The 230686-nt window shown below is 28.0% G+C and carries 217 protein-coding genes, 23 tRNA genes, 6 rRNA genes and 5 pseudogenes (2 of these 251 running past the window's edge); 63 read left to right on the plus strand and 188 right to left on the minus strand.

Annotated elements, in window-relative coordinates; all coding sequences use genetic code 11:
* The 9 genes from ASUIS_RS10325 to ASUIS_RS10365 all read right to left on the minus strand — a co-directional run.
* Positions 1-1072: the 5' portion of a DegT/DnrJ/EryC1/StrS family aminotransferase gene (locus ASUIS_RS10325; RefSeq protein ID WP_118887051.1), read on the minus strand. Its footprint begins 17 nt before the window's first position; only the first 1072 of its 1089 coding nucleotides appear in the window; it begins with the start codon at positions 1070-1072; the stop codon falls past the left edge of the window.
* Positions 1073-1074: 2 nt separating this feature from the next.
* Positions 1075-1653: an acyltransferase gene (locus ASUIS_RS10330; RefSeq protein ID WP_118887052.1), complete on the minus strand. Its 579-nt coding sequence runs from the start codon at positions 1651-1653 to the stop codon at positions 1075-1077.
* Positions 1653-2621: a Gfo/Idh/MocA family protein gene (locus ASUIS_RS10335; protein ID WP_118887053.1), complete on the minus strand. Its 969-nt coding sequence runs from the start codon at positions 2619-2621 to the stop codon at positions 1653-1655. Before ASUIS_RS10335 ends, ASUIS_RS10330 begins: the two co-directional genes overlap by 1 nt.
* Positions 2622-2624: 3 nt before the next feature.
* Positions 2625-3869 carry a nucleotide sugar dehydrogenase gene (locus ASUIS_RS10340; RefSeq protein ID WP_118887054.1) on the minus strand — a complete coding sequence of 415 codons (1245 nt, stop codon included), beginning with the start codon at positions 3867-3869 and terminating at the stop codon, positions 2625-2627.
* 87 nt (positions 3870-3956) lie between these two features.
* Positions 3957-4718, minus strand: coding sequence for a 3'(2'),5'-bisphosphate nucleotidase CysQ (cysQ, locus tag ASUIS_RS10345; RefSeq protein WP_226799901.1), 762 nt, complete (start codon positions 4716-4718; stop codon positions 3957-3959).
* A complete protein-coding gene (gene cysC / locus ASUIS_RS10350; RefSeq protein ID WP_118887055.1) occupies positions 4702-5343 on the minus strand; it encodes an adenylyl-sulfate kinase in 642 nt (213 codons plus the stop codon). The genes cysQ and cysC overlap by 17 nt, the downstream gene beginning before the upstream one ends.
* Positions 5333-6076: a hypothetical protein gene (locus ASUIS_RS10355; protein WP_118887056.1), complete on the minus strand. Its 744-nt coding sequence runs from the start codon at positions 6074-6076 to the stop codon at positions 5333-5335. Before ASUIS_RS10355 ends, cysC begins: the two co-directional genes overlap by 11 nt.
* Before the next feature lie 21 nt (positions 6077-6097).
* A complete protein-coding gene (locus tag ASUIS_RS10360; protein ID WP_118887057.1) occupies positions 6098-7819 on the minus strand; it encodes an SLC13 family permease in 1722 nt (573 codons plus the stop codon).
* 151 nt (positions 7820-7970) lie between these two features.
* Positions 7971-8552 (minus strand): Wzz/FepE/Etk N-terminal domain-containing protein, encoded by a 582-nt coding sequence (locus ASUIS_RS10365; protein WP_118887058.1) that lies wholly within the window; start codon positions 8550-8552, stop codon positions 7971-7973.
* Positions 8553-8818: 266 nt separating this feature from the next.
* Between ASUIS_RS10365 and ASUIS_RS10370 the strand changes: the two genes are divergently transcribed.
* The 5 genes and pseudogenes from ASUIS_RS10370 to ASUIS_RS10390 form a co-directional block, all read left to right on the plus strand.
* The gene (locus tag ASUIS_RS10370) at positions 8819-9571 is read left to right on the plus strand and encodes a nucleotide-binding protein (protein WP_118887059.1); all 753 of its coding nucleotides are present in this window, start codon (positions 8819-8821) and stop codon (positions 9569-9571) included.
* A gap of 1 nt (position 9572) precedes the next feature.
* Entirely contained in the window at positions 9573-10196 is a 624-nt protein-coding gene (locus ASUIS_RS10375) for a hypothetical protein (RefSeq protein WP_118887060.1), read from the plus strand.
* Between the two features lie 101 nt (positions 10197-10297).
* Complete coding sequence (locus tag ASUIS_RS10380) at positions 10298-10534, plus strand: hypothetical protein (protein ID WP_118887061.1); 237 nt, start codon at positions 10298-10300, stop codon at positions 10532-10534.
* A gap of 444 nt (positions 10535-10978) precedes the next feature.
* Positions 10979-11371 carry an IS3 family transposase gene (locus ASUIS_RS10385; RefSeq protein ID WP_118886971.1) on the plus strand — a complete coding sequence of 131 codons (393 nt, stop codon included), beginning with the start codon at positions 10979-10981 and terminating at the stop codon, positions 11369-11371.
* Positions 11372-11378: 7 nt separating this feature from the next.
* A pseudogene (locus ASUIS_RS10390) lies at positions 11379-11855 on the plus strand (IS3 family transposase); the annotation flags it as partial.
* A 44-nt stretch (positions 11856-11899) separates the two neighbouring features.
* Here the strand turns inward: ASUIS_RS10390 and ASUIS_RS10395 are convergent.
* Together ASUIS_RS10395 and ASUIS_RS10400 are read right to left on the minus strand one after the other, a co-directional pair.
* The gene (locus ASUIS_RS10395; RefSeq protein WP_118887062.1) at positions 11900-12280 is read right to left on the minus strand and encodes a hypothetical protein; all 381 of its coding nucleotides are present in this window, start codon (positions 12278-12280) and stop codon (positions 11900-11902) included.
* Between the two features lie 9 nt (positions 12281-12289).
* The gene (locus tag ASUIS_RS10400; protein ID WP_118887063.1) at positions 12290-12604 is read right to left on the minus strand and encodes a hypothetical protein; all 315 of its coding nucleotides are present in this window, start codon (positions 12602-12604) and stop codon (positions 12290-12292) included.
* A gap of 318 nt (positions 12605-12922) precedes the next feature.
* Between ASUIS_RS10400 and ASUIS_RS10405 the strand changes: the two genes are divergently transcribed.
* The 5 genes from ASUIS_RS10405 to ASUIS_RS10425 all read left to right on the plus strand — a co-directional run bounded on the left by ASUIS_RS10405 (position 12923) and on the right by ASUIS_RS10425 (position 17499).
* Positions 12923-13141: an XRE family transcriptional regulator gene (locus tag ASUIS_RS10405; RefSeq protein WP_118887064.1), complete on the plus strand. Its 219-nt coding sequence runs from the start codon at positions 12923-12925 to the stop codon at positions 13139-13141.
* Between the two features lie 8 nt (positions 13142-13149).
* Positions 13150-13905, plus strand: a complete 756-nt coding sequence (gene thiD, locus ASUIS_RS10410; protein ID WP_118887065.1) for a bifunctional hydroxymethylpyrimidine kinase/phosphomethylpyrimidine kinase — start codon at positions 13150-13152, stop codon at positions 13903-13905.
* A gap of 71 nt (positions 13906-13976) precedes the next feature.
* The gene (locus ASUIS_RS10415) at positions 13977-14276 is read left to right on the plus strand and encodes a hypothetical protein (protein ID WP_118887066.1); all 300 of its coding nucleotides are present in this window, start codon (positions 13977-13979) and stop codon (positions 14274-14276) included.
* 29 nt (positions 14277-14305) lie between these two features.
* Positions 14306-15538, plus strand: a complete 1233-nt coding sequence (locus ASUIS_RS10420; RefSeq protein ID WP_118887067.1) for a glutamate-5-semialdehyde dehydrogenase — start codon at positions 14306-14308, stop codon at positions 15536-15538.
* Positions 15539-15564: 26 nt separating this feature from the next.
* Positions 15565-17499: a glycoside hydrolase family 17 protein gene (locus tag ASUIS_RS10425; RefSeq protein WP_118887068.1), complete on the plus strand. Its 1935-nt coding sequence runs from the start codon at positions 15565-15567 to the stop codon at positions 17497-17499.
* A gap of 78 nt (positions 17500-17577) precedes the next feature.
* On the opposite strand, the gene ASUIS_RS10430 is transcribed toward ASUIS_RS10425, so the two are convergent.
* Positions 17578-18231, minus strand: coding sequence for a hypothetical protein (locus tag ASUIS_RS10430; RefSeq protein ID WP_118887069.1), 654 nt, complete (start codon positions 18229-18231; stop codon positions 17578-17580).
* Between the two features lie 119 nt (positions 18232-18350).
* Between ASUIS_RS10430 and ccoG the strand changes: the two genes are divergently transcribed.
* The gene (gene ccoG, locus ASUIS_RS10435) at positions 18351-19676 is read left to right on the plus strand and encodes a cytochrome c oxidase accessory protein CcoG (protein WP_118887070.1); all 1326 of its coding nucleotides are present in this window, start codon (positions 18351-18353) and stop codon (positions 19674-19676) included.
* Here the strand turns inward: ccoG and ASUIS_RS10440 are convergent.
* Together ASUIS_RS10440 and ASUIS_RS10445 are read right to left on the minus strand one after the other, a co-directional pair.
* Positions 19673-20989 (minus strand): sensor histidine kinase, encoded by a 1317-nt coding sequence (locus ASUIS_RS10440; RefSeq protein WP_118887071.1) that lies wholly within the window; start codon positions 20987-20989, stop codon positions 19673-19675. The genes ccoG and ASUIS_RS10440 overlap by 4 nt on opposite strands.
* Positions 20982-21662 (minus strand): response regulator transcription factor, encoded by a 681-nt coding sequence (locus ASUIS_RS10445; protein WP_118887072.1) that lies wholly within the window; start codon positions 21660-21662, stop codon positions 20982-20984. Before ASUIS_RS10445 ends, ASUIS_RS10440 begins: the two co-directional genes overlap by 8 nt.
* 41 nt (positions 21663-21703) lie before the next feature.
* Between ASUIS_RS10445 and ASUIS_RS10450 the strand changes: the two genes are divergently transcribed.
* From ASUIS_RS10450 to ASUIS_RS10460, 3 genes are read left to right on the plus strand one after another with little or no spacing between them, the layout of a single operon-like run.
* Positions 21704-22201, plus strand: a complete 498-nt coding sequence (locus ASUIS_RS10450) for a methylated-DNA--[protein]-cysteine S-methyltransferase (RefSeq protein ID WP_118887073.1) — start codon at positions 21704-21706, stop codon at positions 22199-22201.
* Positions 22191-23600: a phosphomannomutase/phosphoglucomutase gene (locus tag ASUIS_RS10455; protein ID WP_118887074.1), complete on the plus strand. Its 1410-nt coding sequence runs from the start codon at positions 22191-22193 to the stop codon at positions 23598-23600. Before ASUIS_RS10450 ends, ASUIS_RS10455 begins: the two co-directional genes overlap by 11 nt.
* Positions 23575-24294 (plus strand): carbon-nitrogen hydrolase family protein, encoded by a 720-nt coding sequence (locus ASUIS_RS10460; RefSeq protein WP_118887075.1) that lies wholly within the window; start codon positions 23575-23577, stop codon positions 24292-24294. The genes ASUIS_RS10455 and ASUIS_RS10460 overlap by 26 nt, the downstream gene beginning before the upstream one ends.
* A 26-nt stretch (positions 24295-24320) precedes the next feature.
* On the opposite strand, the gene ASUIS_RS10465 is transcribed toward ASUIS_RS10460, so the two are convergent.
* Positions 24321-24530: a hypothetical protein gene (locus ASUIS_RS10465; protein WP_118887076.1), complete on the minus strand. Its 210-nt coding sequence runs from the start codon at positions 24528-24530 to the stop codon at positions 24321-24323.
* Positions 24531-24693: 163 nt separating this feature from the next.
* On the opposite strand from ASUIS_RS10465, the gene ASUIS_RS10470 reads away from it, so the two are divergent.
* The 4 genes from ASUIS_RS10470 to ASUIS_RS10485 all read left to right on the plus strand — a co-directional run bounded on the left by ASUIS_RS10470 (position 24694) and on the right by ASUIS_RS10485 (position 27078).
* Positions 24694-25191 carry a transglycosylase SLT domain-containing protein gene (locus tag ASUIS_RS10470; RefSeq protein WP_118887077.1) on the plus strand — a complete coding sequence of 166 codons (498 nt, stop codon included), beginning with the start codon at positions 24694-24696 and terminating at the stop codon, positions 25189-25191.
* Positions 25192-25464: 273 nt separating this feature from the next.
* The gene (locus ASUIS_RS10475; protein WP_118887078.1) at positions 25465-25800 is read left to right on the plus strand and encodes a DUF2325 domain-containing protein; all 336 of its coding nucleotides are present in this window, start codon (positions 25465-25467) and stop codon (positions 25798-25800) included.
* Positions 25794-26555 carry a hypothetical protein gene (locus ASUIS_RS10480; protein ID WP_118887079.1) on the plus strand — a complete coding sequence of 254 codons (762 nt, stop codon included), beginning with the start codon at positions 25794-25796 and terminating at the stop codon, positions 26553-26555. The genes ASUIS_RS10475 and ASUIS_RS10480 overlap by 7 nt, the downstream gene beginning before the upstream one ends.
* Before the next feature lie 25 nt (positions 26556-26580).
* Positions 26581-27078, plus strand: coding sequence for a flavodoxin (locus ASUIS_RS10485; protein ID WP_118887080.1), 498 nt, complete (start codon positions 26581-26583; stop codon positions 27076-27078).
* A 33-nt stretch (positions 27079-27111) separates the two neighbouring features.
* Here ASUIS_RS10485 and ASUIS_RS10490 read toward each other — a convergent pair whose 3' ends face one another.
* A complete protein-coding gene (locus tag ASUIS_RS10490) occupies positions 27112-27561 on the minus strand; it encodes a Fur family transcriptional regulator (RefSeq protein WP_118887081.1) in 450 nt (149 codons plus the stop codon).
* A 145-nt stretch (positions 27562-27706) separates the two neighbouring features.
* Here ASUIS_RS10490 and ASUIS_RS10495 point away from each other — a divergent pair, with 145 nt between their 5' ends.
* Together ASUIS_RS10495 and feoB are read left to right on the plus strand one after the other, a co-directional pair.
* Positions 27707-27931 (plus strand): FeoA family protein, encoded by a 225-nt coding sequence (locus ASUIS_RS10495; protein ID WP_118887082.1) that lies wholly within the window; start codon positions 27707-27709, stop codon positions 27929-27931.
* 49 nt (positions 27932-27980) lie between these two features.
* Positions 27981-30031, plus strand: a pseudogene (feoB, locus tag ASUIS_RS10500) (ferrous iron transport protein B).
* 64 nt (positions 30032-30095) lie between these two features.
* On the opposite strand, the gene ASUIS_RS10505 reads toward feoB, so the two are convergent.
* The 6 genes from ASUIS_RS10505 to ASUIS_RS10530 form a co-directional block, all read right to left on the minus strand.
* Positions 30096-30171 (minus strand) — tRNA-Thr (locus ASUIS_RS10505).
* A 185-nt stretch (positions 30172-30356) separates the two neighbouring features.
* Positions 30357-30472: ribosomal RNA gene (gene rrf / locus ASUIS_RS10510) — 5S ribosomal RNA — on the minus strand.
* A gap of 165 nt (positions 30473-30637) precedes the next feature.
* Positions 30638-33550, minus strand: a 23S ribosomal RNA gene (locus tag ASUIS_RS10515).
* A gap of 328 nt (positions 33551-33878) precedes the next feature.
* Positions 33879-33954 (minus strand) — tRNA-Ala (locus ASUIS_RS10520).
* 28 nt (positions 33955-33982) lie between these two features.
* Positions 33983-34059: transfer RNA gene (locus tag ASUIS_RS10525), tRNA-Ile, on the minus strand.
* A 95-nt stretch (positions 34060-34154) separates the two neighbouring features.
* Positions 34155-35672 (minus strand): 16S ribosomal RNA (locus ASUIS_RS10530).
* The 16S, 23S and 5S rRNA genes sit together here with 3 tRNA genes alongside, the layout of an rRNA operon.
* Before the next feature lie 534 nt (positions 35673-36206).
* Here ASUIS_RS10530 and ASUIS_RS10535 point away from each other — a divergent pair.
* On the plus strand, positions 36207-38474 hold the full coding sequence (locus ASUIS_RS10535) for a glutamine--tRNA ligase/YqeY domain fusion protein (protein ID WP_118887083.1): 2268 nt from the start codon (positions 36207-36209) through the stop codon (positions 38472-38474).
* 70 nt (positions 38475-38544) lie between these two features.
* Here the strand turns inward: ASUIS_RS10535 and ASUIS_RS10540 are convergent, their stop codons facing one another.
* The 12 genes from ASUIS_RS10540 to ASUIS_RS10590 all read right to left on the minus strand — a co-directional run bounded on the left by ASUIS_RS10540 (position 38545) and on the right by ASUIS_RS10590 (position 46942).
* Positions 38545-38754, minus strand: coding sequence for a hypothetical protein (locus tag ASUIS_RS10540; RefSeq protein ID WP_118887084.1), 210 nt, complete (start codon positions 38752-38754; stop codon positions 38545-38547).
* Complete coding sequence (locus ASUIS_RS10545; protein ID WP_118887085.1) at positions 38747-39022, minus strand: hypothetical protein; 276 nt, start codon at positions 39020-39022, stop codon at positions 38747-38749. The genes ASUIS_RS10540 and ASUIS_RS10545 overlap by 8 nt, the downstream gene beginning before the upstream one ends.
* A gap of 22 nt (positions 39023-39044) precedes the next feature.
* Entirely contained in the window at positions 39045-39206 is a 162-nt protein-coding gene (locus ASUIS_RS13740) for a hypothetical protein (RefSeq protein ID WP_153801680.1), read from the minus strand.
* 216 nt (positions 39207-39422) lie between these two features.
* A tRNA-Asn gene (locus tag ASUIS_RS10550) sits at positions 39423-39497 on the minus strand.
* A gap of 31 nt (positions 39498-39528) precedes the next feature.
* A tRNA-Asn gene (locus ASUIS_RS10555) sits at positions 39529-39603 on the minus strand.
* A gap of 32 nt (positions 39604-39635) precedes the next feature.
* Positions 39636-39710: transfer RNA gene (locus ASUIS_RS10560), tRNA-Asn, on the minus strand.
* A gap of 66 nt (positions 39711-39776) precedes the next feature.
* The gene (locus tag ASUIS_RS10565; protein ID WP_118887086.1) at positions 39777-40700 is read right to left on the minus strand and encodes a radical SAM protein; all 924 of its coding nucleotides are present in this window, start codon (positions 40698-40700) and stop codon (positions 39777-39779) included.
* 49 nt (positions 40701-40749) lie between these two features.
* Positions 40750-41781: a uroporphyrinogen decarboxylase gene (gene hemE, locus ASUIS_RS10570; RefSeq protein ID WP_118887087.1), complete on the minus strand. Its 1032-nt coding sequence runs from the start codon at positions 41779-41781 to the stop codon at positions 40750-40752.
* 74 nt (positions 41782-41855) lie between these two features.
* Positions 41856-42368, minus strand: coding sequence for a YqhA family protein (locus tag ASUIS_RS10575; RefSeq protein ID WP_192894497.1), 513 nt, complete (start codon positions 42366-42368; stop codon positions 41856-41858).
* Positions 42369-43406, minus strand: coding sequence for an aspartate-semialdehyde dehydrogenase (locus ASUIS_RS10580; RefSeq protein ID WP_118887685.1), 1038 nt, complete (start codon positions 43404-43406; stop codon positions 42369-42371).
* 4 nt (positions 43407-43410) lie between these two features.
* Positions 43411-46008, minus strand: a complete 2598-nt coding sequence (gene gyrA, locus ASUIS_RS10585; protein ID WP_118887088.1) for a DNA gyrase subunit A — start codon at positions 46006-46008, stop codon at positions 43411-43413.
* 268 nt (positions 46009-46276) lie between these two features.
* Complete coding sequence (locus ASUIS_RS10590) at positions 46277-46942, minus strand: hypothetical protein (protein ID WP_118887089.1); 666 nt, start codon at positions 46940-46942, stop codon at positions 46277-46279.
* Positions 46943-47063: 121 nt separating this feature from the next.
* Between ASUIS_RS10590 and ASUIS_RS10595 the strand changes: the two genes are divergently transcribed.
* The 5 genes from ASUIS_RS10595 to ASUIS_RS10615 all read left to right on the plus strand — a co-directional run bounded on the left by ASUIS_RS10595 (position 47064) and on the right by ASUIS_RS10615 (position 51580).
* Complete coding sequence (locus ASUIS_RS10595) at positions 47064-48194, plus strand: hypothetical protein (RefSeq protein WP_118887090.1); 1131 nt, start codon at positions 47064-47066, stop codon at positions 48192-48194.
* A gap of 184 nt (positions 48195-48378) precedes the next feature.
* Entirely contained in the window at positions 48379-48639 is a 261-nt protein-coding gene (locus ASUIS_RS10600; protein WP_118886744.1) for a hypothetical protein, read from the plus strand.
* Between the two features lie 107 nt (positions 48640-48746).
* Positions 48747-50093: a hypothetical protein gene (locus ASUIS_RS10605; protein WP_118887091.1), complete on the plus strand. Its 1347-nt coding sequence runs from the start codon at positions 48747-48749 to the stop codon at positions 50091-50093.
* 43 nt (positions 50094-50136) lie between these two features.
* Complete coding sequence (locus ASUIS_RS10610) at positions 50137-50442, plus strand: DNA-binding protein (RefSeq protein ID WP_118887092.1); 306 nt, start codon at positions 50137-50139, stop codon at positions 50440-50442.
* Positions 50443-50506: 64 nt separating this feature from the next.
* A complete protein-coding gene (locus tag ASUIS_RS10615; protein WP_226799903.1) occupies positions 50507-51580 on the plus strand; it encodes a tyrosine-type recombinase/integrase in 1074 nt (357 codons plus the stop codon).
* A gap of 129 nt (positions 51581-51709) precedes the next feature.
* On the opposite strand, the gene ASUIS_RS10620 is transcribed toward ASUIS_RS10615, so the two are convergent.
* From ASUIS_RS10620 to ASUIS_RS10640, 5 genes are all read right to left on the minus strand, one after another.
* Positions 51710-51925: a YdcH family protein gene (locus ASUIS_RS10620; protein WP_118887093.1), complete on the minus strand. Its 216-nt coding sequence runs from the start codon at positions 51923-51925 to the stop codon at positions 51710-51712.
* Between the two features lie 76 nt (positions 51926-52001).
* Positions 52002-53183 carry a bifunctional glutamate N-acetyltransferase/amino-acid acetyltransferase ArgJ gene (argJ, locus tag ASUIS_RS10625; protein WP_118887094.1) on the minus strand — a complete coding sequence of 394 codons (1182 nt, stop codon included), beginning with the start codon at positions 53181-53183 and terminating at the stop codon, positions 52002-52004.
* 4 nt (positions 53184-53187) lie between these two features.
* The gene (locus tag ASUIS_RS10630) at positions 53188-54315 is read right to left on the minus strand and encodes a potassium channel family protein (protein ID WP_118887095.1); all 1128 of its coding nucleotides are present in this window, start codon (positions 54313-54315) and stop codon (positions 53188-53190) included.
* A gap of 25 nt (positions 54316-54340) precedes the next feature.
* Complete coding sequence (rpmB, locus tag ASUIS_RS10635) at positions 54341-54529, minus strand: 50S ribosomal protein L28 (protein ID WP_118887096.1); 189 nt, start codon at positions 54527-54529, stop codon at positions 54341-54343.
* Positions 54530-54590: 61 nt separating this feature from the next.
* Entirely contained in the window at positions 54591-55460 is an 870-nt protein-coding gene (locus tag ASUIS_RS10640; RefSeq protein WP_118887097.1) for a glycosyltransferase, read from the minus strand.
* A gap of 113 nt (positions 55461-55573) precedes the next feature.
* Between ASUIS_RS10640 and gmhB the strand changes: the two genes are divergently transcribed.
* From gmhB to gmhA, 4 genes are read left to right on the plus strand one after another with little or no spacing between them, the layout of a single operon-like run.
* The gene (gmhB, locus tag ASUIS_RS10645; RefSeq protein ID WP_407923314.1) at positions 55574-56074 is read left to right on the plus strand and encodes a D-glycero-beta-D-manno-heptose 1,7-bisphosphate 7-phosphatase; all 501 of its coding nucleotides are present in this window, start codon (positions 55574-55576) and stop codon (positions 56072-56074) included.
* 8 nt (positions 56075-56082) lie between these two features.
* Complete coding sequence (rfaD, locus tag ASUIS_RS10650) at positions 56083-57090, plus strand: ADP-glyceromanno-heptose 6-epimerase (RefSeq protein WP_118887099.1); 1008 nt, start codon at positions 56083-56085, stop codon at positions 57088-57090.
* Positions 57091-58527: a D-glycero-beta-D-manno-heptose-7-phosphate kinase gene (rfaE1, locus tag ASUIS_RS10655; RefSeq protein ID WP_118887100.1), complete on the plus strand. Its 1437-nt coding sequence runs from the start codon at positions 57091-57093 to the stop codon at positions 58525-58527.
* Positions 58511-59077 (plus strand): D-sedoheptulose 7-phosphate isomerase, encoded by a 567-nt coding sequence (gene gmhA / locus ASUIS_RS10660; RefSeq protein WP_118887101.1) that lies wholly within the window; start codon positions 58511-58513, stop codon positions 59075-59077. The genes rfaE1 and gmhA overlap by 17 nt, the downstream gene beginning before the upstream one ends.
* A 17-nt stretch (positions 59078-59094) precedes the next feature.
* Here gmhA and ASUIS_RS10665 read toward each other — a convergent pair whose 3' ends face one another.
* The 27 genes and pseudogenes from ASUIS_RS10665 to ASUIS_RS10795 all read right to left on the minus strand — a co-directional run bounded on the left by ASUIS_RS10665 (position 59095) and on the right by ASUIS_RS10795 (position 86584).
* Entirely contained in the window at positions 59095-59664 is a 570-nt protein-coding gene (locus tag ASUIS_RS10665) for a CatB-related O-acetyltransferase (RefSeq protein ID WP_118887102.1), read from the minus strand.
* Positions 59661-60626 (minus strand): glycosyltransferase family protein, encoded by a 966-nt coding sequence (locus ASUIS_RS10670; protein ID WP_118887103.1) that lies wholly within the window; start codon positions 60624-60626, stop codon positions 59661-59663. Before ASUIS_RS10670 ends, ASUIS_RS10665 begins: the two co-directional genes overlap by 4 nt.
* Positions 60623-61468, minus strand: coding sequence for a glycosyltransferase family 2 protein (locus ASUIS_RS10675; protein ID WP_118887104.1), 846 nt, complete (start codon positions 61466-61468; stop codon positions 60623-60625). Before ASUIS_RS10675 ends, ASUIS_RS10670 begins: the two co-directional genes overlap by 4 nt.
* Complete coding sequence (locus ASUIS_RS10680) at positions 61465-62574, minus strand: DegT/DnrJ/EryC1/StrS family aminotransferase (RefSeq protein WP_118887105.1); 1110 nt, start codon at positions 62572-62574, stop codon at positions 61465-61467. Before ASUIS_RS10680 ends, ASUIS_RS10675 begins: the two co-directional genes overlap by 4 nt.
* 13 nt (positions 62575-62587) lie before the next feature.
* Positions 62588-63175, minus strand: coding sequence for an acyltransferase (locus ASUIS_RS10685; protein WP_118887106.1), 588 nt, complete (start codon positions 63173-63175; stop codon positions 62588-62590).
* The gene (locus ASUIS_RS10690; RefSeq protein WP_118887107.1) at positions 63162-63674 is read right to left on the minus strand and encodes an acyltransferase; all 513 of its coding nucleotides are present in this window, start codon (positions 63672-63674) and stop codon (positions 63162-63164) included. Before ASUIS_RS10690 ends, ASUIS_RS10685 begins: the two co-directional genes overlap by 14 nt.
* Positions 63674-64069, minus strand: a complete 396-nt coding sequence (locus ASUIS_RS10695; RefSeq protein WP_118887108.1) for a sugar 3,4-ketoisomerase — start codon at positions 64067-64069, stop codon at positions 63674-63676. The genes ASUIS_RS10690 and ASUIS_RS10695 overlap by 1 nt, the downstream gene beginning before the upstream one ends.
* A pseudogene (rfbB, locus tag ASUIS_RS10700) lies at positions 64066-65102 on the minus strand (dTDP-glucose 4,6-dehydratase). Before rfbB ends, ASUIS_RS10695 begins: the two are co-directional and overlap by 4 nt.
* Entirely contained in the window at positions 65103-65981 is an 879-nt protein-coding gene (gene rfbD / locus ASUIS_RS10705) for a dTDP-4-dehydrorhamnose reductase (RefSeq protein WP_118887037.1), read from the minus strand.
* Positions 65974-66549, minus strand: coding sequence for a dTDP-4-dehydrorhamnose 3,5-epimerase (gene rfbC, locus ASUIS_RS10710; RefSeq protein WP_118887038.1), 576 nt, complete (start codon positions 66547-66549; stop codon positions 65974-65976). The genes rfbD and rfbC overlap by 8 nt, the downstream gene beginning before the upstream one ends.
* A 1-nt stretch (position 66550) precedes the next feature.
* Complete coding sequence (rfbA, locus tag ASUIS_RS10715) at positions 66551-67441, minus strand: glucose-1-phosphate thymidylyltransferase RfbA (RefSeq protein ID WP_118887039.1); 891 nt, start codon at positions 67439-67441, stop codon at positions 66551-66553.
* Positions 67442-68422: an O-antigen ligase family protein gene (locus ASUIS_RS10720; protein WP_192941177.1), complete on the minus strand. Its 981-nt coding sequence runs from the start codon at positions 68420-68422 to the stop codon at positions 67442-67444. It lies immediately after the preceding gene.
* Between the two features lie 184 nt (positions 68423-68606).
* On the minus strand, positions 68607-69587 hold the full coding sequence (locus ASUIS_RS10725) for a glycosyltransferase family 9 protein (RefSeq protein WP_118887110.1): 981 nt from the start codon (positions 69585-69587) through the stop codon (positions 68607-68609).
* Positions 69588-69590: 3 nt separating this feature from the next.
* A complete protein-coding gene (locus ASUIS_RS10730; RefSeq protein WP_118887111.1) occupies positions 69591-70568 on the minus strand; it encodes a glycosyltransferase in 978 nt (325 codons plus the stop codon).
* Positions 70565-71563 (minus strand): glycosyltransferase family protein, encoded by a 999-nt coding sequence (locus ASUIS_RS10735; RefSeq protein WP_118887112.1) that lies wholly within the window; start codon positions 71561-71563, stop codon positions 70565-70567. The genes ASUIS_RS10730 and ASUIS_RS10735 overlap by 4 nt, the downstream gene beginning before the upstream one ends.
* Positions 71560-72648: a glycosyltransferase family 4 protein gene (locus tag ASUIS_RS10740; protein WP_118887113.1), complete on the minus strand. Its 1089-nt coding sequence runs from the start codon at positions 72646-72648 to the stop codon at positions 71560-71562. The genes ASUIS_RS10735 and ASUIS_RS10740 overlap by 4 nt, the downstream gene beginning before the upstream one ends.
* 3 nt (positions 72649-72651) lie before the next feature.
* Positions 72652-73920 (minus strand): nucleotide sugar dehydrogenase, encoded by a 1269-nt coding sequence (locus ASUIS_RS10745; RefSeq protein WP_118887114.1) that lies wholly within the window; start codon positions 73918-73920, stop codon positions 72652-72654.
* A 31-nt stretch (positions 73921-73951) separates the two neighbouring features.
* The gene (locus ASUIS_RS10750; protein ID WP_118887115.1) at positions 73952-74827 is read right to left on the minus strand and encodes an ELM1/GtrOC1 family putative glycosyltransferase; all 876 of its coding nucleotides are present in this window, start codon (positions 74825-74827) and stop codon (positions 73952-73954) included.
* A complete protein-coding gene (locus ASUIS_RS10755) occupies positions 74802-75710 on the minus strand; it encodes a lipid A biosynthesis lauroyl acyltransferase (RefSeq protein WP_192894493.1) in 909 nt (302 codons plus the stop codon). The genes ASUIS_RS10750 and ASUIS_RS10755 overlap by 26 nt, the downstream gene beginning before the upstream one ends.
* A gap of 2 nt (positions 75711-75712) precedes the next feature.
* Complete coding sequence (locus tag ASUIS_RS10760; protein ID WP_118887117.1) at positions 75713-77179, minus strand: Ppx/GppA phosphatase family protein; 1467 nt, start codon at positions 77177-77179, stop codon at positions 75713-75715.
* Entirely contained in the window at positions 77179-77433 is a 255-nt protein-coding gene (locus tag ASUIS_RS10765) for a YfhL family 4Fe-4S dicluster ferredoxin (protein ID WP_118887118.1), read from the minus strand. The genes ASUIS_RS10760 and ASUIS_RS10765 overlap by 1 nt, the downstream gene beginning before the upstream one ends.
* Positions 77434-77476: 43 nt before the next feature.
* Positions 77477-78229 (minus strand): inositol monophosphatase family protein, encoded by a 753-nt coding sequence (locus ASUIS_RS10770; RefSeq protein WP_118887119.1) that lies wholly within the window; start codon positions 78227-78229, stop codon positions 77477-77479.
* Between the two features lie 3 nt (positions 78230-78232).
* Entirely contained in the window at positions 78233-79609 is a 1377-nt protein-coding gene (locus ASUIS_RS10775) for a glutamate synthase subunit beta (RefSeq protein WP_118887120.1), read from the minus strand.
* A gap of 4 nt (positions 79610-79613) precedes the next feature.
* Positions 79614-84050, minus strand: a complete 4437-nt coding sequence (gene gltB, locus ASUIS_RS10780) for a glutamate synthase large subunit (RefSeq protein WP_118887121.1) — start codon at positions 84048-84050, stop codon at positions 79614-79616.
* 206 nt (positions 84051-84256) lie between these two features.
* The gene (locus tag ASUIS_RS10785) at positions 84257-84949 is read right to left on the minus strand and encodes a glycerophosphodiester phosphodiesterase family protein (RefSeq protein ID WP_118887122.1); all 693 of its coding nucleotides are present in this window, start codon (positions 84947-84949) and stop codon (positions 84257-84259) included.
* Positions 84936-85718, minus strand: coding sequence for an EI24 domain-containing protein (locus tag ASUIS_RS10790; RefSeq protein WP_118887123.1), 783 nt, complete (start codon positions 85716-85718; stop codon positions 84936-84938). The genes ASUIS_RS10785 and ASUIS_RS10790 overlap by 14 nt, the downstream gene beginning before the upstream one ends.
* 8 nt (positions 85719-85726) lie before the next feature.
* Positions 85727-86584, minus strand: coding sequence for a radical SAM/SPASM domain-containing protein (locus tag ASUIS_RS10795; protein ID WP_226799907.1), 858 nt, complete (start codon positions 86582-86584; stop codon positions 85727-85729).
* 126 nt (positions 86585-86710) lie between these two features.
* On the opposite strand from ASUIS_RS10795, the gene ASUIS_RS10800 reads away from it, so the two are divergent.
* Positions 86711-87034, plus strand: coding sequence for a hypothetical protein (locus ASUIS_RS10800; RefSeq protein ID WP_118887125.1), 324 nt, complete (start codon positions 86711-86713; stop codon positions 87032-87034).
* Between the two features lie 20 nt (positions 87035-87054).
* Here ASUIS_RS10800 and ASUIS_RS10805 read toward each other — a convergent pair whose 3' ends face one another.
* Together ASUIS_RS10805 and ASUIS_RS10810 are read right to left on the minus strand one after the other, a co-directional pair.
* Positions 87055-89523, minus strand: a complete 2469-nt coding sequence (locus ASUIS_RS10805) for a methyl-accepting chemotaxis protein (RefSeq protein WP_118887126.1) — start codon at positions 89521-89523, stop codon at positions 87055-87057.
* Between the two features lie 82 nt (positions 89524-89605).
* On the minus strand, positions 89606-90142 hold the full coding sequence (locus ASUIS_RS10810) for a hypothetical protein (RefSeq protein WP_118887127.1): 537 nt from the start codon (positions 90140-90142) through the stop codon (positions 89606-89608).
* Positions 90143-90263: 121 nt separating this feature from the next.
* On the opposite strand from ASUIS_RS10810, the gene ASUIS_RS10815 reads away from it, so the two are divergent.
* Complete coding sequence (locus ASUIS_RS10815; RefSeq protein ID WP_118887128.1) at positions 90264-93653, plus strand: ABC transporter substrate-binding protein; 3390 nt, start codon at positions 90264-90266, stop codon at positions 93651-93653.
* Between the two features lie 4 nt (positions 93654-93657).
* Here the strand turns inward: ASUIS_RS10815 and ASUIS_RS10820 are convergent.
* The 17 genes from ASUIS_RS10820 to ASUIS_RS10900 form a co-directional block, all read right to left on the minus strand.
* Positions 93658-93734: transfer RNA gene (locus ASUIS_RS10820), tRNA-Met, on the minus strand.
* A gap of 59 nt (positions 93735-93793) precedes the next feature.
* Positions 93794-93868 (minus strand) — tRNA-Gln (locus ASUIS_RS10825).
* 19 nt (positions 93869-93887) lie between these two features.
* A tRNA-Thr gene (locus ASUIS_RS10830) sits at positions 93888-93964 on the minus strand.
* 19 nt (positions 93965-93983) lie between these two features.
* Positions 93984-94060: transfer RNA gene (locus ASUIS_RS10835), tRNA-Met, on the minus strand.
* A gap of 10 nt (positions 94061-94070) precedes the next feature.
* Positions 94071-94147: transfer RNA gene (locus ASUIS_RS10840), tRNA-Met, on the minus strand.
* 38 nt (positions 94148-94185) lie between these two features.
* Positions 94186-94262: transfer RNA gene (locus ASUIS_RS10845), tRNA-Gly, on the minus strand.
* A 53-nt stretch (positions 94263-94315) separates the two neighbouring features.
* Positions 94316-94392, minus strand: a tRNA-Gly gene (locus tag ASUIS_RS10850).
* A gap of 62 nt (positions 94393-94454) precedes the next feature.
* Positions 94455-94531: transfer RNA gene (locus ASUIS_RS10855), tRNA-Ile, on the minus strand.
* A gap of 5 nt (positions 94532-94536) precedes the next feature.
* Positions 94537-94627 (minus strand) — tRNA-Ser (locus tag ASUIS_RS10860).
* Between the two features lie 90 nt (positions 94628-94717).
* Positions 94718-95416, minus strand: a complete 699-nt coding sequence (gene pyrF, locus ASUIS_RS10865) for an orotidine-5'-phosphate decarboxylase (RefSeq protein WP_118887129.1) — start codon at positions 95414-95416, stop codon at positions 94718-94720.
* A gap of 3 nt (positions 95417-95419) precedes the next feature.
* Positions 95420-95815, minus strand: a complete 396-nt coding sequence (gene nusB, locus ASUIS_RS10870) for a transcription antitermination factor NusB (protein ID WP_118887130.1) — start codon at positions 95813-95815, stop codon at positions 95420-95422.
* Complete coding sequence (ribH, locus tag ASUIS_RS10875; protein WP_118887131.1) at positions 95816-96286, minus strand: 6,7-dimethyl-8-ribityllumazine synthase; 471 nt, start codon at positions 96284-96286, stop codon at positions 95816-95818.
* 29 nt (positions 96287-96315) lie between these two features.
* On the minus strand, positions 96316-97116 hold the full coding sequence (gene kdsA / locus ASUIS_RS10880; protein ID WP_118887132.1) for a 3-deoxy-8-phosphooctulonate synthase: 801 nt from the start codon (positions 97114-97116) through the stop codon (positions 96316-96318).
* Positions 97117-98802, minus strand: a complete 1686-nt coding sequence (locus tag ASUIS_RS10885; protein WP_118887133.1) for a potassium channel family protein — start codon at positions 98800-98802, stop codon at positions 97117-97119.
* A gap of 12 nt (positions 98803-98814) precedes the next feature.
* Positions 98815-99192 carry a DUF6394 family protein gene (locus ASUIS_RS10890; RefSeq protein WP_118887134.1) on the minus strand — a complete coding sequence of 126 codons (378 nt, stop codon included), beginning with the start codon at positions 99190-99192 and terminating at the stop codon, positions 98815-98817.
* 1 nt (position 99193) lies between these two features.
* A complete protein-coding gene (locus tag ASUIS_RS10895; protein ID WP_118887135.1) occupies positions 99194-100912 on the minus strand; it encodes an FMN-binding glutamate synthase family protein in 1719 nt (572 codons plus the stop codon).
* 1 nt (position 100913) lies between these two features.
* On the minus strand, positions 100914-101798 hold the full coding sequence (locus tag ASUIS_RS10900; RefSeq protein WP_118887136.1) for a DMT family transporter: 885 nt from the start codon (positions 101796-101798) through the stop codon (positions 100914-100916).
* Positions 101799-101901: 103 nt separating this feature from the next.
* Here ASUIS_RS10900 and murA point away from each other — a divergent pair, with 103 nt between their 5' ends.
* From murA to ASUIS_RS10915, 3 genes are all read left to right on the plus strand, one after another.
* Complete coding sequence (gene murA, locus ASUIS_RS10905) at positions 101902-103167, plus strand: UDP-N-acetylglucosamine 1-carboxyvinyltransferase (RefSeq protein WP_118887137.1); 1266 nt, start codon at positions 101902-101904, stop codon at positions 103165-103167.
* Positions 103168-103250: 83 nt separating this feature from the next.
* Positions 103251-104345 (plus strand): hypothetical protein, encoded by a 1095-nt coding sequence (locus ASUIS_RS10910; RefSeq protein WP_118887138.1) that lies wholly within the window; start codon positions 103251-103253, stop codon positions 104343-104345.
* A gap of 8 nt (positions 104346-104353) precedes the next feature.
* Positions 104354-104971 (plus strand): HNH endonuclease, encoded by a 618-nt coding sequence (locus tag ASUIS_RS10915; protein ID WP_118887139.1) that lies wholly within the window; start codon positions 104354-104356, stop codon positions 104969-104971.
* Between the two features lie 4 nt (positions 104972-104975).
* Here the strand turns inward: ASUIS_RS10915 and ASUIS_RS10920 are convergent, their stop codons facing one another.
* From ASUIS_RS10920 to ASUIS_RS10950, 7 genes are all read right to left on the minus strand, one after another.
* Positions 104976-106643: a secretin N-terminal domain-containing protein gene (locus ASUIS_RS10920; RefSeq protein ID WP_118887140.1), complete on the minus strand. Its 1668-nt coding sequence runs from the start codon at positions 106641-106643 to the stop codon at positions 104976-104978.
* A gap of 128 nt (positions 106644-106771) precedes the next feature.
* On the minus strand, positions 106772-107488 hold the full coding sequence (locus tag ASUIS_RS10925; protein WP_118887141.1) for a hypothetical protein: 717 nt from the start codon (positions 107486-107488) through the stop codon (positions 106772-106774).
* Positions 107489-107501: 13 nt separating this feature from the next.
* Entirely contained in the window at positions 107502-108257 is a 756-nt protein-coding gene (locus tag ASUIS_RS10930) for a hypothetical protein (protein ID WP_118887142.1), read from the minus strand.
* Positions 108258-108275: 18 nt separating this feature from the next.
* Positions 108276-108932 carry an MCP four helix bundle domain-containing protein gene (locus ASUIS_RS10935; RefSeq protein WP_118887143.1) on the minus strand — a complete coding sequence of 219 codons (657 nt, stop codon included), beginning with the start codon at positions 108930-108932 and terminating at the stop codon, positions 108276-108278.
* Between the two features lie 87 nt (positions 108933-109019).
* Positions 109020-109592 carry a YigZ family protein gene (locus tag ASUIS_RS10940; RefSeq protein ID WP_118887144.1) on the minus strand — a complete coding sequence of 191 codons (573 nt, stop codon included), beginning with the start codon at positions 109590-109592 and terminating at the stop codon, positions 109020-109022.
* Between the two features lie 39 nt (positions 109593-109631).
* Positions 109632-110987, minus strand: a complete 1356-nt coding sequence (locus tag ASUIS_RS10945) for a DUF4885 family protein (protein ID WP_118887145.1) — start codon at positions 110985-110987, stop codon at positions 109632-109634.
* A gap of 51 nt (positions 110988-111038) precedes the next feature.
* Positions 111039-112373, minus strand: coding sequence for a DUF4885 family protein (locus ASUIS_RS10950; protein WP_118887146.1), 1335 nt, complete (start codon positions 112371-112373; stop codon positions 111039-111041).
* 183 nt (positions 112374-112556) lie between these two features.
* On the opposite strand from ASUIS_RS10950, the gene tlyA reads away from it, so the two are divergent.
* Genes tlyA through ASUIS_RS10985 form a run of 7 tightly spaced genes read left to right on the plus strand, consistent with a single transcriptional unit; the run spans position 112557 to position 118563 of the window.
* On the plus strand, positions 112557-113267 hold the full coding sequence (gene tlyA, locus ASUIS_RS10955; RefSeq protein WP_118887147.1) for a 23S rRNA (cytidine-2'-O)-methyltransferase TlyA: 711 nt from the start codon (positions 112557-112559) through the stop codon (positions 113265-113267).
* Positions 113236-114081 carry a bifunctional riboflavin kinase/FAD synthetase gene (locus tag ASUIS_RS10960; protein WP_118887687.1) on the plus strand — a complete coding sequence of 282 codons (846 nt, stop codon included), beginning with the start codon at positions 113236-113238 and terminating at the stop codon, positions 114079-114081. The genes tlyA and ASUIS_RS10960 overlap by 32 nt, the downstream gene beginning before the upstream one ends.
* A 24-nt stretch (positions 114082-114105) precedes the next feature.
* Positions 114106-114816, plus strand: a complete 711-nt coding sequence (gene cmoA, locus ASUIS_RS10965) for a carboxy-S-adenosyl-L-methionine synthase CmoA (RefSeq protein WP_118887148.1) — start codon at positions 114106-114108, stop codon at positions 114814-114816.
* Positions 114817-114833: 17 nt separating this feature from the next.
* Positions 114834-115340 (plus strand): thioredoxin-dependent thiol peroxidase, encoded by a 507-nt coding sequence (gene bcp, locus ASUIS_RS10970; protein WP_118887149.1) that lies wholly within the window; start codon positions 114834-114836, stop codon positions 115338-115340.
* A gap of 11 nt (positions 115341-115351) precedes the next feature.
* Positions 115352-116371, plus strand: a complete 1020-nt coding sequence (locus tag ASUIS_RS10975; RefSeq protein ID WP_118887150.1) for a plasminogen-binding N-terminal domain-containing protein — start codon at positions 115352-115354, stop codon at positions 116369-116371.
* Positions 116371-117759, plus strand: a complete 1389-nt coding sequence (locus ASUIS_RS10980; protein WP_118887151.1) for an FAD-linked oxidase C-terminal domain-containing protein — start codon at positions 116371-116373, stop codon at positions 117757-117759. The genes ASUIS_RS10975 and ASUIS_RS10980 overlap by 1 nt, the downstream gene beginning before the upstream one ends.
* Positions 117760-117765: 6 nt before the next feature.
* Positions 117766-118563: a YihY family inner membrane protein gene (locus tag ASUIS_RS10985; RefSeq protein WP_118887152.1), complete on the plus strand. Its 798-nt coding sequence runs from the start codon at positions 117766-117768 to the stop codon at positions 118561-118563.
* 39 nt (positions 118564-118602) lie between these two features.
* On the opposite strand, the gene ASUIS_RS10990 is transcribed toward ASUIS_RS10985, so the two are convergent.
* From ASUIS_RS10990 to ASUIS_RS11030, 9 genes are all read right to left on the minus strand, one after another.
* Positions 118603-118678 (minus strand) — tRNA-Thr (locus tag ASUIS_RS10990).
* A gap of 185 nt (positions 118679-118863) precedes the next feature.
* Positions 118864-118979 (minus strand): 5S ribosomal RNA (rrf, locus tag ASUIS_RS10995).
* Between the two features lie 165 nt (positions 118980-119144).
* Positions 119145-122057: ribosomal RNA gene (locus tag ASUIS_RS11000) — 23S ribosomal RNA — on the minus strand.
* 328 nt (positions 122058-122385) lie between these two features.
* Positions 122386-122461, minus strand: a tRNA-Ala gene (locus tag ASUIS_RS11005).
* 28 nt (positions 122462-122489) lie between these two features.
* Positions 122490-122566, minus strand: a tRNA-Ile gene (locus ASUIS_RS11010).
* A gap of 95 nt (positions 122567-122661) precedes the next feature.
* Positions 122662-124179, minus strand: a 16S ribosomal RNA gene (locus tag ASUIS_RS11015).
* Between the two features lie 497 nt (positions 124180-124676).
* Complete coding sequence (locus ASUIS_RS13840) at positions 124677-125216, minus strand: c-type cytochrome (protein ID WP_118887688.1); 540 nt, start codon at positions 125214-125216, stop codon at positions 124677-124679.
* A 94-nt stretch (positions 125217-125310) separates the two neighbouring features.
* Positions 125311-127530, minus strand: coding sequence for an ATP-dependent Clp protease ATP-binding subunit ClpA (clpA, locus tag ASUIS_RS11025; RefSeq protein ID WP_118887153.1), 2220 nt, complete (start codon positions 127528-127530; stop codon positions 125311-125313).
* A gap of 3 nt (positions 127531-127533) precedes the next feature.
* Positions 127534-127833 carry an ATP-dependent Clp protease adaptor ClpS gene (locus ASUIS_RS11030; protein ID WP_118887154.1) on the minus strand — a complete coding sequence of 100 codons (300 nt, stop codon included), beginning with the start codon at positions 127831-127833 and terminating at the stop codon, positions 127534-127536.
* Between the two features lie 70 nt (positions 127834-127903).
* Between ASUIS_RS11030 and bioD the strand changes: the two genes are divergently transcribed.
* The 7 genes from bioD (at position 127904) to ASUIS_RS11065 (ending at position 137281) form a co-directional block, all read left to right on the plus strand.
* Positions 127904-128545 (plus strand): dethiobiotin synthase, encoded by a 642-nt coding sequence (bioD, locus tag ASUIS_RS11035; protein WP_118887155.1) that lies wholly within the window; start codon positions 127904-127906, stop codon positions 128543-128545.
* A 288-nt stretch (positions 128546-128833) separates the two neighbouring features.
* Positions 128834-129964 (plus strand): HpcH/HpaI aldolase/citrate lyase family protein, encoded by a 1131-nt coding sequence (locus tag ASUIS_RS11040; protein ID WP_118887156.1) that lies wholly within the window; start codon positions 128834-128836, stop codon positions 129962-129964.
* Between the two features lie 14 nt (positions 129965-129978).
* Complete coding sequence (locus tag ASUIS_RS11045; RefSeq protein WP_118887157.1) at positions 129979-132498, plus strand: aldolase/citrate lyase family protein; 2520 nt, start codon at positions 129979-129981, stop codon at positions 132496-132498.
* Between the two features lie 9 nt (positions 132499-132507).
* A complete protein-coding gene (locus ASUIS_RS11050; RefSeq protein ID WP_226799909.1) occupies positions 132508-133581 on the plus strand; it encodes a MaoC family dehydratase in 1074 nt (357 codons plus the stop codon).
* Between the two features lie 34 nt (positions 133582-133615).
* Positions 133616-134599 (plus strand): HpcH/HpaI aldolase/citrate lyase family protein, encoded by a 984-nt coding sequence (locus ASUIS_RS11055; protein WP_118887158.1) that lies wholly within the window; start codon positions 133616-133618, stop codon positions 134597-134599.
* Between the two features lie 174 nt (positions 134600-134773).
* A complete protein-coding gene (locus ASUIS_RS11060; RefSeq protein ID WP_118887159.1) occupies positions 134774-136267 on the plus strand; it encodes a fumarate hydratase in 1494 nt (497 codons plus the stop codon).
* Between the two features lie 180 nt (positions 136268-136447).
* On the plus strand, positions 136448-137281 hold the full coding sequence (locus ASUIS_RS11065; RefSeq protein WP_118887160.1) for a DUF5718 family protein: 834 nt from the start codon (positions 136448-136450) through the stop codon (positions 137279-137281).
* Positions 137282-137361: 80 nt separating this feature from the next.
* On the opposite strand, the gene ASUIS_RS11070 is transcribed toward ASUIS_RS11065, so the two are convergent.
* On the minus strand, positions 137362-140301 hold the full coding sequence (locus ASUIS_RS11070; protein WP_118887690.1) for a methyl-accepting chemotaxis protein: 2940 nt from the start codon (positions 140299-140301) through the stop codon (positions 137362-137364).
* 161 nt (positions 140302-140462) lie between these two features.
* On the opposite strand from ASUIS_RS11070, the gene mscL reads away from it, so the two are divergent.
* Positions 140463-140891, plus strand: coding sequence for a large conductance mechanosensitive channel protein MscL (gene mscL, locus ASUIS_RS11075; RefSeq protein ID WP_118887161.1), 429 nt, complete (start codon positions 140463-140465; stop codon positions 140889-140891).
* Between the two features lie 42 nt (positions 140892-140933).
* Here the strand turns inward: mscL and ASUIS_RS11080 are convergent, their stop codons facing one another.
* From ASUIS_RS11080 to ASUIS_RS11245, 34 genes are all read right to left on the minus strand, one after another.
* Positions 140934-141497, minus strand: coding sequence for a flavin reductase family protein (locus tag ASUIS_RS11080; RefSeq protein WP_118887162.1), 564 nt, complete (start codon positions 141495-141497; stop codon positions 140934-140936).
* A 13-nt stretch (positions 141498-141510) separates the two neighbouring features.
* Positions 141511-141735: a hypothetical protein gene (locus ASUIS_RS11085; RefSeq protein ID WP_118887163.1), complete on the minus strand. Its 225-nt coding sequence runs from the start codon at positions 141733-141735 to the stop codon at positions 141511-141513.
* Complete coding sequence (locus tag ASUIS_RS11090) at positions 141726-142907, minus strand: MFS transporter (RefSeq protein WP_118887164.1); 1182 nt, start codon at positions 142905-142907, stop codon at positions 141726-141728. Before ASUIS_RS11090 ends, ASUIS_RS11085 begins: the two co-directional genes overlap by 10 nt.
* Positions 142894-144600, minus strand: coding sequence for a molybdopterin-dependent oxidoreductase (locus tag ASUIS_RS11095; RefSeq protein WP_118887165.1), 1707 nt, complete (start codon positions 144598-144600; stop codon positions 142894-142896). The genes ASUIS_RS11090 and ASUIS_RS11095 overlap by 14 nt, the downstream gene beginning before the upstream one ends.
* Before the next feature lie 91 nt (positions 144601-144691).
* Positions 144692-146803: a flagellar biosynthesis protein FlhA gene (flhA, locus tag ASUIS_RS11100; protein WP_118887166.1), complete on the minus strand. Its 2112-nt coding sequence runs from the start codon at positions 146801-146803 to the stop codon at positions 144692-144694.
* Between the two features lie 23 nt (positions 146804-146826).
* Complete coding sequence (gene flgL / locus ASUIS_RS11105; RefSeq protein ID WP_118887167.1) at positions 146827-147969, minus strand: flagellar hook-associated protein FlgL; 1143 nt, start codon at positions 147967-147969, stop codon at positions 146827-146829.
* Entirely contained in the window at positions 147966-149270 is a 1305-nt protein-coding gene (gene fliI, locus ASUIS_RS11110; protein WP_192894456.1) for a flagellar protein export ATPase FliI, read from the minus strand. The genes flgL and fliI overlap by 4 nt, the downstream gene beginning before the upstream one ends.
* Positions 149270-151237 carry a tetratricopeptide repeat protein gene (locus ASUIS_RS11115; protein WP_118887691.1) on the minus strand — a complete coding sequence of 656 codons (1968 nt, stop codon included), beginning with the start codon at positions 151235-151237 and terminating at the stop codon, positions 149270-149272. The genes fliI and ASUIS_RS11115 overlap by 1 nt, the downstream gene beginning before the upstream one ends.
* Positions 151238-151267: 30 nt before the next feature.
* Positions 151268-152314 (minus strand): flagellar biosynthesis protein FlhB, encoded by a 1047-nt coding sequence (gene flhB / locus ASUIS_RS11120; protein WP_118887169.1) that lies wholly within the window; start codon positions 152312-152314, stop codon positions 151268-151270.
* Positions 152315-152328: 14 nt separating this feature from the next.
* The gene (locus ASUIS_RS11125; RefSeq protein WP_118887170.1) at positions 152329-153078 is read right to left on the minus strand and encodes a flagellar biosynthetic protein FliR; all 750 of its coding nucleotides are present in this window, start codon (positions 153076-153078) and stop codon (positions 152329-152331) included.
* A complete protein-coding gene (locus ASUIS_RS11130; protein ID WP_118887171.1) occupies positions 153078-155036 on the minus strand; it encodes a flagellar hook-length control protein FliK in 1959 nt (652 codons plus the stop codon). The genes ASUIS_RS11125 and ASUIS_RS11130 overlap by 1 nt, the downstream gene beginning before the upstream one ends.
* 5 nt (positions 155037-155041) lie before the next feature.
* Positions 155042-155503 carry a flagellar basal body rod protein FlgC gene (gene flgC, locus ASUIS_RS11135; RefSeq protein ID WP_118887172.1) on the minus strand — a complete coding sequence of 154 codons (462 nt, stop codon included), beginning with the start codon at positions 155501-155503 and terminating at the stop codon, positions 155042-155044.
* A gap of 14 nt (positions 155504-155517) precedes the next feature.
* Positions 155518-155814, minus strand: coding sequence for a flagellar hook-basal body complex protein FliE (gene fliE, locus ASUIS_RS11140; protein WP_118887173.1), 297 nt, complete (start codon positions 155812-155814; stop codon positions 155518-155520).
* Between the two features lie 10 nt (positions 155815-155824).
* The gene (locus ASUIS_RS11145) at positions 155825-156160 is read right to left on the minus strand and encodes a hypothetical protein (protein WP_118887174.1); all 336 of its coding nucleotides are present in this window, start codon (positions 156158-156160) and stop codon (positions 155825-155827) included.
* Between the two features lie 68 nt (positions 156161-156228).
* Positions 156229-157047, minus strand: a complete 819-nt coding sequence (locus ASUIS_RS11150; protein WP_118887175.1) for a P-loop NTPase — start codon at positions 157045-157047, stop codon at positions 156229-156231.
* 2 nt (positions 157048-157049) lie between these two features.
* On the minus strand, positions 157050-158198 hold the full coding sequence (flhF, locus tag ASUIS_RS11155; RefSeq protein ID WP_118887176.1) for a flagellar biosynthesis protein FlhF: 1149 nt from the start codon (positions 158196-158198) through the stop codon (positions 157050-157052).
* A complete protein-coding gene (locus tag ASUIS_RS11160; RefSeq protein WP_118887177.1) occupies positions 158195-158590 on the minus strand; it encodes a hypothetical protein in 396 nt (131 codons plus the stop codon). The genes flhF and ASUIS_RS11160 overlap by 4 nt, the downstream gene beginning before the upstream one ends.
* A complete protein-coding gene (locus ASUIS_RS11165; RefSeq protein WP_118887178.1) occupies positions 158574-158951 on the minus strand; it encodes a hypothetical protein in 378 nt (125 codons plus the stop codon). Before ASUIS_RS11165 ends, ASUIS_RS11160 begins: the two co-directional genes overlap by 17 nt.
* 8 nt (positions 158952-158959) lie before the next feature.
* Positions 158960-159265: a rod-binding protein gene (locus ASUIS_RS11170; protein WP_118887179.1), complete on the minus strand. Its 306-nt coding sequence runs from the start codon at positions 159263-159265 to the stop codon at positions 158960-158962.
* Positions 159266-159378: 113 nt separating this feature from the next.
* On the minus strand, positions 159379-160248 hold the full coding sequence (locus ASUIS_RS11175; protein WP_118887180.1) for a FliM/FliN family flagellar motor switch protein: 870 nt from the start codon (positions 160246-160248) through the stop codon (positions 159379-159381).
* 12 nt (positions 160249-160260) lie between these two features.
* Positions 160261-160572 (minus strand): flagellin, encoded by a 312-nt coding sequence (locus ASUIS_RS11180; RefSeq protein WP_118887181.1) that lies wholly within the window; start codon positions 160570-160572, stop codon positions 160261-160263.
* A gap of 79 nt (positions 160573-160651) precedes the next feature.
* Positions 160652-162649, minus strand: coding sequence for a tetratricopeptide repeat protein (locus tag ASUIS_RS11185; RefSeq protein WP_118887182.1), 1998 nt, complete (start codon positions 162647-162649; stop codon positions 160652-160654).
* 14 nt (positions 162650-162663) lie between these two features.
* The gene (locus ASUIS_RS11190) at positions 162664-162993 is read right to left on the minus strand and encodes a hypothetical protein (RefSeq protein ID WP_118887183.1); all 330 of its coding nucleotides are present in this window, start codon (positions 162991-162993) and stop codon (positions 162664-162666) included.
* A 52-nt stretch (positions 162994-163045) separates the two neighbouring features.
* Positions 163046-165103, minus strand: a complete 2058-nt coding sequence (locus tag ASUIS_RS11195; protein WP_118887184.1) for a flagellar hook-basal body complex protein — start codon at positions 165101-165103, stop codon at positions 163046-163048.
* Between the two features lie 79 nt (positions 165104-165182).
* Positions 165183-166643, minus strand: a complete 1461-nt coding sequence (locus ASUIS_RS11200; protein WP_118887185.1) for a flagellar hook-basal body complex protein — start codon at positions 166641-166643, stop codon at positions 165183-165185.
* A 9-nt stretch (positions 166644-166652) separates the two neighbouring features.
* Positions 166653-167336 (minus strand): flagellar hook assembly protein FlgD, encoded by a 684-nt coding sequence (locus ASUIS_RS11205; protein ID WP_118887186.1) that lies wholly within the window; start codon positions 167334-167336, stop codon positions 166653-166655.
* A gap of 9 nt (positions 167337-167345) precedes the next feature.
* Positions 167346-167633 (minus strand): FliM/FliN family flagellar motor switch protein, encoded by a 288-nt coding sequence (locus ASUIS_RS11210; RefSeq protein WP_118887187.1) that lies wholly within the window; start codon positions 167631-167633, stop codon positions 167346-167348.
* A 72-nt stretch (positions 167634-167705) separates the two neighbouring features.
* On the minus strand, positions 167706-168365 hold the full coding sequence (locus tag ASUIS_RS11215; protein ID WP_118887188.1) for a FliH/SctL family protein: 660 nt from the start codon (positions 168363-168365) through the stop codon (positions 167706-167708).
* On the minus strand, positions 168365-169372 hold the full coding sequence (fliG, locus tag ASUIS_RS11220; RefSeq protein ID WP_118887189.1) for a flagellar motor switch protein FliG: 1008 nt from the start codon (positions 169370-169372) through the stop codon (positions 168365-168367). The genes ASUIS_RS11215 and fliG overlap by 1 nt, the downstream gene beginning before the upstream one ends.
* Before the next feature lie 15 nt (positions 169373-169387).
* Entirely contained in the window at positions 169388-171106 is a 1719-nt protein-coding gene (fliF, locus tag ASUIS_RS11225) for a flagellar basal-body MS-ring/collar protein FliF (RefSeq protein WP_118887190.1), read from the minus strand.
* Positions 171107-171122: 16 nt separating this feature from the next.
* Positions 171123-171527, minus strand: a complete 405-nt coding sequence (flgB, locus tag ASUIS_RS11230; RefSeq protein WP_118887191.1) for a flagellar basal body rod protein FlgB — start codon at positions 171525-171527, stop codon at positions 171123-171125.
* Positions 171527-172246, minus strand: a complete 720-nt coding sequence (locus ASUIS_RS11235) for a flagellar hook-basal body protein (protein ID WP_118887192.1) — start codon at positions 172244-172246, stop codon at positions 171527-171529. Before ASUIS_RS11235 ends, flgB begins: the two co-directional genes overlap by 1 nt.
* 15 nt (positions 172247-172261) lie before the next feature.
* Positions 172262-173233 (minus strand): hypothetical protein, encoded by a 972-nt coding sequence (locus ASUIS_RS11240; protein ID WP_118887193.1) that lies wholly within the window; start codon positions 173231-173233, stop codon positions 172262-172264.
* A 14-nt stretch (positions 173234-173247) separates the two neighbouring features.
* Complete coding sequence (locus ASUIS_RS11245) at positions 173248-173619, minus strand: response regulator (protein WP_118887194.1); 372 nt, start codon at positions 173617-173619, stop codon at positions 173248-173250.
* Positions 173620-173778: 159 nt separating this feature from the next.
* On the opposite strand from ASUIS_RS11245, the gene flgG reads away from it, so the two are divergent.
* Genes flgG through ASUIS_RS11260 form a run of 3 tightly spaced genes read left to right on the plus strand, consistent with a single transcriptional unit; the run spans position 173779 to position 175971 of the window.
* Entirely contained in the window at positions 173779-174567 is a 789-nt protein-coding gene (gene flgG / locus ASUIS_RS11250) for a flagellar basal-body rod protein FlgG (protein WP_118887195.1), read from the plus strand.
* A gap of 18 nt (positions 174568-174585) precedes the next feature.
* Positions 174586-174960: a hypothetical protein gene (locus tag ASUIS_RS11255; protein ID WP_118887196.1), complete on the plus strand. Its 375-nt coding sequence runs from the start codon at positions 174586-174588 to the stop codon at positions 174958-174960.
* A gap of 3 nt (positions 174961-174963) precedes the next feature.
* A complete protein-coding gene (locus ASUIS_RS11260; RefSeq protein ID WP_118887197.1) occupies positions 174964-175971 on the plus strand; it encodes a hypothetical protein in 1008 nt (335 codons plus the stop codon).
* A gap of 2 nt (positions 175972-175973) precedes the next feature.
* Here the strand turns inward: ASUIS_RS11260 and rimM are convergent, their stop codons facing one another.
* The 19 genes from rimM to rpsL form a co-directional block, all read right to left on the minus strand.
* Positions 175974-176507: a ribosome maturation factor RimM gene (gene rimM, locus ASUIS_RS11265; protein ID WP_192894457.1), complete on the minus strand. Its 534-nt coding sequence runs from the start codon at positions 176505-176507 to the stop codon at positions 175974-175976.
* A 6-nt stretch (positions 176508-176513) separates the two neighbouring features.
* Positions 176514-176753, minus strand: a complete 240-nt coding sequence (locus ASUIS_RS11270; RefSeq protein WP_118887199.1) for a KH domain-containing protein — start codon at positions 176751-176753, stop codon at positions 176514-176516.
* Positions 176754-176771: 18 nt separating this feature from the next.
* Positions 176772-176999, minus strand: coding sequence for a 30S ribosomal protein S16 (gene rpsP / locus ASUIS_RS11275; protein ID WP_004511333.1), 228 nt, complete (start codon positions 176997-176999; stop codon positions 176772-176774).
* An 88-nt stretch (positions 177000-177087) separates the two neighbouring features.
* A complete protein-coding gene (gene ffh / locus ASUIS_RS11280; RefSeq protein WP_118887200.1) occupies positions 177088-178440 on the minus strand; it encodes a signal recognition particle protein in 1353 nt (450 codons plus the stop codon).
* A gap of 150 nt (positions 178441-178590) precedes the next feature.
* A complete protein-coding gene (locus ASUIS_RS11285; RefSeq protein WP_118887201.1) occupies positions 178591-179349 on the minus strand; it encodes a pseudouridine synthase family protein in 759 nt (252 codons plus the stop codon).
* Complete coding sequence (waaA, locus tag ASUIS_RS11290; protein WP_226799911.1) at positions 179340-180488, minus strand: lipid IV(A) 3-deoxy-D-manno-octulosonic acid transferase; 1149 nt, start codon at positions 180486-180488, stop codon at positions 179340-179342. Before waaA ends, ASUIS_RS11285 begins: the two co-directional genes overlap by 10 nt.
* A gap of 2 nt (positions 180489-180490) precedes the next feature.
* Entirely contained in the window at positions 180491-181210 is a 720-nt protein-coding gene (locus tag ASUIS_RS11295; RefSeq protein WP_118887203.1) for a zinc ribbon domain-containing protein, read from the minus strand.
* The gene (locus ASUIS_RS11300; RefSeq protein ID WP_118887204.1) at positions 181203-181958 is read right to left on the minus strand and encodes a Nif3-like dinuclear metal center hexameric protein; all 756 of its coding nucleotides are present in this window, start codon (positions 181956-181958) and stop codon (positions 181203-181205) included. Before ASUIS_RS11300 ends, ASUIS_RS11295 begins: the two co-directional genes overlap by 8 nt.
* A 9-nt stretch (positions 181959-181967) precedes the next feature.
* Positions 181968-182906 carry a glycine--tRNA ligase subunit alpha gene (glyQ, locus tag ASUIS_RS11305; protein WP_118887205.1) on the minus strand — a complete coding sequence of 313 codons (939 nt, stop codon included), beginning with the start codon at positions 182904-182906 and terminating at the stop codon, positions 181968-181970.
* Positions 182907-183140 (minus strand): glutaredoxin family protein, encoded by a 234-nt coding sequence (locus ASUIS_RS11310; protein WP_118887206.1) that lies wholly within the window; start codon positions 183138-183140, stop codon positions 182907-182909.
* On the minus strand, positions 183140-183634 hold the full coding sequence (purE, locus tag ASUIS_RS11315; RefSeq protein ID WP_118887207.1) for a 5-(carboxyamino)imidazole ribonucleotide mutase: 495 nt from the start codon (positions 183632-183634) through the stop codon (positions 183140-183142). The genes ASUIS_RS11310 and purE overlap by 1 nt, the downstream gene beginning before the upstream one ends.
* 38 nt (positions 183635-183672) lie before the next feature.
* On the minus strand, positions 183673-184935 hold the full coding sequence (locus tag ASUIS_RS11320) for a glycosyltransferase family 9 protein (RefSeq protein ID WP_118887208.1): 1263 nt from the start codon (positions 184933-184935) through the stop codon (positions 183673-183675).
* Positions 184936-184950: 15 nt separating this feature from the next.
* The gene (locus tag ASUIS_RS11325) at positions 184951-186240 is read right to left on the minus strand and encodes a peptidase U32 family protein (protein ID WP_118887209.1); all 1290 of its coding nucleotides are present in this window, start codon (positions 186238-186240) and stop codon (positions 184951-184953) included.
* A 125-nt stretch (positions 186241-186365) separates the two neighbouring features.
* Positions 186366-189266, minus strand: coding sequence for a cache domain-containing protein (locus ASUIS_RS11330; protein ID WP_118887210.1), 2901 nt, complete (start codon positions 189264-189266; stop codon positions 186366-186368).
* 66 nt (positions 189267-189332) lie between these two features.
* Positions 189333-190865, minus strand: coding sequence for a DNA repair protein RecN (locus ASUIS_RS11335; protein ID WP_118887211.1), 1533 nt, complete (start codon positions 190863-190865; stop codon positions 189333-189335).
* 2 nt (positions 190866-190867) lie between these two features.
* Complete coding sequence (locus ASUIS_RS11340; RefSeq protein WP_118887692.1) at positions 190868-191734, minus strand: NAD(+)/NADH kinase; 867 nt, start codon at positions 191732-191734, stop codon at positions 190868-190870.
* Positions 191735-191859: 125 nt separating this feature from the next.
* A complete protein-coding gene (gene fusA / locus ASUIS_RS11345) occupies positions 191860-193965 on the minus strand; it encodes an elongation factor G (protein WP_118887212.1) in 2106 nt (701 codons plus the stop codon).
* A 9-nt stretch (positions 193966-193974) separates the two neighbouring features.
* The gene (gene rpsG / locus ASUIS_RS11350) at positions 193975-194442 is read right to left on the minus strand and encodes a 30S ribosomal protein S7 (RefSeq protein ID WP_118887213.1); all 468 of its coding nucleotides are present in this window, start codon (positions 194440-194442) and stop codon (positions 193975-193977) included.
* Between the two features lie 11 nt (positions 194443-194453).
* Entirely contained in the window at positions 194454-194837 is a 384-nt protein-coding gene (gene rpsL, locus ASUIS_RS11355; protein ID WP_108559629.1) for a 30S ribosomal protein S12, read from the minus strand.
* A 278-nt stretch (positions 194838-195115) separates the two neighbouring features.
* Between rpsL and ASUIS_RS11360 the strand changes: the two genes are divergently transcribed.
* Together ASUIS_RS11360 and ASUIS_RS11365 are read left to right on the plus strand one after the other, a co-directional pair.
* Positions 195116-196267 (plus strand): MFS transporter, encoded by a 1152-nt coding sequence (locus ASUIS_RS11360; protein WP_118887693.1) that lies wholly within the window; start codon positions 195116-195118, stop codon positions 196265-196267.
* A gap of 4 nt (positions 196268-196271) precedes the next feature.
* Positions 196272-197027 (plus strand): alpha/beta fold hydrolase, encoded by a 756-nt coding sequence (locus ASUIS_RS11365; protein ID WP_118887214.1) that lies wholly within the window; start codon positions 196272-196274, stop codon positions 197025-197027.
* 9 nt (positions 197028-197036) lie between these two features.
* On the opposite strand, the gene ASUIS_RS11370 is transcribed toward ASUIS_RS11365, so the two are convergent.
* From ASUIS_RS11370 to motA, 14 genes and pseudogenes are all read right to left on the minus strand, one after another.
* The gene (locus ASUIS_RS11370) at positions 197037-197693 is read right to left on the minus strand and encodes a class I SAM-dependent methyltransferase (protein WP_118887215.1); all 657 of its coding nucleotides are present in this window, start codon (positions 197691-197693) and stop codon (positions 197037-197039) included.
* Between the two features lie 63 nt (positions 197694-197756).
* Positions 197757-197948, minus strand: coding sequence for a YwbE family protein (locus ASUIS_RS11375; RefSeq protein WP_108559633.1), 192 nt, complete (start codon positions 197946-197948; stop codon positions 197757-197759).
* Positions 197948-198445, minus strand: a complete 498-nt coding sequence (locus ASUIS_RS11380; protein WP_118887216.1) for a hypothetical protein — start codon at positions 198443-198445, stop codon at positions 197948-197950. Before ASUIS_RS11380 ends, ASUIS_RS11375 begins: the two co-directional genes overlap by 1 nt.
* Positions 198446-198495: 50 nt before the next feature.
* The gene (locus tag ASUIS_RS11385; protein ID WP_118887217.1) at positions 198496-200370 is read right to left on the minus strand and encodes a methyl-accepting chemotaxis protein; all 1875 of its coding nucleotides are present in this window, start codon (positions 200368-200370) and stop codon (positions 198496-198498) included.
* Positions 200371-200476: 106 nt separating this feature from the next.
* Positions 200477-200920 carry a cache domain-containing protein gene (locus tag ASUIS_RS11390; protein WP_118887218.1) on the minus strand — a complete coding sequence of 148 codons (444 nt, stop codon included), beginning with the start codon at positions 200918-200920 and terminating at the stop codon, positions 200477-200479.
* 203 nt (positions 200921-201123) lie between these two features.
* Positions 201124-201381: pseudogene (locus ASUIS_RS11395) on the minus strand (polysaccharide biosynthesis protein); the annotation flags it as partial.
* Between the two features lie 91 nt (positions 201382-201472).
* Positions 201473-202231: pseudogene (locus ASUIS_RS11400) on the minus strand (mannose-1-phosphate guanylyltransferase).
* Between the two features lie 153 nt (positions 202232-202384).
* The gene (locus tag ASUIS_RS14030; protein WP_268877110.1) at positions 202385-202837 is read right to left on the minus strand and encodes an NAD-dependent epimerase/dehydratase family protein; all 453 of its coding nucleotides are present in this window, start codon (positions 202835-202837) and stop codon (positions 202385-202387) included.
* A gap of 186 nt (positions 202838-203023) precedes the next feature.
* A complete protein-coding gene (locus ASUIS_RS14035; protein ID WP_268877096.1) occupies positions 203024-203227 on the minus strand; it encodes a GDP-mannose 4,6-dehydratase in 204 nt (67 codons plus the stop codon).
* Entirely contained in the window at positions 203228-203380 is a 153-nt protein-coding gene (locus tag ASUIS_RS14015; RefSeq protein WP_407923315.1) for a GNVR domain-containing protein, read from the minus strand. It lies immediately after the preceding gene.
* Positions 203381-203593 (minus strand): hypothetical protein, encoded by a 213-nt coding sequence (locus ASUIS_RS11410; protein WP_118887219.1) that lies wholly within the window; start codon positions 203591-203593, stop codon positions 203381-203383.
* A gap of 80 nt (positions 203594-203673) precedes the next feature.
* Positions 203674-204072, minus strand: a complete 399-nt coding sequence (locus ASUIS_RS11415; protein WP_118887220.1) for a hypothetical protein — start codon at positions 204070-204072, stop codon at positions 203674-203676.
* Positions 204069-204842 carry a flagellar motor protein MotB gene (motB, locus tag ASUIS_RS11420; protein ID WP_118887221.1) on the minus strand — a complete coding sequence of 258 codons (774 nt, stop codon included), beginning with the start codon at positions 204840-204842 and terminating at the stop codon, positions 204069-204071. The genes ASUIS_RS11415 and motB overlap by 4 nt, the downstream gene beginning before the upstream one ends.
* 3 nt (positions 204843-204845) lie before the next feature.
* Positions 204846-205604 carry a flagellar motor stator protein MotA gene (gene motA / locus ASUIS_RS11425; protein WP_118887222.1) on the minus strand — a complete coding sequence of 253 codons (759 nt, stop codon included), beginning with the start codon at positions 205602-205604 and terminating at the stop codon, positions 204846-204848.
* 292 nt (positions 205605-205896) lie between these two features.
* Here motA and ASUIS_RS11430 point away from each other — a divergent pair, with 292 nt between their 5' ends.
* The 8 genes from ASUIS_RS11430 to ASUIS_RS11465 all read left to right on the plus strand — a co-directional run bounded on the left by ASUIS_RS11430 (position 205897) and on the right by ASUIS_RS11465 (position 214452).
* Positions 205897-207210 (plus strand): ammonium transporter, encoded by a 1314-nt coding sequence (locus ASUIS_RS11430; RefSeq protein WP_118887223.1) that lies wholly within the window; start codon positions 205897-205899, stop codon positions 207208-207210.
* An 18-nt stretch (positions 207211-207228) separates the two neighbouring features.
* Positions 207229-207567 carry a P-II family nitrogen regulator gene (locus ASUIS_RS11435; protein ID WP_118887224.1) on the plus strand — a complete coding sequence of 113 codons (339 nt, stop codon included), beginning with the start codon at positions 207229-207231 and terminating at the stop codon, positions 207565-207567.
* Positions 207568-207830: 263 nt separating this feature from the next.
* Entirely contained in the window at positions 207831-208445 is a 615-nt protein-coding gene (locus ASUIS_RS11440) for a TetR/AcrR family transcriptional regulator (RefSeq protein ID WP_118887225.1), read from the plus strand.
* Positions 208442-209665, plus strand: a complete 1224-nt coding sequence (locus ASUIS_RS11445) for a TolC family protein (RefSeq protein WP_192894454.1) — start codon at positions 208442-208444, stop codon at positions 209663-209665. Before ASUIS_RS11440 ends, ASUIS_RS11445 begins: the two co-directional genes overlap by 4 nt.
* Complete coding sequence (locus ASUIS_RS11450; protein ID WP_118887227.1) at positions 209662-210360, plus strand: efflux RND transporter periplasmic adaptor subunit; 699 nt, start codon at positions 209662-209664, stop codon at positions 210358-210360. The genes ASUIS_RS11445 and ASUIS_RS11450 overlap by 4 nt, the downstream gene beginning before the upstream one ends.
* Positions 210361-210363: 3 nt before the next feature.
* Positions 210364-213396, plus strand: a complete 3033-nt coding sequence (locus ASUIS_RS11455) for an efflux RND transporter permease subunit (protein ID WP_118887228.1) — start codon at positions 210364-210366, stop codon at positions 213394-213396.
* Positions 213397-213581: 185 nt separating this feature from the next.
* On the plus strand, positions 213582-214178 hold the full coding sequence (locus tag ASUIS_RS11460) for a nucleotide-binding protein (RefSeq protein ID WP_118887229.1): 597 nt from the start codon (positions 213582-213584) through the stop codon (positions 214176-214178).
* A gap of 1 nt (position 214179) precedes the next feature.
* On the plus strand, positions 214180-214452 hold the full coding sequence (locus tag ASUIS_RS11465; protein WP_118887230.1) for a hypothetical protein: 273 nt from the start codon (positions 214180-214182) through the stop codon (positions 214450-214452).
* Positions 214453-214501: 49 nt separating this feature from the next.
* Here ASUIS_RS11465 and ASUIS_RS11470 read toward each other — a convergent pair whose 3' ends face one another.
* The 19 genes from ASUIS_RS11470 to mraY all read right to left on the minus strand — a co-directional run.
* A complete protein-coding gene (locus tag ASUIS_RS11470; protein WP_118887231.1) occupies positions 214502-214792 on the minus strand; it encodes a YciI family protein in 291 nt (96 codons plus the stop codon).
* 60 nt (positions 214793-214852) lie between these two features.
* Positions 214853-215254 (minus strand): hypothetical protein, encoded by a 402-nt coding sequence (locus ASUIS_RS11475; RefSeq protein WP_226799913.1) that lies wholly within the window; start codon positions 215252-215254, stop codon positions 214853-214855.
* 25 nt (positions 215255-215279) lie between these two features.
* Positions 215280-219803 carry a DNA-directed RNA polymerase subunit beta' gene (gene rpoC, locus ASUIS_RS11480; protein WP_118887232.1) on the minus strand — a complete coding sequence of 1508 codons (4524 nt, stop codon included), beginning with the start codon at positions 219801-219803 and terminating at the stop codon, positions 215280-215282.
* The gene (rpoB, locus tag ASUIS_RS11485) at positions 219796-223941 is read right to left on the minus strand and encodes a DNA-directed RNA polymerase subunit beta (protein ID WP_118887233.1); all 4146 of its coding nucleotides are present in this window, start codon (positions 223939-223941) and stop codon (positions 219796-219798) included. The genes rpoC and rpoB overlap by 8 nt, the downstream gene beginning before the upstream one ends.
* A gap of 172 nt (positions 223942-224113) precedes the next feature.
* Positions 224114-224485 carry a 50S ribosomal protein L7/L12 gene (rplL, locus tag ASUIS_RS11490; protein WP_118887234.1) on the minus strand — a complete coding sequence of 124 codons (372 nt, stop codon included), beginning with the start codon at positions 224483-224485 and terminating at the stop codon, positions 224114-224116.
* A gap of 44 nt (positions 224486-224529) precedes the next feature.
* A complete protein-coding gene (rplJ, locus tag ASUIS_RS11495) occupies positions 224530-225018 on the minus strand; it encodes a 50S ribosomal protein L10 (protein WP_118887235.1) in 489 nt (162 codons plus the stop codon).
* A gap of 167 nt (positions 225019-225185) precedes the next feature.
* A complete protein-coding gene (gene rplA / locus ASUIS_RS11500) occupies positions 225186-225884 on the minus strand; it encodes a 50S ribosomal protein L1 (RefSeq protein ID WP_118887236.1) in 699 nt (232 codons plus the stop codon).
* Between the two features lie 76 nt (positions 225885-225960).
* Positions 225961-226386, minus strand: coding sequence for a 50S ribosomal protein L11 (gene rplK / locus ASUIS_RS11505; protein ID WP_118887237.1), 426 nt, complete (start codon positions 226384-226386; stop codon positions 225961-225963).
* Positions 226387-226485: 99 nt separating this feature from the next.
* Complete coding sequence (gene nusG / locus ASUIS_RS11510; protein ID WP_118887238.1) at positions 226486-227013, minus strand: transcription termination/antitermination protein NusG; 528 nt, start codon at positions 227011-227013, stop codon at positions 226486-226488.
* 9 nt (positions 227014-227022) lie between these two features.
* On the minus strand, positions 227023-227205 hold the full coding sequence (secE, locus tag ASUIS_RS11515) for a preprotein translocase subunit SecE (RefSeq protein WP_118887239.1): 183 nt from the start codon (positions 227203-227205) through the stop codon (positions 227023-227025).
* Positions 227206-227287: 82 nt separating this feature from the next.
* Positions 227288-227363: transfer RNA gene (locus ASUIS_RS11520), tRNA-Trp, on the minus strand.
* Positions 227364-227407: 44 nt separating this feature from the next.
* Positions 227408-227566, minus strand: coding sequence for a 50S ribosomal protein L33 (rpmG, locus tag ASUIS_RS11525; RefSeq protein ID WP_165790421.1), 159 nt, complete (start codon positions 227564-227566; stop codon positions 227408-227410).
* 18 nt (positions 227567-227584) lie between these two features.
* Positions 227585-228793 carry an elongation factor Tu gene (gene tuf, locus ASUIS_RS11530; RefSeq protein WP_118887240.1) on the minus strand — a complete coding sequence of 403 codons (1209 nt, stop codon included), beginning with the start codon at positions 228791-228793 and terminating at the stop codon, positions 227585-227587.
* Positions 228794-229019: 226 nt separating this feature from the next.
* A tRNA-Gly gene (locus ASUIS_RS11535) sits at positions 229020-229096 on the minus strand.
* A gap of 10 nt (positions 229097-229106) precedes the next feature.
* A tRNA-Tyr gene (locus ASUIS_RS11540) sits at positions 229107-229191 on the minus strand.
* Between the two features lie 62 nt (positions 229192-229253).
* Positions 229254-229330 (minus strand) — tRNA-Thr (locus ASUIS_RS11545).
* A gap of 10 nt (positions 229331-229340) precedes the next feature.
* A tRNA-Phe gene (locus tag ASUIS_RS11550) sits at positions 229341-229416 on the minus strand.
* A gap of 42 nt (positions 229417-229458) precedes the next feature.
* On the minus strand, positions 229459-230631 hold the full coding sequence (gene murD, locus ASUIS_RS11555; protein WP_118887241.1) for a UDP-N-acetylmuramoyl-L-alanine--D-glutamate ligase: 1173 nt from the start codon (positions 230629-230631) through the stop codon (positions 229459-229461).
* A 9-nt stretch (positions 230632-230640) separates the two neighbouring features.
* Positions 230641-230686, minus strand: the final stretch of a protein-coding gene (gene mraY / locus ASUIS_RS11560; RefSeq protein ID WP_118887242.1) for a phospho-N-acetylmuramoyl-pentapeptide-transferase. Its footprint extends 1016 nt past the window's final position; the window shows 46 of its 1062 coding nt (coding positions 1017-1062); its start codon lies beyond the right edge, outside the window; the stop codon is at positions 230641-230643.

Consider the following 230686-nt stretch of genomic DNA (forward strand, 5'->3'; position numbering starts at 1 on the left):
TATAGACGATCTCTTCATCAGTTAAATATGGATTCATCGGTAAACTCATAATCTCTTCTGATACTATTTCAGATATAGGGAAATCACCTTTTTTATATCCAAGATAGCTAAAACATTCTTGTAGATGTAAGGGCATTGGATAATGTACCGCTGTTGGTATTCCTGCAATTTTTAATTTTTCTTGTAATTCATCTCTATTTTGTACCCTTATTGAATATTGAGCCCAAGCTGATGTGGCATTTTCATCTACAAATGGTAAAACTAAATCTATTCTATTTCCTAAAGCTTTTGTATATTTAGAAGCTACTTCTTGTCTTAGAGCTAAATCTTTTGGATAATATTTTAGCTTCACATTTAAAACCGCAGCTTGAAGAGTATCAAGTCTTCCACCCATACCTATATATTTATGATGATATCTTTTTGATTGTCCATGAAGCCTTAAGGATTTCATTTTATTTGCAAGTAGTTCATTATTTGTAAAAACTGCTCCACCATCTCCATAACATCCCAATGGTTTTGCAGGAAAAAAAGAAGTTGTTGAAATATCGGCTAAAGCTGAATCTGTAATGCCATTGTAAGTTGATCCAAAACTTTGGGCACCATCGATAATTATTTTTAGATTGTATTTTTTAGCTATATCACTGATTTTATCCATATCAGCAGGTTGTCCATACAAAGAAACTGGAATAATAACTTTTGTTTTTGAAGTTATTTTTTCTTCAATCAAATCAGGATTTATATTATAAGTTTTTTCATCTATCTCTACAAATACTGGAATGGCTCCTAAAAATGCGATTGTTTCGGCAGTTGCTATAAATGTAAAGGGAGTAGTTATTACTTCATCTCCTGGTTTTATATCTAAAGCCATCATAGCAAGAAGTAAAGCATCTGTACCATTACTACAAGATACTGCATATTTTGCACCAGTAAACTCTTCAAGGCTTTTTTCAAGTTCTTGTACTTCATTTCCCATAATAAAGTTGCAATTTCTTGCCACTTTTAAAATAGCATTTTCTATTTCATCTTTGTATAATTCATGTTGATATTGTAAGTTTGCAAAATCTATCTTCATTTTTACTCTTCTATTAAAATTAAATTATTATTTTGGATTTTATATTTACTATTATCAAAGATATCAATAGCTATTTTGTTTTCATCAAATTTTAGTGTATTTCCAGCTTTTGATACCCAACCTATTTGCTTTGCAGGAACCCCAACCATAAGTGAATATGGTTTTACATCTTTATTTACTACTGTTCCACTTCCAATAAGCGCATATTCCCCAATTGTTACACCACATACTATAGTTGCATTTGCACCTATTGAGCAGCCCTTTTTTAAAACTGTTTTTTTAAACTCTTCACGTCTTATTATAAAAGCTCTTGGATTTGTAACATTTGTAAAAACCATAGAAGGCCCTAGAAAAACATCATCTTCGATTTCCACACCTTCATAAATTGAAATATTGTTTTGAACTTTTACACCATTTCCTATATTTACTTTAGGACCAACAACACAATTTTGACCAAAAGAACAATTTGTTCCAATATTTGAACCACTTAAAATATGAGAAAAATGCCATATTTTAGTATCATCTCCTATATTTACATTATTATCTACATAACAAGATTCATGGGCAAAATAAGAAACCATTAGCTTAATACCTTTTTACAGAAAGGATGATATTCTCCATTTAGTCCAAGAGGAGTAAGTTTTCTAATAACTGAAACAATATTTATAGAATTTCTAGCTTCATCGAGTCCAAATCCACCGCCATTTAATATGTGTTCATAAGATTTAGTATGTAGGTCGGTAAAACCTTCAGAAAATTCGAACTCTTCACCATCGACAGTTATACTTCTAAAAGTAGTTTTTCCAGTGGCTCTTATATCTTCAGGAATATAATCATAATTTACAGATAAAAACCATCTTACATTTGCATTTTTTAATTTCATAAATCCAGCATTTGCATCTGGATGCTTTAAATGAACTAAATTTTCTTCAATAGGACCAAATATCCAAGAAAGCATATCAAAAAAATGAACTCCAATATTTGATGCAATTCCACCAGATTTTGATTCATCGCCTTTCCAAGATACGAAATACCATTTCCCTCTACTAGTTAAATATGTTAAATCAATATCATAAATTTTATTAGGATTTTGTTCTAATTCTTTTGCTATTTTTTCTTTTAAAGCGATAATTGAATCGTGAAGTCTTAATTGTAAAATATTATAAACTTTTTTACCTGTTTCTTCTTCAATTATTTTTAATTGATCAATATTATGAGGATTTAAAACCAAGGGCTTTTCACAAATAGCATGAGCACCATTTTTAAGTGCAAATCTAATATGAGAATCATGTAAATAATTTGGTGTTGTAATCCCAATATACTCAATTTTTTTATTTCCATCTCTATGCCATTTATCAACAAATCTATCAAATCTTTCAAATTCTGTGAAAAAATGAGCTTGTGGGAAATTACTATCCATAATACCAATACCATCATAAGGATCAAGAGCAGCTACTAGGTCATTCCCTGTTTCTTTTATCGCTTTCATATGTCTTGGCGCAATATATCCTGATGCACCGATAAGTGCAAAGTTTTTTTTATTTGGCATTTCTTATAATCTCCCATCTGCATTAACTAAAATAGATTTAATATCAAACACAACTCTATTTTCTGTTGATATTTTTAATCCTCTATATTTTTCATGTCCTACTGCTACTATTATTGCCGTATAATCATTTAGATTATAATTCTCTATTAAATTCAAACCATATTCATGTTTTACTTCATTTTTATCTGCCCAATAATCTGCAACTTCAACTAAGCATCCATACTCTTTCATCTCATTTATTATATCCACCACTTTTGTATTTCTTACATCTGGGCAATTTTCTTTAAATGTGATTCCAAGAACCAATACTTTTGAGTCTTTTATTGGAAGACCTTTTTTTATCATCAATTTTATTGTTTTTTCTGCTATATATTTTGCCATTCCATTATTTATTTGTCTTGCGCCCAAAATCAGGTTTGGTTTATATCCTAATTCTTCTGCTTTATAAGTTAGATAATATGGGTCAACTCCAATACAATGACCACCTACAAGTCCTGGAGTTAATTTTATAAAATTCCATTTGGTTGCTGCTGCTTCAATTACTTCATTAGTATTTATATTCATTGTATTAAAGATTAGTGCCAATTCATTTATTAAAGCAATATTTACATCTCTTTGAGTATTTTCAATAACTTTAGAAGCCTCTGCTACTTTTATAGAGCTTGCCTTATAAGTACCTGCTATTATTATTGATTTATAAAGTTCATCCACTACCTCTGTTATTTTTGGTGTACTTCCCGAGGTTACTTTTAATATTTTAGTTACTGTATGTTCTTTATCTCCTGGGTTTATTCTTTCAGGAGAATAACCACAATAGAAATCCATATTAAATTTTAATCCAGAAGTTTTTTCTAATTCAGGAACACAGACTTCTTCTGTTACACCTGGATATACTGTACTTTCATAAATTACTATATCATCTCTTTTTAAAACTTTTCCTACTGTTTGAGATGATTTAATTAAAGGTCTTAGATCAGGCCTATTATTTTTATCAATAGGAGTTGGAACAGTTACTATAAAAACATTACAATCTTTAATATCATTTATATCCAAAGAAAATTTCATTCCATTTTTAATAGCTTCCTTTACTTGTATTTCATTTAATTCTTCTGTTCTATCAAATCCTGCATTAAGCTCTTCTATTCTTTTTGCATTTATATCAAATCCTACTACTTGATATTTTGAAGAAAAGGCATGAGCTAATGGCAATCCTACATATCCTAATCCTATTACACAAATATTTTTCATTTATCTTTTTCCTTATATATTATTTGTTATAACCTATGACCATCAAATAATTCTTTTTAAAAAGAACTATAAAAGTAACGTATTTTTTCATCTAACTATAAACCAAGGATTCAATAAATCTTCTTTATTGTAAACAATAGGTTTCTCTAATTCAAACTGATAAGTCATTTTACCAGCACATCTTACAATCGCATCAGCAGCTACTATATCCCATTCCATTGTTGGAGCAAGTCTTGGATATATATCTGCCTCCCCCACTGCAACCATACAGAGTTTCAAAGAGCTCCCTTTTGATATTTGTTTTATTTTTTTAGAATCTAATTTATCAATAAATTCTTGAGTTTCAGATGATAAGTGAGATTTGCTAACTACTACTGATATTTTTTCTTTAGGATTTTCATTTATAAAAAGAGGCAATTTTTCATTATTTCTATATGAGTTAATTCCATCTGCCCAATACAATTCATTTAAAGCTGGTGCATAAACAACTCCTAAATAAGGGATATTATTTTTAATTAATGCAATATTTATAGTAAATTCATCATTTTTCTTTATAAATTCTTTTGTTCCATCTATGGGATCTACACAAAAATAGTATTCCCAATCTTTTCTTTCTTCATATGGAATTTCTTTATTTTCTTCACTCATAATTGAAATATTGGGATATAATTTATTCAATTCATTACATATAAACTCATTTGATTTTAAATCAGCTTCTGTTAAAGGTGATTTATCTTCTTTATAATCAACAGAAAAATCTTTTTTATATATTTCCATAATAATTTCACCTGCTTTTAAAGCTATACATTTTAAATCTTCTATATTTATTTCATCAAATTGCATAATCATTCTCATTTCCTTGTATATATCCAAATTTTATTAAATAATAAATTATCTTATCTACACACTCTTGTACAGTATTTTTATTTGTTTTTATGTGAATTTGAGGTTCTAAAGGTTCTTCATAAGGCGAACTAATTCCTGTAAAATTTTTAATTGCTCCATCTCTAGCTTTTTTGTATAATCCTTTAGGATCTCTCTGTTCACAAATTTCTAAAGGTGTATCAATAAATATTTCAATAAATTCATGATAGTTAACTAAGCTTTTTGCTATTTGTCTATCTGATTTAAAAGGAGAAATAAAAGCAGTTAAAACAATCAATCCACTATCTACAAAAAGCTTAGATACTTCACCAATTCTTCTAATATTTTCAATTCTATCACTTTCACTAAAACCTAAATCTTTATTTAATCCATGCCTAACATTATCCCCATCTAATAGATAAGTTTTTCTTCCTCTTTTAAAAAGTTCAGCTTCAACAGCATTCGCAATTGTAGATTTTCCAGAGCCACTAAGTCCTGTAAACCAAAGTATACATGGCTTCTGATTAAGAAGAGTTAATCTTTTGTCTTTTGTCACATTTTGATTATGCCAAATGATGTTTTTATTACTTTCATGTTTTTTATTTTCCAAGTTCTTCCTTCTTTTCTTCAATAAAATGTGTAATTGCTTCTTTTATATTATCAAGTTTATTAGGATTTCCTTGAAGTATTTTAAAATGTTTAGTGATATCTTCATTTTCTTTTATTTTTATATCAGCTATTTTTGAGCAAATTCCCAAAAATACACTATAAGGAACATCATCTCCTCGTTTTAGAAAATGAATTGCTCGCTGTAATGATACAAAAGGATTTACACTTATCTTTTGAAGATTATTTACTCTAGTGTTTATATAATTTACAAACTCCATTTTCATATCACATCTAAGCACTGTAAATAGCCTTTTTTTAGTATTGTAACAACATTCAAAAACAATTTTTGTGGAATCAAAGTCAAAACCATCAATAATTTGCTTCAAGGTAGCATCTTTAAATCTTTCTCTATAAACTAATTGATAAATATCATTTTTATATCTATATGTATACGAATTATTTTCATACTCAAAATAATCTTTATTCATCGCATTATTAATCATTTCCCTATCTTCAGATATCGGAAAAAACATATCTAAATCTCTAAATATATCAGATTTTATACAAGAACCTGCTAAATAAAAAATAATTTCCTCTTTTTCAATATGTTTAACAATCAACCTTTGAAAAAACTCATTCAATTTAATTACAATATTATCTAATCTATAATCAAATGACAAAGCTTGTTCATAAGATAAAAGTTCTTGATAGTTTTTCCAAAAATTGTAAATCATATTAACTCCAAATATAATATATTAAAATTTAAAAAATAGTGGAACAAACATAATAACTGTTAAAGAATAAACAATAGATAAGATACCACCTATTTTTAAGAAATCACTTGTTTTATAAGCTCCTAAGGAGCTCACCATCAAATTTGTTTGATATCCATGAGGAATCATAAAGCTGGCACTAGCCCCAAAAGCAACAGCAAAGACAAATGGATAAATACTCACATTTAAGCCTATAGCTGTTGCATAGCCTATTGGAAATGCTATTGCTGCGGCTGCATTATGTGACATAAATTGTGTTAAGATAAAAGTCACCAAATAAATACCTATAAAACTTCCATATATACCAAAACTACCTAACGAAAATGTAATAATTTGAGCAATATCATTTGCAAGTCCTGAGTTTACTAAAACTTTTGAAATTCCAATTGATGAGCCAATTATCATAAATATTTCATAGGGAAACTTTCTTTTAATATCATTCAAAGATATAAATTTAAAAAATAATAAAATTATCAAAGCAAAAATCAAAGCTTTAAATAAACCTATGTATCCTAAAGCTGAAATTAAAATTATTGAAAAAAATCCAAAGAATATAAAAATACTCTGTGTTGTATTATATTTTTCATTTTGTTTTATATTTGATAATATATAAAAATTTTTTGATATATTATCTTTATTTTTAAAATCATTTCCAACTGCAAGTATAAGCCTATCTCCTGCTTGAATTATTTCTTCTCCAATTTTAAGAATAGATGAACTTCCTCTTTTAAAAGAGACTATAGCAGCATCATAATTTGATCTAAAATTTGTTTCTTTTACTGTTTTTCCTATTAAAGATGACTCTGAAGAAACTATTGTATCAACTAAAGTCAAAGTTTTAATATCGCTATTTTTAATATCATCAACTAAAATTAGACCATCAAATTTCTTTAAAACATCTATATATTTTATATCTCCACTAAAAATCAGTTTATCACTCTCTTCTATTATCTCACTTGGAGTTACCGGAGATATAGTTTTTCCTTTTCTTAAAATCTCCACTAAAAAAAAATATTCCAAATTTCTAAGTCCATTTTCTTTCACAGATTTTTTTATAAGTTTACTATTTGATGATAATTTAAACTCTACTAAATATTCTTCAATATTTTCATTATTTGTTTGATTATCAGGGAGAAGATTTCTGGCGAAATATAAGGTTATTAATCCAAAAAAAGAAATAAAAAATCCAACATAAAAGAAATAAAAAATTTTTAAACTCTCATGCCCATTTGCAACTACAAAACTATTTACTAACATATTTGTAGACGTACCAACTAGAGTTAATGTCCCTCCTAATATGGCAAAATATGATAAAGGTATCAAAAGTTTGGAAGGAGTATGATGTTTATTATTTTTTACTACACTCATTAAACTTGCTACAACTGCCGTATTATTAACAAAAGCTGAGTAACTCAATACTATAAAACCAAATTTAAAAAACGTTTTTTTATAATTTTTAGATATTACAAATTTTGAAAAATAATCAATTAAAATGGTTTTTTCTAAAACTATTGATACTAACAAAAGTAAAACTAAAGTAAGTAATGAATTATTTGTAAAACCTTCGACTAAATCATCAAATTTTATAAAATCTAAAATAAAATAGATTGATGATAATCCTGTAAAAAGAATTGAACCTCTATATTTATTTTGAATTAAAAGAATCAGTAATCCTATTAACGATATTGCTACAAATATTTTCATTATATTTTACATCCTATTGTGACATTATTTTTTGAACATTTTATATAGTCTAGTTTTAAAGAACTTGACAAATTATCATACAGCACAAAATTGTAACCAACTTCACTTAAAGCAACTAAGAGTACGAGAATTAATATGTACAGATTACCATTTAATTAGAATATTCTTTTCTTCTAGAGTTTATAAATTGCATGAAAAATACTATAAAAGTCGATAATATAAACCCACTTATAAATGAAACTAACCCTATTAATGATTTTTTAGGTTTATTTATTGGATTATTATCTATTTGTATATTTCCAATTTGCTTAGTCATTATTACATTTTCATAAAATTTTGCTTTTTCTTTATGTCTATTTATTACAAACTCTACTGTTTTTTCTAAACTATTTTTTATCTCTTCTTTATCTTGATTATTTGAACTAATTTCAAGTAAATTGTAAGTTCCTTTGGGAATATCTGTTGCTATTTTTAATTCTAATTTTAATATTTCAGATAAATTTATAGAAGAATCTAAATAATTAGTACCAAAATTTCGACTTTGAATCTGACCTATTTCTATGTAAGTTTTACCATGGTATATGGGAATGGGATTTTTAAAAGAAACATATATTAAGCTAATAATAGTAACCATACTCGTGAATAATAAAATAAAAATCTTTTTTTCCCAAATTGTTTTAAACAATTCTCTTAAGTCTATTTCATCTTCTATTATTTGTTCTTTCTTTTTCAATGTATTTCCCTAATTAAATTTTTAGTTGGACATTATATCAAATAAAATTACTTTATTTTGACTCTTTTTTAATAAAAAAATAATTCTGATTTAAATCTCAATTAAATTTTATTTATTGTGTAATTTTGTAACTATTATATTCAAATATATTGATAATTTGCTTATTTAGTATATTTAAGTTTATAAACCTTCTATTCACTATTTAAAAAAATAAAATTTTGTGAATACCTATATAGATTAAATAAATTAAACATAGGAGTTATAAAATGAAAACACTAATATCAATACTCTCAGGAAAAGGCGGAGTTGGCAAGTCTCAAATATCTGTTAGTATTGCCCAATCACTAAAGCAAGAATACACATTAAAATGTTTTGACAACGATAGTCAGGTTCCAACATTAAGTAAATATAAATCACTAAATGCTAAACATATAATGATTTATGATATTGATAAAGATGGTGAAATTCTTCCTGAAACACTAGATATCACAAAACTAGATGAAATAGCTTTTGAAATTGAAAATGGTAATAATGAAATAGTTCTTGTTGATAATGGATCATCATCTTTTAATCCATTTTTGAGTGCATTTTCAGTTGAAGCAATTGAAATGCTTTATCAAGAAATCTCAAATTTTAATTTTATAGTTGTTATTCCTGTAACTGCTGATATAACAACCCATAAAAGTGCATTTGAAATTCTAACTAGATATTCAATCCTTGCAAAATATGTTATTGTTGAAAATTATCATTTTGGAACGTTTGATTTTTTTAGTACTGAAATTGGGAAATTATTTGAATCAAATAGAAGTGTAATAATAAATGTAAAACTACAAAGATATACTGATTCATTTTTAAAAATGCATGAAAAGATGAGAGATTTAAATCTAACAAAAGAAGAAGCCTTAGATTCAAAAACTTTTCAACTAATTGAAAAATCAAGAATCAGAAAAATGAAAAAAGATTTCGATGATGTATTTCTAACAATTATTGATAATTTAATTTGTGATAGTGAGAAATAAAATGAATAATGATATTTTAACTTCAAATGAAACTATAGTTAAAAATAAAAACTCAAAAATTTTGCAACTTCAATTAAAATATAAAATTGATGAAACTGATCCTCTATTGGGTTTTTTCTACCTGATAGAAGATGAGATACAAGATATTGTTGAACAAAATAAAAAAGCTTCTATTTTAATAAAAGATTTGGAGTTTCATATTCCAAAAATGAAACAATTAATTTTAAGTGTTGAATCTTATGAAACTAATGTTAGAGATAGAATTTTAGATGATTTGAATTCAAATTTGAAGGAATTAGAACTAAAACATGTAAGAAATCTTACATCTATTTCATCTAAAGCTTCAGAAATGCAAAATAATTTTGAAAGAATATTAGAAAAAGAAGAAGAGTTAAAAGAAGATTTAAAAAATTCAAGGGAAGCTGTTGTTTCTGAACTTGAAAAATTTGCTTTTGAAATCAAACTGCAAAGAAATTCATTTGAAAATAGTAAAAGTAATTTTTATAAAAATATGGAAGAAAATTTAAAGATTTTATTTGAAAAATCCTTTTCAAATCTAAAAATATTAGTAATTTTCAATATAACACTAAGCCTAATAATATTCACATATTTATTACTTAAATAAATTTGTGAATAACTAATAGAAAAAGAGATTTTCTCTTTTTCTTCAAATCCAAAAACAATTTTAAAAGTTAAAAAACAAATAAACCATTCCAAGGATAAAAAATGCAATGGAATCTAAAATCACATATTACAGATCATAGTGCATTAACTATTGATAATCTAAATTTAGATTTCAATGAATCTGATTCAAAAAATATACATTTTACACTATCAATTGATCTATGCCAACTTTTGATAAATCATAATTGTAAATCTCAAGATGATGTAGATAAATTAATGAAATCATTTTTAAAAGATCTATCAAATCATTCCCATACCTTTTTGATTCGGCTACACTAATTCATACTTGGAATTTAAAAACTTCTAAGTTAAAATAATAAGTATGAAAGAAGTAGAAAAAATGAGAAATAGTAAATATACTAAAGAGTTTAGAGATGAGACTGTTCACTTAATTTTGAATAGTAAAAAGTCAGCAATGCAAATTGCAGCATAGAACGTAGCGTTAGCAAGAAAAGATCTTGGAATAAATGATAAAACAATTTATAATTGGATTAAAGTTTATAAAAAAGAAAATAATATAACAACTCCTATTGATGAAACTAAAAATCAATCTAAATCCTCACAACAAGAATTAGTGGCTGAACTAAAACAGCTACGAGCAGAGAATAAATTACTCAAACAAGAAAGAGATATTCTAAAAAAGGCAACAGCATACGCAGCATTTGAAACTCTATAAAGTATGCTTGGATAAAAGAGCATAGAAAGAGTTTCAATATAAAACTTATGTGTAAAGTTTTTAAAGTTGATAAAAGTAGCTATTACAATTGGGTTAAAAATGGTTGTGTAATTCAAAAAGTTGATGAGAAACTTAATGAACTAATTGAAATAATATTTCTTCAATCAAGACAAACATATGGTACAAGAAGGATAAAAGATAAACTTCTTGAAAGATATGGTGTAATAGTTTCAAGAAGACGAATTAGAAATATTCTAAAACAATTAGGATTGTTTGTAAAAATGAAACGAAGATTTAAAGTTATGACAACAGATTCAAATCATAATTTACCAATAGCTCCCAATATTTTAAATAGAGATTTCTATGCTTCAAAAGTTGATGAAAAATATGTAGGCGATAGAAGTATTAATAAAAAGATATTAAATATATCTTTTTATTAATACGCGTTATATTCCAACAAGTGAAGGATGGTTGTATCTTGCAACAGTTATTGATTTATATTCAAGAAAAATAGTTGGTTGGAGTATGGATGAAACAATGAAAGTTTCACTTGTAAATGATGCTTTAAAGATGGCTCTTATTTCAAGAAATCCAGAAAAAGGACTAATTTGGCATACAGATAGAGGAAGTCAATATGCTTCTTATGAACATAAAGATTTACTCAAAAGACATGGAATAATTCAAAGTATGAGTCGAAAAGGGAATTGTCATGATAATGCAGTTGCAGAAAGTTTTTTCCATACATTAAAAACAGAATTAATCCATCATGAAATTTATCATACAAAAGAACAAGCAAAAAGATCAATATTTGAATATATAGAAGTGTTTTATAATAGAGAAAGAAGTCATAGTGCAAATAACAATTTATCACCAGTAGAGTTTGAAGAAAAACAAAAATTGTTACAAAAAGAAATTGCTGCTTAGGGATTATAATTTCTGAGTATGTTTTAGGGTTGACAGATCACTTCTTATTTTTCTACTAATAAATCAGCTTTTGTTTTTAATCTTTTTTTATATAAAAACTCTTTTTCTCTTTGTGTGAATTTTTCTTCTTTAGGAATTTTCTCTTTTTTTACCTCAACATTTTTTTGTTCTTTTTCTTCTTTTTTAAAAATTGTCAAAACAAGATAAATGGAAAAAACAATATTAAATATAATAATTGTCCATTTTAAAATTAGTGCTATTTCTAAAAATTCCAATCTATCTTTTAACTTCAAATATTCAACTACATCACCATAAATAGCATTTGCAAAAAATGCAATTACCAAAAGTAAAATTATTAAGATAACTCTTCTTCTAAATTTAAATAAGTAGTACCAAAAAAGTGCTGATTTAACTTGTTTAAACATTATATTTCCCTAAACAAAAAAGTTCAATCCAAGAGCTGCAAGTGCAACCACTAAAGATTTTGTTTTTAAATCATCAATTATTTTTCTTTCTTCATCGGCAATTATAATTTCTAGTTGCTCATCACTATAATCATCAAAAGTTTTATAATTTTCAACAAGTCTAGCTTTTGTAGCTAATATGGCTTTTTCTCGGATTTTTAGGTTTATTGCGTCTTTTATTTGTTTACTTTTGATTTTTGGATAATCAAAGGCTTTAGTAGCATTTTCACTTGCTATATTTAATAATTTATTAGAGTTTTCTTTTAGTTTGTCTTTTATGCCCATAGTTTTTTTCCATTAATTTTTATTTATTGTAGCACTTATGTATTAATGAAATGATAACTATCTTTTGAGTTAATTATAAAATATATTCCCATCTAGGATATGCAGCAGCAATACTTTTCATATCATCTATTTTAAATACATTAATAATTTTGAATCTGCCACTTGATAAAAATGCTTTTATTTTCATTTTATTTCCCTTGTTTTTTCTAATATAAATTATATGCAATATTAAATAATAATCAACTTAAATATATATATCTATTTATATATTATTTATTAATTTATGATATACTTTTGCATATTATTTGGTGGAGTAAAATGGAAAAAGAAAATTTTAAACAATTATTGAAAAAAGCTGATTTTAATAAACGAACATTTTCCCAATATTTAGGACTAAAATATCAAAGTGTAAATTCATGGGGAAACAATGGACGAAATGTTCCATATTGGGTAGAATCATGGCTAAATTTATATATTGACAATAAAAAATGCAAACAAATAAAAGAGATTTTAAAAGATAGTGGTGTTTGCCAATAAGGAATAAAATGAGAGTTGTATTATCAATTGCAGGAAGTGATAGCGGTGGTGGAGCTGGAATTCAAGCTGATATAAAAAGTGCTTTATACCATGAAGTTTTTATGACAACTGCAATTACAGCTGTAACTGCTCAAAATACAAAAGGAGTACAAGATATTTGTGTTCTTGAACCTGATTTTGTAAAAATACAAATTCTTAGTGTACTAAATGATTTTGAAGTCAATACTATAAAAATAGGAATGTTAGGGTCAAAAAATCTTGTATTAAAAGTAAAAGAAGTCATTAAAAATCTAAATATTCCTATAATTCTTGATCCAGTTGCCATTTCAAGAGCTGGATCTAAACTAATAACAGATGAAGCAATAGAAAGTTTAAAAGAATTATTTGATTATAGTTATTTGATAACTCCAAATAAATACGAAGCTAAACTATTTTTTAATGTAAGTTCTATTGAAGATATTAAAAATTTAAAAACACAAAACTCAAATATATTATTTAAAAATATGGTAGAAAGTAAAAATAAAACCGTAGATATTTTATTAAAAAAAGATGGTTTGATTATTGAATTTGAATCATTAAAAGCAAATGAAGCGAATACTCATGGAACAGGTTGTAGTTATAGTGCATCTATTGCTTCTTTAATTGCAAGGGATTTTTGCCTTGAAGATGCAATAAAAATTTCAAAAGAATATATCTATCAAGCAATTAAAAATGCTCCAAATTTAGGCTTTGGGAATGGTCCAATAAATCACATTTTAAAGTGATTTTTTCATTGAAAAAGCCTTATTTAAGCAGATTATACATAAAATACCCAATTTTATATAAAGGATAAGTGTTGGAATCACAATACGAAAAGATTATTGTACTTCTTATTGTATTAACAGCTACAATTTTAACGTGGAAAATGGTAAAAGATTTTTATATTACAAAAATGCATAAAGTTTTTGCACATTTAATTGCAGTAACAACCTCTTTTTTTATGTTATTTTCCTCTATGTTTTTATTTATGCCCAGAAACTACCAAAGAGGAGTTAGTGCAGAAGTAGAAATAAGTGCTATGAGCATTATAACAATTGTTGTTATGTTGGGTATTTTATATCTATTTTTCAGATTTGTGCCTGATAGTAAAAAATAAATTTATAAATTAATGAAATAGGAATTATTATGCAAGCATTTTTAGAAGAAGCGAAAAGATCTAGCCGAACTATTGCAAACCTAAGTACTGCTGTTAAAAACAAAGTTTTAAATGAAATGGCTGATGCATTAATTAATCATTGTGATTTTATTATTTCTCATAATGAAAAAGATATGATTGATGCAAGAGTTAATAATTTAAGTGAAGCTCTACAAGATAGACTACTTTTAACAGGAACAAGAGTTAAAGAAATGTCAGATGCAATTAGACAAATAGCATCACAAAATGAACCAGTAGGAAGAATTCTAGATGGTTGGGTTACAGAATCTGGATTAAATATTCAAAAAGTATCAATTCCAATAGGTGTAATTGGTATTATTTATGAAAGCAGACCAAATGTTACAAGTGACACAGCAGCATTATGCTTTAAAAGTGGAAATGTATGTGTTTTAAAAGGTGGAAAAGAAGCAGAACATTCAAATAAAGCAATAGCTGTTGTTTTAAGAGAAGTTCTGGCAAAAAATAAACTTCCAGAACAAGCTATTTCTTTATTACCTGATTCAAGTAGAGAAGGTGTAGCAAAACTTATAAAACAAGATAAATATGTTGATTTAATCGTACCTCGAGGAGGAGAAGCTTTAATCAGATATGTAAGTGAAAACTCAGCTATTCCTGTTATTAAACATGATAAAGGAGTTTGTCACATCTATGTGGATAAAGATGCAGCACCAGCAAAAATTATTGATATTGCAATAAATGCAAAATGTCAAAGACCAAGTGCTTGTAACTCAATGGAAACTCTTTTAATCCATGAAGATATTGCACCTTATATTCTAACAGGACTTGAAGATGCTTTTGCAGAGCAAGGAACTATTTTAAAAGGTTGTAGTGAAACTTTAAAATACATAAGAGTTGTTCCAGCAACACTTGAAGATTATGACACAGAATATTTAGCTAATATTCTAAACATTAAAATTGTAAAAAATGTTGATGAAGCAATAATTCATATTCAAAGACATGGTTCAAGCCATTCAGAAGCTATTTTAAGTGAAAACTATTCAACGATAAATAAATTTCTAAATGAAGTTGATGCAGCTTGCGTTTACGCAAATGCAAGTACAAGATTTACGGATGGTGGAGCTTTTGGATTAGGAGCTGAAGTTGGAATTTCAACAAATAAACTTCATTCAAGAGGACCAATGGGAATAAATGATTTAACAACATTTAAATATAAAATTTATGGTTCTGGTCAAATTAGATAATCTTAATATTAGGAAATAACGAAAACATGAAGAAAATATCATTAACACTAGCAAGTCTAGCAGCAGTTGTACTTTTTTGGTACATTTTAGGAACAGGTTTTGTTTTAAAAGATGGGGCAAACTCTTTTTCAAAACTTCAATGTGTATCATATGCTCCCTTTGGAAAAGATGATTCGCCTTTTATGATGGATAAAGGTTTAGTAATTTCTGAAGACTTAGTAAGAAAAGATTTACAATTACTTTCAAAATATACTGATTGTATTAGAACTTATTCAACTGTTGGTTTAGAAATGATTCCTAAAATTGCTAGGGAAAACAATCTAAAAATGCTTATGGGTGCATGGGTAAATGGCGATGAAAAACCAACAAGATTAGAAATCGATACTTTAATCAAACTTGCAAAAGAGAATAAAGATATTGTAAGAGCTGTTATTGTTGGAAATGAAGCTTTATTAAGAGGTGATTTATCCGATGTAAAACTTTATGAATATATAAAAGAAGTAAAAGCAGCACTTCCTGATACTCAAGTTACTTATGCTGATGTTTGGGAATATTGGCTTAAATATCCAAAAATTAAAGAAATTACAGATTTCGTAACTATTCATATATTACCTTATTGGGAAGATGATACTATGAATATAGAAAAAGCAATTGCACATCTTGCTGAGAAAAGAGCAGAAGTTGAAAATGAATTAAAAACTTCAAATATTTTAATTGGTGAAACAGGTTGGCCTTCTGAGGGAAGAATGAGAGAAGATGCACTTCCAAGTAAAACAAATCAAGCTATTTTTGTTAGGGATTTTGTAAAATTAGCTCAAGACAACAATTGGAACTACAATATTATTGAGGCTTTCGATCAACCTTGGAAAAGAGTTAGTGAAGGTGCTGTTGGTGGATTTTGGGGATTATTTGATAAAGATAGAGCAGATAAAAATGTTTTTAAAGGAGATGTTTCTGATTTTCCAAACTATAAATATTTAGGTTTTGGTTCTTTATTACTTATTTTTGTTTTTTCATTTTTATTAAAAAACTCAACTATTTCTACAAATAAATTAGTTTTATTTAGTTTTATAAATACAATTTTTGCAGTTTTATATATGCTTCAAATGGAACAATTTAACATTACAGTAAGATCAAGTGGAGAAGTTGTTTGGGCAACATTGGTTTTATTAACTCATCTTGCTATTTATTATTTAGTACTTTTAAATATTGCAAAAGAATCTAAACCTAAAATTGTGGGTATTAGAGAAATTTTAACAAACAAAGTATTTAATGTTGATACTTTACCAATGATATTATTTTATTCTTCATTTATTTTTGTATTAATTTCAACAATAATTCTTGCATTTGAAGGAAGATATAGAAATTTTGAAATATATGTTTTTGCTATTTCTGCTATCTCTTTTGTTTTACTTTACGGTGGAAGATTTGCAAATATGGAATTTAAAGCATTTGAAAAATTATCATTTATAGTTCTTTTAATAACTTCTATAATTTCGTTTTATAATGAAGGTTCTTTAAATATTTTCTCTAATATTTGGATTATTATTGCTTTAATTTTTACTTATATTTTATTTCAAGGAAGTAAAAATAGCTCATATAGTGAATTAAAAACTATTACTAAATATATTGCTATATTCTTCATTTTCTCTATTTCATTAAGATATGGAATTATTGCAGATAAAGATATTATTGCTCAATGTCATTTAAATGATGATACTTTACTTTGTGGATTTAAAAACCAAGTAGGATATTTAGGATATATTGGAGTATTTGGAATTATTGCAATTTGTATTGCTATTCTTGCTTTATTTATAAATAATAAAAAGTTTGTATTAGTTTCACTATTTGCTTCTGTTTTCTCTATTATGATGTTTAATACTTATGTAGGTTCTATTGCATTCATTTTAACTATCATTGTGTTATGTAAAGAAAAAAACCTAAAAGTTTTAAACTCTTAGGTTATAAGTTGTACTAAATTTATATTTTAAAATATAGATTTAGTACAAAAATCTAAAATCTACTTTAACTATTTTTTCTTAGTTATCCTGTTCCGGAGCTATTTCACCTTCTGGACCAATATTTAACATATCATCAACTGCTTTCACAGGAAAAGGTGGTAGTTTAAATTTATCATCTTTTATATCCACATTAAAAACAGCCAATTTAGCCTCTTGAATTTGAACAACACCCAAAGATTTACTTATAAATTTTAATGGAACAGTATTATAAATCCAAATTTTATCTTCACCTAATTGCCAAATATCACACTTATATCCAAGAACTGATTCTGAACCAATTTTTTTAGCTCCCATTGAAATTAAAGTATCACTATTTTTTAAATTTAAAAATGGATTTTCTTCATCAAAAACCATTTCTTGTTGATAAGTAACTTTATCATTAAAATCAACATTATAGATTTTATTTCCAACTATTTTTGTAATATTATGTTCTTCTTCTTCATCACCATTTGCTGATTGAACTATTTTCTCTTCTGATAATTCAAGTTCACCAAAATTTTTAAAGTATAATTTACTTGTTCCACTTAATGAAGCTTTATTTCCCATTACTTCACCAGAACCTGCAATTTCATACTCAACAATTGCTGATTTCACATCATATCTATTTGTTTGTGCGAATAAACTAGCCATTCCTAAAAACAAAAATCCAAAGATATATTTTGATTTTCCCACGTTTTAATCCTTCTTTAAATTGAGCGAATTATACAGCTTATCTAATTAATCTTTCAAAATAAATACCACCAAATGAACACCTTTTTTACATATTATTAAAAAAACAAAAGGAGTTTTATATGTCTTATTCTAAAAAAAGATATTTTGTATATACTTTATTAACATTATTTATAATGTTAATTCCATTTATAACAATAAATGATAACCATGTATTGTTATTATCTTTTGATAAATTACAATTCCATTTTTTGGGTAGTGTTTATAGTGTTAGTGAACTTTATGTTATGCCATTTTTGCTTATGTTTTTATTCATAGGAATTTTTGCTATGACTTCAATGTTCGGAAGAATTTGGTGTGGTTGGAGCTGTCCTCAAACTATATTTAGAGTTATTTATAGGGATTTAATTGAAGGAACTATTCTTGATTTAAGAAAAATAAACAACAAACAAAAAGATATTGATTATAATAAAAAATCTAATCAAATCAAAAAATATGTTGCACTTATTTTGTGGTTTATTATTACTTTAGTTATATCTTCTAATTTTATGCTTTATTTTATTCCACCTGAAGATTTTTTTGTTTATATTCAAAATCCAGCAGACCATAGTTTTATGATTATATTTATTTTAACTGTTGCTCTATTTTTAGTATATGACATAGTTTTTATGAAAGAAAATTTCTGTGTTTATATCTGTCCATATTCTAGAATTCAATCTGTTTTATATGATGATGATACAAAACAAGTGAGTTATGATTACAACAGAGGTGGGAAAGTTTATGAGAACAATGTTAAATCAATATTTAAAGTAAAACAATGGAGTAATAACGAAGAGTGTACAACTTGTGAAGCTTGTGTAAAAGTTTGCCCTACACATATAGATATTAGAAAAGGATTACAAGTTGAGTGTATAAACTGCCTTGAATGTAGTGATGCTTGCTCAACTGTAATGGGAAAACTAAATAAAGAATCTTTAATAAATTGGGGAAGTACAAATACAGTTATCAATAAAAAGAATGTATCAATTTTTACTAAAAAGAATTTAACTTATTTTGTATCTTTATTTTTATGTATATTTTTAGCTTTCTATTTTTCACTTGAAAAAGAAGATTTTTTAGTAAATGCAAATAAAACTACAGAACTTTATAGTAAAAAAGAAAATGGAATTATTTCAAATAACTATATTTTGACTATTCATAATACTCAAGATAAAGATTATACTTTTGATATTAGATTACTTGAAAACAAAGATTTCAAAATAAAAAGATTTGATAGTTTTGAGTTAAAAGCTGGTGAAAAAACTAAAAAAATTCTTATATTAGAAACTACAGAAGATTTTGAAAAACTAGAGAAAAAACCTTCTAAAATTTCAATTGAAATTTTTACAAAAGAAAATGAAAAAGTAAAAGTTACAAGACAAATCGCATTTTTTTATCCAAAAAATTAAAGAGCCTTTTCAATAAAGAGGGAAAATAAAACTCCCTCTTTTTTATTTTCTACCAAAATTTTTCCAGCAAAACTCTCTTCAATTATCATTTTAGATAAATAAAGCCCTATTCCTGTACCCTCTTCTTTTGTAGAAAAATATGGTTCAAAAATCTTTTTTATGTTTTTTAGTTTTATTCCACCACCATTATCCAAAATACAAATATTAACCTCAGCACTACTTGAAAAAATATTGATTTTTATTTTAGGATTTTTTATATTTTTTAATACATCAATTGAGTTTGAAATAATCGCAATTAATACTTGTGAAAGTTCACTTTTTACACCAAATATTTTAATATCCTCAAAGGTTTCAAAGCTTATTTCTAACTCTATATTATGGGTTTTTAAATCTGCGCTTAAAATTGTAATTGAATTATTTATGGCATCTTTTACCATAAAAATCTCTTTTTCCTTTGATTTTGTATAAAACTCTTTAAAATCATCTATTGTTTTTGATAAAAATAAAACTTGCGAATTTAGCTGTTCTACTTTTTTATCAAAATAAATTTCATCTAAGTTTTTATTTTCAAATTTCTTTTTTAGATTCATTAATATATATGAAATATTATTTAAAGGTTGTCTAAATTGGTGAGTTATATTTGCTATCATTTCCCCTGATTTTACAAACTTTGATTGTTGTATTATCATTTTTTCAAAACTCTCATTTTTATTTTTTAAATCATTATATTTATAAGCTATTGAAGTTGTAAAAAGCATAGCTTCCAGTGCAAAAACAACTAAAACTAAATCAAAATATCCCCTTTGATTGTAAAAATCTTTAAAATTAAAAACAAAAAGTAAAATACAAAATATCGACCAACCAATAACATAAATAAGAGTTGGTTTAAAACCTTGTTTTAGATTAAAAATAATAGAGATAAATAAAATTGCATAAATAATTGTATAAGGCAAATATTCAAATAAAATATAATGATAAAAGGCTGTTAAAATAACCACATTTAATAACAAAGTATTAATTATCAACTCTTTATAATTTGTGATTTTTGGGAAAAATTTACCCTCATAATAATTTATAGCAAACAGTACAGCACTTAAACTGGCAATCACCAAAGCAATTTCTTGAATAAAAGAGCTAATCTCAAAAAGTTTACTATATGAAAGTATATAAATCAAAGAAAAAATCTGCATAAAACAATAACTTATATAAAATATCTCTTTTGAATATACATATCTAATAAAGGTATATACTATTGTCATAATCAATATTCCAAAAGTAATACCATAAAAAAGAATTAAATTTATTTCAGACATCTATTTTATAACCACTATTTGTAAGATTTAAAATCAAATCTTTTGGAATTTTAGATTTTAGATTTTTAACCAAAGTTTTTAAAGCATCCTTTGTCATAACAGAATCGCTCCAAACATAGTTTTCAATCTCTTCATAACTCACATATCTGTTTTTATTTTTTATTAATAACTCTAAAAAAATCAACTCTTTTGTTCTCAGTTTTATAATCTCATCATCTATGACTAAATTTTTATTAAAACTATCAAAATATGAATTAATATCAAGTTTTACGATATTTGTAACATCTTCTTGCAAAGAATTTACACATAAAAACAAAGCCTCTTCAAACTCTTTTTCCTTTACAGGTTTTACAAGATATTTAACAAGTCCTAGTTCAATCGCTTTTAATAAATAATCCTTATCACAAAAAGCTGTGATTATTATGATTTGAGTTTTTTTATCTTTTTGTCTTATTCTTTTTACAAACTCCAAACCATTTAATTTAGGCATTTGAATATCTGTGATTATAATATCTGGTTGATGTTTTTCATATAATTGTAAAGCAATAATGGCATCACTTGCAGCATAAATTTGCTCAAAGAAATTTTGCAAATACTCAACACCGTTTTCCCTTGCTATTTCATCATCTTCAACATACAAAATTTTTATATTTTTATTGATATTTTTTAACATTCAAGATTATATCTTATATATGATTATGATAAAATTCCACAATGAGAGAATACAAAACACAAATAAAAGAGATAATAACTACTACGACATTTTCAACACCATTGGGTGAAATGTTTGCTGCTGCTTCAAAAAAAGGTATTGTAATGCTTACTTTTTTTACGCATTTTCATATCGAAGCAAAAATAGAAATTTTAAAAAATACCTTAAATGCAGATGTAATACCAGCAAATGGAGAAATTTTTGAAGTTTTAAAAATACAATTAGAAGAATATTTTGACAAAAAAAGAACAACTTTTGAAATTCCTTTACAATTAGTTGGTTCACCTTTTCAAGTTAAATGTTGGAAAGAGTTATTAAATATTCCCTACGGAAAAACTATATCTTATAAAGAACATATTGCAAATGCAAATGCTCAAAATATGATAGCCATACTTGTACCTTGTCATAGAGTAATTTCAAGTGATGGAAAACCACTTAATTATAATGGTGGAGTTGAAAAAAAAGAGTTCCTATTAAAGTTAGAACAAAATGATAAATAAAACTATTTTTAGACAATATGACATCAGAGGTGTTGTAAATGAGGATTTAACACAAGAAAACTCTAAACTTATTGGATATTTTTTAGGTTTAACAATAAAAGAAAAAATCAAAACTATTCCATATATAATTGTAGGTTACGATATAAGAACTCACTCAAATATGTTATTTGAAGCTTTAATCTCAGGACTTAATTTATCTGGCTGTAAAGTTCTAAATATTGGACTTGTTGCAACTGGGGTGAACTATTTTGCATCTTTCCAAGAATTTTTAGTAAATAATGAAACTATAAAACCAAATGCTTCAGTTATGATAACGGGAAGCCACAATGCAAAAAAATATAATGGTTTTAAAATCACAATAAATAATGAACCATTTTTTGGAGATGAATTATTAGCCTTATATGAAAGAATTTTAAAAAATCAAAATATAGAGATTCCACTAAACTTAGATTTTATAGAAATTGATACAAAAAAATTATATGTAGATTATATGGTAAATCAATTTTCACACTTAAAAGATTTTAAAATACCATTTGCAGTTGATTGTGGAAATGGTGTAGCAAATACAGTTTTATGTGAAATATTAGATAAATTAAATCTAAATTACCAAGGAATACACCTAACTCCTGATGGAGAATTCCCAAATCATCATCCAGACCCAACAAATGAAAAAAATCTTGAAGATTTAAAAACTCTATTAAAAGATGATTGTAATTTGGGTTTTGCTTATGATGGTGATGCTGATAGAATTGCTGTATTAACTCAAAAGTATAATATTAAAGGTGATATGTTAGCCCTACTTTTTTCAAAAACTATGAAAAATCCAGTGATTATTGGAGAAGTTACCTATTCACAAAATATCTTTGATGAGTTAAATCATGATACAAAAACTATTATGGATAAAACTGGTTATTCAAATTTAAGACTAAAACTAAAAGAGTTAAATGCTGATTTAGCAGCAGAAGTTTCAGGACATATCTTTTTTAATGACAGATATTATGGTTTTGATGATGCTATTTATGCAACTTTTAGAGTTTTAGAGCTTTTATACAAAGGAATAGATTTAGATTTTGAGTTAGATAAACTTCCAAAAGTTTATACAAGTTCAAATATAGAATTAGAAGTTGAGGAAAAAAACAAGTTTTTAATCATAAAAAAAATAGAAGAAAAACTAAATCAAATCCAAAGAGGATTTCCAATAATCAAAGATATTTTAAAAATCGATGGTCTTAGAATAAATTTTGAATATGGTTGGGCATTAATTCGAGCTTCAAATACAAATGCAGTTATTATGACAAAATATGAAGCCACAAGTTATGCAACAGCAATGAGTTATAAAAAAGCAGTAGAAAATATTATAAATGAGGTAATAAATGAAATTAATAGCATTACAAATTAAAACAACATCAAATTTTCAAGAAAATCTAACTCACTTAAAGAATTTAATAAATTTATGTGAAGTAAAGTCTCTTATCTTAGCACCAGAACTAGCTCTGAGCGGATTTTCTTATGATAGAATGGAAGAAGCTGCACAACTTAGTCTAAAAGCCATAGAAGAGATAACAGAGTTAAGTAAAGATAAAACAATAGCTTTAACATTTATTACAAAAAAAGAAAACAGATTTTTTAATACTTTATATATATTTCATCACCAACAAATCATTCACACTCAATCAAAAGTAAAACTTTTCCCACTTGGAAATGAACTTGAATATTTTAGCGCTGGAAAGGAAGAAGATATAAAAATCATAGAAGTAAATGGTTTAAAAATAGCTACTTTAATATGTTTTGAACTAAGATTCCCTCAACTTTGGGAAAAAGTAAAAGGTGCTGATATTATTTTAAATCCAGCAATGTGGGGATTAAAAAGAAAAGACCACTATGAATCAATCTCAAAAGCTCTTGCACTTGTAAGTCAATGTTTCGTAATTGCCTGTAATAGTGCAGATGAAAACATGGCAAAAGGAAGTGCAATAATAAATCCATTTGGAATTGTAAAAAAAGATGATTCAAAAGAGATTATTGAAGATTTTTTTGATTTAAATGAGATAAAAAAAGTAAGAACTTATATAAATATTGGTTTAGATAGATAACTTTTTATAAATTAGAGATTTTTTCTCTAATCTACTTTTAGTGAATTTTTTATTTCTTCCAAACTCACTCCATTTTGTTTTGCTAATAATGCTAATTTTGTAATTCTTCTAATATGTGTTGGAATTACTTTATATGTTGTAAAAGTCGTTGCTTTTACACCTATTTCTTCTGCAAATTTTCCTTGAGAAGAAAATCCAATCTCTTTAATTATTTTTCTAAATTCTTTCTTTTCCAATGTCTTTTTTTCATGTTAAATTTTTTTGGAATTATAATGATTGATAGCTAAATAATATATTAATTTTTTATTAAAAACAAGCAAATTCTAGTAATATTTGACAAATAATCTCTTTTTGGCTAGAATCCCGAACTTAATTTAAGAAAAAACAAAGGAGAAGACTATGAGATTAAAAATTATTTTAATAACTCTAATACTAATATCTAATGTTTTTGCATCAGATTTTGACATTAATAACCTAACACCACAAGAGATAAAAACTCTAAAAGAAATAAAAGCACATGGTAAAGAAAACGGTTTAAGTTACTCTTTAATGGCAATAGCTATTAAAGAATCTGGATTGGGTAAATACCTAGTAAATGTAGATACAAAAGATTATGGTTTATATCAAGCTAATATAAAAACTGTTATTAGCAGAGAAAATGCACCTGACACATCATGGAATAGAAATGTTTTTGCAATGAAATTAATTTCTGATTTTCAGTTTGCAACAAAAAATGCAATAGATGAACTAACTTACTGGCAAAAAGTCCATAATAATAATTGGTCAAGAGTTTGGAGTAGTTACAATGGTGGTTGGAAATATAACAGCGATGCTGCAAAACAATACTCAAAAGACATAGCTTCAATTATACGAGAACTTAAAAAAGTTGAAGTATGATATATAATAACTAGGATTTTCCTAGTTAAATAATTCTCTCTTTTTTATTCAAATTCTTTTCTACAACGTACAAACATCATAAAAAAATTCAATTCATCTTTTTATTAAACTTGATAATCATTCTTAATATTAATTTTAAATTAAGATTACTTATGTATTATTTCAATAATGATTATCAATATAAAGGATTTAAAATGATTAATTGTTTTGAAATAAAAAATAAAAATGACTTAGTAAAACCAACTGGTTGCACTTGTTAATAAAGGATTTAAGATGAGCGTATTAATAATTGGTGGTGATCAAATTTCACAAATATCTTCTATGTTAGAAAGTTTGGGTGCAAAAACAATAAATCATTGGGATGCAAGAAAAAAATCTTCTGCTCCAAAGAAAAAAGTTCCTCAAGATACAGATTGTATTGTAATGATTACTTCATTTTTAAATCATAATACAATGCTTAAATACAAAAGTGAAGCAAAAAAGAAAAATATTCCATTTATCTGTACAAAAAGATCTATTTCTTGTGTATATGATGAATATGTAAAAATAATGGGTATAAAAGATTGTTCAAGCTGTTATGTAAATTGTGCTGGTGATTTAAAGTGTTAAGTAATAATTTCATAGGTTTTGATGAAACAAAAGAGTATTTACCAAAAGATTTTGATGAATTCAATTCTATATTTAGACTACGACAACTATTCTTGAGTTTAAGTAATAATATTTTTAAATGTACTTGTACTTTTACAAAATATGAACAAATTAAGTTTTCCAAATACACTTTAAAAGGTGCTTTTTCATATAAAATAGCAAATTTAATGCCTTTTAGTTTTATTAAAACAAATAAAATAATCAATCAAAGAAGTTTTAAAATATGTATTAATTCAACAAAAATTATTAATAATTATTTAAACCCTAATATAAAAAATCCAGTTTTTATTTCAAACAAAAATCTACTTCCAGTTGCAAAACTTATATCACATTGTTATATAAATAATAAAATGCAACTACTTATTGATAAACATTTGTTATTTCATGAATTTGTCTTGAAAAAGATAAAAAAACTTCATAATGATAAAACTGTTATAGATTTGGGCGATTCAATCTGTATAAAGTCAGAAGATTTTATTGGTTTAAAAATTTATACTTCATGGAAAGAAATAGAAGTTAAAAAACCAAATATCAAAGATGAATTAGAAGATGCAATCAAATCTATAAAAAAAGGTGAATATTTTCAGATATATTTAGCCTATCCAAAAAATAGTGAATTCACAAAACAAATTCCTGTTTTTGTAGATGAATTAAAAAATAAAGAGTATCAAATTAAAGCAATTCCGTACTCATTACGATCAATTATAAAAAAATAATATATTTATTAGGAGAAAAAGATAGATGTCAACAGCAATATTTTTTGCAAGTACTACAGGAAATTCAGATGAAGTGGCAAGTAAAATCTCATCTGCATTAGGTAAAATAGAAGTATTTAATTTAGCAAATACAAAAGTTGAGAGAATCAATGAATATGATAAAATAATTTTAGGTGGTTCAACATGGGGAGATGGTGAATTAAATGATGACTGGGAAGATGCTTGGGGAGATTTTTGTAAATTAAATTTATCAAAAAAAACTGTTGCACTTTTTGGTTTAGGAGATCAAGAAAGTTATAGTGATGAATTTTGTAGTGCTTTAGGTGAAATATACAAACAAGTTGTTAGTTTAGGAGCAACAGTTGTAGGATTTACTTCAACAAACGGTTATCATCATGATAGTTCAAAGGCACAAATTGATAATAAATTTGTTGGATTAGTTATTGATGAAGACAATCAAAGTGAATTAACAGATAAAAGAATTGAAGATTGGGTAAAAGATATAAAAGAAGATATTTTATAATATAAAAAGAATAAATTAAGATTTTATCTTAATTTATTCTTGACAAGTTTCACAAGTCCCATACAACTGCATAGAATGACTTACAATTTTAAATTTATTCTTTTTAGCAATTTTATCTTGTCTTTTTTCTATTTCATCATCCATAAATTCGATAATTTTTCCACAATTAGTACAAATTAAATGATCATGATGAGATTTTGAATTACTTTCATATTTTTTTCCATCCGTACCAAAAGTAATAGAAGTAATTAAATCTACTTCTTCTAAAAAACTAAGAGCTCTATAAACAGTAGCTATTCCGATATTTGAATTAGGATATCTCTTTTTAATTTCATTATATACTTCTTCTGCAGTTAAATGTTCTTTTGCATGTAACAAAATACTAAGAACTATTTCTCTTTGTTCTGTATACTTTAATCCCTTTTGTTTAACAATTTTTTTTAATTCATCAATAATTTCTTCGTTATTATTTTCGCTTAACATTAAAATACACCTTTAAAATTTTTATAGCAAATTAGTATATCTAAAGTTAACAAAAAATTACAAATATTGTTTCTTGATTAATATCAAATATAAGAAAGGATTATTACATTATAATAATAGTTGTTAATCTTACTAAGGCTCATTTATGACATTAAATCAATTAAAAATCAATGAAAGCGCAATGATAACAGCTATTAATTGTGATGAAATATTAAAAAACAGACTCTACTCTTTTGGAATCAGCAAAGGTATAAAGATAAGTATTGTTCAGTTTACACTGACAAAAAGCACAATTGAAATAAAAGTTGATCAATCTAAAATAGCTTTGAGATTAAATGAAGCTTCAAAAATAGAAGTTATACGTGGTTAATAATACTATTAAAATTGCCCTTGTTGGACAGCCAAATGTTGGTAAATCAATGCTTATTAACTCTATTTCAAATGCTCGATTAAAAGTTGGGAATTTTTCTGGAGTTACAGTTACAAAAGAACAAGTATTTTTAAATTATAAAAATTTTAATATTGAAATTATTGATTTACCTGGTGCTTATTCTTTAAATGAATATACAATTGAAGAAAAAGTTACAAAAGATTTTCTAAATAATGAAGAATATGACATTATATTAAATGTTCTTGATTCAACAAATCTCCAAAGAAACCTTCTTTTAACTGCTGAGCTTTTAACACTTGATAAAAAAATGATACTTGCATTAAATATGAGTGATGAAGCACAAAAAGAATCAATTCTTATTGATGAAATACAATTAAGTAAAATTCTTGGTAAACCTTGTATAAAAACAAGTGCTGCAAAAAAAATTGGACTAACAAAACTATTAGATGAAATAATCTTAAAATTCCAAACAGAAAAAGTAGGAAATAAACTATTTTTTTCAGATGTAATAGAAGAGGAAATAAAAAATATTTCTAAAGTTTTAGAAGAAAATAGCTATGAAAGCTATCAAATACATAGACAAATTGCTATAAATCTTTTAAAAGAGGATAAAAATACATATAAAAAATTCCACGATGAACCAATCTGGATAAAAATTCAACCAGTTTTAACTGAAGCTTTCGAACACTTATTTATTCATTTTAATACTAAAAATATAAAAGATATTTTTAATGAAGAAAAGTTTGCTTTTGCAAAAGGTGCCGTTACAGAAACTGTAAAAAAAAAAATATAACAAAAACAACTCTAACAGAAAAGTTTGATTCGATATTAATTCATAAATTCTTTGGATTACCAATTTTTTTATTTTTTATGTGGGGATTATTTCAATTAACTTTTGAAATTGGAAATATTCCTATGGAAATTATTGATTCATTTTTTGCAACTATAATTGATAAAACAAAAGAGATTTTAGGAGATAATGAGTTTTCATCAATTATTGCAGATGGAGCAATTTCAGGAGTTGGTTCAGTAGTTTTATTTTTACCAAATATTGTAATACTTTTTTTTGGAATAGCTTTACTTGAAACAACAGGTTATATGAGTAGAGTTGCATTTTTATTAGATGGTTTTTTCCATAAGTTTGGTTTACATGGAAAATCTTTTATTCCGCTTGTAACTGGTTTTGGATGTTCAGTTCCTGCATATATGGCTGCAAGAACATTAAAAAATGAAAGAGATAGACTTTTAACTTTATTTATCATTGGATTTATGTCTTGTGGTGCAAGATTACCAATATATGTACTATTTGTTGGAGCATTTTTTTCTGAACATAATGCAGGAAATATCTTATTCTTTATTTATATATGTGGCGCAATTTTTGGTTTAATTGCAGCTAAAATTCTAAAAATAATTGTATTTAAAAGTGAAGATGAACCTTTTGTTATGGAAATGCCAAAATATAGATTGCCTTCATTTAGACTAATTTATCATACCGTTTCAAATCAAGCAATAATGTATTTAAGAAAAGCAGGAACTTATATACTTGCTGCTTCATTATTAATTTGGTTTGCAAGTAATTATCCAAAACATTTAGATATTGAAAACTCATTTAGCAATAAAATAGAATTAGCAATAAATAACGATGAAAGAATTATCCTTGAAAATGAATTAGCACAATATAATCTAGAACACTCATACTTAGGATATGTTGGTAAATATTCTATGCCTTTATTTGAACCTTTAGGATTTGATTGGAAAATGACTATTGCCTTAGAAACGGGTTTAGCAGCAAAAGAGATTGTAGTTTCAACGTTATCAATTTTATATGGTCTTGGAAGTGAAAATGATGAATCATCTTCAAGTTTAATGGAAAAAATAAAAAATAATATCCCAATTGAATCTGCAATATCATTTATTGTTTTTGTAATGATTTATTTACCTTGTTTAGCAGCATCAATGGTTTTTGCGAAAGAAGCAGGAAACTGGAAATATTTAGCTTATTTATTTATCTTTACTACTGTTAGTGCATGGTTTTTATCTTTCATTGCTTACAATATATCTAAAATATTACTTACTTAAAAGCCTGAAGAAATAATCCATTAATAAATAAAGATAGAGCATCAAATTAAAGAAGTAAAAAGGGTGGTGCTCACAATCGGAATCGAACCGATAACCTCTTCCTTACCATGGAATTGCTCTACCGTTGGAGCTATGCAAGCAGAATAAAAAGAAACATATATAAATAAAAGTATAAAAAACAATAAGATCAATTATAGCAAGATTAATAGGATAAAAAGCAAGCTAAAAACAAGCCCCAGAAAAAAGCGGAGCTAAAAAAAAAGCTTCTTCCTAAAAGAACTTGGAAAGTTCAGATAGGAAAAAGCTTAGTGTGTAAAAACTCAAGAGCTGGCAGCGGCCTACGTTTCCACCAGGGGACCCGGCAGTATTATCGGCGATGAAGTGCTTGACTTCCAGGTTCGGAATGGGACTGGGTATTTCCACTTCTCTATAGCCACCAGCAAAGTTGAGTGTAAAAAGTAAGAATAGGTACTCTTTACACTCAACTCAAACTAGAGTTAAGAAAAAATAATGTTAAAGTCTTTTGTTCTTTCTAAAAAAAAACACAATGTGTCTTAAAAATATATATAGTATATATTTAATAAGATAGTAAACCAAAGAATTGTTTTAAATAAGCCAAACGTTCTATTAGTACTGGTCAGCTAAACGACTTACATCGCTTACACATCCAGCCTATCAACCAGCTAGTCTTGCTGGGAACTTCAGGGAAAGTTAATCTTAGAGTTGGCTTCGAGCTTAGATGCTTTCAGCTCTTATCACATCCGTACGTAGCTACCCAACGATGCTCTTGGCAGAACAATTGGTACACCAGTGGTACGTTCATCCCGGTCCTCTCGTACTAGGGACAAATCTCTTCAACTTTCCTACGCCCACGGAAGATAGGGACCGAACTGTCTCACGACGTTCTGAACCCAGCTCGCGTACCGCTTTAAATGGCGAACAGCCATACCCTTGGGACCTACTTCAGCCCCAGGATGCGATGAGCCGACATCGAGGTGCCAAACCTCCCCGTCGATGTGAGCTCTTGGGGGAGATCAGCCTGTTATCCCCGGCGTACCTTTTATCCTTTGAGCGATGGCCCTTCCACACAGAACCACCGGATCACTATGACCGACTTTCGTCTCTGTTCGACTTGTATGTCTCACAGTCAAGCTAGTTTATGCCATTATACTCAACTGGCGATTTCCATCCGCCATGAACTAACCTTTGTAAGCCTCCGTTACTTTTTAGGAGGCGACCGCCCCAGTCAAACTACCCACCAGACATTGTCCTGATACAAGATAATTGTACGCAGTTAGTAACTCAAATATTCAAGGGTGGTATCTCAAGGATGGCTCCGACTCTACTTGCGTCTAGTCATCATAGCCTCCCACCTATCCTGCACATGAATATCCAAGCTACAGTGTCAAGCTGTAGTAAAGGTGCACGGGGTCTTTCCGTCTTTCCGCGGGTAGGAGGAATTTTCACCTCCACTACAATTTCACTGGATCCCTGGTTGAGACAGCTCCCATCTCGTTACGCCATTCATGCAGGTCGGTATTTAACCGACAAGGAATTTCGCTACCTTAGGACCGTTATAGTTACGGCCGCCGTTTACTCGGGCTTCAATCAAATGCTTCGCTTGCGCTGACATCATCAGTTAACCTTCGAGCACCGGGCAGGCGTCACACCTTATACATCCACTTACGTGTTAGCAAAGTGCTGTGTTTTTGGTAAACAGTCGGGAGGGACTCTTTGTTGCAACCTCTCTAGCTTTTTGGAGCAAGTCCATATACCAAAGTAGGCACACCTTATACCGAAGATACGGTGCTAGTTTGCAGAGTTCCTTAACCAGGGTTCTTCCACGCGCCTTAGAATACTCATCCCACCCACCTGTGTCGGTTTACGGTACGGGCAACATACAATATACTTAGTGGCTTTTCTTGGCACGACAGTATCATCGATTCTCCATCTCCTCCGAAGAGTGTCAAGAGCCTGTAAGATCTCGGTCTTATGATACCCGGATTTGCCTAAGTATCAACCTACGTCCTTCGACCCACTATTCCATCAGTGAGCTCGATTAACTCTATGCGTCCCCACATCGCGCTTGTATGTTGGTATTGAAATATTAATCAATTTGCCATCGTCTACCCCTTTCGGACTCGACTTAGGACCCGACTAACCCTACGATGACGAGCATCGCGTAGGAAACCTTGGGTTTTCGGCGTTGAGGATTCTCACCTCAATTATCGCTACTCATGCCTGCATGCTCACTTCTATCCGCTCCAACGCTCCTTGCCGGTACATCTTCAACGCTGAATAGAACGCTCTCCTACCACTCGAATAAATTCGAATCTAAAGCTTCGGTGCACATCTTAGCCCCGTTATATTTTCCGCGCAGAATCACTAGACCAGTGAGCTGTTACGCTTTCTTTAAAGGATGGCTGCTTCTAAGCCAACCTCCTGGTTGTCACAGTAACTCCACATCGTTTTCCACTTAGATGTGACTTAGGGACCTTAGCTGTTAGTCTGGGTTGTTCCCCTCTCGACGGTGGATTTTATCACCCATCGCCTGACTCCTGTGATTCCACATATAGTATTCATAGTTTGATAGGGTTTGGTACCGCGGTAAGCAGCCCTAGCCCATTCAGTGCTCTACCCCTATATGCTACAACACAAGGCTATACCTAAATATATTTCGGAGAGAACCAGCTATCACGAAGTTTGATTGGCCTTTCACCCCTATCCACAAGTCATCCGGAGACTTTTCAACGCCTATCGGTTCGGTCCTCCACTGGCTCTTACACCAGCTTCAACCTGCTCATGGATAGATCACTTCGTTTCGGGTCTGCAGCATCTGACTAATTCGCCCTATTAAGACTCGCTTTCGCTACGGCTTCGTACTTGACTTAACCTTGCCAGACACCACAACTCGCAGGCTCATTATGCAAAAGGCAGTCCATCACCCTGATAAATCATAGGGCTCTGAATGATTGTAAGCTAATGGTTTCAGGTTCTATTTCACTCTCCTCGCTGGAGTACTTTTCACCTTTCCCTCACGGTACTTGTTCACTATCGATCTGTAAGTAGTATTTAGGATTGGAGGGTGGTCCCCCCAGTTTCAGTCAAAATATCACGTGTTCCGACCTACTCAGGATACCATTAGAGCTATTGAAAATTTAAATTACAGGAGTTTCACCTTCTATGCTACACTTTTCCAAGTATTTCATCTATCTTCTTTAGTCTCACGTTATGGTCCTACAACCCCCAATGCAAGCATTGGGTTTGTCCTAATCCGCTTTCGCTCGCCGCTACTGACGGAATCTCGTTTGATTTCTCTTCCTCTGGCTACTGAGATGTTTCACTTCACCAGGTTAGCTCCCCGTAGGGTAATATAGCTCTCACTATACTGGGTTGCCCCATTCAGAAATCCCCGGATCAAAGCTCTTTGGCAGCTCCCCGAGGCTTATCGCAGCCTAATACGTCTTTCATCGCCTCTTACAGTCTAGGCATCCACCATTAGCCCTTAATAGCTTATTAATAAACAGAATTAAATTCTGTCGCATTTTTGATAATATTCTTTGGCTACTATCTTATTAAACATATTATTTAAAATATATCAATAAAATAAGTTGTGTTCTATCTATTTCTAGATAATTAAAATTTTTGTTTTTAATTATTAGTTCTACTTTGAATAAATTCTCATAGTTCTTTTAATTAAACGAAAAAATTAAAGACTTTAACATTATATTTTTAAATATCATTTTGATTCGAAAATCAAATATAAATTCAAACTCTATTTGAACTTATATTTAACTTTTTTTCAAGTTTCTTAATTTTAATTATAAACTTCTAAACTATTTAAAGGTGGTGGAGAATAGCGGGATCGAACCGCTGACCTCCTGCGTGCAAAGCAGGCGCTCTCCCAGCTGAGCTAATTCCCCACACTGATTAATCTTTAAGATTATTTAATGGTGGGCCTATCAGGACTTGAACCTGAGACCTCACGATTATCAGTCGAGCGCTCTAGCCAGCTGAGCTATAGGCCCTTAAACCTATTTTAAATAATCTTTATAAACCGAATATAAAATCTCATATATTTTTTAGTTTTAAGTTAAGAAACAAATCTTAACTTAATTCTCTGAAAGGAGGTGATCCAACCGCAGGTTCTCCTACGGTTACCTTGTTACGACTTCACCCCAGTCGCTGAATCCACTGTGGAAGGTAGCTATTTTAGCATCCCCGCTTCGAATGAGTTCAACTCCCATGGTGTGACGGGCGGTGAGTACAAGACCCGGGAACGTATTCACCGTAGCATAGCTGATCTACGATTACTAGCGATTCCAACTTCATGTAGTCGAGTTGCAGACTACAATCCGAACTGGGAGATATTTTTGAGATTTGCTCCACATCACTGTATTGCGGCTCTTTGTATACCCCATTGTAGCACGTGTGTAGCCCTGGACGTAAGGGCCATGATGACTTGACGTCGTCCTCACCTTCCTCCTACTTGCGTAGGCAGTCTCATTAGAGTTCTCAGCCGAACTGTTAGCAACTAATGACGAGGGTTGCGCTCGTTGCGGGACTTAACCCAACATCTCACGACACGAGCTGACGACAGCCGTGCAGCACCTGTATATAAGTTTCTGCAAGCAGACACCAATCTATCTCTAGAAAGTTCTTACTATGTCAAGTCCAGGTAAGGTTCTTCGTGTATCGTCGAATTAAACCACATGCTCCACCGCTTGTGCGGGTCCCCGTCTATTCCTTTGAGTTTTAATCTTGCGACCGTACTCCCCAGGCGGCACACTTAATGTGTTAACTGCATTACTGCAAGGTCTAGCCTCACAACAACTAGTGTGCATCGTTTAGGGCGTGGACTACCAGGGTATCTAATCCTGTTTGCTCCCCACGCTTTCGCGTCTCAGCGTCAATAATGTTCCAGTAGATCGCCTTCGCAATCGGTATTCCTTCTGATCTCTACGGATTTTACCCCTACACCAGAAATTCCATCTACCTCTCCCACATTCTAGATATACAGTTTCAAAAGCAGTTCAATAGTTAAGCTATTGGATTTCACTTCTGACTTATATATCCGCCTACACGCTCTTTACGCCCAGTGATTCCGAGTAACGCTTGCACCCTCCGTATTACCGCGGCTGCTGGCACGGAGTTAGCCGGTGCTTATTCATATGGTACCGTCATTATCTTCCCATATAAAAGGAGTTTACGCACCGAAATGTGTCATCCTCCACGCGGCGTTGCTGCATCAGACTTTCGTCCATTGTGCAATATTCCCCACTGCTGCCTCCCGTAGGAGTCTGGACCGTGTCTCAGTTCCAGTGTGACTGATCATCCTCTCAAACCAGTTAGGCGTCATAGCCTTGGTGAGCCATTACCTCACCAACAAGCTGATACCATACAGACCCATCCTCAAGCACTAAAGCGTTTCCCTTGCATACTTATGTATTAAAGGCATATAGGGCATTAGCAGTCGTTTCCAACTGTTATTCCTTTCTTGAGGGCAGGTTATCTATATATTACTCACCCGTGCGCCACTTAGCTGACAATTATAGCAAGCTATAATCCGTTCTCGTTCGACTTGCATGTGTTAAGCACGCCGCCAGCGTTCACTCTGAGCCAGGATCAAACTCTCCATAAATTGAAGTTTTTGAACTTGACTTTTTCTGTATTATTTTACTAACACAAAATTATCACTCATTGTTATAGACAAGATTTCTATGTTTTACCATTTCTCTCTTGTTATATGTATATATTTTATATTAACATTTATTCTTATTTTACATCTGTAATAAACAACAGATTATATTACAAGAATTCTATATTCGGTTTATAAAGATTACTTCACAAACGTTTATAATTATTTTTAAAGATCATCCTAGCTTCGATTACAACGTCTCTCATCATTCTCTCGTTTGATGCGTTCCAGTCAAATTGGACGGGAATTATAATAGATTCTTTTGGCTTTGTCAATACCTTGCAGCTTAAATTTGGCTTAAATTTTTGGATTCCTCTTACTTACTAGTTTTCTCTTGCCTTTCTTTATCATTTACCTTTTTCTTTTAAACTTTTTGTATACTTATTTAGCTATATCTTAAAGAATTTTTAAACTTAAAGCACTTATTTGATAAAATACAACCCTAATAATAGTTTCACAATCAAAGGTTTAATAATAATGAGTGAGCACAAAGATTTTTTACGTACAATAGTTGACGAGGACTTAAAGTCTGGTAAATATAAAAAAATAATTACAAGATTTCCTCCAGAACCAAATGGTTTCCCACATATAGGACATGCAAAATCTATCTGCATAAATTTTGGTATTGCACGTGATTATAATGGCTATTGTAACCTTAGAATGGATGACACTAATCCAACTACTGAAGACACAAAATATGTTGAAGCCCTAAAAGATGCTGTTAAATGGCTTGGTTTTGACTGGAATGATAATGTATATTTTACATCTGATTATTTTCCTAAAATATATGATTATGCCGTTGAACTTGTTAAAATAGGTAAAGCATATGTTGATAGTCTAAATGAAGAAGAGATCAGAGAATACAGAGGAACTGTTAATGAAGCTGGTCGTAGAAGTATTTATGCTAAGCGTTCTATTGAAGAAAACTTGGACTTACTTGAGCGAATGAAAAATGGTGAGTTCAAAGAGGGAGAACATATTTTAAGAGCTAAAATAGATATGAGTGCAGCGAATATGAAAATGAGAGATCCTCTTTTATATAGAATTAGACATGCTCATCATTTTAGAACACAAGATGAATGGTGTATTTATCCTATGTATGACTTTGCACATTGTTTATCTGATTATATCGAAGGAGTTTCTCACTCTATTTGTACATTAGAATTTGAAAACAATCGTGATATTTATGATTGGCTATTGGATACACTTAATCTTGTTCCTCCAAGACCTTATCAACATGAATTTGCACGTTTAGGTATAAACTATACTGTTATGAGTAAAAGAAAACTTTTAGAGCTTGTAAATGGTAACTATGTAAACGGTTGGGATGACCCTAGACTTCCAACAATTGCTGGATATAAAAGAAGAGGTTATACACCTGAATCAATTCTTAATTTCTGTGACCAAATTGGAATTGCAAAAGCAAACTCGATGGTTGATGTTTCTCAACTTGAATTTTGTATAAGAGATGATTTAAATACAAAAGTTCCAAGAGTTATGTGTGTGCTTGACCCACTTAAAGTAACTATTGAAAATTATGAGGGAAGTGAAGAGATTGAAGCTTCATACTATCCACATGATGTGCCTAAAGAGGGTTCAAGAAAAATACCTTTTTCAAAAGTAATTTATATTGAGCGTGAAGATTTTATGGAAAATCCTCCAAAAGACTACAACCGTCTTTCACCAGAACAATCTGTTCGTCTAAGACATGCATATATTATAACTTGTAAAGAGGTGATAAAAGATGAAAATGGAAATATCATTGAAATAAAAGCAGAATATAACCCTACTTCAAAAAGTGGTTCAGATACAAGTGGGATAAAAGTTAAAAGTGCAATTCAATGGGTTGATGCAGCACAAGCAAAAAAAATTGAAGTAAGACTTTATGATAGATTATACTCTTGCGAAGCTCCGGATGGACTAGAAGATTTAAACCCTGATTCATTACACATTATTAAAAATGCACTTGTTGAGGCAGCTGTTATCACAGATAGAGCAGATGTTAGATTCCAATTTGAAAGACAAGGGTATTTTTATGCCGACCCAATTGATTATACAGATGAAAAACCAGTATTTAATAAAATTGTAGGATTAAAAGACTCTTGGGCTAAAAAAACAAAAGTAATTGAAAATATAGATAATATTGAATCAACGCCTAAACAAGAAACTAAAAATTTACAAATTATTGGTGAAGTTACACCTATGAGTGGAAATCAAAAAGCATTATTTGATAAGTATACAAATGAACTTAATCTAAATAGTGAAGTAGCAAATATTCTTGCACGTGATGAAAAACTTTCATCATTTTATGAAGAAGCATTATCAAAACTTAATAGCCCTGTTCCAATTGCAAATATTGTAGCAAATGAAGTGGCAAAAGAGATAAAAGAAAAACAAGCAAATGAGTTAAAATTCACAGCATCTCAAATAGCTGAACTTATTAAGATGGTAGATGATGAAATCATTTCAAATAAAATCGCAAAACAAATATTTGAAGAGATGAGTCAAACAGGAGTAAATCCTTCAAAAATAGTTGAAGATAAAGGTTTAGTTCAAATAAGTGACCCAAGCATTATTTTACCTATCATAGATGAAATCATTTCAAGAAACCCTGACAACGTAGAAAAATTCAAAGCAGGTAATACAAAACTGTTAGGATTCTTTGTAGGACAAGTTTTAAAGGCTACTGGTGGAAAAGCTAATCCACAAGTTGTTAATGAGCTTGTGGCTGAGAAATTGAAATAACACATTAATATCAAAGACTATTTAATAATAGTCTTTGTTCGATTCAATAAAGAGACTAATCCCGTTTTTATTATTTTATTTCTCTTCCCACTTTTAGATATTCTTCTAAAAATTTTGAGTATTCTTTTTCAAATTTATCTACACCTTTAATCTCTTTATTAAATGCAAATAATATTGAATACACACATTGAGATATACTTAACATTAATGTCATTATAACTCTAAATCCATGTTGAATCATTGCTTCTGCACTAAATGTGTTATCCTTTTTATTAATCATTCCAATGCACAATAGTTCGATGAATAATATCTGGCGAAGTTCTATAAATAGTTATATGAGCTCGTTGTAAAAATCTTGATACAGTATCTCCATATTTTTTATTAATCATCTCTATACGTTTTTCTATATTTATACTTTTATCCTTTTCTTTTTTTCTCCAATCTTTTAGGTCACCTTTCATTTTAAAAGAATTATTTTTACTAAAACCAACAGAATGGTTTTCTCCATCAAAAGTAATAAAAATATCATCCTTGAAATAGCATAACAATCTCTTATTTTATTAATTTTACTTAAAATAGTGTTCCTAGTGAGTCAGAAATACTTAATAAAAGTAAAAATAATTCTTTACTATGTTTTGTATCTGATTTTAATATAAAATCACAAGCTTTTTTATATACATCAATTTTTTTATCTAATATTTCTGCTAATTTATGTACTTTTTCTATATCCATTAAACACCTATTTTTAGTTCAATAGGTATCATATCTTTAATAAAATTAAGTAGATATAATCAATTTAGTAAATAATATTTTGAAAGAGTTTAAGGGAAATTAATTTTTTAGTATAGAAGTTACCATCAGGTAATGAGTACATTAAAAAATTGTTTTAACACTGAGATTTTTTAAAAGTATGTTTAGAAATTTGATTTATTTTTGATAAAAAAGAAGTGGCTCCGGCACCAGGATTCGAACCTGGGACCAAATGATTAACAGTCATCTACTCTACCGCTGAGCTATGCCGGAACTTGTAAGTTTGTTTTTTGAAATTTATAAATGGCTCCGGCACCAGGATTCGAACCTGGGACCAAATGATTAACAGTCATCTACTCTACCGCTGAGCTATGCCGGAATCTATAAATTTAAACATTAAAAAAGAAGTTATGGCTCCGGCACCAGGATTCGAACCTGGGACCAAATGATTAACAGTCATCTACTCTACCGCTGAGCTATGCCGGATTTTGACTTCATCTTTAATGGGTTGGAATTATAGTAAAAAAATACTTAATTGTCAAGTCAGAAAAACTATTTCAATAAATTTTTATAAAATTCAACTCCACTGCTATTTACGATAGTAATTATATTACTTTTAATTAAATCATCTAAAGTCATTTTTGATTGATTATCAAACATATTTACTATATCTTCAGCAGTTAATGGTCTTCTTTTTAACATTTTAATTATTTCACCTTCTGAATATGTTTGCATAGATTTTGGTCTATTTTTGTAAACAATATTTACATTAATATTTTTAAACTCACTAGCAACATTTTCCAAAAATTCATAAGTTACAGGTTTCACCTCATAAGCTGGTGGTCTGTCTATTGTTCCTATATCTACTCGTTTAGGGTTAATCTGAGTTATGGCATGATTTAGCAATGCTATCTCATCTATTTTGTCATTTAAATCTTTTACAAATAAAATTTCTAATACCAAATCATTTTTTGTTTGTTTTGAAAAATTTATCATGGCAGGAACTATTTTTTGTGTTTCAACACTACTATTTACCCTATCAAGTTTTTTAAAACATTTTTCACTTATACAATCAAGAGATAACTTTACAATATCGATTTTTAAAAGTGCATCGTAAATCTCTTTTTTATAAATAGTACTTCCATTTGATAAAATCAGAGTTTTTGTGTTTGTCTTGATTTTATTTATTTCATTAATCAATTCATCTAATTTTGGATATAAAGTAGGTTCACCATTCGCTGTTAGTGTTATAACATCTATTTTGGGATGTATTCCAAAACTATTCTTAATCTCTTTAATTATATCTTCAACACTTGGATATTCATCCATTTTATCAACTGTTTTAGCACCTTCTAATTCACAATATAAACAATCAAAATTACACTGTTTTTTTGCTGGTGATAAATCAATACCTAAAGATATTCCAAATCTTCTTGAAGGGATTGGTCCAAAAATAATAGAGTTTGAATATGACATGATTTTTCTTTCGATAGTTTAAGTGGGAATTCCCACTTAATTGGTTAGATTATTTTTTACTTATTCTTTGACACTCTTTTACAAAGTGAATAGCATTTTCAACTGGAACATCAGGTAATATTCCATGACCTAAATTAAATATATGTCCTTCACCTTGCATAATATTATGTAAAGCTTCAACACATTGTGTAGTTTTTTCTTTTGAATATAATCTACAAGGTTCCATATTTCCTTGTAAAACATATTTTGAACCAAGCTTTTCTTTTGCAAGTGCCATTGGAGTTCCCCAATCAACACCAAATACATCAAAGTTTCCATAAACTTTATCTAAAAATGCAGGTATTCCTTTTGGGAACATGATAACTGGAATGTGAGGATATTTTTCTTTTAAATATTCTGAAATTTCAACCATATATTTCCATGAGAATTCATCATACATTGAAGGTTCAATTGCAGATGCCCAAGAATCAAAGATTTGAACAACATCAATACCTGATTGAATTTGTTTTTCCATATAAAATTTTACAACTTCTGTCACTTTTTTTAATATTTTATGTAAAAGTTCAGGATTTGAATACATCATTTTTTTACAAAGATTATAAGTTTTTGTCCCCTGCCCTTCAATCATATAAGTAGCAAGTGTCCAAGGAGCACCAGTGAAACCAATAAGAGCTTTATCCTCTGGTAATCTTTGTTTTAAAATTTTAATTGTTTCATAAACGTAAGTTAATTTATCAGCAGCAGCTTCTCCACCTAAAAGTGCATCAACATCAGCTTCATTTACTATTGGGTCTTTAAAAATAGGACCTTCACCTTTGATAAAATCAAGGTGCATTCCCATTTCATTTGGAACTACTAAAATATCTGAAAATAAAATTGCAGCATCAACACCTACAATATCAAGTGGTTGAATAGTAACTTCAGCAGCTAATTCTGGATTATGACAAAGATTTAAAAAGTTTCCAGCTTGAGCTCTTACTTTCATATATTCAGGAAGGTATCTTCCTGCTTGTCTCATCATCCAAACTGGTGTATATGGAGTTGGTTTTCTAAAACATGCATCAACAAAAATTTTTGACATTTTTATCCTTAAAATAGTCCCTATTTTAAGGGACCAATATTTATATATTTACTTTTTTAAAAGTAACAAAAAATTTAATGTTTTCCAACTTTACCTAAAAAGTAAAGTCCTACAGATAATATTCCAATTGATAAGGCAAAATATAACATTTGCAATGCACCATCATAATTTGTATGTAATACCTTTTGGAAAAAACTAACAATTAATACCATCACAATAACTTTTGCAATTTTATCTTTTAATTGATCTAAGGAATGAATTGCTAAAATATTATTTCCAGCTGAACTATTATCAGCTGCATCAATTTTTGAAATAAATAATTCATAAATACCAAATGCGAAAATCAACATAACAACAGCAATTAAATATAAATCAACTGCTCCTATAATTCTACTTACTATTTCTTCATGGAAGTTTGCAGGATGTAATCCATTGTAATAGACATCTAAAGTATAAACAAAAACCTTAAAAATATCTATTGATGCAACTACAAAAAGTATTCCTGCACCTATAAGTCCAAAAACAACTGGAAGCAAGACAAGAAGTCTTGTTTTCCACATAGCATTTTCAAATATTTTTTCTATCATTTAAATATTATTCTCCATATCAGCCCATTTAAGAGCAATTCTAACTGCATTTGTAGCAGCTCCAACTCTTACTTGGTCAGCTACATTAAAATAATGAATAATGTTTGGTGCATAAATATCTTTTCTAATTCTTCCAACATAAGTAATATCTGTATCTGTTGAAATAATTGGCATTGGATATTTTTTATTAGGTAAATCATCAATAACTTCTACATTTTCAAAGTTATTTAATACTTCTCTTACTTTATCTAAATCAACATCAACATTATCTTCAAATGTTACAGTTAATGATTCACTATGAGATCTTAAAACTGGAACTCTTACACAAGTTGCTGCAATTTGCATTTGTTTGTGCATAATTTTTTGAGTTTCTTTTACCATTTTCATCTCTTCTTTAGTAAAACCATTATCAGTAGCAACGTCAATTTGTGGAATTACATTTAAAGCAATTTGATGAGGAAATGCTTTGATTTCTGCATCTTCAAGATTAAATGCAAAAAATGCTTGCATTTGTTTTACAAGTTCTTCCATACCAGTTTTTCCAGCACCTGAAACTGCTTGATAAGTTGAAACATCAACTCTTTTGATTCCATATAATTCATCAAGTGGTTTTAATGATAAAACCATTTGAATTGTTGAACAATTTGGATTTGCAATAATTCCTGATTCTCTCCATAATTTAATATCTTCTGGATTTACTTCAGGTACAACTAAAGGAACTTTTGGATCCATTCTAAAGTGACTTGTATTATCAATTACAACAGCTCCCGCTTCAACTGCAAATTTTGCAAATTTTTCAGAAACACTTCCACCTGCACTAAAGAAAGCAATTTCAATATCATTTTCTTCAAAACAAGTTTCAGTTAATTCTAAAACTGTATATTCTTTATTTCTATACTCAATTTTTGAACCAGCACTTCTTGAACTTGCTAATGGAACTAATTTGTTAATAGGAAAATCATATTCTTCTAAAACTCTAAATAACTCTTCTCCAACAGCACCAGTAGCTCCAACAACTGCAACATTAAACTTTCTCATCGTTCTACTCATCCTCACCTTTTTCTAAATTATCTTCTTCACCATCTAATGTATCTAATAAAGTTGGTGTTTTATTTGATTCAGGGTCAATTGAAATTGATTCTAAAACTTCACCATCTTCTGTATATCTAATAATATTTCCATTTTCATCTAGTTCTATCTCTTCATCCTCTTTTGGACATTTTGCAATTGATACAACTTTATCATTTTTATCTACATTTACAATAATTACACCGGCTGTATTTCTTCCAGCTTTTCTAATTGATTGCATATCAACTCTAATCATTTTTCCAATTGAAGTTAATAACATTAAATCTTGTGTATCATCTACTAATACTTCTCCTACAACATTTCCTGTTTTTGGAGATAGTTTCATAGATATAACTCCTGAACCTGCTCTATTTGTAAGTCTATACTCTTCAACAGTTGTTCGTTTTCCTATCCCTTTTTCAGAAACAGTCAATAACTCTTGTTCTTCATTATTTACAACATCTGCATCTACAACGAAGTCAATATCATGTTTAAACTTGATACCTCTAACTCCTCTTGTACTTCTTCCTTGGTCTCTTGTTTTTTCAATTTCGAATCTAATACATTGACCCATGCTTGTAAAAATCATTAAATATTGAGTTTCAACATCTGCAATTTTTGCTGTTACTATTTCATCTAAATCATCTAAAACAATAGCTCTTACACCATTTGATCTGATATTTGAGAATTCACTCAAAGATGTTCTTTTAATAATTCCGTTTCTTGTGAAGAATACTAAAGATTTAGATTCATCAAAATCTGGAGTTGGAATAATTTCCATAATTTTCTCGTCAGGTCTTAAGTTGATTAAGTTAACAACTGCTTTACCTTTTGCAGTTCTACTACCTTCAGGAATTTTGTAAACTTTTAACCAATATAATTGTCCCATATTTGTAACAAACATTAAAGTATCATGAGTATTACTTACAAAGAATTTCTCAATAAAGTCATCATCGTGAGTAGTCACGGCAACTTTACCTTTTCCACCTCGTCTTTGTTTTTCATAAGATTTGATTGGAACTCTTTTTACATAACCATTATGAGTGATTGTAACAACCATTGGTTCATTTGGAATTAAATCTTCAATATCAATTTCATCGTAAGAATCTTCAATATCTGTTCTTCTATCACTTGAAAATCTTTCTTGAATATCAGTTAATTCTTCTTTAATGATTTCATTTAATTTTTCTTCAGATTTTAGAATAGCTTCTAATTCAGCAATTAAAATCATTAATTCTTGATATTCAGCTTCTAATTTATCTCTTTGAAGACCTGTTAATCTTCCAAGTCTCATATCTAAAATAGCTTGAGATTGAATTGGACTTAAACCAAATCTATTTTGTAAACTATCTTTTGCTTCCTGATCATTTGCACTAGCTCTGATAATTTTTACAACTTCATCAATATTGTCTAAAGCAATTTTTAAACCTTCTAAAATATGCGCTCTTGCTTTTGCTTTTTCTAAATCGAAAATTGTTCTTCTAATAATTACTGTTTTTCTATGTGATAAGAAAACAGTTAATAATTGAGGTAATGTAAATACTTTTGGTTCTTTATTGAAAACAGCTAAAAGAATAATTCCAAATGTAGTTTCCATTGGAGTTGATTTATATAAGTTATTTAAAACAATTTCGCTCATCGCATCTTTTTTAAGCTCAATTACAACTCTGATTCCTTCTCTGTCAGATTCATCTCTAACTTCTGAAATTCCATCAATTTGTTTATCTTTTGCTAAGTTTGCAATAAGTTCAATTAATCTTGCTTTATTCACTTGATAAGGTAATTCATCAAGAACTATAATCTCTTTTTTACCTCTTGTTTCAATGTGATGTTTAGCTCTAATTCTTACTCTTCCTCGACCTGTATTATACGCATCAATGATTCCTCGTCTTCCAAAGATTGTTCCACCTGTTGGGAAATCTGGACCTTGAATAAACTGCATTAATTCATCAGCAGTTGCATCTGGATTATCTATTGTGTATAAAACAGCATTTAATAATTCATTAATATTATGTGGAGGAATTTTTGTAGCCATACCAACAGCAATTCCTTCACTTCCATTTAGAAGTAAAGTAGGAATTCTTGTAGGAAGAACTGATGGTTCTCTCATTGTATCATCATAGTTTGGTGTAAAATTTACTGTATCTTTATCCAAATCTCTTAATACTTCTTCAGCTATTTTAGTCATTCTAGCTTCTGTATATCTCATAGCAGCTGCACTATCACCATCAACCGAACCAAAGTTTCCTTGTCCATCAACTAAAGGAGCTCTCATAGAGAAGTTTTGAGCCATTCTAACTAATGCATCATAAACTGAAGTATCACCATGAGGATGGTATTTACCAATAACATCTCCAACAATTCTTGCAGATTTTTTATACGCTGATTTTGAAGTAATATTCAAATCATGCATTGCGAATAAAATTCTTCTGTGTACTGGTTTTAAACCATCTTTTGCATCAGGTAATGCCCGACCTATAATAACACTCATAGAATAATCTAAATATGAAGCTTTTACTGAGTCTTCAATATTTATATCTATAATATCTTGATTTTCGAAAAGGTTTTCCATAAAAAAAGGCCTTTGTAATATAAAATTGATTTATTATATCTAAAATGCGCTTAGCATAAGTTGTAATAAAATTTATTAAAATAAAAATATAAAAAAAGGGGACAAAAGCCTAAATTTATAAAATAAAAACTAAAAACATATAAAACACCTTATTTTCGTACTTCTAACAAAAATCATAAGAGATTATTTTGTAAAATCAATCTCTTTTTGGAACAATTTTGGAACAATATAATTATATTTAAAAAGAATACAAAAATTAAATTTAAAGTTATTTTTCTGAATATAAATTATAATTGGAAGTTAATACATACGCTGTATTACTTTTAGCACATATACCTTTACTACCAATTATTTCCATGATTTTTTTTTCATCATCTGATAATTTTTCAAAATCTAAAGAACCATTATTTTCAAGTATTCTGTAAAATAATTTTCTTTCATCTTCAGTTAATCTAATTATTTTTTTAAAATTTTGGATTTCATGTGTTTTATTGCTGATTTTATTACTCATTTCTTCAAATTGATTTTCATAATTTTTAAGAACATCTGCATAATCTTTAGAATTAACATAATCAATATCTAACGATTTTTTCACTCTTTTTGATAAGTAATACTGAAATTCTCTTATGTATGTTCCAACTACAAACAGCAATGAATAAATAATCATTGTTACAATAACTAATAAAATTGCATAAATATACATTGGAAAGTAATCTAACCAATTAAAAATTCTATCAGCAGTTGAAACCTCACAGATTATTTCCTTTATCTGTTCAATTTTCAATTTTGAATCTAATTTATCATCAAAAGAAATAAATATTACTGGCCAATAATAATAAAATAAAACAATTATAAATGTTAGTAAAAAAGGACTTGTTACTCTTTCATATAAATGCCCTTTGATGTTCAATATTGTATCTTTGATACTTTCCACTTTTAGTTTCCTTGTATTATTTTTAATAGTTGTAAATTATATTTAAATAATTATAAAATCTATGTATTAATATTTAATAAATTATTTTTTGTTACTATATTAAGAAAATTTAAGATTTTTCATGAAAGTATTAACAGAAGAAATAGAGTATTTTATTGATAATAACTTATTCTTTGAAAAAGTCTATATCCATTCTTGTCCTATTCATATATTACAATATATTAAATATTATAAAATAAAGAATAAACTTTCATTAAATGAATTAGTTGATAATACATTAAATAGATACATAGCCGATTTGAAAGAATTAAAAAGAGTCTATGAATTAGATGAAGATGTAAATTTTTTGTATAGTGAAAAAAGATATAAAAACAATATTTCAAAAGAATTATTAGAAAAATTAAAATATAAATTTATGAATAGTAAATTATATTATTTAGATTGGATAGTATCAAGTATTAGAAATCCATACCTAGAATATTTTTATTTATTTTTAAATTCAATAAATAATAGTTTATATATTAAAGAAAATCAATTTAATAATTCATCAACTCAATATAATTATGATAATTTTGTTAATAAAACAAAAAGCATGAGAGAAAATGCAGAAAACTTTTTTGACGAAAATTTATTAATAGATTCAAAATTACATAAAGGTATTATTGAAACATACAAAGAAGATAAAATTGAAGGTTCTATGATTATATCTTCTATAACAAATAAAATATTCGCTAAATTAATACAAATTATGGATATTGAAGAAATAGATGAAAAAGATAAAATCATTTTAAATAGAAATCAACAATTTCATAAAAAATTTGAATATGTAAATTTCACTGAAAATGAAATGTATAATGGATTTGCTCAAGCTTGTTTTTATAATTATGCTCAAGCTAGGATTGAACAATTTAAAAGTTTAAGAAAAGAATATAATAAAAATAAAACAGCAACAATACCCAATTTTACTAAAGATATTATTTCTAAAAAAATAATGGAATTATTTAATTTAGTGTTAGATGAAAAAGATGCAATTAAAAATATTCGCCAAAATAAAAAAACACCTAATATTCTAAAAATTTATGATGATATTAAAATTTATACTACAAAAGATTTATCAGAAATAGACAAAGGATTTTATAAATTTATCATTGAAAACTTTTTTGATGAAACTCCTAAAATGCAAAATTTCCTGAATGAGCATAAAGAAGAAATGCAAAACTTCACTTCTCAACTACGTATCATATTTTATTAAATATTCTCTGCAAATAACAACTCAAAAACAAGTCAATATTTGCAGAAAAAAACTTTTTATTTCAATTAAACTTCCAACAGATTAATCAAAACAAAGTCATATAAATTTATATAACAGTAAAGACGTTTACTAAACTTTCTATTTTAATAATTATAAAAATAGATAAATCCATAAAGGATAAAAAATGATTACTTTAAAAGGTTTACTTTTAAATATTATTCCAGCTACAACTTACAAAAAACAAGGAGAAACTTTAGCTACTCCTGTAAAAGCTAAATTACAAATTTTAGTAGAAAGTAAAAGAGCAAATGGAACATTAGTTAAAGATTTACAAACTATTTCCATTCCAGATGAAAAAATCAATCTTTATACAGACAAGATTTCAAAAGAGGTTTCTGTAGAAGTAGGAATCATTTCAAAACAATTTAGTTTCTATGGTGTCTAAGAGAAAAGAAAAGTTTTCAGAGGCAACTCTGAAAATGTTCTTTTTTCGTGACAAGATTTCGGGGTATATAGTAATACCCCGTACTAAAACACTCAAAAGGAGAAAAGATGAGTGAAATAAAAAAAGTATTTGGTATTGATTCACTTTATTTCTTCTTTGAAACCAATGAAAACTATGATGATTTATTTTTAGAAATATTAGACCAATTAGAAGAGTTAAAAGGTAAGTTTGAAAAGAGAGATATTGAGTTTGAGAACAAAGATTTAACAATTTCAATAAATGATATTCAATTATCTTATCTTGGAAAACAAGAGGGCTTTTATTGGTTTAAAGATTCAAATGAATTTTTTAGAATTGGATTTAAAGATAAATATAAAAACAGAGGATTAAATGATATTAGAGTACAGCTTCAAGGAAATGGTATTTATACTTTTGGTATTAGTTCTATTATTGAATTACTCAAAGACTCTCTAAAAGAAGTTATAAGTGATTATATACCAATAACAAGAGCAGATTTAAACTGCTTTATACAATATGATTTTTCATTTGTTAAAAAAGATATGTTTAGCACTAGAAAAAGACAATATTCAACTATTAATGAAATTGGTAATGCAAATACAACACAAACTTTATATGTTGGAAAAGAGCCTTTTAAATTAAGACTTTATAATAAATCACTAGAACTAAAAAAATCTAAAAAGTTTGAAATTATGAATGAATACTTTTTAAATAATGACTTTGATTTAGAACAAACAATTTTTAATATTGAGTTTCAAATGAATAGAGGTCATTTAAAACAATACAACATAAATACAATAGATGATTTATTATGTAATGCTAAAAATCTTTTTCAAAGTGCTATGGATGATATTAGATTACTAGATATTGATTCAGTATCAAATGAAAGATTGATAAATAATAAATATCAAGCAGATACTCATCCTCTATGGGAAGAGATAAAAAGTGAATATGATTTAAAAGATTTTTTGCAAATTGATTTTCCATTGGAAAGATTAAAAAGAAAAATATCCGTTTATGATGAAAATAAATTTGAATATGAATATATATCACTAATTAGAAAAGCATATATAAATAATCTAACTTTGGATATTGATTTTTTAAATGAACTATATTTTAAAGCAAAAGAATCTTTGAAAAAAACAACTACTCAAAAAGAGCTAAAAAAAGATTATATTGAAGTTGATGTTATCAACCAAAATACAAATAAAAAAGAGAATTTTAGATTACTAAATAATGGAGAGTTAATTAAACCTCTTAGAACTGAAACAGTTGCTAATTTATCTGATTATGAATTATTGGTTTATCTTGATAAAACTTCTGAGAAACAACATCTTACAGCAAGAGATAATCAAATTTATACTGTGGCTTATAAAGAAGCTAAAAAGAGGAATTTACTGCTTGATATTAGTTCTAGTGAAGCGATAGAGTTTTAAGGGAGTTATATCTTAAACAGATTATGAAAGGAGAATATAAACAATGGATATATCATTTGAGAATTTAAAAAAGATAGACACCATATTGGAAAAATTGGAAAGTTTAGAAAATAAAATTTCTAGTGAAAAAAGGTGGCTAAATATAAAAGAAGCTTCAATTTATATTGGTTATTCAAAAGACCATATACACAAACTAAAAGATAGCCATTTAATAGAGGGAAAACACTATTTTAAAAAAGCAGGTAGGATTTTATTTGATAAAATTGAGCTTGATAATTGGGTTAAATACTCTTTAAATCAATTAAATCCAAAACAAATAGCAGAAAGTATTTTAAAAGATTTAATATGAATTGTAATAAAATAAAATCTGTTAAAAGTATTAGAATCAAGGTGTTTTTCAAAGGAGAAACACAATGGTTAAAATGACAGAACCTAAACTATTTACTCGAGGTGCAAAACTTTGGGTAAGGTTTAGTTTAAATGGTGAAGTGATTAAAAAGTCACTTAATATAGAAGATTCAAAAGCTAATAGAAAATTAGCAACAACGCAAATAATTCCACAAATGCTTTTAAAAGTGCATAGTGGAGAGTTCTTTGAAAATAAAATTGTTCCAACTGTACAAGAAATGATTGATATTAGTTTGAAGATGAATAAAGCTAGTAGAAAAGCAAATACACATGGTATATATCAGTACATTTTGAATAAGCATATTATTCCAATATTTGGAAAAAGAAAAATAGATACGATAAAAGCTTCGGAACTTACTTTATGGCAAAATAATTTACTTGATATTCTTTCTAATAAATCCGTTTTAAATATAAGAATAGTTTTTTATGGCATATTTGAAGATGCATTTAGAGATGAGATTATCCAAAAGAATCCATTTTCAATAATAAAAGCTCCTCAAAATATAGCAAAAAATGAGAATATTCCTTTCTCAAAAGATGAGATATTTCAAATCCTTGAAGCTAGTCCTTTAAAAATCAGAGCATTTTTTGCCATAGGTTTTTTTACTGGCATGAGAACTGGAGAAATTATAGCTTTAAAATGGTCTGATATTGATTTTACAAATAGAATTATAAAAGTAACTAAAACTAGAAATAAAGGAATTGAAACAACGCCTAAAACAAAATCAAGTATTAGAGATGTTGAAATACTTGATGTACTTTTACCATATTTGGAGAATCATTTACAATTTAAAACAGATAGTGAATATATCTTTTTAACTAGAGGTAATATTCCATTTAATTCATCAAAAAAAATATCTACTCTTTATTGGTCAAAAGTTTTAAAAGAGCAAAATATAGCTTATAGAAATCTATATCAAATGAGACACACTTTTGCATCAATGATGATAGCAAGTGGAGAAGATATTTTATGGGTTGCAAATATGTTAGGACACAAAAATTCTAATATAACACTTTCAACTTATGCAAAATATATAAAAAATGATAAAAAGATAAGAGGAAAGTTTTTATTAGATTAGAACATCTTTGGCACAGTTTTGGAACAATTAGGATTTAAAACTTCTGGAAAAGCCTATAAATAGCTTATTAATAAAAAAGGGACAAAAGCCTAAACTTTCATCCCCTATTTTTCTCTAAGTATTAAAGAATTATTTTTCGCTTTTGTATTTAACAATTGCTGAATAAATTTCATCTTTTAATTTTAATTTTTCTTTTTTCTTAGCTTCAATTTCAAATTGGTCAGCATGTGATTCTTCAAGTTTTACGATAATATCATCTAACTCATTATGTTTTTCAAAAAGTTTGTGAAAGTGTCCATCTTTTTGTTTTAATTCTGTAATTACATCTCTGTATTCGTGAAACATTTTGCATCCTATGTGTTTAATTTATTTTTTGGATTATACTATCTAAGTACTTAATTCTTTGTAAAAAAGCTATTTACTAACTTCTGTAATCTGCATTTATCTCAACATATTTATAACCTAAATCACAACCGTAAGCTGTAAATTTACCCTCACCTAAACCAATATCACAAATAATTTTATATTTATCTTTTTTTAGAACTTCACCAGCTTTTGCCTCAGTTGCTGCATCAAAACAAATTTCACCTTTGTTAAAAACAACAACATCATTATATGAAATTACTAATTTTTCATCATCACAATCAATTCTTGAAGCTCCAATTGTTGAAGCAATTCTTCCAAAATTTGGATCTTCTCCAAAAAGTGCAGTTTTTACTAATAATGAATTTGATAAAGCTTTTGCAGCAATCATTGCCTGTTCGTTTGAAACTGCATTTATAACTTCAAAAGCTGCAACTTTTTTTGCACCTTCTCCATCAGCTACCATTAACATTGCCATGTCATGCATTACAAGTCTTAAAGATTCTGCAAATGCTTCTTTATCATAAGCATTTGAATTTCCATTTGATAAAACCATAACGGTATCATTTGTTGAAGTATCTCCATCAACTGATATTGCATTAAAAGTTGTGTGACTATTTATTTTTAATGCCTCTTTTATATCTTGGTAAGGAACAGCAGCATCTGTACAAATAAAACAAAGCATAGTTGCAAGATTTGGATTTATCATTCCAGCACCTTTTGCAACAGCACCTATTTTAAAAGAAGTTCCATTTTCAAGTTTTACTTCATACATGCAAGCTTTTGGATAAGCATCTGTTGTCATAATTGCACGTGACAAATTCTCCCCATTTTTTGAAGTTAAATCAAATTTTTTCGCACCTGCTACAATTTTTTCAATAGGAAGAGGATTTCCAATAACTCCTGTTGAACTCATAATTGGATTTACTAAATTAAAATCCAATTGAGAGAATAAAGTATTAATATTTTCAATACCTTTTCTCCCAGTTAATGCATTTGCATTTTTAGAATTTATTAAAACAAAATTTGTTTTAAAATTTTCTTCATATTGCAAAAAATGTTTTAATGGAGCTGCTTGAAATCTATTTTCAGTAAAAATTGCTGCAACAATACAAGGCTTATCACTATAAATGAAACCTAAATCGTTATTTCCATTTGGCTTAAGTCCAGCATGAATTCCATCACAATAAAATCCATCTATTTGATCAATATAACCTTTAATTGGTAAAATAGTAAACATAATTTTATACATCCTCTGGTTTTTTAGTTAAATTTATAATTTTTTTAGCTCTTACAATACCTTTTTGAGAACCTACTAACAATAATTTGCAATTTGCATTTATTGGCATAGTTCCCTTTGGCATTTGTATAAACTTACCTTTTTCTTCAGTGATTCCAATTATTGAAACTTTTAATCTGTCTCTTAAATGTAAATCTTTTATCTCTTTATTCACTACCCAAGAATCTTCATTTACAAAAACTTCTTCCATATCTATGGGAGTATCTCTTTTATATAAAAATTCATCAAGAACATTTTCCATATCTGGTCTTATAGCCATTGCTGAAACTCTTTTTGCCATTAATGAAGGAGTTGCTACAACTTTGTCTGCTCCAAGTTTTTTTAGTCGGATTTTTTCATTTTGTGTTTCAGCGTTTGAAATAATCAAAAATGGATTTCTTCCTAACTCTTTTTCATATAGTCTAACTGAAGCAATTAAAGTAATATTATCTGAAATATTTTTTGATAAAGAAATAGCACCTTTTGCTGAACTTAAATGTGATTTTAAAAAAGCAACTTCTTTATAAGGTTCTTCTTTTACGAAATATGGATAGTTATTCTCTTTCGCTATTTGTTCTATATCATCACTTGGATCAACAACAACAAAAGGAATATGATTTTCCCTAAACTGCCGTGCTAATTGTGCTGTATATTCATTATGATAACAAATCACAAAATGTCTTCTTAATCTTGCTATTTTATAAAGCATTTTTCTCTCCCTTAATAATACTAATAAAGAACCATTTGCTATAACGTCAATTACGATACCCACAGAAAAAGTAAGAGTGGCAAAACCAGCCAACATCAAACATACAGTAAATACAATTCCTTGGTTACTGAAATTTGCTTCATTTAATGCACCAAATCCAGTTGTTGTAAATGTATATGCTGATTGAAAAATTGCATGCATTATTGAATAATCTTCAATATAAACATAACCTAACGTTCCTATCATCATAATTGATTGAAGTAGGATTAAAGGTAATCTAAAAGGTTTTAATTGCGAGTATATTAGGGGATTTAAATCGTATTGAGGTTTGGCTGATCTGATTTCCCAGCCAATAGCCTTTTTTACTTTAGTAAAGATGCTCATGAAAGCACTTTTTCTACAGCCTTAATTATGAATGTTTTTTAAGAGTTCTTAACTCTCTTGCAGAAATTTTTAACTTAGTTGTAGTTCCATCATCTAATGTAACTCTAACTGTTCTAATATTTGGTAAAAATCTTCTTTTAGTTCTGTTTTTTGCATGACTTACGTTGTTTCCAGACATAGGTCCTTTTCCAGATATTGCACATCTTCTTGACATTTGTATTCCTTCTATAGTGAAAAATATTTGCGTATTGTATCTTAATTTTCTTAAGTTAAATTTAAATATTCTCTATAACATTGTTTATTTTTACCAAATTATTTTGAATAGTAAATTCTGAGGCTAATTCTTTATTCTGATTTTTAATCATTTCTAAGTCACTCTCATTTGATAAAATAGCATCTATTTTAAAGGCTGTACTTGGATCAGTTGGAGAATCCATAGAAGCAAAAACATCTACAATTTCTTTTGCATCATTTTCTAAACTTAAAAAAACCACACACTTACAATACATTGCTTTTATAATATTTGTTGAAAATGATTTGTTGTAAGTTGGTAATAAAAATATATCCGAAGCTAAAAACAAATCATCTATCTTTGAATAATTTCCTAATAAAATTATTTTATCTTGTAATTTAGAATATTTAGGAAGTTGAAAATTTAAATTAGCTATTTGTTTTTGTTCCCCTGCAATTATAATTTTAAAATCTAAATAAGTTATAGAAGAGCATATATCTAGAAATTCTTTTACACCTGATGATTTAAAGTTTTTTGCTGTAAAAAAAATAAGTTTAGTATTTAAATCTATTTGTAATTCTTGACAAAGTTTTATTTTAATCTCTTTTATATTTTTATATTCAACATTTATACTTGGATAAATTACTTTGATTTTTTCATGGGAAATTTTAGTTTTTGCTATGATTTCATTCATTGAAGCAAATGAATTTGTTACTGTGATTTTTGAATTTTTGATATTTTCAATAGCTTTTTCATCTAAGTTACCTGAATGAAAATATATATCAGGAAAATGATTTTTTGAAAATAATAAAGAAAGGAAACCTTTCTCTTTTAAAACTTGAATATTTGCTTGTTGTTTTAATTTTTCTATTAATAAATTTGTTGTTTTATATGAGATTGTTGTTTTGTTCATAAACTACTTTCTATTGAATATTATATTTCTTATTATAGTTAAAAGTGCTTTATGTTAATATTTAATAAATTGTTATAAAAAGGATTTTTATTCAAACTGTAAAAAAGAAGATAATTTTTCTAGATAGAGATGGTGTAATAAACCATGATTATGGTTATGTAAGCCAAATTGATAAGTTTCAATTTATTGATGGTGTTTTTGATGCTTGTAAATATTTTATAAATTTAGGTTATGAAATTATTATTATTACGAACCAATCAGGAATAGGAAGAGGATATTATTCAAAGGATGATTTTAAAAATTTAACAAATTGGATGATAAAAGAGTTTAATAAAAAAGGTATTGAAATATTAAAAGTATATTTTTGTCCCCATTCACCTACTGAAACCTGTGAGTGTAGAAAACCCAAAATTGGTATGATTCAACAATCTTTAAATGACTTTAATATTGATTTACAAAATTCTTGGCTTATTGGTGATAAAAAAAGTGATATTGAAACTGCAATAAATGCAAATATTTCAAATAAAATATTAATCTCTCAATATAAAAAGAATTCTGAATTTTTAAATATTGCGAGTAATTTAATAGATACAATAAACATAATTAAAAATTAAGGCTGATAATGAAATATAATGATATAAATTTTAATAAAAAAACTATTTTAATAACAGGAGGAGCTGGATTTATAGGTTCTAATATCGCATTTTATTTTCAAAATAATTATCCTAAATGTAAAATAATTGTCGTTGATTGTTTTAGAAGTGGTGAAACTTTTTCTAATGGGAATTTAAAAAGCTTTGGTCACTTTAAAAATCTTTTAGGTTTTAAAGGAGTTGTAATTAGTGGTGATATAAATGATAAGAAATTATTAAAAGATTTAGAAAAAAACTATAAATTTGATTATATCTTTCATCAAGCTGCTATTTCTGATACAACTGTTAATGAGCAAGATTTAATGATTAAAACAAATGTAAATGCCTATGAAGATTTATTAAAAATTGCCATAAAACATAAAGCAAATATGGTTTATGCAAGTAGTGCAGCTACATATGGAGATAGCAATAAATTTGAAGTAGGTTATGAACAACCAAATAATGCTTATGGCTTTTCAAAAGTTATGATGGATAATATTACATATGAATATCTAAAAAAAAATTTAGACATATCTATTGTTGGATTAAAATATTTTAATGTTTATGGACCAAAAGAATTTTACAAAAATAAAACTGCTTCTATGATAATTCAATTTGGACATCAAATTTTAAAAGGACTTACTCCAAAACTTTTTGAAGGTAGTGATAAAATACTTAGAGATTTTATTTATATTGAAGATATTATTCAAGCTAATATATTAGCAACTAATCCAAAAAAATCGGGAGTATATAATGTTGGAACTGGAAAAGCTAGAAGTTTTGAAGATATAGTAAATATTTTACAAAAAGAATTAAAAATCAATAATGGTAAAGAGTATATTCCAAATCCATATATAGGACAATATCAATTTTTTACACAAGCAAATATAAAAACTTCAGAAGAATTTTTAGGATATAACCCACAGTTTGAAATGGAAGATGGAATAAAAGCATATATTCCTGAAATAAAAAGATTATTTAAAGAAGAGATAAAATAAATGTATAAGCTAGAAAATACAAATACAAATATTCTTGTAATTGGTGATTTAATGATTGATCATTATTTATGGGGAAAATGTGAAAGAATCTCCCCAGAAGCACCTGTACAAATTGTAAATATAGAAAAAGAAAGCTCTGTTTTAGGTGGAGCAGGAAATGTAATAAATAATCTTAGAGCTTTAGGCTCAAAAGTTGATGTAATAAGCGTAATTGGAAATGATGAAGTTGCCAATGAATTAAAACTACTTTTAAACAAAATTGGAGTTGAAGATAAAAAATTAATTATAGAAGAAGATAGAAAGACTTCAAAAAAAAGCCGTTTGATAGCAGCTCAACAACAAGTTATTAGATATGATAAAGAGAGTATTGAAGATATATCTGAGAATAGTTCTAAAAAAATATTAGATATCTTGGAAAAAAACATCTCAACATATAATGCTATTATTCTATCTGATTATGGAAAAGGTGTGTTAACTAACTCTTTAACAAAAAAAATCATTTCACTTGCAAACAATAACAAAATAAAAGTTTTAGTTGATCCAAAAGGAAAAGATTATAGTAAATATAGTGGTGCATATACTCTAACACCAAACAAAAAAGAAGCTATTGAAGCTACAAATATAGATATAGTAAATAATACAAAATTAGAAGAAGCTTTAAAATATCTAAAAGATACTTGTAATTTAGAAATATCTTTAATTACACTAAGTGAAAATGGTATTGCAATTTTTGATGATAATTTAAGAATCAAACCAACAGTTGCTAGAGAAGTTTATGATGTAACAGGAGCTGGGGATACTGTAATTGCTTCAATTACATTTGCAATTGCAAATAATTTAAATATCGATGAAGCAATAAATTTTGCCAATCTAGCAGCAGGTGTTGTTGTAGGAAAAATTGGTAGTGCAACTGCAACTTTGGATGAAATATATGAATATGAATCAAGTTTGCATAAATCAAGTTCAACTTCTCATATAAAAAGTTTTGATGAAATTGAGAAATTATCTAAAAAGTTTCATGAAAAAGGGAAAAAAATAATTTTTACAAATGGATGCTTTGATATATTACATGCTGGACATGTCAAATATCTTGAAGTTGCCAAAAGTTATGGAGATATTTTAATATTAGGCTTAAATGCTGATAGTTCAGTAAAAAAATTAAAAGGTCCAACAAGACCTATTAATACTCAAAATGATAGAGCTTATATTTTAGCTTCCCTAGAATCAGTTGATTATGTAGTAATCTTTGATGAGGAAACACCTTATGAATTAATAAAAAAAATTCAGCCACATATATTAGTTAAAGGTGGAGATTATGAAGGTAAGAAAGTAATAGGTTCTGATATTGCTCAAGAAGTAAGACTTGTTCAATTTTTAGATGGGAAAAGTACAACAAATATAATTCAAAGGATTCAAAATAATGAAACAAACAATTAAAAATGAATTATTATCTCATTTAGAAGTAATAAATCTAACTATTGAAACTATGCAAGATAAATTAGAAAGCGCTTCAAAATTGGTTGTAGATACACTAAAGAGTGGAAATAAAATATTACTTTGTGGAAATGGTGGAAGTGCAGCAGATGCTCAACATATTGCAGCTGAATTAACAGGAAGATATAAAACAGAAAGAAGAGGACTTCCAGGAATTGCACTTACAACGGATACAAGTGCTTTAACTGCTATTGGAAATGACTATGGTTATGATAGAATTTTTGATAGACAAATTGAAGCTTTAGCAAATAATGGTGATTTAGTAATTGGTATTAGTACAAGTGGAAATAGTAAAAATATAATAAATGCGTTAAAGGTTGCAAGAAAATTAGGTTGTAAAACTTTAGGATTAACAGGACGAGATGGAGGAATTATGAATGAACTTTGTGATATAAATCTAATAGTTCCTTCAAATAATACTCCGAGAATTCAAGAAATGCATATTTTATTTGGACATACTATTTGTCAAATCGTAGATAATAAGTTAAGTTAAATTTGTTAAATCTTAGATTATTTTTTTATATGTTTTGATATAAAATCATCTATATTAGGGCTTAATATTAAATCAAAATTAGCCTTGATTTTTTCTATGTCCCAATTCCACCATTTTATTTCCAATAAAGAATTAATTTGAGATTCTGAAAATCTGAATTTTATGTGTCTAGCAGGGTTCCCCCCTACTATTTCATAAGGTTTCACATCTTTAGTTACAACTGACCTTGCAGCAATAACCGCTCCATCGCCAATTGTAACACCGGATAAAACCAACACACCATCGGCAAGCCATACATCATTTCCTATTATCACATCGCCTTTACTTTTTGTACAAGGGATACATTTGAATTTTGGACTAAAGTTATAAGAACTTATCCAATTATAATTATGTTCACCTCCCGCATAAAAAACTACATCTGATGCAATAGAACAAAATTTTCCTATTTTAAAATTTTTAGGATTTGCATATATTTTAGGACTTCCATATGTATAATTACCTATAGAAAAATTTTTATATCTCTTTTTTTTATTTGTATAATAGGGTCTTCTCAATTCTTTTATAAACTCTTTTATTTTTTTTATCATTTTATTTGCTCTAAAATGTCATGTAAACGATTTATATATGTATGTTTTTCTAAAACTAACTTTTTACCCTTATTAATTAAATTATTCATCAACAATTTATCTCTTTTCATTTTAAAAATCAATTCATTCAATTCTTCAATATTATTATACACAAGTATATTTTTATTTATTTCAAAATTAATTTCTACATCTTTCACATAATCCTGAAATAAACATCCTCCTGATGCAATAGCTTCGAAAGTTCTCATATTCAAACCATTAACAACATTATGTTCATGCTTAATATTTAAAATAAACTGTGATAAATTGTATTCATTAGCTACTTGATTTAAAGTTATATTTTCATCTATGCATTCAATATTATTTTTTAGATCTCTTTTTTGCCATTTTGCTCCAATAACTCGTAAATCAATAGAATTAATTTGATTTAAAAATTCCATTCTTTGTTTCGTATAAGAAGCAATAAAAAGTAATCTTTCTTCTCTTTTTTTATTTCTATCAAAAAATCTATTTTGATTAACAGCTAAAGGAAGATATTCTCCCTCAGGAAAATTAAAATTTTTCCCATCCTGCAAAAAATATGAATCTGTATAAAAAAGCTTATCAAATTTATTAGCTATATTTTTGTGAGAAAGTGAGAATCTATCTCCTATCCAAGCAAATTTAATTATATTTGGAAAATTATCAAAACATTCAAAAAAATTTTCATTAAACATAAAAGGACTTATTACAATTATTAAGTCTGGTTTAAATTTAGATATGTGAACATCTATTGTTTTACTAATATTCATATTCATTAAATCTTTAGAAACCATTTTTAAAATATTTCTTTTTAAATCTTCTATAAAACCTAATTCATTTAAAAATAGTATTTTATTTTCTAAATTCATTTTAGAACATGCTTCAGCTAAATTCTCAATCCAAGAAAGCATATTCTTTTTACCAATTAATAAAATTTTCAAAGTTTATTCCAATATTTATATATAAAATATTTGAATAAATACTTAGCCAAATATTTAAAATTAAAAGTTCTTAAAGCTAAAAGATAAGATTTTCTATATATTCTTAAAATAGCACTTTTTTTTAATATAGAATCTTCTATATTTTTATTAAATATTTTTACAATTTCATCATTTGTAAATTTTAATTTATTTTTATCATCACTTAAATTAGAATCATGTCGTCGATAGTAAGTATGAAACTTATTTATATAACCTACTTTAAATTTCTTAGTTAATCTAAGCCAAAAATCAGTATCTTCAAATTTTAAAGAGCTATCATAATTACCTATTTTAGCATAGACTTCTCTCCTAATCATTGTAGAAACAGTATTTATACCTCCTCGAGAAAAAATGATAGCTTTAAATAAATAACCACTATTTTTTCTATTTGAATAATCTATTTCACCTTTTTGATTGCCACAATCATCTACAATTATAGAGTTAGAGTGAACCAAAGCTACATCTTGATTTTTGCTTAAAAAATCAATTTGTTCTTCTAGTTTATTCAACATCCAATAATCATCAGATGCTGTTATAGATATATATTCCCCTCTTGATAAAGACAATAATTCATTCAATGTATAACAAAGTCCTTTATTCTCTCTTTTTTTTAAAATATAATTACTAAATTTTTGTGCATTTAAATAATTTTGAGCTATAAAATAAGAATTATCATTGGATCCATCATCAATCATAATAATTTCAAAATTAGTATATGTCTGATTTATAATTGACTCCAAGCACTGCTCTATATACTTTTCGTGATTGTATATCGGAATACAGATACTAATTAATTTTTTCAATTTTTATCTCCAAAAATATTTAGAAGATTAACTATTTTTACAGTGTCTTCCAAACTCTGAACTCCACTAATAGGCAAACTAAATACTTCATCATGTATTTGTTCACTTATTGGATAACTTTCATTATTCCACTCTTTATATGCATTTTGTTTATGTGGTGGTATTGGGTAATGTATCAAAGTTTGAATTCCATTTTCAGCTAAATATTTTTGTAGTTCATCTCTATTTTTTGTTCTTATTACAAACAGATGCCACACATGATTATCTTCAGCTCTTACTGTTGGCAAGATAATATTATAATTTTTAATATTTTCTAAATAATAGTTTGCTATTTCTCTTCTTTTTTCTACTTCATTATCCAAATACTTTAGTTTTACTCTCAACATTGCAGCTTGCATTTCATCAAGTCTACTATTTACACCTTTATAAAGATTTTCATATTTTTTATGACTTCCATAGTTCCCTAGTGCTTTAATAGCAAGCGCTAGTTCTTCATCACTAGTTGTAACTGCTCCACCATCACCTAAAGCTCCAAGATTTTTCCCTGGATAAAAACTAAATCCACTAGCATCACCTAAATTTCCACTTCTTTTATCTTTATAATACGCACCATGTGATTGGGCTGAGTCTTCTATTACTTTTAGATTATTTTTTTTTGCAATTTCATTTATTTTATCCATCTCACAAGTTTGCCCATAAAGATGAACTGGTAAAATTGCTTTTGTTATAGAAGTGATTTTTTCTTCTATTTTATCTGGATTAATAAGAAAGGTATTAATATCTGGTTCAACTAAAACTGGAACTAGATTATTTTGTGAAATTGCAAGAATTGAAGCTATGTAGGTATTTGAAGGAACAATTACTTCATCACCATCTTTCATTATTCCTAATTCTTTATAAGCTCTTAATATTAAGATTAGTGCATCAAGACCATTTGCAACACCAATAGCATATTTTGTACCACAATATTCAGCGAATTCTTTTTCAAATTCATTAAATTCATTACCTTGAACATACCAACCACTATCTATTACTTTAGTACAAGCTTCTATAAGTTCTGCTCTATATTGAGCATTTAAACCTTTTAAATCTAAAAATGGAATCAAGATTGAACCTACCTTAATTAATATGTTTTATGAATTCTGCAGGTATACCACCTGCAACCACATTATTCTGAATATTTTTTGTAACTATTGAACCATTTGAAATTACAGCATTATTTCCAATAGAAACACCTTTTAAAATTTTAACATTGGATCCAATAAAAACATTTTCTCCTATAAAAACTTTTTTTGTACTAGGTTTACCACTAATCCTTTTATCAATTGAAATATTATGAAAATCACTATCATATATTTCACAATTAGTACCTATTAATGTATTCTTAGAAATAGTAATACCTTCCCCTTCACTAATCAAAACAATATTATTATTTATAATTACATTATCACCGATAATTATTTTGGAATTTTTATTTCTTGATTCAATATAACCATAACCACTGTATAAAAATGGAGATAGAGAGCATCCAATTATGACCTTATCACTAAAAATAATTTCTCCTTTTCCATTTAATTGACAAGGTTGAATAAATTTTGCTTTTCCTTTAACATTATCACAAGTTGATAGGATATAATACTTAAGAAACCTAGGCAACTTAAATATAATATATATAAATCTTTTCTTTAAACTATTAATTATTTTCATTACAATTCTCACAAATTAATTTATTATCACATTTTTGTCCACATTTACAAACATACCCTTTGTGTTTTGCTGGATTTCCATACCATAGTTCTTGATTTCCTACATCCTTCGTTACAACACTTCCTGCTCCAATCATTGCATATTCATTTATTGTAATTCCACATACAATAGTGCTATTTGCACCTATTGAAGCTGATCTTTTTATAGTTGTTTTTAAAAAAGAATTTGGATATTGTTTACTTCTTGGTAAGAAATCATTTGTAAAAGTTACATTTGGTCCAATAAATACATTATCTTCTAAAAATATTCCATCCCAGATTTGTACACCACTTTTTATTGTTACATTATTTCCAATAATTACATCATTTTCTATAAGAACTTGTGCATTTATATTACAATTACTACCGATTTCTGCATTTTTTAATACTACACAAAACTGCCAAATATTTGTATTTTCTCCCACATTCTGCGTCTGTACATCTGCTAGCTTATGAATCATTATTTTACAACTTCTAAAAATTTATCATAATTAGTTATATAATCACTTACATCATAATAATCATCAGATAAAACCATAAGTACGCAATCTAAACTAAAATCATGCATACTTCCCCAAATAAGAGCATCTTGAAAAAGTCCTAGATTTGGTTTATTTAAATCAAACGTCTCTTTTTCTTTTCCATTATCTAATGTAACTTTACAACTACCATTTACAGCTATCAAAAACTGTTTTGTTTTATAATGAGAATGATTTCCCCTTGGAATTCCGTCTAGTGTTCCATAAATATAAAAAACTCTTTTTACATCAAATGGTATTTGTCTATTTGCTTCAAGAGCTACAAGCTGACCTCTATGGTCTCCTAATACTTTGAATTCTTCTAATTTTGTTATCATCCATTCATTCCATACTTATTCAAATACCACTCAATAGTCTTCACAATCCCACTATCAAAATTCTCATCAGCTTTCCAACCTAGCTCATTTTCTAATTTTGTTGCATCTATTGCATATCTTCTATCATGTCCTGCTCTATCTTCTACAAAGGTGATTAATTCTTTATAAGAAGAATTATCAGCTTTTGGAACTTCTTTATCTAAGATAGTACAAATAGTATTAACTATTTGAAGATTTGTTCTTTCATTTCGTCCACCAATATTATATGTTTCTCCAGTAATTCCTGCGTGGAACACTATATCTATACCTTTACAATGGTCAAGTACATATAACCAATCTCTTATATTTTTCCCATCACCATAGATTGGAATATTTTGATTTGATAAAGCTTTTCTTATAATTGTAGGGATTAGTTTTTCATCATGTTGTTTTGGTCCATAATTATTTGAGCAGTTTGTAATTACTGTATTCATTCCATAAGTTTCATTATATGCTCTTATTATCATATCACTTGATGCTTTAGAAGCTGAATATGGTGAGTTTGGTGCGTATGGAGTATTTTCAGTAAATAAATCATTTGGATCAAGACTTAGTGTTCCATAAACTTCATCAGTTGAGATATGATGAAATCTATAGTTTTATAATTTGATTTATATTCAAATGGTTTATTCATCCAGTATTTATACGCTACATCTATTAAAGTAAAAGTCCCATTTACATTTGTTTGGACAAATACACCTGGATTTTTAATTGAGTTATCCACATGAGATTCAGCTGCGAAATGAATTACACCAGAAATATCATATTCAGAAAAAATAAATTCTACTAATTCTCTATTACAGATATCACCTTTTATAAATTTATATCTTGGATTATTTTCACACTCTGTTAGATTTTCTAAATTTCCTGCATAAGTTAAAAGGTCAAGATTAATTAAATTATAATCTGGATATTTATCTAAGAAATAAGGTACAAAGTTTGAACCTATAAATCCGGCTGTTCCTGTTAGTAATATATTCTTATTTTGCTGCATTTATTTTCTTTCTCCCATTATTTTTAAACACTCATCTAAGCTATCTTTCCAATATGGAATTTCTATATTAAATGTTGATTTTATTTTTGATTTATTCAACAATGAAAAATGTGGTCTCTTTGCAGGTGTTGGATACTGAAATGTTTCTATTGGGTTTATTTTACAATTCAATTTTGCCATTCTCATTATCTCTTTTGCAAAATCATACCAAGATAATACTCCCTCATTTGAGTAGTTGTAAATCTCTACTTTTTCATTAGTTATTCGAGGAATTATATCTAAAATAGTTTTTGCCAAATCTTTTGCATAAGTTGGAGTTCCAACTTGATCAAAAATTACACCTAAAGACTCTTTTTCACGTCCTAGTCTTAGCATTGTTTTTACAAAGTTATTTCCAAAGCTTGAGTAAACCCAAGAAGTTCTAATTATAATTGAATTCTTTGGATTAATATCTCTCATTTCATTTTCACCATCAAGTTTTGTTTTCCCATAAATTCCTTGTGGGTTTGTTTGAAACTCTTCAATATAAGGTTTAAAATTTTTACCATCAAATACATAATCAGTTGAAATATGAATGAGTTTAATATTTAACTCTTTAGATACAAGTGCTAATTTTTTTACTGCTTTTCTATTTATTAAATCTGCGTTTATTTCATCTGACTCTGCAATATCAACTGCAGTATATGCTGCACAATTTATAATAACATTTATATTATTTATTTGGCAAAATTTCTTGATACTCTCTTTAGAAGTAATATTTATATTATTTCTATCCGTGAAAAAGAAATTATAAGAATAGTTTGAAGATATTACTTTTATTTCACTCCCTAGTTGTCCGTTTGTTCCTGTTACCAAAATATTGTAATCTATATTAAGCATAATAATTTACTCCAAACTCAAATAAATCATTAGTTTCATTTAGTTTTGGTTGTTTTGTATCTTTTTCTGAAAGTTTTAATTCTTCTTTTTTTATTATCCAATCAATATTTAAACTTTTATCATCAAAAGCTATTCCCCTATCACACTCAGGACTATAATAATTATCAACTTTATATGCAAATATTGTATCATCTTCAAGAACTACAAATCCATGAGCAAATCCTCTTGGAACTAACATTTGTTTTTTATTATCTGCACTTAATTCAACGGCTACATATTGACCAAATGTTGGAGAATTTTTTCTTATATCAACGGCTACATCTAAAACTCTTCCTTGAATAACACGCACAAGTTTTGTTTGAGCATAGGGAGAAAGTTGATAGTGAAGACCTCGTAAAACTCCTTTTGAAGATTTTGACTCATTATCTTGACAAAAATTTATTTTATATCCTAAAAACTCTTCTAATTTATCAGCACGAAAAGTCTCTATAAAATATCCTCTTGAATCTCCATGTACTTTTGGTTCAATTATTACCACATCATAAATTTTTGTTCTTGAAAACTGCATATTACATTACTCTTCTTGGTTGATTTGCTCTTGCTACTAGATATTGACCATATTGATTTTTTTTCAATGGTTCTGCAAGTTCTAATAACTTTTCTTTTGAAATATATCCCATTTCATAAGCTATTTCTTCTAAACATGCAACTTTTAAAGATTGCCTATTTTCTATTGTTTGAATAAATTGACTAGCTTCTAATAAACTTTCATGAGTTCCTGTATCAAGCCAAGCATAGCCTCTTCCCATTAATTCTACTTTTAATCTATTTTCATTCAAGTAATCTTGATTTAAAGTTGTAATTTCAAGTTCTCCTCGATGGCTTGGTTTTACATTCTTTGCTTTTTTAACTACATCAGCTGGATAGAAATACAATCCTACAACTGCATAATTTGATTTTGGTTCGTGAGGTTTTTCTTCTATACTTATTACATCCCCATTATCATTAAACTCTGCAACACCATATCTTTCTGGATCTTTTACGTAATATCCAAATACTGTTGCTTTATTCTCTTCTTTCACATTTTTTACGCTCTGAGCAAGAAGTTTAGTTAATCCATGACCATAAAAAATATTATCACCTAAAACTAAACAAGCATCATCACCATTTAAAAACTCTTCACCTAAAATAAATGCTTGTGCTAATCCATCTGGACTTGGTTGCACTACATAAGAAAATTTCATTCCTAAATCTTCTCCACTACCTAAAAGTTCTTCAAATCTTGGTAAATCATTTGGTGTTGAAATTATTAGTACTTCTTTTATTCCTGCTAGCATTAAAACAGAAAGTGGATAATAAATCATTGGTTTATCATAAATTGGCACGAGTTGTTTTGAAACACCTTTTGTAATTGGATAAAGCCTTGTTCCACTTCCTCCGGCTAAGATTATACCTTTCATTTAGTTTTCCCCTTTTAAATTAATTTTGTCACTATAAATATAAAACATTAAAATTGTAAAAAATGATAAATATATTTTACCTGTAAAAATATCTTGATCAAAAAAACTAATAACTATTAAATATATCAAAACACAGAATGCACTAGAATTTTTATAATAGTTAATTTCTTTTAATATATTTATAAAAAAATAAGTAAAACTGAAAAGTCCAAAAATTCCTAAATATAATAGTATCTCAAGAATACTATTGTGAACATTAGCATAATCTTTCAGCCCTATTATAGACCAAGTGTCAAGTCCCCATCCGAAAATTGGTTTTTGTTGAATCAAATTAAGAGTATATAGCCAAATTTTATCTCTATTTGAAGAATTACCATTTAATAATAAATCTAATCTATTTTGTAAAGAATCAACATAAGCAAAAGCTATACCAATAACTAAAAATATACTGATAACATACAAAATATGAGTAATTTTGATACTTTTTAAATTAATAAAAAAATAAAAAAATAAAGATAAAAAAAGAGCTACCCAAACAGCTCTTGAATAAGAGAACAAAGTACAAAATATAAAAATAAAGCCCAATAAAATCACAATAAAATTTATTTTATTAGACTTTTTTATTTTTATAGAAAATACACATAATAAAACTCCTAATCCTACTATTAATGCAAAAATATTCCTGTTAAAAGTAAAACCTGTTAATCCTTCTTCTAGATTTCCTAAATTATGTTTAAAAAAATCATATCCTAGAATACTTTGATACAAGCCATCAAAAGATTGAACACTTAATGAAAATAGTAAAAATATGTATAATATCTTTTTTGTAAAAATTTCTTTTGAATAAAAATATAAAAGTATTATAAACATGAGTACATATCTATAAATATAAGCAAATTGAATTTTCCAAGAATCAATATTTACATCATTGATTATATTTGATATAGCCATACTAATCAAAATAATTAGAAATGAATACAATATACCTTTATATCTTAATATTAAATCTTTAAAATATAAAAAATCCCTATGCTTTATTAGATAAATTAAAAAAAACAATATCAATAAAATTGTAGATGCTTGATAAATTGAATTTTTAAATGGTATAGAAATAATCCAAATTAAAAATATAAAATTAAATATATTCTTCCAACTTAGTAATATACTAATCATTCAATATCTCTTTAACTTTATTTAAAACCATATCTACTTTTATACTAGACATACATTCCATATTTGTAGGACATTTTGTTTTATAGCAAGGATGACATTTTATATTTTCATTTGGTTTTAAAAAGTCATGTTTCCCCATATATGGCATAAACTTAACACAATGTTTAATATCTGTTGAACCAAAAATAGTTATTGTATTAGTACCAACTCCTGCTGCTATATGAGAAGGTCCACTATCATTTCCAATATACAAATCAACCTCAGCTAATAAATTTTTTAACTGAGTTAAATTTGTATTATTAACAAAAGAAATAATTTCATCTTTTGAAAATTGATTTAATATCAAATTAGAATCTTCTACTTCTAAATTACTTCCTATAAGAATTACTTGATAATTATTGCTAACTAATTCTTTTATTAACCCAAGATAATTTTGAACACCCCATTTTTTACTAATCCATCTTTCACTTGTTCCAATAGAAATTGCTATATGTTTTTTAACATTTTTATTTTTTAGAAAAATATCTTCACCAACTGGTAGTTTTATATATTCTTTTGTATTATTAAAGTAAGTATCTATTGTATCTTGTGGAATAAAAGTTGTTGCTTCAATAATTTCTTTTATTGTTTTTGATTTTGCTTTTAATCCAAATATTTTATGTGTAAAAGAGTGTGATTTATTAACAATTAAATTCTTTTTTAAAAACATATTTATGTAGTGAGATGGCTTATTCCCTTGTAAATTAATAACTATGTCATATTTATTATTTTTCAATTTTTGTATACTAGAAAATACACTTTTATGTAAAATGTATTCATCAAAATAATTACTATCTTGATATAATCCTTTTCCTACACTCGTAGTTAAAAAAGATATTTTTGAATCTTTATAAAAATATCTTATTGCTCTAAAAGTTGGTTCTAAAGTAACCAAATCACCAAGAGATGAAAATCTAATAATTAATATGTTCATGGATTAACTTCTCTCTATTTTATTATCTATTTTAGAGATAAAATTCTCAAAATCAATTTTTGTTTTATCATAAATCTCTAAAAATTTTTTATATCCATTTTCTGCTGTACTTTCTAATAAATCTGGATTATTTATTAAATTTATTAAATTTTCAGATAAAGTTGAAGCATTTCTATCACATGTGATTAAATCGTTTTCATCAAAAAGCTCAAAGATTGCTTCACTATACATAGTTACTATAGTTTTTTTAGATGCAACAGCTTGATAAAGTTTATTTGGAATTACACTTTTTGCTTTTTTACTATCTCCAAATATACCTAAAATTATATCGTGCTCTCTAATTTCTTGAGCTAGTTTATTTTCATCAATAAATTTACCATCCATTTGAACATTTTTTAATTCTAATTTTTCATATAAATTTTTCATTTTTGAATAAATTTGACCTGTTCCTATAATTTTTGCTTCAAAATCAACACCTGCTTTTTCCATCAAACTAAATGCTTCTAAAATTATATCTATTCCATGTAATGGTATAAAAGAACCATAAAAAAGTATTTTTATTTTTTTATTTTTAAGTTCTTTATCTAAAGGATAATATATTTGTTTATCTGCTAAAACAGGAAATACAAATAATTCTCCTTTATATTTTCCAAATAAACTTTCCCAATATTTAAAATGAGTATAAGTATCACTTAACAGATATTTAGAAAATTTAAAATTAAACCAATCTTGGAAAAATTTCCACCATGCCCTTGGATTTTTTACTGTAATTTTTTTTCTATCATAAACGTAAGTATCAAAATTTGATATAAAAAAATCATTTATTATTCTATCTCTTTTTAAAAAATTCTTAAAAAATTGATTCTTTGAAAATGGTAATAGAATATAAATATTATTTTTAAGTTTTAAATCTTTTGTAAACTGTTTAATTATATTAAATCTTGAATAATCTTTATTCTGTCTGAATATATATTTTATCATTTGTACCACTCATATGTTTTTAAATCTTTTAAATCATTATTATCTAAACTAAGTATATATTTAGCAACTCTTTTTGAATTAAATAAATCATGTACCCTTTTTCTTAACCACATAGATTTTGCAATCCTCTCTTCTTCATTATTCATAAAATAATTAATTTTTGAAACTAATTCTTCATAAGATTCATAATATTCCAATTTATCTTCAAAAAAATCTTCTCCATTAATTATTTTAGTGCTTAAAGAGAAAGAGCCATTTCCTAAAATATGAAAAAGTCTATCTGAAGTGTACCATTCATATTTAAGAGTAAAATCTCTATTATGATTTATACATATTTTAGAATTTGCCAATATTTTTAAATATTCTTCACCAATTAAAACTGATTGTTTATTATGTCCAACAAATTTTAAATTAATATTATTACTTATATTTTTTTCTAAATAATTAATAAGGGATTCTCTTTCTTTATCATGCCTTCCTGTAAATAAAACATCATTTTCATATTTTTTATTTTCATAAGCACGATATTTTTCAATATTTTCATCAACTAAATTTGGAAGAAAGAATGCATTTTCATTATATTTTTTTATATCAGAAATAAAATCTCCTCCAGCTGTTGTTAATATAAAATCAAAATAATGGGCAATACTTTTAAAATGATTTTGTAGAGGAATATCGTTATACCAAAAAATCATTCTAATATTTTTCTTTTTAATATATTCAAAAGTCTCTTCTAATATAAGTTCAGCATGTCCAAAAATTATAAGTTCAGGAGAAATATCATCAACAAGTGTTCTAAAAAATTCATTCATTTTTTTTTGCCCATTTTTTTTATTTCTAAAAAAAGACATATACCTTGAAGTATCTCTATAATCAAAATTATGTACAAAATGATTATTCTGAATCAAACCTTGTGAAATTTTTATAGGATTTGCATATAAAGCACCACCTGTTTTTGTTATTATGTTAAAGGGAGCACAATGTATAATTCTCATTTTAATAAATCCTCATAAACTTTTATCGTTTTCATTACCATGTTTCCCAAAGAAAAATTAGTAGAAATATAATCATATCCATCAAATTTTAAAGTTCTTGCTTTTAAAATATTGTCTGCCAGCTCTTTATCATTGCCCACTTCAAAGAAAAAGCCATTAACATTCTCTATTATTATATCTTTTACACCACCATGATTTGTAGCAATTGCAGGTTTATTCATACAAATAGCTTCAGCAACTGCCCTTCCAAAACTCTCTGGTTTTTTTGAACTACTAATTACCACATCACTTAAAGCATAAATTTGCTCAATTTTACTTTGGCTTCCTGTGAAAATAATATTCTCTTCTAAATTTAGTTCTTTTATTAAATTTTTTAAAGAGTTTAAATAATCCTCTTTATCACTTCTTACACCACCAACAATTAAACCAATTATATTTGGAATCTCTTTTTTTACAAGTAAAATAGCTTTTATAAAAGTTTCATAATCTTTTAATTGAGTTACTCTTCCCACACTTGAAACTACAAATTTATCTCCTAAATCAAACTCTTTTTTGAAATTTTCTATAAAAGTTTCATCAATTTTTTTTGGATTAAAAAGCTCTAAATCTATTCCTCTTGGAATCACTGTAATTTTATTTTCACTTGTTTGATAATGTTTTTGAATATACTCTTTTATGCTATTACTAACACAAATTACAGCATCTGATTTTTGCATAATTGAGCTATAAAATCCAACACTATTAAAACCATGAACAGTGCTAACTACTTTTATATTTGATTTTTTATTTGCAAAATAAACAAGCCATGCAGGAACTCTACTTCGTACATGAATAATATCTGGATTTATTTCTTTTAAAATCTTCTTCAAAGCATTTACTCTTGAAAATGCTGTAAAAATATTTTTACTACAAACATCAAATTTTATGTGATTTCCACCATCAAGATTTATTTGATTTTCAAGTTTTCCACCATCACTTATCACAAAAGACTCTATTCCTTTTTTTACAAACTCACGGTTTAGTTCAACAACACCTCGTTCAACTCCACCTTCATTTAATTCAGGAATAACTTGTACAATTTTCATATATTATAATTTCCAAGAAGGTTCAGGAACAATTCCTTTTACATCTATTATAATTTTCTCACCATTTATTATATTGTCATACTCTTTTTGACTTAACGATTTAAATTTATCATGTCCAACTGCCACAAGAATCGAATCATATTTTTTTGAATTTTCAAATGGATTTTCTACGAAGTTATAGTTATAATAACCCTTATCTTTTTCATCGATCCAAGGTTCATATACATCTATATTTGCACCATAATCTTTTAATTCTTCGATTATATCTACTACTTTTGTATTTCTTATATCTGGGCAATTCTCTTTAAAAGTTAATCCCATAATTAAAATATTTGAATCTTTTATTAATTTTCCAGATTTAATCATAAGTTTGATAGTTTTTTCAGCTATATATTTACCCATTCCATTATTTATCTGTCTAGCACCTAAAATTAGGTTTGGTTTATATCCTAACTCTTCTGCTTTATGTGTTAAATAATATGGATCTACACCAATACAGTGTCCACCAACTAATCCTGGTTTTAATTTAATAAAATTCCATTTAGTTGCAGCTGCTTCTATTACATCATTTGTATTTATATTCATCGTATCAAAAATTAATGCTAATTCATTTATTAAAGCAATGTTTACATCTCTTTGAGTATTTTCTATTACTTTTGCAGCTTCTGCAACTTTTATTGAGCTAGCTTTATGAGTTCCTGCTGTTATTATTGATTTATAAAGTTCATCAACAACTGTTGCAATTGTAGGATTTGAACCAGAAGTTATTTTAAGAATCTTTGTAACAGTATGTTCTTTATCACCGGGATTAATTCTCTCAGGAGAATATCCACAAAAGAAATCTTTATTAAAAATCATTCCAGATTCACGTTCTAGTTCTGGTACACAAATTTCTTCCGTAACACCTGGATATACTGTAGATTCATAAATTACAATATCCTCTTTTTTTAGAACTTTTCCAATAGTTTGAGAAGATTTAATTAAAGGAGTTAAATCAGGTCTATTTGATGAATCAATAGGAGTTGGAACTGTAACGATATAGATATTACAATCTTTTATATCATCCATATTTGTACTGTAAATCATTCCATTAGATATTGATTCTTTTACTTCATCATCTGTTAATTCTAAAGTTCTGTCATAACCACTTCTTAATTCATTAACTCTTGGTTCATTTATATCAAAACCTACAACTTTATATTTTTTACTAAATGCATGAGCTAATGGAAGTCCTACATATCCAAGTCCGATGATACATATTTTTTTATTCAACTTTTTTCCTTTAATTATGATTCTTTTTCTTTTAAATTTTTATTTTTTTTAATAATTTCGCAAAATTTAATTTTTCATCCATATCATTTATTATAGATGCTAATTTATGATATTTTGTATTCTCTTTTTTTGATTCTAACTCAATAATATTAATTTTTGCATCACTATTTGCTCTTACTTCGCTAAGCATTGAAGTCGAATCAATAGTTATAAAAAACTCATCACAAATAGCTATAAAATCACCTATTGGATTTATATTAGGTTCTCGTGAATAGATTAATTTATAATCAAATCCATATTCATCAATCAAAGATTCAATATCAAAAGAAGTTCTTCTTGATGTTGTAATATATTTTAAATATTCAGGATATTTCTCAAAAATCTCATCTAATTTATCTTTTATTAGATAATAATTCATCGAAAAAACACCATTATCTCCACCAATTATTATAGCTAAGGATTTTTTATCATCGTCTTTTTTTAGATAACCTTTTGGGCTTGGATATGATAAATTTAAAGGAATAGCTATTAAATTATCTAATAAAACTGGATGATCATGCTCTTGTGCAACTATATAATAAAAATTTGAATATTTATAAGATTTGGGAAGCATTAAAGCTATCGATTTTTTATTATATTTTTGAGCAATTAATTTATTAAAATAATAAGTTCCAGAACCTGTACTTATAATTGCATCATAAAATTCTGGATAATACTTTTTATGCTCTTCAAAAAGTGAATCTGTAAAAAAGTTGAACCTATCTAAGATATATGATAAAATTTTATAAAATTTTGATTTGAATTTAACTTCTAAAATATCATAACTAATATTTTTGATTTTACAAAAAGCTATTGATTGATTTAAATGACCTGGTTTCCCATCACTTATTATTAAAATTCTTTTCATATATCTCTTTATAATGACTTTTAAACCTTTTATGAGGCCAAAACCATTGTTTTTTATCTTCTTTTATTATAGCAGATATTGCATTAGCTTCCAATTGAGAAATTATTTTTATATCATCTTTTTCATTATCTGTTTTAACTGGAATAATTGGTTCGTAAATTTTTATTTTATATTTATAATTCTCTTGATTAAAAATAGCAAGAGGAACAATATACGCATCAAATTTTCTAGCAAGAGAGGCACTTGAAGAAGTTTGATAAGCTTTTTTACCTAAAAACTCAACTTCTTCACCATCTTTTGAATTTATATTTTGATCAATTAATAAAGAAACTGCTTCTTTTTTCATCATAGCTTTTACTAATTTTTTCAAAGCTCCCGTTTTAAAGATAATTTTACTTCCAGAAGCTTCCCTTGCTTTTATTATAAATTCATCTATTTCTTCAAAGTTTGATTCTCTTGCTACTTGATGTAAAGGTATTACAAATTTATTTATATAACAACTTAACATTTCAATATTTCCATAATGAGCAGAAATTAAAATAATTGGTTTATTCTCTTTTCTTAAATTCTCAAGTATATGAGCATTTTCTATTTGAACTGTTTGTTTAAGTTCTTCATCTGTAACATCTAAATTCTCAATAAGTGATTGAACCCATAAAATCATATTAAAATAAGAATATTTTTGTATCTCTTTTATTTGTGAATCTGATAAAGAGTTATCAAAAATAAAATTTAAATTTGTTTTTATTATTTCATTTGTTTTTTTAGCAAACAAATATCCACAAGTAGCTACAAATTTAAAAAAAGTTCTTCTTAAAAATCTTGGCATTTTTCTTAGTATAAAAACAACTACTAAAAAAAGTTTATACACTATTTTTTTCATCATCATATCTTTATATTTAAATCTTCTGGACTTTCTAATTTTTCAATATTTGATTCAATCAAAAATGATTTATTTAATAATGTTATTTGTAAAGTATCATCGTTTAATACATACTCAACTTTTGGTCTTGATAAATCTTGATTTATCGCAATATTTAAAGAAATCATAAAAGACATCCATTGCATAACTCCTAAAGATGGTAATAAATCTTCATATTTTAAAATATCATTTCTCGTAGGAAGTGCCTTTTTTGAGAATTTAATCGTATGAGCTACAACAACTCGTGAAGTATGTAAAAAATCATAATTTAAGCCATTTAAAATAAAATCAAAAGCATTATCATTTGATTTGTAAAAATTTAGTGTTGAACCAATAGAATGAAGTTTTGAAGAGATTACTAATAAACTTCTAAACTTATTATCTAAATTATGCATTGGTTTTAAAACATCAAATATTTTTTTAGCATTATTTCCTAAATAAGCACTTTGTTTTTCATCTATTTGAAATCTATCAAGTAAACTTCTAACACTTATATTAAAATTTTCTGGAAATTTATGATTTGAGTTTCTTAATAAATCAGTTAAATAAGCACCTTCTCTTACTCCAACTCCTGAAGTAACAACTTCATCTATTTTTAACTCTTCTAAAATAGTTTTAAAAATAAATGCACCCTCTTTTATCGTATCAAATCTATCTTTTTTTACACCAAAAGATTTTAAATCTTCATTGTTTTTAGCTCTTGATATTCTATCAAATAAACTAATTTCACTTTCAACTTTATACATATATCCATGTAAAATATCTAAAGGATATTGATTTTTTGCCATTACAATTTTTGATAAAGCTCTTATACTTCCACCAATTCCCACAACTTTTTTAGGAATTGTTATCTCTAAATCTAAAATTTTTTTTAAATTATCTAAAATATATTTTTTAGCACCATCAATATCATTTTTATTAAAATAAAGTTCTTTTATTCTAACTGTTCCAATATTTAAAGATATTGATTTTTCTACTTTTCCCTTATTTACAAAACAAAATTCAGTTGAACCACCACCAATATCAACAGTTACAAAAGTATCATCGTGAAGTAAATTTAAAGCTGCAACACCACCATAATAAGCCTCTTTTTCACCATCAATAACTTTTATATTTAATCCTAAATCTTTTCTAATTTTAGATATAAAAATATTTGAATTAGGAGCATCTCTAAGTGCTGATGTTGCAACACAGATAATTTTTCTTGATTTTAAAGCATTAGATATATTTAAAAAAGATTTTAAAGACTCATACGCTCTTTGCATAGGAATCTCTTGCAAATTTCCATCATTTTCATAGCAGCCTTCAGATATTTTCACCCTACTTTTTGTTTCATTTATTAAATTAAATGCAAACCTACTACTTTTTTGTAATACAACCATACGCATTGAGTTAGACCCAATGTCGATAATAGTTGTTACTTTAGACATTAATTTTCTTCTTCCATTAATTGTTCATACTTAAACTTTAACTCTTCCATTGTTTCTTGATTATCTGGATCAATTATAATACAGTCAACTGGACAAACTTCAATACATGAAGGTTCTTCATAATGCCCTACACACTCAGTACATCTATCAGAATCGATCACATAAATTGGATCACCTTCTTCGATAGCATAATTTGGACACTCTTCTCTACATGCATCACATGCAATACATTCATCAGTAATAATTAAAGACATATAATTTTTCCCTAGTATAATTTATTTATGGTGGAGTTATAACCTAAACTTCTTTAATAAATTCTTTAATTAAATCAAACTTTTGCTTATTTTTTGAGATGAGAAGGGATTTATCTGTTTTATAAATATATAAATCTTGACAAATATATAAAGAAGCCGCAATATCAAACTCTCGTATTTTTCCACAATACAATACAAAATCATAATTATCTGCATCACCTAAAGACAAAGCAACTGCACCTAAAGATCTAAATTTTATGTTATTTTTTGATAATTTATGACAAATTTCTGGATATTCATAAGCTCTTTCAAAAACTGAAATCTTAGTTTTATTTGTACTAATAGGAATAAAATTTTCATTTTTAATAAGTGATAAGTGCTTTATTTCATCATCGAATGCTCTGTATTTTATAATTGCAGATATTAAATTTGTGACAAAACCAGCTAGTGTTATTCCATTTTTCTGTAAAGCAATTGAAGTACCATAATAAGGTAATTTTGAATAAAAATTATTACTTCCATCCAAGGGATCAATAACAATTGTAAATTCTTTCTTTGTATTTAATAATCCACATTCTTCTGAATAAATATTCCCAAATTTTTCTAAATGTTTTATAAAAATATTTTCAGCAATTAAATCTATTTTTAAAGAATTATCTCCACCAAAACCAGTGATATTTGTGTATTCATAATCATTTAAAGATAGATTTTTATTTATGTAAGTATATAGTTCTTTATTTGCAAGTATTACAGCCTCTATAAAACTTTTTTTATACGAGGCTGTAAGATTATTCATTTATTATAATAACTCTTTTATGATAGCTTTAGCAGCTTCTCTTCCATCAACAGCAGCAGTAACAGCTAAGTGAGCGCCTCTTTGGCAATCTCCACCCGCATATACTTTTTTATTTGAAGTTTTGTATGAAGAATCAATTACAATTCCTCCCCATGAATTTGTTTCAACATTTAATTCTTTTAAAAATGCTGGAACTTCAGGAGAGAAACCTAATGCTAAAATAATTACATCAGCTTCTTCTAAATATTCACTTCCTTCAACTAATACAACTTTCTGTCTTCCACTAACATCTGCTTCACTCATAGAAGTTTCAAGTAATTCAACAGCAACTGCTAAATCTTTTTCAACTTTTATTGATTTTGGACTTACATTAAATACAAATTCAACACCTTCTTCTTTTGCATTTACAACTTCTTTTTTAGATCCTGGCATGTTTTTTTCATCTCTTCTATAAAGACATTTAACACTTTCAGCACCTTCTCTAACTGAAGTTCTCACGCAGTCCATAGCAGTATCTCCACCACCAATTACAACTACTTTTTTATCTTTTACATCAATGTAATTAACATTTTTATTTCCAAGATTTCTTTTTTGAATTCCTGTTAAAAAATCAATAGCAAAGTGAACATTTGATGATTTTTCACCTTGGATTTTTACTGTATTGCTAGTAGTTGCTCCTATACCTAAAAATATTGCATCAAACTCTTTTTCAAGTTCAGAAATAGATTTATCTTTTCCTATCTCACAATTTGTATGTAATTTCATTCCAGCTTCTAATAACCAGTTAATTCTTCTATCAACAGTAGTTTTATCTAATTTAAATCCTGGAATTCCATACATTAAAAGTCCACCAGCACGATCTGCTCTTTCAAACATTTCAACATTAAAACCTTTTCTTAAAAGGAATGTTGCTGCCGAAATTCCAGCAGGTCCAGAACCAATAATTGCAACTCTTTTATCATTTTTATGGTCACTAAACTTAGGTTTCATTCCTTTTTCAAAAGCATCTTCTGAAATAAAAGTTTCAATCGCTCCAATAGAAATTGCACCATGACCTGTATTTAATGAACATGCACCTTCACATAAAACATCTTGAGGACAAATTCTTCCTAAAATTTCAGGGAAAGGAGAAGTTTGGTTTGATAATGCAAAAGCCATATCTGGGTTTTTAGTTGCAGTTTGTTTTAACCATGCAGGAATATAATTTCCTAAAGGACATCCTGTATGACAATATGGATCACCACATTGCATACATCTATCAGATTGTTCAACTGCTCTTTGTTTTCCAAATACTTGATATACCTCATTAAAATCTTTTAATCTTTGAAGTACATCTCTTTTTTCAGGATTAATTCTTTCAAATTTTGTAAAGTTTAACATATCTCTAATCTCCCTTGTCCGGATCCAGTGGCAACACTGTCATATTTTTAGGTTTTATCATCCAGAAATTTCTAATTTCTGCTCTAAAGTTTTGTAAGATATCTTCAGCCATTTCACTTTGCGTTTCATGTAAATAGTCTAATAATAATCTTTTTAAATATAATCTTTCTCTTTCAGTATCATCTGTATCAACTCTTACTGGTTCGATTAATTCTTGATTCATTTTATCAACAAAAGTTTTTTCAGGGTCATATACAAATGCTAATCCACCTGTCATACCTGCACCAAAATTAATTCCAGTATTTCCTAAAATAACAACTATTCCACCTGTCATATATTCGCAAGGATTATCTCCTGTACCTTCTACAACTGCGATTGCACCAGAGTTTCTTACAGCAAATCTTTCACCAACATTTGCTCTAATATACAGTTTTCCGCCAGTAGCTCCATATAAACATGTATTTCCAGCACCTGCGAAATCTTTTCCTTGATGAGCTGGATTTATAATGATTTTACCACCATTCATACCTTTTCCAACATAGTCATTTGCAGCTCCATCTAAATGTAAATTCATACCTTTTGATAAAAATGCTCCAAAAGATTGCCCAGCAATTCCATTTAAGTTGATAGAAATAGAATTTTCTGGTAAACCTTTATCTCCATAAAATCTTGCTATTTCTCCTGAAATTAATGCACCAAAAGATCTATTTAAGTTAGAAATTTCTGAACTTATTTTTATTGGAGAGTTTGGATTTTCTATAGTTCTGTGAACTTTTTTTAATAACTCTTTTTCAAATTTATTATCATCAAAAGGAGCATTTGTCTCTTTTTGACAAGTATCAATTCCATCAATTCTTCTTAAAATATTTTGGAAATCGAATTTTTGTGCAAATTTATCATCAATAACTTTTAGTAAATCAGATCTTCCTACAATTTCTTCAATTGTTTTATAACCTAAACTTGCAAGAATATTTCTAACATCTTCAGCTATAAATGTAAAATAAGAGATTAATCTTTCAACCGTTCCAGTAAAGTGATCTCTTAATGTTTCATCTTGAGTTGCAACTCCAACTGAACATTTATTTGTATGACAAATTCTTAAAATTTTACACCCAAGTAATGTTAAAGAAGCTGTTCCAAATGCATAAGATTCAGCTCCAAGCATTGCTGCTTTAACAACATCAAGACCAGTTTTTAATCCACCATCTGTTTGTACATGAACAAATTCTCTTAGTTTATTTGCTTTTAAAGCATTATGAGCTTCAGAAAGCCCCATTTCCCAAGGATTTCCAGCATGTTTGATTGAAGTTAAAGGAGCAGCTCCTGTTCCTCCATCTCCACCTGAAATAACAATTTTATCAGCATAAGCTTTAGCAACTCCAGCTGCAATTGTTCCAACACCAATTGAAGATACAAGTTTTACTGTAATTTTAGCTAATGGATTAATTTGTTTTAAATCAAAAATTAACTGAGCTAAATCTTCAATAGAATAAATATCATGGTGTGGTGGTGGTGAAATTAATGTAACACCTGGAACTGTATGTCTTAGTGTTGCAATTAAAGGAGTTACCTTATGACCTGGTAATTGACCACCTTCACCTGGTTTTGCACCTTGAGCTACTTTAATTTGTAACTCTTCTGCACTTCTTAAATATGCAGGAGTAACCCCAAATCTTCCAGAAGCAACTTGTTTAATTTTAGAGTTTCTGATAGTTCCAAATCTTTTTGAGTCTTCACCACCTTCACCAGAGTTACTCATACCACCAATAGTGTTCATTGCTATTGCCATTGCTTCATGAGCTTCAGGAGAAATAGATCCAAGTGACATAGCAGCAGATGCAAATCTTTTGAAAATAATCTCTTTAGATTCAACTTCACTAACATCAATAGGTTTTCTATCTGAATTAAATTCAAAGAAATCTCTAATGAATTTTTTATCTCTGTTTTTTACTAATTCTCTTAACCCATCAAAATCAGTTAAATCTTCTTTTTTTGTTGCATTTTTATTATGCATTGCTTTTGTTGTAGCTGGACCATAATCATGGTATTCACCACCATTACTATATTTATAAAATCCACCTAAATCTAAAGGGAAAATTGTATTTTCTTCTTTAAATGCATTATGGTGAGATTTATTAATTTTTTCTTCAATATCACTATAATCTAAACCAGCTAAATCACTATGCGCTCCAGTAAAACAGTCATTAACAATTTCATCGCTTAAACCAATAATATCAAATAAGCCTGAATTTCTATATGATGCAATTGTACAAATACCCATTTTTGACATGATTTTTAATAATCCAGCATTTACTGATTTTTGAGTATTTTTTAAATATTTTTGCATTTCATATTTAGTTGGTTTTTCTCTTTGGAAAAATGAAACTGTTGATGAGTACATCATATATGGATAAATAGCTGTACATCCGAATGCAACTAAAACAGCTGCCATATGTGGATCATAAACTTCACCTGTAATTACAACAATTGAAACACTATGTCTAATTTCTTCTTTTAATAATTTTTGATTAATATAACCAACAGCCATTGCAGCTGGAATTACTTTTTCATTTTCATTAAGAGTTCTATCATCTAAAATAACAACTGAAACTTTATCTTTTTTTACAGCTTTTACCACATAAGAAGCAAGTTTTTCTAAAGATGCTTTTAAATCTGATTTAAATGTTGTAGCAAATACTCTATTTTTATAATATGCATCATATCTTGGTGATTTTTCATCTCCAAAAGAGTATAAAACATCATATTTCTCTTTCATTAAAATAGGACTTGTTACTTTTAATCTTCTTGCATATTCAGGTTTTTCATCTAATACATTGTGTACTTGACCAAACCCTGTTTCCAAAGACATAACCACTTTTTCTCTATAAGGATCAATCGGTGGATTTGTAACTTGTGCAAATTTTTGTCTAAATAAATCTGTAAAGTTTCTGCTAACTTGTGAAAAACATGCTAATGGAGTATCATCGCCCATAGAACCAACCGGTTCTTTTCCTTCTTTTGCCATTGGCTCAATAACTTGATCTAATACTTCATATGTGATATTAAAGAATTTTTGTTTTTTTTCTAAGTTTTCTAATTTATAATCTTTTACATTTAAAAAAGTATCTTCAATATATTCTTGAATATAATCCATATCATCATTTAACCATTTTGAATAGTGTTGAGATGATTTTAAATAATTATTAATATCTTCTTCTTTTAATATTTTCCCATGTTTAAGGTCAAGTGCAATCATTTGTCCTGATTGTAATCTTCCTCTTTCTAAAATATTATCATCTTCGATTTCTAGTGTTCCATACTCAGATGTAATATATAATTTATCATCTTTTGTAATAACATATTTAGAAGGTCTTAATCCATTTCTGTCAATTAAACATCCAATATGTCTTCCATCTGTTAAAGAAACAGCAGCTGGTCCATCCCATGCTTCCATTGCAGTTGCAGTGTATTCATAAAATGCTCTTAAATTAGAATCCATATGTGGAGCATTTTGCCAAGGTGCAGGAATTAAAGATCTTGCAGCTTTAAAAAAGTCAACACCATTTGCTAATAAAAATTCAAACATATTGTCTAAAGAAGTAGAATCTGAACCAATATTTTGTAAAATTGGTAATAATCTTTTCATCTCTGCTTCAGAAAAAATTTCTGATTTTAATTGTTCTGATTTTACTTCTACATTAAATCTATTTGCTTCAACAGAGTTAATTTCACCATTATGAGCTATTGCTCTAAATGGTTGTGCTAATCTCCATAAAGGTAAAGTATTTGTTGAAAATCTTTGGTGAAATAAAGAAAACGATATTTTAAAATCTTCATCTCTTAAATCTATATAAAAATTTTTAATATGCGTAGGCATAATCAGCCCTTTATAGGCTATAACTTTTGACGAAAATGTTGGAATATAAAAATCTTTATCATCTATTAATTTGTGTTCACATTCTTTTCTTGTTAAATAAAGCATTGCATCAAATCTTTTTGATGACATTAGTGTATTTGGAACAACAAATACCTGTATAATTTGTGGTAAACTTTCTAAAGCTTGTTGTCCTAATGCGTTTGTATCAACAGGAACTGTTCTTGTAAGTACTACTTTTAAATCATTTATTCCACAGAATTCTGTGAAAACATCTATATTTTTTAAATCTCTTGTAAAAATCATAGCAACAGCATATATTTCTGGTAAATCAATACCTTTTTCTAAAGCTATTTTTCGCATAAAAGAGTCTGGCATTGATAATAATAAACCTGAACCATCTCCTGTTTTACCATCTGCTGCTACTGCACCTCTGTGCATCATTCTTTCGAGTGAAGTTATTGCATCTTCTAAATTTTTATGACTTGGTCGGTTTTTCATATCAGCTACTAAACCAAACCCGCAATTATCTTTAAAAGAAGTTAGTAAGTCTAAGTTGCACCCCATCATTTTCCTTTATATTAATCTTTTATATCCCTTGTAAAGTCCGATAATTTACTACAAAATTGTTTAAAATATGGTTAAATACCTAAAATACCGAATTCTTATACACTAAAATTATACTACACTATTTAGTTTTGAAATTTCAATTTTTGTATATTTTTTATATACTTATTATTTTTTATACAGTATTAAATATTTAAAATAAATTGTTAAAATTCAAAAATTACACTATCAACTTTTTTATTTACTTTTTTATACTTTTCTTTTGAATTAATCGTCCAAGAGATAATTGGTAAATTATTTTTTACACAAAAACTATAAATTGAACTATCTAATAATTTATAATCTAATGAAATAAAATCTGGTTTTGTTTTAAAATATTTATACAAAAAAAGAGTTTTATTATATTTTTGAAATTTTTTTGGATTAACTTCAAATATTAATCCTCTTTTTAAACTTGATTTATTTTTTTTAAACCAAGTTAAAATCTCTTTTTCAAAGGAACAAATAAAATATTCTCCCTTATAATTATTCAATAAATCACATAAAATATCTTCCAAAATTCCAACATTTTTATGTTTTTTAATTTCAATAATTAAAGGTATTTTTCCATCAATCAAAGCTAAAACTTCATCAAATAATGGAATATATTCATCGGTTTCATAAAGTTTTAACTTTTTCAAAAAAGCATAATCAAACTCTTCAATATTTCCATTTATATTACATAATCTATTTAAAGTTTCATCATGAAAAACAACTATTTGGTTATCTTTTGAAATAGTAATATCAAGTTCAATTCCATAACCTTTTTCAACTGCTTTTTGAAAAGCTAACATTGAATTTTCAGGGATTTCCATTCCTTTATGTAATCCTCGATGAGCTATTAATTTAGTTGTTTTCAATTTTATTTAACTCATCAAGTTTTACAAAATAAGCATGTCCTAAATAAATAATATAATAAACAGCTGTGAAAAGTGTGGCAAAAGGAATCATAGAAATAAAATATAAAAATAGAGTTCTTAGTCTAAAATTATTCCCCTCTTTTTCATAAATAATTTTATATTGTTCAGCACTTAAAATCGTAGAACTAACATCAAAATTTAGGAGTTTGTGGAAAAAATAATAAAGAGGCAATGCAAAAGCAATAATATTTAAAACAGGTACAAAATAAACTGGAATTAAAAGTATAATTAAAAGTATCATCATAAAAGCACTTTTTACTAAAACCCAAATAGAAGAAGTAATAGTTCCATAACCATTTAATTGTAAATGCAAATAATATTTTTTATGTAAAATTCCCAAAATCATTGGTGTTAAAAATCCAATTATAATAATTGTAAAAATAACAGAAGCCTGCAAAACAATCACTGTTCCAATAGTATAAAGTAAAAATCCAGCAATCCAAGATGTAAACGAATATTTAAATAAAAATACTATGAAGTAAGTCATCCAAACAAAATAAAAGGGAGCATTTTCATCAATAACTATTTCTTCTCCATTTTGTGAAGCTTGAGCAATTTCTTGTAAACTTGAGATTCCAAAATCTGCTGCTGCAAAAAATAACATATATAAAATAATCATTGATGTAATCAAAGGGATTAAGGCTATTTTTAGCATTGAACTTGAAAAAAAATCTTTTACACTTTTTAGTATAATTTCTACTTCATTCATTTTATCTCCTATTTATCAAATCTTGTTCGATATTCACACTTTTGACAAAGTTCTTCAACTAAAATATTGTTTTTAAAACCTTTTTGAATATCTTTTACACGTTTTGAATTTAATATATCTTCTATTTGTGTACTATTTGTATTTCCAAGCTTCACACAAGCATTTTGATCTAAACAACATGGAATCACATCACCATTTACTAAAATTCCAAAATGTGAATCCAAACCATAGCAAAAACCTGTTTTTGAAACTATCTTATTTTTCAAAGATGGCCAAGAGAAATATTCATCAAAGTTAAAAAATATTTTTCTAGCGATTCTTATATTTTTTGGTTTTTCTTTATAAATTTCGTCTATATTTATATTTGAATCAAAAGTTTCATTTATTTTATCAAAAACTTTTTTGTTAAATTCTTTTGCACTTTTTTCTTCATCTAAATTCCAAATTCTAAAGTTTATAAAATATTCATGGTTTTGTTTTTGAGCAAATTTTACAAAATCTAAAATTGGATTTAGATACTCTTCAAGGGATTTTTTATGTGAATTTGCATTATAAGAGTTTATTGAAAAATTGATTTGTTTGATTGTGGAATTTAATAAAGTCTCATAATGCTTTTCATTTATATTATTTGCTGTTGTTGTTATATTTACTTTTAAATCATGTTTTAGACTGATATTTAAATACTCATTTAGATTTGATAAGACAAGTGGATCACCAACAATATGATAAGCTAACTCTTTTGTATATGGTTTTAATTGAGCATTTAAATCATCAAATTTTTCTAAACTCATCGTTCCATTTGGAAGTATTTTTGGAGGACAAAATGTACATTTTAAATTACAAATATTTGTGATTTCTATATGCACTTTTTTAAATTTTTTTATAATATTTCCTTTTTAAATTTTCAAAATTGTATCTAATACTTTATAAAAACTAATCTTAGGCTAACTTTGGTTTAATTATAATCCCAACAATAATATTAAGGGCAAAATATGGAAATGATTTTAAATGAAAATGATTTAGTTGTTGGAGCTAGATTTGATACAGGAACTATTCAAGATTATATTGATGAAAACAAAACTTATGGTCTTGTAAGAATTGAAGAATCAACTGCAAACTGGTTTTTATTCAACAAAGATGAAAGTGAAAATGATTTACAAAAACTATATAAACAAGTGTTAAAAGAAGAACATTTCATTCAAAATGATTTTGGCGAAGAGATTGTAGTTTTTAACAAAACTGGAAATAAATCTTTTGAAGATTTCATCAAAAAAATTGATGAATATTTAGGAGATGAATTAGGAAGTTTTATTTAACTTCCTTTCTTCATAAAATTTTAAAAATTCTCCCACTCTGCATTATCAGATTTATCTGAAACACTTTTTTTCTTTTCCCCAGATACATGCTTATGTACAACTGAATTTGTTTTTATATTCGTAGAAGATTCACTTTTTTTATTCATTTTTTTTGCTTGTACTTCATTTTTTCCTACAAACTCTTTTGCATTTGCATCACTTACAATCAACCTTGCAATTTCATCTGTTATTTCAGCTACATCTTGAGTTTGAGATGCAACAGCTGCATTTTTTTGCGTTTGTTGGTCTAACTGATTTACAGCATCATTTATTTGTTCTATTCCTGAAAGTTGCTCTTTACTTGACATCTCAATATCTTGAATCAGATTAATTGTATTTGTGATATTTTGATTTAACTCTTTGTATCCATTAATCATATTTCCAGCTATTAATTTACCTTGATTTGCTTTTGTAGTAGCATTTTCAACTATAGATTTTATCTCTTTAGCTGCTTCTGCTGAACGAGAAGCTAGGTTTCTTACTTCTGCTGCAACTACTGCAAATCCACGTCCAGCTTCACCAGCAGTTGCTGCTTCAACAGCTGCATTTAAAGAAAGAATATTTGTTTGGAATGCTATTTGATCTATTACACTTATTGCTTCATTTATAGAATTAACTTGCACATTGATTTCATCCATTGCTTGTGTTGTTTGATTTGCTAATTTTTCCCCATCATTAGCCGATTTCGTTACACTATTTGAATAAGTAGCCATTTTTGCAATATTTTCTGTATTGTTTCTTATATTAGAAGTTATCTCTTCAATAGCTGCTGCTGTTTCTTCTAAAGAAGCTGCTGCTTCATTTGAGCTTATATTTAATTTATCTACATTTGAAAGAAGAATATTTGAACTCTCTTCTAAAGTCAATCCATTTGATTTACTTTCAACTAACATATGATTAATTGTATCAGCTAAAGAGTTTAAAGCTTTTGCAACAACTCCATGAGGATTATTTATTCTAACAGTAAAATTAACATTTTTATATTCATTTAAAACTTCATCAATAACTATTAAATCATCATTGATTTTTCCAGAAATCAAAGTTAACATTTCATTTAAAATATTTTTTAATTCTTCTAAACTCTCATTGTCACTTTTTGCTTCTATTCTATTTTTTAAGTTTCCTTTATTAATTTCTGAAACAACATTTTTTACATTATTAATTAATTTTTCATCTTGTTCAATTAATTTATTTGTTTTTTCTATATTTGAATTGACAATTTCAGTCATTGTCCCTATTTCATCGTTGGATTTAACTGAGATTTTTTCAACATTTTTAGTTTCTTTATTAAGATATTTGAAGAAATTTAAAAGACCAACTTCAAAAGTATTTAAAGGAGCTATTATTTCTTTATTTATAAAAAATGTTACAAATAAAATTATAATAGCTGAAACAATCAATGCAATAAGTAATATTCCAAATATTGTTGAAGTTATTTTTTCTGCTGAATTATTTTTCATAATTTCGATATTTTTTTCAATATCATCAGTATAAGCACCTGTTCCAATCATCCATTTCCATTCATCAAAACCTACAGCATAACCTATTTTTTCATATAATTTAGTGTCATTTGGTTTTTCAAAATCAAAAGTTACAATTCCTCCGCCTTTTTTAGCAACTTCAATTAAATCTTTTATATAATAAACACCCATTTTACTTTTTAAATCAATTAGATTTTTTCCTACAAGTTCAGGTTTTACAGGATGCATTATGTTTACACCAGTATAGTCATAAATATAAAAATATCCATCTTTACCAAATCTAAGTTGAGAAATATCTTCTAAAGCTTTTTTTTGTAAAGTTTCCGTTACATTATCAATATATACACCTGTTCCAATTACCCAATTAAAAGGTTTAAATAGTTTTACATAAGATACTTTTTGTCTTGATGGTTTATCTTTTACAATTTGTTCATAAGGAACTAAACCTTCTCCATTTTTAAATGCTTTATCTATAAACTCTTTAACATAAGGTTGAGTATTTTTTGTACCTTCTCTTTCTGGACTAATTGGTAATTTTAATATAGTTGAATTTTCATCATAAACAAAAAAATAATCTTTATTTTCACCATATCTAACAGCATCAATAGTGTCTAAAATCATTCTTTTTAACTCTGCTTCAGAAACTTTTCCTTTTTGTTCTTCATATAATCTATTAAGCATAGTAAATAAAAAATCCGTTTGATTTTTTAAATTATCTTTTGCATTTTCTTTAACTTTTTCAGGTAATGATTGATTATAAAGATGTACTGCAATATTTTTCGCAAAGTTCGTAAATGCTTTTAACTCTTCATTTGCATTATTATAAGCATTCTGCTTGTACTCTTCAATATTCTGCTGCGTTAAATTATTTATCTCGTATATTGATTTTAGAGCTATCATTGTAGCAACAAGAATTATAGTAGCTATAACTATAATCAATAATTTACTTTTTATTGAAAAGTTTTTCATGTGTTTCCTTTTTTTAGGCTTAACTAAGTGTTAACCAAATATTAATAGAATCTTAATTAAATCTTAATTAATAAGATTTACATTATTTTAATAAATAAGGTAAACCTCTTTTTAAAGACTCTAATAAATCTTCATTTAAAAAAAACTTTCCATAGTCCTTGTTCAAATTATGAAAACAATAAACACAAACATATCTATTTCTTTTTATTATTTCTAAACTAGAATTTAATGATTCTTGTAATTGAATATTATTTCTATAATAGTTATAAATATCTATTAAATCATTTTCATTAATTTTTTCTTTTATAAAAACAACTGCATCTTGCATAAACTCTATTACATTTTCAATTTCATCTTTTATATTTAAAAATGCCTCTTTTACATCTTCAAATCTAATATCAAATTTTGCACCAACTAAAAGTAACTCTTTTAGGTTTTTTAAATCATTTTGTTGAAAATAGTGTTGTAATAATAAATTCAAATAATGTTTTTGTATATCCATATCATAATCTTTTATAAATTCTAAAACTTCATTTGCATTTTTTATTTTTTTATTTTCTAATAATTGATTATGTAAAATACCTATTTGTCCCATTATTTCATGTAATCTATCACTCATGAAATTTCCTTTTTGATTAAATTTTTAATTATTGTATCTAAATAATATTATAAAAAAGTATCCACAAAACAATCCAAAATAATCAAATTTTATATTATAATCTAAATAAAAAGAAGAGAAATTGAGAAGAATAATAAAGGGAAGTATTTTAATATTCCTAATAATAAATAATTTTTTATTTGCAAACCAAACAGATGAATTAAAAAAAGTAACTTTACGGCTTGAGTGGAAGCATCAGTTTGAGTTTGCTGGGTTTTATGCTGCTATTGAAAAAGGTTATTACAAAGATGTTGGTCTTGAGCTTGAAATAAGAGAGTTTCAAGAAGGTGTTAACATTACTCAAGAAGTCTTAAGTGGAAATGCTACTTTTGGAATATCTTCTTCTGCTTTGATTTTAGAAAAACTCAATAAAAAACCTGTTGTTTTAATTGCTTCATATTTTAAGCAAAATGCTCTTGCCCTTGTTACTAAACCAAATATTAAAACTCCTGCTGATTTAAAGAATAAAAAGATTATGGCTGTTGATTGGGAAATGGGACATACAAGTTTAGGGGTAATATTAAAAGATGCTGGAATTACTTCAAATGATTATACTTTAGTAAACCATGATTTTAAGGTTGACAAGTTTGTAAATGGAGAAGTTGATGCTATGAGTGTATTTATAACTTCACAACCTTATGAGCTTGATAAATTAGGAGTAAAGTACAATATTTTAAATCCAGCTAATTTTGGAATTTATTCTTATGATGTTGAGCTTTTTACAAGTGAAGATGTAATAAATTCTGATATGCAAAAGGTTAAAAACTTTGTTGAAGCTACAAATAAAGGTTGGGAATATGCTTTTAAAAATAAAGAAGAGATAGTTGAGTTAATTTATAATAAGTATTCAAAAAGAAAAACAAAAGAGTCTTTATTATTTGAAGCTAATCAAACAGAAAAGATATTTAAAACAAATGTATTTAAAATAGGAGCAATTGCTCCTGAGTTAATTAAACTAAATGCAGATATGTATACAAATTTAGATTTAGTTGATAAAGATTATGACATTACTACTATATTAAACAACTACTATTTTGATATAAACAATAAAATACAAACTATATTAACAAATGAAGAAAAGAACTATATTAAAAACTCTATTATAAAAGTACATAATGAATTAAACTGGCCACCTTTTAATTATAATATAAATGGAAAAGCAACAGGTTATTCAATAGATTATATGAATCTATTAGCTTTAAAAGTTGGATTAAATGTTGAATATATCTCAGGACCAAATTGGAATGATTTTTTAGAACTGATGAAAGATAATAAACTTGATGTTATGTTAAATATTGCAAAGACAGAAGATAGGGAGAAGTATTTAAATTTTACAACACCTTATTTAAAAGCAGTGGATAGTGTATTTGTAAGAAAAGAAGTAAATAATTTAAAAAGTTTAGATGATTTTAAAGGAAAAACTATAGCTGTAATAGAAGGTTTTTATGAAGAAGAACTTTTTAAAAAGTATTATCCAGAGATAAGATTATTATTAGTAAAAGATTCATTAGAAGGACTTAAAAAGTTAGCATTTAAAGAAGTAGATGGGTTTGTAGATAGTTTTGCAGTTGCGAATTATTTTATAGAAAACAATTTTATAATAAATTTAAAACCAGCATTTGAGATAAAAGACCAAAGATTTAATTTATCAATGGGATTAGCAACAAATAAAGAGAATAAATTATTACAAGAGATTTTAGATAAAGCAAAAAAAGAGATAACAGTAGAAGAAGAGTTTGAATTAAAAAGAAAATGGATAAATACAAATAATATAGGAGCAAAAAGTACAATACCTTTTAGTGTGGAAGAGGAGGATTATTTATCAACAAAAAAAGTAATAACCATGTGTGTAGACCCAGACTGGGAGCCATTTGAAATATTAGATAAAGATGGTAAACATGTGGGAATTGCAGCAGATATTATAAAATTAATTACTTCAAAATTAGGGATAGAAATAAAGATTATTCCAACAAAAACATGGGAAGAGAGTATTGAATTTTCCAAAGCAAAGAAGTGTGATATATTAAGTTTTTTAAATCAAACTCCGCAGAGGGAATCTTGGCTTACTTTTACTAAGCCTATCTTTCAGGACCCTAATGTGATTATAAGTCGAGTAGAAAGTGATGCTATAGAAGATTTGTCAAAAGTAAAAGCTTCAATTGCTATTCCAAAAGGAACAGCAATGTATGAGAGATTTGAAAAAGATTTCCCTAATCTGATTATTATTCCTGTAAATTCAGAAAATGAAGCTTTTAAATTTGTAGAAGAAAAAAAAGCTGATTTAACTGTTCGATCTATGATTATTTCAGCATATACAATAAAAGACAAAGGCTTATTTAATCTAAAAATTATAAATCAACCAAAAAATTATGAAAATTATTTAAGAATGGGAGTAATAAAAGAAGAAGATATTTTAAGAGATATTTTAAATAAAGCAATTATAACTCTAACTAAAGATGATATTCAAAATATTGTTAATAAATGGGTATCAATCAAATATGAAAAAGTTGAAGATTATACTTACTTATGGTTATCAGTATCTCTTATTATAATATTGTTAGTATTCTTTTTATATAGACAATATTTATTAAAACATAATAATAACTTTCTTCAAAATGAGATTTTAAAAAGAACTCATCAATTGGAAAAATCAAATCAAATTTTAAAAGAAAAAAAAGATGAGTTGGATAAATTAAATTCTTCTCTTGAAGAAAAAATAAAAGATGAAGTTGAAAAAAATAAACTCTTTCAAGAAAAACTTTTTAAAGCCGATAAATTAGCTTCAATGGGAGAAATGATGAGTAATATTGCTCATCAATGGAGACAACCTTTATCTATGATTTCTACAGTTGCAACGGGAACTAAAATACAAAAAGAGTTTGGAACATTGATTGATGAAGAATTAATTCAAAATATGGATTTAATTAATAAAAATGCTCAATATCTATCTGAAACTATAAATGATTTTAGAAACTTTATAAAAGGTGATAGAAAAATAAAAACATATGATTTATCTGCTACTATAAATAATTTTTTACATATTATTGAATCTTCAATAAAAAAAGATAGTATAAATATAATTCTAAATTTAGAAAAAAATATAAAAATAAATGGTTATCCAAATGAATTAATTCAATGTTTAATAAATATTTTCAATAATTCAAAAGATGCCTTAGAAGAAATAAAACAAGAAAATCCACTAATATTTATTTCAACAGTTTTACAAAATAATACAATATTTATAAGTATAAAAGACAATGCAGGAGGAATTCCTCAAAATATAATTACTAAAATATATGATCCATATTTTACAACAAAACATAAGTCACAAGGTACTGGACTTGGATTACATATGACTTATAAACTTATTGATGAGGGAATGCATGGAAAAATTGAAGCACAAAATGTAGAATTTGAATATGAAAATAAAATATATAGAGGTGCCGAATTTATTATTAGTTTAAATATTTAAGATTTGGTTGCGGAAACAGGATTTGAACCTGTGACCTTCGGGTTATGAGCCCGACGAGCTACCTAGCTGCTCTATTCCGCGATTAGTAAAAAATTAACAGTATCAAGTATTAATTAGATTTTATAATAAAAAAGTTTTTGTGGATGGGGTAGAAGGATTCGAACCTTCGAATAACGGTACCAAAAACCGTTGCCTTACCACTTGGCGATACCCCAAGAAAATAAAGTTTAAATATGGAGCTGGTGAAGGGAGTCGAACCCCCGACCTGCTGATTACAAATCAGCTGCTCTAGCCAACTGAGCTACACCAGCATCCGTATTTCTTTCGAAATGGTGTCAAGAGAGGGACTCGAACCCTCGACCTCCGGCTTATGAGACCAGCGCTCTAACCAGCTGAGCTACCTTGACATCTTAAAATTGGTTGCGGAAATAGGATTTGAACCTATGACCTTCGGGTTATGAGCCCGACGAGCTACCTAGCTGCTCTATTCCGCGATATAAATAAAAGAACGTTTAATCCCTGAAGATTATAGTGGAGCGGGAGACGAGACTCGAACTCGCGACAGTCTGCTTGGAAGGCAGAAGCTCTAGCCAACTGAGCTACTCCCGCATTAGTAAGATAAAAAATAAAAACAAAATAGTCTTACAAGTTCTATTAAGTAGTGGAGCGGGAGACGAGACTCGAACTCGCGACAGTCTGCTTGGAAGGCAGAAGCTCTAGCCAACTGAGCTACTCCCGCATAAAAATGCATCGAAATACATTTCTAAATCACAAAAAGTGAAAACTATTTAATTAAAATAGTGGTGGGTTATGAAGGACTCGAACCTTCGACCACTCGGTTATGAGCCGAGTGCTCTAACCAGCTGAGCTAATAACCCATTAATGGCGGACAGTGAGGGATTTGAACCCTCGGTGCCGTTACCAGCACGTCTCCTTAGCAGGGAGGTGGTTTCAGCCAGCTCACCCAACTGTCCGCAGTTTTCCATAATTTTAACTTCTTAAAATCAGGATGGAAATTATAATACTATATCACTTAAAACATACTTAAAAGCATGAAGAGACAATTAAATATTCTTTAATATCTCTTCAACTACATCTTTGGGATTGCTTGCTTTGTAGATAGGTCTTCCAACTACAATAAAATCTACTAAATTTTCTTTAGCAAATGGAATATCTGCAACTCTTTTTTGATCACCACTATCTTCACCAAAAGGGCGAATTCCTGGACATAAAGTGATAAAATCTTTTGAAGTATTATTTTTTATATCAAAACTCTCATAAGCAGAACAAACTACTCCATCAACACCTGAATTATAAGTATCTTTTGCAAACTGTATTGCTTTTGTATTTATATCTTCATTGTAAATTGCTTTAAAACTCTCATTATCAAAAGACGTAAGAGCAGTAACAGCTAACACTAAAGGTTTATTTGGAATATCTTTAATTCTATTCATTACTGTTTTCATAGCTTCAATTCCTGCACTTGCATGAACATTAAACATATCAACAAGTCCAAATTTAACAATTTCTTCTGCTGCATCTGCCATAGTATTTGGGATATCATAAAGTTTTAAATCTAAAAATATTTTGAAGTTTGGATTAATAGCTTTTAAATCTTCTAAAAACTTTTTACCATCTCTTACATAACTTCTTAAGCCAACTTTTAACCAAACATCAAAATCTTTTATTTGGTTTACTAATTCTAAATTTTCTTTTGCACTAGATAAATCTAAAGATAAACATAATTTCATTGCATTACTCATAAACTAAGCCTTAACAATCTTATCAAGTAAACCATTTACAAATTTTGGAGCACCATCACTTGCTAATCTTTTTGATAATTCAATAGCTTCATTTATTATAATTGCTTTTGGTAAATCTTCAAATAAAATTTCATATACTGCTAATCTTAAAATAGATTTTTCAACAGAACCAATATCTTCTAAAGTTCTTTGGTTTAAGTGAGAAATAATCTCTTTATCAATACTTTCTAAATTTGATACTGTTCCATTAAAAAGTTTTAATGCAAACTCTTTTTGTTGATTTCTTATTTTTTTATCTTCTAAAATTTCATCAACAAATTTTACAATTCCTTCATTTCCTAAATCGTAAGCATATAATAAACCAATTACAGACTCTCTTGCTTGTGTTCTTGTTGCCAATTATTTCTCCATTTCAGCGTATAAATCTAACATTTCAATAATAGTAACCATAGCTTCAGCGCCTTTATTACCAACTTTTGAACCAGCTCTTTCAATTGCTTGTTCTATCGTATCAGTTGTTAAAACACCATTTGATACAGGTTTCCCATGTTTAATTCCAACTGTTGCAATACCTTTTGTTGCCTCTGCTGAAATATAATCAAAATGTGGAGTTGCTCCTCTGATTACTGCACCAACACAACAAATTGCATCATATTTTCCACTTGATAATGCTTTTTCTAAAGCAAAAGGAATTTCAAAAGCACCTGGTACTAATATTAAATCTAAATTATCTTCATTTCCACCATGTCTTTTAAATGCATCTTTAGCACCTTCAACTAATCTATCAGTTATAATATGATTAAATCTTCCATTTATAATAGCAACTTTTTCGCTACCTTTTAATCTTAAATTACCTTCAATAATTTTCATTTATTTCTCCAAAAATATGTGTATAAGGATTAATTATATCCTAAAGCGTCTTGTATTGCAAAAATGTCACTAACTGTTTTGTATAAGTCTTCAATTCTAAGCATATTTGGTCCATCACTTTTTGCTACTGATGGGTTAATATGTGTTTCAAAAAAGAATCCATCAACACCCACAGCAGCTGCTGCTTTTGCCATGTATGGAACAAATGATGAGTTTCCACCCGTTGTTCCACCAGTGCTAGGGATTTGTACAGAGTGAGTTGCATCAAAGATTACAGGTGCATATTGTTTTAATAAAAGTAAATTTCTCATATCTACAACTAAAGCACCATATCCAAAAGTATTTCCTCTCTCACAAAGCCAAACTCCAGCTTTTTCTGAATTTTCATAACTTACTTCAAAAATTCCTCTTGTATTTAGAATTTTTTCAACTGGATGTTTCATAGCATCAGCTGCTAAAAATTGCCCTTTTTTGATATTTATAATTGCAGGTGTTTTTGCAGCTGCAACTAATAAATCAGTTTGTCTACATAAAAATGCAGGGATTTGTAAAATATCCATAACTTCACCAGCAGGTGCTGCTTGATATGATTCATGAATATCAGTTACAACTTTATATCCAAATTGCTCTTTTATTTCTTGAAATATTTTTAATCCCTCATCAAGTCCTGGACCTCTAAATGAAGTTATACTTGTTCTATTTGCCTTATCAAATGAAGCTTTAAAATAAAAATCAATTCTTTTATCTTCACTTAATGGTTTTAATTTTTCAGCTATTCTCATAACTGTGTCTCTATCTTCAAGTACACATGGTCCTGTTAATATTTTCATTTAATTCCTTTTAAAAATTGTTCGTTTTTCTTTGCCTGTTAATGCATAATAAAATTCATAAGTATTTTGACAAATATATTCTATATCATTTTTCGCATGTTCATCGCATGCTAATAAAATTTTATCACCTATTTTTATCTCATTTTCCCAAGTAGGAAGGAGTATTATATCATTTTCTCGTTGAAGTAACAAAGGTACAACATTATTATTTTGTTTATAATTATGTAATGAAGTAGACAAAATTCCTAAATTTAAGGTATTTTTCTCACTTAAGTATTTATATATTTCAGGGCTATGTTTAAAAGTAATTTCCACTTCAATAAGTAATGGATTTTCATCTATTTCACTTCTTAATTTTGAAACTAATTTATTTGCCCATTCATTATCTTCTTTTATAATTAATCTTAAAAACTTGTCACTAAGAGGGTTCATTAATGCATTAGTAATTTTATTTACTAAAATTTTTGATGGTGTAAAAATATGATTTATTTTTGCACTTTTAAATAAAAAATCATCAGCTAAATCATTTTCCCTTGCCATTGTAATAATATTAGGATTTAGTTTTCGAGCAGTAGCTAAAATTGATAAATTTGTTGTATCATCATTTGTTGTAACAATTATTGCTATTGCGTCTTTTATACCAATATTCTCTAACAATTCCCTATCATCTGCATCTCCAAAAATAATATGATTTTTTTCATCTGCTGAGAGGTGTTCATCTTTTTCTTTATTTATTTCTATAAATTTAACTTCTATATTATTTTTATTAAGTTTCTCAAAAATTTTTTGTCCCATTCGTCCATAACCACAAATTACATATAAACCTTTGGGGAAAATTGGTAAGCTCCCATTTAAATTATCAATTTTATATAACCATTTTTCCAATTTAAACAAACTAGGAGCAGTTAATGCTATATTGATTTCAGAAGATATTATAGAAAATGGATTAACAATAATCTCAGCATCTAAATCTTTTAAATTTTCTGTTTGATTTATAGAAGTAGACTTTACAGCAACTTTTACATTTTTATTCAAAGTTTTTGATATAAGTGTAATTTTTAAATTTATAGCATCTTCATCAAATAAAGAAACTATTGCTTTACAATTCTTTTTTCTTAATCCAGCAGATTCTAACATTCTTGCAGAATAATTTTCATTACGCAAAACAGGAATAGTAGGAGTAAAGTTTTCTAACATCAATCTTTCTATTTTTAAACTATCTTTTTCAATAATTACAGTACGGATTCCTTGTTCTATAGCCTTTGTGATTATTTTTTTTGTTATTTGGTTATAGCCTAAAATTATTATAAAGTTTTCATTTAGATTTTTTATCTGTTTTAAAAATCTTGCCCTTTCTAACTCTTGCAAAAAAAGTTTATCTTGAAGTAATGAAACTAACGTTCCAATACTATAAAACCAACCTAAAACCGTCAAAAAAGTCGAAAATGTTACCCACATTCTTTGAGGATAAGTAAAAGCATAAGGAATTTCACCAAAACCTATTGTAGTTGCTGTATAAGAAACAAAATAAAATGCATCAAAAAGAGTCATTTGGTAAAAATTACCACTTGAATCTTTTCCACCAATAAATAAAAATCCTATGATTGATATAGTATAAGTAAGAATAATCACCAAAAAAGGCTTTCGCATTTTTTGTAAAATTATAAAAAGTGAACTGTTTCTCAAAATAAAACCTATCTATCTTTTTGATTTTAAAGTGTCACCAACATATAAAGCAACAGAAGTTAAATTAGCCAATAATGCGCCACCAGATAAAGAGATAATTGTTCCCATAACTTGTGTATCCATAGTATAAGCATAAGTAAAAATTGTCCAAATAATTGCAGCTGCAATTAGTTGAATATCTGCTACAAGTGAAGTTGCCAATAAAACAGAACCTAATTGTGTTCTATCTCCTAATTTCAATATAGTTGCAATTAAATTTATAATTATTGCTGCAAAAAGTTCATATTTACTATGACTTTCTAAAGAATTTACTTCTCCATAAAAAAATCCAAAATTTAATGTCATCGCTAAAATGATAAAAAATCCAGAAATTACCTTATCTAAATTCATTTTATTCCCCTTTATTTTTTCTTAAATCTAACTTTCTTCTAAATACCTCATCAATATCATCATGCACTCTTGAGTTTTTATCTAAAAAAAGTAATTTGTTTTTATCTAATTGTTTTATATTTTTAAGTCCCATAATTGCTAACAATCCTTTTACATTTTTTAAAAGATTTTTATGATAATTTGCCACATAATTCGCATGTTTAAATACAAAATATTTTCTTCTTTTGTTTTTATCCTGAGTTGCAAGTCCAACAGGACATTGTCTTCCTGTTGTTCCTGAACAATATCTTGCTCGAATACATCCAGCACTCATCATAAATCCTCGTGCAATTTGTAAAAAATCAGCCCCTAAACTCATAACAATTATAATATCATCAGGAGTTAATATTTTTCCACTTGCAACAATTTTCACTTTATCCCTAATACCATAATCACTTAAAACTTTATTTACTAAATAGACAGAATCTCGAACATTTAACCCTACTCTTTCCATCATTTCAAGTGGTGCAGTTGCACTTCCACCACTTCCTGAATCAAGTGTAATATAATCAGGATAAGCATCAATTCCAGCATCTACTCTTCTTTTTATCTCTTTTGCATAAGGTTCAATATTTTCTTGATCTGAAATTACTATTTTTATTCCTACTGGTTTACCAGATAAAACTTGAAGTTTCCCAACAAAATCAAATAACTCTTCAATAGAATTTGCATATGGAAATCTATTTGGAGAGAAAACATCTTTGTACGCTTCAACATTTCTGTAATATGCAATAGCAGGAGTTACTTTAGCACCTGAAAGTTTTCCACCTGTTTGTTTTGCTCCTTGAGCTAATTTTATTTCTGTCATTTGACAAAAGCTCATAACTTTTTGGTATCTGTCTTCATCAAATTTTCCACTTTTATCCCTAGCTCCATAAAGTCCTGAACTAATTTGAAATACAATATCAGGAATATCAGATGGAACCTCTTTGGGAAAATCTTCTAAAGGTGCATCCCAATTTGGTCTATAAAATTGTTTTTTCTTCATATCTAAGATATATGTTTCAGCTTCTGGGTCATTTTTAAATACTAATTTTCTATATACATCTGCTGCTAGTGCCCCATTAAAAAAGAATTTCATAACTCTTTTTACATTTTTATTCAAAGATGAACTATCAACTATTGTCATATATTTTGAGTCATAGGTTTCATGGGTAACAAAAAAGTTTGAAGTAACTCCCCCTTCTCCTGAATTTATAGGAAATCCACCAATAAAAGAACCCTGAACAAAAGCTCTTGTTCCCTCAGGAGAAATAGAACCATCACTCATAGCAGATCTTGCAATTATACTTTTTGCAGTAAAAGGTTTTTTTCTTCTTTCTCCAAAAGTTACTTCAAAATCATTTTCAACTTCATTGTCATTTAAAACTATATTTGCATGTCTAATCATAAATTTTGGTTTTGGTAAAGGTTGAGCAGGAGAAAATGAAGCATAATTTGGAACATCTCGTGCTGCTTTATAAACCCAATCTAATTTATCCTTTGATTCATAAAACTTTTCATCTCCAAAATATTGTCTAAAAGGTTCTCGAAACTCTTCAAATACATATCTTAATCTTCCAATAATTGGATAATTTACAAGTAATTGATGTTCTCTTTGAACATATTTATCATGAATATACCAAGCAATAATTACTACAACAAACAAAATCCAAAAAAAATCATCTAAAAAAAACTCCATATCATTCCTTTTTACTTGAAACTAAAAATCCACTCAAAACTATTAATAGTATACCAAAAACTATTAAAACCGAAGGGAAACTATCCCCTAAAATGAGTCCTAAAATTATTGAAAAAACAATATTGCTATAAGATATAGTTCCTATGATTCCAGCTTTTGCAAAAGAATATGCTTTTGTCATATATATTTGTGCATATGTGGAAAAAATTCCCAACAATATTATGTAAAGCCAATCATTTATTTCAGGCATAATAAAAGTTCCTAACATAAAATCCAAATCAGGATTTACATAAAAACTTCCAATTATCATTAAAATCAAAGGTCCAATTGTTCCAATTGTCATAAAAGATAAAACAATCGCTCTTGTGTCATAATAATTTCTTAGTTCTCGAACTGATGTATAAGCAAGGGCAGCTCCGACACCTGATAAAATACCTAAATAATCACTTTTATCTAAACTACTTCCATCAAACTCTGTTATAAATATAATTCCTATAAAACCAATAAAAACACCTAACCAACCTTTTAATCCTAATTTTTCTTTTAAAAATATATATGCTAAAACAGCTGTAAAAATAGTTGATGTTTTGGAAAAAGTCATTGCTTCTCCAAGTGGTATTTGTGAAATATTATAAAAGAAAAATAAAAGTGCTACAAATCCAGCAACACCCCTAAAAGTTAATAACCAAAACTTTCCACCTAACTGTTTTAAAGGAGATTTATAAATAGATATTAAAATAAAAAAAACACCAAATACATTTCTAAAAAATACAACTTCAACTGAACTCATGGAATCACTTAATTCTTTTGCAACTGCTCCCATAAAAGCAAATAAAAGTGATGCTAATAGCATATATTTTATGCCTTTACTGACTTGATTATCCATTATAAACCTTTGTTTTCAAAAGCCTATTGTAGTATTGTTTTTATATCTTAAAGCTTATTTTGGCTATTATATTACCCTTATATAAATACTTCATAGGGGAAACATGGAATACTTAAAAATTATTGGGGGGAATGATATTTCAGGAAGCGTTGAAATATCAGGTGCAAAAAACGCAGCACTACCTTTAATTGCTTGTACTATTTTAGGAAAAAATGAAATAACTATTGGAAACTTACCAAATGTAGTTGATATTAATACTTTTTTAAAACTAATCAAAAAACTTGGTGGAACTTATGAAAAAGATAATCATACTGCAAAAATCAATACAACAACAATAAATAATACAACAGCAACTTATGATATTGTAAAAACAATGAGAGCTTCTATTTTAGTTTTAGGACCAATATTAGCTAGATTTGGACACTGTGAAGTTTCACTTCCAGGTGGTTGTGCAATTGGTCAAAGACCTGTTGATTTACACTTAAAAGCTTTAGAGCAAATGGGTGCTAAAATTGAAATTTTACATGGTTATATACGAGCCACTGCTCCAAATGGTTTAAAAGGTGCAAAAATAGTATTTGATAAAGTAACTGTTGGTGGAACTGAAAATACAGTTATGGCAGCAGCACTTGCGCACGGAACTACTACTATTATAAATGCAGCAAAAGAGCCAGAAATCGTGCAACTTTGTGAAGTATTAGCAAATAGTGGAGTAAAAATAGAAGGAATTGGAAGTTCAAAAATTATAATTGAAGGAACAGGACAAAAACTAATCGATATTAAACCTTTTGATGTAATTCCTGATAGAATTGAAGCTGGAACATATATGTGTGCAGCTGCTATTAGAAATCAAAAACTAAAAATTGAAAAAGTAATTCCCCTACATTTAGAAGCTGTTATTTCAAAACTTGAAGAAATGAATTTTGAAATCTTACAAGATGAAAATAGTGTTACAATCTTACCAACAACAGAAATTAAACCTGTAAATATAATCACAACAGAATATCCAGGATTCCCAACTGATATGCAAGCTCAATTTATGGCACTTGCAACTCAAGCAAATGGAACAAGTACAATTGATGAAAGATTATTTGAAAATAGATTTATGCATGTTAGTGAACTTTTAAGACTTGGAGCTGATATTCATCTAAATGGAAACACTGCAACTATAAACGGAAAAGCTGGAACTTTAAATGGAACAGATGTAATGGCAACTGATTTAAGAGCTTCTTCTGCTCTTGTTTTAGCGGCACTTGTTGCAAGTGGAGAAACAAATATTCATAGAATTTACCATTTAGATAGAGGTTATGAAAATCTTGAAGGAAAACTTTCAAAAATCGGTGCAAACGTAAAAAGGTTTACAGAATAACATCGATTTTATGATAGATAAATACTTTTTTTAAGTATAAATTAAATAAAATCCGTCCAACGACAAAATAAGGTATATTATAAATGAAACTAGAAATTTCTTTATTCAAATTTGATAAAAACTCTGATTATTTACCATACTATACAAAACATTTTTTGAAAATCGAAGATGAAAAAAGCATCTTAGATATCTTAAATACTATAAATAAAAATGCAAAATTAGGATTTGAAAACTGTTCTGATTTTGATTTAGTAATAAATGGAGTTTTTGTAAAAGCTTCAATAACTTTAGAAGAAGTTATTGAAAATTTTGGAAAAGAGCTTACTATTGAACCTATTTCAATCAGAAGAGCCTATGCTGATTTATTAATTGATGACAATGATTTTAAAGAAAGAATCTCAATTTTAAAAGACTTAGCACAAGAAGAAGATAAACTTGAATATCTAAAATTAAAACCATATTATTATGCTTCTAATACATTAAATTATAAAAGTGATTATATTGGTGATGCAATTTTGATTTTGGCTTATGATTTAATTAAAAAAAATCCAGCTACAGCAAACTATGTTCTTCTTGCCCTTGATGATGAAGAAATTGGAGCACAATATCATACTAGTTTAGAAAAAAGAATTTATAACTTTGATATGACTATTGAAGAAAAAATTCAAACTATACAAAATAATCTAAATTTATTTGAACCTCTTGAAAAACAAAATTTTAGAGTAAATAAAACTTTAATTATTGACTTTGGAACATTTGAAGAAAATTATGAAATAAAACATGATTTCAAAGATTTTAATATTGCTTATTATGCTTCTAAAGAACCTAAGCAAACTTTAGAATTATTAAATAAATTAGATGCAAATATTTTAAAACTAGATTCAATGAAACTTGATTTAGCAAAAAATACATTTAATAAAAATCCTCAAATTACTTATCTTGTTGCATCAACAATTTTACTTGATGCTTTTGATAATAATGCAGATTTTTTATTGGTTGACACTTTTGAAGATTTTTATATTTTTGACTACAATAGAAAACAATTAGAAAAACTTTCAGGAAGAGAAATAATACTTCCAATAATTCACAAAAATGAGTTACAAAAACTAGCAAGTGGAAAACATTCTGAAGCTAAAAAAACTTTGGATAAACATCAAATAAATCCTGAAATAATATAAGGATTTTTTTGATTTCAGATTTAGACTTTATAATTCTTTCAAGTTTAATCATAGCTTGTTTATTACCACTATATATTTATAAAGAAAAAATACTCAAAAAAAAAGTAAAAAAAGAAGATGAAGGTTTTCCCATATTTCTTAAAGATTTAAAACTTTATATGCGCGAACATCATCCAAAAATTAATATTGATTATAGAATTGTTGAAAAAACAAAAAATGAAGAAAACTCTGAACTAAGACAAACTTTGATTATAGACAGTGTAATCAAACAATTTTTTAATTTTCCATATTCAAAAGAAACTCAAGCAACAATTCAAAGGGAAAAACTTTGGATGAATTATCAAGAAAAATCAAAATCAAATCCAAAGTACCCAAGTGATTGGGCGCTAAGAAAAGAGTTTGCATGGAGAAGAGATAATAAATGTTGTAATAGATGTGCTCAAGAACTTAATATAAATGAAACCTACACTAGTTTTGTAAAAGAGATAAAAGATGGTGGTGGTTATAATCTTGAAAATATCATAACTTTATGTGTAAATTGTAATAGAATTGTAGATTCTAAAAATCCCAAAAGCACTATTTCTTCGCTTATTTTAACTGATAAATTAATGTCATTTATTAAATAAATTTCTAATTCCCTAAAATCTCAGAAACTCTTTTTTCATGTTCACTTTTTTCATAATTATTACTTACTTTTTCAATTTCTTTATCCAATTCTTTTGATTTTTCTTCTGTTTTTTTGTCTTGTATTTTTCTTTTTAAATGATTTTCTTTTAATTTTATTAATGATTCTTCTAAATACTTATCTTCTAAGCTTTTAAGTTGTGATAATTTATTTCGAATAAAAGTAATATCTTTTGTTTTTGGTATCATATATGGAGTTACTATTACAACTAAATTATTCTTTTTATTATTAGAAATATCATTTTTAAAAAGTTCTCCAAATAAAGGAATATCTCCTAATACTGGAACTTTTTGATTTGTAGTTTCAATTTTATTTTCTATTAATCCTCCAATTATTACACTTTCTCCATTATTTAAAATAGCTGTTGTTTTTACTTCTTTTTTTGAAGTATCAGCATTGCCACTTATGGTTTTAGTAGTTTTTACTCCTTCAAGTATAGTATTTATTTCAAGGGTTACTTTTGTTTCATTTGAAATTCTAGGTTTTACTTTTAAAGTTAAACCAACATCTTCTCTTTGAAAGTTTTCCCTTGTTGTTCCGCCATCAGTAACACTACTTGAAGTTTTTATAGATATTGTTTCTCCCACATAAATAGAACTCTCCTTATTATTTATAGCTAAAATAGAAGGTTCAGAAACAATATCTAAAGCTCCATTTTGTTTTAGTAAATTTAAAGAAGCTCCCAAAGCTAATCCAGAAGTAATATCAGGAATATCTAAACCTATTGCTTCTTTAACCAAAGAGATTGAATCTGAACCACCATTTAAACTAGAAGAAAAGGCTGTAAGTCCATTGCTATTCGCACTTCCTGCAAATATTCCATAAGAAATTCCTATTTGATTTACCAACTCATCATTAACTTCAATAATTCTAGCTTGAACATAAACTTGCGCTTTTTCAACATCAAGTTCTTTAATTAAACAATTTATATATAAAAGTTCTTCTGTATTTCCCATTACAACTATCGAATTTGATTCATTATCCAAAGAAATAACTGGTTTATTTACAGAATCAATATTCTCTTTTTTACTTATTATATCTTCTAATATTTTTAAAATATTACTTGCATCGATATTCTTCAAATTTATTACTTTTACTTCTTTCTTCAAAGAAACAGAATTTTCATCAATATTTTTAATGTATTTTGATAAATACTCCACATCTTTTTTCTCTCCAATAAGAGTTATTGAATTATCAGGAATATTTTCGACAATAGAGAGATTTTGATTTAAAATTGATTTTGATAATTCATCTAAACTTTTTTTTGCAAAATCTGCTTTTATATTTTTTAGTTTTATTAGTGAAGTTTCTTTTTTTATTTCGGATAATTTTATAACTCTTAAAACATCATTATCTTCAACTAAAGTATAACCTTTGTCTTCTAAAGTCATATACAAAATTTTAATTAATTCGTTTTTATTGACTGGCTTATTTGGTATAAAATCAATCGTTCCTTCTATTTCCTGTGTTATTAATATATTTTTATTGATTATTTTAGAAGTTATTTTGACTAAGTCACTTATTTTTAAATCTTTAAAATTTACATTTATTTCATCATTTGCAACTAAATTAAAAGCTAAAATAGCTATGAAAATAAATTTATTCAATTTCATAAAAACTCCTAGAATTACATTTAATAATTTAAACAGTTATTATAATACTAGAATATTTCTTAATTGTTTTATTTCAATAACTTTTAATTGTTAATTTGTAAGTTTAAAAACAAAACTATTTACATTTATTAAGCATATTTTATTTTACTTATTACTTCCTCATGATTTTTTCCTAAAGTTGATAAGCTTTTTAAAAGTTTTTCATACCTTTCTAATGATTCCGTAGAACTTTGTATTGCTGGGCTTTCATAGATTTCTTTATATTTACTTAGTAAAGTTTGTATAAAACTTTTATAATCTTTGATTTCCCAATTTTCTCCCTCAGGTGATGTTGCATTATAATTATCATTAAAACCTAAATTATTTGATATTTCAACAATAAAATTAAATCTTTCCATATCATCATCAATTTCTCGAACGGTTTCAAATAAAGCTTTATTAAAATCTTCATTATTTGTTCTATTAATTACAGAATCAATACCACCAATTTCACCTACTAATGCTGGTATAGTAGATTTAGATTCACCTGATGGATAAACAGAAATTAACTTTGTTAATTTTTTCATTTGATCATAACTCAAATCTTTCATCTCTTCATTTCTTAATACCCCATCAGATAAAATATCTCTAAATATTTTTTCATCTGTTGGAGATAAAGATGAAAATCCATTATATTTATCTATAAAAGCTACTACTTTTGATGTTTGATTATTTGCAGTTGCTGTCTTTTCATTTGTATTTGATAAATAACTATCAAAAGAGTTAGCTGTATTTGTACTATTTGTTTGAGTTGTTGAATTCGCACCATAAGAATATGATGAAACTTGATTATTTGTTATTTGCATGAATTTTTCCCTTTTAAAAATATTGGCTTTTAGTTGTAGTCAATTTCGTAAAATTATCTTGTAAAAGATTATAATAATTAAGTGTTTTTTGATGTTGAACTTTTAGTTCACTTGATTTACCTTCATCATTTATAGCATTTTTGTGAATATTTGTAATATTCAAAAGAAATTGGTTGGAATCTATATTTATATTTTTTGTTTCATCATAATATTTAGAAATTACATTTGAATAAAATCTTGCTATTAAATCTTCATTATTTTTTAATTGATTTAAATTTGTATTTATTTCCAAAGAAAAATTCATTCTATCAAATTCATTATCTATTTGTTTATATGTATTTGATAAAGCTTCATTAAAAGTTTTATCAGAAGTGATATTTACAGTAGAAAAAATATAATTTATAGCATTATCCATACCAATAATTGGCATTTGATTAACCTCTTCTTTTGATAAATTTGGTTTAACTAACTTTTCAAGTTTTTCAATTTGTTCATAAGATAAGTTATTTATTTCAAATGAATCAATATAATTATCAGATAATATCTCTTTAAATTGAATTTTATCTACATTTGATAAAAAATCAAAAGCATTATATTTTTCAAGAAAATTTATTGAAGTTGATACTTGTTTATTTGTACTCTCTTCACTTGAAGTTGACAAATAACTATCAAAAGAGTTAGTTGTATTTGTACTATTTGTTTGTTGTGCTGAAGAAGTTGAATTTATTCCATAACTATATGATAGATTTTGATTATTTATTATTTTCATAATTTCTCCTTTCAAATTTTATGCATAAAAAGAACTATTTTTATATGAATTTGTTTTATTAGTCTCTATCTGGTCTTTCATTTGTTGATAATTATCTACTAAGTCTTGATATTTATCTTTTAAATCTCCACTTGAATTTCCTAGTTTTTGTGTAAATATTTCTAACATTTTATCTACAAATTTTTGAGCATCTACATCTTTATCATTTATCGTAGATGAATTTCCACTTCCAAAGCTTCCATCTTTTCTTACTACAAAAATAGAATCTACATCTTCACCATTTTTATATGCGTTATATTGATTTCCAACTTCCATAGCCATCCAAAGATAACTAACATCACCTGTTTCTGCGTGTTTAATATGCAAACTATTTATTTGTTTTTGTATTTCTTCAGGATATAAGTTTTCTGCACCCTCATGTATTCCACCATCAATAATATTTGAACCTTCTTCATTTTTTGCAGTTAAAATTTCTGTAAATGCTTGCATTTTTTCAGGTTGAGTATAATATTTTGCATAATCATTCATACCAAGTTCTCCATCTGCTGTTATTTCAGAAAATTCTTTTAAATAATCACCAAATTTTTCACCATATTTATCTTCCAGACTTTCCATTGTTTTTGTGCTTGTTGTTTTTGATGAACTATATCCATAATCTTGTGTTGAAATTTCCATGATTTTATCCTTTAGTTAATTTTTATATTATTTCTAAATAATAATATAACTAATTGGATTTATTTAAAATAAAAATGTATTAAATAATTATAAAATTTTTATACTTCTTGAAAGTTTTGATTCTAGGATAATAAATTGTTCTGATGTGAGTTCAATTAAAAGATTTATTTGAGTTGAAAACTCTTTTGATTTTATATTTATATTTTCTTGATTTAAAAGATACTCAAGTTGTGAAAGCTCAGCATAATCACAAACTAAAGTTTTTGTTATTAATTTTTGATACTCTTTAAACTCAGCTATTTTTATAACTTCGTTTACACTATCCCCATAAGCTCGAACTAATCCGCCCGTTCCTAGTTTTATTCCACCAAAATATCGCACGATGATAACTGCACTATTTATTATTTCAGCTCCTGCCATTACTGCCAAACTTGGTTTCCCACTTGTTCCTTTTGGTTCTCCATCATCACTACTATTTTCAACTATTTGTTCAAACTCATTTAAATATCTATAGGCATAAACATAATGCCTTGCTTTTGGATGTTCAGCTTTTACTTTTTTCATCACTTCATCAAACAAATGATGAGGCATTAAATAAGCTATAAATTTTGATTTCTTCTCTTCGAAAGTACAGCTAAACTCTTTTTGAACAAACTTCATTCTCTCTCTTTAGATATCTTTTTTGATGAAATTATACTTTTAAGATATATTATTGTCAATTTTATTTTTTTCATTCATTTTTTTTAGTTTTTCTGCTAAAGTATTAATATCTTCATTTTTTGTCTCTTTTTCATACCCAAGTAAATATTTCAACATAAGCTCATCTTTACTTAAAATATGTTGTTCATCATTCTTTATAGTATTTTTTTTAGATGTTAAATCAATATCATTATACTTTTTTGTAAACTGGGTTGTATCCAAATATTGAGATTCATATTCTTCACCTTTATGGGCAAGTTCTTCATTCTTTCTTGCTTGTTTTAATTCATTAATCCAACCACTTTTTTCAGTCCCAAAGTTTTCACTTTGTTTTACATCATAAAATGAACCATTTTGATAATCTATTGATAAAACCAAATCTGGCACTGAATCAAATCCATTTTGTGCTAATTCTGATAATCTTTCTCCATAACTAGCTATAGTCATCTGTTTTACAAAATCAGACTTATTAGGATTCTCATTAATCTTTTTTGCATATATTTGAAATACATCTGTTCCATCTTCTGTCACGAACTTTCCATCTTTTATTTCTAAATCTTTTAAGTTATAACCTGTTACATCTTTTATATTTTGAACTAAACCATATTTTGAAGATGATTCTGCATTATATTGACTTGAATCATCTGATATACTTGAAGAAATATGCAAAAATAATTGTTTTGCATTATCAGCTGTATTTATAACATCTTCAATAGATTTAGCAAGAGTTTCATCATCTGTTCCAATAACAGTTGCTTTTAGAGTATTTGGATCAATTGTAAAAGAAAGTTTTGTATCTTGAGGAATTGAAATATTATATTTATTTAATAAAGATTTAAATTGTCCATTTACTTTTTCTCTATCGAAGGCTTTTCTACTTGCAACATCTACATCATCATAAAATGATGAATTATCACGATTTCTAAACATTGGATCTCGAAAATCATGACTTCCATTATCTTTCCCCCATCTTTGAAAATCAAATTCATTACTATGAGCAGCATTTCTTTCTTCTTTTGTTAAACCTTCTATATAATAAGGTGAATATGTATTGTAATATTTATCCCAAATATGGGTATAAGGATTTTCAAATTGATTATTTTCTTCAATTATTTTGGGATAATAGTCATTTAGAATTTTAATTCTAGCTTCTAGTTCAGGATTAACATAACCATTTCTAGCTTGAATAACTGTTTCTTCTTTTAATGGTTCTGTATTTGAATTTATATTTACACTAACTGAATCAGTTAACTTTTTTGTTTGAATTGTAGAACTACTTTCTGATTGTGCTATTTGAGTTACTTTTATTGCCCCATTTAACGAGCTAAATGATTGTGTATTTGAGTTTATAGTCATAAATAACCCTTTTTTTAGAGCTTTTTGTTTATTTTATTATTCAGTATCAATTTAATTTTGCTCATTTATTTTCTGAAGTTTTTCTATTATTTCTTGAAAATCGTCATTTTCTGATTTTTCATCATTTCCAAGCAAGTATTTCAACATAAGTTCATCTTTAGTTAAAAACTCTTTTTCATCATTCTTTATATTAATCTTCTTAGAAGTTAAATCAATATCATTATACTTTTGGGTAAATTGTGTTGTATCTAAATATTGAGATTGATATTCTTCATTTTTATAAGCCATTAATTCTGCCGTTCTTGCTTCTTTTAATTCTTTAATCCAACCATTTTTTTCAGTTCCAAAGTTTTCGCTTTGTTTTACATCATAAAATGAACCATTTTGATAATCTATTGATAATACTAAATCTGGTACTGAATCAAATCCATTTTTAGCTAGTTTTTTTAAATCTGCTGTATCAGCTGAAATTATCATCATTTTATGATCATTAGGCATCTTTGAATTTTCATTAATCTTTTTAGCATAGAGTTGAGCGATATCTGTTCCATCTGGAGTTATAAACTTTCCATCTTTTATCTCTAAATCTTTTAATGTATATCCTGTCGCATCTTTTATAGTTTGAACTAAACTATATTTTGAACCTGATGCACCATTATATTGACTTGAATCATCTGAACGACTTGATTTAATATGTAAAAATAATTGTTTAGCATTATCAGCTGTATTTATAACATCTTCAATAGATTTAGCAAGAGTTTCATCATCAGTTCCAGTTACAGTTACTTTTAGAGTATTTGGATCAATTGTAAATGAAAGCTTTGTATCTTTGGGAATTGAAATATTATATTTATTTAACAAAGATTGAAATTGTCCATTTACTTTTTCTCTATTATATGCTTTTTCTTCTGCTACATCCACATCACCAAAAAGTGGTGGTTCATTTCTTAAAAGTGCATCTGCGAAAGCAAACATTTTTCTGTCTTTTAAATAGTGTATCTCTGCACTATAAGCAATTTCTCTTTCGTGTTTAGTTAAACCTTGAATATAATAAGGAGAACTTTGATCAAAATATTTATCCAAAATATGGGCAGGAGGATAATCAAATTTTTTATTTTCTTCATTCATTTTTGAATAATGTTCTTCTAAGATTTTAACTTGTCTTGCTTCTTCAAGATTAACATAACCATTTCTTGCTTGAATAACAGTTTTTTCTTCCAATGAATTTAATAAACTTGTTGTATTAGATGTAGCATTCGTACTTATATTTACACTAACTGCTTCATTTGATTTATTGCTTGAACTATTGGTATCATCTATTTTAGTTACTTTTATTGCACCATTTAGTGAAGTAAATGATTGTAGTGAATTTGAATTTATAGTCATAAATAATCCTTTTTTTTACAATTCTTAATATTAGTTTAATAATATTATTATCTTGCTTTATTATTTCTTAGCACTTCCATACAAATATTTAAATATCATAATAATAAAAATTTAATCGCTTTTTGTTAAAGGGAAAAGCTAAACTAAACTCTTTTTGAACAAACTTCAACTATAATTGCCCCCATGAGATTAGATTTATATTTAACACAAACCTTTAATATTCAAAGCCGTAACAAAGCCCTTGAACTAATAAAATCAGATAAAGTTAAAATTGATGGTGCAATTACATCAAAACCATCTTTTAATGTTGAGCAAAATCATAAAATTGAAATTTTAGAAGATGATTTTTATGTATCACGAGCTGCTTATAAACTAAAATACTTTTTACAAGAACTAAAACATTTTGATTTAAAAAACAAAAATACCCTTGATATTGGAAGTAGTACTGGTGGATTTACACAAGTTTTACTTGAAAATGAAGTAATAAGCGTAACTTGTGTAGATGTTGGTTCAAACCAACTTCACGAAAGAATCAAACATAATCCTAAAATCACTTTTTTTGAAAATACAGATATTAGAAACTTTCAAAGTGAAAATATATTTGAAATCGTAACTTGTGATGTTTCATTTATCTCTATTTTAAATATCTTAAATGATATAAATCGTTTAGCTTCGAAAGATATAATTATTTTATTTAAACCTCAGTTTGAAGTTGGAACAAATGTAAAAAGAGATAAAAAAGGTGTGGTAAAAGATAAAAATGCCATTTTAAAAGCAAGACAAAAATTTGTAGATTCGACACTTGCATTAAACTGGAATCTAAAATATTCAAGCATGAGTAAACTACAAGGGAAAGATGGAAATGAAGAAGAGCTCTTCTATTTTAGTAAATAAAAATACAATAACTTCTATTGCAATTGGAGGTTTTGATGGAATGCACATAGCCCATCAAGAACTTTTCAAAAACTTAGATGATACTGGTGCAATTGTATCAATAGAATCAGGTTATGCAAATCTAACTCCGAAAAGATACCGACAAGAATATAGCATTTATCCTATTTATTATTTTTTTTTGGAAAATATCAGACATCTTGAAGGTAATGAATTTATAAAACTTCTAAAAGAAGAGTTTCCAAATCTAAAAAAAATAGTTGTTGGTTTTGATTTTTGTTTTGGGAAAAATAGAAAATATTGTATTGAAAAACTAAAAGAACTTTTCGAGGGCAAAGTAATAGTTATTGATGAAATAAAACTAAATAATATTGCTGTTCATTCAAGAATTATAAGAGATTATATAAAAGCTGGTGATATAAAAATGGCAAATAAACTTTTAGGAAAAGAGTATAAAATTTATGGTCAACAAATCAAAGGACAAGGATTAGGAGCAAAAAGTTTTGTTCCAACAATAAACCTAAAAGTTGATGAATTTTTACTTCCAAATGAGGGAGTTTATATCACTAAAACTATTTTAGATGACAAAGAGTTTAATTCCATTACTTTTTTAGGGCATAGAGTTACAACTGATGGAAGTTATGCTGTTGAAACTCATATTATTGATGAAGATATCAAAAATAGCGATTATACAACACAAATAAAATTTTATGAGAAACTAAGAGATAATCAAAAATTTGATAGTTTTGAAGAGTTGAAAAATCAAATTTTAGAAGACATTAATCTTGCAAAAAATTACTTTATTAATATTTATTAATATGCATTTAGATAGAATATATGTATGGTAGATAAAGTATTTAAAAAATCAATTACAAAACAATTCGAATTTGATGAAGAAGTAGCATCAGTATTTGATGATATGTTAAACCGTTCAGTTCCTTTTTACAAAGAGATGCAAAGATTATCAATAAATTTTGCGTGCAATTTTTTAGAAGAAAATGATAAAGTTTATGATTTAGGCTGCTCAACTGCTTCAATGCTAATAGAACTAAGTAAACATTGTAAAAATAATTTAAAACTAATAGGTATCGATAATTCAAGTGCAATGTTAGATAACGCAGCTAAAAAAGCAAGTGCTTTTGGAGTTGAATTAGAACTTATAAATGCTGATTTACACGATGTAACTTACGAAAATGCAAAACTTATACTTTCAAACTATACTTTACAATTTATTAGACCTTTACAAAGAGAAAAGCTAGTTAAAAAAATATATGATGCATTACAAAATAATGGAATTTTTATTTTTAGTGAAAAAGTTATCTCTTCAAATTCAACACTAAATAAACAAAGTATTGATGAATATTATGAATTTAAAAAAACGCAAGGTTACTCAGAATTTGAGATTTCTCAAAAAAGAGAAGCTTTGGAAAATGTATTAATACCATACACAGAAGAAGAGAATAAAAAAATGATATTAGATGCTGGATTTAGCCATTGTGAAACTATTTTCAAATGGGTAAATTTTGCAACATTTATAGCAATAAAAAAATAGATAAAAGGATTTTTATTATGTTAAAAATAGGAGATACAGCACCTAGTTTTTGCGCTGCAAATCAAGATGATGTTGAAATTTGCTCAAGAGACTTAGCTGGAAAATGGATAGTTTTATATTTTTATCCAAAAGATCTAACACCAGGTTGTACAACTCAAGCTTGTGATTTTACAGATAAACACTCGTTTTTTGATGACTTAGATGCTGTTATTTTAGGTGTTAGTGCAGATGATACTGAAAAACATAGAAAATTTATCGATAAATATGATTTAACAATAACTCTTTTATCAGATTCAAGTAAAAAAATGTGCGAAGATTTTGGAGTTTGGCAATTAAAACAATTTATGGGAAAAGAGTTTATGGGAGTTGTTAGAACTACATTTATTATAAATCCTGAAGGAAAAATTGCAGCTATTTGGGATAAAGTTAGTGTTAGAAAGAAAAAAAGTGTAAAAGGCGAAAAAATAGAAATTTTACATGTTGATGAAGTTAGAGCTAAACTTCAAGAATTACAATCAAAATAATAGGAAAATCCATGACAAAAATATTTAATAAACTTTTATTAGTAGGTGTTAGTACTTGTTTACTATCAAATTTAGCTTTTGCACAAGATACAACTTGCTATAAAAATGGTGTTGAAAAACCTTCTTTAATTGAAGATATAACTCTTGATGGTGGTATTTGTAATGGTAAGTTTTCTTTAAATCAAATGAAAAATAATGGTTGGGATGTATTAGATATTAAAATCAATTCTTCACAAAATAAATTTAACTATACATACTATTTCACAAAAAATACAAACTCAAATCAAAAAGCTAATAATGTTTTATTAAAAACTTCAATAACAGAACCAACAACAGCAACAAATAAAGAGTTTTCAGTTAAACCAATGGGTTTAAAAATTGGAAATATTGAAAATAACAAAAGTATAATTCCTATGGGAAATTTGATTATTGGACAAACAGGTATAGTTGTTCATATTTTTGATAATGATAAAAGATTAATTGTATCAAATGCAAAAGTTATAAGTTCAGATTTAAATAGTTCAGTTATAGAATTTTTTGAATTTAAAGATTTAACACAAGATGCAATTCCTACATCAAATAGAGTTGTAACTACAAATGATATTTTAATTTTAAATTATATGTATAACTCTTCACTTTTAATAACTCCAACTCTTGATTCTTTTCAAAGTGTAAGAGAAAATTTCAAACTTAATAATTTTGTTCATTCGGATATTTTCGCAGCTAAATTAAAAGTAGATCATAAACCTTATCCAACAAAAGAAGATATTCAAAACTTTGCAATTGAACAAAATCTTGGAACAATTTTTATGGTTATTGAAAATAAAGTTTATATCATTGACTCAAAAACATTTACAATATTAGAAAGTTATGCAATAAATTATGAAAATGCAGAAGCAATAATGCCATTTTATACAAGAGTTGAAGAAATTGAAGAATCAATTTTTAATTTATCATTTTTTGACTTCTTTTCAGGAGAAAAAAATCTAAGTTATAATGAATATTATAAAAGAATTCTAGGAATAAAATAATGATTGATAAAAAACATTTAGATTATATTACTTCTATTGTTGGTGAAGAAAATATAAAAAGTGATAAAGCACATTTAATCGCTTTTTGTTACGATGCAACAAGAACAAGATTTGAGCCAGATGCAGTTGTTTTTCCAAGACATGAACAAGATATTTCAGATATTTTAAAATATTGTAATGAACATAGAATAATTATTGTGCCAAGAGGTGCTGGTTCAGGATTCACAGGTGGTGCATTACCTGCAAGTGGAGGAATTATTCTTTCGCTAGAGCGACATATGAACAAACTACTTGAAATTGATATGGAAAACATGGTTGGAGTTGTTCAACCAGGACTTATTAATATGCAATTTCAAAAAGCAGTTGAAGAAGTAGGATTATTTTATCCTCCAGATCCAGCAAGTGAAGAATACTCAACACTTGGAGGAAATGTAAGTGAAAATGCAGGTGGAATGAGAGCTGCAAAATATGGAATTACAAAAGATTATGTAATGGCTTTAAGAGCTGTTCTTCCAAATGGTGATATTATAGTTGCAGGGAAAAAAACTATTAAAGACGTAGCTGGTTATAACACAGCAGGAATTTTAATAGCAAGTGAAGGAACATTAGCAGTTATCACTGAAATCACATTAAAATTAATTCCAAAACCAAAATTTAAACAAACATATATGGGTGTTTTTCCAAGCGTTGATAGTGCAATGACAGCTGTATTTAAATCACTTGCAGCTGGAGCAAATCCAGTTGCTATGGAATTTTTAGATGCTTTAGTAATCAAAGCATTAAGACAAAAGTTTCCACAAATATCACTACCTGAACATGCAGGTGGAATTTTAGTTGGAGACGTTGATGCAAGTAGTGAAGCTGAAATAGAATCACAACTTCAAACTTTAAAAGAATCATTTGAAGCATTTGGAGCAACTGATTTTATAATTGCAAAAGACGAAGAAGAAGGTAAAAAACTTTGGTTTGCAAGACGAAATGCAAGCCCAGCAACGATGATTTATGGAACAAAAAAATTAAATGAAGATATTTCTGTTCCAAGAAGTAAATTACCAGTTGCTTTAGAGGGAATTTATAAAATCGGTGAAAAATATGGATTTAATGTTCCTTGTTTTGGTCATGCAGGAGATGGAAATATCCATGTTAATGTTATGGTAAAAGATAAAAACAATGAAAAAGAGATGGAAGATGGACACAAAGCCATTGAAGAAATTTTCCAATACGTTGTTGATTTAGGTGGAACTTTAAGTGGGGAACATGGAATTGGAACATCAAAAGCTCCATTTATGCATATTGCATTCACAGAAGCTGAAATGAACCTATTTAGAAATATAAAAAAAGCATTTGATCCAAATAACATTTTAAATCCATTTAAAATGGGTTTATAAAATCAAATGAATAGTTCAAATGGTGAAGATAACTTTCTAAGAAGAACTATAAAAAGAGTTGATTCATTTTTTAATGATGACACTACTTATTATGCTGCATCTTTAAGTTTTTTCACTATTTTTTCTATTCTTCCTATAATTGCTTTATTAATAGCGATTATTTCTTCTTTTTCTGAATTTGAAAACTATTTAGATATTTTTATAAACTATATTTTTAATTTAATAAATCCAACACATTCATCTGAAATAATAGACGCTTTAAAAAATTATGTATCAAATTCAAGTAAATTAGGATTTATTGGTATCATTTATATGTTATTTGTATTTATAATGTTTATTAAAGATTACGAATACATTGTAAATAAAATCCATAAAGCAAAAAGAAAATCTATACAATTTTCTTTTATCTTTTATTCAATATTTATGGCTGTTTTACCACTTATTTTTGCTTTTTCAAATATTGTAATGTCTTTTTATGAAAGTAATTTTTTTAAAGAAATACTTTCATATACTTTTTCTTGGATAATATTCTTTGCTTTATTTAAATTAACTGTGAATAAACACATAGATAATAAAGCAGCTTTAATCTCTTCATTTATTACCCTATTAGCTCTCTCAATCACAAAAAACCTATTTATCTATTATGTAATATATAATAAAACATATACAACCATTTATGGCTCTTTATCAACATTATTATTTACTTTTTTTTGGATTTATATTTCTTGGATAATATTTTTGTATGGTGTAAAAATATGTCATAAATTAAATGTAAGAAGTAAAGAGAATACAATAATCCATTAATAAATAAAGATAGAGCATCAAATTAAAGAAGTAAAAGGGTGGTGCTCACAATCGGAATCGAACCGATAACCTCTTCCTTACCATGGAATTGCTCTACCGTTGGAGCTATGCAAGCAGAATAAAAAGAAACATATATAAATAAAAGTATAAAAAACAATAAGATCAATTATAGCAAGATTAATAGGATAAAAAGCAAGCTAAAAACAAGCCCCAGAAAAAAGCGGAGCTAAAAAAAAAGCTTCTTCCTAAAAGAACTTGGAAAGTTCAGATAGGAAAAAGCTTAGTGTGTAAAAACTCAAGAGCTGGCAGCGGCCTACGTTTCCACCAGGGGACCCGGCAGTATTATCGGCGATGAAGTGCTTGACTTCCAGGTTCGGAATGGGACTGGGTATTTCCACTTCTCTATAGCCACCAGCAAAGTTGAGTGTAAAAAGTAAGAATAGGTACTCTTTACACTCAACTCAAACTAGAGTTAAGAAAAAATAATGTTAAAGTCTTTTGTTCTTTCTAAAAAAAAACACAATGTGTCTTAAAAATATATATAGTATATATTTAATAAGATAGTAAACCAAAGAATTGTTTTAAATAAGCCAAACGTTCTATTAGTACTGGTCAGCTAAACGACTTACATCGCTTACACATCCAGCCTATCAACCAGCTAGTCTTGCTGGGAACTTCAGGGAAAGTTAATCTTAGAGTTGGCTTCGAGCTTAGATGCTTTCAGCTCTTATCACATCCGTACGTAGCTACCCAACGATGCTCTTGGCAGAACAATTGGTACACCAGTGGTACGTTCATCCCGGTCCTCTCGTACTAGGGACAAATCTCTTCAACTTTCCTACGCCCACGGAAGATAGGGACCGAACTGTCTCACGACGTTCTGAACCCAGCTCGCGTACCGCTTTAAATGGCGAACAGCCATACCCTTGGGACCTACTTCAGCCCCAGGATGCGATGAGCCGACATCGAGGTGCCAAACCTCCCCGTCGATGTGAGCTCTTGGGGGAGATCAGCCTGTTATCCCCGGCGTACCTTTTATCCTTTGAGCGATGGCCCTTCCACACAGAACCACCGGATCACTATGACCGACTTTCGTCTCTGTTCGACTTGTATGTCTCACAGTCAAGCTAGTTTATGCCATTATACTCAACTGGCGATTTCCATCCGCCATGAACTAACCTTTGTAAGCCTCCGTTACTTTTTAGGAGGCGACCGCCCCAGTCAAACTACCCACCAGACATTGTCCTGATACAAGATAATTGTACGCAGTTAGTAACTCAAATATTCAAGGGTGGTATCTCAAGGATGGCTCCGACTCTACTTGCGTCTAGTCATCATAGCCTCCCACCTATCCTGCACATGAATATCCAAGCTACAGTGTCAAGCTGTAGTAAAGGTGCACGGGGTCTTTCCGTCTTTCCGCGGGTAGGAGGAATTTTCACCTCCACTACAATTTCACTGGATCCCTGGTTGAGACAGCTCCCATCTCGTTACGCCATTCATGCAGGTCGGTATTTAACCGACAAGGAATTTCGCTACCTTAGGACCGTTATAGTTACGGCCGCCGTTTACTCGGGCTTCAATCAAATGCTTCGCTTGCGCTGACATCATCAGTTAACCTTCGAGCACCGGGCAGGCGTCACACCTTATACATCCACTTACGTGTTAGCAAAGTGCTGTGTTTTTGGTAAACAGTCGGGAGGGACTCTTTGTTGCAACCTCTCTAGCTTTTTGGAGCAAGTCCATATACCAAAGTAGGCACACCTTATACCGAAGATACGGTGCTAGTTTGCAGAGTTCCTTAACCAGGGTTCTTCCACGCGCCTTAGAATACTCATCCCACCCACCTGTGTCGGTTTACGGTACGGGCAACATACAATATACTTAGTGGCTTTTCTTGGCACGACAGTATCATCGATTCTCCATCTCCTCCGAAGAGTGTCAAGAGCCTGTAAGATCTCGGTCTTATGATACCCGGATTTGCCTAAGTATCAACCTACGTCCTTCGACCCACTATTCCATCAGTGAGCTCGATTAACTCTATGCGTCCCCACATCGCGCTTGTATGTTGGTATTGAAATATTAATCAATTTGCCATCGTCTACCCCTTTCGGACTCGACTTAGGACCCGACTAACCCTACGATGACGAGCATCGCGTAGGAAACCTTGGGTTTTCGGCGTTGAGGATTCTCACCTCAATTATCGCTACTCATGCCTGCATGCTCACTTCTATCCGCTCCAACGCTCCTTGCCGGTACATCTTCAACGCTGAATAGAACGCTCTCCTACCACTCGAATAAATTCGAATCTAAAGCTTCGGTGCACATCTTAGCCCCGTTATATTTTCCGCGCAGAATCACTAGACCAGTGAGCTGTTACGCTTTCTTTAAAGGATGGCTGCTTCTAAGCCAACCTCCTGGTTGTCACAGTAACTCCACATCGTTTTCCACTTAGATGTGACTTAGGGACCTTAGCTGTTAGTCTGGGTTGTTCCCCTCTCGACGGTGGATTTTATCACCCATCGCCTGACTCCTGTGATTCCACATATAGTATTCATAGTTTGATAGGGTTTGGTACCGCGGTAAGCAGCCCTAGCCCATTCAGTGCTCTACCCCTATATGCTACAACACAAGGCTATACCTAAATATATTTCGGAGAGAACCAGCTATCACGAAGTTTGATTGGCCTTTCACCCCTATCCACAAGTCATCCGGAGACTTTTCAACGCCTATCGGTTCGGTCCTCCACTGGCTCTTACACCAGCTTCAACCTGCTCATGGATAGATCACTTCGTTTCGGGTCTGCAGCATCTGACTAATTCGCCCTATTAAGACTCGCTTTCGCTACGGCTTCGTACTTGACTTAACCTTGCCAGACACCACAACTCGCAGGCTCATTATGCAAAAGGCAGTCCATCACCCTGATAAATCATAGGGCTCTGAATGATTGTAAGCTAATGGTTTCAGGTTCTATTTCACTCTCCTCGCTGGAGTACTTTTCACCTTTCCCTCACGGTACTTGTTCACTATCGATCTGTAAGTAGTATTTAGGATTGGAGGGTGGTCCCCCCAGTTTCAGTCAAAATATCACGTGTTCCGACCTACTCAGGATACCATTAGAGCTATTGAAAATTTAAATTACAGGAGTTTCACCTTCTATGCTACACTTTTCCAAGTATTTCATCTATCTTCTTTAGTCTCACGTTATGGTCCTACAACCCCCAATGCAAGCATTGGGTTTGTCCTAATCCGCTTTCGCTCGCCGCTACTGACGGAATCTCGTTTGATTTCTCTTCCTCTGGCTACTGAGATGTTTCACTTCACCAGGTTAGCTCCCCGTAGGGTAATATAGCTCTCACTATACTGGGTTGCCCCATTCAGAAATCCCCGGATCAAAGCTCTTTGGCAGCTCCCCGAGGCTTATCGCAGCCTAATACGTCTTTCATCGCCTCTTACAGTCTAGGCATCCACCATTAGCCCTTAATAGCTTATTAATAAACAGAATTAAATTCTGTCGCATTTTTGATAATATTCTTTGGCTACTATCTTATTAAACATATTATTTAAAATATATCAATAAAATAAGTTGTGTTCTATCTATTTCTAGATAATTAAAATTTTTGTTTTTAATTATTAGTTCTACTTTGAATAAATTCTCATAGTTCTTTTAATTAAACGAAAAAATTAAAGACTTTAACATTATATTTTTAAATATCATTTTGATTCGAAAATCAAATATAAATTCAAACTCTATTTGAACTTATATTTAACTTTTTTTCAAGTTTCTTAATTTTAATTATAAACTTCTAAACTATTTAAAGGTGGTGGAGAATAGCGGGATCGAACCGCTGACCTCCTGCGTGCAAAGCAGGCGCTCTCCCAGCTGAGCTAATTCCCCACACTGATTAATCTTTAAGATTATTTAATGGTGGGCCTATCAGGACTTGAACCTGAGACCTCACGATTATCAGTCGAGCGCTCTAGCCAGCTGAGCTATAGGCCCTTAAACCTATTTTAAATAATCTTTATAAACCGAATATAAAATCTCATATATTTTTTAGTTTTAAGTTAAGAAACAAATCTTAACTTAATTCTCTGAAAGGAGGTGATCCAACCGCAGGTTCTCCTACGGTTACCTTGTTACGACTTCACCCCAGTCGCTGAATCCACTGTGGAAGGTAGCTATTTTAGCATCCCCGCTTCGAATGAGTTCAACTCCCATGGTGTGACGGGCGGTGAGTACAAGACCCGGGAACGTATTCACCGTAGCATAGCTGATCTACGATTACTAGCGATTCCAACTTCATGTAGTCGAGTTGCAGACTACAATCCGAACTGGGAGATATTTTTGAGATTTGCTCCACATCACTGTATTGCGGCTCTTTGTATACCCCATTGTAGCACGTGTGTAGCCCTGGACGTAAGGGCCATGATGACTTGACGTCGTCCTCACCTTCCTCCTACTTGCGTAGGCAGTCTCATTAGAGTTCTCAGCCGAACTGTTAGCAACTAATGACGAGGGTTGCGCTCGTTGCGGGACTTAACCCAACATCTCACGACACGAGCTGACGACAGCCGTGCAGCACCTGTATATAAGTTTCTGCAAGCAGACACCAATCTATCTCTAGAAAGTTCTTACTATGTCAAGTCCAGGTAAGGTTCTTCGTGTATCGTCGAATTAAACCACATGCTCCACCGCTTGTGCGGGTCCCCGTCTATTCCTTTGAGTTTTAATCTTGCGACCGTACTCCCCAGGCGGCACACTTAATGTGTTAACTGCATTACTGCAAGGTCTAGCCTCACAACAACTAGTGTGCATCGTTTAGGGCGTGGACTACCAGGGTATCTAATCCTGTTTGCTCCCCACGCTTTCGCGTCTCAGCGTCAATAATGTTCCAGTAGATCGCCTTCGCAATCGGTATTCCTTCTGATCTCTACGGATTTTACCCCTACACCAGAAATTCCATCTACCTCTCCCACATTCTAGATATACAGTTTCAAAAGCAGTTCAATAGTTAAGCTATTGGATTTCACTTCTGACTTATATATCCGCCTACACGCTCTTTACGCCCAGTGATTCCGAGTAACGCTTGCACCCTCCGTATTACCGCGGCTGCTGGCACGGAGTTAGCCGGTGCTTATTCATATGGTACCGTCATTATCTTCCCATATAAAAGGAGTTTACGCACCGAAATGTGTCATCCTCCACGCGGCGTTGCTGCATCAGACTTTCGTCCATTGTGCAATATTCCCCACTGCTGCCTCCCGTAGGAGTCTGGACCGTGTCTCAGTTCCAGTGTGACTGATCATCCTCTCAAACCAGTTAGGCGTCATAGCCTTGGTGAGCCATTACCTCACCAACAAGCTGATACCATACAGACCCATCCTCAAGCACTAAAGCGTTTCCCTTGCATACTTATGTATTAAAGGCATATAGGGCATTAGCAGTCGTTTCCAACTGTTATTCCTTTCTTGAGGGCAGGTTATCTATATATTACTCACCCGTGCGCCACTTAGCTGACAATTATAGCAAGCTATAATCCGTTCTCGTTCGACTTGCATGTGTTAAGCACGCCGCCAGCGTTCACTCTGAGCCAGGATCAAACTCTCCATAAATTGAAGTTTTTGAACTTGACTTTTTCTGTATTATTTTACTAACACAAAATTATCACTCATTGTTATAGACAAGATTTCTATGTTTTACCATTTCTCTCTTGTTATATGTATATATTTTATATTAACATTTATTCTTATTTTACATCTGTAATAAACAACAGATTATATTACAAGAATTCTATATTCGGTTTATAAAGATTACTTCACAAACGTTTATAATTATTTTTAAAGATCATCCTAGCTTCGATTACAACGTCTCTCATCATTCTCTCGTTTGATGCGTTCCAGTCAAATTGGACGGGAATTATAATAGATTCTTTTGGCTTTGTCAATACCTTGCAGCTTAAATTTGGCTTAAATTTTTGGATTTGTTCTGTTTTAGATTTTTTTATTGGTTTTTATGAGATTTTTGTGTTTTTATAGGTTTATGTTATTTAGAGTAGAAAGATTTTTTTTAGTTTTCAAAGATGGAATTCATATCCATCTTTAAATATTTTTTACATTTTTGAAATTAAGTCTGCTAATGCTTCAATTTCTGCTTCTGTTTTAGTATTTACTTGTCCAGTCATTATGTTTTTCATAACTCCACCATAACTACCGTCTTTATAACCATTTAAAGAATCAATTATTCTTTGTTTATCCCAACCAGCAATTACTTGTGATTTTCCTAATGCAGATTTTTCTGCTTTTTGACCATGACATGAACCACAAGTTGCATATAATGCTGTTGCATCAATTACAGATTCTTCTGCTAATTGTTCTTTAATTTCACCTTCTACTTTTTCTGGTGAAATAACTTTGTTTTCTTTATTTGCTTCAACTATAGTTGAAACAGTCTCTTTTGACTCTTCTATTTTTGCTTCTTCAACTTTACTATTTTCTTTAACTTCTACAGAACCTTTTTCTACATTTGATGCAATTTCATCTTTTTTAATTTCTTGTGTAGTTTCAGTAGCTTGAGTAGATTCTTTTTTCTCATCTCCGCAACCTGTTAATAATGCAACGGCTACAGCTGAACCTAATAAAAGTTTTCTCATGTTTTTGTGTTCCTTTGTTAAATAAAATAATAACTTTTTTGTTTTATAAAAAACAATTTTCGAATTGTATCTAAACAATTGTATAAAAATTGTGTTATAAACTTTTAAATTCAAAAATAAACTCTTTTTCGAAATCTATTTTTACGAATCCACCCTTTTTTAACTTACCAAATAAAATTTCATCTGTTAATACATTTTTGATTTTATCTGATATTACTCTGTTAAGTGGTCTTGCTCCCATTGCTTTGTCATAACCTAAAGTTGCTAACTCTTTTTTAGCTTTAGCACTTATTTCAATTTTGATTTTTTTATCTACTAATTGTTTTTCTAAATCTTCTATAAATTTACCTGCAACTTTTGTAACTATATCTATACTTAATGAATCAAATGTAACTACACTATCAAGTCTATTTCTAAACTCTGGTGCAAAGAATTTATTTATTGCTTTATTTTCATTTAATTTTTCATTTTTTGCAAATCCCATAACATTTGCTTCAGTTGCACCTAAATTTGAAGTCATTATTAAAACTACATTTTGAAAATCTGCTTTATTTCCACTATTATCAGTTAATTCAGCATTATCCATAACTTGTAAAAGAATAGACATTAAATCAGGATGAGCTTTTTCTATTTCATCTAATAATAAAACTGTATGGGGATGTTTTCTAATAGCTTCTGTTAAAAGTCCACCTTGTTCAAATCCAACATAACCAGCTGGTGCACCTATTAATCTTGAAATTGTATGAGCTTCCATATATTCACTCATATCAAATCTTTCAAAATGAATTCCTAATTGAGTTGATAACTCTTTAGCTACTTCTGTTTTTCCTACACCTGTTGGTCCTGTGAATAAAAAACTTCCAATTGGTTTTTTATCAAGCCCAAGTCCAGCTTTATTTCTTTTTATTGATTGAACTATCACACTTATTGCTTTGTCTTGACCAAATACTCTTTTTTGCATATTTTTTTCTAATGATTTTAAAAGAGTTAAATCAGATTTTGTTGCACTTCGTTCTGGAATATGTGCCATTTTTGCAATTGTAGTTTCAACATCTTTTGAAGTTATTGTTATATTTTTTTCAGATTTTGTTTTTAACTCACTTGCTAAACTTATTTTTTTAGAAGCTCCAACCTCATCGATTACGTCAATTGCACAATCTGGTAAAAATCTATCAGTTATGTATTTTTTACTTAATTCAACAGCACTTATGATTGCACTTTTTGTATATTTAACACCATGATACTCTTCATATTTTGATTTTAATCCCTCTAAAATCGTAATTGAATCTTCAATTGATGGTTCACTTACATCCACTTTTGCAAATCTTCTGCTCAAAGCTTTATCTTTTGAAAAATCATTTCTGAATTCACTAAATGTTGTTGCACCAATACATCTTAATTTTCCATTTGCCAACATTGGTTTTAAGATATTTGAAGCATCCATGGCAGAGCCACCAACACTTCCAGCTCCAACAATTGTATGAATTTCATCAATAAATAAAATCGAATTTGGTATTTTTGCCACTTCTTTTAAAAGTGATTTTAATTTTTTCTCAAAATCACCTCTATATTTTGTTCCTGCAATTAATGAACCCATATCAAGTGAAAAAACTTTTGCTTTTAGTAAGAACTCTGGAACTCTTTCATTTGCAATTTCTAAAGCTAGACCTTCAGCAATTGCTGTTTTACCAACTCCTGGTTCACCAACTAATATTGGATTATTCTTTTTTCTTCTACTTAAAATTTCAATTACCCTTGAAATTTCATTATCTCTTCCAATAACTGGATCTATTTCACCCTTCTTTGCAACTGAGACTAACTCTGTAGAGTTTTTATCCAATACTTTATTATCCATGTCATTATCATTTTCTAAAGCACTATCTTCATCGCTTTCTTTATGGGCAATCTCTTCTAAAATATCAACTCTTTGAATACCTAGTTTTTTAAGTAAATAACTAGCATAAGATTTTTCGTCTTTTAAAATAGCTACAAACATATCTTCTACATTTGCATTTGATTTTCCACTTGTTTGAACATGTGAAACCATATATTCTATTGTAGATGTTAAAGAGATAGTCTCCATTGGTTCATCTATTATATCTTTTGGTAATTTTGGTGTATTTTCATCAATATATTTTTTTGTATCGTCAAATAGTTTATTCGTATCTACACCTAGATCTATAAATAAATTTTCAATAGTTTGGTCATGGATTAACATCAAAAAAATATGTTCTAATGTTAAATACTCATGTTTACTACTTTTTGCATATCCTACAGCTTGTGTAAAAATGCTTCTTAATTCTTTGCTTATCATTTTTTATTCTTCTTCCATTATAGCTTTTAAAGGGAAACCTTTTTCTCTTGCCATACTTTTAACTTGTGCAACTTTAGTTGTTGCTATTTCATAAGTATAAGTTCCACATAACTCTTTTCCTTTATTATGAATATTCATCATAATAGTAGATGCTTCTTCAACTGATTTTCTAAAAACTCTTACTAAAACATCTATTACAAAATCCATTGTTGAAAAATCATCATTTAATAAAAAAACTTTATATTTTTTTGGCTCTTGTAAATCTAAATCATCTTCTAATTCTATCTCTATTTCATTACTCACTTCAAACCTTTGTTATGATAAAATATTTTTCTAAAAAAAACAAATTTATTATAACAAAAAAGAGATTATTATGAAAAATGAGATTAGCTATTATGTAAACAAATCTTTATTTATTACTGCAACTAATACAGATGTAGGGAAAACTTACGCTTGTGAAAAGTTTTTAAACTATTTTGCAAAAGCTGGATTAAAAGTTGGATATTTCAAACCTTTTGAAACAGGAGTATTCGATAAACCACTAGATGGAAGTAAAATGCTCGAACTTGCAAAAAAACTAAACCCATCTTTTAATGTAACTATTAATGATGTAGTTCCTTATCAATTTAAACTTCCAGCTGCTCCTTATGTGGCAAAAGGAAACACTATTATTGATATAGATTTTTTAAAAGAAAAAAAAAGATATTTAGAACAATTTTGTGATGTTCTTATAATTGAAGGTGCTGGTGGATTAATGGTTCCTATTGAAAAAAATTTATTTGTTATAGATTTAATAAAAGAGTTTGAATGTGAAGCGATTTTAATTACGCCTTCAAAACTTGGATGTATAAATGACACCCTACTTTCTATAAATGCTTTAAAAGCAAAAAATATTGATTTTGAGTTTTATATAAATTTATATCAAGATATAAATAGCTTTGAAGAAGTATCAAAACCATTCTTGCTTGACTACTTTGAAAAACTAAATTTTTTAGAAGATTTGGGAAAATTATAAAATTTCTCAATTTTTTTTTCGTTTTTTCATTTAGTAACACTTCTATTACACTAACTTTTTACTAATTTTTTAGCTTCTTTTATTATCTTTTTAGGCTTAGACAGCCATATTTATAGGCTTTTTTGTAGTTTTCTGATTTTAAACTTAAATTTATTTGCTATTTCAAAACACATTAAAACAATTCATTTTAAATGCTGTATAACTTTCCTGTTGGTTTTCAAGTATAATAATAACTATGAAAATAAGAAAACACTGTAATAAAAAACAATAAAAAGAAAGGTAGATGAAATGACTTCTGCAATAGATTTATCTAAATTAACAGCAAATGATGATTTAACACCAGTTCTTGGTGGATATTGGCCTGGTATTCAAATATATTACCCACCAATTAAATTTAATCCACTTGATGGAACATATGAAAGTATGGAACAAGCAAAATTAAGACTACAAAAACATGCTTATAAAACAAAAGCACATACAGTGTTATTTGACTTAGAAGATGGTTGTAGACAAAAAGCTATGTCAAGAGAGTTATTAATTCAAGAATTACCAAAATTTCCTGAAAGAAATTTTCAAATAGCGGTAAGACTTAATCCATTTAGAACTGATGAATATGAAGAAGATTTAAAAATGTTAAAACAAATTCATCAATATATTGATGTTATCGTTTTAGCAAAAGCTGGAGAAGTTTATGGAAGTGCAGAAATTAGAGACTTATCTTCTTGGTTAATTTCAATCGGAAGTAAGTTAACAATTCAACCAATTATTGAACATCCAAAATCTTTACAAATTGCGGACAGATTAATGGAGCATTCAACTGTTAAACACGTTGTATTTGGAATCCATGACTTTTCAAAAGCAATGGCTTATAAAATCACTCCTCAAGGATGGATTAATGAGTTAGAAACTTTCTTTAATATGCTTACAATGGAAGCTAGAATTAAAGGTAAAGGAGTTATTGGTGGAGTTGAAGTTATGCTTACACCACATTCATTACCTGATAATTGTGTTGAGAAAAAAGATATTAGAAGATGGTTAGATTTACATGGTGATGATGCATCAAGACATGTTTATGCTCACGCAATTAGAGAAAATGCAATGGGATTAACAGGTAAACAAATAATTACTCCAAATCACATTAATATTTGTAAAGTTGCATTTACTCCTTCTCCAAAAGAGATTGAAAAAGATGTAAGAATATTAAAAGCAGCTATTGAAGCAGATGCATTATTATCTGGGGCAATTAGATATGAAGGTGAAATGTTAGATCCACCTATGTTTGGTAAATCATTACAAAATATTTTAAGAGCTTATGCATTAAGATCTTTAGCAAAAGAGGATGAAATATTCGCATTATCTGTATTAAACAGAATGCCAATTCATACATTTAAAGAAAACTGGCCATACGGTCAAATTTAGTAGGGAGAAATATTATGAGTTCAAACGTTAAAATAGAAATACCTGAATTTTTAAACATTGGAGTTGCTTGTACTTCTTCTCATATGGGAACACCTAAAGAGAATAGTATTGCAATGATTATTGAAGATGATAAATTAGGTACAGATGAGATAACTTATAAAGATTTAGCAACTAAATCTGATCAAGTTTGTAATTTCTTCACAAGCATTGGTCTTGAAGCTAGAGATAGAGTATTAGTTTGTTTAAAAAACTCTCTTGCTTACCCTATTTCGTTTTTTGGAACTATGAAAGCTGGAATTATTGCAGTTCCTACTTCTACACTTTTAAGTGGTAGTGAAGTTAAATATTTAGCTGAAGATTCTCAAGCAAGAGCAATTGTATTATCAGCTTCTATGTATGAAAACTTAGTTCCATATTTAGAAAACTTAGATAATTTAAAAACTATCGTTATTGCTGGAATTGATAGTGTTGAAAATATAAAAAAACCAAGAGATATTAATGTATATTCATTAAATGAAATTTTCAAAACAGTTGATAAAACACCAAAACATTATAATTCAAAATCTGGTGAACCAGCATATTTAGTATATACATCTGGAACAACTGGTTATCCAAAAGGTGTACTACACTCTCACAGATCACTTGTTGGAAGAAAACCAGCTACTGATTATTGGTTTAACTTTAAAGAAAATGACAGAATCATGCATTCTGGTAAATTTAACTGGACTTATGTTTTAGGTTCTGCACTTATGGATCCATTATTTAATGGTCATACAGTTATTGCTTATGAAGGAGCAAATGATGCTTCAACGTGGATTGATTTAATTAAAAAACACCAATGTACAATTTTCATTGGAGTTCCAACAATTTATAGACAAATCATCCAAAAAACTGATTTTACTTTAGAAGATTGCCCAAGTTTGAGATATTGTATGAGTGCAGGTGAGCATTTATCAGATGAGATGTTAGGTCTTTGGAGAGAAAAATTCAAACAAGATATTTATGAAGCAATCGGAATGAGTGAATGTTCTTATTATATTTCTCACTCTATTTACAATCCAATTAGACCAGGAAGTGCTGGATTTGTTCAACCAGGTCACATTGTAAAACTTTTAGATCCTGAAACTTTAGAAGAAGTTGAAGATGGTGAAGAAGGTATGATTTGTATTGGTGAAGACGATCCTGGTTTATTCTTAGAGTATTGGCAATTAGAAGATGAAACAGCAAAATCAAGACATGATGGATATTTCTTTACAGGCGATTATGCTAAAAAAGATGAAGATGGATATATTTGGTTTATTGGTAGAAAAGATGATATTATCAATACTTTTGGATTTAGAGTATCTCCACATGAAATCGAAAGAGTTGTAAAAACTAATGATTTAGTTGCAGATTGTGTTGCTTTTGGTTTAGATATTGAAAAAGATAAAACTATTGTTGCTATTGCTGTAATTGGTCATTCTGATTTAACAGCTGAACAAGAAGCAGAAATTTTAGCATTTTCACAAGCTAACCTTGCAAAATATAAAGCACCAAAAAGAATCTTTATAATGAAAGATTATCCAAGAACTAAAAATGGAAAAGTTTTAAGAAAACAATTAGTTAAAAACTTACATGATTTAGAAAACGCTCATGCTTGTGGAAAAGAACCAGTAGAATATAAAGCTAGAAGATCAATGTTATTTGTACCTTCATACAATAAACATAATGTTGAAAAAGCAAGAACAGTACTTGCAGATGCTGTAATTTTTGACCTTGAAGCAATTTTACAAGAACAACGAGAAGCTGGAAGAAGTGTAATTAAAGAAGTTTATAAAGAAAGCGGTTCTAAATTTGGTGAATCTGAAAGAGTTCTTAGAATCAATAATCTTGGAAGTGAAGATCTTAAAAAAGATTTAGCACTTGCACGTGAGATTGAATTAGATGCTTTATTATTCTCTAAAATTCAATCAAAAGAAGATGTTTTAGAAGCAGTTAAATTAATAGAAGAAGTAAATCCAAATTTATCTTTAATGATTATGATTGAAACTCCATTATCTGTTTTAAATATCCATGAAATTTGTGCAGCATCTCCAAAAGTTGAAGTTGTTGTAATTGGTTCTAATAAACTTGCAAATAGACTTCATATTGATATTAAAAAAGGTTCAAAAGCGATGTTTAATTACTTATCGCAAATTGCATTAGCTTCAAAAGCTTATGGAAAAACTGTAATTGATGGACCTCACTTTGATGTTAATGATGAGTTTGCTTGTGAAGATTCAACAAAAGATGCATTTAATTTAGGATTTGATGGTAAATCATTGGTTCACCCAGTTCAAATTGAATATATCAATGATATTTTCACTCCAAAACAAGCTGAAGTTGAAGATTATGAAAAAATGATTGCTAAATATGATGAAGCAGTAAAAGAAGGTAAAGAAGTTATTTTACATAATGATAGACTAGTTGATTCTTCAAGAATTAAATGGGCTAAAAAAATGATTACATTATATGAAACATATAAATCATTAGGTCAAAACCTATTTAATAAATAAGGAGTAAATTTGTCTAAAATAAGCACTAAAATTAATATGGGTAATTTTTTTGAAGATTTTTCAATCGGTCAAAAAATCGTTCATCCACTTCCTAGAACAATAAGTGATGGTGATGTATCTTTATACATTGCTTTCACTGGTTCAAGATTTGCTCTGCACTCTTCTGATACAGTGGCAAAAGAGATGGGTTACGATAAAAAACCAATTGATGATGTTTTAATGTTCCATTTAACATTTGGAAAATCTGTTCAAGATGTATCTTTAAATGCAATTGCAAATTTAGGATACGCTGAAATTTCTTTCCCTAATTCAGTTTATGTTGGTGATACAGTAAGTATGACATCAACAGTTATTGGACTAAAAGAGAATTCAAATGGAAAAAGTGGAGTTGTTTATGTTCACTCTATTGGGGTTAATCAAAATTGTGAAGAAGTTTTAAATTTCAAAAGATGGGTTATGGTTCACAAAAAAGACCAAACTACATTATCTGGAATTAATGAAGTTCCAACTTTTGCAAAAACTACACCAATAGCTGATGTTATAAATATTCCAACTATTAAAACAGTAGATACAGATGCTAGTGGTGGAAAATATTTCTTTGAAGATTATGTACAAGGGGAGAGATTAAATCACCCAGAGGGTATTACTATTGATAATAGTGACCATACATTAGCAACAAAGTTATATCAAAACAATGCAAAAGTACATTTTAATGACCACATGATGAAATCTACACCTATGGGTCAAAGACTTATGTACGGTGGAATCATTATTTCAATGGCTAGAGCTATTTCTTTTAATGGATTACAAAATGCCCAATGGATTTATGCAATAAATAGTGGAGCTCATGCAAACCCTACTTATGCAGGTGATACAATCTATGCTTATACTGAAATTATTGAAACAATTGAAGTTAATAGAGAAGATATTGGATTATTAAGACTTAGAACAGTTGGAATTAAAAACCAAACTGCAAAAGAGATTGAAAATCCAAAAGGTGAAGATGGTAAATATTTACCAAATGTTGTTCTTGATTTGGATTACACTGTTGTAATTCCAAAGAAAAAAACTGAAAAAAAATAATAGAAAAAATTTAATTTAACAAAAAGGAAAAAACATGACACACCCAAGCGAAGCACTATTTGGTTCTGGAGACAACTTACCAATCATCCCATCTTGCGAGCATTTTGCAGGTAGCGAAAAGCTAATCTTAAAAGGTTTTGAGATGCAAAAAAAATCAGGACCTGTTTTTGATATTACTTGTGACTGTGAAGATGGAGCTGAAACTGGTAAAGAAGTAGCACATGCTGAAATGATCGTAAGAGTTGTAAATTCTGATGCAAATCCTTATGGAATGGCAGGAACTAGAATTCACGATTTTGACCATCCAGATTGGAGACAAGATATTGATATTTTAGTACCAGGAGCAGGTGAGAAATTAGCATATATTACAATTCCAAAATCAACTTCTTATGAAGATGCAAAAACTCAAGTTGAATATATTCAAGAAGTAGCTAAAAAAGCTGGAATTAGTAGAGAAATTCCAATTCACGTTTTAATAGAAACTCATGGAGCATTAAGAGATGTTGAAAAAACTGCAACATTACCATGGGTACAAGTATTAGACTTTGGATTAATGGACTTCGTTTCTGGTTACCAAGGTGCAATTCCTGCTTCTTGTATGAGAAGTCCAGGTCAATTTGATCATAGATTAATTGCTGCTGCTAAAGCTAAAGTTGTTCAAGCTGCACTTTCTAATCACATTATTCCTGCACACAATGTTACTTTAGATTTAAAAAACCCATACCAAACTTACAAAGATGCTGAAAAAGCAAGAAATGAGTTCGGATTCTTAAGAATGTGGTCAATTTATCCAACACAAGTACAAGCTATTGTTGATGCAATGAAACCAGACTTTACAGAACTTGAAGATGCACAAAATATCCTAATTGCTGCTCAAGATGCTGAGTGGGGACCAATTCAATATGATGGTGAGTTACACGATAGAGCAACTTACAGATATTTCTGGGAATTAGTACAAAGAGCAAAATTCTCTGGAACTAAATTACAAGATATAGTAGAACAAAGATTCTTCTCTTAATCCTTTTAACTTAAGACCAAATGGTCTTAAGTTATTCTGTCAAAATTTAAACTTTTTTTAAATGAGAAAAGTTCACACTAATATTGAATAAAATCTCTTTTATTTAATAAAAAAAGATTTCTTTCATCTGTGCATTGGTATAATAATTCAATTTCTAAAGTAAAAAGGAAAAAAATGAAAGTAATAAAAGAACAAGATATTATAGATAGTATTGCTGATGCCTGTCAGTATATTTCATATTTTCACCCAGAAGATTTTGTAAAAGGTATGGTTGAAGCATATGAAGTTGAAAAATCAGAAGCTGCTAAAAATGCAATTGGACAAATTTTAATAAACTCTAAAATGTGTGCTATGGGTCACAGACCTTTATGTCAAGATACTGGAAGTGTTAACATTTTCATAAGAGTTGGATTAAATGCTAAACTTGAATTAACAAGAGAATTAGTTGATGTATTAAATGCTGGTGTTGCAAAAGGTTATACTAATCCAGATAATACTTTAAGATATTCTGTTGTTTCAGATCCTGCTGGAAAAAGAACAAATACAAAAGATAATACTCCTGCTGTTATTCATGTTACTGTTGATAATTCTGATGAATTAGATATTACAGTTGCTGCAAAAGGTGGTGGAAGTGAAAACAAATCGAAATTTGCAGTATTAAATCCTAGTGATTCAGTTTATGACTGGGTTATGGCAAATGTTAGAGAAATGGGTGCTGGTTGGTGTCCTCCTGGAATTTTAGGTATTGGTATTGGTGGAAATCCAGAAAAAGCTATGCTTTTAGCAAAAGAGTCTTTAATGGGTCATGTTGATATTCATGAACTACAAGCAAGAGGTCCTCAAAATGCTTTAGAAGAATTAAGATTAAAATTATATGAAGATATTAACAAAGTTGGTATTGGAGCTCAAGGTCTTGGTGGATTAACTACAGTTTTAGATGTTAAAATTTTAGATTATCCATGTCATGCTGCTTCACTTCCTGTTGCTATGATTCCTAACTGTGCAGCTACAAGACATATTCACTTTAAATTAAAAGGTGGAAATGGACCAGCTATATTTAATGTACCTTCATTAGATATTTGGCCAGATATTGAATTACCAATGGATACAATTAAAAGAGTAAATATTGCAGATTTAACAAAAGAAAACTTATCTCAATTTAAATCAGGAGATACATTATTACTTTCAGGAAAAATTTTAACAGCAAGAGATGCTGCTCACAAAAAAATTGTTGAGTACAAAAATGCTGGTAAACCACTTCCAAATGGTGTTGATTTAAAAGACAGATTCATCTACTACGTAGGACCTGTTGATCCAGTAAGAGATGAAGCAGTAGGACCTGCGGGACCAACTACATCTACAAGAATGGATAAATTTACAAAAGACATGATGGAAATTGGAATCATGGGAATGATTGGAAAAGCTGAAAGAAAACAACCAACAATTGATTTAATTAAAGAGTATAAGTCTATTTATTTAATTGCAACAGGAGGTGCAGCATATTTAATTTCTCAATCAATTAAATCTGCAAAAGTTTTAGCTTTTGAAGAAATTGGTATGGAAGCTATCTATGAATTTGAAGTAAAAGATATGCCAGTTACTGTAGCTGTTGATACAGAAGGTGTTTCAATTCACACTACTGGTCCTGCTAAATGGAGAACAATTTAATTTAAAATAATCGCAAAAGGCTTTTGCCTTTTGTAATTATTTCCTTTATTTATAACTTTATATAATATTCTTACCTAAAATAATTCTTATACTAATAAACTATATTCAATTTTTGACTTTAAGAAAATACAATAAATGTTATTCTTCAAACAATAATATAATACACAGGAAAATAATAAAATGTTATTAGATGATTTAAAAGATTATTTGGGATTTGCAGTTGCTGGGAATTTTGCTAATCACCTAGGAGAAGCTGGTGAAGCAGACGAATTCTCAGTAATCAAAACCGAAGAAAAAGATGCACCAAAAGGTATGTTTCCTTTTTATATAAAAGGTCATAATAGCTTTTTAGGAACTTATCCTATTTGTGATGAAATAATTTTAACACATGGAAGAGAAAAAGAAAATCTTCAAGTTGAAGCGGAAGTTGCTTTAATTTGTGATTTTGAATACAAAGATGGAAAAGTTGTTGATATTATTCCAAAATATTTTTCAGCCTTTAATGACTGTTCTATTCGAGTAAATAATGGTGAAAAACTTAGCACTAAAAAAAACTGGGGAACAAATACAAAAGGTATCTCTCAAGATATTATTGAGATTGATAATTTCACTGAAAAAGGTATTTTAAGTAAATATCATATCTCTTCATTTATCAAAAGAGATGGAATTGTATATGACTATGGAACTACAAGTGCTGTAAAATCATATAGTTACTTTTTTCATCAATTAAAAGATTGGATGATAAATAAATTAAATACTCAAGAAGATTGTGGACCTTTAGAAGAATTAACTCAGTTTATGTTTGATGCAAAAAATGCAAAAGGTGTTTTAATCGCAGCGGGTGCAACTGCATATACAGAGTTTGGTAAACACAACTTTCTAAAAAAAGGTGATGAAATCTTTGTATATGTTTATAACGCTCACGCTCATAGTTTCTTAGATATTATGAATGATATGTGTGGAATGGATACTTATTTAGGACAATGTTCAAAACTTCATCAGTATGTTCAATAAAACAAAGCTTTTAGCTTTGTTTTGCAATCAATACTAAATATATAGAGTTATATAAAACTATATACATTTATATACAAGCTCTATAAATTACTTTTAATTTTTTGAGAATCGATATATAAAACATCATTTAAACTATCAAAAACTTTTATTGTTGAATCTTCAATTTGTGCTGATGTTTCTCTTAAAATTTTATTTTCTACTCTTTTAGCACTATTATCCATATAAACTTGAACTTTATGATGAACATCTTCATGGTTTTGTTTTAGGATTTCCCACTCTTTTACTTTTGTAAAATCTCTATTTTCATGTTCACAAAGAGTAATCCATTTTCCCATATCACAAGATTTACAATCCACAACCGTACAATTTTCAAAGGAATCTAATGTAGAAAAATATCTCTTTTTAAAACTTATATGATCATTTTTATATTTTGAAACTTCTTTCATTAAATCAATATTTTCAACCATTTCATAATACTTTTTATCTATTTTTGCTTGGGCTGTAATTTGTAATAATCTACTTGATAGTTTAGAAACTTCTTTTGATAAAGTATCAATATTTGAAGCCGTTGAAGCATTTTTTTGAGTTGCAGAATCTAATCTTGAGATAGTTTCATTTATCTGAACTATTCCTATTTCTTGCTCTTTACTAAATTGAGTAACACTTTGTATAATATCTTTTGTTTGGGTGATTTTTGAAGTTAAACTTTCATAACCATTTATCATATCTTGAGCTATTTCTTTTCCTTCATTTGATTTTACACTTGCACTTTCAACTAAACCTTTTATTTCACGTGCTGCTTCTGCACTTCTGTTTGCTAGGTTTCGCACTTCAGCTGCAACTACTGCAAATCCTTTCCCTGCTTCACCAGCAGTTGCTGCTTCAACAGCTGCATTAAGACTTAGAATATTTGTTTGAAATGCAATTTGGTCAATTATTGAAATTGCTTCATTTATTGCTTTAACTTTTTCATTTATTTCATCCATTGAATTTGAAGTTTGTAAAGCAAATTTACTTCCAACATTTGAAGCTTCATTTACTTCATTTGCAATATTCATCATACGATTCATATTTTCATTATTGTTTTTAATATTTGATGTTATTTGCTCCAAAGCAGCTGAACTTTGTTCAAGTGAACTTGCTTGTTGCGTTGAAGAAAGGGCTAATTCATTTGAAGAAATCGTTAAAATATTTGTGTTATTTTCAAGTTCTATTCCTGCATTTGTAATCATTGCAATTAACTCAGAAGATGAATGCCCTAAAAGTAAAGTTGAAGTACATAAAGTTCCAAAATCTCCATACATTCCTTTTTTCTGTACTTCATCAAGTTTAAACAGATAATTTGATTGGGTATAACTATTTAATAAAAGATTTATATTGTCAATTTTTAACTTCGTTCTATTTAGCATTTTGTTTATAATATATCTTAAGTCTTCAATATCTTTTGTTACAGCTTTTTGTTTTATTGTATATTCAAAAAATCCATTATTAACTTTTTCCATAACATCAGAAATTTCTAAAACAACTTTTTTATCTTGTTCTTGGATTTGTTCGATTTTTTTGATTTGTTCATTCATTCCCCTTGTCATTATGGCAAATTCATCATTTCCAGAAATATCATGTAAAGTTACATCATCTTTTTCTTTCATTGAATATGCCAAAAACTCATTTAGATTTATTTGGAATTGTTTCATTGATAAAACTATTCTTTTTGTCATCAAAATCATACTAAAAATTGTTGCTAGAATTAAAATTGTTATAAAAAGTAATTCATACATTATTTGATTTCTAAAATTCCATATTTCATCATTTACATATGAAATTAAGTTATCAAATAGATTTTTTTCAGAATCAATAAGAAGATTTAATTTATTAAATGAATTTTCTTTCCAGTTAAAATCTACTCCATAAATACTATTTGATAATTTATCTATTGCATTTATGGCTTTTTTATTATCAATTTTTTCTTGATTTGCTAAATTTTTGTTTTCAGATAAAGAAATCTCACTTGTATTTGAGATAATTAAATCAAAAGTATCTCTTATTTGTTTTAACAGCTCTTTTTCTTCACTACTTGTTCCTTCAAATTTTTCATAATATTTTATTACTTTTAAAAGTGCTGAGTGTTTTGCTTGTATCTTATTTACTAGATTTTCATCTTTTGTTTCTAAATAATCTTTGTAAAGATGTATCAAACCACCATAACCACTTAGTTCTTTTATTTTTAACATAAAGTCATTTTTTTGGCTTTTTAAAAATATTACTTTTCTTATATTATCTATTTGTTGAAAATCTTTTGATGAATATATCTCTTTTAGATTTTCTAGATTTTGTACAAAAATATTGTCTTTAATAATTTCTAAATACAAATTTTGTTTTGAAACAGAATTTATAAAACTATTAAAATCATCTCCTGTAATATTTCCCAAATTTAAAATATTTCTAAGATATTCTTGTTCATTAAATGATTTTTCTATTAATTGGTTAAAGGCAATATACGATTGTGAATATTTTGATAAGTTCCCAATATTTGAATAACTAAGTAATTCTCCAATAAAATAAGTTAAATTATCTATTTCAAAAGTATAATTTTTCTCTAAATCTTGTTTACTAATTTGTAAATCTATATTTTTTTGTCTTGTTTCGTGAATTTGTTTTATATTTTTTTCAAAATTAGAAACTCTTTTTTTTGCCTCTTCATCTTTGAAAAAAGAGTAATTCTTCAAAAATTCATTCAGTTTATTTATTGATTCATCACTTTTGTTTATTTGATTTTTAAATTCATCATTAAACTCTTTCCCATAACTTTCTAAAAAAAGAGTTGAAATATTTCTTTCTTTTTGTAAATCGTGTATTAAAGATGAAACATTTTCTAAAAAATAAAGATATTGCAAACTCTCATTCATTTCAAGATTTTTTTGATATTTATCAAGAATTGAATTAAAAGATAAAATTAATATTGCAATAATAGGAAGTAACAATATTAAAAATATCTTATTTTGTAGTTTTAAATTATTCATTTTGTACCTTTTTAAATTTTCTGCAATATATCTCTCTTTTCTTACAATTTGGTTACAAATTAAATATAGAATTATTATCATATTTTTAATATATAAATCCATTATTTTATTATCCATAAAGATATTTTGATTATAATTTCAGAAAATTATTGGAGATTAATATGTTAAAAGAATTTAGAAATTTTCTTATAAAAGGAAATGTTGTTGATTTGGCTGTTGGGTTTATTTTTGGAGCTGCATTTGCAACTTTGATTAAGTCTTTAGTTGAAAATATAATTATGCCGCCAATTGGATTATTACTTGGAAGAGTTGATTTTTCTCAATTATTTATATCTTTAGATGGAAACTCTTATGCAACTTTAGCTGATTTAGAAAAAGTTGGAGCTCCTGCTATTAAACTTGGAGTTTTTGCAAATGATGCTATTTCATTTACAATTTTAGGATTTGTTATGTTTATGTTTATAAAATCATATAATAAACTAAAAAAAGAGGAAGTTGTAGTTGCTAAAACAAAAGTTTGTGGTGATTGTGCTATGGAAATTCCAGTAGCTGCAAAAAAATGTGGGCATTGCGGAAATACAGCGGTATAAAAAATTAAAAAAAACATAATTAAAAGGCAAAAAACCTTTTAATTATAAATCAACTAAAGCTTTAAAATTCACTCCACATCTTCCGATATTTTCCACATTTACATGATTTCTTTCATTAATTCTATCATCTTCAATAAACTGATATTTTAACTCTAAAATTATAGGTGTAATATCTCCCGAAATTTTATAAGTATCATAATATTCACAAAACATCGCACTTTGGGAAGAAGCAATCATTGGAGGAAAACCTTTCATAACTTCTTTTACTTCAATCTCAAACTTTTCAATTTCACTTTCATTTTTTCCCAATTGCATTGCACATTTTTGCACTTGATCAACATTGTCTTTATTTACAAAACAAATAGTTGCTTTTTTAGTTTTTAAGATATTTGCCAATGAATCTTTTGGGCTTCCATCATCTTTTTGTCCAATTGATACAAGTAACAATGCTGGATTTGAAGAGATTGGAATAAAATATGAAAAGGGAGCTGCATTTAAAACACCATTATCATCTGTTACAATCCATGCAATTGGTCGGGGAATTACTGTTCCTGACATAATTTTATATCTGTTTAAATCGTTTATATCTTTATAATCTAAAATCATCTATTTCCCTTTTTTATATTTTAAATTCTTGCTCAATATTTTTTGCTATTGCATCACCTTTTAAAGTTAAAAATGAATCACTTACAAATTGTTCACTTTTAAGCTTTTTCAACAATCTTTTACCCTCTTTTAAAGAAAATAATCTTGTATTTTCTAGCTTCAAAACAACATCATTTAAAGACTCATTTGATTCTTTTTTTAATATTGCAAGTAACAAAACTTTTTCATTTATATCCATTTTAAAATCCTTGTGTAATAAAAAGCAAAAACAAAAAAAGCAATTCCTAAAAGAATAGTAATTATATCAACAGAAGTTAAACTTGCCATTAATCCTATAAATAAAGTCGTAAGCACACATGAAAGCATAAAAAACATATCGTTGTATGAAATAACTCTTCCTATATATTTTTCATCACATTTATTTTGTAATAAAGCATAAGTAAATGACCATAAAGTCGTGGTACTAAGTCCTACAATAAATAAAGCAATTAAAGAAATATAAAAATCATTTTGAACAAATCCCCACAAAATTACAGCTAAGCCTTGAAAAATCATTAAATAGTGTAAGTTCTCTTTTGTAACATATTTTGAGATAAGCATAGGTCCAAACATCAAAGCAACTGCACGAGTCGCATTTGAAATCCCAATAGCTAAGGGAACAGAAATAATATATTTATACTCATTTTTTGCCAAAATAGTTATCAAAGCATCAAAAGAAGTAAGCCCTACACATGAATGTAAAATTATTAGGTGTAAAATAATCTTATTATCTTTGATATAAATAAATCCATCTTTTATAAGTTGAAAAATTTTATCACTTGTAACACTTGGCTTTACTACAAAATTTATATTTATAAATATAATTAATGCTGATAAAAATATAAAAGCATCTATTATAAAAGCTGTTTTAACTCCGTATGAATTTACAATAAAACCACTAATAGCCATTCCAAAAGCATAAGTAAATGACCAAATAATAGAATGTATTTCATTTGCCATTTGTAATGGTTTACCATTTAAAAGTTTTGCTAGAAGTGACATTTCTGTTGAAAAAAACATAGATGCAGCACTCATTCTAATAAAAATAAAAATCATCAAAAGCCAAAGTTCACTTTTATCATCTATAGTTAAAAATAACAAGGTCATCAATAATTCTGTAAAAATCAAACCTATCATTAAAGGTTTTATTTTTACTCTATCAATAATCGCTCCTGAAAATGGAGCAATTAAAATTGCAGGTAAAAAATGCATTGCAGTTACAACTGATATAGCCATTTCAGTTGAGCCAAAATTAACAAGCATTGTATAAATAGCTACATTTGAAAACCAAGCTCCAAAATAAGAGATAAACTGTACAAGAGATAAATCTCTTATAATTTTATGTTCACGAAATAATTTACGATAATTCAATTTCTACCAACACTTCTTGATACATAGCAGAGTTTGAACTTTCATCTTCTTCATTAGGAGTTAAATAATTTACTTTTTTGTTTCCAGAAAAAAAGAAAGCACAAGTGCTTTTTATATCATCATTAATTTTTACAATAAACTGTGCATTTCCATATTTTGAAGATATATTTACACTATCACCATCTTTAAAATTTGCACTTGAATTAAGATAAACAAAGTCATCAGAAGCAAACTGAGAATTTAATGAGTTTTTATTTTTTGCAGTTATTAAATAAAAATTATCTGAAGTTTTTTCTTTATAAAGTGGTTCAATATCTAAATCTTCTATAAATTCAAAAGTTTCTAACTCTTCTTTTTGGGGTTTGTGATTTTCATAATATGAAATTACTTCATCTTCATCTTTGAGTTTTTCAAAGTTAAATTGTTCCAATAAATAATTTGCTAAATCATATTCACTGATGCTATTTTCATTTTTAGGTTTTACAATATTTGAAATTGCTTTAAATTCATGTCCATAAGATAATCGCACATCTTTTTTACTTAAAAATGAAGTTGATGGAATTATTAAATCAGCATATTCACAAGTTTCATTTAAAGTTGTTCCAAAATAAACTACAAAAGATTTTTTTAAACCTTCAATTACTTTTTTTGTATTTGGGGCTGAAACTCCTGGATTTGCACCTTGAATAAATACTAAATCATATAAACCAAAATCTACTTTTGGAATTGAAATTTTTTCATTTGTCCCTTTTTCTTCAAACTGTTTTTTATATCCAAAAGCAGAATCACTTAAATACCAAACTCCACCCGCTTCTTTTTTGTGATAACCCATAAATGCAGCAAAAGAGTCAATGCATCTCATTATTTGAGCACCTTCAAAATATTTCTGAACACCAAGTCCAACTAAAATTGCAACACTTTTATTTTCAATTAAATCAAAAAACTCATTTACTAAAGAAAGTGATACTCCTGTTGTCGCTTCATAAGAAACAACTGGTTTATTTCTTGATATATCAAAAAACCAATCTGCTCCATTTCCAAATTCATCTATAAATTCTCTATCTTCTAAATCTTGCATATGGGCAAATCTTGTAAATAATAAAGCTAATTCATGATCTGTTTTGGGATTTATTTGCATATGAATTTTTGATTTTTTTGCAATATCTGTTTTTATTGGATCAATTGTTACAAAAGTTTTATCTTTTATCAAATTATATAAATGTGATGAAGTAACAGTTAAATTTCTTCCCCAAACAATTACAATATCTGCATTTAAAAGCTTTTCTAATGGTGGATTAATTACATTTTTTCGTCCAGCTTCAATTCCAGCTCCACCGCCACCATCACATAAACTTCCTTTTGTTAAAGTTGAACCATAAGAAGTAAAAAAGTTTTTAGTTGAGTTTTGCATAACTCCTAAATTACCACTTCCTTTATAATACAAAGTTTTTGAAGGAGTTGTTGATTTTAATTTATCTACTAAAATATTTAAAGATTCTTCTAATGAAACAATTTTTTCTTCAAAAAAAGCATTTGGAATATTTTCTTTTTTTAAAAGATTTGCAAAATTTACGCAAAGTTTTCCATTTGTTACAATATTTTCTTTAGAACCTTTAATATTATCTTCTATTAATTCTGCTTGACAAGTATCATAACAATCAAGGGGACAAGCAACCTTATTATTTGAATTCAATTTTTACCAACCTTAAAAATGTTTTATATTTTTTTAATTTAATTTTATAGTTTTAAAGACTATTTTTCTAGCAAATGCTGAGATTCTTTCTTTAGAACTCTAAAGTTCCCTCAATTGCAAAATTTGCTTTTGAGTCTAATTCTGCATGGGATAAAACAGAAACTTGTAGACCAAATTTTTCATAAATTTCTGATATTCTTTTTCTTAAAACTGGATCTACAACCATTGTAATTTTTGAAAAACCTTTAGCTTCAATATCATCTAAAAGTTTTTTTGTTTTTGTAACAAGATTATTAATTTCCGCTATTGAAATCATTAGTTGAGAAACCCCATGATGTTCTTGAAGTTTTCCAATAAATTGTTGTTCAAGCTCAGGTTTTATCGTAATAATATGTAAAACTCCATCTGTATCTTTATATTTTTGAGTAATAAGTCTATAAAGTTTTGCTCTTACATGTTCAAGTAAAATTTCAGGTGCTTTTGTAAACTCTGCTATATCAGCTACTGCTTCAATAATAGTTAACATATCAATAATTGGAATTTTTTCGTGTAATAAATCTTTACAAACTTTTAATAATGAACCATAAGAAGTAACTTTCATAGCTTCATCAATTACAATAGGGAAATCTTTTTTAAGCCTATCAATAATATCTACAATATCTTGTCTTGTAATAATATCTTCTGCATGTTTTTTAATAATCTCAGAGATATGTGTAGAAATAATTGTTGGAGCATCTACAACTGTAAATCCTTTCATTAAAGCTTCTTCTTTTAAATCTGTTGCAATCCAAGTTGCATCAAGATTAAACACTGGTTCTTTCACCTTTAAACCTACTAATTTCTCATTTGCTAATCCACCCATTGCAAGAAGTTTATCAACTTCAACTTTTCCTTTTACAAGGGGAATTCTTTTTAAATACAATTGATACTCATTTGGATTTAAATTTGCATCATCTGAAATTCTTATTTGTGGTATTACAAAACCTAATTCACTTGCAATTGTTTTTCTAATTGCTTTGATTTTATCAAGTAATTCTGAATTTCCTTGAACTAATTGTAATAATCTAATTCCAAGTTTCAATTCTAAAACTTCTAATTTCATTATATTTTCAATAGTTTGAGATTCATCTGCAACAGACATACTTTTCTTTCTTTCTTTTAAAACATTAATATCATCATCGACTTTTGGTTTAATAACTTCTGTTTTAAAGAATCTTGTTAATGCATTATCTTGATTATCATTAATCATAGTTATTACATAACCGATAAATATCATTAACGCACCCATTACCATTAAAATACCAGTTGGGAAACCAGGAATAAATCCAAATAAAACTAGACCAATTCCTAATAAAATCAATGATTTACTATCTTTTACTAATTGAGAAATAGACTGACTTGCAAATTTCTCTTCATCCATATTAGATCGTGTAATAATAATGGCAGTTGCAGTTGATAAAATAAGTGCAGGAATTTGAGATACTAACCCATCCCCAATAGTTAAAATTGTATAAATTTCTCCAGCTTCTGACATACTCATATCATGCTGAAAAAGACCTATTAATATTCCTCCAATTATATTTACTATTGTAATAATAATACCAGCAACAGCATCACCTTTTACGAACTTTGAAGACCCATCCATAGCCCCATAAAAACTTGCTTCTGAAATTAAGATTCTTCTTCTTTCTTGAGCTTCTTTATCATCAATAAATCCAGCATTTAAATCAGCATCAATAGCCATTTGTTTACCAGGCATTGAATCAAGTGTAAATCTTGCAGTTACCTCAGCAACCCTTGTAGCACCCTTTGTTACAACCATAAAGTTAATAAGTACTAAAATAATAAATATAATAATACCAATAACCATATTTCCACCAACAACAAACTGTCCAAAGGCTGAAATAATCGAACTTACAGCATCAGGTCCATTATGTCCTTCACTTAAAATTGACCTTGTTGTTGCAATATTTAAAGCAAGCCTAAAAAGTGCAAATATCAAAATAAGAGTTGGAAATGTAGTTAAATCTGAGGGTTTTTGAATATATAAAGATATTAATAAAATGAGTATAGAAATAGATAAAGATATTACCAAAAAGAAATCTAAGATTTCTTTTGATAATGGTACTATTATGATTAATAGTATCGAAACAAATAGTGCAACAACTATTAAATCTTTTGAAAATATCTTTTTTATATTCATCTACTAATTTATTTTTAGGTTAGTTAATTTAAAAAATTAACTAACGACAATTGATTCGTTTTACTAATTGTTGAATAAAGAGCTGTATATGTTAACTCTAAAGCTTTTGCTTCTATTGCAACTTTTGCTAAATCAACTGAACCTAATTCTTGAGATAAAATGTCATACTGCGTTAACTTAGAAGAAACTCTCTCTAAAGAAATTTCAAATATCTTATTTTTTCCACCTAAGTCAGCATGGGCAATATTAACAGCATCAAAAACTTTAGTCATTTCACCTGAATATTTAGCAACTAAAGCTTTAGCATCTTGATCAGAAATTGGATTACCTGCACTATCAACTTTTTTTAATGCATTTACAGTATCATCTATAAAATTAAAAATATTTGTTTTTGCCTCAAATTTTGTACCATCTATGTTTGGTAAAGTTCCACTAAAGGTAGCTGGAGTCAAACCATCATTTGTTACAGGCGTTATTGTTTCTGTTGTAGCATTTCCATTTAAATCATATTTTGTTAAAGTATCATTTGTTGGAGAATTTAACTTCCATTCATTACCATTTTGATCAATAATTCTATCTGTTTCTTTGAAACTAAAAGATTCTCCTTTAAAAGCAGTTGAAGATGGATACATCATCATATCATATCCATTAATTCCTCTGTCTCTATAAGATCCTTCTTCTACAGCAACTTTTCTTAATTGGCTATCACCCAGATAAGTTATTTTACCATTTACATCTTTTTCAAATGGTCTTATTGATGAATTTGAACCAGCAAATATATACTCACCTTCAACTTGAGTATTTGCTAATTGATAAAGATTTTCTTTAAGTCCACCAATACTAGTAGCAATCGCTGTAAGTCCATCTCTTGTTGTTGTTGCTGTATTAGCCTTAACTAATTCCCCTGTCATATAATCTAGAATTTTTTTAATTTCTGCCATACTTGAATCAGCTACTTTATTTTGAGCTTGAGTTTTTTGGATTTGAGTTTTTAAACCTTCATATGTTCTTACTTTATCATCTACAGAGATAATTCTTGAATACAACATAGAATCATCACTTCCAACTTGAAGTTTTTCTTTTGTACTTGTTTGATAAGTAAGTTTTTGTTGTAGAGTATCTAAATTACTCAATCTATAAAACATTTGTTCTGTTTGATTTATCATTGTAAAACCTTTCTAAACATTGTTACTATCTCATTAAATCCGAAGACTTTTTGAGTATCTTGGGTTAGAAATTCTCTTATTTGTTCTTTCTTTGACATCGCATTGTCAAGTTCTGGATCCATACCAGTCTTATAAGCGCCAACTCTAACCAACACTTCATTCTCTTTTATTAATGATAATACTCTTTTTAACTTTAAAAAATCATTATAATGCTCTTTATCTACGACCTTATCCATAACCCTTGAAGCTGATTTTAGTAAATTTATTGGTGGATAAAATCCTTGTTCCGTTAACTCTCTTGTTAAAACAATATGTCCATCAAGAATAGATCTACTTTGATCAGCTATTGGATCATTCATATCATCACCATCAACTAAAACTGTAAAAAATGCAGTAATTGAACCCTTTTTATTATTTCCAGCTCGCTCCATTAATTGAGGCAGTAGCGCAAACACTGAAGGGGGATAACCACGACTTACAGGAGGTTCTCCCGTACTTAATCCTATTTCTCTTTGAGCCATTGCAAATCTTGTAACAGAATCCATCATTAATAAAACATCATGTCCTTTATCTCTAAAAAACTCAGCTATTGCCATAGCAGTAAATGCTCCATATTTTCTCATTAGTGCAGATTCATCTGAAGTTGCTGCAACAATTACTGTATTTTCTAAATTATTATCTAAATTATAATGGATGAACTCAGGAATTTCTCTTCCCCTCTCACCAATCAATGCGACAACTTTTATTTGAGCTTCACAACCTTTTACAATCATTCCCATAAGTGTTGATTTACCAACTCCAGAACCTGCAAAAATACCAACTTTTTGACCTTTTCCACTTGTTAGCATAGAATCAATAGCTTTTACACCTGTTGCAAATTTTTCATCTATTATCCCTCTCTCAAGGGCTGGCATAGAAAGCTTATTTATTGCCGCATTTTCTTCTAAATCTGTAATTTTTCCCTTATTGTCAATAGGTTCACCTAAAGCATTAATAACTCTTCCTAATAAACCATATCCACACTTTACAGTTAGCCCGTCTTTTTGTATATAAACCTTATCTTGAATTCTAAATCCATCAATAAAAGAAAAAGGAACTATTGTAAAAGATTTATCATCAATTGATGCAACCATACCTAAAACCGTATATAAATGCTGAACCGATTCTATTTTTACAATGTCTCCAACCGCTACTTCTAATCCCGTTGCAGTTAAAGTAGTTGTTGCAATATTTTTTATTCGTCCAAAGGGAATAGAAAGATTTGTTGAATCAATTTTATTTAATATATCTTCAATATCCATCACATCTCATCACACATTTTTTTATATAAACTATCAACACTATCTTTTACTTCTTTACATTTTGAAATATATTCATTTTTTTTAGTTTTATTTCCCATAGTATCATATAAATTTAAAATATCATAATAAATTTTTACCTCATCATTAGGTTTAACTTTTCTAGTATTTTGTAAAGATTCTAATAATAAATCTATTGATTTTTGATTATTATTTGATTCTTTTGCAATTCTTGCCAATTCTGTTTCAACAAAAGGAGAATATATAAAAGCTTTTAATTCTTTTTGTTTATTATATAACTTGTTTAGTATCTCATTCGCTAAAGTTTTATTTTTTCCTTTTAATAAATCCAAATAATAATCATAATAAAAATCTATTATTATTGGATTATTTTCATTTATTTTTATAAAATCTTGATTTTTATTTGTATATGCAAAAAACCTTTCCATAGCAATAGGTTCAGATTTTTGTTTTAATATTTGGTATCTATATAAAAATTCGTTGGCTAAAACACTTGGATCATCTACCATTTCGACTTTTGTTGAGAAATCTAAAGCGTCATCCATTAAACCTAGGTTATAAGCCATTTTTTCTAAATACAAATAAATATTTGCATCTCTTGTTTTAATAAAAGTATCTTTTATTTGTAAATAAGCTCTTTCATATGGAGATTCAACTAAACATTCAAAAAAAGCATATTTAATAGCTTCATCTTCAATTAATTTAACTAAAGTTTCATTTCTTGAATTTTTTAAAATATCGTTTAATTCAATACATTTTCCATGAGCTAAATAATCTTTTATTATATCAATATTTATCTCATCATAAATATCACTAATACTTTGATAGCCAAATCTTTTTACTATCTCATTTGAAACTTTACTATAAACTTTTTCAGCTCTTAAAATAAGATCATATTTTTTATCATTTTTGTCATTCATTAATTCTTGTAAAAGTGCTTTTTGTTGCATTGCTTCATCTTCTGGATATTTTGAAGCAACCACAGCTGGGCTTAAAAAACCTTGTCTCATTAAAATCTCATCCATATATGTCTTTGCATTTTTTGAATAAATACCTTGTGGATAATCATTTATAATATCTTTATACAACTCTTTTGCTTTTTCTAAATAATAATTAGTTCTATCATACATAAGCATATAAGTATTTGCTAATTTAAATTTAAAATCTTCTATTACATCTTCTTTTGTTGTTCTTTTTAATAATTCTTTTAAAATTTCAGAAGCATGTTCTGGCATACCAGCTTTTATCAATCGATTAACTTTTTTATTTGCTAAATATGAATCATTTGCATAAAAATCAATATTAGTTTTTAAAACTTGAGTTATTAATTCATTTGCTTTATCATATTTTTCATCTAAAATATATACATCAAATAATTCATCAGCAACAACAGTGGCAACTTTTTTATCACTCGTAACTGTTAATATTTCATATAAATATTTAGTTGCTTTTGTATAATCTTTTTGATATTTATAAACTTTTGCAAGGGAAATTTTTCCATAGGTTTTAGTTAATTCATCATCAAAATTATCTATTATAATTTGTGCAAAATATTTGGCTTCTTCTATTTTATTTACTTCAAGTTTTAATTCAACCAAAATCATATAAGCTTTTGCTAAATCATATTGATTGATTTTTGAAGAATTTATAGCCATTTCCAACTCATTTGCAGCTTCTAAAACCAATCTTTTAGACTGTTTTTTTAAAGCCAATTCTGAATATAAAATTATACTATCGGAAGTTAAAACATTAAGTTTATTTTTTTCTTTAAAATCTTTTACTTGGGTATAAGCATCATCTATTTTTCCATCTTTAGCAAGAATTCTTGCATTTTGTAAAATATCAAATCCATCATTTATTGATTGTTTTCTTTGTTCTGATATTTGAACTCCAGAAGAATCAATAAAACCATAATAAAAATCTTTTTTAGCATATAAAATGTTCAACATTAAAAATATACTTATTAATACTTTCAATTTTTACCTTTTTCTTTTTAATTCATAAATATATGAAAATATTTCAGCCATTGCTTTATAAAATTCACTAGGTATTTCTCTATCTACATCTATTTGATCATATAAAGATCTTGCAAGTGCAGGATTTTCTATAATTGGTATTCTATGATCTTTTGCAATTTCTTTTATTTTAATAGCTAAAAAATCTATCCCTTTTGCTACAACTTTGGGAGCAGAATCTACTTTATTATTATATTTTAAAGCTACAGCATAATGAGTTGGATTTGTAATAACAACATCAGCCTCAGGAACGGAACTCATCATACGCTTTTGAGCCATCTGCATTTGAATTCTTCTAATACGCCCTTTTACTTGAGGATCTCCCTCCATATTTTTAAATTCATCTTTAATCTCTTGTTTACTCATTTTTAAAGATTCAATATAATAATGTTTTGTAAAATAAAAATCTATTATAGCAAAAATAAAAAGAATAAAAAGAATAGCTGAAATAAAATAAACTGTTAATTCAATCATTGTAGCAATTGTTGCTGTTGTTTCTTGATTCATCATTGCTAAAAATTTCTGATAAGTTAATGAAAAAATAATACACATTACAAACATAATTAACAACAGTTTTGCTGTTAATTTTAAAGCCTCGATAAGTTTTTTGAATCCAAAAATATTTTTTATTCCTTTTATTGGATCTAATTTCTGTAAATCAAATTTTAAAGGAATAGCCAAAAACCCAAATTGAGCTAAATTACTAATAAAAACCAGTAATAATATTATTACAAACAAAGGAGCTAATGCCTTCAAAAGTGTAACTGTAAAATGATAAGTTATTGCAAAAAACAATGGACTATCTAATTCTTGACCTATAAAGCTATATGAAAACATCATAAGCTTTTTTATTTCAAGTAAAGAATAAGATGAAAAAAAAAGTAAATAAGCTGTCCCAAATGTTAAAATTGCTACTCCTGAGATTTCTGCTGATTTAGCAACATTTCCTTCTTCTCTGGCGTCACTAATCTTCTTATCGGTGGGGTCTTCTGTTTTGTCATCATCTGCCATATTAAAACCTTAAATTATTGGAATTTCGTAATATAATATTCTGTAAATGCTTCTGTAAATATTTCCATACCAAGTATTAAGAAAATAAATATTAATGCAAATTTTAATTGGAATGTTACAACAAATGGAGAAAATGCAGGCATTGATTTTGTTCCATATCCATAATAAACATCAAGAATAAATCCTATAAAAAATAAAGGTAATGCAAATGCAAATGCAAATGCGAACATTCTTTTTATTTCATCAATAGCTAATTGAACTCCATTGTATGAAAAAATATCAAAACTTCCTAAATTTATCATAGAAAAACTTTTTACTAAAATAACTAAAGTCATTTCATACATTCCTGTTTGGAAAAATAACATTAAAGCAATCCAAAAAAGCAATTTTGCAATAATTCCTTCTTGACCACCAGTTGAAGGATCAAACATAGCAGCCATTGATAAAGCAGTTGAATACTCAACAAATTCACCAATTATTCTAACTGAAGAAAATATAATATTAATCAACATTGAAGCCACAAGTCCTAATGTTATTTCAGATATTAAACTTATTAAAAAATTATCTTGGGTTATATTTGACGTTATATCAACTAAAGGGAAAATAAAAATTGTTATATAAAAAGCAAAAGCTATTCGGATAGTTGGACTAATTGCTGCATGTCCAAAAACTGGCATAAATGCAACAAACGACAATATCCTTGCGAGCAGTAAAAGAAATTGATATAAGATTTCTTCATTAAGTAAAGATAAAAATGCCTCCATTACATATAGTCTATACTTTTTTCTTCTATATCTCTATTTTCTTCTTTTAATTGTAAAACTGACTGTGTATCCATTTGTTGTTCAAATCTTCTATTATTTCCTTGACCTTGATTACTATTTGATGATTGGTTATCACTATTTTGATTTGAAGAACTAAAATCTAAATTAAATTTAGTACCTTCATCAAATGTTTTATTTAATGAATTTTTTAACATATTTTGATTTTCCATCATAGTATCTAATGTAACATTATTTGAAACATTCATACTAATTGTTAAACCACTATTTCTATCATTTTTCATTAAAATTGCAATAGAACCTAACTCTAAAGGATTTAAATTTATCCTAAAAGCAGTCATTGGAGGCTTATAATTTTCATACATTTGTTTAGCTATATCTGACATCATCGCTGACATTTGTTGTTTTGCACCTATGATTCTTGATTGTATATTATAAGATAATGGGGAATTTACATTAACTGTTGCATCTTCTGCTAAATTTAAACTATTTTCTAATAAAGCACTACTTGCTTCAATAGATTGTGTAATTAAATTTTTTACGTCTAGACTTTTTACATTTTTTTCTAAAAATAAATTATCAATTAAATTCTTTTTAGTCAATGAGTCTATATCAGTTTTTTTTATTTCAACTTTTTCAATATCAATATTTTGTTCAATATCCATATTTTCCAATCCTAAATCCAACATTTCAGCACTGGTTTTAATTGCTTGCATTGAATTTCCATCTTTTAAAATAGATATAGCTTCATTTTTATTAAATAATGATTGATTATTTATTTTATTTTTTTGCGAACCCAAATATATACTTGAAATAAAATCTTTTGCAACAACATCTTTTAAAGGAGTATCAATATCACTATTTATAGTGTTTATAGTTAGTTTTTCATTATTCTTTAAAATTAATTGATCCATTAATGATAATTTTTCTTCTTTTTTAACAACTACACTTTCTTGTTTAGTTACATTTTCTTCAACTGTTTCAACAGGTAATAATGAATTTTCTTCAATATTAGAAATATTATCAGTATTCAATATCGTACCATTGTTGTTTAATATTGTATTAGCAGATTCTTCTTCAGGAATAATTACACTACTTACAACTTCTTCTGTACTTACACCATTTTGAGTTTTTACTACAAATTGCTCCAACAAGACATCAGTAGAGTTTACTTTTTGTTCTTTATTTTTTACTTCTGTATCACTTGTAACAATATTTTCTTTTGGAATTACAGGTGTAGTAAGATTATCTTGGGGAATTACTGGAACTGATGTATTTAGATTTTGTTTTACTTCTTCTGGAATTACTTCAGGAATAATTTCTGTTCCTAAATTATTTGTAATAATATTTTCTTCAATTATTATAGAAATATTAGGATTTTGTTTTACTTCTTCTGGAATTATTTCAGAAATATTTTCTGTTCCTAAATTATTTGTAATAGTATTTTCTTCAATTATTACAGAAATATCAGGATTTTGTTTTACTTCCTCTGGAATTATTCCAGTAATATTTTCACCATTATTTAATTTAGTAACATTTTGTTTATTTATTTCTGAAGGAATAGCTGTAGTTTCTTTTAGATTTTTTTTAGCTTCAAGAATTAATCTATCTAATAAAGAAGTTACTGAAGTTTGTTTTTGTTCTTCTGTTTTTTCAGGTTCAACTTTCGTTGACTCCAATTCTAGATTCTCTAATTTTATTTCTTCTGATGCTTCTAAACTATCTACAACAGCCTTTTCATCTATTTTTACTTCTTTTACTGTAGCAGTTACAGTAGTTGTATCATTGATTATTTTTTCTTCTTTTACTGCTGAACTATTTGATAATAAAGAATCAAATAAAGAAGGTTTATCTTTTACTGTTTGTTCAGAAGTTGAACTTGCTGTATTTGTATTTGTTGTTTTTTCACTCGAAAGTAAATTATTTATTATATTTGACATTTTGATTACACATTTAATATATCTAAAGTCTTAGAATCAATATTTTTGTGAGTATTAAATGAAGCTACATTTGCTTCATAAGATCTCATTGCTTCTATTAAATCTACCATTTCTACAACAGGATTAATATCAGGATATGCTACATAACCTTTTTCATCAGCATCTGGATGAGCTGGTTCATATCTCATTACAGGTTTAGCATCTGATTGAACTATTGATTTAACACCAACACCTCTTAATGAAACATCCGAATTTTTATTATTTGTAGTTTCAACATCATTTGTGTTAGTTTTTTTACTATTTGCTACAAGTATATCTTCAAATACAACTTGTTGTTTTTTATAAGGACCACCTTCAGCTGTATGAGTAGTTTTTGCATTTGCGATATTTGCACTTACAACATTAATTCTTGTTCTTTGAGCACTCATACCAGAAGTTGATACATTATATCCATCAAAAAAACCCATCTTAAATCCTTTAACTAAATTTGCATTCTCATAATTTCTTTATACGCATTCAAAGCCTTATTTTTAACTTCTAATGCTAACTTCATAGATAATTCTGCTTCTTCTATTTTTTGAACAGCTTCTTGTAAATTAGTAACTTTTCCTGTTGCGATACCTTCCATAGCATTGTATCCTTCTACTTGATCACCATTTACCTCAGATATTGCATCATTTAACATATTTTGAAAAGATTTATCTTGACTTGGTAGTGCTTTACTGTTTGTATTTAAACCTAAAGAACCTATTGAATCTGTTATTGAAGAAATATTCATAATTTACCTTTTACTTAGTTTTTTTCTGATTTTTACTATTTGCATCTGTAACATCTTTAACTGTCAATTCATTTAACATAAGTTGAATTTTTTCTTCATTGTATTTAAAATTAAACTCATTTCTTTTGTTCTCAAGACTAAAAAGACTTATAATCAAAGAGAGCATCATATTACTGACACCTTTTAAAACTATCGTTACCAAAATTATACCTAAAATCATCTCCATAGGAGTAAATAAATCAGCATTAATTATAAAAAATATTAACGTTGCAAAAAAACCAGTTGCTATGTAAAATCTAAATACACCACTATTTATTACAGTTTGTGAGAATCGTTCTATTATCATGATTCTCTACTTCTTATAACAATAGTAATAGAATTTATTGAACTTAGTTTTAGCACTTAGAACAAACCTTAATGAATATTTTTTAGTAACTTATCGATTATCAATTGTAACTGCTTTGTTGTTTCATCAGATGAAAATTCATTGGCAAATAATTTTCTAAGTCTTCCTGTTGTAGAAATATTTGCAGAAGTTGAAACGTTTCCTATATATTCTACCATAAAATCTTTATTTAAACTATTTTTTTTTCCCAAATTTATTAAAGAGTTGGCTATTGTTTCCCCTATTTGATAATTTCTAGTATGATTGAAACTCAGCATTAATTTGCTTTTTTCAAGAGAAAGCATTTTCATCAAAGAATATACATCAGTTAAAGCACTAGGATCGGTAGTTGTTATTGCTAAAATATTATCAGAAATTGATAAAAATTCTTTTACATATTCATTTAATCCAGCACCCGTATCAACAAGTAAAATATCAAAATCATTCAAAGAAATAATATCTTTTACAATTCTAGAAAAAACAAAACTATTTCTATGCGAACTATACTGATAACCACTTCTTCCTGCAATTAAATACACATTAGAATAAACTGTTGAAGAAATTACTTCATCTAAAGTTTTAGTACCATCAATATATTCAAAAAGTGTATTTTGAGGTTTAATATCAAATAAAACTTGCATATTGGCTAAACCAATGTCTGCATCTAAAACAGCAACTTTAAAACCTCTACGCGAAAGTAAAAAAGCCATATTTGCAGTAAAAGTAGATTTTCCAACTCCTCCTTTTCCAGAAGTTATTGTTATTAATTTAGTTTTAGAGTAGTTTTTTTTTACTCTATTAGTAAGTTTAACTAACTTACTAGCTTGAGAAGAAATTGTATCAAACAATTTTATCTCCTAATGCATTGTTTATTCATAAAACAATCAATTAAAAAAGTAGAATCTGAAACTATTAAATCATCTGGTACATTTTGTCCAATAGAAAAGTATGTAATAGATTTTTTTGTTTTATGGGCAAATGAAATAAGATTCCCAAAACTACGAGTTTCATCCAATTTTGTAAAAGTTAAATAATCAATAGAAAGTCTTGAATAGTTTTTATAAATTTCTAATAAATCACTATGTTTTACATTTGCAGGAAGTACTAAAATCTTCTCAATTGGTAACTCTTCAACTCTTTTTTGATATTCATTTATAAGCTCAATTTTATCAATATCATATTGACTAGAACCTGCCGTATCAATAAAAATATAATTACAATCTTTTAATCTTAAAAGTGCTTCTGATAATCCTTCAGGTTTTTTTACGATTTCTAAAGGCAATCTCATAATATTTGTATAAGCTTGTAATTGCTCAATTGCTCCAACTCTAAAAGAATCAAGAGTAACAATTCCCACTTTATAATTTTGTCCTAATTTATAAGCATATCTTGCTGCTAATTTTGAAATTGTTGTAGTTTTTCCAACACCAGTTGGTCCAACCATCATTATTATCTTTCTTTGATGCTTTCTTAGTGGAACTTCATGTTTTATTGGTATTACTCTTCTTAAAATCAATTTAAAAAAATCATTAACTTTTTTTGGATTTGATTTTAAAGCAATAGGTAATTGTTTAATAGTTTTTTTCATAATAGTATAAGTCATTTCTTGATCAAACTCATTTTGTTCAAAAATATTATACATAGATGCAAATTCAGGAGGAATAGTTAAATCATACAATTGACTTTTAGGATTCCAAATAGATTTTTGAACTTGTTCTAAAACACTTTGCATTTTAAGAATCTCTTCTTTAAAATCATAAACTTGTGTTTTTATAGCTTCTGAATTAGCTGTTGCTTTACTAATAGCTGTTTTTGTATATTGTAAATTTTTCTTTTTTTGTTCATCTTCTACTGCTACAACAACTTCATACATATCTTTTCCATTTTGTTGTGTAGATATTTTTTTTGTAGATATTACAATAGCTTCTTCTCCACATTCTTCTTGTGCTTGACGTAGTGCTATTGTTGGTGTTTCTCCTAAAAAAGATAACATATTCATTTTATTCTTCCATCTTTATATATTTGCTCTATTGTTCCATCAACATTTTTTATACGAATAAAATCACTGTTTTCATAAATAACTTTACCTTTTTTTTCTATTTTCACACCACCAAAATTAAATATTACCGATTCATTTTCATATTTTTTAACATCTTTTATACAAATTATTGTATTTTTATTTATATAGTGTGTTGTTATATAATCTTCATTTTGTAGTTGACTTAATTTTAAAGGGATACAAGATTTATTTATTTCATTTACATTTTGTGCAACAACTTTAGAACTATCAACTTTTTCTTCAAAATTTATAGCCTCTTTTGAAACTACAACACTAATAGCGAAAACATTAACATTTAATAAAAAAACTAAAAAACTAAGCTTTAATATCAAAGATTTTCCCTCCATTTGCAGCAGTAATCTCAGAAACTAAATCTTTATACATCTGTTGAACAGGTAATACAATTGATGCTAATTTTTTATTTAGTTCATAAAGTTCTTTTAATTCTACTTCTAATAAATCAACACTTGCTCTATAAATATTAACATCCACTCCTTCTTGAATTTTTGATACAAGTTCTTCATTTAATTTAGTTTTCAATAAAGTGATTTCATCTATCATTATATGTTTTTCATCATTTCTTTTTAGAAGTTCTTCATGTTTCGCAGCTTTAATATCTTCAATATCCTGTGTAATAGAACTTTTTAATTTTATTATTAAATCTGACATATTTTTTATAGTATTTTCAATCATAAGAACCCTTATTTATTATTTTGTGTTAAAAACTCATATAACATAGTACTAATTCCTAAACTTCCAGTAGAACTATCTGCTATAGACTGAGTATACATTCCTTTTATTATATCAGAACCCGCACCTTCTCCTGCAATATTTGTTGTTCTTAATGATACATCCATAATCTGGTTTAAGAAAAATGATTCAAAATCATTACAAACTTTTTTTAACTGTTCAGAATCTTTATCTTTTAGGCTTTCTTGTTTAACATTATCAAATTTATTAACCTGTAAAATATCTTTATTTACTAAATTATTACTACTTATTTCCATTATTACAACCTATATAAAGAAGTTTTCTTCATTTAAAATATCTTGTCAATTAACATAATTTATATTTTCACAATCTCTATTCTATTTTAGAAATTTAATTGAATAATCATAAATTATAAGCCTATGTGATTTAACCTAAACTCTTCATTTCCAATTTTTTTAATTTTAAGTCCAAATTTACCTTCAACAATAACAGCCTCACCTACTCCAATTTTTACACCATTTACTAAAACTTCTAAAGGTTCGTTTACCATTTGTTCAAGTTCTATAATTTCTCCGACATCCCATCTTAAAATGTCTTTTAATAAAACAACTTTCGTTCCTAATCGAACACTTAATTTTAATTTTATGTGGTATAAAAGTTCAAGATTTTTTGGTGTTTGAACAGTTGGAGTACTTGGATAATTGTAATTATTATTAGAAACAATTGTTGAAGAATCAGTGTGTTTTGTCTCTTCTGATTCAACTCCTGTAATTGAAGAGAAAAATGGTAATATAATTTCATCAAAATATATAATAATTGGTAGTTTTTCATCATCTAAAGATAAAATTATTTCATAAATATTTGTTTTATCTTCCAAAGAAGAACCTTCAACAATTGTTGAACTTTTTACTTCTGATTTTATAGATTCAATATCAGGTAAACCTTGTGCATTTACAGATGTACAAAAGCTTCCACAAATATTTGAAATGATTTCATTCACAGCATCTGTAATTTCATCATCTATATGTTCTTTTAAATCTCCCATTCCACCAAGCATTAAATACTCAAATTTAGTTGCAGTAAGTGCAGGCACAAAAAAAGTTAACTTTGCAGAAATGCCCTTAAAATCAAACTTAACCACACATTCTACTAGTTGAGTGGAATCAAAATTATCACTCACCAAAGCTACAATAGCTTCAATTTGAGAGCTTTTTGATAATAGTTGTTCTAAAGTATTTGAAAGTTCTTCTTTAAAAATATTTGATAAATCTGATGCCAATTAAAACTACCTTTATTTATTTTGAGCTTCTAACTCTTGTAATATATAGGCTTTAACTTTCATCATATCCTCAGTTGGATATTTATATTCAGCGTCACCTCTTGTTACTTTTACAAAAAAGTCTTTTGAACTTTTGTTGTATCCAAATCTTACATTATCTAAAATTATCTCATTTTTTTCAGCATCATCTGGAGTACCTAATGCTTTTTTATACTCATCTTCTTGAATTACTTTATTTTTTTCATCAACACTATTAACTTTTTGAATCTTTTCTAAATTATTAACTTTAGAATTATCTATTTCTGCTATTCTTCCAATTTCCATAGTATTCTCCTTAAAAAAGTAACAATTTTAAGTTATTATAGCAGAATTAAATTAAATTATTTAGGATTCTTAATACAAACTATAAAGATTCTAAATACTCATCAAATCCTATTAATTTAAAATCTATCAACGAATCAAGATAAGGTTGAACTAGAAATTGTTTAGCACTTGAAATTTTTAAATCTTGTATTAATTGAATGGCAGTTAAGAAATCAGCATCAGGATCATTTAGTATAACTTTGATTAATGATATTTGTATAGAAGCGTCATTATATCTTCCTGCTTCTAATAATGCTGCAACCATTAAATACATACTATATTTATCTTCTTGTTTATATTCTGATTGCAAATACTCTAATGTTTTTATTGTTTCATCAGGAGAATTAAAATGTAAATCTCTTAAAGCTTTAGTTCTTAAATAAGAAGGTGTTTTTTTACCAGAGATATTCATATCAGCTTTTGAAAAAATACCCAAACCTTTTAAAATATCAACATAATATCTTGTTATAATCAATGGACCTTCTAAAAACTGATTATTTAAACTTAAAGGAATAGAATCTTGTAATCTAGCATAATAAGTGTAGTCACTTTCGCCCTTTCTTCTTTGTACCATTCTTATTAAAAATGTTAATGGATCTTTAAAATGTTCATCTAATAATGTGTGATTTTCATCTATTTTTCCACTTTTCATTACTTTTAAAAAATCTAGTGCTTTATAAAATATTGTATTTTCATATTCCAAAGGCTTATCTGAAGATGTGAATTGAGGATTTATAAATAATTTATAAATTTCTTTAGAAAAATAATTATATAAACCATTATCGCTTTTTATATTATTCTCAATATATTCTTGATCTTTTATTTTAATATTTAATCTATTTGCTGTAATTATATACATTATTGAATAAAGTTTATTTCCTGGATTTAGTTTATATGCTCTTTCGAAATATTTAAAAGCATTATTAAAATCATTTATTTGAGCACACGATAAGGCTAAATTATAAAATATATATGATTTTGTATCTTTAGTCAACATTTTTTGTAATTCAACTACTCTAATAATAGGATCTTCTTTTACAATTTTCAGAAATTTTGCATTATACTCAACCATCTCTTCAAGATTAAGAATGCTTTCTTTTTGATTATAAATAAAACCTTTTAAACTGTCATAAATAATTTCTTGAGAATCTGAAAAAATAAAAGGTGCAAAATAAAAAATAAAATCTATTTTTCTATTATCATCAAAATTTATAACTGAATTTAAATATTGGCTAGATGTAAATTTATTTTGATTAAAGAAAATTTCTAATGGCAACTCAGTATTTGCTTTAAAAGTGCTTTTTCTTTCATTTATTAAATCTAAAGTCTCTTTTAATTGGTCAATATTATTCATTTTAAGATTTGTAAAACTCAAAAGCCATAAAATTTTATCAATAGTATTAGGATTTACATTTTGTTCTTTTGCTTTTTTTAGTAATATATTTGCTTTTTCATAATCTTTTAATTTTATATAAATTAATGCTTTTTTCAAATCCATAGCATAATCCATTGTATTTAAAATTTCTAAAGCATTTTCATACTCTTTTAATATTATATATGTGTCAGAAAGCATTCTTTTTGAATGTTCAGATAAATTTTTGTACTTTTTTGAGATTTTTACAATGGTATCAAGATATTTATTATCTTTTGAAATTTGATATAAATAATAACAAGCTGCCATATAGGGATAAGTATGGGTATTAGCATTTTCTGATTTTTCGTAAATTTTATTTAAATATACTATTGCATTATCAATAGAACCTAATTTATAATAAGCAATTCCCATATTTAAATATGAAGGTATTTCTAATATTTTAGAAGTTTTTTCAAAAAGCTTAATTGCCTCTTCGTATTCATTTTTACTTAAATGTAATACTGCTTTATTAAAATCAATTTGTAATGCTAAATTTTCCTGAGATTTTTTTAATTTCTCAAATTGAAATATTATTTCAGGCTGAGATTCAGTTAAATCATCATTAGCATATAAAGTACTATTGATAAATATTGTTGATAATAATAATTTATATACTAATTTCATTGTTATACTAAAACCTAAACCATTGCATTAACTTGAGCATAAAGCTCTTCATTTCTTTTTTGTAATTCATCTAATTTATTTTTTAAATTAATATTTTCTATACGCAATTCTTGTAAATCATCTCTGGCAACTTGTAAATTTCCTTGATTTGATTTTAATGTATTTGCACTTATTTTTACTTGTTTTTCGTATCTTTCAATTAAAGATTCAAACTTGTTAATTTCTTCTTGTAAAATATTTTTTTCTTCATTCACTTTCTTGTATAAAGATTTATAAACGTTAGAACTTGAAAAAAAGTAGAGTAATAAAACTCCTAGTACGACAATTAATAAAAAATTTTCCAAATTTATCCTATTTAAATATAAATAGGGTAAAAAAATTACCCTATTAAAAAAATTATCTTTTTAGATTGATTAATGTATTTAACAACTCATCTGAAGTTGTAATTGATTTTGCATTTGCTTCAAAAGCTCTTTGGAATACCATTAGATTTACTAAACTCTCTGATAAATCTGCTGTACTTAACTCTAAAGTTTTTGATTTAATTTCTGCTGTTTTATTATTATTTAAATTATATACAGGTTCACCAGATTCATTTGTTTTTGCTAATAAGTTATTTCCAACTGGATTTAATCCTCTATTGTTATTAAAAACAGCAATAGCAACTTGTCCTATTGCAAAATCAGCTCCATCTTGCTTCATTGTAATTAACCCTGTACTATCAACAGAAAATTCTCCAAAAGCAGAATCTGAAATACCCAATGTATCAAGTCTTAATTGTAAACTTCCTTTTGATGCTGTTTGATCAACTTTATTTATTATTTCTATAAATTCAGCTCCTGCACCTTTTCTTCCTGAATAGTTTGCATTTACATCTATTGGCGTTCCAGCTAGTTTCATACTTCCTGTAAATTCAACATCATAATTCGAATCTAAAGTTTCTAAAACTAAATTTCCATTTACATTTCTTGCCGTTACATATTTAGATAAGCTAGGATCTGCATTTAATCCATTAATAATATCATCTAAACTTGTAGCTCCTGCAATATTTATTACTCCACTGCTTGGAACAGATATATTTTGTCCTATTTCTTTATCATAAATACTTATTGCATAAGTATAATTTTTTGCTGTTCCATCTATTTGTAAATTACCTGTAGTATAAACATCTTGTTGTTTTCCTGTAATTAATTTACTTAAAGCTTCTTTTGATGTTTCTAATCCAGCAATTCCCGAACCTTTTGCAGCAGCTGTTTGTGTTTGGAAATTTCCTTGTAATATAGTTTTATTAGCTTCTTCACCGATTTCTGAAATTCTAAATTCTTGTCCTGGTATCAACGATTTTATTTGTATTATACCTTTTAACATATCCGAATTTTTTGTAGATTTTGTATATGTTTCTGTTATATTAAATACATCTGCGCTTCCAGAATCAATCGCCATTGTTGCAACTAAACCTGGCATATTAGAAATTTTATCTGCCATTGCTTTATACGTAGCTATTTTCCCTGCTAGTTTATCATATGCAGCATTTTGTGTATCAGTTAATGTATTTGGAGCAGCAATTGTTCCTGGGTTAACCAATCCATAAGCTGTTATTTCTGCTGGACTTAATGAATTATACAAGTCAACTTTTAATGCTTGACTAGCTGTTGATACTATAAACTCTTGTGATTTCTTTTCACCATTTATATAAATATATATTTGATGTCCATCAGCCCCTATTATAGAATCTGTTCCTGATTTAAAATTTACTTGAGAAGTTTGAGTAATTGAAGTTGAAGATAAAGCATCTGGCTCATCTTTTAATTTTTGCAACCAACTCGTATAATCTTTTATTGCTTCTTCTATATCTGATATTTTAGCAGACTTCGTTTTTGCTCCATCCCCACTAAAAGCAGTAGTTGAATCAGATTTTGCAGTAAGATTATAATCCGTTGCTTTTGCAGTAACTGTTTCAACATAAGTACCATGTCTTATTATTTTTGAACCTAATAATTTTGTATAGTCATTATTAAAAACACTCACATTAGGATTTGTACTTGTTACATCATTTTGACTATCAATTGCAGTCATCATCCAGCCTTGTACTTCATTTCCTGCTGAATCTTGAAGGGTACCATTATCACCCATTCTAAAATTTCCTGCTCTTGTATAAAAGGTTTCTGCTGTTCCTAGAGTATTTTTATTTACTACTGAAAAAAATCCATCCCCATATAATGCCATATCATAATTTACACCTGTTAATTTTGAACCACCTTGTGTATACAATTTCTCTGCATCAAGTACCGTTGAACCTTTTCCGATTCTATCTTGGTACATTTGATCTGCAAATGAAATTCTTGAGGCTTTATATCCTATTGTATTTACATTGGCAATATTATTAGATTCATTATCTAAAGCTTTTTGTTGTGACGCTAATCCTGAGATTCCTGTCCAAAGTGCTCCAATCATGACTGATCCTTTATTTATTAAGGTTATGAACTTAAATGTTCATATATTAATACTAATTTATAGAACTAATATAAAAACACTATTTTTTTAATTCAATGGCTGTTTTTAACATTTCATCAGAAGTTGTGATAGATTTAGAATTTGCTTCAAAAGCTTTTTGATACACCAATAAATTCGTTAAAGTACTTCCCATATTTGCAGTACTTAATTCCAATGAACTACTAACTAATTTATTTAATTTACCAGCATAAAATGCTCTTCCTGATTCTGCAGAAGTTTGATAAACATTATCACCTTGAGGTAAAAGTCCTTGTTGATTTGTGAAATGAGCTGTTTGTAACTTCCCAATTATAAACTTATTATCTCCATCTTTTAAAAAAATCACTCCTTCACTTATTTCAATTTTACCAGAAGTATTTTTAGATAAATTAAGATTTGATAACTTTAACTGAATTTCATTAACAGTTAAAGATTCTTGCCCAACTAAAGATAAAGTACTTGTTATATCTAATAACTCTGCATTAGAAAATTCTAATGCACTTTTTAATGCATCTCTTGAACTATTAACTAATCCAAGGCCTGTTCCTAAACTAGCATTTTGAGTATTTGTAATTGTTAAATAATTTTCATTTATTTGAGCATCTTTAATCGTAACTTCTTTTGCTGGAATCAAAGAATTAATAGTTAACATTCCTGTTGTAGGGTTAACTGAAGAACTTAATCCTTTAATATTTGATATTTTATCGGAAAATTTTTTCATAGTAGTTTCAATATCAGTATCAAAAGATTGAGTTATTTCTTCATTATTTATTGTAATTTTTATAAAATCATTTTCATTAACTAATTGACTCATAGAAGTAGCTAAATTTACATTTGTAATTTGAGAAGCAGATGGTGAAGCTACTGCTGTTGAATTCGATGAATATAAATCTAGTTTACTTTTATAATCAGCTATTAAAGCTTCAATATCTGCAACTTGTGCTGATTTTGTTTTAAATCCTGCTCCACTAGTACCTTTGTCAACAGCCGAAGTATTATAATCTGTTGTTCTTGCATTTATTGTTTGTAAGAAATTTTCATTACTTATAGTTTTAGATACAATATTTTTCGTATGACTTTCATCAAACTGAGTTTTTGCAGGATTAGAAGTCACAACATTATTTGACTGGGGAGTTAATCCTAACACTTTCATACCATTTTGAGTTTGCAATAAGCCATCTTCTGCCATATAAAAGTTACCAGCTCTTGTATAAAAAGTTTCATTAGTTTTTCTCTCAGAAACAATAAAATAACCTTTTCCTTCAATTGCAACATCATAAGCATTATTAGTTAATTTAACATTTCCTTGTGTCATAACTTTACTAACACTATCAATGCCAGTTCCTTTTCCATAGCCATTTTGATACATCATATCTTCAAAACTAATAGTATCAGCTTTATGTCCCACAGTATTAACATTAGTAGAATTATTAGATTCAACATTTAATGCTTTTTCAAAAGCTGTTAAACCAGAATATCCATTCCATAATCCACTAATCATTTTAAAACCTTAAAATATTTTTGTAATTGTTGAAAATGGTAAAGTAGTTAATTGATCAGAATATACAGCGACAGAAACACCTGCTAAAGTATATTTATGGTCAGTAATTGCTTTATTATTTTCATCTAATATCGTTAATTTACCATTACTTACTACAGGAACTCCGGGACTTGAGATAAGAACTTTTTTACCTGTTTTTACACCTTTATCATCAAGAATTTCTCCAGCAGCGTTATAATTAACTACCTTACTTTTTGTTGCATCAGTTGCATCTGGTATAACAATTCTGTCTTCTAGATATAAAATTTGTTGAGCTTTCACTTGAATATTTCCATTAACATTTTCAACTGATCTTACAGTATAAGCTTTACTAATTCCATCTGCACCAATATTTCCATCTTCAATATTTTTTCCAATAATTCCAGAAGCATTAGATAAAGATGACTGAGAAAATGCAGTTTGCATTGATTGCATAGCTTTTATCATTTCTTGGTTTGTATTAATTGATGACATTTGCATTTGAGTTGAAAGCATTTGTGCTGAATCCATCGGTTTTGTAGGATCTTGTAATTTTAATTCTTGTATCATCAATTTTAAAAAATCATCATTTGATAATTTGTCATTACTTATTGCTGTTGTATAACTATTCCCATCTACACCGACACTTGAATTTACTTCTACTGTACTAGCCATTTTAATCTCCTATATCATATGTTCTTCAAAGAAATATTGAACTACATTATCAGAATCCATAGCATCTTGAACTCTAACAGCCAATTTATCATCAATTACAATTATATCACCTGTTCCAATAATTCTAGTGTTTACATAAATTTCACCACCAGTTCCAGCAGCTTTATGTAAAGAAATAATATCTCCATCACTTAATTTTAGAAATTCTGAAACTGTTATATTAGTACTGCCTAACATTACATCTACAACTATCTCTGTATCAACTAATAAATCGTAATCTCTTTCACTAATTTCCATTTAAATACTTTACTTGTTATTTTGATAAATTATATCATAAAGTTATAGTATTTAATAAATGATTTTATTTTACTAAATAATCAAATCTAAAGAATCCAACATAGTTGAAACTTTTGATTCAATATTTCCATCAAAGTTTCCAAGATCACTTGCTATTACAACACCACCTGCTGTAACATTTGCATCACTTTTTAATTCTATAAAAGATTCTAAATTTAACTGACCTTTTAAAACTTCATAATCTTTTGGGTTAAGATGAATTTGCACCTTTGATGCTGTTTTTATTTTATCTAAAAGGTGATTTATTGTTTGTTTTGCAATTTTTGATGAATTTTCACCAACTTCAATACTTATTATTTTTTGGGCAATTGAAATAGAAGTTTTCAATAATTTGGTTTCCATTTGGAAAGTTGCTTGTTCAAAAAAAGCAGCATAATGTTTTAAATCTCTTATTGCTTGAACAACTTGTGCATCAATATCTTTACCTTTTATTCCATCACTTTCAATACTATCAACTTTTTGCGATATTTCATTTAATTTAGCTGTTAAATTTCTTACTTCAATTAAAACAGGATCTATTCTTCCATTTATTTCTCTATCATCTAAAGTTGTTTTAGAATTAATAACACTATTAGTATCAACTTGTGAATTAATAAAATTACCTAATTCATATTTTTGAACTTCTTCATTTTTAGTTAATATTTTTGCACTAGAATATACATTATCAGCCATTAATTATTCTCTCTATCAATGATTCCATCTTCAATCATTTTCTGAGCAACATCCAACATTTTTCTTTGTGCGGCTTCTATATCTTTAATTTTAACTTTATTTGACATTTCAAACTCTTCTTTAAATCTATCTCGCCCTCTTTGAGACATAGCAGATGTAACTTTTTCCATATCTTCTTCAGTAGCATTTTTCATTGCTATTACAACATCACCTGTATCCACATTTTGTAAAATTCTCATAATATATTCAGAATCTAAATTTAACAAATCTTCAAATACGAACATATTTTCTTTTATTTTTGTAGCTAATGAAGTATCTATACCATTAATATTTTTCAAAATATCTTGTGCTTTTGGACCCAATTTATTAAGCATATCAGCTACAACTTTTACTCCACCAACATCTACAATCGAAGATAATAAAGATTCTAGTTTCTTCTCTAAAACAAGGGAAATTGTTCTTACAACATCTGGAGAAACATCTTTTATCGTAGCTATTTGAATAGTTACTTTTACCCTTATTTCTTCGTCTAATTGCATAAGAACCTCTGAAGATTTATTAGGATCCATATGAGATAATATTACTGCAATTGTATGGGGAGACTCATCTTTAATAAAATCGCTTAATTGTTTTGGATTTATTCCATCTAAATATGAGAAAGCCTGCGAAGCCAATTTCATTCTTGATAATTTGGCTAATACTTCATCTGCTTCATTTTTTCCAAGTGATTTATATAAAATTTCCCTAGCAAAATCATACCCACCAGAACTAATAAAACTTTTTGATCTTGTATATAAATGAAACTCTTCCAAAACAGCTAGAGATACATCTTTATTTATTGATGTTATTTGTGTTATTGCAGTTGATATTGCTTCAACAGTATCTTTAGGTAAATGTTGAAATATTTTTACTGTAGATTCTTCTCCAATTAATACAAAAAATCTAGCAACTTTTTCCATCATTGACATTCCTCTTAGAATATCATTTTCTTTTGTACTTTCAGCCATTATTTAACACCTTTTTTATTTAAAAGTAACACTACCTTCATTTAATAACAATTCAATCATTCTAGCTATTTCAAGTGGATTATTGTTTATTTCTCTATCTAATTCTTCAATAAATACTTCATATCTTGCCGCTGATTCTTCATCTAATCCATCTATATTATTTAGTATTTGACTTTTAACTTTTGATTTTAATCTACCTTGTGCAGTACTAGCATCAAATTCATTTTCATAATCAGACAACATATCTTTAACTAAATTTTCATCGTATCCATCTACCTTTTTTTTAGTGCCATCACCAATAATTACAACTTCATTGTTCGCTATAAATTTTCTATAAAAAATTAAAAGTAAAATTGCTGCAATTATATATTGAATGTATTCGCTAAAATCTTTTAAAATTGATTTTATCATAGATATAGTATCAGTTGATTCTTCACCTACAATAACAGCATTACCATTTTCATCAACTGTTTGAGTAACTTGTTCAATAGGTTTAACACCTATAAATTTAAAGTCTCTAACAGTAATTTTATCTCCTCTTACTTTATCATAACCTATCGTATCTTGAACTACAGATTCTAATGAAGCAATAAATTCATCTTTATTTGTAATATCTTTTAATATTGAAGAATCAAATGTCACGGCTGCTGTTATACGTTTAATATTTGTATAATTATTATCTTTTTGAGTAATTATCTTTTTTGAAATCTCATAATTGGTAACAGTATTTGTACCTTCATTATTTGAAGCGATATTACTATTTGTATTTCCTGAGCTTGGTTCTTGAATATTGTTATCAACACCGGCAACACCACCTGAATTTGTAGGCATTCCTTGAGCTTTTGAACTATTTTCTATAACCTGCTGAGATCTAATACTTCCTTCTGGATTATAAATCTCTTCCTCAACATCTTTTTTTACAAAATCTAATGATACAGTAACCTTTGCAACAACTCTTCCAACTCCAACAAAAGGTTCTAAAAGTGCAACTACTTTTTTAGAATAATCTTCTTCTAAACTTTCTTTATATTTATTTTGTGTTGTTGATTTTTGATTATTTATATCATCAGCTGATTGTTGAAGTAAACTTCCATCTTGATCAATAAGTTGAATATTTTCATGTTTTAAATCTGGAACTGCCGAAGCTATAAAATTTTTAATTCCATCTATTTGTTTTTGAGTTAAAAAAACACCTGGTTTTAATGAAAGCATTGCAGAAGCAGTCGTATCACTCTTTTTTTCTGTAAAAATTGTATCTTTTGGTATTGCAATTTTTACGTTTGCTCTTAACACACCAGTTAATGCCTCTAAAGACCTAGATAATTCACCCTCTAAAGCTCTTAAATACTTAACTTTATTTTCAAAATTTGTAGTACCTAAAGATGATTTCTCAAATATTTCCCAACCAACATGTTTACTTGTAGCTGCTTCACTTGTAACTAATTTAATTTTAGCAATATTTACAAAATCTTTAGATGTCTTTAAAGTAAGACTATTTCCAGTACCACTTACAGCAAATTGTATTCCTGATGCTTCAAGTTCATCACTTGCTAACATAACTTGTGATTTTGTTAAATTTGATGCTATCGTATAATTTAATTTTTTATCTTCTGCTTTAATACTAGAATAAACTAATAAACCAACTAATAATATAAATAATAAAGAGAAACCTCCTATTATTACAGCTCTTTGTGCTGTATTTAAGTTATTAATAAACTTTAAAAGTTGATCCATAAATTACTTATCCTAATTAATTTTTTGCTGAAGATTCAATAACTGATCTAAATAATCGAGAATCTCTTTTTATAGAAGATTGAATAGCGTCATATAATATCTTGTTTTTAGACATTTCACTCATTTGAGTATCTAGGTTAACATTATTACCATCATTTTGTTCTTGTAAACCTTTTACTTCTACTAGTTTAGGATTTACATTAGCAGAATTGCTATTTATTGAAGATATATGTTTAGAACTAGTTAATTCCATTTTTAAAGTGTTATTTAATTTATTATTTAATTCATCTTCAAAAACTAAATCTTTTGTTTTATATCCTGGTGTATTAATATTGGAAATATTACTTGAAATAACTTTTTGTTTTTCACCTCTGAAATTTAACTGTTCAAAAAGGGCATTACTTATGTTACTTGCTTCCATTATTTAGTGTTACTTCCTATTTTTTCTATTAATGAAGCATTTAATTCATCTATTGATTTAACAGCTTTTTGTGATTGATCAAATCTTCTATGTGCATCGATTAATTCAACCATTGAGCTAACTGAATTTACATTTGATTTTTCAATAGCCCCGTTAACCAATAAACTATCATTATTTTCAAAAATTTCCATCTCATTAGGATTTTTTGGCAGGTATGTATTATCACCAATTTTTTCTAAATTTGTATAAGGTATCTTTGTTACTCCAATTTGTGAAGCAAAATTATCTTCTACTACAATTGGTTCATTATCTGCATTTAATACATTATTTCCATTTCCATCTACTAAAAAATTATCTAAATTTTTAAAAGATCCATCCCTTGTATACACTATATCACCATTTGCATTTTGTACTTTAAAAAATGTGTCCGGATCATTTAATGCAAAATCTAAAGCATTCCCCGTCATGGCAATTGGTCCCATTTCCGAATTTATAAATTTTGAATCAATTTTTGGTATATTATTTGTCACTGTGTTTATTTTTGTAGGTACAATATTTTCTTCTTGTGCTCTTTGTAAATAATAGTTAAAAGTAGTTTCTGTTGTTCCTTCTTGCTTAAAACCATTTGTATTTATATTTGCTAAATTATTACTAATTTGATCTAATCTATTAAATTGATTTATCATTGATGCAGCAAGAGGATAAGTACCTTGATTCATAAACTACTCCTTTAATTATTTATTATTTGAAAATTCAGCAATTAATTTATCTAAATCATCACCTATTAAATCATCCGAATCATCACCATGGATGTGTCTTGGTACAGCAACTTCTTTTGTTGCACCATCATCTTCAAATAAATTATTTAAATATAGAGACAATTTTCTTATTACTGACATAACTCTTTCGATTTTTTGTCTGTTAATATCATTAAATTGCATTAATTCCATTGCTTGAAAAATTTCTGAATCTTCTGAGTTTATTAAATTTTTTAAATCTTTTAAAGAGCTTGTAACTTTATTTGCATTTGCTAAATGTTCATCAAATATTTTTATATTTGGAAATTTATTATTTAATGAAACAAGTAAAGCTGATTCTGCTTTAATAAAAACTTCAAAATCTTTTATGTAACTTCTGAATTCATTATTATTATCAAGGGTTAAACTTAATACATCAAATATTTGAGAAACTTTCTCCTCTGAATCATTCGCAACTTGACTTAACTGATTAACAACTTTTGTATCTTTTTCTGCTGGCAAGGGAAAAATACCTTCATTTATTTTAGAAGAAGTCCAATCTTTAACAATTTCATCTTCACTTCTAGTAAGTTTTTTTTCAACTACGCTTACATCATTTTTTGTATCTTCATCTTTACTCAAATCTAAAGGTAAATCTTCTTCTTTTTCTAAAATTAAATCTTTTATATTAGCAGTTTCATTTACACTTTCTATTTCACTTAATAATTTCTCAATATCACTATTACTAACACTATTAGAACTAGAAAAATCAGCATCATCTTCTGATTCATGTATTTCTATTTTTTCATTAAGTTTTGTATCTTCTTTTAACTCTTCAGTTTGAGACAATAATTCCTCAATTTCTTGAGTATTAACTTTTACACTTTGTGTTGCTTCTTCTGAATCACCATCATCTTCAATATCAAGACCATTCATTAAGGCTTCAATCTCTTCTTGGCTCATACTCATGATAATACCTTATATTATTTTTTCAATACTCCATCGAGCTTTTCTTTCAAAACTTCAGCATTGAAAGGCTTAACTATATAATTATTAACACCTGCTTTTAGTGCTGTGATAACTTCACCTTTTCCACCTTCAGTTGTAATCATAATTATAGGCGTTTTTTGATGTATACCTTCGCTTCTGACCTTTTTAACTAATTCTAAACCATTCATATTAGGCATATTCCAATCTGTTAATATAACATCATAACGACTTTCACTAAGTAGTTTCCAAGCTTTTACACCATCTTCAGCTTCATCAAAACTATCTTTAGTAAATCCTAATTGCATAACTACGTTTCCAATGATTCTTCTCATTGTAGAGCTATCATCAACTATTAGAATTCTCATTAACTATCCCTTGTTTTATAAATATTTTCAATTATTATGCATTATATATAATTTGTTTTAAATTTACACTTAATGTATGTAAAAAATAATTATCTAAATTTATCTAAGTTTAATTATTCTTAAAATATAATAAATATATGCAATTTTAAAGGATATACCGTGATTAGAGGACTTTACACAGCAGCAACAGGTATGAACTCAATGCAACATCAAATCGATGTAACATCAAATAATATAGCGAATGTTAATACAACAGGTTTTAAACAAGATAGAGCCGAATTTCAGGACTTAATGTACGAAACATTAAATTATACAGCAGGACAAACTACTCAAACTACTATAAACCCAACAGGAATAAATGTGGGTCTTGGAGTTAGAGTTTCAGGAGTTCAAAAAAACTTCACTGAAGGTGATTTAAAACTAACATCAAATGAATTAGATTTAGCCATAAAAGGTAAAGGTTTTTTCCAAATTACTTTACCAAGTGGAGAAACTGCGTATTCTAGAAATGGTGCCTTTAAATTGAATGAAGAAGGTTCTATTGTAAATGGAAGCGGATATGTCCTTAATCCTGAGATTGTAGTTCCTGATAATGTTACAAAACTTACTATAGGAACTGATGGTACAGTAACTGCAACTGACCCACAAACAGGTGATATAGTTGATTTAGGGCAAATCACACTAGCTGATTTTATAAATCCTGCTGGTCTTACACCATTAGGAGACTCATTATTTATGCAAAGTGCAGCTTCTGGTGATGTTTTAGAAGGTAATCCAACAGAAGAACAATTTGGAGCAGTTCAACAAGGAATGATTGAATCGTCTAATGTAAAATTAGTTAATGAAATGGTAGATTTAATTACAGCGCAAAGAGCTTATGAGGCTAATTCAAAAGCGATTACTACAACTGATAGTATGCTTGATACAGTTAATAGACTAAAAAATTAAAGTAACTAAATAAGATTTATGAAATTAGAAGAATTAAAAAGACTTCGTGAAGAAAAATTTTTAGCGCATAAAAAAAAGAAAAGAGCATATTATTTAAAGAAAAAAGAAGTGAAAAAAGTTTATGACTATGAAGAAGAACTCAATAACGAAAATTTTTCACTTAAAATAAAAGAGATTATCAAGGCTCAAAAAAACTATTTAGATAATAGAAAAGATATAATTATTTCAAAATTAAATGATTATAAAAATAAAAAGAAAGAGTATTACGAGCTTAACAAAGAAAAAAGGCTTGAATATGATAAAGAATATAGAGAAAAAAGAAAAGAAGAGCTCAAAGAATATAGAAAAGAATATTATAAAAAATTAAAAGAAAATAAAAGTATAAAAGAGTAAACAATGCCTGATGAAAACAAACCGTTAGATCCTGATGATATAAATTACACAACAAATACTTATGGTTCGAATAATAATGAGGAAGATGATAGTTCAAAAGATGAACCAGAAGAAAAAATTGAACCACCAGTTGAAGTAAAAGAAGAATTTGTTAAACCTAAAAAAAGTAATCTTCATAAAATATTATTTGGAATAGTTGCTTTTTTAATTTTACTTCTAGTTATTGGTATTATTCTTTATTTTACAGGTTTTTTTGCTCCAAAAGAAGTAAAAAATGTTGAAATTCCTCTTCCAACACAAAATATAGAAAAAGTTGAAGCTCCTGAAAATAATTACAAATTTGATATCAAAGATATTAACTCAAAAAAACTAAATGAACAATTAGCTACTTTAACTAGTAAAAACTTAAATGAAGAAAAAATTGATGAATTAGAAAAAAAAGAAAATGAAAAAAAATTACTAGATGAAGAAAAAAGAAAAGAAGATGAGTTATTAAAAAAACAAGAAGAAGAGTTATTAAAACAAAAAACTCAATTAGAGCAAAAGAAATTAGAATTAGAAAAACAAAAAATTGAACTTGAATCCATGAAACAACAAGCTTTGCAACTAAAAGAAGAATTAACTACTAATAACAATGTAGATAAATCAGAAGCAGCAGCTATTGAAGAGTTAGAAAAAGAAAAAATTACTGAACCTGTAATGGATACTATTCCTAAAAAAGCATTAAGAGATAAAAATGATGATAATAAAAATAATGGTTTTTTATTATTTATAAATGTAGCAAAAATAAAAGGTGTTTTATATAAAAAATATCTTGACAAAATTGTTGCAATTAATGCAGATGTAAAACTATGTAGAGATGATAAAAATCGAATTGAGATATATTTTGGACCTTTTGAAAATAGTGAAGATAGAACTAAAATATTAAATAAATTAATCGATAATAAGTTTAATGAAGCCTATGAATTAGAGTTTACACAAGAAGAATTTGATAAAAGATGTAACTATTAATTTTAAGAGTTTTCTAAAATAATTAGTGAATCTTTTACTTCTATTTTTTTATTGTTTATATCTATATTTAAAATATATTTGTCAAACACATGTGGTATTAAAAATACTTTTGAAAGACCTTTTTCAACAAGTTCATCAGAAGTTTGTATTTCTAAATAATCATTTAAAGGATACCGTTGTATCTCTTTAACTTTACCTAATAATAAATCATTTTCATAAACATTACAAGAGATTAAATCAAACCAAAAAAATTCATTCTTTTTTAATTTGCAGTTCTCTTTTGTTTGTTCAATTGTTGAATATAATTCTTGATTAGTTAGTTTTTTAGAAGTTTCAAGATCATCAAAATTTTCAAATTTTATTAGTTCTCGAGAAGTATTGTATTCTGCTACTTTTAATTCTAATTTTCTATTAGTTTTAAAAACAGCACCTTTTTTAAATTGCTCAGGAAAATCTGTATCCATAAAAAGTCTTAAATGACCTTGTAATCCAACAGCTTTTCCTAATTTCGCTACAAATATATCATTACTATTCATAGACAACTATTTCACCACTACTTGTATTTTATATGAAATACCATCTTTTGCTTTACAACCATTTGCCATAGTTTTTAAAGCATTAATCATATTACCATTTTTACCAATAAGCTTACCAATATCAACACTGTTTACACTAATAATAATTTCAGCAAAATTATCATCAATCAATTCTTTTGTAATAGTAACATCTTCAGGAACGCTTACAATTAGTTTTGCATAGTTTTCTATAAATTTAGTAATCATGTTATTATCTAATTATAATTATTTAGAAGCTAATTTTTTAACTTTTTCAGAAGGTTTAGCACCAACACTTAACCAATAGTTATATCTTTCTTCGTCAATTTTTAATACTTTTGGCTCAACTACTGGGTTGAAATAACCAATTGATTCAATCCATCCTGAATCTCTTCTTTTTCTTGAGTCTGTTACAACGATTCTGTAAAATGGTTTTTTGTTTCTTCCCATTCTTGTTAATCTAATTACTGTCATGTTTTCTTTCCTTTTTTAATTTATAGTATTGAATTCTGAACTCCAAAACGAAAGTTAAAAGTTCACAGCTCAACACTATTTAATTTATTTATCTAGGGATTTTTGGCATCCCGTTTGGTCCCATTTGAGACAACATATTTTGTAAACCTTTCATTCCACCCTTAGAAGAAAGTTGTTTTGCCATTTTTGAAGCATTTTTAAATTGCTTTAAAATTTTGTTTATTTGAACTTCAGAAACTCCAGAACCAACTGCAATTCTTTTTTTTCTGCTAGGATTCATTAAATCTGGGTTTTCTCTTTCTTTTGGAGTCATAGAACCAATAAGAGCCTTAATTCTTTTTATTTCAGCAGAGTTCTCAAAATCCATATCTTTGATAGGTCCAGCCATTTGTGAAAGCCCTGGAATCATTCCAATAATTGATTTCATAGAACCTAATTTACTCATCATAGAAAGTTGATCTAAAAAGTCATTAAAATTAAACTCACCTTTTTTGATTTTTTTACTAACTTCTTTTGCTTTTTTCTCATCAATAATTGCAGATGTTTTTTCAGCAAGTCCTTCAATATCTCCAAGACCTAATAATCTTGAAACAATTCTATCAGGAATAAAAACTTCTAAGTCTGGCATTTTTTCACCAGTACCTATAAATCTTAAAGGAACTTCAACTTGATTAGCAATAGAAAGTGCAACCCCACCTTTTGTATCACCATCATATTTCGATAAAATAACTCCATCAATTCCAATTTTTTCTTTAAAAGTTGTAGCTGTTTTTGTTGCATCATGACCTGTTAATGCGTCTGCCACATAAAAGATTTCATTAGGATTAACTGCATCTCTAACATTTTTTAATTGAAGCATTAACTCTTCATCAATTGCAAGTCGTCCAGCTGTATCTATTAATAAAACATCATAATGTTCTTTTATAGCTTTCTCTTTTGCAGCAAGTGCAATTTTAATTGGATTAGTTTCATTGTCATCAAAATAAATATCAACTTCAATTTGAGCTGCAATTTGTTTTAATTGTTCAACTGCTGCAAGTCTTTGTAAGTCACAAGCTGCTACTAAAACTTTTTTCTTTCTAGTTTTTAAATAGTTTGCTAATTTTCCAGTTGTAGTTGTTTTTCCAGAACCTTGAAGTCCTGTCATTAAAATTGTTGTTGGAGGTGTATTTGAGAAAACAAAACCTTGATTCCCAGAAGTTGTTAAAAGTTTTGTTAATTCTGTTTTCATTGCTCTTAAAAAAGAGTCTTGTCCAATACCTGCATTTTTTGTTTGTAATTCAATAGCTGATATTAATTCTTTTGTAGTTTTGTGATGAACATCTGCTTTTAATAAAGCTTTTTTTAGTTCAGATGTAGCTTTCGTTAAAGCTGCAACATCATCTTGATGTCTTATTTTATTAACAGCATTTCGTATTGAGCCGGTTATTGAATCAAACAAAGTAAATCTCCACAATTTTTAAATTGTGGGATTATACTTTAAAAATTCTTTAGTTTAGATTAAGTGAAGTTTCAAGTTTAAGGTAATATTTATATTTTATTTTCAATAAAGTCCCTTGTTTTAGGGATTTTATATTTTTCTAAAACTTAATTATGAATTAAAGTCATACACTCTAAATTCTTTTGGTTCAGGCGATTCAAAAGTATAATCAAAGATTTTAGTTACTTTTGAGTGAAGTAAAACTCTATTTATATTTGAAGCTGTTCTTCCATAAATTCCATCACCAATAATTGGTAATCCAACAGAATTTAAATGAACTCTAATTTGATGAGTTCTTCCTGATTCAATAACAACTTTTACTTTTGATTTATTTCCTTCAACTAAAACAGGATAAACTGTACTTTTAGCAGGTTTTCCTCTTTTTAAATCAATTTTTGATTTTGCCATTCCTCTATCTTTTGTAGTAAGAATTGGTTTATCAATCTCTATTTCTTCAACAACTTTTCCCTCAACGATAGCCACATACTCTTTGTAAACTTTATTTGCTTGGAATTCTTTAATTGCTTTTTTCTGGAAATCTTCATTTTTTGCAAACATCATAACACCACTTGTTTCTTTATCAAGTCTGTTTAATAAAATTGCACCTTCATATTTTTTAGCAACATCATCAGCTGTTAAGAATGCTGGCTTATCAACTACTAAAATATCTTTATCTTCAAATATTACTTTTATTTTTCCAATTTCTTTGATATTAAATTTTGTGTCTGTTCTAATTTCACCTCGTGCAATTAAAACTTTTTGCTCACCAACTTTTACAACACCTCTATCAATTAACTCTTTTGCTTTTGAGTTTGATATATTTTCTTGTTGTGCTAATACTTTGTATGCTTTATCATAAGTTACAGCCATTTGTTTATCTCCTTAATTATAGGTTCAATCGAACCTGCTTTTGTTAGAATTGGTTTTTCTAAATTTTTTATATTGTTTAAATATTCACCTAATTCATCATTTTCTATTAAATAGTAATTTTTTATACAATCAAAAAGTGATTTTTGATTAAATATATTTTTACCACTTATAATCTTACAGTTAAAAAAAGCAGGTTCAATTGGATTATGCCCACCTATTTTTTCAAATGCACCACCAAGAATAACCACATCTGATATTGCATAAATATCATTTAATATCCCCATTTTATCAATCAAAATTATATCAGAATCAAAATCATCTTTTACAGAATATTTTTGATATGAAATATTTTTATCTTTTATAAAGTCAAGAATTAGAAAATCAACTTTATCAAATCTTTCTGGATGCCTTGGAACTATTATTAATTTTCCTTGCTCTTTTTTGTAAGCATTTAAAATTAATTTTTCCTCATTTTCATGGGTACTTGCAGCTGTTATTACAACTTGTTTTGGTTTTTCTAACTTTACATTTACTTTTGGTAATTGTGCTAGTTTTATATTTCCAATAACTTCCACATTAGAAGCTCCAAGTTCTTCAAGTCTATGTTTATCAACTTCACTTTGTGCAAAAACTTTATCAATATTTTGAAATATTCTTTTATAAAAAAAAGAAAATCTTTTATATGATTTATAAGATTTATCTGAAATTCTTGCATTAATTAATAAAGTTTTTGCACCTTTTTTCTTTGCCAATAAAAAAAGCAAATACCAAAGTTCAGCTTCCATCACAACCAAAACTTTTTGTTTATTTACCCAAAAAGGTAAAAATATTTCAAAAGGTAAATATCTAACATTTGGAGAGATTTTTTTTGCTTCTTCAAATCCAGTATTTGTTATAACTGAGATATTTGCATTTTCTAAATAATTATCAATCAAAGGTTTGATAGCTTTTGTTTCACCCATTGAACATGAATGAAACCAAATGCCATTTTCTTTAAATGGAACATTATCTTTTAAAAAAAATTTTGCTGGAATTGCTTGTCTATACTTAGAGTTTCGTGACTTAAATATCAAATAAGGAATTGCAAGTATATAAATAAAACTTAATACTAAGTAATAAAATATACTAAAAGGGCTCAAGATTAAGCCTCTTCTATTTCGTCTTCTTTATAAAGGATTCTTCCACAATGTGGACAATTAACAATCTCTTCTGCTTTAATAACTTCAGCATAAGTTTTATCATTAATTTTCATATAACATCCATAACATGCTTGTTTTTTTACAGGAACAACAGCTGAGTCTTTTGCCCATCTTTTGATTTTTTCATAAAAAGTTAAAATTTTATTATCAAATTTCTCTAATAATTCACTTCTTTCTTGATATACAACATTTCTTTCTTTGCTTATCTCTTCAATTGTAGTATCAACTGCAACTTGGATTTCTTTAATATCTTCTTCTTCTACAGCTAATTTTTCTTGTAACTCTTTTAAAGTCACTTCTTTATTTTTTGTAAGATTATCTAATCTATCAATTTCTTCATTAGCAAATGAAATTTGCTCTTTTGCAATTTCTTCTTCTAATTGTAAAGCTTTTAGCTCTTTTTCGTTATTAACATCTTTATTTTTTTTAGCGATGTTTTCTAACTTAGTTTTTAATTCTGCTAAGTGAATATTATTTTTTGTTCTTTTTGATTTTACATCATCTATTTCTAAATAAATAGAATTAATTGATGCTTTGATTGATGCTGCTGTTTCAACAAATGTTGCTAACTTAGCTTTTTCATTTTCAATCTTTGGCTCAAACATACTAATTGCTGTATCAAATTTTGATAATTTGATTAAATCCTGTAAATACTTATTCAACCGTTTCTCCTTCTATAAAAAACTCAAATGGATTTTTTGAAGCTGTTATTATAGCTTTTAATTTATTTTTTTTCAAATATTCTGAAAGAAGTCCCTCTAACAAGGTGTTGAAGTATCTTTCACTCTCATAGTGTCTTATATCAATAAGTGATAAACCTCGTGCTTTTGCTTCCATTGCATCATGATATTTTATATCACCTGTCAAAAAACAATCAGCCTTAATTTCATCAATTAAAGACATTCCTGAACCTGTAACTATTGCTATTTTTTTAATAAAATCATTACACCTAACTGTATTTGTAGTTTTCAAATCTAACTTTGAAGATACATATTTTACTAAGTCCTCAAAGTTCATATTTACATCACAATAAGAGATAAATTCTTTTGAATTTTCTATTTTAAAGCCAAGAATCTCTTCAGCAACATATCTATTTAAATGTGTTTTATCAATATTTGTATGCATTGAAATTAAAGAAATATCTTTTTTGATTAATTCTTTTAATAACTTTGTACTATAAGTATCAAAATTTACTCTTTTTAAACCTGAAAAAATCAAAGGATGATGGGTAATGATTAAAGAGTTTTTTTCTACTCTTGATAATAGTTCTTCATCTAAATCAATACTAATATAAATATTATTTATTTCATCATCAAATGAACCAACAAGAAGTCCAGCATTATCCCATTTTTCTTGAAGTTCAAAGGGTGATATTTCATTTAAAACATCATAGATTTCTTGTAGTTTCAAATTTATCTCTTAAACAAATAATTCATGATGTTTTATTTTTAACTCTTCTAAAGCCTTTAAAGAAGAGGGACTTCCAATTCTAGCTAATCTAGCAGGTTCTTGCTCTTTGTATAACATAGCACAACCTTGAGCCAATTCTCGCACTTTTAGAATATAGTTTTGTCGCTCCGTTACAGAAATTGCTTTTCTTGCATCAAGTGTATTAAAAGCATGACTTGCTATCATACATTGGTCATATGCAGGAAGTGGTAAAGCTGCTTCTAAACAAGATTTGCACTCAGCAAAAGCATCATCAAAATGTTTAAATAACATTTCTGTATTTGCTACTTCAAAATTGTATGTAGAAAATTCATATTCGCTTTCTTTATGAACATCTCCATAAGTTGTTTTACCAAATTTATTTTCATTCCATACAATATCATAAACAGAATCAACACCTTGCAGGTACATTGCAAGTCTTTCTGTTCCATATGTTATTTCAACAGCAACAGGATCACAAGCAAGACCTCCAACTTGTTGGAAATATGTAAATTGCGTAACTTCCATTCCATCAAGCCACACTTCCCAACCAAGTCCCCAAGCTCCAAGAGTTGGTGATTCCCAGTTATCTTCAACAAATCTAATATCGTGTCTTGAAACGTCTAATCCTAAGAACTCTAAAGATTGTAAATATAAATCTTGAATATTATCTGGGCTTGGTTTTATTAACACTTGAAATTGGTAATAAGCACCTAATCTATTTGGATTTTCTCCATATCTTCCATCAGTTGGTCTTCTACTTGGTGCCACATAAGCTGTACTCCAAGGAGTTGAATCTAAACTTCTTAAAAGTGTTGCTGGATGAAAAGTTCCAGCACCAGCTGGAATATCATAAGGTTGAACAATATTACAACCTTGATTTGCCCAAAATTCTTGTAATTTTAATAGAATTTGTGAAAATGTAACCATTTATTTAATTCCTAACTCTTTATTTATTTTATCTTTATCAAAACCACAAATCCATACATTTCCTATTAAAACTACAGGTGCTCCTGTACATTTGTGCTTTTGACAATCTTTTAATGCTTCTTTATTTTTTGATAAATCTATGAGGTTATATTTTATCTTTTTAGTTTTTAAGTAAGTACTAGCCTCTTTGCACCATTTACAATTTGGTAGTGTAAACAGTGCAACAGGTTTCATTATAAAATTACTTCTATATCTTTAGAATCTGTTTCAACAGCTTTAGCTTTTACAATTCTATCTTCTTTTAATTTTATAGCTAACTCTTTATCAGTAATTGCTAAAATTTGCATAGCAAGATATGCTGCATTTATAGCTCCAGCTTTTCCAAGTGCAACAGTAGCAACTGGCATTCCAGCTGGCATTTGAACAGTTGAAAGCATAGCATCCATACCATCCATTGCACCACCTTTCATAGGAACTCCAATAATCGGTTTAGTTGTTGCTGCTGCTAATGCACCGGCTAAATGAGCAGCCATTCCTGCAGCTGCAATAAATGCAATTGCTCCTTTTTCTTCAGCTTCTTTTACATAATCTTTTGTTCTTTCTGGACTTCTGTGAGCTGATGAAATTATCATCTCATATTTAACGTTAAATTTTTCAAATGTATCAGAACAATTTTTCATAATTTCATAATCAGATTTACTACCCATAATTATAGATACGAAATTCATTATTAATCCTTTTTGTATTTTTTTAAGCCTAGATTATATCAAAAAGTATCTAATAGTTTTATAATCCTATTTACTTTTAATTTATTCCACGATTCAAATTTATTTATAGTTAAACTATCATTTTCATAAACAAATTTTGATAAATTTTTTGATTTATCTTTTATTAAAATTGGTTTTATATATTTGTAATATTTGATTTTTTTTAAATAATTATTATCTGTAAAAATTGTAATTGTAGGTATCATAAACGCATCACTTATATGATATGTTGAAGTATCTGCTGTAATAATTTTATCCATTGATGAAATTATATACATAAAATCGTTTAAATTTTTTGACTCTTTTGTTAAATCTATAAATCTATCATCTTTTATTTTTGAGTCAATTAAAAGTGTTGAGATTATCATATAATCATCAGCTTTTAATAAAAGCTCTTTCAAAATATCAACAGCTATAGTTTGAGGAATTGACTTATTTATATTTGCAGAATATGGATGAAATAATAGTAATTTGCCTTTTGATTTCAAATCAATAAGTTTATTTTTTAAGCTATCTTGAACTTTATAATTTGAAAGATTTAGTTGATTATATTTTTCATTATCAGCTATTTTTTCATAATCTATTCCAAATCTAAAAAGCCAAGCATCAACATAATTTAAAAAATCTAATCCAAAAAAGTTTATTGATAAACTATTATCTATAAAATAATCATATTCACATAATTTTTTTACAGTTATGCTTAATGGCAAAATATTATTTATATATTCTTGAGTTTGATATATTTGTTTTTCTCTTGTATAATAACTGTTGTTTGAAGCATTTAAATAAATATCAAATTTGATATTTTTATAAATTTGTTTTAGTTTTTTATGTAATATTCTCAAAGCTGTACATGAAGACACCACTTGACTTATACTAAAACCAAGACCACCTATAATTGCAACGGTTACTTCATCTTTTTGAATATTTTTTAATTGTTTATAAACATTTACTTTTTTTATATCTTGGCAAGTTACTTTAGTAGAATTTTCTTTGTTATTATATTCATCCACATTTGTGATTCCTAATTCAATAGGAAAATTTTCTAAAGTTCTTATTTTCTCGTCATTAAAGACTTTAGCGAAATATTTATCTTTATCAACTTTGCTAAATATTTCTCTTAAATCTTTAAAATCATCATTGGTACTAACATATAAAGTTTCATTTTCTAAGTTTGATGGTTCTTTAAATTTAAAATAATTAACCATTGTTCCATCAGTAGTTTTAATATTTATATTTTGAGTAACCCTAAAAAATATCATCTATTTTATCTGTTCTTATTCAACAATAGTTCCATCAATATTTTCAATTCTAAACATTGTTAGATATGGAAGTTTCCCTGGAAGTTTGATTTTATTTACATTTCCACTATGAACTGATTCTAACTCTTTGTTTGTTTCAGTTAATATTTTTTTGAAATTAATATAATAAATTCCATCTTTTTTAAATATTTTTCCAATTTCATTTTCACATTCAACTAACTCTTCACCCATTGGAGTAAAAATTTCAACATCTTCATTTGCATAAACTTTATATTTGCATAAGAAATGTTCTTCATCTTGTGTTACAAGTCCAGTTACTTCGTAAGAACCTTTGCTTAAAGCATAGTCATGATTTTGTGAATCTGTTTTTTCAAATGGTCTATGAATTAAATAAGCATCTGTAAAACCTCTATTTTTTGTTGTATAAAGTTCTCTTTGATATTTATCTGCCTCAAATTTACCATCATAATAATCATCAATTGCATTTCTATAGGCTTTTGCAGTAACTGCCGCATAATATGGTGATTTAGTTCTTCCTTCAATTTTAAGTGAATCTACAGCTCCTGAATCAAGTATTTCTTTTATATGTGAAGCTAAGTTCATATCTTTTGAATTAAAGATATAAGTTCCAACACCTGGTTCTTCTTCTAATCTAAATAATGTGCTATGGTCTTCATTTGCAGCATATAAAGTATATTCAAATCTACAGTCATTTGCGCAAGATCCTCTATTTGGAACTCTTCCCATTTGAACAGCACTTACTAAACAACGTCCTGAATATGCAAAACACATAGAACCATGAACAAATATTTCTATTTCCATATCAGGTAAATGTTTTTTAATTTCAACAACATCTTTTAATGAAATTTCTCTAGCAACAACAATTCTTTTTACTCCCATGTCCCAAAAAACTTGGGCATCAAGATAGTTTAAAACATTTGCTTGAGTTGAAAGATGAATATCAATTTGAGGTGCAATTTCTCGACAAAGTTTTACAACTCCAGGAGCTGCAACTATAAATGCATCTGGTTCAAGTGCTGCCATTGTTGCAATATGTTTTTTTAATAATTCAATTTGAGAATTAAAAGGAAAACCATTTATTGTAGCATATACTTTTTTGCCTCTTGCATGAGCATAATCTATTCCTTCTTTAAATGTCTCAAATGTGAACTCTTTTCCAGCTCTAATTCTTAAACTAAAGTGACTAACTCCTGCATATACAGCATCTGCGCCATATTTAATAGCTATTTTTAATTTTTCTAAATTTCCAGCAGGTGATAATAACTCTACTTTTTGATTATTCATATAATTCCTTTAAACACTTTTTAATATTATTTTATTTTTTTGATTGGCATTATATCTATTTTTAAATAAATATAAAAGAGGATAGTTTTACTCTTTTTTTTGTGTAGTTTTTATTTTAGGAAAGCTTAAAAGCTTTCCCATTCATCATCCTCTTTTTTTTGTGTAGTTACTTGATTATTTGAAGTTAGATGAGTATTTTCACGTTTATTTTCAACAAAACTTTTTGAACTTTCAGTTTTTACTGTTGTTTGAGTTTTATGTGATGAACTTACTTCTGAAATAGTTTTTTTAGCAACGTTATCTTTTTTTAATTGGTCTAGAAATTTAAATACATTTATTGTTGAATTATCTAATTTTTGAGATAAATTATTTAAAACATCTTTATCAGATATTTCTCTACAATCTTCATTTATATAATCTTGTACACTATTATGTACTATTTCATGATTCAGTTTTAACTGTTTCCAATTTTCTGTTTTTGTAAATGATTTTCCTAAATTTTCTTCTTCAACTAACCATTTTCCTAAATCACACTCTGTTGGTTTAGTAACGCTCCAAGCAACTTTTGTTTTACCAACTTTTTCAAAGTTAGTTAATTTAAATCGTATATGATCATTTTTTAATTTAGAAATTTTGAATACTAAATCAATATCTTCAATTTCTTCTTTTGTAGCTTCTTTAAATTTTGCTCTGTCAGCGATTTTTAGTAAATTCTCTGACAATATAGTAACTTCATTTGCTAATTCGCTTATTATTGTTGCTGAATTCGCATTAACTTGAGTAGCTTGGTCAAGTTTATTGATAGTATCATTTATTTGAATAATACCTCTTTCTTCTTCTCTACTACCTTGAGAAACATCTTCTATTAAACCTATTGTTTCATTGATTTTAGAATTTAAAGTTGCATATCCACCAATCATTTCATTTGCAATTGATTTACCCTCATTTGCTTTTGAAGTTGCAATTTGAACAATATTTTTAATCTCTTTTGCTGCATCAGCACTTCTATTTGCAAGATTTCGCACTTCTGCTGCAACTACTGCAAATCCTTTTCCTGCTTCTCCTGCCGTTGCCGCTTCTACTGCTGCATTTAGCGAAAGAATATTTGTTTGGAAAGCAATTTGATCAATAACTGTAATTGCATCATTAATTGATTTTACTTGTTGGTCTATATCATCCATAGCTTTTGTTGTTTTAGATGCTAATATTTCACCCTCTTTTGAAGAGACTTGAAGTTGTGATGCTAAAGATGACATTTGATGAACTTTTTGAACACTTGATTTTACAATTGAAGTAATCTCTTCAACTGCTGCTGCTGTTTCTTCTAAAGATGCTGCTTGTTCATTTGCCGATGCAGATAATTTATTTGCTGCACTTGATAAAACATTTGTATCATCATTTAATTTTCTACCACTTGTTACAATCATTGATAAAAATTCCGAAACTGTAACTCCAATTAATTGTGTACTTGCAGCTAAAGAAGATATTATTCCATTAACTTTTGAAGTTTCGATTTTTGAATCAGTAAGGTTAAAATTAGAGTTTCCATACTCAATTAAAACATTGTTTAAATTTACTAAATTTTCATTTGTTCTTTCAATCATTGAATTAATAGAATCTCTTAGTTTTTTGATTTGTGGATTTGAAGATGTTTTTTCAATTTTATATACATAAAATCCATTTATAACTTTTTCAATAACTTCATCAACATTTGCAATTACTTTTGAGTCTTCTTCATATCCAACTCTTAATTTATTAATATAGCCATTGAAACTATCAACTAATTTACCGATTTCATCATTTGATTTTTTCTCAATTCTATCAGCTTGATTAGTTCCTTCACTTATATCAATAATTGCATTATTTAAATTTTCTAATGGTTTTATTATCGCTTGTTTTATAAAATAATTATAAACTAAATAAACAATCATAATTGAGAATAATGAAAAAATTAAAATACTAATTACAATTTTAGAAATCTCTTCATTAATATTTTTTTCCATTAAAGTAACTTCATTTTCTATATCATCAACATAAGCACCTGTTCCAATTATCCAATCCCAAGGTTCAAACTTTTGAACATAAGAGAATTTCTCTTTTGGATCATTTTTCTTTTCTGGTTTATCCCACCAATATTTTACTAATCCACCAGCCTTATTTTCATTTGAAATTTTTGCCATTTCAACAAATAATTTTTTACCTTTAGCATCAACATTTGCAGATAAATCTTTACCATCTAAATGTTTACTAACAGGATGCATAATCATTTTTGGACTTGAATCATTTATCCAAAAATAGTCATTATTTGCATATCTCATTTCACTAATTGTTTTTAAAGCTTCAGCTTGCATTTTAGAAGTTACATCGTCAACATATTCTCCTGTTCCAATAACCCAATTATATGGTTTAAACAGTTTTACAAATGATACTTTTAATTGAGGTGCTTCAAATCCTGGTTTTGGCCAAACGTAATCAACAAAACCCTCTGAATTATTTTTTGCAACTGTTGAAAACTCTTTGAATATTTGTTTTCCACCCTTATCTTTAAAGTCAACTAAATCTTTACCATTCATTTCAGGTTTAATTGGATGTACAATCATCACAGAATTTGTATCATTAATCCAAAAATATCCACTACTTCCATATCTTGTAGCATCAACAATTGATTTTAATCTTTGTTTTATTGCTTCTTCTGGAAGAGTACCTTTTAACTTCTCATATTCAGCTTCTAAAATTGAAAATAAGAAATTTGTTTGTAATTTTAATTGCTCTTGAACTTCAACTTTGATTTTATCAATTGATGTTCTGTTGTGATAAGCTTCAACTGTTTTAACAGCTAATGAAACATAGTTTTTAAGCTCAAGTTCTTTTTTAGCATAAGCCTCATTTTTAAAATTTTCAATATTTTTATTTGAAAACTTTTTTATTGAATAAATAGAATCAACAGCAATTGCAATTGACACTATCATAATAGTAATCAAAGAAAGAAGTAAAATCTTACCTTTAATAGATATGTCTTTGAACATATAACTCTCTCCTAAGCTTTATAGATTCTTATATAATATCCTTTGTAGGGCTAATTTGTCAAGTATTTACGATTTTAAAAGGTTCTTTGCAAAATCTAAAGCTTCAGGAGTTACTTTCTCACCACTTATCATTCTTGCTATTTCATTAATTTTTTCTTTACTATTTAACTCTTTCACAAAAGATTTTCCATTGAGTTTATCCACTAAAAAATGTTGATCTGCACTTGAGGTTAATTGAGGTTGGTGAGAAATTGCAAATATTTGATAAGAGTTACTCAATTTTTTTAAAACTTTTGAAATTGCATCACTCTCTTTTCCACTTAAATTTGCATCAATTTCATCTAAAAAAAGTATCCCATTATCTACAATATCAAATTCACTCATAGATGTTAAAAGTGCAAGTCTAAGTCTATTATATTCACCTGAACTAATAGTATCTAGACTCACCCCATTCAACTCAAAACTCACTTCATCCAAACCTGAAAAATCAAGATTCTTTTCACTTATTACTATTTTTGCATTACTTAAATATAAAAATTTCAAATATTCATTTATTTTTTTTTCTAAAATAGATGAACTCTCTTTTCTATATTGTGAGATCTCTTTTGATAAAAGTATTAAGTTTGTATTTAAGTCATTAAATTCTTTTTCTAATTTTTCTTTTTGGAAAAAAATATTTTCATAAGAAGATAACTCTTCTTTTTTTTGCTCTTTGTATTTTAAACACTCTTCAATTGAGCCAAATCTTTTTTGTAAAGCTGATAATTTTTCAATTCTGTCTAAAACATTTTCAATATTTATATCATCAAGTTCATGTAAAGAATCATTAAATCTTTCAAAAATATTATTTAATTCATTCATTGTTTCATCAAAAAAACTTGAATCTACTTCCATTAATTCTAAAGCAGCGGTAACATTCTGATTAAATTCCATAATTCCAGATGCTTTTTTTATTGCAACTTCTATTTTTTCTTTTTTTGCTAATCTTTTTTTTACTAAATTTAACTCTTCATATTCATCAATGCTTGGATTTATTTGTTCAATTTTATCAATCTCAAATCTTGCGAACTCTTTTAAATCCTCTAATTTAGTCTCGTCATCTAATATTTTTTGTAACTCTTTTTTTACATGTACTAATTTTTTATAAGAATTATTAAAATTTTCTTTTATATTGTTAAACTCTTTTTTCTTTTGAGAAGTTAATTTGTCTAAAAAATCTAGAAGTTTAAAACTATCAAATTCTGAAGTGTCTTTTAAGTTTAGATGTTTTATCAACTTCAAAGAAAAATCATTAAGATTTTTCTTTGATACGGATTGATTATTTAAAAAATATCTAACTTTATCTTTTTTTATACTTTTAATAATAATGTCATCATCATAAGATAAATCATAACTTTCATCATTAATTTTTGAATCATTTAATAATACTTCACCAATATTTGCTTTTACCTCAGTTAGTGCAAATAGTGACAAAATTGCCTGCATTAATATAGATTTTCCAGCACCACTTGGACCTGTAAAAATATTTAATCCACTTTTAAACTCTAAATCTACTTCTTCAAAAGACAAACAATCTTTTAAATATACTCTTGCTATCAATGTTAATTACCCCATCTTAATTTTTCATTTAACACTTCAAAATAATCTCTTTGAATTCTGTGTATCATTTTTGCTTTTTGTTTAGCAATTTTGATTTTAATTGATTGATTTTGTTCAACTTCATAAATATCTTGACCATCAACAATAACAACTGCTCCTTGATTATCAATAATCTTAAATTCTATTTCAAAATCAACTGGCATTACTAGAGGTCTTTGAGTTAATGAGTGAGGTGCCACAGGTGTTACAATAAATGCTTCAGTTAAAGGATAAACAATAGGTCCACCAACTGATAAATTATAAGCCGTTGATCCAGTTGGTGTTGAAATAATTACTCCATCACCATAATATGAATTAAAATGTTTTCCATCAATTTTACCAGCTATTTTTATCATAGATGAAATTGATTTTCTTGAAATTACAATATCATTGAATGCTACAAATTTATTTAAATTTACACTTCCTTCAACCATCATTCTATTATCAATTTTATAAATACCTTTTTTCAAATCTTTAATAAAATCAGGCAGTTGTTCCATTGAAATATCTGTTAGAAAACCTAAAGTTCCTAAATTAATTCCTAAAACTGCCTTATCAAATTTAAAAGATTTTCTCACAACAGAAAGCAGTGTTCCATCTCCACCAACTGAAATTAAAAAATCAACTTTTTGGCAAAGTTCATCTAGAGAATAACCATTTAAAGAAATCATATTTGCTGAATTATCTTCTAAATATATATTTATATTAGCCTCTTCAAAAAGAGTTTTGATTTTTAAATATATATCTTTTAGTTCAGGGCTTGATGGTTTTAAAATAATTCCTGCACTTTTAATATTAGTTAATAATTCACTATTTTTTTCTATTCTCAAAATTATTCCAATTTTTAAATTTATATAAACTATTTTAGCCAATTATATCAATAACTTAAATAAATTTAAAACATAAAAAAAGGGATATGCAAAAGCACATCCCTTTTAAAAAAAATAGTTAAGAATTAACCATTTCTCTTTTTAATAATTTCATCAGAAACATTTTTTGGAACTTCTGAATAGTTATCAAAAATCATTGAATATGTAGCTCTACCTTGAGACATAGATCTTAAGTCTGTAGAGTATCCGAACATTTCAGATAATGGAATTAATGCAACAACTAGTTTAACACCAGCTCTGTCATCCATAGACTGAATTTGTCCTCTTCTTTTATTACAATCGCCGATACAATCACCCATATAATCTTCAGGTGTTTCAATCTCAACTCTCATAATTGGTTCTAAGATTACAGCTTGAGCAGCAGCAGATCTACAACCTTGTTTGAATCCCATTGAAGCAGCTAATTTAAATGCCATTTCAGATGAATCCACATCATGGTAAGAACCATCATAAAGTGTTACTTCAATATTAACCATTGGATAACCAGCTAAAATACCACCTTGCATTGCTTCAAAACAACCTTTTTCAACAGCTGGAATATATTCTTTAGGAACAGTTCCACCTTTGATATCATTGTTAAATTTAAAGTTTTCTTCGCTTCCAACTAATGGTTTAATGTCTAAATATACGTGACCGTATTGACCTTTACCACCTGATTGTTTTGCGTATTTATACTCTTGTTTAACAGCATTTTTAATTGTTTCTCTATAAGCAACTTGAGGAGCACCAACTTCAGCTTCAACTTTAAATTCTCTTTTCATTCTATCTACAAGAATTTCAAGGTGTAATTCACCCATTCCTGAAATAATAGTTTGTCCAGATTCTTCATCAGTATTAACTCTGAATGATGGATCTTCTTCTGCTAATTTTCCTAATGCAATACCCATTTTCTCTTGGTCAGCTTTAGTTTTTGGTTCAACTGCAACAGAAATAACAGGTTCTGGAAATTCCATTCTTTCTAAGATAACAGGATCTTTTTCAGAAGCAAGTGTATCTCCAGTAATTGTATATTTTAAACCAACAACAGCACCGATTTCTCCAGCATAAAGCTCTTTGATTTCTTCTCTATTATTAGCATGCATTTTAAGTAATCTTCCGATTCTTTCTTTTTTCATTTTTGTAGAGTTATAAACATAAGTTCCAGATTCTAAAACCCCTCTATAAACTCTTGTAAATGTTAACTGTCCAACAAATGGGTCAGTCATAATTTTAAATGCAAGGGCAGCTACTTCACCTTCGTCTGTTGAAGGAACAATAACAGCTTCACCATCTTGAGTTTCACCATTAATATCAGCAACTTCAGTTGGAGCTGGTAAATACATAGCAACAGCATCAAGTAAAGTTTGAACACCTTTATTTTTGAATGCAGTTCCACAAGTCATTGGAGTAATAGTCATATTTAAACAACCAGCTTTAATACCAGCTGTAATTTCTTCTTCAGTTAACTCTACACCCTCAAGATATTTTTCCATTAACTCTTCGATTGACTCAGCAGCTGATTCAATCATTTTTTCTCTATATTCTTCTGCAATTTCCATCATATCCGCTGGAATTTCTTCAATATGGTAATTAGAACCCATTGCTGCATCTTCATCCCAAACGATAGCTTTCATTTGAACTAAATCTACAATACCTTTGAAGTTTTCTTCTGCACCAATTGGTAATTGAATTGGAACCGCATTTGATTTTAATCTTTCATTAACTTGGTTTAAAACATTATAAAAATCTGCACCCGTTCTATCCATTTTATTAACGAATATCATTCTTGGTACTCTATATTTATTAGCTTGTCTCCAAACAGTTTCAGATTGTGGTTGAACTCCACCTACTGAACAAAATACTGCAACAGCTCCATCAAGAACCCTCATAGATCTTTCAACTTCAATAGTAAAGTCAACGTGACCCGGAGTGTCAATAATGTTAATCATTAAATCTTCATTAGTTTTTGGGTGTTTCCAGTGACAAGTAGTAGCAGCAGAAGTAATTGTAATACCTCTTTCTTGCTCTTGTTCCATCCAGTCCATAGTTGCAGCACCTTCATGAACCTCACCGATTTTATGTGAAACACCTGTGTAGAATAAAATTCTTTCAGTAGTTGTTGTTTTTCCAGCATCAATGTGAGCAGCAATACCAATATTTCTAACTCTGTTAAGTGGTGTTTTTCTAGCCATTTATAATTCCTACCATCTGTAGTGTGCAAATGCTTTATTAGCTTCTGCCATTCTATGCATATCTTCTTTCTTCTTGAAAGATGAACCTCTTTCATTAGCAGCTTCGAATAATTCGTTAGCTAATCTTTCTACCATAGTTCTTTCATTTCTTTTTCTAGCATATTCTACTAGCCATCTTAATGCTAAAGTTTGTCTTCTTACAGGTCTTACTTCAACAGGAACTTGGTATGTAGCTCCACCAACTCTTCTAGATCTTACTTCTAAAAGTGGTTTAACATTTTCAATTGCTTTTTCAAATAATTCAATACCTGAAGCTTCACCTCTAGCATCTAAGTTAGCAATTGCACCATACATAATTTTTTCAGCAGTAGATTTTTTACCATCTTGCATTACTGTATTAACGAATTTTGTGATCACTTTACTATTGTAGATAGGATCAGCCATTATTTCTCTAACTGGAGCTTTTCTTCTTCTCATTTTCTATCCTTCTACTTTTTCTTAGCTTTAGCTTTTTTAGTACCATATTTAGATCTTGCAACAGTTCTGTTTGCAACACCAGCAGTATCTAAAGCACCTCTTACGATGTGGTATTTAACCCCAGGTAAATCCTTAACTCTTCCCCCTCTTACTAAAACAATTGAGTGTTCTTGTAAGTTGTGACCTTCTCCACCGATATATGAAATAACTTCAAAACCTGTAGTTAATCTAACTTTTGCAACTTTTCTTAAAGCCGAGTTAGGTTTTTTAGGTGTAGTTGTATATACTCTTGTACATACTCCTCTTCTTTGTGGACATTCTTTTAATGCTGGCGATTTAGATTTTTTAATAACCTTTTTTCGCTCATTTCTTACAAGCTGATTGATTGTAGGCATTTCTTTCCTTTATATAAATTGGTTTGAGTAATTATAGCCTTACCCATGCTTCTCGTGCAAATCAACATTTAGTTGAAACGATACTCCCATTCTAGGAAACTTATAATATTTTAGTTTTCTAAAAAAGTACGGGATTATACTGAATATATACTTAATAATTCTTTAGTTAAATTTACATATTTTACATCAAGAAATTAATTGAATTCTCATTTAAGTTAAGAATAAATTTTTCCCACTAGAATTGCAAAAAATATTTAAAATAAAAGATACTTAAAATGATGACAAAACAATTATTCCCCCTAGCTTTAGGTGGTCTTGCTATTGGTACTACAGAATTTGCTATTATGGGATTACTCCCTGATGTTGCAAATGACTTAAATATTAGTATTCCAGTTGCTGGACATTTAATCTCAACATACGCATTAGGAGTAGTTATTGGAGCACCAATTTTAGTTGCTTTAAGTGCAAAATTTCCAGCTAAAAATATCTTAATTGCTTTTATGGTTCTTTTCACATTTTTTAACTTTTTATCTGCTATTGCACCTAATTACTCTACATTATTAATATCAAGATTTTTTAGTGGTTTACCCCATGGAGCTTTTTTTGGTGTTGGAACTGTTGTTGCTGCAAAACTTGCTCAAAAAGGAAAATCAGCACAAGCAATTGCAGTAATGTTTACAGGGCTTACCATTGCAAATGTTGCTATGGTTCCACTTACTACATATCTTGGTCATACTTTTTCTTGGAGATATGCTTTTGCAATAGTTTCAATAATCGGCTTAATAACAATATTTTCTTTATATAAAAATCTTCCTAAACAAAAAGAAGTAAAAACAGTTACATTAAAAGAGGAATTACAATTTTTCAAAACAATCAAAGCTTGGCATATATTAGCCATCGTTGCAACTGGGTTTGGTGGATTATTTGCATGGATTAGTTATATTGCTCCACTATTAATTCATGTTACAAATTTTGCAGAAAGCAGTGTCTCTTACTTGATGATTGTAGCTGGTTTGGGAATGTTAGTTGGAAATATAGTTGGAGGATATTTAGCAGATAAAAGAAATCCTATAAAAGTAGCTATCTTCCTTTTATCGATGATGGTTTTATGTTTATTATTAGTATTTTTCCTATCAGAATATAAATTTGCGACTGTTGTTCTTACATTTTTATGTGGTGCATTTGCTATGTCTATTGGTGCACCTATTAATATTATCATGTTAGATAGTGCAAAACACTCTGCTATGCTTGGAGCTGCATTTTTACAAGCTGCATTTAATATTGCTAATTCTTTAGGTGCATTTTTAGGAGGAATCCCTTTATTTATGGGATTAAATTATAATTATCCATCACTAAGTGGTGCTTTAATGGCTTTATTTGGTGTAGGCTTATGTTTGATTTTTCTAAAAAAATATAAAGAACAAGGATAATTACATGACAATACTTGGACATAAAATTATAGGTTGTGGAAAAAAATATATCTTAGTTTTACATGAACTAATGGGAAACCACACAAATTTTGATCCAATTTTGCCATATATTGATACCACAAACTTCACATATATTTTTGCTGACCACAGAGGTTATGGTTTATCAAAAGATATAAGTGGTGAATATACTTGTGATGAAGCAGCAAATGATGTAAAAAATCTCATCACAAAACTAAAACTTTCAGAAGTTAATTTACTTGCACACTCAATGTCAACAATGATAGCCCAAAAAGTAGCTCTAATCGATGACAGAATAAAACAACTAATTCTTATTACTCCAATCTCAGCAGCTGGAATAAAAATGAAAGCTCAAGCACAAAACGATTTAATAACTGCTATTAAAGAGAATAAAAATAAAATTGAAGAAATCGTAGAAGCAGCAAGCAAAAGATATAGCAAAACTTGGTTTGATTATAGAGTAAAAATGGCATATGAAGCCTCAACTTTGGGAGCCAGAGTTGGATATATGACTATGTATCTAACAACTGATTTTATAAATGAAGTAAAAGATATAAAGATTCCAATTAAAATCATAACAGGTAAACATGACTTTCCTGTGTTTAATAAACTACATATTAAAAAACTTTTTGAACCTTATTATAATGATTTTGAGATAATTGAATGTATGGAAGCCGGACACTATCCGATGATTGAGTGTCCTATTTATTTTGCTACTGAGATTGAAAACTTTTGTAAATAGATTAAAGAATTACCCTTTTCTATAACAAATAACTTGCCCATTAAAAGGCTCATCTAGATACTCTTGCGTATCCAAAGGTTCACTTTGACTATGTTCATATCCTAAAACTACCATCATTTTAGAAAACTTAGCGTGATTTCCTCTTCCTGGGTCTACTATTATTATCTCACAAGTTTCATTTGTGTGTTCATTTAAAAATCTACTTAAATCTTCTAAATGAAACTGTTCGTATAAAATATCACTTGCAATTATTAAATCAAATTTTCCTAAAGTATCATCACTATTTGCCCAATTTGCACACTCAAAAGGTATTACTTTTCCATAATTTATTCTTGTGTTTTCATTTAAGAATTTTTTTACTTCAGGATTAAAATCTGTTGTTGTTATATTTGCATTTCTGTGATTTAATACTAGACTTGAAAGAGCTATTCCACACCCTACTTCTAGGATTCTTTTATCTTTGATATTATAGTTATTCATTAAAGTTGCTAGGATTCTAGCGGAAGGCCAAATCACACCAAATAAAGACCAATTTGCAGAAGAAATTCCAGCAGTTGGGTTTAAATCACATTTTTCATCGTATTGTTGTTTATCTTTTAGTGTTTTGACATGTATGTCAATGTTATCAAACTCTATTGTTTGATATATATATCGTAGTTTTGGCATAAAAACCTTTCAAGGTTCAGTATACCCTTTTATTTACTAGTAACTGAACTATTAAAAGTTTTATTATAGAATCTCTTGAACGCGACCAACTTGTCCATCTTGAAGTCTTACTTTTATTCCATGTGGATGAGTTGGTGAATTTGTTAAAATATCTTTTACAATACCTTGTGTTAATTTCCCACTTCTTTGATCTTCTTTTAAAACAATGTTTACTTTTAAACCTTGTTTTACATTAAATCTTTTTTTACCATCCATTAATTTTCTTCTGTTCCATAAGTTAAAACATCTTTTGCAAAATCAATATGATAAAAAAATAGCATTTTATAAAATATATCTACTTTTGTTTTTTTCTCTACACTTGTATCTAAAATAGGAAATGCAAACATTTTTGGTTCATCAACTTTTTTTGGAGTAACTGTAATTATAAGAGGTTTTAAAGTTCTCATCATATTCATAGTTTCTTTATAATCTTTTGGTGCTAAACCATTTAGCATATCTCCATCTTTTTCTTCTTTTCTCATAGCTGAAAATAGATTATTAATACTTTCTTTAAATAGTTGTTTATTCCAGTTTAATTTACCTTTTGAAAAGTGAAATACACAACTTTTATTTAATAAGGCATGAGGTTTTTCCGTTTTTATATCTTCTATCATTTGAAGAAAAAAATTAACACCACCCAAATTTGTTGCTAGTTCCATTGCTTGAGTATGCAATTGTTTTTTTTGTTCTTCATCTAATTGATTAAAATTCATATTTCTCCGATTAATTTACTTTTTTGCAAGTATATCCAAATAATCATTTACTATTTACCTTCAAACTCTTTTTCATTTGTATGTTCAACAACTTTTTCTGCTATTTCATTTACTTCACGTGCTACTTTATTTGCTTCTGAAGCTGATGCTGCATTTTGTTGAGTCACATTATCTAAGTTATTTACAGTATCGTTTATTTGTTCCATTGCGCTAAATTGTTCTTTTGATGAACGTGAAACTTCATTTATTAAAGATAAAGTATTATGAATATTATTGTTTAATTTTTCATAACCTTGTATCATTTCATTTGAAATATTTTTACCTTCATTTGCCTTATTAGTAGCATTTATTACTAAATCTTTTATCTCTTTAGCTGCTTCTGCACTTCTACTTGCAAGATTTCTTACTTCTGCTGCAACAACCGCAAATCCTTTTCCTGCTTCTCCTGCTGTTGCTGCTTCTACTGCTGCATTTAAAGAAAGAATATTTGTTTGAAATGCTATTTGATCAATAATAGTTATTGAATCAGCAATTGCATTTGTTTGTGTATTTATTTCATCCATTGATAAAGCAGTTCTTGAAGCCAAATCTTGACCTATAACTACTGAACTTGAAACTTCATTTGCATAACTTGTCATTTTTACAATATTTTGAGAACTATTTTGCATATTTGCTGTAATTTGCTCGATAGCCGCTGCTGTTTCTTCTAATGATGCTGCTTGCATATTTGCAGATTCTGTTAATTTTTCAACATTTTTTGATAGATTTTCTGCATTTGATGATAAAACTAAACCTATTTTTTTATTTTCAACTAACATTGAAGTAATTGCAATACCAAGATTATTAATATCAGTACATAAAGCTTTTAAATCTCCATCTAAACCTGAAATATCTATTTTCTTTCGGTAATCATAATTTGTATATAAAGATAAAATATTCATTGCTTTTTTGATATTTGATTCTGTAGCTTCTAACATTTGATTTATTACATCTTTTAGTTCATTTAATGAAGGATTTCTTGTAATTCCCTCTATTCGTGTATTTAATAAACCTTTTTTAGCTTCATTTGCACATTTTATAGCACTTTCAACAACTAATCTATCCTTTTGAATAGATTCATTTGTATTTAAAATATTTCTATTTACTTCTTTTGCCATAATTCCTAATTCATCTGTTGAATTTATATCGATTAATTTCGATTCACTTGTTTCTTGATTTAAGTATTTAAAAAATTCAAGAAGTCCATTTTGGAATTTTTGTAAAGGATCTTTAATAGAATTTGTAATTGCTAAAATTACGAAAAACAATACTATTAAAGCAATAATTATAAGTGCATATAAAGTATATATTGTTGAATCTATTTTTTCTAAAGCATCCAAATAACTAGATTTATTTTCTTCATTTGCAATTTTATTTATAGCATTTAATTGCTCATTTATTTTTAAAAATATCTCATCTGTAACAGATAACATAGGTGTTGCCATTCCTAAATCGACACTTAGCATATCTACAGCATCTCTTATTGTTAAGTTATATTCAATCAACTCTTTATTAACTGATTCTATACTTTTTTTATTAACTTCTGTTAAATATGGCGCTTTCAAAAAGTTATTCATATCTTTTGATATAGTGATTTTTAGTTTGTCTAAAAGTACTAATTGCTCATCAATCATAAATTGTTCATATTTACCAGTTGCATAACTGAAAACTTTATATAAAATAGAATTATACAAATTTATATCACTCAATAATTTACTACTTGTTTTATATAATTCAAATTTTACTTGCACTATTTCATTTAGCGTATGTTTATCTGATTTTAAAGCATTGTTAGAAAATATTGCCAAAATTATCAAAAATAATACTGCAATTGCAGGTGCCACTATAATTTTTTTTCCAATATTCATATTTTTGATACCAAACATTTTTTAGTCCTATATATTTAGTTTAAATTCCTAAATAAATTAAATTTATTATTTAGCTTATTTAGAAATTTAAAGCTTTGAAATTTCAAAGCTTTAAATGTTAGAATTATTTATAAACACCAGCACCAATTAGCTGATTTTCACCAATTCCAATTACATAAGAAGTTTTTGGAGTTTGTTCTCCTCTTGTTGGGTGATCCCAAACATAATCAACCCATCCAGAACCATCAGCTTTTACTTTATCAATAAAATCTTTGAATAATTGTGTTCCAGCTTTGTCTTTATATCTGTACATGTTTTTACCTTTTAAAGGTTTTTTTGGATGTGCAGTGATTATTCCATCAAAATCATTTGCCCAAATATATAAATCATCTTTTACAAATTGACTTTCAGGTTTATTGAACTCTTCAACACAAGCAGCAACCCCAACTTTTTTACAAAATTCAACACCTCTGTCAACTAATGCTTTTGCATCAGCTTGAGTACTCTCAGCATTTGCAAAAGTAACGCTTAATAATAAAGCAGCTGTAAACTTAACTAATTTACTCATTATTTTCTCTCCTTAGTATGTTTTGAAGTTCCATATTTACATAAAAAAAATTAATTTAATCTTAATATTCACAAATTATTAATTATAAACTTAATTTTTTATTAAAATGCTATTCTATTGCTATTATAGAGGTTTTTTTGAGGTTTTAAAGAAGTATTTTTTTCTATAATAAAAGTTATTTTTTATTATAGAAAATCTTAGAATCAATTTATCATGTGATTAAATTCAGGTACAATTTCTTTTAATTTATTTAATTTATCTTCAACTATTAGTAATTCAGATATATCTTGATTTAATTTTTCAATATCATATTCAGTTTTGCCAGCTACAGTTATAGATTCATAATCTGTTTTTTTATCACTATCATTTATAAGAAGTTCTTCATAAAGTTTTTCTCCACATCTTAACCCACAAAATTCAATTTTTATATCACTTCAACCACTTAAATCTATCATTTTTTGAATCTATTGAAATATGATTATCATTTTTTGTATTACCATTTTTATCTTTTGGTAATTCTTCAAATAATGCATCAAAGCTTCCTACATCGTTTCAATCTATATTTGAAGGAATTACTTTTACAATATCTGATTTTTCCATTACAGCATAATCTATACTATCTTCTGGAATTGCCATCATATCTTCATGTTTAATTCTAATAATTTCATTTTTATTTGCATTATTAAAAGCATTTAAAGATTGATTATAAATTTCAGGAGAATATTTCTCTAATTCATCTAAAAAAACACCTGCTTTAAAACAAAACATTCCTGAATTCCAATAATAATTTCCAGCTTTTAAATATGAAGTTGCCGTATCAAAGTCTGGTTTTTCATAAAAAGCTTTTACATCAAATTCATTCAAAGATTCAATATATCCAAATCCTGTCTCTGCAAAAGTAGGAGTTATACCAAAAGTAACCAATTTATTATCTTTTGCAAACTCTTTTGCTTTTTTCAAAACTTTTTCATATTCTTTTTCATCTTTTATTAAATGATCACTTGGTGTTACTAAAACTATTTCATCATATCCTAATTACATATAAGATAAAGCGCAGGTGCTGTATTTCTTCCAATTGGTTCAAGAAGATAGTTATTATTTATTTAATTCTTCCAACTGATCTAATACTAAAAAATATTGTTCAGAATTTGAAACTATAAATTGAGATTTACAAACTTTTGAATTTCTTTCAACAGTTAACTGAAATAACGATTTATTCAAAAAAAGTTTAACTAACTGTTTAGGCATAAGTGTTCTACTTACTGGCCATAATCTTATGCCACTTCCTCCACATAAAATTATATTTGTCATTTTTCCACCTCTTTATATCCATCTGAATTATTCCTTTGCCATTTCCAACTATCAACACACATATCATTAAGACTTTTTTTGCTTCCCAAGCCAAAATCTCTTTTGCAAAACATAGATTAGAAAAACATGTTGCAATATCTCCAGCTTCTTCTATTAAGTATATCCACTAGCTTTTTCGAAAGCTTTTACCATATCTAGTACACTATATCCTTTACCTGTTCCTAAATTCACAATCAAAGGTTTCATTTCAATATTTAAGTTTAGATAATTAATCGCTTTAACATGTCCTAAAGCTAAATCGACCACATGAATATAATCTCTTACACCTGTTCCATCATGTGTATTATAATCTCCACCAAAAATATTTAAATACTCTCTAATACCTACTGCGACTTGAGAAATATATGGCATTAAATTATTTGGTATTCCATTTGGTTCTTCACCTATAGTTCCACTTTCATGAGCTCCAACTAGATTAAAATATCTTAGAATTGTAATTTTAAAAGAGTTATCTGATAAATATAAATCTTCTAAAATTCTTTCTATCATATATTTACTCATTCCACATGGATTTGTTGTATTTCCAACTGGAAAATTTTCTTTAATAGGATTAGATGCTGAATTTCCATATACAGTTGCAGAGCTTGAAAAACTATTTTTTTACAATTAAACTCTTTCATCACTTCAAGAAGTCGTAGTGTTCCTATCACATTGTTATCATAATATTCATGTGGTTTAAGAACTAATTCTCAGACTGCTTTTAATCCAGCAAAATGTATAACCGAATCTATATCATATTTTTAAAAGTTTTTTGTCTCTTATATCACCTTCTTCAAAAGAAATAGATTTATTTATAATTTTTTCTACTCTTTTAATACTCTCTTTTGAAGAATTTGATAAATTATCATACACTACAAAATCATACCCTGCTTCACTTAAAACAACAAGAGTATGAGAGCCAATATAGCCTGCACCACTAGTAATTAATATAGACATTTATTTAGTATCTTCTTTTCTAATAGAATTTATAAATTGCATAAAAAATACTAAAAATATTGATAAAATAAATCCACTTATAAATGAAATAACAACTATTAAAGTTTTTTTAGGTTTATTTATAGAATTATCATCAATAATAATATTTCCTATTTATTTTGACATAATTACATTTTCATAAAATTTTGCTTTTTCAGTATGTTTGTTTACTATAAAAGAAACTGCATTTTTTATGTTATTTTGGATTTCTTCTTTATTCTCATTTTTTGAACTTATTGATAATAGGCTTGTTGTTGATTTTACAGTAGAAGATTCAACATTATATTCAATATTAAGAATTTTAGCTAAATCAGCAAGATTATCCAATTAAAATCATTCTATTTTATGTCTAAGAGTCATTTATTATAACTAAATCCGGCTAATTAATTTATTAAATAAATTTTTAACTATTTAATTAATAACATAAAAACCAGATAGGCACCCAAAAGGCTTATTGGAGCAAAAACATAGTTGAAAAGGCTTATTTCAGATAGCCAATATCCAAAAAAATTCAATACTAAAACAAAAATTAAAACTTTTAATATATTATTTACATGTGGTTCAATTATTTTTATACTTACGAATTCAATTTTTACTAAAACTGTTAATAAAAATATACCATTCATAAAAAAAGAAACTAACGATGTATAAAAACTATATCCAATGTACAAATTATAAATCTGTAATAAAAATATACTTAAAACCGCTAATAATGAACCATATTTAGATATAACATCCATATCTAAATATTTTTTCAAACAACATTTCGAAGGAGGCAACAATAAATTATGTTTTTTCTTTTTCATTTCAACTCTTCAAAAATTGATTGAATTCCCGGTTCACTTTCACTGTTTTTTGTAGTTTTTACTTCAAATTCAACTTTTCTATTACTATTTGATTTATCATCAATTTGTTTTTGATAAGGATTTATTTTATTAGAACCATGTCCACTTGAATATAATCTCTCTTTTGGCACTTTATATCTTATCAATTCTCTTAATACATTATTAGCTCTTGCTGTTGAAAGATCAAGGGCATCTATATATTTTGAATTTTTCACAATTTCTTGTTCTTCTGCAAAACCTTTTACATTAACTTCTGTATCAACAGGCATCATAGATATAATCTTAGCTATTCTGCTTAAAAATAAAGAACCATAATCTCCCGTAATTTCAGCTCTTCCTGACTCAAATAATAAATTCGCAGGTAGAGTCATTAACACGCCATCACTAATCTCTGATAAATTACCATCTTTTGTATTTCTATTTTCTATTTCGCTTAATTCTTCCATTGCTTTATCAAAATTAGAATCTTTTCCTGGCTCAGTTTTTTCATTTTCTTGATCTGTTGTAGCGGTTTGTTCATCTTCTTGAGGTTCAGCAAGAGTTTGAGAAAGAGTATTAAAACTATAAATTTTTACAAATTCTTCTTTTAAAGCTTTTTGTTTTTCTATATTAACAGAAGCTAATGCATACAAAGCAATAAATAAAGCAAGTAATAAACTAAGAAAGTCTGCAAAGGGAACAGCCCATTTTTCACCAGCTGGACATTCGCATTTAGAAGGTTTTTTAGCCATTTGTTAAATCTTTGTAGGCATTGCAGTTATCATATTAGTTAGCTGTATTTTTAGTTCACCAGGAGTATCTCCTCTTGATATACCTTTTACACCTTCTAAAATAAGTTGTTTTTCTTTTATTAAAAGATGAGCTTTTGCTTTCATTTTATTTCCCCAAGGTCCTAAAAACATATAAGCTCCAGCAATACCTGTTACAGTTGCAGTAAATGCCCCCGCAATACCAGCTGCCATTTCAGCAGGATTATCAAGTTTTTGTAAAGCCAAAATTAGACCCAAAACAGCTCCAATTAATCCCATAACGGGGCAAGTTTCACCAGCTAGTAACCAATAGTGAGAAGCACCATGATAATAATGTTCAGTCTCTTCTATTATAGGTTCTAAAAATTTTTCTATTTGTTCTTCTTTTGAACCATCAACAACCATACCTAATGCTTCTTTAAAAAATGGATCTTCAATTGACTGAACTTCTTTTTCAAGTGCTAAAACACCATTCTTTTTTACCATAATTGCATAATCTATTATTTGATCAATTCTTTCTTCGTAATTTACTGGTGATTTTTTAAATACCATTTTCAATTCTTTAAAAGCAGCAGAAAGAGCATGTGCTTCAGTACCAGTAGCAGCTGAAAACATTGCAGTTGGGATAACAATAATTAACGATGTGATATGAATAACATGGGCAGGATTACCACCCTCCATTAAATCTCCCGTGGCAATTGATATTAATCCACCAATCATACCAATAATTACTGTTAAATCCATTTTTTATCCTATTTTTAAATATTGTATCATTATTTCTTCTTAGATTCTTTTTTAACTCTAAAGTGTGCCATTGTAATGAAACTTAGCTTGCTAATCCTTTAATTAAGCTTAGTTTATTATAAATATACTTTAAAAATAATCTTATATCTCTTTTTTATGGTTAAAATATTTAATTTTTGGCTGTAAAACAAAAATTAGATTAAACTGTCTATTTATTAACCAAGGGTAATCCCCTTTTTATGAAATTTAGTATTATAATTCTGTTGTATAAAGAATAATCAAAGGAGATCAAATGAAAAAGTGGCTTTTAAGTTCACTACTTAGTACTCTTGCATTTGCAGAGGAAACTGCACCTGTTCTTAACTCAGGTGACACAGCTTGGATGATGATATCAACAGCGTTAGTAATGTTGATGACACCTATTGGACTAGCATTATTTTATGCTGGTATGACGAGATCTAAAAATGTTTTAAATACTTATTCAATGGTATTTGGTGCATTTGCAATTGCATTTATTGCATGGATTGTAGCAGGTTTCTCTATTGCATTTGGAACAATGGAAGGTTCAATCAACCAATTTATGGGTGGGTTTGCCCATGTAATGCTTGAAGGTATTAGCTGGAAAGACTTTGCAAGTGTTGAATTAGGACAACTTTATCCTAAATTTGTATTCATAGTTTTCCAAGGTACTTTTGCTGCAATTACTGTAGCTATCGTATCTGGTGCAATTATTGAAAGAATGAAATTTTCTACATGGATGATTTTTGCAGCTGTTTGGACAATTGTAGTTTACGCACCAATTGCACATATGGTTTGGGGTGGAGGATACCTTTTCAACGAAGGTGCACTTGATTTCGCTGGTGGTACAGTTGTACATATGAATGGTGGTTTAGCTGGTCTTGTTCTTGCAATTTTACTTGGTAAAAGAGCTGGTTATTCAAAAGTAGCGATGAAACCTGTTAGTATTATTCTAACAGCGGTTGGTGCTGGTCTTTTATGGTTTGGATGGTATGGATTTAATGCAGGTTCTGCATTTGGAGCAAATGCGATTGCAGGTGTTGCATTCCTAACTACAACTATAGCAGCTTCTATTGCAACACTTACTTGGTTAGCAATTGAATCTTTAGTATTCAAAAAACCTACACTTTTAGGTGCTGCATCTGGTGCTATTGCTGGTCTTGTGGCTATTACTCCTGCTGCTGGTTTTGTAAGCGTTGGTGGAGCTCTAATTATTGGTATAGTTGGTGCACTTATTGCATTCTTTGGAGTTGCAGCATTTAAGAAAAAACTTGGTTACGATGATAGTTTAGATGCATTTGGAATTCACTTCCTTGCAGGTTTATGGGGTGCTATTGCAACAGGTATTTTTGCTCTAAATGATAAAGATCTTTTATGGTCAGGACCACTAAAAGATGCAGATGATAGATTAGGACAAATTTTTGTTCAATTTGAATCAGCTTTAATTGTTGGTATTTATACATTAATTGGAACTGTTGTTGTTTATTATATTGCTTCTGCATTAACTGGTGGAGCAAGGGTAAATGAAGAAAAAGAAAGCCAAGGTTTAGATGAATCAGTACACGGTGAACGTGGATTTAACCTATAATATAGTTAAGGAAAAATAATGAAAAAGATAGAAGTAATAATAAAACCCTTTAAACTAGAAGATGTAAAAGATGCATTGGTAGAAGTAGGAATAACGGGAATGAGTGTATATGATGTAAAAGGGTACGGAAGACAACAAGGACATAGTGAGCTTTATAGAGGAGCTGAATATGTAGTGGATTTTTTACCAAAAATCAAAATAGATGTAGTAGTAAAAGATGAAATGGTAGAATCAGTGATAAACGCGATAGTAAATTCGGCAAAAACTGGTAAGATAGGAGATGGAAAAATATTTGTTTCATCACTAGATGAAGTAGTAAGAATTAGAACTGAAGAGCGTGGTAGCGAAGCTGTTTAATTTTTTATAAGAAAAGAAGAAGTTTTTCTTCTTTTCTATTTTTTTATCATAATATTTAAATCTTCAAATTTTCACATCTAATAAAAATCTAAAATTCTCAATATATATAATTTTATATATAAATATATAGAAAATAATAAACTCTTTTTTTAATCTATTTTAACTTTAAAAAATTTTATCATTTTATTCTTGACTTTTTTTTATAAAAGTTATAAGATTCTATAAATGACTGACGGTCATTCATTATTAAAACAAGGTATTTAATGGCAAAAATCATAGACAAAGATGAAAAACGATGTGATATAGCATTGGCTTCCATTGCCCTTTTTTGTGAAAAAGGAATACAACAAACCAGTATTGATCAAATAGCAAAAAGTGCTGGTGTTGCAAAAGGAACTATTTATCTTTATTTTAAAAATAAAGAAGAGATTGTTTTTACTATTTGGGACATTATCACTCAACAACATGAAGAATCTTTTAAAAAACGTACTACAGAAAATATGAGTACAAAAGAAAAAATCTTAGAATATTTTAATTTCAACGAATTTCAAGAAAAGTTTGATAAGGAACAGATACTTATTCTTTTTCAACACTTTGTAAGTTCCATGCTTATTGATAAAACTCAACTTTATACAGCTTATTTCGAAAGTTTTTTTCAAAAAGATTATGATTTTATTTCCTCTTGTTTAAAGGAAGGTATAAAAAAAGGTGAATTTTTTATTGACGATATTGATATACTAACTAACAATATTATTATGCTTTTAAAGGGTTTATTAGTTAAAGCAAAAGCTTCTAATATGAATTTTGATGAAACACAAAATGTCCTTAGTAAACATATAATTTATTTACTTGAACAATGCACAAAGGAAAAACAATGAAAAAATTGATATTTATTTATCTTTTTCCACTTTTTGCAATTGCAGGAAATTTAGATGAACTTTTAAATTTAGCAGAACAAAATAAACAAGTGGAAGCATCAAGATACAGTTTAGAATCAACAAAAGAAAAAGAGTATGCAACAAAAAGTGGATATATGCCAAACTTAAGTTTAGGAGCTAATCAAACTTTTAATCAAGAAAAAAATATGTCAACTCCTGAAAAAAGTACAACTGGTTCTGCAACACTAGCATTTACTATTTATGATGGAGGGAAAAGAGAAGCTTCTTTTGAACAACAACAAGCTCTTGTAAAATCTGCAACTTTTAATTTAGCTTCTGTTCAAAATAATATTTCATTGGATGTAATTTATTATTATTACAACTATTTAAGTACTCTTGCTAGTAAAGAATCTACTTTAAAAAAAATGGAACAACTTGAAGCTGAACGTTATCGTTTGGAAAAATTTTTATCAGTTGGCTCTATTACAGCAGATGAATTACAAAAAATAATCTCTTCAATTGAGCAAACAAAAGTTGATTTATTAACCTTGGATAATACACTAAACAATATTTCTAATACTTTAGAATATTTAACTGGTCAAGAAGTAAGTGTAGAAAAAGGTTCTACTATTGTTTATAAAAATTCAACAATAGAAGAAGGAAAACGTTTTGATATTTTAGCACTTGAAGAGAGTATTCAAAGTACTAAAGCAGAAGCAAAAATAGCAAAAGCACCAAATAAACCTACAATAATAATCCAAGATACATATTCTCGTTATGATTTTGATTACCCATCTGCAATAGATAGTTTAGACCAGCAAAATAGTATTCAACTTATGATGGAATGGAAAATTTTTGATTTTGGTTCAACCTCTGCTAATGCACAAGCTGCTTATTTAAACTATTTATCTAAAAATAGTGAATTAGCCTATGAAAAACATAAAGCAAAAGCCAGTTTTAAAAATGCTCAAAATAGTTATAAAACTTCACTTGCTAAAATTGATGCAGCTAGGGCAAAACTACAAGCCTCTGAAATGACTTATGAATTAATTAAAAAGAAATTCCAACAAGGAATTGTTGATAATGTTAATTATCTTGATGCATTAAGAGATAAATTTGACTCAAATTCGCAATTACAAACTGCCTTAAATGAAGTAGAATACCAAAAAGCTGTATTACTTTATGAAATGGGCGAAAATATTAAAGGAGCTATTCAATGAAAAAAATTTTTATACTTACACTATTTGTGTTTCAAGCTTTGTTCGCAGAAGATATTTACGCAACATTTGATGTTGTTAGTGAAAAAAAATCTGAACTTGGACTTTCTGTATCAGGAATTGTTGCAACATTAAATGTAAATGTTGGGGATAAGGTTAAAAAAGGTGATTTACTTCTTTCTTTATATAATGCCCAAGAAAAAAACGAATATGAAACTGCAAGAAAAAATGCGGAACACTCTTCTAAAACTTACGAAAGATATGCAAAAATATCAGATGTTATAGACAAAGAAAAAATGGAAAACTATCTTTATGATAGAGATATTACTTTATTAAATGCTCAAAATAAAGAAATAATTTTACGAAAAACTGAGTTAAGAGCGCCATATGATTTGGTAGTTACTAAAAAAAATATTGAGTTAGGTGCTATTGTATTAGCTTCTCAAACAAAACTTATTGATGTAATTGCTTTAGATGATGTAAAACTGGTATTAAAGTTTGATGAAAAATATTGGCAAAAAGTAAAAGTTGGTCAAACTTTTAGCTATAAGGTTGATGGAAGTGATAAAAACTATGAAGCTAAAATCACAAAAATTTACCCAACTATTTTAAATGAAACTAGAGAAATGCAAGCTGAAGTAAAAACTCAAAATCTTATGCCTGGCCTTTTTGGTAATGGCACAATTAAAGCTGAGTAAATTATGTATAAATTAGCTATAAATCGCCCAATTACCACTTTGATGGGTGTTTTAACATTTATCGTTTTTGGATTGATGTCATATAACACAATGCCCATTAACCTCTTTCCCAATGTAGATTTTCCAGTTGTTACAGTACAAACAACTTACAATGGAGCTGACCCTTCAACAGTTGAAACAAAAGTAACTGATAAAATCGAAGAAGCTGTTTCAGGTGTTGATGGTATTGATAAACTTATGTCAACAAGTTATGAAGGTTTTAGTGTTGTAACTATTCAATTTGAACTTACAAAAGATTTAGATGAAGCAACAAATGATGTAAGAGATAAAATAGGTGCAATAAATTTACCTTCTGAAGTTGAAAAACCAGTTGTAAAAAAATTAGGAGCTACTGGCGCAGTTATTTCTCTTTTTATTGCTTCTGATGGAAATGACACAACAGCATTAATGAGACTTGCGGATGAAAAACTCAAACCTCAGCTACAAAGAATTAAAGGAGTTGGTGAAGTTAATATTTTAGGATACCAAGATAGAGAAATTCGTATTTTTATAGATCCTTTTTTATTAAATAAATATAATCTTACACCTGCTGATGTAAGTAGTATTGTCCAAAAACAAAATATTAAACAAGGTGTTGGAAAACTTGTAAATCAAAACCAAGAGATTATTATAAAAGCTCAAGGTGATGCTCAAAATATTGAAGAAGTTGGTAATTTATTGGTAAAACCAGGAGTTAGATTAAAAGATATTGCAACAGTTCAAGATGGATTAAGTGATGCAAAAAGTTTTTCTTCTTTTAATGGACAACAAGGGGTTACTTTAGAAGTAAAAAAAATAGCGGGTGAAAATGTATTAAATATTATCACTGAAGTTAAAAAAGTACTTCCAAAACTTCAAATACTTGCAGGTGATAAAACTGAAATCAAAATCCTTCAAGACCAATCTGAAAAAATTATGGTTAATATCAATAATGTTAGATTTGACTTGATTTTTGGAGCATTTCTTGCAGTTTTTATTGTATTTCTTTTTTTGCGAAATGTTACAGCAACAATTGTTTCAGCTTTAGCAATTCCAACTTCTGTTATTGGTACTTTTGCCATAATAGATGCTTTAGGATATGACTTAAATCGTTTAACACTTATTGGACTTACCCTTGCCATTGGGATTTTTATCGATGATGCCATTGTTGTTATTGAAAATATCATGAAAAAAATGGAAGAAGGAATGGAGCCATTTCGTGCTTCCTTTGAAGGCGCAAAAGAAGTTGCCTTTTCTGTTTTAGCAATCTCTTCTGTTTTATTGGCTGTTTTTGTTCCTGTTGCTTTTATGGATGGAATTGTAGGAATGTTTTTTAACTCTTTTGCTATGACTGTTGCTGCGGGTATTGTTATTTCATATCTTGTTGCAATTATGTTTATTCCAAGTATTGCAGCACGTGTTTTAAATGCTAAAGAGAATCGTTTTTATCATGCAACTGAACCTATTTTAAAGGCTATTGACAAAGGTTATGTTTGGTTACTTAAACCTTTAATAAAATATAAAACTATAACAATTATTGTTACAGTTGGTCTTTTAGTTGCCTCAACTACTTTAAAAGTTGGTATGTCATTTTTACCGATGCAAGATAATGCAGAATTTCAAATTACTATCAAAGCACCCGTTGGAATTAATTTAGAATCTATGAAAAAAGTTATTACTCCTTTGGATGATATGTTAAAAGAAGATAAAGATATTTTATATTCTATTGCTTCAATTGGTTATAACTCTGCGAATGAGTTACATAAAGGAAGAATTTATGTAAAACTTAAAACTTTAGGTGAAAGAGTAAAAACACAAGAATCAATTATTCAATATTACAGAGATAAACTCTCATCGATTGAAGGCATGATTATATCTGTTGAAAAAGTTGATGATTTTGATACAGGAGCAACAACTGCACCAGTTCAAGTGGTAATCACTGGAGATAAACTTGAAGAACTAGATGTTGTATCTGCAAAATTAATGGCAATATTAAAAGAAACTTCTGGAATTGTTGATGTTGACAGAGATTTTGAAAATGGAAAACCTGAAATTAAAATTGGTATTTTAAGAGAAAATGCTCAAAGAGTTGGAGTTAGTGTTGAACAAATTGCTTCGATTTTAGGTTCGGCGTATTCAAGTGATAGTGCAGTTTCTTATTATGAAGATAATGGAAGACAATTTGATATAACAGTACGATTAAAAGATAACTTTAGATCTTCATTGGATGATTTAAAAAAACTACAAGTTCGTAATTCAAATGGTCAATTTGTTGCCCTTGAAGGATTATTAGAAATCAAAGAGAGTTTAGGAAATGCTTCAATTAATAGATTTGATAGGGAAAGAAAAGTTTTAGTAACTGCAAATATTTTTAATACTTCCCTTGATAAAATTGTTGAAGTAATCAATGAAAAAATGCCTGAAATTCTTCCTTTAGGATACAACTATCGTTTCACAGGTGATGTTGAAAACATGGAAGATACAAATAAAGCTTTTGGTGCAGCTGTTGTTTTAGCTGTTATTTTGATTTATCTTATTTTAGCTGCATTGTATGAATCAATCATACAACCTTTTATTATTATGATTTCAATGCCATTATCTTTTACTGGAGTTATGGTAGCTTTATATTTAAGTGGTAACTCATTTAGTTTATTTGTAATGATTGGGATAATTCTTCTTTTAGGAATGGTTGGTAAAAATGCAATTTTAGTAGTTGACTTTGCAAATCGAGCTATTAAAGATGGAAAAAGTATTGATGATGCACTTTTAGAAGCTGGTGAAAAAAGACTAAGACCTATTTTAATGACAACTTTTGCCATGATAGGAGCAATGATTCCCCTTGCTTTTGGAAGTGGAGCTGGACATGAAAGTAATGCTCCAATGGCTTTAGCAATTATTGGAGGACTTATGAGTTCAACAATTTTAACTCTTCTTGTTGTTCCTGCTATTTATAAATTTATGTATCCACTTGATGCATGGCTGAGAAAATGGTATGAAAAAGGCAAAATTCAACATTAAACTTTTATAAATAAAGGAGTAAATTTTATACTCCTTTATTTTCTTTTCCAAAATACTTTTTTTATATTCTTATATAAAAACTTATAGAATTACTATATATTTTATATAAATAAATAATTTGATATAATATCAATCTATAAAATATAATATTATATAGGAATATATAGAAAAAAGTAGGATAAGCCATGTCAATAGTTGTTTATAGTATTAAAGGTGGAGTAGGAAAAACCACTTTATCAGTTCAAATCTCTCAAATGTTAGATTATACTTATGTTACAAACGATTCTCACTCTTCTGCACATAACCTAATGCCAGAAGAAAAAGGATTTTTAGTATCAAGTGAAGAGTATGAAGAAATTCCTTATGATGATAGAGTTGTTTATGATTTTGGTGGATTTAAAGATACAAGAATAAATGATATTATTAAAAAATCAAATAAAATAGTTATACCAACTCTTACTTCGATTGTTGATGTACAAGCAACCCTAGCCACATTAAAAGACGTAATAGAAATTAATAAAAATATCATAATTGTTGTAAATAGAACAAAAAACAATAATAAATCTATAGAATTAAAAGAGTATTTGTTAGAAGAAATAGAAAAACTATATGGAAAAGTAAATATTCCTATAATTTTCGTAAGAGATTCTTCTGTTCTTGAAGATTCATTGTTTGATTGTGAATATGTGGAAATTAAAGCTGGTAATAATAGATTTAAAAGACATATATATAGAAATGCCATAGAAGATATGATAGATCTTCGAAAAACTCTGGAGAATTAAAATGGGTTATGCAGATAAACTAAAACAAAATTCTTCTAAAATTCAAACCGATGAAAAGGTTTTAGAAGAAAAAGTTGCAAAAAAAAAGATAATGGGAAGACCAGCAAAAGCTCAAAATGAAGTAAGAAATACAGCAATTCCAGTTGCTTTAAATCAACTAGAAAAAGAGTGGATAGAAAATCAAGCATCTAAAATGTCAAAAGAAATTGGAGTTAAAATTACAACCTCTGCATGGATGAGAATGACTTTGTTAAAAGATATGGAAAAAGAATAATAATTATATAAAAAGATAAGATTGTATAATCTCATCTTTTTAATATTAATTAAGATTGTTTTGGGAGTAATTTCATAGGAACTATCTGGAATTCATCCATATTCCAAACATTATTTTTTACATATGGCTCATTTTCTAACCATTCATCTAACTCTTCATCAGTTTCAAAATCTATGTATAATGTAGAACCAACCATTACATCATCTTCGATTAACGCACCAGCATTTATAATTTTACCTTCAGCCATTAATTTTCTTGCACCCTCAATATGAGCTTCTCTTGATTCTAATCTTCTCTCTAGTGCATTTTCATTGTCATAAGCTATTACTAAATATTGCATTTATTTCCTTTTTTATTTAATTTTACCATTTTATCATAATAATAAAATGATAAAATTAAATTAAACTAGCACAATTGCAAATAAAAATGTCAATGGATAAACTATAACATTAAAATATCTAATGATTGGCGTTATATTTATATTTGTAGAAATAATCTCTTCTAATAAAAATCCATTTGAAAGTTTTTTCATTATTGATAATTTAAAACAAATATCTATAAATTTAACTATAAAAATAGAACTCATCCAAAAACCAAAATTACTAAAATAAAAAGATAAAAATATTGTATAAAAAAAAGTTACATGTAAAATAAAATATAGAAAAATATTTTTACTAAAAAGTAAAAAATTATTATTTAAGATACCATATAAAGTATTTGATTTTTGCCAATTTGATTCAAAAAATTCTAAAAAGACAAAAATGAGGAGTAAAGTAATGAAATTCATAATAGAAAAATTCAATAGGGAAAATCCCTATTGATTAAGATTAGTGTTCAGAAAATTTAATTTTTTGGTTTTTATATAGACCTGTTCCAACAGGAATTGTTCTACCAATTACCACGTTTTCTTTTAAGTCTTCTAACATATCCATTTTTGCACTAATTGCAGCTTCTGTTAAAACTTTTGTAGTTTCTTGGAATGATGCAGCTGAGATAATAGAATCAGATGTTACAGCAGCTCTTGTGATACCTAATAATAAAGGTTCAGCAATTGCAGGATTTCCACCTAATTTAATTATTTTCTCATTTTCAATTTTAAATCTTTTTTTAGAAACCATATCTCCAATGATGAATTTAGTGTCTCCACCATCTAAAATAGAAACTTGTCTTAACATTTGAGATGTAATTACCTCAATATGTTTATCAGCAATATTTACCCCTTGAGATCTATACACTTGTTGAACTTCAGATACAATAAAGTAATGAAGAGCTTTTTCTCCAAGAATTCTTAATACATCGTGTGGAGAAATTTGACCATCTGTTAACGCTTCACCAGCATGAACAAACTCACCATCATGAACAAGAATTTGTTTAGATTTTTCAACTAAATATTCTACATTATTTCCAGTTCCATCAGATACAATAATTCTTTCTTTATTTCTTAAAGGTTTTCCAAATGTTACAACACCATCAAATGATGCAAGTATTGCAATATTTTTTGGTCGTCTAGCTTCAAATAATTCAGAAACTCTTGGAAGACCCCCAGTAATATCTTTCGATTTTTGTGTTGCTTTTGGTGTTTTACCAATTATATCAGCAACTTCAACTCTTTTACCTTCAGCAACATTTAACGATGTTTTAGGATCTAAAGAATATCTAATTATCTCTTTATCATCTGTTGCAAGAATAATAGTAGGTTTGTAACCTGCTGGAATATATTCATTAACAACTAATTTTGAAGTTCCAGTTAATTCATCAAATTGTTCAGAAACTGTTAGACCAGGAATAATATCTTCAAATGAAATTGTTCCAGCTTTTTCTGCAATTGTTGGATTTGCATATGGATCCCATTCTGCAATTACAACTTGCTCTGTTGTTTTAGGAGTAGTAATAACTGAATCTTTTTCAACTTCTGTATTATCATTTAATTCAATTAATGAACCACGTGCAACATAATGTCTTAAAGCTTCTCTATCATCTGCATCAACAACAACTGCAAATACACCTTTTTCAGTAACAACATCACCAGCTTTAATATCATGTCTTCTTTCTAAATAATCACCAGTTAATTTGTAGTATTTAACAAATCCTTTTGCACCAGAAATTATTTTAGAAGTAATTGGAGCACCATCTTCAACTTTTAATTCAGAAGCAAATGGAATTCTATTAGGAATATTCCATCCATCTTTAATCATTTCAACGATTGATTCATTTTGCTCAACTTCTTCACCATCTTTGTATGGTAAATATAATTTACCTTCGATTTTTCCAGAAATTCCAGCTAATTCATTTGCTTTTGCAACATCATTTTTTCTTAAGAAGTATTTTTTCTCTTCTTTTCCATTTGAAATAGTTAAAATTGTCTCTTCATGTAAAGTTTCAACTGTAACTTTACCTTTAAATGGTGCATTAATTTTTGGTTCAACTAATAAAACACCAGCATTTCTTCTATTTGCTACAATGATTTTTCCATCAGATTTAACATGTTTTTTAATGTTGTAATATCTAATGAAACCTTCTTTATCAGCTTTCAATTCTCTTTCTGTTTGAGTAGCACTTGCTGTTCCCCCAACGTGGAAAGTTCTAAGTGTCAGCTGAGTTCCTGGTTCTCCAATTGATTGAGCTGCAACAACTCCAACTGCTTCACCTGGTTTTGCTTTTCTTTGCTCACCAAGATTTAAACCGTAACATTTTGAACATAAACCATTTTCAACTTTACAAGTTAATGGCGTTCTAATTACTACAGATTTAACTTCAGCTTCAGTTACAAGTTTTGCATCTTCTTCAGTTATTAATGTACCTTCTGCAAATAAAATCTCATTTGAAATTGGGTCAATAATATCTTCAGCGATAACTCTACCAGTGATTCTTTCTTCTAATGACTCAATTAACTCATTACCAGAAGTAATGTCAGTAATTTCAATACCTTCATGAGTTCCACAATCTTCAACAGTAATTCTTACATTTTGAGAAACGTCAATTAATTTTCTTGTTAAGTATCCAGCATTTGCAGTTTTAAGTGCAGTATCCGCAAGACCTTTTCTAGCTCCGTGAGTTGAAATAAAGTACTCAAGTACATTTAGACCTTCTCTAAAGTTTGAAATAATTGGTGTTTCAATAATAGAACCATCTGGCTTAGCCATAAGTCCCCTCATACCTGATAACTGTCTAATTTGAGCAGCAGATCCCCTTGCTCCTGAGTCAGCCATCATATAAATAGAGTTGAATCCATTTTTATCAGATTTAACTAATTCCATCATTTCAGAACCAAGTCTATTATTAACTTCTGTCCAAATATCAATGATTTTATTATATCTTTCTTGCTCTGTTAATAAACCTTGAGAAAATTGTTTTTGAACTTCAATAACTTCTTTTTTAGATTTAGCAATATGTCCAACTTTTGTTTCAGGAACTCTAATATCATCAATAGAAATTGAAATACCAGCAATTGTTGCAAATTTAAATCCTAGATTTTTTAAATTATCTAAGAATCTTGGAGTTACTTCATATCCACCATGTTTGTAAATATAATCAACTAATGTTCCAATATCTTTTTTCTTTAAAATTTTGTTCCATAAATTTGCAGGAACAAATGATGGTAAAATTTCATGAATTAATAATCTTCCAACTGTTGTATGAATAACTTTATCATCTAATTTAGTTCTGATTTTAGCATGTAAATCAATTTTATTCATATCTAAAGCAATTCTTACTTCATTTACATCTGTAAATAATTTATGTTCTCCTTTTACACCATCTTTTTCTAATGATAGATAATAAATACCTAAAATCATATCTTGAGAAGGAACTGCTATTGCTCTACCAGATGCTGGTAAAAGAATATTCATTGAAGACATCATTAAAATTTTTGCTTCTGCAACTGCTTCTTGTGATAAAGGCACGTGAACTGCCATTTGGTCACCATCGAAGTCGGCATTGAAGGCAGCACAAACTAATGGGTGTAATCTAATTGCTTTTCCGTCAATTAAAACTGGATGGAAAGCTTGAATAGAAAGTTTATGTAGAGTTGGAGCTCTATTTAACATAATTGGATATTCATCAACTATCTCGTTTAGACATTCCCAAACTTCGTTTGCTTCACCTTCAATTAATCTTTTTGCAGCTTTTAAAGTTGTTGCATAACCTTTTTCTTCTAACTTAGCCATTAAATGCGGTTTAAATAACTCTAAAGCCATTTTTTTAGGAATACCACATTGGTCCATATTTAATGTAGGTCCAACAACAATTACAGATCTTCCTGAAAAGTCAACTCTTTTTCCAAGTAAGTTTTGTCTAAATCGTCCTTGTTTACCTTTGATAATTTCAGATAATGATTTTAAAGGTCTTTTATTTGCACCTTTAACAGCATTTGCAGTTTTTCCATTATCAAATAAAGCATCAACCGCTTCTTGAAGCATTCTTTTTTCATTTCTAATAATAATTTCAGGAGCATCAAGTTCAGTTAATCTTTTTAATCTGTTATTTCTGTTTATTACTCTTCTATATAAGTCATTAACGTCAGAAACTGCAAACTTTCCACCATCAAGTGAAACAAGTGGTCTTAAATCAGGTGGCAGAACTGGAAGTTGAGTTAACATCATCCATTCTGGTTTATTTCCAGAATTCAAGAAGTTTTCAACAACTTTTAATCTTTTGATTATAGTTTTTCTTTTTGCTTCAGATTTAGTAGAACCCATTTCTTCTTTTAAAATAGTTAATAATTCAAATAAATCAATAGTTTCTAATAAGTCTCTTACAATTTGTCCACCCATATTAGCTTCAAAACCAGTATGTTCAAATAAATCTGCAATAGTTCTATATTGTTCTTCATTTAAAATATCATATTTTAAAACTTTTTTAGTTTTTTCATTATCATAATAAGCTTCACCAGCTTCACTTACAATATATGCTTCATAATATAATACTCTTTCTAAATCTTTTAGTTTAACACCAAGTAATGTTCCAATTCTTGTAGGAAGTGATGAAACCATCCAAATATGAGCAACAGGAGATACTAAATCAATATGTCCCATTCTGTGTCTTCGTACTTTTGATGAAGTTACTTCAACCCCACATTTTTCACAAACAACACCTTTATATCTCATTTTTTTGTATTTACCACAAAGACATTCATAATCTTTTACTGGTCCAAAAATTTTCGCACAAAATAAACCATCACGTTCTGGTTTTAATGTTCTATAATTGATTGTTTCAGGTTTTTTTACTTCTCCACAAGACCAAGAAAGAATTTTCTCAGGACTTGCAAGTCTTAATTGGAAAGCCGCAAAATCTTGTGGTCTTTCTAACTCTTTTATTTCAATAGGCTGTAACGTTCTTTCAGTTTTACTCATTGTTTTCTACCTCTCCAAAAATCTCTACATCTAAAGCAAGAGCTTTTAATTCTTTTGTTAATACGAAGAATGTTTCAGGAACACCTGAATTTGGAACATTTTCACCATTTGCGATAGCTCTATAAGCTCTTGTTCTTCCTTCAACGTCATCAGATTTTGTTGTAAGCATTTCTTTTAGTACATTTGTTGCACCATAAGCTTCTAATGCCCAAACTTCCATCTCTCCAAATCTTTGTCCACCGAATAGTGCTTTTCCACCCACTGGTTGTTGAGTTACTAAAGAGTAAGGACCAGTAGATCTTGCATGAACTTTTTCATCAACTAAGTGGTGAAGTTTAAGCATGTACATGTAACCTACATTTACTCTTTCTTTCATTTTATCACCAGTTTTACCATCAAAAAGAACACACTTACCATCTGTATCAATTTTTGCCAATTCAAATAATTTTGCAAATTCTTCTTCTTTTACACCATCAAAAATTTGAGTAGCAAATCTAACACCTTTTGCCCAATCTTGACCATATTTTATTAAATCATCATCACTTAATTTATCCATAAATGCTTTTGCATTCATAAGTTTAGCTACACCTGCAATTTCACTCATTTTAGCTCTTAACTCGTGAATAAAATCAGCTTTTTTAGCTTCAAAAATTTCTTGAATTTGAGCTCCAAGTTTTTTACCAACTAATCCTAAGTGAACTTCTAGAATTTGTCCAATATTCATCCTAGATGGAACCCCAAGTGGATTTAAAATAACATCAACAGTTGAACCATCTTCTAAGTAAGGCATATCAACTTTAGGAACGATGTTAGAAACAATACCTTTATTTCCGTGACGTCCAGCCATTTTATCCCCAACTTTGATTTTTCTCTTAGTTGCAATATAAACTTTTACTTGTTTAATAACACCAGAAGATAAAATATCATCGTGTTCTAAAACTTGAAGTTTTTCTTCATGTTCATCTCTTAAATGAGCTTTTTGTTTAATGAAATGCTCTTTGATGTCATTATAAGAATTTTCAATCTCTTTTGGATAAGAAGAAACAACTTTTTTCATTGCAAATCTATTAACATTCATTAATACATCAACAGGAATTGTTTCACCTTTTTTATATGTAACATCATCTAACTCTAAATCTTTAATTAAAGTTGATTTTAATAATAAATCATTGATTTTTAAAATCTCTTCTCTATCAAGCATTAATAATTTATCATGGTGTTTTAAATCTAATTCAGCTTTTTCAGATGCAATTTCTGCAACTGCTCTTTCGTCTTTTTCATAACCTTTTTTAGTGAACACTTTAACATCAACAACTGTTCCTTCCATTGATGTTGGACAAACTAATGATTTATTAATAACATGTCCAGCTTTTTCACCAAAGATTGCTCTTAAAAGTCTTTCTTCAGGAGTTGGTTTAATTTCACCTTTTGGTGTTACTTTTCCAACTAAAATCATTCCTGGTTTTACGAATGTACCAATTTTTACAATACCTGAATTATCCAAATGAGTAATAGATTCTTCTTTAACACCTGGTAAATCTCTTGTTATTTCTTCATTACCATGTTTTAATTCTCTACATTCTACTTCTTTTTCATAAATATGAACAGATGTAAATGCATCTTCCTCTATTAATCTTTCAGAAAGAATAATAGCATCCTCATAGTTATATCCATTCCAAGGCATAAAGGCAACCATAGCATTAACACCAACTGCTAATTCACCTTTATCCATTGAAGGACCATCAGCTATTACTTGACCTTTTTCAACAAATTCACCTTCAGTTACGGCAATTCTTTGTCCAAAAGATGTATTATTATTTGTTCTTACATTTTTATTTACAGAATAATGATCAATGAAAGCACCGTTTTCATCTTCACCTCTTACATAAATATTTTTTGCATCTGCTTTTTCAACTAAACCAGCACGTCCAGCTTTAATAGCTTCCCAAGCATCACGTGCTACTGTTTTTTCTAAACCAGTTCCTACAACAGGAGCATTTGGTCTTAATAATGGAACGGCTTGTCTCATCATATTTGAACCCATTAATGCTCTGTTGGCATCATCGTGTTCTAAGAAAGGAATTAAAGAAGCTGCAACCCCCATAACCATTTGAGAAGAGATATCAATTAAATCAACACTACTTCTTTCCATTAGTAAGATTTCACCATCTTTTCTAGCTTCAATTAAAGATTCAACAATTTTTCCATTTTCATCAACTTTAGTTGAACCAGGAGCAATTACTAATCCCTCTTCTTGAGTTGCAGTATAGTATTTAATTTCATTAGTAACTAAACCATCAATTACAGTTTTATAAGGAGCTTCAATAAATCCTAATTCATTAACTTTTGAGAAAGTTGATAATGTATTAATAAGACCAATATTTTGTCCCTCTGGAGTTTCAACTGGACAAATTCTTCCATAGTGAGTAGGATGAACGTCCCTTACTTCAAATCCAGCTCTCTCTTTTACAAGTCCACCCTCTCCAAGTGCAGAAAGTCTTCTTTTATGAGTAACTTCTGATAATGGATTTGTTTGGTCCATAAATTGAGATAGTTGTCCAGATGTAAAGAATTCAGTAATTGTTGAAGTAATCATTTTAGAGTTAACCAAATCATGTGGCATAATATCTTCTAATGTACCAGATAAAGTAGTCATTTTATCTCTAATAGCTTTTTGCATTTTGATTAAACCAGCATGTAATTCATTTGCTAATAATTCACCAATTGCTCTAATTCTTCTATTACCTAAGTGATCTCTATCATCGATATGCCCATGACCAGATTTTACTTTTACAAGGTATTGAACTGTTTTTATAACATCTTCATAAGTTAAAGTTGTTACATATTCAGGAACATTAACACCAAGTTTATGGTTCATTTTCATTCTTCCAACTTTTGTTAAATCATATCTTTCTGGATCGAAGAATAATTTTTTAACAAACTCTTTTGCAGCTTCTTTAGTAACTGGCTCACCTGGTCTCATAACTTTATAAATTCTGATTGCTGATAAATCATTTTCATCATCAATTTGTTCTGTTTGTTTTAATAATTTTAAAGACTCAGCATCAGCTTTAAATGCATTAATAATTGAATTATCAATTCCAGTTGCTAAATCATTTGCAATATCAAATGATTCAAAACCTAAATCTAATAGTTTTTTTAATTTTAATTCATCAAGATTTGTTAAAGCATCAAATAACACTTCACCAGATTCTGGATCATAAATAGTATTTGCAGTTGATCTATCCATTAATTGTTCTAATGGGTATTCAATCAGTTTTAATCCACCTTCAATTAAAGCTTTAGCTTTTCTAGCTGTTAATCTTTTCCCAGCACCAATAACTAAATTACCTTTATCATCTTTAACGTCAAACTCAATTCTTCCCATGAAATCATCAGGATTAAATTCTGTTAAAAATTTATTGTTTTTAACTTTGATATTAACTATTGGATAGAATAATTTGATAATATCTTCTTTAGAATAACCTAATGCTCTAAATAAAATAGTTACAGGAACTTTTCTTCTTTTATTAATTCTTACATATAATACATCTTTAGCATCATATTCAAAATATAACCAAGAACCTCTATCTGGAATAATTTGTCCAGTATAAATTAGTTTATTATCAGCAGTATTTGATTCTTCTTCTTTGAAGATAACACCTGGAGATCTGTGTAATTGATTAACAACTACTCTTTCAACACCATTAACGATAAAAGATGTTCTATCTGTCATTAAAGGAATTTCTCTAATGAATAAAGATTGTTCTTTCATATCTTTAACACCGATTTTTTCACCAGTTTTTTCGTCTAAATCCCATAGTGTTAATCTAATATTAATTTTAAGAGGAATTGAATAAGTAAGTCCTCTAACCATTGATTCTCTAACATCATATTTAGGTTTACCTACTTCGCTACCTAAGTAATCAAGAGTAATTCTGTTTTGTACATCATGTATTGGGAAAATAGATTTAAATACTTTTTCAATCCCAGCAGTAGTTCTATCATCTTGACCTATCATTAAGAAAGTATCATATGAAGTTTGTTGTAGTTGTAATAAGTTTGGAATTTCAATTTGTTGCGGATTTTTTGCAAAATCAACTCTAAGTCTATTACCAGATTTTAAAGAGTTTAACATTGTCGGCCTTGTTATAAAATTTGGTTAAGTTCTGCTTTTTATATTTTTATAAAGCACAAAAGCATCCATAAAGGATAGGGTTAAAATTTCACAAAATTTTAACCTTAACCTTCAAAGATGCCAATCTTTATACAAGGCAGAAGCCCTGTATATCAATCATAATTACGAATAATTATTTAATTTCTACTTTTGCACCAGCAGCTTCTAATGCAGCTTTTGCAGCTTCAGCATCTTCTTTAGAAACACCTTCTTTAATTGTTGAAGGAGTTTCTTCAGCAGCAGTTTTTGCTTCTTTTAATCCTAAACCAGTTAATGCTCTAATTTCTTTAATAACATTAATTTTTTTGTCACCAGCATCTAAGATAACAACATCAAATTCAGTTTTTTCTTCAACTGCTTCAACAGCAGCAACAGCACCACCAGCAACCGCAACAGGTTGAGCAGATACTCCAAATTTTTCTTCGAATTGTTTTACTAATTCAGATAACTCTAATACTGATAAACCAGAGATGTATTCTAATACGTCTTCTTTAGAAATTGCCATTTCTTCTTCCTTATAATTTGTTTTTTTAATTTAATAGCTTAAAATTAAGCTGCCTCTTCTTCTTTTTTCTTTCTAAGTGCATCAAGCCCAATAGTAAAGTTTGCAACAGGTGCCATCCAAGTAGCTGCAAGCATACCAAGAAGTTGTTCTCTTGATGGTAATTTAGCGAATGCATTAACTGTAGCAAAGTCTGCAATTTTACCTTCAATGATACCTGATTTAATAGCAAATTTTTCTTTATTTGTTGTTGCAAATTTATCAGCAACTTTACAAGCTGAAATTTGATCTTCAGACCATAAGAAAATATTTGTACCATTTAATTCAATATCACCTAATTCTGCATTTTTAACAGCTACCGTAACTAAAGTATTTTTAGCAACTTGTACTTTTGTATTATTAGCTCTTGCATCTTTTCTTAAAGATTCTAACTCTTTATGAGTAAGACCTTTATAATCACATACAACAACTGCTAATGAATTTTTAAATTCAACTGTTAAAGACTCAATAATCTCTGATTTTTGTTGTTTAGTCATATTTTTCTCCTCCCTTCAAAACATCGACTTAGGCGGGACTTACAAGAAACGGAGGTGTTTCTTACCAGCTGTCTTCAGTTTTATTTCAGTGCTTTGAATAACACTCAATAATAAAGAATCTAATTCTTTATTATTGAATGCTAAAAAAAAATTAGATAAGGATAACCTTATCTAATTTCCATTAATTCCATATTATCTAAAATAATTGATGGACTCATAGTTAATGATATAGCTGCATTAGCGATATATCTACCTTTTGCAGTTGAAGGTTTAGCTTTGTTAATTGCAGAAATAAATGCTGCTGCATTTTCTCTAATAGCTTCAGCAGAAAATGAAACTTTTCCAATTCCAGCTTGCATATTACCTTTTTTATCAACTCTATATGTAACTTGACCACCTTTAGCATCATTAACTGCCTTAGTTACGTCCATTGTTACTGTTCCAGTTTTAGGATTTGGCATTAAACCTTTTGGCCCTAAAATTCTTCCAACTTTCCCTACAATTCCCATACAATCAGGAGTTGCAATTAAAACATCAAAGTTGATGTTTCCAGCTTGGATTTGTTCTGCTAAATCATCATTACCAACAACATCAGCACCTGCAGCTTTTGCTTCATCCATTTTTAAACCTTTAGCAAATACTGCAACTCTTACAGTTTTACCAGTTCCATTTGGAAGTACAACAGCACCTCTAATCATTTGGTCTGCATGTCTTGGATCAACATTTAAATTAAGTGCAATTTCAACACTTTCATCAAATTTAGCCGATTTTAACTCTCTTACACTTGTACAAGCATCAGTTAAAGAATATTTTTTATCTTCAATTTTTTCTGTTAATGCTTTATATCTTTTTGAAATTTTTGCCATTGTTATCTCCGCAATTATATTATTTTGCTACCGCCATTATTGAGTCTGGTGGTAAGACTTTAATTAAAACAGAATATTATAATTCTATTTCAATACCAATTGATCTAGCTGAACCTGCAACAATTTTCGCAGCAACTTCTTTATCATCTGTATTTAAATCAGCAATTTTCATATTAACAATTTCCATTACTTGATCTTTAGTTAATTTTCCAATTTTTTGTTTTAATGGATTACTTGAACCAGATTTGATTCCAGCAACTTTTTTAATTAAATCAGTCATTGGTGGTTGTTTTAACTCAAATGTAAAACTTTTATCAGTATAAACAGTAATAACTACTGGAATTCTAAATCCAGCTTTATCTTTTGTTTTTTCGTTGAAAGCCTTACAAAATTCCATTATGTTAACACCTCTTTGACCTAATGCAGGTCCTACTGGTGGTGATGGATTAGCAGCACCCGCAGGTATCTGTAATTTAATTAGACCTTGAATTTTCTTAGCCATGTTATTCCTTTATCAATTTTTTAATGATTAGACATTAGGCAAGAAAACTATTCAAAGAAGCTAGTTTTATTGCCTAATGCCTATAATTTTAATTAAAAATCAAACTACTCTTTCAACTTGAGTATATGAGATTTCAACAGGTGTATTTCTACCAAATATAGAAACATTCAACTTTAATAATCCTGAAACCATATCAAAGTCTTCAACTAAACCATTAAAATTTGAAAATGGTCCTTCATTAATTCTAACCATTTCACCTTCATCAAATGAAACTTTTGGTTTTGCCGCTGCTCTATTTTTAACTTTTTCTAAAATTAAATTAATATCTTTTTCTGATAAAGCTGTAGGTTTTTTAGATTCACCAATAAATCTTCCAACTTTTGGCATAGATTGAATTCTATGCCATAAACCAGTATCTAAATCTATTCTAGCAAAAGCATATGCAGGATATAGTGGTCTTTCAACTATAGACTTTTTACCTTTTTTTATTTCAATTAAATCTTCAGTTGGTACTAAAACATCTGATATTCTATCATCTGCCATTTCTTCAGATAATTGTAATAAAGCTTTTTTAACAGATAATTCACTACCTGAATAAGTTTGAATTGCGTACCATTTATGTGCCATAATTACTTCCTAATTAATAATTGAAGATAAGCTTAATGACATAATTCCATCAATTAAAGCTAAAAATAAAGTTATAACTGTTACAACAATAAAAACTGATAAATAAGCAGATCTAATTTGCTCTTTTATAGGAAAAATAACTTTCGATAATTCTGCTTTTGCATTTTGATAGTAGTTTTTAACTTTATTCACTATTTACTCCATTTTGATTGCTATTGTTTGTCAATAAATTCTTTCAAAAAAAGAGTTCTTACTTCTTTTAAAAAAACTTAAGTGGCAGGCCAGGGGGGATTCGAACCCACAACCATCGGATTTGGAATCCGGCGCTCTACCATTGGAGCTACTGACCTATATGTTAAAATGAGCTTACAGATAAAACTGTAAACTCATAAAATTACGATTTTAATTTCACTTCTTTGTGTAAAGTGTGTTTTTTCAATCTTGGACTATATTTTTTAACTTCAAACTTTTCAGTATGAGTTTTTGGATTTTTCCAAGTAGTATAGTTAATATCACCATTCTCTTGACATTTTAATCCAATTTTAATTCTAATGTTTGCCATTACGAATCCTTATTCAATGATTTCAGCAACAACTCCAGCACCTACAGTTCTACCACCTTCTCTAATAGCAAACTTTGTACCTTTGTCTAGAGCGATTGGAGCAACTAATTCAACTGTCATTTCTACGTTATCACCTGGCATAACCATTTCAGTACCTTCTGGTAAAGTACAAGAACCTGTTACGTCAGTAGTTCTTACGTAAAATTGTGGTCTATATCCTGAGAAGAATGGAGTATGTCTACCACCCTCATCTTTAGAAAGGATATACACTTCGCATCTGAATTTAGTATGTGGAGTAATTGTTTTAGGTTTACATAAAACTTGTCCTCTTTCTACGTCTTCTTTTTTAATACCTCTTAAAAGAATCCCGCAGTTATCACCAGCTTGACCTTGTTCCATTTCTTTTCTGAACATTTCAACACCAGTTACAGTAGTTGTTTTAGTATCAGAGAATCCAACGATTTCAATAGTTTCACCAATTTTAATTGTACCTTTTTCAATTCTTCCAGTAACAACAGTACCTCTTCCTGAGATAGAGAATACATCTTCAACTGGCATTAAGAAATCTTGGTCTACGTCTCTTTCAGGAGTTGGAATATAAGAATCAACTGCATCCATTAATGCAATAATTTTTTCTCCCCAAACACCAATAGAACCAGCTTTAGCTTCTTCTAATGCTTGAAATGCTGAACCTGCAACGATTGGAGTATCATCACCTGGGAAATCATAAGTAGATAATAATTCTCTAACTTCCATTTCAACAAGCTCTAACATCTCTTCTCTATCTTCTTCATCTAATTGATCTTCTTTATTTAAGAAAACAACGATGTATGGAACACCAACTTGTTTAGATAATAAGATATGCTCTCTTGTTTGAGCCATAGGACCATCAGTTGCAGCAATAACAATAATAGCTCCATCCATTTGTGCAGCACCAGTAATCATGTTTTTAACATAATCGGCGTGTCCTGGACAATCTACGTGTGCATAGTGTCTAGCTTTTGTTTCATACTCAATATGAGAAGTAGCAATAGTAATTCCTCTTTCTCTTTCTTCTGGTGCATTATCGATTTGATCGTAATCCATCATAGTTCCACCATCTCTTACAGATAGTACAGCAGAAATAGCAGCCGTTAGTGTAGTTTTACCGTGGTCAACATGTCCAATAGTACCGATGTTAACGTGTGGCTTGTTTCTTGAAAATTTTTCTTTTGCCATAGAATTCCCCTTCTAAATTTTGGTTATTGCCCTCTGAGTAGATAAGCCCATTTGGCTTCTCTATTCAGAGGGGATTTTGTTTATTTAATTTTACACAATTAAATTGTGTTGCGCATTGTACTAAAAAAATACTGAAAAAAACTTTAATGGAAGTTACAATAATGTATAAAAGAGTTATAAAAAAATATTAGTGCTTATAACTCAGCTCCCAGTAATCAATAAATAATGGAGCGGGAGACGAGACTCGAACTCGCGACAGTCTGCTTGGAAGGCAGAAGCTCTAGCCAACTGAGCTACTCCCGCAACATTTGCGTGGTGGTGAGAGAAGGATTTGAACCTTCGAAGCCGTAGGCGGCGGATTTACAGTCCGCAGGATTTGACCACTCTCCAACCTCACCGTTGAAAAATATTATTGTTCTGGTCAAGCGCTGTTCTTTAAAAGAAGACGCACGACGAAAAATGGAGCTGGTGAAGGGAGTCGAACCCCCGACCTGCTGATTACAAATCAGCTGCTCTAGCCAACTGAGCTACACCAGCACCTACAAAATGGTGGTTCGAGACAGAATCGAACTGTCGACACAAGGATTTTCAATCCTTTGCTCTACCGACTGAGCTATCGAACCTACGCAAATTGGAGTGAGATTATACAAGTTAAATTATTAATTTCAACTTAAAGAATGTACCAATTTTTTAAATTCATCCCCTCGATGGGCGTATGATTTGAATTGATCTAAAGAAGCTGCCGCTGGGGATAATATTCCAATTGAATTTTCTTTTAAAGCTGAATCAATTTTTGCTACTGCAACATTAAGATACGTACAACCTTCAACTTTTATATTATATTCGAAACAATATTTAACAATCTTTTCTGTATTACTTCCAATAGCATAAACATGAATATCTAAATTTTTTATATTTTCAAAAAGTGGAACTAAGTTTGCACCTTTATCATCTCCACCTAATATTATATGTATATTTTTATCATTATATGGAACTATTGCATTTATTGTAGCATCTACATTTGTAGCTTTACTATCATCTATCCATAATCTATTTTTATTATCTCTAAACTCTTCAACTTTATGTTTATCTATAATAAATTCATTTATTAGTTTATTATCAATTTCATCAAAAATGATTTTTTTTGTTGCCATTGCTAATATTGCATCTAATAAAAATGGTTCTTTAAATTTTATTTCACTTTTATCAATTTTAAAATGTTCACATAAATCATCACTATTTTTATATGTAATTGCATGGGCATTAGTTTTAAAATTTTTAAATTCTTCTGGAATTATTGCAATATCATTTTCATTCATTAATGATAGTGGTTTTAATTTTGCATTTTTGTACTCTTCAAAAGAACCATGCCAAGTTATATGATCTTCTGAAATAGGAAGTAAAATGTAAATATTTGGTTTTGTTTTATTTGTATAATGCAAAGTAAAAGAAGATGTTTCTAAAATCCATATTGGTGCTTTTTCATCTAAATGACTAAGAGGAACACCAATATTTCCACCATAAATTGAGCCATATTCTTTTAATAAATGTTGACACATTTGTGTTGTTGTTGTTTTCCCATTTGTTCCTGAAATCCAAATTGAAAATGGCATAACTGAAGCAAATAAATCATAATCACTAATCAAATTCTTAGAATTTAAAACCATATTATTGTATGGTGGAATTCCTGGGCTAACAACTGTAAATTCATTTGAGTTTAAATCATATTGATTAAAATCATTATCATCATATAATGTTGCATTAGGAAATTTATCTTTTAATGCAAGAGCCGTAATTCCTTTTCCTAATATTCTTATTTTTTCATTATTTGTAGTCATTGTTTTTCTTTATCTGATTTTTAAGCTTAATAATGCAATTAGATTTGTCATAAAT

It is taken from the genome of Arcobacter suis CECT 7833, from assembly GCF_003544815.1.
In the GTDB taxonomy this organism is placed as follows: Bacteria; Campylobacterota; Campylobacteria; order Campylobacterales; family Arcobacteraceae; genus Aliarcobacter; species Aliarcobacter suis.

Coding starts and splice junctions, on each gene's coding strand:
- ASUIS_RS10330 (WP_118887052.1), bottom strand. CDS start 1,653: ATGGTTTCTTATTTTGCCCATGAATCTTGTTATGTAGATAATAATGTA.
- ASUIS_RS10335 (WP_118887053.1), bottom strand. CDS start 2,621: ATGCCAAATAAAAAAAACTTTGCACTTATCGGTGCATCAGGATATATT.
- ASUIS_RS10340 (WP_118887054.1), bottom strand. CDS start 3,869: ATGAAAAATATTTGTGTAATAGGATTAGGATATGTAGGATTGCCATTA.
- cysQ (WP_226799901.1), bottom strand. CDS start 4,718: ATGATTATGCAATTTGATGAAATAAATATAGAAGATTTAAAATGTATA.
- ASUIS_RS10355 (WP_118887056.1), bottom strand. CDS start 6,076: ATGATTTACAATTTTTGGAAAAACTATCAAGAACTTTTATCTTATGAA.
- ASUIS_RS10360 (WP_118887057.1), bottom strand. CDS start 7,819: ATGAAAATATTTGTAGCAATATCGTTAATAGGATTACTGATTCTTTTA.
- ASUIS_RS10370 (WP_118887059.1), top strand. CDS start 8,819: ATGAAAACACTAATATCAATACTCTCAGGAAAAGGCGGAGTTGGCAAG.
- ASUIS_RS10375 (WP_118887060.1), top strand. CDS start 9,573: ATGAATAATGATATTTTAACTTCAAATGAAACTATAGTTAAAAATAAA.
- ASUIS_RS10380 (WP_118887061.1), top strand. CDS start 10,298: ATGCAATGGAATCTAAAATCACATATTACAGATCATAGTGCATTAACT.
- ASUIS_RS10385 (WP_118886971.1), top strand. CDS start 10,979: ATGTGTAAAGTTTTTAAAGTTGATAAAAGTAGCTATTACAATTGGGTT.
- ASUIS_RS10395 (WP_118887062.1), bottom strand. CDS start 12,280: ATGTTTAAACAAGTTAAATCAGCACTTTTTTGGTACTACTTATTTAAA.
- ASUIS_RS10400 (WP_118887063.1), bottom strand. CDS start 12,604: ATGGGCATAAAAGACAAACTAAAAGAAAACTCTAATAAATTATTAAAT.
- ASUIS_RS10405 (WP_118887064.1), top strand. CDS start 12,923: ATGGAAAAAGAAAATTTTAAACAATTATTGAAAAAAGCTGATTTTAAT.
- thiD (WP_118887065.1), top strand. CDS start 13,150: ATGAGAGTTGTATTATCAATTGCAGGAAGTGATAGCGGTGGTGGAGCT.
- ASUIS_RS10420 (WP_118887067.1), top strand. CDS start 14,306: ATGCAAGCATTTTTAGAAGAAGCGAAAAGATCTAGCCGAACTATTGCA.
- ASUIS_RS10425 (WP_118887068.1), top strand. CDS start 15,565: ATGAAGAAAATATCATTAACACTAGCAAGTCTAGCAGCAGTTGTACTT.
- ccoG (WP_118887070.1), top strand. CDS start 18,351: ATGTCTTATTCTAAAAAAAGATATTTTGTATATACTTTATTAACATTA.
- ASUIS_RS10440 (WP_118887071.1), bottom strand. CDS start 20,989: ATGTCTGAAATAAATTTAATTCTTTTTTATGGTATTACTTTTGGAATA.
- ASUIS_RS10445 (WP_118887072.1), bottom strand. CDS start 21,662: ATGTTAAAAAATATCAATAAAAATATAAAAATTTTGTATGTTGAAGAT.
- ASUIS_RS10450 (WP_118887073.1), top strand. CDS start 21,704: ATGAGAGAATACAAAACACAAATAAAAGAGATAATAACTACTACGACA.
- ASUIS_RS10455 (WP_118887074.1), top strand. CDS start 22,191: ATGATAAATAAAACTATTTTTAGACAATATGACATCAGAGGTGTTGTA.
- ASUIS_RS10460 (WP_118887075.1), top strand. CDS start 23,575: ATGAAATTAATAGCATTACAAATTAAAACAACATCAAATTTTCAAGAA.
- ASUIS_RS10470 (WP_118887077.1), top strand. CDS start 24,694: ATGAGATTAAAAATTATTTTAATAACTCTAATACTAATATCTAATGTT.
- ASUIS_RS10475 (WP_118887078.1), top strand. CDS start 25,465: ATGAGCGTATTAATAATTGGTGGTGATCAAATTTCACAAATATCTTCT.
- ASUIS_RS10485 (WP_118887080.1), top strand. CDS start 26,581: ATGTCAACAGCAATATTTTTTGCAAGTACTACAGGAAATTCAGATGAA.
- ASUIS_RS10490 (WP_118887081.1), bottom strand. CDS start 27,561: ATGTTAAGCGAAAATAATAACGAAGAAATTATTGATGAATTAAAAAAA.
- ASUIS_RS10495 (WP_118887082.1), top strand. CDS start 27,707: ATGACATTAAATCAATTAAAAATCAATGAAAGCGCAATGATAACAGCT.
- ASUIS_RS10535 (WP_118887083.1), top strand. CDS start 36,207: ATGAGTGAGCACAAAGATTTTTTACGTACAATAGTTGACGAGGACTTA.
- ASUIS_RS10540 (WP_118887084.1), bottom strand. CDS start 38,754: ATGATTAATAAAAAGGATAACACATTTAGTGCAGAAGCAATGATTCAA.
- ASUIS_RS13740 (WP_153801680.1), bottom strand. CDS start 39,206: ATGGATATAGAAAAAGTACATAAATTAGCAGAAATATTAGATAAAAAA.
- ASUIS_RS10565 (WP_118887086.1), bottom strand. CDS start 40,700: ATGTCATATTCAAACTCTATTATTTTTGGACCAATCCCTTCAAGAAGA.
- hemE (WP_118887087.1), bottom strand. CDS start 41,781: ATGTCAAAAATTTTTGTTGATGCATGTTTTAGAAAACCAACTCCATAT.
- ASUIS_RS10575 (WP_192894497.1), bottom strand. CDS start 42,368: ATGATAGAAAAAATATTTGAAAATGCTATGTGGAAAACAAGACTTCTT.
- ASUIS_RS10580 (WP_118887685.1), bottom strand. CDS start 43,406: ATGAGAAAGTTTAATGTTGCAGTTGTTGGAGCTACTGGTGCTGTTGGA.
- gyrA (WP_118887088.1), bottom strand. CDS start 46,008: ATGGAAAACCTTTTCGAAAATCAAGATATTATAGATATAAATATTGAA.
- ASUIS_RS10595 (WP_118887090.1), top strand. CDS start 47,064: ATGAAAGTATTAACAGAAGAAATAGAGTATTTTATTGATAATAACTTA.
- ASUIS_RS10600 (WP_118886744.1), top strand. CDS start 48,379: ATGATTACTTTAAAAGGTTTACTTTTAAATATTATTCCAGCTACAACT.
- ASUIS_RS10605 (WP_118887091.1), top strand. CDS start 48,747: ATGAGTGAAATAAAAAAAGTATTTGGTATTGATTCACTTTATTTCTTC.
- ASUIS_RS10610 (WP_118887092.1), top strand. CDS start 50,137: ATGGATATATCATTTGAGAATTTAAAAAAGATAGACACCATATTGGAA.
- ASUIS_RS10615 (WP_226799903.1), top strand. CDS start 50,507: ATGGTTAAAATGACAGAACCTAAACTATTTACTCGAGGTGCAAAACTT.
- ASUIS_RS10620 (WP_118887093.1), bottom strand. CDS start 51,925: ATGTTTCACGAATACAGAGATGTAATTACAGAATTAAAACAAAAAGAT.
- argJ (WP_118887094.1), bottom strand. CDS start 53,183: ATGTTTACTATTTTACCAATTAAAGGTTATATTGATCAAATAGATGGA.
- ASUIS_RS10630 (WP_118887095.1), bottom strand. CDS start 54,315: ATGAGCATCTTTACTAAAGTAAAAAAGGCTATTGGCTGGGAAATCAGA.
- rpmB (WP_118887096.1), bottom strand. CDS start 54,529: ATGTCAAGAAGATGTGCAATATCTGGAAAAGGACCTATGTCTGGAAAC.
- ASUIS_RS10640 (WP_118887097.1), bottom strand. CDS start 55,460: ATGAACAAAACAACAATCTCATATAAAACAACAAATTTATTAATAGAA.
- rfaD (WP_118887099.1), top strand. CDS start 56,083: ATGAAATATAATGATATAAATTTTAATAAAAAAACTATTTTAATAACA.
- rfaE1 (WP_118887100.1), top strand. CDS start 57,091: ATGTATAAGCTAGAAAATACAAATACAAATATTCTTGTAATTGGTGAT.
- gmhA (WP_118887101.1), top strand. CDS start 58,511: ATGAAACAAACAATTAAAAATGAATTATTATCTCATTTAGAAGTAATA.
- ASUIS_RS10665 (WP_118887102.1), bottom strand. CDS start 59,664: ATGATAAAAAAAATAAAAGAGTTTATAAAAGAATTGAGAAGACCCTAT.
- ASUIS_RS10685 (WP_118887106.1), bottom strand. CDS start 63,175: ATGAAAATAATTAATAGTTTAAAGAAAAGATTTATATATATTATATTT.
- ASUIS_RS10690 (WP_118887107.1), bottom strand. CDS start 63,674: ATGATTCATAAGCTAGCAGATGTACAGACGCAGAATGTGGGAGAAAAT.
- ASUIS_RS10695 (WP_118887108.1), bottom strand. CDS start 64,069: ATGATAACAAAATTAGAAGAATTCAAAGTATTAGGAGACCATAGAGGT.
- rfbD (WP_118887037.1), bottom strand. CDS start 65,981: ATGCTTAATATAGATTACAATATTTTGGTAACAGGAACAAACGGACAA.
- rfbC (WP_118887038.1), bottom strand. CDS start 66,549: ATGCAGTTTTCAAGAACAAAAATTTATGATGTGGTAATAATTGAACCA.
- rfbA (WP_118887039.1), bottom strand. CDS start 67,441: ATGAAAGGTATAATCTTAGCCGGAGGAAGTGGAACAAGGCTTTATCCA.
- ASUIS_RS10725 (WP_118887110.1), bottom strand. CDS start 69,587: ATGAACATATTAATTATTAGATTTTCATCTCTTGGTGATTTGGTTACT.
- ASUIS_RS10730 (WP_118887111.1), bottom strand. CDS start 70,568: ATGATAAAATATATATTCAGACAGAATAAAGATTATTCAAGATTTAAT.
- ASUIS_RS10735 (WP_118887112.1), bottom strand. CDS start 71,563: ATGAGAATTATACATTGTGCTCCCTTTAACATAATAACAAAAACAGGT.
- ASUIS_RS10740 (WP_118887113.1), bottom strand. CDS start 72,648: ATGAAAATTGTACAAGTTATTCCTGAATTAAATGAAGGTGGAGTTGAA.
- ASUIS_RS10750 (WP_118887115.1), bottom strand. CDS start 74,827: ATGAAAAGAATTTTAATAATAAGTGATGGGAAACCAGGTCATTTAAAT.
- ASUIS_RS10755 (WP_192894493.1), bottom strand. CDS start 75,710: ATGAAAAAAATAGTGTATAAACTTTTTTTAGTAGTTGTTTTTATACTA.
- ASUIS_RS10760 (WP_118887117.1), bottom strand. CDS start 77,179: ATGTCTAAAGTAACAACTATTATCGACATTGGGTCTAACTCAATGCGT.
- ASUIS_RS10765 (WP_118887118.1), bottom strand. CDS start 77,433: ATGTCTTTAATTATTACTGATGAATGTATTGCATGTGATGCATGTAGA.
- ASUIS_RS10770 (WP_118887119.1), bottom strand. CDS start 78,229: ATGAATAATCTTACAGCCTCGTATAAAAAAAGTTTTATAGAGGCTGTA.
- ASUIS_RS10775 (WP_118887120.1), bottom strand. CDS start 79,609: ATGTTAAACTTTACAAAATTTGAAAGAATTAATCCTGAAAAAAGAGAT.
- gltB (WP_118887121.1), bottom strand. CDS start 84,050: ATGGGGTGCAACTTAGACTTACTAACTTCTTTTAAAGATAATTGCGGG.
- ASUIS_RS10790 (WP_118887123.1), bottom strand. CDS start 85,718: ATGAATGAAGTAGAAATTATACTAAAAAGTGTAAAAGATTTTTTTTCA.
- ASUIS_RS10800 (WP_118887125.1), top strand. CDS start 86,711: ATGGAAATGATTTTAAATGAAAATGATTTAGTTGTTGGAGCTAGATTT.
- ASUIS_RS10805 (WP_118887126.1), bottom strand. CDS start 89,523: ATGAAAAACTTTTCAATAAAAAGTAAATTATTGATTATAGTTATAGCT.
- ASUIS_RS10810 (WP_118887127.1), bottom strand. CDS start 90,142: ATGAGTGATAGATTACATGAAATAATGGGACAAATAGGTATTTTACAT.
- pyrF (WP_118887129.1), bottom strand. CDS start 95,416: ATGAGTAATGCAATGAAATTATGTTTATCTTTAGATTTATCTAGTGCA.
- ribH (WP_118887131.1), bottom strand. CDS start 96,286: ATGAAAATTATTGAAGGTAATTTAAGATTAAAAGGTAGCGAAAAAGTT.
- kdsA (WP_118887132.1), bottom strand. CDS start 97,116: ATGAAAATATTAACAGGACCATGTGTACTTGAAGATAGAGACACAGTT.
- ASUIS_RS10890 (WP_118887134.1), bottom strand. CDS start 99,192: ATGAATTTAGATAAGGTAATTTCTGGATTTTTTATCATTTTAGCGATG.
- ASUIS_RS10895 (WP_118887135.1), bottom strand. CDS start 100,912: ATGGAGTTTTTTTTAGATGATTTTTTTTGGATTTTGTTTGTTGTAGTA.
- ASUIS_RS10900 (WP_118887136.1), bottom strand. CDS start 101,798: ATGGATAATCAAGTCAGTAAAGGCATAAAATATATGCTATTAGCATCA.
- murA (WP_118887137.1), top strand. CDS start 101,902: ATGGAATACTTAAAAATTATTGGGGGGAATGATATTTCAGGAAGCGTT.
- ASUIS_RS10910 (WP_118887138.1), top strand. CDS start 103,251: ATGAAACTAGAAATTTCTTTATTCAAATTTGATAAAAACTCTGATTAT.
- ASUIS_RS10920 (WP_118887140.1), bottom strand. CDS start 106,643: ATGAAATTGAATAAATTTATTTTCATAGCTATTTTAGCTTTTAATTTA.
- ASUIS_RS10925 (WP_118887141.1), bottom strand. CDS start 107,488: ATGCAAATAACAAATAATCAAGTTTCATCATATTCTTATGGTGCGAAT.
- ASUIS_RS10930 (WP_118887142.1), bottom strand. CDS start 108,257: ATGAAAATAATAAATAATCAAAATCTATCATATAGTTATGGAATAAAT.
- ASUIS_RS10935 (WP_118887143.1), bottom strand. CDS start 108,932: ATGGAAATTTCAACACAAGATTATGGATATAGTTCATCAAAAACAACA.
- ASUIS_RS10940 (WP_118887144.1), bottom strand. CDS start 109,592: ATGAAGTTTGTTCAAAAAGAGTTTAGCTGTACTTTCGAAGAGAAGAAA.
- ASUIS_RS10945 (WP_118887145.1), bottom strand. CDS start 110,987: ATGACTATAAACTCAAATACACAATCATTTAGCTCGTTAAATGGGGCA.
- ASUIS_RS10950 (WP_118887146.1), bottom strand. CDS start 112,373: ATGACTATAAATTCAAATTCACTACAATCATTTACTTCACTAAATGGT.
- tlyA (WP_118887147.1), top strand. CDS start 112,557: ATGAGATTAGATTTATATTTAACACAAACCTTTAATATTCAAAGCCGT.
- ASUIS_RS10960 (WP_118887687.1), top strand. CDS start 113,236: ATGAAGAAGAGCTCTTCTATTTTAGTAAATAAAAATACAATAACTTCT.
- cmoA (WP_118887148.1), top strand. CDS start 114,106: ATGGTAGATAAAGTATTTAAAAAATCAATTACAAAACAATTCGAATTT.
- bcp (WP_118887149.1), top strand. CDS start 114,834: ATGTTAAAAATAGGAGATACAGCACCTAGTTTTTGCGCTGCAAATCAA.
- ASUIS_RS10975 (WP_118887150.1), top strand. CDS start 115,352: ATGACAAAAATATTTAATAAACTTTTATTAGTAGGTGTTAGTACTTGT.
- ASUIS_RS10980 (WP_118887151.1), top strand. CDS start 116,371: ATGATTGATAAAAAACATTTAGATTATATTACTTCTATTGTTGGTGAA.
- ASUIS_RS10985 (WP_118887152.1), top strand. CDS start 117,766: ATGAATAGTTCAAATGGTGAAGATAACTTTCTAAGAAGAACTATAAAA.
- ASUIS_RS13840 (WP_118887688.1), bottom strand. CDS start 125,216: ATGAGAAAACTTTTATTAGGTTCAGCTGTAGCCGTTGCATTATTAACA.
- clpA (WP_118887153.1), bottom strand. CDS start 127,530: ATGATAAGCAAAGAATTAAGAAGCATTTTTACACAAGCTGTAGGATAT.
- bioD (WP_118887155.1), top strand. CDS start 127,904: ATGAAAAATGAGATTAGCTATTATGTAAACAAATCTTTATTTATTACT.
- ASUIS_RS11040 (WP_118887156.1), top strand. CDS start 128,834: ATGACTTCTGCAATAGATTTATCTAAATTAACAGCAAATGATGATTTA.
- ASUIS_RS11045 (WP_118887157.1), top strand. CDS start 129,979: ATGAGTTCAAACGTTAAAATAGAAATACCTGAATTTTTAAACATTGGA.
- ASUIS_RS11055 (WP_118887158.1), top strand. CDS start 133,616: ATGACACACCCAAGCGAAGCACTATTTGGTTCTGGAGACAACTTACCA.
- ASUIS_RS11060 (WP_118887159.1), top strand. CDS start 134,774: ATGAAAGTAATAAAAGAACAAGATATTATAGATAGTATTGCTGATGCC.
- ASUIS_RS11065 (WP_118887160.1), top strand. CDS start 136,448: ATGTTATTAGATGATTTAAAAGATTATTTGGGATTTGCAGTTGCTGGG.
- ASUIS_RS11070 (WP_118887690.1), bottom strand. CDS start 140,301: ATGAATAATTTAAAACTACAAAATAAGATATTTTTAATATTGTTACTT.
- mscL (WP_118887161.1), top strand. CDS start 140,463: ATGTTAAAAGAATTTAGAAATTTTCTTATAAAAGGAAATGTTGTTGAT.
- ASUIS_RS11080 (WP_118887162.1), bottom strand. CDS start 141,497: ATGATTTTAGATTATAAAGATATAAACGATTTAAACAGATATAAAATT.
- ASUIS_RS11085 (WP_118887163.1), bottom strand. CDS start 141,735: ATGGATATAAATGAAAAAGTTTTGTTACTTGCAATATTAAAAAAAGAA.
- flhA (WP_118887166.1), bottom strand. CDS start 146,803: ATGAATATAAAAAAGATATTTTCAAAAGATTTAATAGTTGTTGCACTA.
- flgL (WP_118887167.1), bottom strand. CDS start 147,969: ATGATAAATCAAACAGAACAAATGTTTTATAGATTGAGTAATTTAGAT.
- fliI (WP_192894456.1), bottom strand. CDS start 149,270: ATGGATATTGAAGATATATTAAATAAAATTGATTCAACAAATCTTTCT.
- ASUIS_RS11115 (WP_118887691.1), bottom strand. CDS start 151,237: ATGTTGAACATTTTATATGCTAAAAAAGATTTTTATTATGGTTTTATT.
- flhB (WP_118887169.1), bottom strand. CDS start 152,314: ATGGCAGATGATGACAAAACAGAAGACCCCACCGATAAGAAGATTAGT.
- ASUIS_RS11125 (WP_118887170.1), bottom strand. CDS start 153,078: ATGGAGGCATTTTTATCTTTACTTAATGAAGAAATCTTATATCAATTT.
- ASUIS_RS11130 (WP_118887171.1), bottom strand. CDS start 155,036: ATGTCAAATATAATAAATAATTTACTTTCGAGTGAAAAAACAACAAAT.
- flgC (WP_118887172.1), bottom strand. CDS start 155,503: ATGGGTTTTTTTGATGGATATAATGTATCAACTTCTGGTATGAGTGCT.
- fliE (WP_118887173.1), bottom strand. CDS start 155,814: ATGAATATTTCTTCAATAACAGATTCAATAGGTTCTTTAGGTTTAAAT.
- ASUIS_RS11145 (WP_118887174.1), bottom strand. CDS start 156,160: ATGATAATAGAACGATTCTCACAAACTGTAATAAATAGTGGTGTATTT.
- flhF (WP_118887176.1), bottom strand. CDS start 158,198: ATGAATATGTTATCTTTTTTAGGAGAAACACCAACAATAGCACTACGT.
- ASUIS_RS11165 (WP_118887178.1), bottom strand. CDS start 158,951: ATGATTGAAAATACTATAAAAAATATGTCAGATTTAATAATAAAATTA.
- ASUIS_RS11170 (WP_118887179.1), bottom strand. CDS start 159,265: ATGGAAATAAGTAGTAATAATTTAGTAAATAAAGATATTTTACAGGTT.
- ASUIS_RS11180 (WP_118887181.1), bottom strand. CDS start 160,572: ATGGAAATTGGAAGAATAGCAGAAATAGATAATTCTAAAGTTAATAAT.
- ASUIS_RS11185 (WP_118887182.1), bottom strand. CDS start 162,649: ATGAAATTAGTATATAAATTATTATTATCAACAATATTTATCAATAGT.
- ASUIS_RS11195 (WP_118887184.1), bottom strand. CDS start 165,103: ATGATTGGAGCACTTTGGACAGGAATCTCAGGATTAGCGTCACAACAA.
- ASUIS_RS11200 (WP_118887185.1), bottom strand. CDS start 166,643: ATGATTAGTGGATTATGGAATGGATATTCTGGTTTAACAGCTTTTGAA.
- ASUIS_RS11205 (WP_118887186.1), bottom strand. CDS start 167,336: ATGGCTAGTACAGTAGAAGTAAATTCAAGTGTCGGTGTAGATGGGAAT.
- ASUIS_RS11210 (WP_118887187.1), bottom strand. CDS start 167,633: ATGGAAATTAGTGAAAGAGATTACGATTTATTAGTTGATACAGAGATA.
- ASUIS_RS11215 (WP_118887188.1), bottom strand. CDS start 168,365: ATGGCTGATAATGTATATTCTAGTGCAAAAATATTAACTAAAAATGAA.
- fliG (WP_118887189.1), bottom strand. CDS start 169,372: ATGGCTGAAAGTACAAAAGAAAATGATATTCTAAGAGGAATGTCAATG.
- fliF (WP_118887190.1), bottom strand. CDS start 171,106: ATGGATCAACTTTTAAAGTTTATTAATAACTTAAATACAGCACAAAGA.
- flgB (WP_118887191.1), bottom strand. CDS start 171,527: ATGGAAGCAAGTAACATAAGTAATGCCCTTTTTGAACAGTTAAATTTC.
- ASUIS_RS11235 (WP_118887192.1), bottom strand. CDS start 172,246: ATGAATCAAGGTACTTATCCTCTTGCTGCATCAATGATAAATCAATTT.
- ASUIS_RS11240 (WP_118887193.1), bottom strand. CDS start 173,233: ATGAGTATGAGCCAAGAAGAGATTGAAGCCTTAATGAATGGTCTTGAT.
- ASUIS_RS11245 (WP_118887194.1), bottom strand. CDS start 173,619: ATGAGAATTCTAATAGTTGATGATAGCTCTACAATGAGAAGAATCATT.
- ASUIS_RS11255 (WP_118887196.1), top strand. CDS start 174,586: ATGAAATTAGAAGAATTAAAAAGACTTCGTGAAGAAAAATTTTTAGCG.
- ASUIS_RS11260 (WP_118887197.1), top strand. CDS start 174,964: ATGCCTGATGAAAACAAACCGTTAGATCCTGATGATATAAATTACACA.
- rimM (WP_192894457.1), bottom strand. CDS start 176,507: ATGAATAGTAATGATATATTTGTAGCGAAATTAGGAAAAGCTGTTGGA.
- ASUIS_RS11270 (WP_118887199.1), bottom strand. CDS start 176,753: ATGATTACTAAATTTATAGAAAACTATGCAAAACTAATTGTAAGCGTT.
- rpsP (WP_004511333.1), bottom strand. CDS start 176,999: ATGACAGTAATTAGATTAACAAGAATGGGAAGAAACAAAAAACCATTT.
- ASUIS_RS11285 (WP_118887201.1), bottom strand. CDS start 179,349: ATGGCTGTAACTTATGATAAAGCATACAAAGTATTAGCACAACAAGAA.
- glyQ (WP_118887205.1), bottom strand. CDS start 182,906: ATGGTTACATTTTCACAAATTCTATTAAAATTACAAGAATTTTGGGCA.
- ASUIS_RS11310 (WP_118887206.1), bottom strand. CDS start 183,140: ATGAAACCTGTTGCACTGTTTACACTACCAAATTGTAAATGGTGCAAA.
- purE (WP_118887207.1), bottom strand. CDS start 183,634: ATGAATTTCGTATCTATAATTATGGGTAGTAAATCTGATTATGAAATT.
- ASUIS_RS11320 (WP_118887208.1), bottom strand. CDS start 184,935: ATGATATTTTTTAGGGTTACTCAAAATATAAATATTAAAACTACTGAT.
- ASUIS_RS11325 (WP_118887209.1), bottom strand. CDS start 186,240: ATGAATAATCAAAAAGTAGAGTTATTATCACCTGCTGGAAATTTAGAA.
- ASUIS_RS11330 (WP_118887210.1), bottom strand. CDS start 189,266: ATGTTCAAAGACATATCTATTAAAGGTAAGATTTTACTTCTTTCTTTG.
- fusA (WP_118887212.1), bottom strand. CDS start 193,965: ATGGCTAGAAAAACACCACTTAACAGAGTTAGAAATATTGGTATTGCT.
- rpsG (WP_118887213.1), bottom strand. CDS start 194,442: ATGAGAAGAAGAAAAGCTCCAGTTAGAGAAATAATGGCTGATCCTATC.
- rpsL (WP_108559629.1), bottom strand. CDS start 194,837: ATGCCTACAATCAATCAGCTTGTAAGAAATGAGCGAAAAAAGGTTATT.
- ASUIS_RS11360 (WP_118887693.1), top strand. CDS start 195,116: ATGACAAAACAATTATTCCCCCTAGCTTTAGGTGGTCTTGCTATTGGT.
- ASUIS_RS11365 (WP_118887214.1), top strand. CDS start 196,272: ATGACAATACTTGGACATAAAATTATAGGTTGTGGAAAAAAATATATC.
- ASUIS_RS11370 (WP_118887215.1), bottom strand. CDS start 197,693: ATGCCAAAACTACGATATATATATCAAACAATAGAGTTTGATAACATT.
- ASUIS_RS11375 (WP_108559633.1), bottom strand. CDS start 197,948: ATGGATGGTAAAAAAAGATTTAATGTAAAACAAGGTTTAAAAGTAAAC.
- ASUIS_RS11380 (WP_118887216.1), bottom strand. CDS start 198,445: ATGAATTTTAATCAATTAGATGAAGAACAAAAAAAACAATTGCATACT.
- ASUIS_RS11385 (WP_118887217.1), bottom strand. CDS start 200,370: ATGTTTGGTATCAAAAATATGAATATTGGAAAAAAAATTATAGTGGCA.
- ASUIS_RS11390 (WP_118887218.1), bottom strand. CDS start 200,920: ATGAGTAAATTAGTTAAGTTTACAGCTGCTTTATTATTAAGCGTTACT.
- ASUIS_RS14035 (WP_268877096.1), bottom strand. CDS start 203,227: ATGTCTATATTAATTACTAGTGGTGCAGGCTATATTGGCTCTCATACT.
- ASUIS_RS11415 (WP_118887220.1), bottom strand. CDS start 204,072: ATGAAAAAGAAAAAACATAATTTATTGTTGCCTCCTTCGAAATGTTGT.
- motB (WP_118887221.1), bottom strand. CDS start 204,842: ATGGCTAAAAAACCTTCTAAATGCGAATGTCCAGCTGGTGAAAAATGG.
- motA (WP_118887222.1), bottom strand. CDS start 205,604: ATGGATTTAACAGTAATTATTGGTATGATTGGTGGATTAATATCAATT.
- ASUIS_RS11430 (WP_118887223.1), top strand. CDS start 205,897: ATGAAAAAGTGGCTTTTAAGTTCACTACTTAGTACTCTTGCATTTGCA.
- ASUIS_RS11435 (WP_118887224.1), top strand. CDS start 207,229: ATGAAAAAGATAGAAGTAATAATAAAACCCTTTAAACTAGAAGATGTA.
- ASUIS_RS11440 (WP_118887225.1), top strand. CDS start 207,831: ATGGCAAAAATCATAGACAAAGATGAAAAACGATGTGATATAGCATTG.
- ASUIS_RS11445 (WP_192894454.1), top strand. CDS start 208,442: ATGAAAAAATTGATATTTATTTATCTTTTTCCACTTTTTGCAATTGCA.
- ASUIS_RS11450 (WP_118887227.1), top strand. CDS start 209,662: ATGAAAAAAATTTTTATACTTACACTATTTGTGTTTCAAGCTTTGTTC.
- ASUIS_RS11455 (WP_118887228.1), top strand. CDS start 210,364: ATGTATAAATTAGCTATAAATCGCCCAATTACCACTTTGATGGGTGTT.
- ASUIS_RS11460 (WP_118887229.1), top strand. CDS start 213,582: ATGTCAATAGTTGTTTATAGTATTAAAGGTGGAGTAGGAAAAACCACT.
- ASUIS_RS11465 (WP_118887230.1), top strand. CDS start 214,180: ATGGGTTATGCAGATAAACTAAAACAAAATTCTTCTAAAATTCAAACC.
- ASUIS_RS11470 (WP_118887231.1), bottom strand. CDS start 214,792: ATGCAATATTTAGTAATAGCTTATGACAATGAAAATGCACTAGAGAGA.
- rpoC (WP_118887232.1), bottom strand. CDS start 219,803: ATGAGTAAAACTGAAAGAACGTTACAGCCTATTGAAATAAAAGAGTTA.
- rpoB (WP_118887233.1), bottom strand. CDS start 223,941: ATGTTAAACTCTTTAAAATCTGGTAATAGACTTAGAGTTGATTTTGCA.
- rplL (WP_118887234.1), bottom strand. CDS start 224,485: ATGGCAATTTCTAAAGAAGACGTATTAGAATACATCTCTGGTTTATCA.
- rplJ (WP_118887235.1), bottom strand. CDS start 225,018: ATGACTAAACAACAAAAATCAGAGATTATTGAGTCTTTAACAGTTGAA.
- rplA (WP_118887236.1), bottom strand. CDS start 225,884: ATGGCAAAAATTTCAAAAAGATATAAAGCATTAACAGAAAAAATTGAA.
- rplK (WP_118887237.1), bottom strand. CDS start 226,386: ATGGCTAAGAAAATTCAAGGTCTAATTAAATTACAGATACCTGCGGGT.
- nusG (WP_118887238.1), bottom strand. CDS start 227,013: ATGGCACATAAATGGTACGCAATTCAAACTTATTCAGGTAGTGAATTA.
- tuf (WP_118887240.1), bottom strand. CDS start 228,793: ATGGCAAAAGAAAAATTTTCAAGAAACAAGCCACACGTTAACATCGGT.
- murD (WP_118887241.1), bottom strand. CDS start 230,631: ATGACTACAAATAATGAAAAAATAAGAATATTAGGAAAAGGAATTACG.